At 71.3% G+C, this 230,686-nt stretch carries 187 protein-coding genes, 2 tRNA genes and 2 pseudogenes (2 of these 191 cut by a window edge); 78 read left to right on the top strand and 113 right to left on the bottom strand.

All coding sequences use genetic code 11. The annotated features are described in order from the left end of the window. Positions 1–59, bottom strand: partial view of an ABC transporter permease gene (locus tag WFJ17_RS05755; RefSeq protein WP_336647900.1) — the start only. 1,000 nt of this gene lie to the left of the window's left edge; the window shows 59 of its 1,059 coding nt (coding positions 1–59); it begins with the start codon at positions 57–59; its stop codon lies off the left edge, out of view. 224 nt (positions 60–283) lie between these two features. Here WFJ17_RS05755 and WFJ17_RS05750 point away from each other — a divergent pair, with 224 nt between their 5' ends. Continuing rightward, positions 284–1,306, top strand: coding sequence for a hydroxyacid dehydrogenase (locus WFJ17_RS05750; protein WP_336647899.1), 1,023 nt, complete (start codon positions 284–286; stop codon positions 1,304–1,306). Between the two features lie 56 nt (positions 1,307–1,362). Beyond that, positions 1,363–2,466 carry a LacI family DNA-binding transcriptional regulator gene (locus tag WFJ17_RS05745; protein ID WP_251444778.1) on the top strand — a complete coding sequence of 368 codons (1,104 nt, stop codon included), beginning with the start codon at positions 1,363–1,365 and terminating at the stop codon, positions 2,464–2,466. 69 nt (positions 2,467–2,535) lie between these two features. On the opposite strand, the gene WFJ17_RS05740 is transcribed toward WFJ17_RS05745, so the two are convergent. After that, a tRNA-Arg gene (locus WFJ17_RS05740) sits at positions 2,536–2,608 on the bottom strand. A gap of 189 nt (positions 2,609–2,797) precedes the next feature. Between WFJ17_RS05740 and WFJ17_RS05735 the strand changes: the two genes are divergently transcribed. Continuing rightward, positions 2,798–3,295: a hypothetical protein gene (locus tag WFJ17_RS05735; protein WP_336647898.1), complete on the top strand. Its 498-nt coding sequence runs from the start codon at positions 2,798–2,800 to the stop codon at positions 3,293–3,295. Positions 3,296–3,328: 33 nt separating this feature from the next. Here WFJ17_RS05735 and WFJ17_RS05730 read toward each other — a convergent pair whose 3' ends face one another. From WFJ17_RS05730 to WFJ17_RS05720, 3 genes are all read right to left on the bottom strand, one after another. Beyond that, entirely contained in the window at positions 3,329–3,715 is a 387-nt protein-coding gene (locus tag WFJ17_RS05730; RefSeq protein WP_251444784.1) for a DUF1304 domain-containing protein, read from the bottom strand. Between the two features lie 26 nt (positions 3,716–3,741). Further along, complete coding sequence (trmB, locus tag WFJ17_RS05725; RefSeq protein ID WP_336647897.1) at positions 3,742–4,467, bottom strand: tRNA (guanosine(46)-N7)-methyltransferase TrmB; 726 nt, start codon at positions 4,465–4,467, stop codon at positions 3,742–3,744. 65 nt (positions 4,468–4,532) lie between these two features. Further along, complete coding sequence (locus WFJ17_RS05720) at positions 4,533–5,396, bottom strand: DUF3097 domain-containing protein (protein WP_251444791.1); 864 nt, start codon at positions 5,394–5,396, stop codon at positions 4,533–4,535. Positions 5,397–5,519: 123 nt separating this feature from the next. Here WFJ17_RS05720 and WFJ17_RS05715 point away from each other — a divergent pair, with 123 nt between their 5' ends. From WFJ17_RS05715 to WFJ17_RS05700, 4 genes are all read left to right on the top strand, one after another. Beyond that, a complete protein-coding gene (locus WFJ17_RS05715) occupies positions 5,520–7,550 on the top strand; it encodes a TPM domain-containing protein (protein ID WP_336647896.1) in 2,031 nt (676 codons plus the stop codon). A 64-nt stretch (positions 7,551–7,614) separates the two neighbouring features. Further along, positions 7,615–8,355: a PspA/IM30 family protein gene (locus tag WFJ17_RS05710; protein ID WP_251444796.1), complete on the top strand. Its 741-nt coding sequence runs from the start codon at positions 7,615–7,617 to the stop codon at positions 8,353–8,355. A 1-nt stretch (position 8,356) separates the two neighbouring features. After that, positions 8,357–9,169 (top strand): arginase family protein, encoded by an 813-nt coding sequence (locus WFJ17_RS05705; RefSeq protein WP_336647895.1) that lies wholly within the window; start codon positions 8,357–8,359, stop codon positions 9,167–9,169. Then, the gene (locus WFJ17_RS05700) at positions 9,166–9,621 is read left to right on the top strand and encodes a Fe-S oxidoreductase (protein ID WP_251444802.1); all 456 of its coding nucleotides are present in this window, start codon (positions 9,166–9,168) and stop codon (positions 9,619–9,621) included. The genes WFJ17_RS05705 and WFJ17_RS05700 overlap by 4 nt, the downstream gene beginning before the upstream one ends. A 91-nt stretch (positions 9,622–9,712) precedes the next feature. Here WFJ17_RS05700 and WFJ17_RS05695 read toward each other — a convergent pair whose 3' ends face one another. Both WFJ17_RS05695 and WFJ17_RS05690 read right to left on the bottom strand, forming a co-directional pair. Next, positions 9,713–10,177, bottom strand: a complete 465-nt coding sequence (locus WFJ17_RS05695) for an SIP domain-containing protein (RefSeq protein ID WP_251444804.1) — start codon at positions 10,175–10,177, stop codon at positions 9,713–9,715. A 74-nt stretch (positions 10,178–10,251) separates the two neighbouring features. Beyond that, positions 10,252–10,956, bottom strand: a complete 705-nt coding sequence (locus WFJ17_RS05690; protein WP_251444807.1) for a tyrosine-protein phosphatase — start codon at positions 10,954–10,956, stop codon at positions 10,252–10,254. 231 nt (positions 10,957–11,187) lie between these two features. On the opposite strand from WFJ17_RS05690, the gene WFJ17_RS05685 reads away from it, so the two are divergent. From WFJ17_RS05685 to WFJ17_RS05660, 6 genes are all read left to right on the top strand, one after another. Further along, a complete protein-coding gene (locus WFJ17_RS05685; RefSeq protein ID WP_336647894.1) occupies positions 11,188–12,123 on the top strand; it encodes an alpha/beta fold hydrolase in 936 nt (311 codons plus the stop codon). A gap of 112 nt (positions 12,124–12,235) precedes the next feature. After that, entirely contained in the window at positions 12,236–13,768 is a 1,533-nt protein-coding gene (locus tag WFJ17_RS05680) for an ABC transporter substrate-binding protein (RefSeq protein WP_292881126.1), read from the top strand. A gap of 10 nt (positions 13,769–13,778) precedes the next feature. Further along, the gene (locus WFJ17_RS05675; protein WP_292881129.1) at positions 13,779–14,732 is read left to right on the top strand and encodes an ABC transporter permease; all 954 of its coding nucleotides are present in this window, start codon (positions 13,779–13,781) and stop codon (positions 14,730–14,732) included. After that, a complete protein-coding gene (locus WFJ17_RS05670) occupies positions 14,729–15,616 on the top strand; it encodes an ABC transporter permease (protein WP_292881132.1) in 888 nt (295 codons plus the stop codon). The genes WFJ17_RS05675 and WFJ17_RS05670 overlap by 4 nt, the downstream gene beginning before the upstream one ends. Beyond that, entirely contained in the window at positions 15,613–16,401 is a 789-nt protein-coding gene (locus WFJ17_RS05665) for an ABC transporter ATP-binding protein (RefSeq protein WP_251444822.1), read from the top strand. Before WFJ17_RS05670 ends, WFJ17_RS05665 begins: the two co-directional genes overlap by 4 nt. Beyond that, positions 16,398–17,222: an ABC transporter ATP-binding protein gene (locus WFJ17_RS05660; protein WP_251444825.1), complete on the top strand. Its 825-nt coding sequence runs from the start codon at positions 16,398–16,400 to the stop codon at positions 17,220–17,222. The genes WFJ17_RS05665 and WFJ17_RS05660 overlap by 4 nt, the downstream gene beginning before the upstream one ends. Before the next feature lie 21 nt (positions 17,223–17,243). On the opposite strand, the gene WFJ17_RS05655 is transcribed toward WFJ17_RS05660, so the two are convergent. Genes WFJ17_RS05655 through WFJ17_RS05635 form a run of 5 tightly spaced genes read right to left on the bottom strand, consistent with a single transcriptional unit; the run spans position 17,244 to position 20,722 of the window. After that, a complete protein-coding gene (locus tag WFJ17_RS05655) occupies positions 17,244–17,936 on the bottom strand; it encodes an aspartate/glutamate racemase family protein (RefSeq protein WP_336647893.1) in 693 nt (230 codons plus the stop codon). Continuing rightward, entirely contained in the window at positions 17,933–18,508 is a 576-nt protein-coding gene (locus WFJ17_RS05650; protein ID WP_251444831.1) for a GNAT family N-acetyltransferase, read from the bottom strand. Before WFJ17_RS05650 ends, WFJ17_RS05655 begins: the two co-directional genes overlap by 4 nt. After that, positions 18,505–19,194, bottom strand: a complete 690-nt coding sequence (locus WFJ17_RS05645) for a uracil-DNA glycosylase (protein ID WP_336647892.1) — start codon at positions 19,192–19,194, stop codon at positions 18,505–18,507. The genes WFJ17_RS05650 and WFJ17_RS05645 overlap by 4 nt, the downstream gene beginning before the upstream one ends. Next, positions 19,194–19,913 carry a Type 1 glutamine amidotransferase-like domain-containing protein gene (locus tag WFJ17_RS05640; protein ID WP_251444837.1) on the bottom strand — a complete coding sequence of 240 codons (720 nt, stop codon included), beginning with the start codon at positions 19,911–19,913 and terminating at the stop codon, positions 19,194–19,196. The genes WFJ17_RS05645 and WFJ17_RS05640 overlap by 1 nt, the downstream gene beginning before the upstream one ends. Before the next feature lie 2 nt (positions 19,914–19,915). Beyond that, positions 19,916–20,722, bottom strand: a complete 807-nt coding sequence (locus WFJ17_RS05635; RefSeq protein ID WP_251444840.1) for an SDR family oxidoreductase — start codon at positions 20,720–20,722, stop codon at positions 19,916–19,918. A gap of 168 nt (positions 20,723–20,890) precedes the next feature. On the opposite strand from WFJ17_RS05635, the gene WFJ17_RS05630 reads away from it, so the two are divergent. From WFJ17_RS05630 to metX, 3 genes are all read left to right on the top strand, one after another. Beyond that, entirely contained in the window at positions 20,891–22,213 is a 1,323-nt protein-coding gene (locus WFJ17_RS05630; protein WP_292881153.1) for a bifunctional o-acetylhomoserine/o-acetylserine sulfhydrylase, read from the top strand. Between the two features lie 304 nt (positions 22,214–22,517). Next, positions 22,518–23,501 carry a hypothetical protein gene (locus WFJ17_RS05625; protein ID WP_251444846.1) on the top strand — a complete coding sequence of 328 codons (984 nt, stop codon included), beginning with the start codon at positions 22,518–22,520 and terminating at the stop codon, positions 23,499–23,501. Positions 23,502–23,812: 311 nt separating this feature from the next. Then, a complete protein-coding gene (gene metX, locus WFJ17_RS05620; RefSeq protein ID WP_251444849.1) occupies positions 23,813–25,021 on the top strand; it encodes a homoserine O-acetyltransferase MetX in 1,209 nt (402 codons plus the stop codon). A gap of 13 nt (positions 25,022–25,034) precedes the next feature. Here metX and WFJ17_RS05615 read toward each other — a convergent pair whose 3' ends face one another. Genes WFJ17_RS05615 through WFJ17_RS05595 form a run of 5 tightly spaced genes read right to left on the bottom strand, consistent with a single transcriptional unit; the run spans position 25,035 to position 29,645 of the window. Continuing rightward, positions 25,035–25,682, bottom strand: coding sequence for an NUDIX hydrolase (locus WFJ17_RS05615; protein ID WP_251444851.1), 648 nt, complete (start codon positions 25,680–25,682; stop codon positions 25,035–25,037). A gap of 59 nt (positions 25,683–25,741) precedes the next feature. Next, positions 25,742–26,983, bottom strand: a complete 1,242-nt coding sequence (locus tag WFJ17_RS05610; RefSeq protein WP_336647891.1) for an MFS transporter — start codon at positions 26,981–26,983, stop codon at positions 25,742–25,744. Between the two features lie 9 nt (positions 26,984–26,992). After that, positions 26,993–27,325, bottom strand: a complete 333-nt coding sequence (locus WFJ17_RS05605; RefSeq protein WP_251444857.1) for a thiamine-binding protein — start codon at positions 27,323–27,325, stop codon at positions 26,993–26,995. Then, positions 27,325–28,683 (bottom strand): hypothetical protein, encoded by a 1,359-nt coding sequence (locus WFJ17_RS05600; protein WP_336647890.1) that lies wholly within the window; start codon positions 28,681–28,683, stop codon positions 27,325–27,327. Before WFJ17_RS05600 ends, WFJ17_RS05605 begins: the two co-directional genes overlap by 1 nt. After that, positions 28,680–29,645, bottom strand: coding sequence for an ADP-dependent NAD(P)H-hydrate dehydratase (locus WFJ17_RS05595; RefSeq protein ID WP_336647889.1), 966 nt, complete (start codon positions 29,643–29,645; stop codon positions 28,680–28,682). The genes WFJ17_RS05600 and WFJ17_RS05595 overlap by 4 nt, the downstream gene beginning before the upstream one ends. 107 nt (positions 29,646–29,752) lie before the next feature. On the opposite strand from WFJ17_RS05595, the gene WFJ17_RS05590 reads away from it, so the two are divergent. After that, a complete protein-coding gene (locus tag WFJ17_RS05590; protein WP_336647888.1) occupies positions 29,753–30,820 on the top strand; it encodes an NADH:flavin oxidoreductase/NADH oxidase in 1,068 nt (355 codons plus the stop codon). Here the strand turns inward: WFJ17_RS05590 and WFJ17_RS05585 are convergent, their stop codons facing one another. From WFJ17_RS05585 to WFJ17_RS05575, 3 genes are all read right to left on the bottom strand, one after another. After that, entirely contained in the window at positions 30,821–31,882 is a 1,062-nt protein-coding gene (locus WFJ17_RS05585) for a hemolysin family protein (RefSeq protein ID WP_251444869.1), read from the bottom strand. Beyond that, positions 31,879–33,192 carry a hemolysin family protein gene (locus WFJ17_RS05580; RefSeq protein WP_336648178.1) on the bottom strand — a complete coding sequence of 438 codons (1,314 nt, stop codon included), beginning with the start codon at positions 33,190–33,192 and terminating at the stop codon, positions 31,879–31,881. Before WFJ17_RS05580 ends, WFJ17_RS05585 begins: the two co-directional genes overlap by 4 nt. A 137-nt stretch (positions 33,193–33,329) precedes the next feature. Next, on the bottom strand, positions 33,330–34,793 hold the full coding sequence (locus tag WFJ17_RS05575; RefSeq protein WP_336647887.1) for a GuaB1 family IMP dehydrogenase-related protein: 1,464 nt from the start codon (positions 34,791–34,793) through the stop codon (positions 33,330–33,332). 248 nt (positions 34,794–35,041) lie between these two features. On the opposite strand from WFJ17_RS05575, the gene WFJ17_RS05570 reads away from it, so the two are divergent. Next, on the top strand, positions 35,042–38,728 hold the full coding sequence (locus tag WFJ17_RS05570) for a multifunctional oxoglutarate decarboxylase/oxoglutarate dehydrogenase thiamine pyrophosphate-binding subunit/dihydrolipoyllysine-residue succinyltransferase subunit (protein WP_336647886.1): 3,687 nt from the start codon (positions 35,042–35,044) through the stop codon (positions 38,726–38,728). 9 nt (positions 38,729–38,737) lie between these two features. Here the strand turns inward: WFJ17_RS05570 and WFJ17_RS05565 are convergent, their stop codons facing one another. From WFJ17_RS05565 to WFJ17_RS05550, 4 genes are read right to left on the bottom strand one after another with little or no spacing between them, the layout of a single operon-like run. Then, positions 38,738–40,090 (bottom strand): APC family permease, encoded by a 1,353-nt coding sequence (locus tag WFJ17_RS05565; protein WP_251444878.1) that lies wholly within the window; start codon positions 40,088–40,090, stop codon positions 38,738–38,740. A gap of 29 nt (positions 40,091–40,119) precedes the next feature. Continuing rightward, positions 40,120–41,427, bottom strand: coding sequence for a GNAT family N-acetyltransferase (locus WFJ17_RS05560; protein ID WP_336647885.1), 1,308 nt, complete (start codon positions 41,425–41,427; stop codon positions 40,120–40,122). 59 nt (positions 41,428–41,486) lie between these two features. Next, positions 41,487–41,732, bottom strand: coding sequence for a mycothiol system anti-sigma-R factor (gene rsrA / locus WFJ17_RS05555; protein WP_336647884.1), 246 nt, complete (start codon positions 41,730–41,732; stop codon positions 41,487–41,489). After that, the gene (locus WFJ17_RS05550) at positions 41,729–42,403 is read right to left on the bottom strand and encodes a sigma-70 family RNA polymerase sigma factor (RefSeq protein ID WP_442927965.1); all 675 of its coding nucleotides are present in this window, start codon (positions 42,401–42,403) and stop codon (positions 41,729–41,731) included. Before WFJ17_RS05550 ends, rsrA begins: the two co-directional genes overlap by 4 nt. Positions 42,404–42,466: 63 nt before the next feature. Here WFJ17_RS05550 and aroA point away from each other — a divergent pair, with 63 nt between their 5' ends. The 3 genes from aroA to bcp all read left to right on the top strand — a co-directional run bounded on the left by aroA (position 42,467) and on the right by bcp (position 45,508). After that, positions 42,467–43,804: a 3-phosphoshikimate 1-carboxyvinyltransferase gene (gene aroA / locus WFJ17_RS05545; RefSeq protein WP_336647883.1), complete on the top strand. Its 1,338-nt coding sequence runs from the start codon at positions 42,467–42,469 to the stop codon at positions 43,802–43,804. Beyond that, on the top strand, positions 43,801–44,868 hold the full coding sequence (gene rsgA, locus WFJ17_RS05540; RefSeq protein ID WP_336647882.1) for a ribosome small subunit-dependent GTPase A: 1,068 nt from the start codon (positions 43,801–43,803) through the stop codon (positions 44,866–44,868). The genes aroA and rsgA overlap by 4 nt, the downstream gene beginning before the upstream one ends. A gap of 163 nt (positions 44,869–45,031) precedes the next feature. Next, the gene (bcp, locus tag WFJ17_RS05535) at positions 45,032–45,508 is read left to right on the top strand and encodes a thioredoxin-dependent thiol peroxidase (RefSeq protein ID WP_251444893.1); all 477 of its coding nucleotides are present in this window, start codon (positions 45,032–45,034) and stop codon (positions 45,506–45,508) included. 9 nt (positions 45,509–45,517) lie between these two features. Here the strand turns inward: bcp and WFJ17_RS05530 are convergent, their stop codons facing one another. Next, the gene (locus tag WFJ17_RS05530; RefSeq protein WP_251444896.1) at positions 45,518–45,922 is read right to left on the bottom strand and encodes a hypothetical protein; all 405 of its coding nucleotides are present in this window, start codon (positions 45,920–45,922) and stop codon (positions 45,518–45,520) included. Positions 45,923–46,173: 251 nt separating this feature from the next. Between WFJ17_RS05530 and WFJ17_RS05525 the strand changes: the two genes are divergently transcribed. Then, positions 46,174–46,422 (top strand): WhiB family transcriptional regulator, encoded by a 249-nt coding sequence (locus WFJ17_RS05525; protein ID WP_045249333.1) that lies wholly within the window; start codon positions 46,174–46,176, stop codon positions 46,420–46,422. 94 nt (positions 46,423–46,516) lie between these two features. Here the strand turns inward: WFJ17_RS05525 and WFJ17_RS05520 are convergent, their stop codons facing one another. Next, positions 46,517–48,001 carry a sensor histidine kinase gene (locus WFJ17_RS05520; protein WP_251444899.1) on the bottom strand — a complete coding sequence of 495 codons (1,485 nt, stop codon included), beginning with the start codon at positions 47,999–48,001 and terminating at the stop codon, positions 46,517–46,519. Between the two features lie 64 nt (positions 48,002–48,065). Continuing rightward, positions 48,066–48,452 carry an Rv3235 family protein gene (locus WFJ17_RS05515; protein ID WP_251444902.1) on the bottom strand — a complete coding sequence of 129 codons (387 nt, stop codon included), beginning with the start codon at positions 48,450–48,452 and terminating at the stop codon, positions 48,066–48,068. 132 nt (positions 48,453–48,584) lie between these two features. On the opposite strand from WFJ17_RS05515, the gene WFJ17_RS05510 reads away from it, so the two are divergent. Next, a complete protein-coding gene (locus tag WFJ17_RS05510; RefSeq protein WP_336647880.1) occupies positions 48,585–49,178 on the top strand; it encodes a hypothetical protein in 594 nt (197 codons plus the stop codon). A gap of 15 nt (positions 49,179–49,193) precedes the next feature. Here WFJ17_RS05510 and WFJ17_RS05505 read toward each other — a convergent pair whose 3' ends face one another. Then, positions 49,194–49,472, bottom strand: coding sequence for a helix-turn-helix domain-containing protein (locus WFJ17_RS05505; RefSeq protein WP_251444910.1), 279 nt, complete (start codon positions 49,470–49,472; stop codon positions 49,194–49,196). Positions 49,473–49,569: 97 nt separating this feature from the next. Between WFJ17_RS05505 and WFJ17_RS05500 the strand changes: the two genes are divergently transcribed. Beyond that, positions 49,570–50,187 carry an SAF domain-containing protein gene (locus WFJ17_RS05500; RefSeq protein WP_251444913.1) on the top strand — a complete coding sequence of 206 codons (618 nt, stop codon included), beginning with the start codon at positions 49,570–49,572 and terminating at the stop codon, positions 50,185–50,187. Then, entirely contained in the window at positions 50,184–51,431 is a 1,248-nt protein-coding gene (locus tag WFJ17_RS05495; protein ID WP_336647879.1) for an AAA family ATPase, read from the top strand. The genes WFJ17_RS05500 and WFJ17_RS05495 overlap by 4 nt, the downstream gene beginning before the upstream one ends. Positions 51,432–51,443: 12 nt before the next feature. Here WFJ17_RS05495 and WFJ17_RS05490 read toward each other — a convergent pair whose 3' ends face one another. The 3 genes from WFJ17_RS05490 to WFJ17_RS05480 form a co-directional block, all read right to left on the bottom strand. Continuing rightward, positions 51,444–52,664: a pyridoxal phosphate-dependent aminotransferase gene (locus WFJ17_RS05490; protein WP_251444920.1), complete on the bottom strand. Its 1,221-nt coding sequence runs from the start codon at positions 52,662–52,664 to the stop codon at positions 51,444–51,446. 97 nt (positions 52,665–52,761) lie between these two features. Further along, positions 52,762–53,418, bottom strand: a complete 657-nt coding sequence (locus WFJ17_RS05485) for a GntR family transcriptional regulator (protein WP_251444923.1) — start codon at positions 53,416–53,418, stop codon at positions 52,762–52,764. 62 nt (positions 53,419–53,480) lie between these two features. Next, entirely contained in the window at positions 53,481–54,425 is a 945-nt protein-coding gene (locus tag WFJ17_RS05480; RefSeq protein ID WP_251444926.1) for a carbamate kinase, read from the bottom strand. Positions 54,426–54,577: 152 nt separating this feature from the next. Here WFJ17_RS05480 and WFJ17_RS05475 point away from each other — a divergent pair, with 152 nt between their 5' ends. Genes WFJ17_RS05475 through WFJ17_RS05455 form a run of 5 tightly spaced genes read left to right on the top strand, consistent with a single transcriptional unit; the run spans position 54,578 to position 60,470 of the window. Continuing rightward, entirely contained in the window at positions 54,578–55,570 is a 993-nt protein-coding gene (locus WFJ17_RS05475) for a DUF2877 domain-containing protein (protein WP_336647878.1), read from the top strand. Further along, positions 55,570–56,877, top strand: a complete 1,308-nt coding sequence (locus WFJ17_RS05470; RefSeq protein ID WP_336647877.1) for a cytosine permease — start codon at positions 55,570–55,572, stop codon at positions 56,875–56,877. Before WFJ17_RS05475 ends, WFJ17_RS05470 begins: the two co-directional genes overlap by 1 nt. Continuing rightward, positions 56,874–57,482 (top strand): ankyrin repeat domain-containing protein, encoded by a 609-nt coding sequence (locus tag WFJ17_RS05465; protein ID WP_251444934.1) that lies wholly within the window; start codon positions 56,874–56,876, stop codon positions 57,480–57,482. Before WFJ17_RS05470 ends, WFJ17_RS05465 begins: the two co-directional genes overlap by 4 nt. A gap of 19 nt (positions 57,483–57,501) precedes the next feature. Beyond that, positions 57,502–59,049 (top strand): acyl-CoA synthetase FdrA, encoded by a 1,548-nt coding sequence (gene fdrA / locus WFJ17_RS05460; RefSeq protein WP_336647876.1) that lies wholly within the window; start codon positions 57,502–57,504, stop codon positions 59,047–59,049. Further along, positions 59,049–60,470, top strand: a complete 1,422-nt coding sequence (locus tag WFJ17_RS05455) for a DUF1116 domain-containing protein (protein ID WP_336647875.1) — start codon at positions 59,049–59,051, stop codon at positions 60,468–60,470. The genes fdrA and WFJ17_RS05455 overlap by 1 nt, the downstream gene beginning before the upstream one ends. Before the next feature lie 61 nt (positions 60,471–60,531). On the opposite strand, the gene secA is transcribed toward WFJ17_RS05455, so the two are convergent. Next, positions 60,532–63,336, bottom strand: coding sequence for a preprotein translocase subunit SecA (secA, locus tag WFJ17_RS05450; RefSeq protein WP_251444943.1), 2,805 nt, complete (start codon positions 63,334–63,336; stop codon positions 60,532–60,534). A 256-nt stretch (positions 63,337–63,592) separates the two neighbouring features. On the opposite strand from secA, the gene WFJ17_RS05445 reads away from it, so the two are divergent. Further along, positions 63,593–64,210, top strand: a complete 618-nt coding sequence (locus WFJ17_RS05445; RefSeq protein ID WP_336647874.1) for a PadR family transcriptional regulator — start codon at positions 63,593–63,595, stop codon at positions 64,208–64,210. A 59-nt stretch (positions 64,211–64,269) separates the two neighbouring features. Beyond that, a complete protein-coding gene (locus WFJ17_RS05440) occupies positions 64,270–65,592 on the top strand; it encodes a hypothetical protein (RefSeq protein WP_251444949.1) in 1,323 nt (440 codons plus the stop codon). Between the two features lie 63 nt (positions 65,593–65,655). Here WFJ17_RS05440 and hpf read toward each other — a convergent pair whose 3' ends face one another. From hpf to mtrA, 5 genes are all read right to left on the bottom strand, one after another. Further along, positions 65,656–66,309 carry a ribosome hibernation-promoting factor, HPF/YfiA family gene (gene hpf / locus WFJ17_RS05435; protein ID WP_251444952.1) on the bottom strand — a complete coding sequence of 218 codons (654 nt, stop codon included), beginning with the start codon at positions 66,307–66,309 and terminating at the stop codon, positions 65,656–65,658. Positions 66,310–66,486: 177 nt separating this feature from the next. After that, a complete protein-coding gene (locus tag WFJ17_RS05430; protein WP_336647873.1) occupies positions 66,487–67,164 on the bottom strand; it encodes a ComF family protein in 678 nt (225 codons plus the stop codon). Positions 67,165–67,317: 153 nt separating this feature from the next. Beyond that, complete coding sequence (locus WFJ17_RS05425) at positions 67,318–69,027, bottom strand: LpqB family beta-propeller domain-containing protein (protein ID WP_251444958.1); 1,710 nt, start codon at positions 69,025–69,027, stop codon at positions 67,318–67,320. Beyond that, positions 69,024–70,706 carry an MtrAB system histidine kinase MtrB gene (gene mtrB, locus WFJ17_RS05420; RefSeq protein ID WP_251444961.1) on the bottom strand — a complete coding sequence of 561 codons (1,683 nt, stop codon included), beginning with the start codon at positions 70,704–70,706 and terminating at the stop codon, positions 69,024–69,026. The genes WFJ17_RS05425 and mtrB overlap by 4 nt, the downstream gene beginning before the upstream one ends. Positions 70,707–70,769: 63 nt before the next feature. After that, positions 70,770–71,450, bottom strand: a complete 681-nt coding sequence (mtrA, locus tag WFJ17_RS05415) for an MtrAB system response regulator MtrA (protein ID WP_336647872.1) — start codon at positions 71,448–71,450, stop codon at positions 70,770–70,772. Positions 71,451–71,671: 221 nt separating this feature from the next. Between mtrA and WFJ17_RS05410 the strand changes: the two genes are divergently transcribed. From WFJ17_RS05410 to WFJ17_RS05375, 8 genes are all read left to right on the top strand, one after another. Continuing rightward, positions 71,672–73,066 (top strand): glycerophosphoryl diester phosphodiesterase membrane domain-containing protein, encoded by a 1,395-nt coding sequence (locus WFJ17_RS05410; protein ID WP_336647871.1) that lies wholly within the window; start codon positions 71,672–71,674, stop codon positions 73,064–73,066. Continuing rightward, positions 73,063–73,764 (top strand): DUF4129 domain-containing protein, encoded by a 702-nt coding sequence (locus tag WFJ17_RS05405; protein WP_336647870.1) that lies wholly within the window; start codon positions 73,063–73,065, stop codon positions 73,762–73,764. The genes WFJ17_RS05410 and WFJ17_RS05405 overlap by 4 nt, the downstream gene beginning before the upstream one ends. Further along, positions 73,761–74,990, top strand: coding sequence for a DUF4350 domain-containing protein (locus WFJ17_RS05400; protein WP_336647869.1), 1,230 nt, complete (start codon positions 73,761–73,763; stop codon positions 74,988–74,990). Before WFJ17_RS05405 ends, WFJ17_RS05400 begins: the two co-directional genes overlap by 4 nt. A gap of 182 nt (positions 74,991–75,172) precedes the next feature. Further along, positions 75,173–76,096, top strand: a complete 924-nt coding sequence (locus tag WFJ17_RS05395) for an AAA family ATPase (protein WP_292881893.1) — start codon at positions 75,173–75,175, stop codon at positions 76,094–76,096. A gap of 20 nt (positions 76,097–76,116) precedes the next feature. After that, positions 76,117–77,427, top strand: coding sequence for a DUF58 domain-containing protein (locus tag WFJ17_RS05390; protein WP_336647868.1), 1,311 nt, complete (start codon positions 76,117–76,119; stop codon positions 77,425–77,427). Between the two features lie 75 nt (positions 77,428–77,502). After that, the gene (locus WFJ17_RS05385) at positions 77,503–77,922 is read left to right on the top strand and encodes a Fur family transcriptional regulator (RefSeq protein WP_251444981.1); all 420 of its coding nucleotides are present in this window, start codon (positions 77,503–77,505) and stop codon (positions 77,920–77,922) included. Between the two features lie 91 nt (positions 77,923–78,013). After that, entirely contained in the window at positions 78,014–80,245 is a 2,232-nt protein-coding gene (katG, locus tag WFJ17_RS05380) for a catalase/peroxidase HPI (RefSeq protein WP_336647867.1), read from the top strand. Between the two features lie 133 nt (positions 80,246–80,378). Next, positions 80,379–81,164, top strand: a complete 786-nt coding sequence (locus WFJ17_RS05375) for an aquaporin (RefSeq protein ID WP_336647865.1) — start codon at positions 80,379–80,381, stop codon at positions 81,162–81,164. An 82-nt stretch (positions 81,165–81,246) separates the two neighbouring features. On the opposite strand, the gene WFJ17_RS05370 is transcribed toward WFJ17_RS05375, so the two are convergent. From WFJ17_RS05370 to WFJ17_RS05350, 5 genes are all read right to left on the bottom strand, one after another. Beyond that, positions 81,247–81,777, bottom strand: a complete 531-nt coding sequence (locus tag WFJ17_RS05370) for an RNA 2'-phosphotransferase (RefSeq protein WP_285814309.1) — start codon at positions 81,775–81,777, stop codon at positions 81,247–81,249. Between the two features lie 1,135 nt (positions 81,778–82,912). Then, positions 82,913–83,281, bottom strand: coding sequence for a hypothetical protein (locus tag WFJ17_RS05365; protein ID WP_336647864.1), 369 nt, complete (start codon positions 83,279–83,281; stop codon positions 82,913–82,915). Beyond that, on the bottom strand, positions 83,278–89,814 hold the full coding sequence (locus WFJ17_RS05360; protein ID WP_251444996.1) for an RHS repeat domain-containing protein: 6,537 nt from the start codon (positions 89,812–89,814) through the stop codon (positions 83,278–83,280). The genes WFJ17_RS05365 and WFJ17_RS05360 overlap by 4 nt, the downstream gene beginning before the upstream one ends. A 16-nt stretch (positions 89,815–89,830) precedes the next feature. Next, positions 89,831–92,587 carry a LamG-like jellyroll fold domain-containing protein gene (locus tag WFJ17_RS05355; protein ID WP_336647863.1) on the bottom strand — a complete coding sequence of 919 codons (2,757 nt, stop codon included), beginning with the start codon at positions 92,585–92,587 and terminating at the stop codon, positions 89,831–89,833. Positions 92,588–92,830: 243 nt separating this feature from the next. Continuing rightward, positions 92,831–93,823, bottom strand: a complete 993-nt coding sequence (locus tag WFJ17_RS05350; protein WP_336647862.1) for a stage II sporulation protein M — start codon at positions 93,821–93,823, stop codon at positions 92,831–92,833. Positions 93,824–93,839: 16 nt separating this feature from the next. On the opposite strand from WFJ17_RS05350, the gene WFJ17_RS05345 reads away from it, so the two are divergent. Beyond that, positions 93,840–94,685, top strand: a complete 846-nt coding sequence (locus WFJ17_RS05345; protein WP_251445008.1) for an RDD family protein — start codon at positions 93,840–93,842, stop codon at positions 94,683–94,685. Positions 94,686–94,748: 63 nt separating this feature from the next. Here the strand turns inward: WFJ17_RS05345 and WFJ17_RS05340 are convergent, their stop codons facing one another. Then, positions 94,749–94,955 (bottom strand): DUF3499 family protein, encoded by a 207-nt coding sequence (locus tag WFJ17_RS05340; RefSeq protein ID WP_251445011.1) that lies wholly within the window; start codon positions 94,953–94,955, stop codon positions 94,749–94,751. A 49-nt stretch (positions 94,956–95,004) separates the two neighbouring features. Between WFJ17_RS05340 and WFJ17_RS05335 the strand changes: the two genes are divergently transcribed. After that, on the top strand, positions 95,005–95,451 hold the full coding sequence (locus WFJ17_RS05335) for a hypothetical protein (protein ID WP_285814262.1): 447 nt from the start codon (positions 95,005–95,007) through the stop codon (positions 95,449–95,451). Positions 95,452–95,497: 46 nt separating this feature from the next. Here WFJ17_RS05335 and WFJ17_RS05330 read toward each other — a convergent pair whose 3' ends face one another. From WFJ17_RS05330 to WFJ17_RS05320, 3 genes are all read right to left on the bottom strand, one after another. Beyond that, on the bottom strand, positions 95,498–96,895 hold the full coding sequence (locus WFJ17_RS05330) for a DUF5719 family protein (protein ID WP_251445014.1): 1,398 nt from the start codon (positions 96,893–96,895) through the stop codon (positions 95,498–95,500). Beyond that, positions 96,892–100,065 (bottom strand): glycosyl transferase, encoded by a 3,174-nt coding sequence (locus tag WFJ17_RS05325; RefSeq protein WP_251445017.1) that lies wholly within the window; start codon positions 100,063–100,065, stop codon positions 96,892–96,894. The genes WFJ17_RS05330 and WFJ17_RS05325 overlap by 4 nt, the downstream gene beginning before the upstream one ends. A gap of 161 nt (positions 100,066–100,226) precedes the next feature. After that, complete coding sequence (locus WFJ17_RS05320) at positions 100,227–100,544, bottom strand: WhiB family transcriptional regulator (protein WP_251445020.1); 318 nt, start codon at positions 100,542–100,544, stop codon at positions 100,227–100,229. A 230-nt stretch (positions 100,545–100,774) separates the two neighbouring features. Here WFJ17_RS05320 and WFJ17_RS05315 point away from each other — a divergent pair, with 230 nt between their 5' ends. The 4 genes from WFJ17_RS05315 to WFJ17_RS05300 all read left to right on the top strand — a co-directional run bounded on the left by WFJ17_RS05315 (position 100,775) and on the right by WFJ17_RS05300 (position 105,164). Then, positions 100,775–102,181, top strand: a complete 1,407-nt coding sequence (locus tag WFJ17_RS05315) for an O-antigen ligase family protein (protein WP_336647861.1) — start codon at positions 100,775–100,777, stop codon at positions 102,179–102,181. After that, positions 102,178–103,473 (top strand): O-antigen ligase family protein, encoded by a 1,296-nt coding sequence (locus WFJ17_RS05310; protein ID WP_251445025.1) that lies wholly within the window; start codon positions 102,178–102,180, stop codon positions 103,471–103,473. The genes WFJ17_RS05315 and WFJ17_RS05310 overlap by 4 nt, the downstream gene beginning before the upstream one ends. A 110-nt stretch (positions 103,474–103,583) precedes the next feature. Next, positions 103,584–104,558 carry a glycosyltransferase family 2 protein gene (locus WFJ17_RS05305; protein ID WP_251445029.1) on the top strand — a complete coding sequence of 325 codons (975 nt, stop codon included), beginning with the start codon at positions 103,584–103,586 and terminating at the stop codon, positions 104,556–104,558. Between the two features lie 6 nt (positions 104,559–104,564). After that, a complete protein-coding gene (locus tag WFJ17_RS05300) occupies positions 104,565–105,164 on the top strand; it encodes a hypothetical protein (protein WP_251445033.1) in 600 nt (199 codons plus the stop codon). Between the two features lie 67 nt (positions 105,165–105,231). Here WFJ17_RS05300 and WFJ17_RS05295 read toward each other — a convergent pair whose 3' ends face one another. From WFJ17_RS05295 to WFJ17_RS05250, 10 genes are all read right to left on the bottom strand, one after another. Further along, on the bottom strand, positions 105,232–105,972 hold the full coding sequence (locus WFJ17_RS05295) for an ABC transporter ATP-binding protein (RefSeq protein WP_251445036.1): 741 nt from the start codon (positions 105,970–105,972) through the stop codon (positions 105,232–105,234). Continuing rightward, positions 105,972–106,766 (bottom strand): ABC transporter permease, encoded by a 795-nt coding sequence (locus tag WFJ17_RS05290; RefSeq protein WP_251445039.1) that lies wholly within the window; start codon positions 106,764–106,766, stop codon positions 105,972–105,974. Before WFJ17_RS05290 ends, WFJ17_RS05295 begins: the two co-directional genes overlap by 1 nt. Before the next feature lie 29 nt (positions 106,767–106,795). Continuing rightward, positions 106,796–108,850 carry an acyltransferase family protein gene (locus WFJ17_RS05285; protein WP_336647860.1) on the bottom strand — a complete coding sequence of 685 codons (2,055 nt, stop codon included), beginning with the start codon at positions 108,848–108,850 and terminating at the stop codon, positions 106,796–106,798. Beyond that, entirely contained in the window at positions 108,847–110,889 is a 2,043-nt protein-coding gene (locus WFJ17_RS05280; protein ID WP_336647859.1) for an acyltransferase family protein, read from the bottom strand. The genes WFJ17_RS05285 and WFJ17_RS05280 overlap by 4 nt, the downstream gene beginning before the upstream one ends. Continuing rightward, positions 110,886–112,022, bottom strand: coding sequence for a UDP-galactopyranose mutase (gene glf, locus WFJ17_RS05275; protein WP_251445048.1), 1,137 nt, complete (start codon positions 112,020–112,022; stop codon positions 110,886–110,888). Before glf ends, WFJ17_RS05280 begins: the two co-directional genes overlap by 4 nt. Beyond that, positions 112,022–112,390, bottom strand: coding sequence for a DUF2304 domain-containing protein (locus WFJ17_RS05270; protein WP_251445051.1), 369 nt, complete (start codon positions 112,388–112,390; stop codon positions 112,022–112,024). Before WFJ17_RS05270 ends, glf begins: the two co-directional genes overlap by 1 nt. Positions 112,391–112,398: 8 nt before the next feature. Beyond that, positions 112,399–113,076: a glycosyltransferase family 2 protein gene (locus WFJ17_RS05265; RefSeq protein WP_251445054.1), complete on the bottom strand. Its 678-nt coding sequence runs from the start codon at positions 113,074–113,076 to the stop codon at positions 112,399–112,401. A gap of 122 nt (positions 113,077–113,198) precedes the next feature. Next, positions 113,199–117,695 carry a DUF7402 domain-containing protein gene (locus tag WFJ17_RS05260; protein WP_336647858.1) on the bottom strand — a complete coding sequence of 1,499 codons (4,497 nt, stop codon included), beginning with the start codon at positions 117,693–117,695 and terminating at the stop codon, positions 113,199–113,201. 244 nt (positions 117,696–117,939) lie between these two features. Further along, positions 117,940–121,329 carry a DUF7402 domain-containing protein gene (locus tag WFJ17_RS05255; protein WP_336647857.1) on the bottom strand — a complete coding sequence of 1,130 codons (3,390 nt, stop codon included), beginning with the start codon at positions 121,327–121,329 and terminating at the stop codon, positions 117,940–117,942. A gap of 84 nt (positions 121,330–121,413) precedes the next feature. Beyond that, on the bottom strand, positions 121,414–124,722 hold the full coding sequence (locus WFJ17_RS05250) for a DUF7402 domain-containing protein (RefSeq protein WP_336647856.1): 3,309 nt from the start codon (positions 124,720–124,722) through the stop codon (positions 121,414–121,416). A 291-nt stretch (positions 124,723–125,013) separates the two neighbouring features. On the opposite strand from WFJ17_RS05250, the gene WFJ17_RS05245 reads away from it, so the two are divergent. Beyond that, entirely contained in the window at positions 125,014–126,213 is a 1,200-nt protein-coding gene (locus WFJ17_RS05245; protein WP_336647855.1) for an RCC1 domain-containing protein, read from the top strand. 15 nt (positions 126,214–126,228) lie between these two features. Here the strand turns inward: WFJ17_RS05245 and WFJ17_RS05240 are convergent, their stop codons facing one another. Further along, positions 126,229–126,816 (bottom strand): hypothetical protein, encoded by a 588-nt coding sequence (locus WFJ17_RS05240; protein WP_336647854.1) that lies wholly within the window; start codon positions 126,814–126,816, stop codon positions 126,229–126,231. Between the two features lie 259 nt (positions 126,817–127,075). Between WFJ17_RS05240 and WFJ17_RS05235 the strand changes: the two genes are divergently transcribed. Together WFJ17_RS05235 and WFJ17_RS05230 are read left to right on the top strand one after the other, a co-directional pair. Next, positions 127,076–128,266 carry an RCC1 domain-containing protein gene (locus tag WFJ17_RS05235; protein ID WP_251445072.1) on the top strand — a complete coding sequence of 397 codons (1,191 nt, stop codon included), beginning with the start codon at positions 127,076–127,078 and terminating at the stop codon, positions 128,264–128,266. A gap of 91 nt (positions 128,267–128,357) precedes the next feature. Further along, positions 128,358–129,488 (top strand): glycosyltransferase family 4 protein, encoded by a 1,131-nt coding sequence (locus tag WFJ17_RS05230; protein WP_336647853.1) that lies wholly within the window; start codon positions 128,358–128,360, stop codon positions 129,486–129,488. Between the two features lie 36 nt (positions 129,489–129,524). Here WFJ17_RS05230 and WFJ17_RS05225 read toward each other — a convergent pair whose 3' ends face one another. From WFJ17_RS05225 to WFJ17_RS05215, 3 genes are read right to left on the bottom strand one after another with little or no spacing between them, the layout of a single operon-like run. Next, a complete protein-coding gene (locus tag WFJ17_RS05225; RefSeq protein WP_251445077.1) occupies positions 129,525–130,748 on the bottom strand; it encodes a lipopolysaccharide biosynthesis protein in 1,224 nt (407 codons plus the stop codon). Then, entirely contained in the window at positions 130,745–132,571 is a 1,827-nt protein-coding gene (locus WFJ17_RS05220) for a glycosyltransferase (protein ID WP_336647852.1), read from the bottom strand. Before WFJ17_RS05220 ends, WFJ17_RS05225 begins: the two co-directional genes overlap by 4 nt. Beyond that, on the bottom strand, positions 132,568–133,467 hold the full coding sequence (locus WFJ17_RS05215) for a glycosyltransferase family 2 protein (RefSeq protein ID WP_251445083.1): 900 nt from the start codon (positions 133,465–133,467) through the stop codon (positions 132,568–132,570). The genes WFJ17_RS05220 and WFJ17_RS05215 overlap by 4 nt, the downstream gene beginning before the upstream one ends. 208 nt (positions 133,468–133,675) lie before the next feature. On the opposite strand from WFJ17_RS05215, the gene WFJ17_RS05210 reads away from it, so the two are divergent. The 3 genes from WFJ17_RS05210 to galE all read left to right on the top strand — a co-directional run bounded on the left by WFJ17_RS05210 (position 133,676) and on the right by galE (position 138,541). Then, positions 133,676–135,286, top strand: coding sequence for a DUF2142 domain-containing protein (locus WFJ17_RS05210; protein ID WP_336647851.1), 1,611 nt, complete (start codon positions 133,676–133,678; stop codon positions 135,284–135,286). Between the two features lie 9 nt (positions 135,287–135,295). Next, complete coding sequence (locus tag WFJ17_RS05205; RefSeq protein WP_336647850.1) at positions 135,296–137,428, top strand: glycosyltransferase; 2,133 nt, start codon at positions 135,296–135,298, stop codon at positions 137,426–137,428. Between the two features lie 90 nt (positions 137,429–137,518). Beyond that, entirely contained in the window at positions 137,519–138,541 is a 1,023-nt protein-coding gene (gene galE / locus WFJ17_RS05200) for a UDP-glucose 4-epimerase GalE (RefSeq protein ID WP_295034245.1), read from the top strand. Between the two features lie 9 nt (positions 138,542–138,550). Here galE and WFJ17_RS05195 read toward each other — a convergent pair whose 3' ends face one another. From WFJ17_RS05195 to rfbA, 5 genes are all read right to left on the bottom strand, one after another. Then, positions 138,551–139,741, bottom strand: coding sequence for an ABC transporter ATP-binding protein (locus WFJ17_RS05195; protein ID WP_251445095.1), 1,191 nt, complete (start codon positions 139,739–139,741; stop codon positions 138,551–138,553). Further along, entirely contained in the window at positions 139,741–140,655 is a 915-nt protein-coding gene (locus WFJ17_RS05190; RefSeq protein WP_251445098.1) for an ABC transporter permease, read from the bottom strand. Before WFJ17_RS05190 ends, WFJ17_RS05195 begins: the two co-directional genes overlap by 1 nt. 52 nt (positions 140,656–140,707) lie before the next feature. Beyond that, entirely contained in the window at positions 140,708–142,636 is a 1,929-nt protein-coding gene (locus WFJ17_RS05185; RefSeq protein ID WP_336647849.1) for a rhamnan synthesis F family protein, read from the bottom strand. After that, on the bottom strand, positions 142,629–144,560 hold the full coding sequence (locus WFJ17_RS05180) for a rhamnan synthesis F family protein (protein ID WP_336647848.1): 1,932 nt from the start codon (positions 144,558–144,560) through the stop codon (positions 142,629–142,631). The genes WFJ17_RS05185 and WFJ17_RS05180 overlap by 8 nt, the downstream gene beginning before the upstream one ends. A gap of 87 nt (positions 144,561–144,647) precedes the next feature. Beyond that, positions 144,648–145,517, bottom strand: coding sequence for a glucose-1-phosphate thymidylyltransferase RfbA (rfbA, locus tag WFJ17_RS05175; protein ID WP_251445107.1), 870 nt, complete (start codon positions 145,515–145,517; stop codon positions 144,648–144,650). 92 nt (positions 145,518–145,609) lie between these two features. Here rfbA and rfbB point away from each other — a divergent pair, with 92 nt between their 5' ends. Together rfbB and rfbD are read left to right on the top strand one after the other, a co-directional pair. Continuing rightward, the gene (rfbB, locus tag WFJ17_RS05170; protein ID WP_292881358.1) at positions 145,610–146,608 is read left to right on the top strand and encodes a dTDP-glucose 4,6-dehydratase; all 999 of its coding nucleotides are present in this window, start codon (positions 145,610–145,612) and stop codon (positions 146,606–146,608) included. Beyond that, positions 146,608–148,020: a dTDP-4-dehydrorhamnose reductase gene (gene rfbD, locus WFJ17_RS05165; RefSeq protein WP_336647847.1), complete on the top strand. Its 1,413-nt coding sequence runs from the start codon at positions 146,608–146,610 to the stop codon at positions 148,018–148,020. The genes rfbB and rfbD overlap by 1 nt, the downstream gene beginning before the upstream one ends. A 90-nt stretch (positions 148,021–148,110) precedes the next feature. Here rfbD and WFJ17_RS05160 read toward each other — a convergent pair whose 3' ends face one another. From WFJ17_RS05160 to WFJ17_RS05115, 10 genes are all read right to left on the bottom strand, one after another. Next, positions 148,111–150,285, bottom strand: coding sequence for a hypothetical protein (locus tag WFJ17_RS05160; protein ID WP_251445115.1), 2,175 nt, complete (start codon positions 150,283–150,285; stop codon positions 148,111–148,113). An 81-nt stretch (positions 150,286–150,366) separates the two neighbouring features. Beyond that, complete coding sequence (locus WFJ17_RS05155; RefSeq protein ID WP_251445118.1) at positions 150,367–151,437, bottom strand: glycosyltransferase; 1,071 nt, start codon at positions 151,435–151,437, stop codon at positions 150,367–150,369. A gap of 59 nt (positions 151,438–151,496) precedes the next feature. Next, positions 151,497–152,954, bottom strand: a complete 1,458-nt coding sequence (locus tag WFJ17_RS05150; RefSeq protein ID WP_442927963.1) for an LCP family glycopolymer transferase — start codon at positions 152,952–152,954, stop codon at positions 151,497–151,499. Continuing rightward, positions 152,951–153,418, bottom strand: a complete 468-nt coding sequence (gene purE, locus WFJ17_RS05145) for a 5-(carboxyamino)imidazole ribonucleotide mutase (RefSeq protein ID WP_251445406.1) — start codon at positions 153,416–153,418, stop codon at positions 152,951–152,953. Before purE ends, WFJ17_RS05150 begins: the two co-directional genes overlap by 4 nt. A gap of 113 nt (positions 153,419–153,531) precedes the next feature. Then, on the bottom strand, positions 153,532–154,656 hold the full coding sequence (locus WFJ17_RS05140) for a 5-(carboxyamino)imidazole ribonucleotide synthase (protein ID WP_336647846.1): 1,125 nt from the start codon (positions 154,654–154,656) through the stop codon (positions 153,532–153,534). Between the two features lie 71 nt (positions 154,657–154,727). Beyond that, the gene (locus tag WFJ17_RS05135) at positions 154,728–155,285 is read right to left on the bottom strand and encodes a PH domain-containing protein (protein ID WP_292881373.1); all 558 of its coding nucleotides are present in this window, start codon (positions 155,283–155,285) and stop codon (positions 154,728–154,730) included. A gap of 65 nt (positions 155,286–155,350) precedes the next feature. Then, positions 155,351–156,019, bottom strand: a complete 669-nt coding sequence (locus WFJ17_RS05130) for an O-methyltransferase (RefSeq protein WP_336647845.1) — start codon at positions 156,017–156,019, stop codon at positions 155,351–155,353. 31 nt (positions 156,020–156,050) lie between these two features. Continuing rightward, on the bottom strand, positions 156,051–157,112 hold the full coding sequence (locus WFJ17_RS05125; protein ID WP_336647844.1) for a CPBP family intramembrane glutamic endopeptidase: 1,062 nt from the start codon (positions 157,110–157,112) through the stop codon (positions 156,051–156,053). 11 nt (positions 157,113–157,123) lie between these two features. Then, positions 157,124–158,194 carry a DUF1648 domain-containing protein gene (locus WFJ17_RS05120; RefSeq protein WP_251445133.1) on the bottom strand — a complete coding sequence of 357 codons (1,071 nt, stop codon included), beginning with the start codon at positions 158,192–158,194 and terminating at the stop codon, positions 157,124–157,126. A gap of 37 nt (positions 158,195–158,231) precedes the next feature. Beyond that, the gene (locus WFJ17_RS05115) at positions 158,232–158,597 is read right to left on the bottom strand and encodes a GntR family transcriptional regulator (RefSeq protein ID WP_251445135.1); all 366 of its coding nucleotides are present in this window, start codon (positions 158,595–158,597) and stop codon (positions 158,232–158,234) included. Positions 158,598–158,728: 131 nt separating this feature from the next. On the opposite strand from WFJ17_RS05115, the gene WFJ17_RS05110 reads away from it, so the two are divergent. Beyond that, positions 158,729–159,199 (top strand): DUF4442 domain-containing protein, encoded by a 471-nt coding sequence (locus WFJ17_RS05110; RefSeq protein ID WP_292881388.1) that lies wholly within the window; start codon positions 158,729–158,731, stop codon positions 159,197–159,199. On the opposite strand, the gene WFJ17_RS05105 is transcribed toward WFJ17_RS05110, so the two are convergent. Next, positions 159,180–160,181 (bottom strand): LacI family DNA-binding transcriptional regulator, encoded by a 1,002-nt coding sequence (locus WFJ17_RS05105; RefSeq protein WP_251445141.1) that lies wholly within the window; start codon positions 160,179–160,181, stop codon positions 159,180–159,182. The genes WFJ17_RS05110 and WFJ17_RS05105 overlap by 20 nt on opposite strands. 73 nt (positions 160,182–160,254) lie before the next feature. Here WFJ17_RS05105 and WFJ17_RS05100 point away from each other — a divergent pair, with 73 nt between their 5' ends. The 5 genes and pseudogenes from WFJ17_RS05100 (at position 160,255) to WFJ17_RS18690 (ending at position 166,485) form a co-directional block, all read left to right on the top strand. Continuing rightward, on the top strand, positions 160,255–161,256 hold the full coding sequence (locus WFJ17_RS05100) for an alpha/beta hydrolase (protein ID WP_336647842.1): 1,002 nt from the start codon (positions 160,255–160,257) through the stop codon (positions 161,254–161,256). Beyond that, on the top strand, positions 161,253–162,254 hold the full coding sequence (locus WFJ17_RS05095) for an alpha/beta hydrolase fold domain-containing protein (protein ID WP_336647841.1): 1,002 nt from the start codon (positions 161,253–161,255) through the stop codon (positions 162,252–162,254). The genes WFJ17_RS05100 and WFJ17_RS05095 overlap by 4 nt, the downstream gene beginning before the upstream one ends. Then, positions 162,254–163,552, top strand: a complete 1,299-nt coding sequence (locus WFJ17_RS05090) for an MFS transporter (RefSeq protein ID WP_295035230.1) — start codon at positions 162,254–162,256, stop codon at positions 163,550–163,552. Before WFJ17_RS05095 ends, WFJ17_RS05090 begins: the two co-directional genes overlap by 1 nt. Beyond that, positions 163,549–165,212 (top strand): annotated as a pseudogene (locus tag WFJ17_RS18695) (CocE/NonD family hydrolase). The gene WFJ17_RS05090 and the pseudogene WFJ17_RS18695 overlap by 4 nt, the downstream one beginning before the upstream one ends. A gap of 4 nt (positions 165,213–165,216) precedes the next feature. Next, positions 165,217–166,485, top strand: a complete 1,269-nt coding sequence (locus tag WFJ17_RS18690; RefSeq protein ID WP_442927962.1) for an APC family permease — start codon at positions 165,217–165,219, stop codon at positions 166,483–166,485. On the opposite strand, the gene WFJ17_RS05080 is transcribed toward WFJ17_RS18690, so the two are convergent. Then, a complete protein-coding gene (locus WFJ17_RS05080) occupies positions 166,439–167,227 on the bottom strand; it encodes a helix-turn-helix domain-containing protein (RefSeq protein ID WP_251445156.1) in 789 nt (262 codons plus the stop codon). The two genes, WFJ17_RS18690 and WFJ17_RS05080, sit on opposite strands and share 47 nt — an antisense overlap. 112 nt (positions 167,228–167,339) lie before the next feature. Between WFJ17_RS05080 and WFJ17_RS05075 the strand changes: the two genes are divergently transcribed. Then, on the top strand, positions 167,340–167,864 hold the full coding sequence (locus tag WFJ17_RS05075) for a VOC family protein (protein WP_251445159.1): 525 nt from the start codon (positions 167,340–167,342) through the stop codon (positions 167,862–167,864). Here WFJ17_RS05075 and WFJ17_RS05070 read toward each other — a convergent pair. From WFJ17_RS05070 to nhaA, 4 genes are all read right to left on the bottom strand, one after another. Then, entirely contained in the window at positions 167,845–168,717 is an 873-nt protein-coding gene (locus WFJ17_RS05070) for an SGNH/GDSL hydrolase family protein (RefSeq protein ID WP_251445162.1), read from the bottom strand. The genes WFJ17_RS05075 and WFJ17_RS05070 overlap by 20 nt on opposite strands. An 82-nt stretch (positions 168,718–168,799) precedes the next feature. After that, entirely contained in the window at positions 168,800–170,068 is a 1,269-nt protein-coding gene (locus WFJ17_RS05065; protein WP_336648176.1) for a histidine--tRNA ligase, read from the bottom strand. A gap of 48 nt (positions 170,069–170,116) precedes the next feature. Beyond that, positions 170,117–170,788 (bottom strand): MazG family protein, encoded by a 672-nt coding sequence (locus WFJ17_RS05060; protein ID WP_336648175.1) that lies wholly within the window; start codon positions 170,786–170,788, stop codon positions 170,117–170,119. Positions 170,789–170,837: 49 nt separating this feature from the next. Then, entirely contained in the window at positions 170,838–172,052 is a 1,215-nt protein-coding gene (gene nhaA / locus WFJ17_RS05055) for a Na+/H+ antiporter NhaA (RefSeq protein ID WP_251445168.1), read from the bottom strand. A 163-nt stretch (positions 172,053–172,215) separates the two neighbouring features. Between nhaA and WFJ17_RS05050 the strand changes: the two genes are divergently transcribed. Continuing rightward, the gene (locus tag WFJ17_RS05050; RefSeq protein WP_336648174.1) at positions 172,216–174,885 is read left to right on the top strand and encodes a phosphoenolpyruvate carboxylase; all 2,670 of its coding nucleotides are present in this window, start codon (positions 172,216–172,218) and stop codon (positions 174,883–174,885) included. 166 nt (positions 174,886–175,051) lie between these two features. Continuing rightward, positions 175,052–176,422, top strand: coding sequence for an NADP-specific glutamate dehydrogenase (gene gdhA, locus WFJ17_RS05045; protein WP_292881907.1), 1,371 nt, complete (start codon positions 175,052–175,054; stop codon positions 176,420–176,422). A 67-nt stretch (positions 176,423–176,489) separates the two neighbouring features. On the opposite strand, the pseudogene WFJ17_RS05040 reads toward gdhA, so the two are convergent. From WFJ17_RS05040 to WFJ17_RS05030, 3 genes and pseudogenes are all read right to left on the bottom strand, one after another. Next, positions 176,490–177,975: pseudogene (locus WFJ17_RS05040) on the bottom strand (APC family permease). A 203-nt stretch (positions 177,976–178,178) separates the two neighbouring features. Continuing rightward, complete coding sequence (locus tag WFJ17_RS05035) at positions 178,179–181,160, bottom strand: aminotransferase (RefSeq protein WP_336647839.1); 2,982 nt, start codon at positions 181,158–181,160, stop codon at positions 178,179–178,181. 44 nt (positions 181,161–181,204) lie between these two features. Beyond that, the gene (locus tag WFJ17_RS05030) at positions 181,205–181,801 is read right to left on the bottom strand and encodes a gamma carbonic anhydrase family protein (RefSeq protein WP_251445176.1); all 597 of its coding nucleotides are present in this window, start codon (positions 181,799–181,801) and stop codon (positions 181,205–181,207) included. Positions 181,802–182,103: 302 nt separating this feature from the next. Here WFJ17_RS05030 and WFJ17_RS05025 point away from each other — a divergent pair, with 302 nt between their 5' ends. The 5 genes from WFJ17_RS05025 to WFJ17_RS05005 all read left to right on the top strand — a co-directional run bounded on the left by WFJ17_RS05025 (position 182,104) and on the right by WFJ17_RS05005 (position 187,769). Next, a complete protein-coding gene (locus WFJ17_RS05025) occupies positions 182,104–182,712 on the top strand; it encodes a response regulator transcription factor (protein WP_251445179.1) in 609 nt (202 codons plus the stop codon). Between the two features lie 398 nt (positions 182,713–183,110). Next, complete coding sequence (locus tag WFJ17_RS05020; RefSeq protein WP_336647838.1) at positions 183,111–184,040, top strand: PIG-L deacetylase family protein; 930 nt, start codon at positions 183,111–183,113, stop codon at positions 184,038–184,040. 2 nt (positions 184,041–184,042) lie between these two features. Beyond that, positions 184,043–184,942: an ATP-grasp domain-containing protein gene (locus tag WFJ17_RS05015; RefSeq protein WP_295034928.1), complete on the top strand. Its 900-nt coding sequence runs from the start codon at positions 184,043–184,045 to the stop codon at positions 184,940–184,942. Next, complete coding sequence (locus tag WFJ17_RS05010; protein WP_336647837.1) at positions 184,939–186,306, top strand: glycosyltransferase; 1,368 nt, start codon at positions 184,939–184,941, stop codon at positions 186,304–186,306. Before WFJ17_RS05015 ends, WFJ17_RS05010 begins: the two co-directional genes overlap by 4 nt. Positions 186,307–186,431: 125 nt before the next feature. Further along, positions 186,432–187,769, top strand: a complete 1,338-nt coding sequence (locus WFJ17_RS05005; RefSeq protein WP_336647836.1) for a collagen binding domain-containing protein — start codon at positions 186,432–186,434, stop codon at positions 187,767–187,769. Positions 187,770–187,810: 41 nt separating this feature from the next. Here the strand turns inward: WFJ17_RS05005 and mfd are convergent, their stop codons facing one another. Continuing rightward, positions 187,811–191,395 (bottom strand): transcription-repair coupling factor, encoded by a 3,585-nt coding sequence (gene mfd / locus WFJ17_RS05000; RefSeq protein ID WP_336647835.1) that lies wholly within the window; start codon positions 191,393–191,395, stop codon positions 187,811–187,813. A gap of 86 nt (positions 191,396–191,481) precedes the next feature. Here mfd and WFJ17_RS04995 point away from each other — a divergent pair, with 86 nt between their 5' ends. Further along, positions 191,482–192,066, top strand: a complete 585-nt coding sequence (locus WFJ17_RS04995; RefSeq protein WP_336647834.1) for a hypothetical protein — start codon at positions 191,482–191,484, stop codon at positions 192,064–192,066. A gap of 47 nt (positions 192,067–192,113) precedes the next feature. Here WFJ17_RS04995 and pth read toward each other — a convergent pair whose 3' ends face one another. Beyond that, positions 192,114–192,695, bottom strand: coding sequence for an aminoacyl-tRNA hydrolase (gene pth, locus WFJ17_RS04990; protein WP_251445199.1), 582 nt, complete (start codon positions 192,693–192,695; stop codon positions 192,114–192,116). Positions 192,696–192,773: 78 nt separating this feature from the next. Further along, the gene (locus WFJ17_RS04985; protein WP_251445202.1) at positions 192,774–193,385 is read right to left on the bottom strand and encodes a 50S ribosomal protein L25/general stress protein Ctc; all 612 of its coding nucleotides are present in this window, start codon (positions 193,383–193,385) and stop codon (positions 192,774–192,776) included. A 190-nt stretch (positions 193,386–193,575) separates the two neighbouring features. Between WFJ17_RS04985 and WFJ17_RS04980 the strand changes: the two genes are divergently transcribed. Then, positions 193,576–193,701, top strand: a complete 126-nt coding sequence (locus WFJ17_RS04980) for a hypothetical protein (RefSeq protein ID WP_285814267.1) — start codon at positions 193,576–193,578, stop codon at positions 193,699–193,701. Between the two features lie 80 nt (positions 193,702–193,781). Here WFJ17_RS04980 and WFJ17_RS04975 read toward each other — a convergent pair whose 3' ends face one another. The 7 genes from WFJ17_RS04975 to uxaC form a co-directional block, all read right to left on the bottom strand. Further along, the gene (locus WFJ17_RS04975; RefSeq protein ID WP_251445205.1) at positions 193,782–194,495 is read right to left on the bottom strand and encodes an ABC transporter ATP-binding protein; all 714 of its coding nucleotides are present in this window, start codon (positions 194,493–194,495) and stop codon (positions 193,782–193,784) included. Then, positions 194,482–195,330: an ABC transporter ATP-binding protein gene (locus tag WFJ17_RS04970; RefSeq protein WP_251445208.1), complete on the bottom strand. Its 849-nt coding sequence runs from the start codon at positions 195,328–195,330 to the stop codon at positions 194,482–194,484. The genes WFJ17_RS04975 and WFJ17_RS04970 overlap by 14 nt, the downstream gene beginning before the upstream one ends. Beyond that, positions 195,327–196,526: a branched-chain amino acid ABC transporter permease gene (locus tag WFJ17_RS04965; protein WP_336647833.1), complete on the bottom strand. Its 1,200-nt coding sequence runs from the start codon at positions 196,524–196,526 to the stop codon at positions 195,327–195,329. The genes WFJ17_RS04970 and WFJ17_RS04965 overlap by 4 nt, the downstream gene beginning before the upstream one ends. Then, positions 196,523–197,539 (bottom strand): branched-chain amino acid ABC transporter permease, encoded by a 1,017-nt coding sequence (locus tag WFJ17_RS04960; protein WP_251445214.1) that lies wholly within the window; start codon positions 197,537–197,539, stop codon positions 196,523–196,525. Before WFJ17_RS04960 ends, WFJ17_RS04965 begins: the two co-directional genes overlap by 4 nt. Before the next feature lie 97 nt (positions 197,540–197,636). Then, on the bottom strand, positions 197,637–198,869 hold the full coding sequence (locus WFJ17_RS04955; RefSeq protein WP_251445218.1) for a branched-chain amino acid ABC transporter substrate-binding protein: 1,233 nt from the start codon (positions 198,867–198,869) through the stop codon (positions 197,637–197,639). 215 nt (positions 198,870–199,084) lie between these two features. Further along, positions 199,085–200,323 (bottom strand): D-mannonate dehydratase ManD, encoded by a 1,239-nt coding sequence (gene manD / locus WFJ17_RS04950; protein ID WP_251445221.1) that lies wholly within the window; start codon positions 200,321–200,323, stop codon positions 199,085–199,087. A gap of 73 nt (positions 200,324–200,396) precedes the next feature. Further along, positions 200,397–201,782 (bottom strand): glucuronate isomerase, encoded by a 1,386-nt coding sequence (gene uxaC, locus WFJ17_RS04945; RefSeq protein ID WP_336647832.1) that lies wholly within the window; start codon positions 201,780–201,782, stop codon positions 200,397–200,399. A gap of 204 nt (positions 201,783–201,986) precedes the next feature. Here uxaC and gndA point away from each other — a divergent pair, with 204 nt between their 5' ends. Continuing rightward, a complete protein-coding gene (gene gndA / locus WFJ17_RS04940; protein ID WP_336647831.1) occupies positions 201,987–203,447 on the top strand; it encodes an NADP-dependent phosphogluconate dehydrogenase in 1,461 nt (486 codons plus the stop codon). Between the two features lie 77 nt (positions 203,448–203,524). On the opposite strand, the gene WFJ17_RS04935 is transcribed toward gndA, so the two are convergent. Next, entirely contained in the window at positions 203,525–204,223 is a 699-nt protein-coding gene (locus tag WFJ17_RS04935; protein ID WP_336647830.1) for an ABC transporter ATP-binding protein, read from the bottom strand. A gap of 35 nt (positions 204,224–204,258) precedes the next feature. Then, entirely contained in the window at positions 204,259–205,788 is a 1,530-nt protein-coding gene (locus WFJ17_RS04930; RefSeq protein ID WP_336647828.1) for an ABC transporter permease, read from the bottom strand. A 145-nt stretch (positions 205,789–205,933) separates the two neighbouring features. Between WFJ17_RS04930 and WFJ17_RS04925 the strand changes: the two genes are divergently transcribed. Together WFJ17_RS04925 and WFJ17_RS04920 are read left to right on the top strand one after the other, a co-directional pair. Further along, positions 205,934–206,668: a response regulator transcription factor gene (locus tag WFJ17_RS04925; RefSeq protein WP_251445266.1), complete on the top strand. Its 735-nt coding sequence runs from the start codon at positions 205,934–205,936 to the stop codon at positions 206,666–206,668. 30 nt (positions 206,669–206,698) lie between these two features. Beyond that, a complete protein-coding gene (locus WFJ17_RS04920) occupies positions 206,699–208,360 on the top strand; it encodes a sensor histidine kinase (RefSeq protein WP_336647827.1) in 1,662 nt (553 codons plus the stop codon). Between the two features lie 34 nt (positions 208,361–208,394). On the opposite strand, the gene WFJ17_RS04915 is transcribed toward WFJ17_RS04920, so the two are convergent. The 6 genes from WFJ17_RS04915 to WFJ17_RS04890 all read right to left on the bottom strand — a co-directional run bounded on the left by WFJ17_RS04915 (position 208,395) and on the right by WFJ17_RS04890 (position 213,979). Further along, the gene (locus WFJ17_RS04915; RefSeq protein ID WP_336647826.1) at positions 208,395–209,921 is read right to left on the bottom strand and encodes an FAD-dependent oxidoreductase; all 1,527 of its coding nucleotides are present in this window, start codon (positions 209,919–209,921) and stop codon (positions 208,395–208,397) included. Continuing rightward, positions 209,918–210,784: an FAD:protein FMN transferase gene (locus WFJ17_RS04910; protein WP_251445276.1), complete on the bottom strand. Its 867-nt coding sequence runs from the start codon at positions 210,782–210,784 to the stop codon at positions 209,918–209,920. The genes WFJ17_RS04915 and WFJ17_RS04910 overlap by 4 nt, the downstream gene beginning before the upstream one ends. A 67-nt stretch (positions 210,785–210,851) precedes the next feature. Then, a complete protein-coding gene (locus WFJ17_RS04905) occupies positions 210,852–211,319 on the bottom strand; it encodes an FMN-binding protein (RefSeq protein WP_251445281.1) in 468 nt (155 codons plus the stop codon). Positions 211,320–211,431: 112 nt separating this feature from the next. Continuing rightward, positions 211,432–212,469: a ribose-phosphate diphosphokinase gene (locus WFJ17_RS04900; RefSeq protein ID WP_251445284.1), complete on the bottom strand. Its 1,038-nt coding sequence runs from the start codon at positions 212,467–212,469 to the stop codon at positions 211,432–211,434. 9 nt (positions 212,470–212,478) lie between these two features. Continuing rightward, complete coding sequence (gene glmU / locus WFJ17_RS04895; RefSeq protein ID WP_251445287.1) at positions 212,479–213,906, bottom strand: bifunctional UDP-N-acetylglucosamine diphosphorylase/glucosamine-1-phosphate N-acetyltransferase GlmU; 1,428 nt, start codon at positions 213,904–213,906, stop codon at positions 212,479–212,481. Between the two features lies 1 nt (position 213,907). Further along, positions 213,908–213,979, bottom strand: a tRNA-Gln gene (locus tag WFJ17_RS04890). A 113-nt stretch (positions 213,980–214,092) separates the two neighbouring features. Between WFJ17_RS04890 and WFJ17_RS04885 the strand changes: the two genes are divergently transcribed. Further along, positions 214,093–214,596 carry a GNAT family N-acetyltransferase gene (locus WFJ17_RS04885; RefSeq protein WP_336647825.1) on the top strand — a complete coding sequence of 168 codons (504 nt, stop codon included), beginning with the start codon at positions 214,093–214,095 and terminating at the stop codon, positions 214,594–214,596. Positions 214,597–214,603: 7 nt separating this feature from the next. Continuing rightward, on the top strand, positions 214,604–215,113 hold the full coding sequence (locus WFJ17_RS04880; protein ID WP_251445293.1) for a MarR family winged helix-turn-helix transcriptional regulator: 510 nt from the start codon (positions 214,604–214,606) through the stop codon (positions 215,111–215,113). Between the two features lie 15 nt (positions 215,114–215,128). Here the strand turns inward: WFJ17_RS04880 and WFJ17_RS04875 are convergent, their stop codons facing one another. Both WFJ17_RS04875 and WFJ17_RS04870 read right to left on the bottom strand, forming a co-directional pair. Next, positions 215,129–216,076: a zinc-binding dehydrogenase gene (locus tag WFJ17_RS04875; RefSeq protein ID WP_336647824.1), complete on the bottom strand. Its 948-nt coding sequence runs from the start codon at positions 216,074–216,076 to the stop codon at positions 215,129–215,131. A gap of 13 nt (positions 216,077–216,089) precedes the next feature. Further along, positions 216,090–217,043 carry an aldo/keto reductase gene (locus WFJ17_RS04870; protein ID WP_336647823.1) on the bottom strand — a complete coding sequence of 318 codons (954 nt, stop codon included), beginning with the start codon at positions 217,041–217,043 and terminating at the stop codon, positions 216,090–216,092. A gap of 178 nt (positions 217,044–217,221) precedes the next feature. Here WFJ17_RS04870 and WFJ17_RS04865 point away from each other — a divergent pair, with 178 nt between their 5' ends. Further along, positions 217,222–218,172, top strand: a complete 951-nt coding sequence (locus WFJ17_RS04865) for a pseudouridine synthase (protein WP_336647822.1) — start codon at positions 217,222–217,224, stop codon at positions 218,170–218,172. Positions 218,173–218,386: 214 nt separating this feature from the next. Here WFJ17_RS04865 and WFJ17_RS04860 read toward each other — a convergent pair whose 3' ends face one another. From WFJ17_RS04860 to WFJ17_RS04830, 7 genes are all read right to left on the bottom strand, one after another. Beyond that, the gene (locus tag WFJ17_RS04860; RefSeq protein ID WP_295034611.1) at positions 218,387–219,046 is read right to left on the bottom strand and encodes a methionine ABC transporter permease; all 660 of its coding nucleotides are present in this window, start codon (positions 219,044–219,046) and stop codon (positions 218,387–218,389) included. Further along, positions 219,046–220,113 (bottom strand): methionine ABC transporter ATP-binding protein, encoded by a 1,068-nt coding sequence (locus WFJ17_RS04855; protein WP_336647820.1) that lies wholly within the window; start codon positions 220,111–220,113, stop codon positions 219,046–219,048. Before WFJ17_RS04855 ends, WFJ17_RS04860 begins: the two co-directional genes overlap by 1 nt. Positions 220,114–220,189: 76 nt before the next feature. Further along, on the bottom strand, positions 220,190–221,101 hold the full coding sequence (locus WFJ17_RS04850) for a MetQ/NlpA family ABC transporter substrate-binding protein (protein WP_251445312.1): 912 nt from the start codon (positions 221,099–221,101) through the stop codon (positions 220,190–220,192). 82 nt (positions 221,102–221,183) lie between these two features. Next, complete coding sequence (locus tag WFJ17_RS04845) at positions 221,184–221,858, bottom strand: DedA family protein (protein WP_336647819.1); 675 nt, start codon at positions 221,856–221,858, stop codon at positions 221,184–221,186. A 119-nt stretch (positions 221,859–221,977) separates the two neighbouring features. After that, on the bottom strand, positions 221,978–223,792 hold the full coding sequence (locus WFJ17_RS04840; protein ID WP_336647818.1) for a Na+/H+ antiporter: 1,815 nt from the start codon (positions 223,790–223,792) through the stop codon (positions 221,978–221,980). Positions 223,793–224,227: 435 nt separating this feature from the next. Continuing rightward, the gene (locus tag WFJ17_RS04835) at positions 224,228–224,857 is read right to left on the bottom strand and encodes a TetR/AcrR family transcriptional regulator (protein ID WP_292881516.1); all 630 of its coding nucleotides are present in this window, start codon (positions 224,855–224,857) and stop codon (positions 224,228–224,230) included. A gap of 38 nt (positions 224,858–224,895) precedes the next feature. Next, on the bottom strand, positions 224,896–225,456 hold the full coding sequence (locus WFJ17_RS04830; protein ID WP_336647817.1) for a helix-turn-helix domain-containing protein: 561 nt from the start codon (positions 225,454–225,456) through the stop codon (positions 224,896–224,898). Positions 225,457–225,523: 67 nt separating this feature from the next. On the opposite strand from WFJ17_RS04830, the gene WFJ17_RS04825 reads away from it, so the two are divergent. Further along, positions 225,524–226,495 (top strand): NAD(P)/FAD-dependent oxidoreductase, encoded by a 972-nt coding sequence (locus tag WFJ17_RS04825; RefSeq protein WP_336647816.1) that lies wholly within the window; start codon positions 225,524–225,526, stop codon positions 226,493–226,495. Here the strand turns inward: WFJ17_RS04825 and WFJ17_RS04820 are convergent. Further along, on the bottom strand, positions 226,476–228,299 hold the full coding sequence (locus WFJ17_RS04820; RefSeq protein ID WP_336647815.1) for an ABC-F family ATP-binding cassette domain-containing protein: 1,824 nt from the start codon (positions 228,297–228,299) through the stop codon (positions 226,476–226,478). The two genes, WFJ17_RS04825 and WFJ17_RS04820, sit on opposite strands and share 20 nt — an antisense overlap. A 60-nt stretch (positions 228,300–228,359) precedes the next feature. Beyond that, on the bottom strand, positions 228,360–229,127 hold the full coding sequence (locus tag WFJ17_RS04815) for a biotin--[acetyl-CoA-carboxylase] ligase (RefSeq protein WP_336647813.1): 768 nt from the start codon (positions 229,125–229,127) through the stop codon (positions 228,360–228,362). A 169-nt stretch (positions 229,128–229,296) separates the two neighbouring features. Here WFJ17_RS04815 and WFJ17_RS04810 point away from each other — a divergent pair, with 169 nt between their 5' ends. Next, positions 229,297–230,686, top strand: the 5' portion of a protein-coding gene (locus WFJ17_RS04810) for an acyl-CoA carboxylase subunit beta (protein WP_251438436.1). The gene runs 200 nt beyond the window's last position; only the first 1,390 of its 1,590 coding nucleotides appear in the window; its start codon is at positions 229,297–229,299; its stop codon lies beyond the right edge, outside the window.

Below are 230,686 nucleotides of genomic sequence, written 5' to 3'. Positions count from 1 at the left end.
GCGGCGCCTTCGCCCGGAGTCGTCGTGCTCTGCACGAGCGGCTCGCTGTAACTGCTCATCTTCGACCTCGACCTGCGACGGGAAACTTCATCGTTGTCCGCAAGAGCTAGAAAGCGCTTGCTGTGCTGCGAACGTACCCGACGGGATCCGGGCTGTCAACGGTCACGCGAGATTTCGTCGAAACGTTGATTTTCAGAGCATCGGATCCGCAAGTTCCGCAACTGTGGGTGGACGCACGGCATAGTATGCGCTTACTATCTGGATGCAGAAAGAAAGGATCGCCGTGGATCACACCGCCCCGTCCTCCCGTCCTTCCGCCGTGATCGTCATGGCGGAGCAGTCGTTCCGGGAGGTCTTCTCCGAGACCGCGCTCGCCCGGCTGAGCGCGGTCGTCGAGCTCGTGGGACCCCTGCCGATCACCGACCTCGACTCCCCCGCGAGCAGGGACGCCCTGCGCGCCGCGCGGGTCATGCTGACGGGCTGGGGAGCCCCCCGCATCGACGCCGCCGTGCTCGACGCCGCCCCGCGCCTGGAGACCGTCGTGCACACCGCCGGCACGGTCAAGACCTTCCTCGACGCGGAGGCGTTCCGCCGCGGCATCCGGGTGAGCACGGCCGCGGCGGCGAACGCCACGCCCGTCGCGGAGTTCACGCTCGCCGCCATCGTGTTCGGCCTCAAGCGCGCGAGCCGGTTCGCCCACCAGCTGCGCACCACGCGACGTCATCGCTCCGTGGACGGCATGCCGCAGGTCGGCGCGAACGGCGTCACGATCGGCATCCTCGGCGCCTCCCGGGTGGGACGCGAGGTGATCCGGCTCGTCTCGCGCCTCGACGCCCGCATCCTCGTCTGCGATCCGTACCTGTCCGCCGCGGATGCCGCGCGGCTCGGCGTCGAAGCCGTCCCGCTCGACGAACTGTGCCGGCGCAGCGACGTCCTCACCCTCCACGCCCCGAGCACGCCGGACACGCGGCACATCATCGGAGCGGCGGAGCTGGCGCTGCTGCACGACGGCGCCGTCGTGGTGAACACCGCCCGCGGCGCCCTCATCGACACCGAGGCGCTCACCGCCGAGCTCGTCCGCGGCCGTCTGGACGCTTACCTGGATGTGACGGATCCCGAGCCGCTGCCGGGGGGCTCCCCCCTCTATGCGCTGCCGAACGTCGTGCTCACGCCGCACATCGCGGGCGCGCTGGGCAACGAGATCCACCGGCTGGGCGACTCGGCCGTGCGCGAGGTCGAGCAGTACGTTGGTCGAGGGATCCTCGCGCACGAACTCCGTGCCGACGAGCTGGCGTACACCGCCTGACCGGTGGAACGCGCGATGAGACGGAGCGGACCTCGGGTCCACGAACGGAGGCTGGGATGAGGGCGCAGGAGGACCGCTCGGGAGCGGGCTCGGGGCACACCGTGACGATGTCCGACGTCGCCGAACGGGCCGGCGTCTCCTCGGCGACGGTCTCCCGGGTGCTCAACGGCAACTACCCCGTGGCGCAGGCCACGCGGGACGCGGTGAACCGGGCGATCGACGACCTCGGCTACACCGCGAACGCGCACGCGCGGGCGCTCGCCAGCTCGGCCACGCACAGCGTCGGCATCATCGTCAACGACCTCGTCGACCCGTTCTTCTCCTACATCGTGCGCGGTGTGGAGCAGGAGGCATCGACCACCGGCCGGCTGTGCATCGTGGCGGCATCGCAGGGCGACGTCGATCGTGAGATCGAGCTCATCGATCGCATGATCAGCCAGCGCACCGACGCGGTGATCGTGGTGGGCGGCGGCTACGACGATCCGCGCGCCCGCCGCCGCATGGCGGAGCGCGCCCGCACGCTCGCCGGCATCGGCTCCACCCTCGTGCTCTGCGGCCGCCCCTCCGTCGGGGAGCAGGCGCCGACGAAGATCGTGGGCTACGACAACGAGGGCGGCGCCTTCGCGGTCACCCAGCACCTCATCGCCCAGGGGCATCGCCGGATCCTCTATCTCGGCGGCCCGGTCGGCCTGTCCACGAGCGTCGCGCGGCTCGCCGGCTTCCGTCATGCGATGCAGTCCCACGGCTTCGAGGTGCCGCCGGAGCTCGTGCACCAGGGCGCCTTCGGACGCCGGTTCGGGCACGCGGCGATGAGCGAGATCCTGGACGGGCAGCCCGACTTCACGGCCGTGTTCGCCGCGAACGACCTCGTCGCCGCCGGCGCCCTCGACGCGATGACCGCGCGCGGGATCCGCGTGCCCGAGGACATGTCCCTCGTGGGCTACGACGACATCCCGCAGTCCAGCGAGCTCACGCCGAAGCTCACCACCGTGCACGTCCCGCTGGAGGACATGGGGCGGGAGAGCGTCCGCCTGGCGCTCAGCCGCACCGACGACGCCTTCGGACGTCACGCCGAGGGCGAGATCATCGTCGGCACCCGGCTCATCGTGCGGGACTCGGTCGCCGCTCCCCCCGCGACGCCGTGGCGTCCGGAGCGTTGAGGGAACGCGACTTGCCGGCAGGGCCAAGAGACGAAGAAGGCCGCCCGGATGGGCGGCCTTCTCTCTTCGTGCCCCCGACAGGAATCGAACCTGCGACCTACGGTACCGGAAACCGGCGCTCTATCCGCTGAGCTACGGAGGCGTACCGGACGAGCCTAGCATCGGATCCGCCTCCTCTCCGACCGTGGCGGATCCCGGTAGTGTCGCGAGGAGCCGACCGATCGATGAGGACCCGATGAGCGCTTCCGTTCCCCCTTCTCCCTGGCCTCCCGCCGTCGCCGCGGAGCCCCGTGTCCCCCACGGAACGCCGGTCTACACCGCTTGGGGACGGGTGACCGCCTGGACAACGGTGGCGGCGGTCGTCGCCTCGGCCCTCATGATGTGGCTGATGTCCGGGCCGACGCTCGACTACGTGCGACGCATCGTCGAGCTGAGCACCCTGTCTGCCACGGGAACGAGGGTGCCACCCGGCGTGGTCCTCTCGATCATGTCCGATGTGATGCCGGGTCTCGTGATGGCGTCGCTGGTCGGCACTCTCCTGAGCTGGGCCCTCTATGCGCTCGCCATCGTCGCCGGGTACCGTGACTACGTCGAACTCGGCCGTCTCGGCTATCCGAAGCGCTTCCACTGGGCGTGGAGCTTCCTCTCCCCGGTGTATCCGATCGGCCGCGCCGTCGTCGTGCGCCGGCAGGCGGGGGCGGGCTCGGCCACGATGTGGATCGCTCTCGCGGCGACCGCGGCGAGCCTCCTGGTCAGCTTCGGCTGGACGTTCTGGCTCATGTTCGCGATGTTCGACATCATGCGCGCCGGACTGGGCACGATCGCCTGACCGCCGAGCGCCCTCCGTCCCGCCGCGCGCCGGTCAGACGAGCGCGAGGACCAGCAGCACCACCGCGATCAGGGGGAACAGTCCCTGCACGGCCGCCGCGCGCGCCTTGGACCGATCGGAGAGGATCAGCACGAGGGCGGCCGCGAGCATCGACCCCGTGGCGGCCAGCATCAGCACGAGGCCGGCGGTGGCGGAGCCGGCCGCGGCGAGCACGATGCCGATCACCGCGATGACGGCGAGGAACAGGTTGTAGAAGCCCTGGTTGAACGCCAGCGGCCGGGTGATCTCCGCGTCCTCGGCGGAGGTGCCGAAGACGCGCCGCGTGGAGGGATGCGTCCAGCGCACCGACTCCAGCACGAAGATGTAGACGTGGACCAGGGCGGCGAGCCCCGCGAAGACGGATCCGATCAGCAGGAACATGGTGCGATTGTCCCGCACCCGGCGCCTCAGGCCCGCGCGACGCGGCGGTACGCGAGGTCCCGGATGTCGCGTCCCTTCGCGATGCCCTTGCGCTCGAACGCGGTCATCATCCGCCCGTCGAAGCGCTCGGCCCACTCCCCCTCGAAGGCGCGCTCGAACTCGGGCGCCTCGTCGAGCACCTCGCGCATCTGCAGGGCGTAGTCCTCCCAGTCGGTCGCGAGGCGCAGCAGCCCGCCGTCGCGGAGCGCGGCGCCCGCGGTGGCGCCGAAGCCGGGGCGCACGAGGCGGCGCTTCGTGTGCCGCTTCTTGTGCCACGGGTCGGGGAAGAAGATCCACGCCTCGTCGGCCGCGCCCGCGGGAAGGTACGTCGCGAGCACCTCCGGGGCGTTGGCCTCGATCAGCCGGAGGTTGCGCACACCGTCGCGATCCGCATCGAGCATCGTCCGGGCGAGGCCGGCGCGGAACACCTCGACCGCGAGGAAGTCCCGCTCCGGATGCGCTGCGGCGGCGGAGACGATCGCGTGCCCCTGCCCCGAGCCGATCTCCACGGTCAACGGAGCCTCGCGTCCATACGCGGCGGCCGGATCGAGCCGCGCCTCCGGGTGCACCGAGGTCCAGGCGACGTCGCGGGGCACGTCCAGCACGTAGAACTCCGCGAGCTCGGCGAAGGCCCGCTCCTGTGCCTCGGACATGCGGCCGCTGCGGCGCACGAAGGAGACGGGCTCGTCGCGGAAGGTACGGGGTTCGGGCATCCCTCCAGGATATCCGCCGTCCCTCGCGTTCCCGGCTCTCCCGGCGCCCCGGGCCGACCGGCCGCTCATCGTCCTGCCCCCGGGGCGGCGGCGATCGGTTCCGTCACGAAGTCGATGAGCTCCTCCACGCGGCCCAGCAGCGACGGCTCCAGGTCGCGGTAGCTCGACACGCGGGACAGGATGCGCTTCCAGGCGTGCGCGATGTCGGCCTGCGAGTCCGCGGGCCAGCCGAACGCGCGGCAGATCCCGGTCTTCCAGTCGGTGCCGCGCGGGATCTGCGGCCACGCGCGGATGCCCATCGCCGCCGGCGTGACGCACTGCCACACGTCGATATAGGGGTGACCGACGATGCGCAGGTGCGCCCCGTGCGGTCCGCGCAGGATCTGCTCCACGATCCGGGTCTCCTTCGATCCCGGGACGAGGTGGTCCACGAGCACGCCGTACCGGCGATCGCGCCGCGGCGGAGCCTCGGCGAGGAGTTCCTCGAGCAGGTCGACGCCCTGCAGGTACTCGACGACCACGCCTTCGACCCGCAGGTCGTCCCCCCACACCTTCTCGACGAGCTCGGCGTCGTGCCGCCCCTCGACGAGGATCCGGCTCGGCAGCGCCGTCCGCGCGCGGGAGTCCGCGACGGCGAACGACCCCGAGGCGGTCCGCCGGGAGCCGCCACCCGAGGCCTTGGACGGATGCACGAGCCGCACCGGCTCGCCGTCGATCATGAAACCCGCGCCGAGAGGGAAGAGCCGCCGACGGCCCTTGTAGTCCTCGAGCTCGACCTGGCCCGATTCGATGCGCGTCACCGCCCCGCAGAACCCGTCGACGGCGACCTCGACCACGAGATCTCGTTCGGCGGGGACGTCCACGGCGACCTTGGCGCCGCGCTCCCGCCATCCGGCTGCGAGCACATCGGATCCGTACCTGTCGTCCATCGGCTTCAGCCTACCGAGCGGACGCCCCGGCCCCGGTGAGCGCCGGTCCGCGGCAGGGGAAACACAGGAAGACACGCCCTAGACTCGCTCCCAGGGGCTTTCCGGGCCCCGGGAGGAGCGAAGATGCGGGCGCGCTGGGCTGTCGTCGTGGGTGTGATCCTGGGTGTGCTGGGCCTGTCGCTCGCCGTCTCCCCCGCATCCGCCGCCCCTCGTGCGCCGCTGACGGCCTCCGTCCCCGCCACCGCTCCGGTGACCCTGGGCTCGGACTTCGTCACGGACCTCGTGGGCGCGCTCGGATCCTCGGAGACCGAGGAGCTGAACGGCCGGCTCGAAGAGCTGAGCCGCACGCAGAACATCCAGCTCTTCGTCGTCTTCGTCGACACGTTCACGACCCCCGCCAACAGCCAGGAGTGGACCAACCAGGTCGCGATCGACAACGGCCTCGGCCAGCAGCAGTACCTCCTGGCCGTCGCGACGCAGTCGCGGCAGTTCTATCTTTCCGCCGACAAGGCCGGCCCGGTCCCGCTGTCGCGCGTCGACCAGATCTCGCAGTCGCTCGTGAACGACCTGCGCACGAAAGACTGGGCGGGCGCCGTCCGCACCGCCGCCGACGGGTTCTCCGGATCCGGCTCCTCGGACATCGGCGGCATCCTGCTCATCGTCCTCTGCGTGCTCGCGGTGATCGGGGCGATCATCGTCCTGGTCGTGATGCGCCGCCGGGCGGCCGCCCGCGTCAGGCGGGCGACACCGACCCCGACGGGCGATCCCCTCGACGCCATCAGCGATGAGGAGCTGACCCGCCGGGCCGGTCTGGCCCTCGTGCACACCGACGACGCCATCACCTCGTCGACCGAGGACCTCGGCTTCGCGACGGCCCAGTTCGGCGAGACCGCGACGAGCTCGTTCACCGAGGTGGTGAACAAGGCGAAGGCCAAGCTCGACGAGGCGTTCTCGCTCAAGCAGAAGCTCGACGACGAGATCCCCGACACCGATCAGCAGCGCCGCGACTGGCTTCTCCAGATCATCCGGCTGTGCGAGAGCGCCGACACCGCGCTGGACGCGAACGTCACCGCCTTCGACGAGCTCCGCAAGCTGGAGCAGGACGCCGAGCACGCCCTGACGCAGCTGAAGGCCCATCGGGAGGCCGCGGCCACCGCCGTCGCCGCCGCCCCCGCGGCCCTCCAGACGCTGTCGGCGGTTTACGACCCCACCGCCCTGCAGACCGTCGCGGGCAACCCCGCCGAAGCCGCGAGCCGGCTCGAGCTCGCCGACGCGAACATCGCCTCCGCCGGCGACCTCATCGCTCAGGGGAAGCGCGGCGAGGCGGCCTTCGCGATCCGCACCGGAGAGGAGGGCGTGCTGCAGGCCGCCCAGCTGGCCGGCGCCATCACGACGCTGCAGGCCGACCTCGCGGCGGCCGAGGCGCAGTCTCAGGCGCTCATCGCGAACCTGGAACAGGATCTCGCAGGCGCCGCGGCGCTGCCGGCCTCCCCCGAGCTGAACGCCGCGGTCGCCGCGACGCGCACCGCCCTCAACCAGGCCCGCACCGACGCGACCGGCACCGGCCGTCGCCCGCAGGCGGTGCTGGAGTCGCTCACGGCGGCGAACTCGCGCATCGACAGCACGGTGGATGCGATCCGCAACGCCCGGCAGCAGGCCGAGCGCGCGCAGCAGGTGCTGGAGCAGACGCTCACCCAGGCCCGCGCCGAGATCTCGACGGCGAACAGCTACATCACGACCCACCGAGGCGCGATCGGCCCCGACGCCCGTACCAGGGCCGCGCAGGCGTCCGCCGAGTACGACCAGGCCGAGGCAGCCCGCGTCGCGGATCCGAACGCGGCGCTGCAGCACGCGCAGCGCGCGATCGCGCTCGCCCGCGAGGCCACGCAGCTCGCCGCGGGCTCCATCGACTCGTGGGGCTCGGGCGGCGGCTGGGGCGGCGGAGGCGGCTGGAGCGGCGGAAACCGCAGCGGCATGGGCGACGCGATCCTCGGCGGCATCATCGGCGGCATCCTGTCCGGCGGAGGCGGAGGCAGGAGCAGCGGAGGCTGGGGCGGTGGAGGCGGCGGCTGGCGCTCCAGCGGCGGAGGCGGCGGATTCCGTCCCTCCAGCTTCGGAGGCGGCAGCCGCGGCGGATCGGGCGGTCGCTTCTGACAGCCGGATCCTGATCCCTTACACGTGCACGACCCATCGACCGGACATCTGGAAAGGACATCCCATGACCAAGCAGTCCATCTTCGGCCGCATCTCCACCCTGGTGAAGGCCAACGTCAACGCGCTCATCGATTCCGCGGAGGACCCGCAGAAGATGATCGATCAGCTGGTTCGCGACTACACCAACAACGTCGCGGACGCCGAGTCGGCCATCGCCGAGACCATCGGAAACCTGCGCCTCCTCGAGCGCGACCACCAGGAGGACGTGCAGTCCGCCGCGGAGTGGGGCAACAAGGCCCTCGCCGCCAGCCGCAAGGCCGACGAGCTGCGCGGGGCCGGCAACACCGCCGACGCCGACAAGTTCGACAACCTCGCCAAGGTCGCACTGCAGCGTCAGATCAGCTCCGAGCAGGAGGCGCGGACGGCCGAGCCGCAGATCGCGGCCCAGACCGAGATCGTCGACAAGCTCAAGACCGGCCTGAACGGCATGAAGGACAAGCTCGGCGAGCTCAAGAACAAGCGCAGCGAGCTGCTCGCCCGCGCCAAGGTCGCCGAGGCGCAGACCAAGGTGCAGGACGCGGTCTCGTCGATCAACGTGCTCGACCCGACCAGCGAGCTGGGGCGTTTCGAGGACAAGGTGCGCCGCCAGGAGGCCCTCGCCCAGGGCAAGGCGGAGCTTGCGGCGTCGAGCCTGGACGCGCAGTTCGAGAGCCTCGAGGACATCGGCCAGCTGACCGAGGTCGAAGCCCGCCTGGCGGAGCTGAAGGCCGGATCCACGAAGCCCCAGGAAGCCCTCGAGGGCTGAGATGACCCGCTTCCTCGTCGTCCCGCAGTGGCAGGGCTCCCCTGCCCCGCGGGCGATGCTGCTCACCGAGGGGGCCGCCGCCATCGCCGGCGACCTCCCCAGCGCGCGGACCACCGTGCTGGAGGTCCCGCTCGAGGCCGGAGACGCGGAGGGCACCGGCGTGCACAGGCTCAGCAGCCTGCGGCGCACCCGGGAGCTCATCGAGGAAGCGATCACGGCGCATGCCGAGCCCACGCTCGTGGTGGGCGGTGACTGCGGAGTCAGCGTGGCCGCGGTCGCCGCCCTCCCGGGCGCCCTGCACGACGTCGCGATCGTCTGGTTCGACGCGCACCCGGATCTGCACACCCCGGAGTCGTCGGTCTCCGGCGCCTATGCGGGCATGGCCCTGCGCGCCCTGCTCGGCCACGACTCGTTCCCGCTCGAGGGGCCGCCGGGCCTCAGCGCCGAGCGCACGGTGCTCGTCGGCGCGCGTTCGGAGGACGACGCGGAGACCGAGTACCTCGGCTCGTCGGAGATCGTGCGCATCGACGGGCTCGACGACGTCGAAGCGCTCGCCGAGGCGGTCGCCGCGACCGGCGCCGCGCGGGTGTACGTGCACATCGACGTCGACGTGCTGGATCCGTCGGAGCTCGCCGGCGTCTCCTCCGCCCTGCCCTTCGGCCTGCGCACGGCCGACGTCGTCGGCGCGGTGACGGCGCTGCGCGAGCGGCTGCCGCTCGCCGGAGCGACCATCGCGGGCTTCGCCCCGCGCTCCCCCGGCGATGCCGTGCAGGACCTGGGCGCCATCCTGCGCCTGATCGGCGCCCTCGCGTGACGGCGGGCGACGCCGCCCGCATCGCCGCGATCGAGGCCGAGGCCGCCGAGATCCTGGAGCGCGGACGTCGGCAGGACCTGCGCCTGCCGACGGTGCTGCTGCGCTCGCCGGTCAGCCGGATCGGCTACGCCTGGGGAATGGCCGTGGGCTGGATCTGGGGCGGCCTGTGGAGCACCGGTCCCGTGGAACGACGCGAGGGCCTGTGGATCTTCCGGGGCATGCCCGCGTGGACCTTCGCCCGGGGCGGCGTCTGCGTGGCGGGCTGCTACCTGACCGGCGACCACGTGCCGGACGACCGGGTGCTGCGGCACGAAGCCGTGCACAAGCGGCAATGGCTGCGCTACGGCTTCCTCATGCCGTTCCTGTACCTGTTCGCGGGGCGGGATCCGCTGCGCAACCGCTTCGAGATCGAAGCCGGCCTGGAGGACGGGCACTACCTGCCGCGCCGGTGACCCGCGCCCCGGACGCGGACCGCGGAGTCTTCCGACGCGCGCCGGGACGGGTGGACTCAGAGCAGGCCGACGCGCGCCGGGACGGATGGACTCAGAGCAGGCCGAAGCGCTCCGGGGCGGTGATGCGCTCGGGAGCCATGCCGAGGCGCTCGGTGAGGTGCTCGGCGATGTCGGCCGTGCCGAGGAAGCCGCCGAGCAGCGTGACCGTGGTGTGATCCTCGGCCCCGTCGCAGAGCATCTCGTCGGCCCAGGCGATCGCGGCGCGCGATGCCGCCGCCCCCGGGGTGCAGCGGCGTCCGGTCCCGGGCGCACCGCTGCGCGTCGCACGCGGCAGCCAGGTGACCGTCATCCGGGGCGGGACCGAGACCGCGGAGATCGAGGCGGCATCGGGCACCTCGATGAACACGCGGCCGGTCGCGCACAGCGGCAGGGTGGCCAGCACCGCCTCCAGCTCGGCGAAGGAGGCCTCGTCGGCGACGACGAGGTGCTGGGCCTTCGACGAGCGGCGCTGGGCGCGGCGTCCTGCGCGCGCTGTGGTGCGGATCGCGGTGGTCATGATGCCTCCAGGATACCACCGGATGAAGGGTTGCCTAACCTACCCCCGCACGGCCCGAGGGCCGCTCACCGTGATCATCCGACGAGCGCGGTCCCCAGCGCCTCGAGCTCCGCCCTCGTCAGGCCGGATGCCAGCAGGTAGTCGGCGGCGGATCCGTGCTCGGCGTCGATGGTCTCGAGCAGCTCGCGCATGACCGGCGCCGGAGACTGGGTCGCCACGGCGATGGCGTCGTGCGCGATCGGCAGGCGCTCCTCCAGCCACTTGGCGATCGCCCGATTGCGCGACTCCGGCAGCTGCGACGCGGTCAGCGCGTAGTCCTCCACGATCGCATCGCGATCGGCGCCGACCGCGGCGAGCGCGAGTGCGACGCTCACGCCGGTGCGGTCCTTGCCGAGCGTGCAGTGGACGAGCGTGGACTCCCCCTCGGAGAGGATCCGGACGACCTGCACGATGCGATCCGCGCCGCCGGTGACGATGTGGCGGTACAGCCCGGTCAGGCTCACGTCGCCGAGGAGGAAGGAGGCCACCGAACCCGAGAAGAGCGGCACGCGGTCGATCCGCAGTCCCGGCAGCGCACACGGCTCGGCGCCGACCTCGCTGTCGTCGCGGAGGTCGATGACCCGCGCGACCCGGGCGGCGAGGAACTCCTCCGCCTCCGCGCCGGCGTGCGCGAGGTTGCCGGAGCGGAACAGCACGCCCTCCCGGACGCGCGAGGAGCCGACGGGGATGCCTCCGACGTCGCGCAGGTTCGTGATCCCCGGCACCGTCAGGACCGTCATCCGCGCACCTCGGCTCCTTGCATCCGGATCATGGCTCCAGCCTAGGGTGTGCCCACCGGCGCCTGGGTCGCCCGCGGGACGCGTGCACGGGCGGGTGCGGAATCCTCTCGGGATCGATATGTCCACTCATCAATGTCAGATCATCGGGAAAGCGTCAGCTCTGGATGGCAACAGTTGGTCATATTGATCTCGCGAGTCGCGTCGGCAGCGCGACGGGAGCACAATGAAGGCGTGTCCCCCCTCGCATCAGAAGAGACCTCCGAGTTCTCCTTCCTCGCCGGTCAGGCCCGCGCCCTGCACGTCGAGGTGCCGCCCGTGCGCCGCGTGTCGCTGCCCCTCCCGGACGGCCGCACGCTGAGCGCGCTGCGCTACGGCGACGACCCCGTCGAGGTCACCCTGCTGCACGGCGCGGGACTGAACGCGCACACCTGGGACACCACCGTGCTCGCGCTCGGCCGTCCTGCCCTCTCGATCGACCTCGCCGGGCACGGCGACTCCTCGTGGCGCGAGGACGCCGACTACACCGGGCGGACGCTCGCCGCCGATGTCATCGAGGCGCTGCGCATCTGGACCGACCGACCGCAGGTGCTCGTCGGTCAGTCGCTCGGCGGCCTCACGGCCGCAGCCGTCGCCGCACACGCTCCGGAGCTCGTACGGGATCTCATCGTCGTCGACATCACGCCGGGTGTCGATCAGAGCGTCGGCCCCGCCGCGCTCCGGGAGTTCTACCGTGTGGTCGACGGCGCCTCCCGCGACGAGCTCGTCGACCGCGCCCAGCAGTTCGGGTTCGGCGGCTCCCGGGACGACACCGCCCGCGGCGTGTTCCTGAACACTCGGGTGCGCCCCGACGGCCGCGTGGAGTGGAAGCACCACTTCGCGCACATCGCCGCGCGACTGCTGACGGCGGCTCCCTCCGACGTCGCCTCGCCCGCCGCCACGACGGGCATCCTCGGCGAGCACGGCTGGTCGGATCTCGGGGCGGCCGCCGCTCCGATCGCCCTGGTGCGCGCTTCGCACGGCTTCGTCTCGGAGGATGCCGAGGCCGAGTTCCGCACCCGGGTGCCCTCCGCGCAGGTACTGCACCTCGACGGCAGCCACAACCTGCAGGAGACCGCCCCCACAGCTCTCGCCGAGATCATCCGCACCGCCGTCGACGCCCGTCCCTGAACGGTTTGTGACGCCGCGTTCCGCACCCGCGTCGACGAGGCACAGGCCCCGCCTAGGCTCGACCGCACAGCACCCACCGCACCACACAGCCCCCGCCCGAGAGGATCCCCTCATGCACCGCACCCGCGCTGCTCTCACCCCGCGCCGCCGCACCGTCGGCGCCGTGCTCGCCGGCCTCACCGCGGCCGCCCTGCTGCTCACCGCCTGCTCCGGATCCGCCTCGCCCTCGAAGAGCGGCGCGACCGGCGCCGCGGACGAGAACGCCACCCTCACCGTGGGTCTCGTGCTCGAGCCGTCGAGCCTCGACCTTCGGCACACCGCCGGGGCGGCGCTCGAGCAGGTGCTCGTCGACAACATCTACGAAGGCCTGGTCACCCGCACGCAGGACAACAAGATCGTCGACCGCCTCGCGAAGAGCCACGAGATCTCCGCGGACGGACTCACCTACACGTTCGTGCTGAACGACGGCATCACCTTCCACGACGGCGCGAAGCTCACTTCCGCAGACGTCGTCTCGTCGCTGCAGACGGCGAAGGACGACCCGACTGTGCAGGGTCACGCCGACCTCGCCGGCGTCGCATCGATCACCGCGACCGATGACAAGACCGTCACCATCACGCTCACCCAGCCGAGCCAGAACTTCCTGTTCAGCCTCACGGGCACCGCGGGTCTGGTGTTCCAGAAGGGTGACACCACCGACCTGCAGGCCGCGGAGAACGGCACCGGGCCGTTCACGCTCACCCAGTGGAAGAAGGGCGACTCGCTCACCTTCGCCCGCAACGACCAGTACTGGGGCACGAAGGCGGGTGTGAAGAGCATCGTGTTCGACTACATCCCCGACTTCACCGCGGGGGTCAACGCCGCGCAGAGCGGCACCCTGGACGTGCTCACCGCCGTCGACGCGAACCTCGCCCCGCAGCTGGAGAAGAAGTTCACCCTCACCAAGGGACGCACCACCGACAAGGGGACGCTCGCGTTCAACAACGCGAAGGCGCCGCTCGACGATCAGCGCGTGCGCGAGGCGCTGCGCCTCGCGATCGACCACAAGGCGATCATCGAGGCCCGCGGCATCGGCACGACGCTGTACGGCCCGATCCCCCAGCTCGACCCCGGCTACCAGGATCTCTCCGGCACCGCGCCGTACGACCCGGACAAGGCGAAGGCGCTGCTGAAGGAGGCCGGCCAGGAGAACCTCGCCCTCACCCTCACGATCCCGTCGTTCTACGGATCCACCGTCCCGCAGCTGCTCACCAGCGACTTCAAGAAGGTCGGCGTCAAGCTCACGGTGAACTCGGTCGAGTTCCCCGCCTGGCTCGACTCGGTGTACACGAAGCACGACTACGACCTCAGTTTCGTGCTGCACGTCGAGCCGCGCGACTTCGGCAACTTCGCCAACCCCGACTACTACTTCGGCTACGACAACCCCGAGGTGCAGAAGCTGTACGCGCAGTCGCAGACCGAGCTCGACGCGAAGAAGTCGGCGCAGCTGCTCTCCCAGGCGGCCGAGATCGTCGCGAAGGACGCCGCCGCCGACTGGCTGTACGAGGACGAGACCCTGACCGCGGTGCGCCCCGGGGTGCACGGCTTCCCGAAGGAGTCGATCAACTCGCGGCTGGATCTGCGCGGCGTGACCGTCACGAAGTAACCTCGGCCCTGTGCTCCGCTACGCGCTCACCCGGGGAGCCCTGCTCATCGTGGGGCTCCTCGTCGCGAGCGTGCTGATCTTCCTCGCACTGCGGGTGTTCCCCGGCGACGTGGCGCAGCTGCTCGCCGGGGACAAGGCCACGCCGGCGCAGGTCGAGGCGATCCGTCAGGGACTCGGTCTGGATCAGCCCCTGGCGCTGCAGTACCTGGGCTGGATCGGCGGGGTGCTGCGCGGCGATCTCGGCACGTCGCAGCTCAACGGCGCCTCCGTCGCCGCCGAGCTCGCGCAGAAGGCGCAGGTGACCGTGCCGCTCGCCGCGCTCGCGCTGATCATCGCCCTGCTCATCGCGGTGCCTTCGGGCATCGGATCCGCGATGCTGCGCGGCCGGGCCGCCGGCACCGCGCTGAACGTCGCGGCGCAGGCCGTCGCGGCGGTGCCGGTCGTCTGGGCCGGCATGATGCTCGTCGTGGTGTTCGCGGTCTGGCTGGGCTGGCTGCCCGCCCAGGGCTTCCCGCGGGACGGCTGGGCGGATCCCGGCGCGGCGTTCCAGGCGCTCCTCCTGCCGGCGCTCACCATCGGCGTCGTCGAGGGCGCCCTGCTGCTGCGCTTCGTGCGCAGCGCGACCCTACAGGCCGCCTCGCAGGACTTCGTGCGCACCGCGGCGGCGAAGGGCCTCACCCGCAACCGTGCCCTGCTGCTGCACGGGCTGCCCGCCGTCGGGCTCTCCGTTATCACCGTGCTCGGCATCCAGGTCGCGGGCATCATCGTCGGCTCGGTCGTCGTGGAGCAGCTGTTCACCCTTCCGGGCATCGGGCGCATGCTCGTCGCGGACGTCGGCACGCGCGACCTCGTGAAGGTGCAGGGCGAGCTGCTGGTGCTGACCGGCATGGTGCTGATCATCGGCTTCGTGGTCGACCTGGTGCACCGCGCCCTCGACCCGAGGCAGCGGGAGGCCGACGAATGACCGCGCTGCGACGGCTCTGCTCCTCTGCCGCGGGACTGTTCGGTCTGATCGTGGTGGTGCTCATCCTCGTCACGGCCCTGGTCTCGCTGTTCTGGACGCCGTTCGACCCCCGCGCGACGGATGTCACGTCCCGCTGGCTGCCGCCCGGCTGGCCGCATCTGCTCGGCACGGATCTGACCGGGCGCGACATCCTGAGCCTGCTCATGGCGGGCGCGCGCACGACCGTGCTCGTCTCGGCCGGGGCGGGCCTGGTGGCCACCCTGATCGGCATCGCGCTCGGCGCGCTGGGCGCCCTCACGGCGCGCTGGGTGCGCGAAACGATCGCCGTGTTCGTCGACATCCTCATCGCCTTCCCCGTGCTGATCATCGCGATGCTCATCTCCACGGTGCAGGGAGGCTCCCTGTGGGTCGTCGTGTGGGCGGTGGGGATCGGCTTCGGCGTCAACGTCGCCCGGGTGACCCGTCCGGAGCTGCGTCGCGTGCAGCACAGCGATTTCGTCGTCGCCGGACGGGCCTCCGGGCTGACCCCCGCGCAGAACCTCGTGCAGCACCTGCTGCCCAACGTCGCACCGGTGTTCATCGTGCAGCTGAGCTGGGCGATGGCGACCGCCGTGCTCGCCGAGGCCGGGCTCTCGTACCTCGGATTCGGCGCCTCCGTCGTGGATCCGTCCTGGGGGATCCTGCTGGCCGACCTGCAGCGCTACATCCAGGTGCATCCGCTCTCGGTCGTGTGGCCCGGTCTCACGATCACGGTCACGGTGCTCGCCTTCAACCTGCTCGGCGACGCCCTGCGCGACGCCACGGATCCGACCCTGCGCACAGGGAAGCGGTCGGCCCGGCAGGGACGTCGCGGCCCCGCACCGCTCCCGGAGGTGACCGCATGAGCCTGGAGGTGACCGACCTGGTCGTCGAGATCGACGGCCGCCGGGTCGTCGACGGGGTGTCCTTCGCCGTTCCCGACGGCGCCCGCGTGGGGCTCATCGGCGAGTCCGGGTCGGGCAAGTCGCTCACCGCCCTCGCCGTCATGGGACTGCTTCCCGACGGCGCCACCGCATCCGGCAGCGTGCGCTGGAACGGCCGCGAGATCCTGGGGATGCCGGACCGCGAGCTCGCGGGCATCCGCGGCGACGAGATCGGGATGGTGTTCCAGGAGCCGCGCACCGCCCTCAACCCGATCCGCACGATCGGCCGTCAGATCGCGGAGACGATCCGGATCCACGAGCGGGTCGACCGGCGCGCGGCCCGCGCCCGCGCCGTCGCCGAGGCCGCGCGCGTCGCGCTGCCCGACCCCGAGCGGATCGTCGACCGCTACCCGCACCAGCTCAGCGGCGGTCAGCGCCAGCGGGCGGCGATCGCGATCGCGCTCGCGGCCCGTCCGCGGCTGCTCATCGCCGACGAGCCCACCACCGCCCTGGACGTCACGATCCAGGCGGGGGTGCTGCGGCTGCTGCTGTCGCTCGTGGAGTCGGACGGCATGTCGCTGGTGTTCATCACGCACGATCTCGCGGTGCTGGCCCAGGTCGCGACGCACGCGGTCGTGCTCGCACACGGCCGCGTGGTCGAGTCCGGGCCCCTCGAGGCGCTGCTCACTGCGCCGACCTCGCCGATCACGCAAGGGCTGCTGCGCGACGCCACCGCCACGCTGTGGCGCGGCGAGGAGGAGGCATGAGCGACGTGACGACGAACCCCGACGAGGCCTCCGCCCCGCCGCTGATCCGCGCCCGCGGGCTGCGCCGGGAGTATCTGGCCGCACGGAAGGAGCCGTTCGCCCGGCGCACACGCACGGTCGCGCTCGACGATGTCGACCTCGACGTCGCCGCGGGCCGCGCGCTCGGCATCATCGGCGAGTCCGGATCCGGCAAGTCCACGCTGATCCGGCTGCTGCTCGGCCTCGACCGGCCCACCGCGGGCACCGTGAGCGTCGGCGGCCGCCCGGTCGAGGCCTCGGCCTCGGCGCGGGCGCTGCACTGGCTGCGCCGCGAGACCGGGCTGGTGTTCCAGGATCCCTATGCATCGCTGGATCCGCGGCAGTCGGTGGGCCGCATCGTGTCCGAGCCGCTGCGCGCGCTCGGCATCGCGGGCGATCATCGCGCGCGCGTCGCCGAGGTGCTCGGGCGCGTGGGGCTGGACCCGGCGATGGCCGACCGCTACCCGCACGAGTTCTCCGGCGGCCAGCGTCAGCGCGTCGCCCTGGCCCGCGCGATCGCGCACCGGCCGCGCATCCTCGTCGGCGACGAGCCCATGTCGGCGCTCGACGTCACCGTGCGCGCGCAGATCCTCGATCTGCTCCGTGAGCTGAGCGCGGACGGCATGACGCTGGTGCTCGTCTCCCACGACATCGGCGTGGTGCAGAACCTCTGCGACGACGTCGCCGTGATGACCGAGGGCCGCATCGTCGAGCACGGGCCGACCGCGCGGGTGCTGCACCACCCCGCGCATGAGTACACCCAGCGGCTGCTCGCGGCGATCCCGGTCATCCCCGGGCGCTGAGCCGGGCGGACCGGAGCGCGGTCATCCCGCCGCGGCCCGCAGCGCCGCGGCGACGTGCAGGGCCGTGCTGGGGAACACACGCACCGAGACGTCCGTAGCCTTCACGAGCAGTTCGATCTCGGTGCAGCCCAGGACGATCCCCTCAGCACCCCGGCCCACGAGGTCCGCGATGACCTCCCGATAGCGATGCCGCGACTGCTCGAGGACCACGCCCTGAACGAGTTCGTCGTAGATGATCCGGTGCACGTCGCGACGGCCCTCCGCATCGGGGACGAGCACGTCGAGGCCGTGCTGGGCCAGCCGGTCACGATAGAACGGCTGCTCCATCGTGAAGGCGGTGCCGAGCAGGCCGATCGTACGGATGCCGCCGGCTCCCGCGATCGCCGTGGCCACGACGTCGGCGATGTGCAGGAAGGGCACGCCGAGCGCCGCCTCGATCTCGTCGGCGACGATGTGCATCGTGTTCGTGCAGAGCACGACGAGCTCCGCCCCTGCCTGTTCCAGTCGGACGGCGTGCGCTGCGAGGATTCGTCCCGCCGCTTCCCAGTCCCCTTCGGCCTGGAGCGCTTCGATCTCGGCGAAGTCGAGGGAGTCGAGCAGAATCGGAGCGGAGTGATATCCCCCGTGCTCCGCCCTCACCTGCTCGTTGGCCAGGCGGTACCACTCCAGGGAAGACTCCCAGCTCATGCCGCCGAGAACGCCGATCGTCTTCACTCCGGGTTCCCTGCGGCGTCGTCCCCCGTGCGCGGCAGCGATTTCTGCAGGAACAGCACGTCGAGCGAGCGCCCGAACTTGACGCCGACGTTCTTCAGGTGCCCGGCGTCCACGAAGCCGTAGCGGCGGTGCAGGGCGATGGACGCTCCGGCCGCCGTGGGCTCGATCATCGCGATGAGCTCGCGGAGCCCGGCCGCGGCGCTCGCGTCCAGCAGCGCCTCGAGCAGGGCCTTGCCGAGCCCGCGCCCCGCCGCCTCGGGGCTCAGGTAGATCGTGTTCTCGGCGCTGAACCGATAGGCCGACTTCGCACGCCAGTGCTGCGCGTACGCGAAGCCGAGCACGGCGCCGTCCGCGTCCTCGGCGGTGAGGAACGGCAGCCCGGTTTCCGCGAGCAGCTCGTGCTTGTGCTCCCAGACCGCCTGCTCCGTCTCCTCCTCGTCGAAGGTCACGGTGCTGGTGCGCACGTAGTGGTTGTAGATGTCGCGGATCGCGGCGAGATCGTCGGATCGGGTGGGCCGGATCCGGACCCCCTGACCCCCCTCGGCGGACGGCGCGGTCCCGGTGTCGCTCATGCGATCCTCCAGTCGACGGGCGCGGCGCCCTGCTCCTCGAGCAGCGCGTTCGCACAGGAGAACGGACGGGATCCGAAGAAGCCCCGGCTCGCCGACAGCGGCGACGGGTGGGCCGAGGAAATCACCGGCGTGTCGCCGAGCATCGGGCGCAGCCCCTCGGCGTCCCTCCCCCAGAGCACCGCGACGAGCGGCGCGTCCCGGGCGACGAGCGCGCGGATCGCGAGCTCGGTGACCTTCTCCCACCCCCAGCCGCGGTGCGAGGCGGGCGCGCCCGGTCGCACCGTGAGCACCCGGTTCAGCAGCAGCACGCCCTGATCGCTCCAGCTCGACAGGTCCCCGTGCGCGGCGGGCGGGATCCCGAGATCGCTCTCCAGCTCGCGGTAGATGTTGCCGAGACTGCGCGGCAGCGGCCGCACCTCGCGATCGACGGCGAAGGACAGGCCGATCGGATGCCCCGGCGTCGGATAGGGATCCTGGCCGACGATGAGCACCTTCACGTCGGCGAGCGGCCGGGAGAAGGCGCGCAGCACGTTCGCTCCGGCGGGGAGATAGCCGCGGCCCGCGGCGGTCTCGGCGCGCAGCCGGTCGCCGAGCTCCGCCACCAGCGGGGCGACCGGATCCAGTGCCTCCGCCCAGCCCGGATCGAGCTGTCCCTCGGCCGCGAGCGCGGCCAGCGACTTCGGCATCAGCGTGCGGCCCGGTCGCTCGAGACGGTCACGCCGTCGGATCCGGCGAAGACCCGCCACACGCTGCCCGCACCGGCGATGCGCAGCCCCTCGGCGTCCGCGATGAGGGCGGTGCTCTCATCGATGCCGACGCCGCCGTCCACGGCCGCGGACTCGGTCGCCGCGATGAGGCGGGTGAGCGTGCCCCACTGGGCGACGTGCACGTCGACCGAGACGTCGACGAGGCCGATGCCGGGCACAACGGTGATCTCGTCGAGGTCCTCCGCGGTCTCCTCGGGCGCGACGGCGACGCCGCCGATCCGCCAGCCGCCGAGGATCGCATGCTCGGCGGCGATCATCGCGCCCGCCGAGAAGCCGAGGTACGGGACTCCGCCCTGCACCGCGGCGCGGATGACGTCGTAGCCGCCCTCCAGCGCCGCATGGTAGGCCGGGGTGAGTCCGCCGCCGATGACGATGCCGTCGGCGCCGGCGAAGACGCCCGGATCGACGAAGTCGCTCTCCCCCACGGCGACGACCTTCGCGTCGACGGGGATCGCGCCGTCGTCGGTCAGCGCGTCGACGAGATCGCCGGCGTGCTTCGCCGACGCGTCCTCGCGCACCGTCACCACCACGACCGACGGCCGCTGCCGCCCGTCCGCGGCGGCGAGGGCGACGACCTCCGCCGTGAACGCGGCGAAAGCGGCACGGCCGAACCCGCCGCCGACCAGGTGCACCCCCACGGTCAGTCCTCCCCGCGCGGACGCAGCGGACCGCGCGCGAGCAGGTGCGCCGCGGCCTGCGCCACGGGACGGATCACGACGAGATCGAGATTCACGTGGCCCGGCGCGTTGAGCGCGTACGCGATCACATCGGCCACGTCCTCGGCCAGGAGCGGAGCCTCGACGCCCGCGTAGACGGCCTCGGCGGCGACCGCATCGCCGCCGAGGCGGCGCAGCGCGAACTCCTCGGTGCGCACGAGACCCGGCGCGATCTCGGTCACCCGGATCGGCTCGCCGCTGAGCTCCTGGCGCAGCACCTGCGGGATCATCGCCTCGGCGGCCTTCGCGGCGTTGTAGCCCGCTCCGCCGGGGTACGCCTGACGCGCCGCAGTCGAAGTCAGGAACAGCAGATCGGCATGACCGCCGCCGCCCGCCGCCGCCCGCAGCTGCGGCAGCAGGGCCGCGGTGAGCTGCTGCACCGCGAGCACGTTCGCCTCGAACATCCAGCGCCAGGTCGAGGCGGAGCCGTCCTCCACGCGGTCCGTGCCGCGGGCGCCGCCGGCGACGTGCACGACGGCGTGCACGGGTCCCGTCTCGGCCAGGTGCGCGGCAAGTCCGGCGATCTGCTCCGGGTCGGTGAGGTCGGCGGCGTAGGCGGTGGATCCGGTCTCCGCGGCCAGCGCCTGCAGGCGGTCCTCGCGACGGGCGACGCCGACGACGTCCCAGCCACCGGCCCGAAGGGCCCGCACCGTCGCCTCGCCGATCCCGGTGCTCGCCCCGGTCACGACTGCTCGTCGGCGTTCTCCTGCCGCAGGAATGCTGGTGGTCATGCGACCACGCTACGGGATCCCCCTGTTACGTCACATTTCCCGCGCCTTGTTGACAGGTGCCCGCGGTTCGTACTCTCGATGCAATGCCGCGGCCCCCGAGCCCGTCGACGGGAGCGGCCCACCTACCCTGCGACGCGGTTCGGTGTCGCTCACCCCCAAGGAGACATCATGACCGCTGCCGAGAACTGGCGCTTCGAGACCAAGCAGATCCACTCGGGCGCCGCGCCCGACCCGGTCACCAAGGCCCGGGCGACGCCGATCTACCAGACCACGTCGTACGTCTTCGACAACGCCGACCACGCGGCGAACCTCTTCGCGCTCGCCGAGTTCGGCAACATCTACACCCGGATCCAGAACCCCACCCAGGACGTGCTCGAGCAGCGCCTCGCCGCGCTCGAGGGCGGCACCGGTGCGCTCGTGCTCTCCAGCGGGCAGGCGGCCTCGACGTTCGCGATCCTCAACATCGCCCAGGCCGGCGACCACTTCGTGTCGAGCTCGTCGATCTACGGCGGCACCTACAACCTCTTCAAGTACACGCTCGCCAAGCTCGGCATCGAGGTCACGTTCGTCGAGAACCAGGACGACATCGACGAGTGGCGCCGCGCCGTCCGCCCGAACACGAAGCTGTTCTTCGCGGAGACCATCGGCAACCCGCAGATCAACGTGCTCGACATCCGCGGCGTGGCCGACGCCGCGCACGAGGCCGGCGTGCCCCTCATCGTCGACAACACGATCGCGACCCCGTACCTGATCCGCCCGTTCGAGCACGGCGCCGACATCGTCGTGCACTCCGTCACCAAGTTCCTCGGCGGCCACGGCACCACGATCGGCGGCGCGATCATCGACGGCGGGAAGTTCGCCTGGTCGCAGAACGTGGAGAAGTTCCCGGGCCTCACCGAGCCCGACCCCTCCTACCACGGCGCCAGCTACACCACCGCGGTCGGCGACGCCCTCGCCTACGTGATCAAGGCGCGCGTGCAGCTGCTCCGCGACCTCGGCTCCGCGATCGCGCCGCAGAGCGCCTGGAACCTCATCCAGGGCATCGAGACGCTGTCCCTGCGCATCGAGCGCCACGTGCAGAACGCCCAGGAGATCGCCGAGTGGCTCGACGCCCGCGACGACGTCGCCAGCGTCAACTACTCGGGCCTGCCCACCTCGCCCTGGTACGCCGCGGCGAACACCTACGCGCCGAAGGGCGTGGGCGCCGTGCTCTCGTTCGAGCTGAAGGGCGGCGTGGACGCCGGCCGCGAGTTCGTGAACAGCCTCACCCTGTTCAGCCACCTCGCCAACATCGGCGACGTGCGCTCGCTGGTCATCCACCCCGCGTCCACCACGCACGCCCAGCTCACCCCGGAGCAGCAGCTCACCACGGGCGTGACGCCGGGCCTGGTGCGCCTGTCGGTCGGCCTCGAGAACATCGAGGACCTCAAGGCGGACCTCGACCAGGCCCTCGCCGCCGCGCGCAAGGTCTCCGAGGCCGCGCGCGCCTGACGACTCCTCCTCAGAGACGGGAGCGCCCCGGGTCTTCGGATCCGGGGCGCTCCCGTGTTCGCGAGTGTGCGCCTGGCGTCGACGCCCCCTCCATCTCCGCGTTTCCCTCCCCCGGTCGCCTTTCCCTCCCCTGGTTCGCGTCGCTGAGGGGAGGGAAAGAAGCTGCGGGGAGGGAAACAGGGGCTCGGGGGCAAGGGGCGGGGACGGACGGGTGTCGCTCCGCACACGGCTGCAGCCGGGCCGGCTCTCCACCGGGTTCGTGAACGACGTCCCCTGAGCTGTGCCGCCCACGCACGATCGCGTGATGACGAACCCTCTCGGGATCTCCGACGCCCGCGCGCTCCTGCGCACTCGTGCGCAGCTGCGTTCGGCCGGGACGAGCGAACGCGCGATCGACGCGGCCCTCGCGGCGGGCGAGCTGCTGCGGCTGCGACGCGATCGCTATGTCGATGCAGCCGCGTACGAGGCGCTGTGGAGCGAAGGCCGCCACCTCGTCCAGACCGTCGCCGCTGCGAAGAACCTGGACGATCACGGCGCAGTATTCTGGGGTCCGTCCGCCGCCGTGCTGCACGGCTTGCCGCTCTACCGCCTCCGCCCGGCGAGCGTGCACACGGTGATCCTCGGCGGCCACCACGGCCGCGTACGGGCCGGCGTCCGGCAGCACGAGGTGTCTCTCGGCGTCGGAGACGTGATCGACATCGACGGGATCCTGTGCACCTCGCTGGACCGCACGATCCTGGACCTCGCCTGCACGGTCCCGGCCGAGGCGGCCGTGTGCGCCGCCGACGCCGCGCAGCGCCGCGAGACGGTAGTGGGGAACGAGTTCCGCGCGGATCGCGCCGCACTCTGGCACGCGCGCCTGGCCGACCGCGCCGCAGCGAGCCGGGCGTGGGGCATCCGGGGCGCTCGCGAACTGCTCGCGTTCGCCGACGGCCGCGCGCAGCTGCCCGGAGAGAGCGTCAGCAGGCTGCAGCTGCATCGTCTCGGGTTTCGCGGTCTGCTCCTCCAGGTGCCGGTCACCGGTGCGGACGGCGATCGATACTGGCTGGATTTCGGATTTCCGCGTGCGAAGGTGTTCGGAGAGTTCGACGGCCGGGGCAAGTACCTCGACGATGATCTTCGCGAGGGGCGTGCCGCGGACGAGGTCGTCCTCGATGAGAAGCGGCGTGAAGATGACGTGCGCGGCGTGACCGGCTGGCGCTTCGCGCGCTGGGACAGCACGCACATCGGCACTGCGGAGATCCTGGGCCGACGCCTCGCCCGCTTCGGCGTGCGCCCGCCGGGATGAGTCGCGCTCACTCTCCCGCTCCTGCGCCACGCCTGGGTTCGCATGTGCCGCGCTCGGGCACTTATTCTGCCGGGTGCAGGATCGTGTTTCCCTCCCTCGGCCGCCTTTCCCTCGCCTGATTTGCGCTGCTCCGGGGAGGGAAAGGCGACGGAGGGAGGGAAACACGAATGAGGCGAGGACACGGGGCAGGCGCCGACGCAACAAGCCCGCACCGCGATCCCCGCATCGCGATCCCCGCACCGCGATCCCCGCGACGCACGAGGATCCGTAACCTTCCGCGCTCTGCCGCCCGCACCCGCGAGAATGGATCCATGGACTGGCAGACGACCTCGGAGGACACGGTGCCCTCGGCGCGCGTCTCGGAGGCGGATGCCCGCCTGCTGCGTGCGCGTCCGCCGGCCACGGGCGCCTGGCGCGACGGCGATCCCGCCGGAGACCGCCGGTTCGAGGCATTCGGGCCGTTCCGCACCGAGGGCGGCGAGCAGCTGCCGCTCATCCGGCTCGCCTACGAGTCCTGGGGCGAGCTGAACGAGGCGCGGGACAACGCGATCCTGATCCTGCACGCGCTCACGGGCGACAGCCACGTGGTGGGCGAGGCCGGCCGCGGTCACGCGACGAGCGGCTGGTGGGGCGAGATCGTCGGACCCGGCTGCGCGATCGACACCGACGAGTGGTTCGTGATCGCGCCGAACATGCTCGGCGGATGCCAGGGGTCCACGGGCCCCTCCAGCATCGCGCCCGACGGCTACGAGTGGGCCTCGCGCTTCCCCTACCTCACGATCCGCGACCAGGTCGCCGCGCAGGTGCTGCTGGCCGACGCCCTCGGCATCGACCGCTGGGGGGCCGTGATCGGCGGATCCATGGGCGGCATGCACGCCCTGGAGTGGGCGGTCGGGCACCCCGACCGCGTCGAGCGTCTCGCCATCCTGTCCTCTCCCCCGGTGACGACGGCCGACCAGCTCGCACTGAACTTCGTACAGCTCGAGACGGTGCGGATGGATCCGCGCTTCGCCGGCGGCGAGTACTACGACGCGCCCGTCGGCGAGGGGCCCCACCGCGGCCTCGCGCTGGCGCGCCGCATGGCGCTGCTGAACTACCGCAGCCCGATCGAGCTGAACCAGCGGTTCCAGCGATCGTGGCAGTCCGACGTGTCGCCCCTCGGACAGGGCGGCCGGTTCGCCGTGGAGAGCTATCTCGACTTCCACGGCAACAAGTTCACCCGCCGCTTCGACGCGAACAGCTACCTGACGCTCGTGGAGGCGATGAACTCGCACGACATCGGGCGCGACCGCGGCGGTGTCGAGGACGCCCTGAAGCGGGTCAGCGCGACGACGCTCGTGCTCGGCATCGACACCGACCGGTTGTTCCCCGTGGACGGCCAGCACCGCATCGCCCGGGGCATCCCGCGGACGCTCGACGGAGCCGAGGCCGTGGTGCTCGCGAGCGACTTCGGCCACGACGGCTTCCTCATCGAGACCGACGAGGTCGGCCGGCACCTCACGAGGCTGCTCTCGTCCTGACGCCCTGGCGCGATCAGGGGCCTTCGAACCGCCAGACCGGATCCTCGGCGATCAACCGCTCGCGGGCGCCCTGCGGCGCTCCGGCGAGCTCGTCGCCGTCCCAGAAGAGCAGCATGCCCGCCTTCGTGGGCGTGGCCCGCGTGCGGAACAGGACTGCGTCGCCGACCCGTGCCAGGGCATGCTCCACCCGGGTCGTCCCCTGCAACGCGTGCAGGGTGCGCCAGGTCGGCGGCATGAGGGCGATCTCCCCCGCGTCCCGGGCGGCGAGCGCCGCCTCCGGAGTCAGCCAGCGGGTCTCGACGACCTCGTCCAGGGCCGGACGGATCGCCCCGCCGGGATCCGCGGCGACGAAGAACCAGGTGCGCACGCGCTTCGGGATGCCGGACGGCGGCACCCAGCACGACAGCAGCGCCAGGCGCTCCAGGGCGAGCCCGACCTCCTCGACGGTCTCGCGCACCGCGGCGCGTCCGGCGTCCTCGCTCTCGTCGGCGCCCGCGATCCGGTCCTCGGGCTCCACCATGCCCCCGGGGAACACCCATGCGCCCGCGAACGACCCTCTGTCCGGTCGCCGCAGCAGCAGCGCCTCGATGCCGTCCGCTGCGTCGCGCAGGATCACCGCGGTGCCCGCGACGGGCAGGTCGTCGTCCTCGGCGGAGCTCATCCGCCCATGCTAGGACGCACCCACGACGCGGTGCGCGACGACGGACCGATCCGGCCGGCTCAGGCCAGGTCGCGAACCCGCACGGATCCGGTCTCGGTGTGGTACCGGCGCTGCACCGCGTAGGACGCGATCGCGATTCCGAGACCGAGCACCGCAAGGCCGGCGCCCACCCAGGACGGCGCGGCGAAACCCCAGCCCCAGGCGATCACGAGCCCGCCGAGGAAGGCGCCCAGGCTGTTGCCGATGTTCAGCGCCGAGTGGTTCAGCGCCGCCGCGATGGACTGGTTGTCCCCCGCGACCTCCATGAGCCGCGTCTGGATCGCCGGGCTCAGGATCGAGGACAGCAGGGCCATGATGAACGAGAGCGGCACGAGCAGCCAGATCGAGAACGACAGGATCGCGAGCAGCACGAGCACGACGGCCATCGCCCCGAGGCCGACCAGCAGCGTGAGCCGGAGATTGCGGTCGCCGAAGACGCCGCCCAGCAGGTTGCCGACGGTCATCCCCAGCCCGAACACCACGAGCGTGATCGGCACCATCCATTCGGGAGCCCCCGCCCGCTCCGTGACGACGGGGGCGATGTAGCTGTAGACGGCGAAGAACCCGCCGAAGCCGATGGCGCCGGTCGCGAGCGCGAACCAGACCTGGGGACGCCGGAACACGCGCAGCTCCGCGCGGAACGTGCGTCCGGGATCCCCCTCGTGCTGCGGCACGAAGAAGGCGATGAACACCGTGGCGAGCGCGAACACGATCGTGACGACGAGGAACGCGCTGCGCCAGCCGACGTGCTGCCCGAGGTAGGTTCCCGCCGGCACGCCCACCACGTTCGCGATGGTGAGACCGGTGAGGATGAACGCCACGCCCTTGGCGCGCTTGCCCGGGCCGAGCACGTCGGAGGCCACGAGGGCGCCGATCCCGAAGTAGGCTCCGTGCGGCAGACCCGCGATGAAGCGCGCGAGGCCCACGGTCTCGAACGTGGGCAGCACCACGGCCAGGCCGTTGCCGAGGGTGAGCGCGATCGCGAGCCCGACCATCACCCGGTGGCGCGGGAAGCGCGCGACGAGGCCGGCGATGGTGGGAGCGCCGAGCACCACGCCCAGCGCGTAGAGCGACACCAGCAGGCCGGCGCGGCCGATCGCCTCGTCGGGGTTCTGCGCCCACAGCTCGGGCAGCAGGTCCTGCGCGATGTTGGGGAGCAGGCCCATGGCGACGAACTCGGTCATGCCGATGCCGAAGCTGCCGATGGCGAGGGAGAGGAGCGCCCGCATCGCCGCACCCCTCGAGAGGCTCGAGGGTTTCATCCGTCCAGCTTAGAGGCTGCCGGAGTCGTCGATCGCCCGCTCGAGGCGCGCGATCTTGCCGTCGATCTCGCCGGTGTAGCCCGGGCGGATGTCGGCCTTGAGCACGAGCGAGACGCGGGATCCGAACGGCATCACGGCCTCGGTGGCGCGCTTGACGACGTCCATGACCGTGTCCCAGTCGGGACCCTCGATCTCGGTGAACATGCTCGTGGTGCGGTGCGCGAGCCCGGAGGCGCGGACCACGGCCACCGCGGCGGCGACCGCGTCGTGCACCGAGGCATCGGCGCTCTCGGGGCGATCGGGGGCGGATCCGCTGGGGGCGACGGAGAAGGCGACGAGCATCAGGACCTCCTGGTTTCGGGGAGCTCGGGGGTGGGGGACGAGGGGCGGCGCACCGGCGTGCGCACGATCGCGCGGATCGCGACCACGCAGATGACCACGACGAGGATGTTGCGCGCGCTCAGCAGAGCGATCGGAAGCGCCTGCGCCGCCAGCAGCTGGTCGTACACGACCGGGTAGACCGCCTGGGTCAGCGCGTAGTCGACGAGGAGGAGGATCGCGGGGATCCGCACGCGAGGGCCGTCGAGCAGACACCACAGCACGACGGGGGCGAGCATCCACACCTGGAACTGCGGCGAGCCGACCTTGTTGCACGCGATCAGCACGGCGACCAGGGCGAGCATGGTCGCCGGCAGCAGGCGCCGCGCGGAGGCTCCGGCCCGGAGCTTCCACAGCGCCAGCGCGGCGATGACGACGACGCCGAGCGCCATCAGCGGGGTGAGCACGGCGGCGACGAGATCCACTCCGGGCCCGGTGAGCTGGAAGGTGAGGATGTCGCGGCTGTACTCGATCCGCGTCACGCCGATCTGGGTGAGCCACAGCAGCGGCGTCGCGCCGACCGCCTCGATCTGCAGGCCGCGGCCGCTCATCTGGCTGAGGAAGCCGAGGAGGTTCTTGGATCCGCCCAGCAGCACGAGGCCCAGCACGACGACGAAGGTCACGATCGCGGCGGAGGCGATCATCCGGATCCGCCCGCGCAGGAGCGCGAGACCGGCCACGAACAAGGCGCCAGGCCAGATCTTGATCCAGGCGCCGATCGTGAACAGGGCGCTCGCCACCGCCGGCCGGGAGAACAGCCACAGTCCGCCGATGATCGCGAGCGGCACGGTGATCGCGTCGATCCGGAACATCGCGATGGGACCGAGCAGCAGGAGCGCGAGCATCCAGAGCAGGGCCGCGGTCCTGCGGCCCCGGCTGCGGCGAGCCCGCGTGCCGCGCAGCAGGAACGCGAAGCCGATCGCGTCGAGCGCCGTCACCAGGATCGACCAGGCGACGACGTAGCTCGCGGATCCGACCGCGTACGCGCCCGGGAACAGCGGATGGATCAGCTGCGAGATCCCCTGTGCGATCAGCATGGGCACGAGCGCGAGCTGCGGGTAGACCCAGCTCTCGGTGACGCCGACGATCGCTCCCCCGCCGAGCGCGTTCCTCGCCCACGGCTCGTACACGAACACGGTGTCGCCCATCGGCAGCGCGGGCATCCACCACCCGATCATCGCGACGTACAGGTGCGCGACGACGAAGGCCAGCCAGAGCACCGAGAGCGGCAGGCCCGCCCGGCGCAGAGCCGCGGATGCGCGACGCTCGCCGCCTCGGGTCGGTTCGGCACGGGTCGCGCCCGTCGGCTCGGCACCGCTCACGCGCGGCCCTCCTCGGTCTCTTCGTGGTGTTCGTTCTCGTCGGGGTCGCCGTCGCCGGCGAGCACCCCCGCGATGGCGGCGGGCAGCGCCTCCGCGACGTCCAGGGCGACGAGGGGGTGCCCCGGGGATCCGTCCGCCGGGTCGGCCTCGGCGGCGATCCGTCCGGCCGCTCCGTGCAGCCACGCCGCACTCGCGGCGAGATCGGCCAGCGGAGTCCCACGCCCGGCGGCCCGATCGGCGGCGACGAGTGCGCCGAGCACACCCGCGAGCACGTCTCCGGTGCCCGCCGCGGCGAGCCAGGCGGTGCCGGCGTCCACCGCGATCGCATACCCGGCCCCGGACTCGGCGACGAGGGTCGTCGCGCCCTTGAGCAGCACGGTGCCGCCGAGCGCGCCCGCCGTCTCGACCACGGCCGCCGCGCGCCGGACGGGGTCGTCCAGGATCTCCGGCCCGGCGGAGGCCAGGCCCAGCGTCTCGCGCAGCCGGGCGAACTCCCCGGCGTGCGGGGTGGCGACCACCGGGGCGGAGGACGGGAGCAGCCCCAGCGCGCCGGCGTCGACGACGACCGCTGCAGTACCGGAGAGCACGCGGCGCAGCGCGTCCGTCTCCTCGGCGGAGCGCAGCGCGGGGTCGGTGCCGGATCCGATCACCCAGGCGTCGGCCCGTGCCTCCTCCCCCGCTGCCGGCTCGGAGACGACGGTCTCAGGGCGGCGTGCGAGCACCAGATCCACGGCACGGCGCGGTCCGACGTAGCGCACATAGCCCGATCCGGCGCGCCATGCCGCCTCGACGCCGAGCACGGCGGCACCGGGATACGCATCGGATCCGGTGCGCAGCGCGACGACGCCGCGACTGCGCTTGTCGTCGGTCCGGCCGGGCACGCGCAGCAGGTGGCGGACGTCCCGGCGCGTCCACACGAGGCGGCCGTGCGCGTCGAGGACGCCGGCGGACGGAGAAGGCATGGGATCCACGGTACTGGGCCGCGGCTGTGCGCGCCGTCGCATCGCCTCGAGGCACGGAAACGACGACGACGGATCCGCACCCCCTCCACGGCGGGTAGCGTCGTCGCGTGAGCCTTCTGTTCTCCCCGATGACCATCCGCTCCCTCACCCTGCGCAACCGCCTGTGGGTCTCCCCCATGTGCATGTACAGCGCCGTCGACGGCCTGCCGCAGGAGTGGCACCACACGCACCTCGCGCAGTTCGCCTCGGGCGGCGCCGGCCTCATCGTCGCCGAAGCCACCACGGTGCTGCCCGAGGGCCGGATCAGCCCGCGCGACACGGGTCTGTGGAACGACGCCCAGCGCGACGCCTGGGCGCCGATCGTGGCGGCCGCGCACGCCCGGGGCGCGCACATCGGCGTGCAGCTCGCCCACGCCGGACGCAAGGCGTCGACGTGGTGGCCGTGGGCCGGGGAGTCCGGATCCGTGCCCGCGACCGAGGGCGGATGGCCGACGGTCGCCCCGTCCGCGATCGCCTTCGAGGGCTTCGCGGAGCCTGCGGCACTCGACGACGCCGGGATCGCCGCCGTCGTCGCGGGTTTCGCCGACGCTGCGCGCCGCGCGCTGGACGCGGGCTTCGACGTGCTGGAGATCCACGGCGCGCACGGCTACCTGCTGCACCAGTTCCTGTCGCCGCTGAGCAACCACCGCGAGGACGCCTACGGCGGGACCCTGGAGAATCGCGCACGGCTGCTGCTCGAGGTCACCGCGGCCGTGCGCGCGGTCGCGGGCGAGGAGGTCCCCGTCTTCGTGCGGATCTCGGCCACCGACCACGCTCCCGGCGGCTTCACCCCCGACGAGGCGGCGATCGTGGCCGACTGGGCGGTGGCCCGCGGGGCCGATCTCATCGACGTGTCCAGCGGCGGGCTCGTCGCCCATCAGCGGATCGACGTGCACCCCGGGTATCAGGTCCCGCTCGCCGCCACGGTGCGCCAGGGCGGCCGCATCCCGTCCTCCGCGGTCGGACTGCTGACCGACGGCGCCCAGGCCGAGGCCGTGCTCCAGAGCGGCGCCGCCGACGCGGTCTTCGCGGGCCGGGAGTGGCTGCGCGACCCGCATTTCGGCCTGCGGGCCGCGCACGAGCTCGGCGACGCCGTCGCCTGGCCCGATCAGTACCTCCGCGCGCGCTGGCGCTGATCAGCGGCCGAAGCCGCGCCGCGTGATGTCGCGCACCTCGCCGACGAGCTCCTCGATGATGTCCTCCAGGAACAGGATCGCGGTGGTCTCGCCGGAGGCGTCGCGCACCTGCGCGAGGTGACGCCCCGCGCGCCGCATGATCGCGAGCGCGTCCTCCAGGTCGGTGTCCTCCTGCATCGGCACCATCTGATGGATCCGCTTCGCGGGGATCGGCAGCCCGGCCCGTGCCGCGGCCTCCGGCCCCTCGGCGGAGCGGATGACGTCCTTCAGGTGCACGTAGCCGACCGGCACCCCTTCGGCGTCGACCATCACATAGCGGGAGAAGCCGTGCTTGGCGACCGCGCGCTCCACGTCGTCCGGGGTCGCGCCGAGCGGCAGCGTCACCAGGTCCGCCAGCGGCACCGCGACGTCGCGCGCGTCCTTGTCGGTGAACTCCACCACCGCGCTCACCGTGCCCGCCGAGTCGGCGAGCACGCCCTCGCGCCGGGACTGGTCCACGATCGTCGCGACCTCGTCGAGCGTGAAGGTCGAGGCGGCCTCGTCCTTCGGCTCCACGCGGAACAGCCGCACGACGCCGTTGGCCGTCGCGTTCAGCCCGCGGATCACCGGGTAGAACACCTTCGAGATCCACACCAGCGGGGTCGCGAGGATGAGCACGGCGCGGTCCGGCACCGAGAAGGCGAGGTTCTTCGGCACCATCTCGCCGAAGACCACGTGCAGGAACGACACGATCACCAGGGTGATGATGAACGCGATCGCGTCCACCGCCGCCTCGGCGAGTCCGATGGCCCCCAGGGGCGCGGCGAGCAGGTGGTGCATCGCCGGTTCCGAGACGTTCAGGATCAGCAGCGAGCACACCGTGATGCCCAGCTGCGAGGTCGCGAGCATGAGCGTCGCATGCTCCATCGCGTACAGGGCGGTGCGCGCGGATCGGGATCCGCGTTCGGCGAGCGGCTCGATCTGCGAACGGCGCGCCGAGATCACCGCGAACTCCGCGGCGACGAAGAAGGCGTTGAAGGCGAGCAGCACGAACAGCCATGCGATTCCGGCCCAGTCGTTCATCGCTCATCCCCTTCCTCGACGGCCGGATCCGCGACGAAGCGGATCCGATCCACGCGGCGGCCCTGCATGCGCACGACGTGCAGCGTCCCGCCGGCCACGGGCACCTCGTCCCCGGCCTTGGGCAGGCGCTCGAGCACGCTCATCACGTACCCGCCGACGGTGTCGTAGACGTCGCCCTCCGGCACCTCGATGCCGGTGCTGGCCCGCAGCTCGTCGGGGCGCAGCTCGGCGGGGAAGGTGATGCCGTCACGGCCCCGGACCACGCCGGCGCGGGTGCGGTCGTGCTCGTCGGAGACCTCGCCGACGATCTCCTCGACCAGATCCTCGAGCGTGACGATCCCGGCGGTGCCGCCGTACTCGTCCACGACGATCGCGAGCTGGTAGCCGCCGCCGCGCAGCTCGGCCACGAGCGCGTCCAGGTGCACCGTCTCGGGCACCCGCAGCGGCTCGGAGGAGAGCGCGCCGACCGGCACCTCCGTGCGCCGGTCGCGCGGCACCGACACCGCGGCCTTGAGGTGCACGACGCCGGTGATGTCGTCGAGGTCCTCGTCGTACACGGGGAAGCGGCTGTGGCCGGTGCGCCGGGCCAGGCCGATCACGTCATCGGCGGACTCGGCGGCGGCGATCGCGTGCATGCTGGGGCGCGGGGTCATCACGTCGCCGGCGGTGAGGCGCGCGAACCCGAGGCTGCGGTCCAGCAGGGTCGCGGTGTCCTCCTCGAGAACGCCGGCGCTGGCGGAGCGTCGTACGAGCGAACTGAGCTCCTCGGCCGAGCGGGCGCCGCTGAGCTCCTCCTTGGGCTCGATGCCCATCGCCCGCAGCACCCCGTTCGCGCTGCCGTTGAGCAGCGCCACGATCGGCCGGAAGACCGTGGTGAAGGCGGTCTGGAACGGGATCACGACCTTCGCGGTCGCGACCGGCAGCGCCATCGCGAAGTTCTTCGGCACGAGCTCCCCGAGGATCATCGAGAGCATCGTGGCGACGGTCATGGCCACGATCACCGCGATGGTCACCGTGACCGGCTCGGGCAGGCCCCAGGACGACAGCACGGGGCGCAGCAGGTTCGACAGCGCCGGCTCCATGGTGAAACCGGTGAGCAGCGTCGTCAGGGTGATGCCCAGCTGCGCCGACGACAGATGCGTCGAGGTGATCTTGAGAGCGGCGATGGTCATGCCCAGCCGGCTCTCGCCGCGATCCCGCCGCGCCTCCAGATCGGCGCGGTCCAGGTTCACCAGCGCGAACTCGCTGGCGACGAACAGGCCCGTCCCGACGATGAGCAGAAGCCCCACGCCCAACCAGATGTAGTCCATCACGGTGTCACCTCCGACGAAGCGGAGAGCGGGCAGTGGGGCGAGGTACTACACGAGGGAGGGTCGTCCATGGTGGCACCGATTCTACTGTCCCTCGGCGGCGGCGAAGCTGAACGGATGCCCGATCGCTCCCGTGCTCACCAGCTGACCGGCAGCGCCTTGCCCTCTTCATACCCCGCGGCCGACTGCAGTCCGACCAGCGCCCGCTCGTGGAACTCCGGGACGGACGAGGCGCCCGCGTAGGTGAACGAGGACCGCACCCCCGAGGTGATCATGTCGACCAGGTCCTCGACGCCGGGCCGGAGCGGATCCAGGTAGATCCTCGACGACGAGATGCCCTCGGCGAACAGCTCCTTGCGCGCCCGCTCGTAGGCGTCGAGGCGTCCGAAGCGCGCCTGCACGGCCTTGGTCGACGCCATCCCCCAGGACTCCTTGTAGATCCGCCCCTCGGCGTCCGTCTGCAGCTCGCCCGGAGCCTCGATCGTGCCCGCGAACCAGGAGCCGATCATCACCGACGCGGCGCCCGCGGCGAGCGCCAGGGCGACGTCGCGCGGATAGCGCACCCCGCCGTCCGCCCACACGTGCGCGCCCAGCTCCGCTGCGGCCTGCGCCGTCTCCAGCACGGCCGAGAACTGCGGGCGGCCGACCGCCGTCATCATGCGGGTGGTGCACATCGCACCGGGTCCCACGCCGACCTTGAGGATCGACGCGCCGGCATCGACGAGATCGCGCACGCCGTCCGCGGTGACGATGTTGCCCGCCACGATCGGGATGCCCAGCTCGAGCGCCGCCACCGTGCGCAGGGCGCGCAGCATGCCCTCCTGGTGGCCGTGCGCGGTGTCCACCACGAGCACGTCGACACCGGCGGCAGCCAGCGCCCTCGCCTTGGCCGCGACGTCGCCGTTGATGCCGACCGCCGCGGCGACCGCGAGGCGCCCCGACGCGTCGACCGCCGGGCGGTACAGAGTGGAGCGCAGCGCGCAGCGCGCGGTCTGCGTGCCGACGAGGTGACCGTGCTGCAGCACCGTCACCATCTCGGCGTCCACGGCCGTGATCGCGTCGAATGCGGCACGCGGGTCCGCCACGTCCTCGGCGTCCAGGGACGGGGTGTCCGCGCGGGTCAGGTCGCCCAGCTGCGCGTCGCGCAGCGCGGTCGCGAGCCGGGCGGCCGGGAGGATTCCGTGGATCGCGTCGATGTGCAGGCCGTCCGGACCGCCGGGCGCCTCCGCGACGACGATGCCGTGCCCGTCGGTCGCCGGCATCAGCCGCAGCGCGTCCTCCACGGTCGCGAGCGGCGAGAGCACGATCGGGGTGTCCCAGGCGACCGGCTGGCGCTTGACCCAGCGGATCGCCTCGTCCAGCTCCTGCAGCGGCATGTCCTGCGGGAGCACGCCGATGCCCCCGCGGCGGGCCAGGGTGGCGGCGAGCCGGGGGCCGGTCACGGAGTTCATGTTCGAGGACACCAGCGGGATGGTCGCGGGGGTCCCGTCCTGCGGCGCCAGATCCACCTGCAGGCGGCTCGTCACATCGGAGCGACGCGGCACCAGGAACACGTCGGAGTAGGTGAGATCGACCATCGGGAGTTCGCCGGAGAACTGCATGCTCTCAGGGTAGCCGTCCCCCGCCGGAACGCCTCGGGTTCCGGCGGGTGCCGGCTCGCCCGCCCTGCGGATCCGGAATGCCGTGATCCGGATCCGGAATGCCTCCCGTGACCGGGCCGTCGCGCGCCCATGTCGGCGACCGCGGAGCCCCGCAGACCCGTTAGGCTTGATACCCGGATGAGTGGCCATACCCGGAGATCACCGGGGACGGATCCCACCGCTTCAGCGACGAAAGAGGGCGATCGAGCGTGTCGAGCCAGGTGACCGGCGTCGGGACTTCTGGAGATGGAGAGTTCGGAGCCAATTCCTGGCTCGTCGACGAGCTGTACGAGCAGTTCAAGGTCGACCGCAACTCCGTCGACAAGGAGTGGTGGCCGGTTCTCGAGAACTACCGTCCGTCGGAAGCCGGATCCCCCGCCCCCGCCGCGTCGCCCGCACCGGCCGCGGCCGCCGAGGTCACGCACCCGGTGACGGCGCCGATCCCGGTGATCGGCCAGCAGCCGGTCGCCCGCACCACGACGAAGCCGGCCCGGCAGGCGCCGATCCCGGCACAGGCCCAGGACCGCACGGCCGCCGAGCCCGGCGCCGAGCAGCACGAGGACCTCGTGACGCCGCTGCGCGGCATGCCCAAGACCCTCGCCGCCAACATGGACGAGTCTCTGACCGTGCCCACCGCGACGAGCGTGCGCACCGTGCCGGCGAAGCTGATGATCGACAACCGGATCGTCATCAACAACCACATGTCCCGCACCCGCGGCGGCAAGGTCTCCTTCACGCACCTCATCGGCTGGGCGCTGATCCAGGCACTGAAGGAGTTCCCGAGCCAGAACGTGTACTACGCGGAGGTCGACGGCAAGCCGAGCGTGGTCGCACCCGCGCACGTCAACCTGGGCATCGCGATCGACATCCCCAAGCCCGACGGCACCCGCGCCCTCCTCGTCCCCTCGATCAAGCGCGCCGAGACGCTCACCTTCAGCGAGTACCTCTCCGCCTACGAGGACCTCATCGGGCGCGCCCGCGGCAACAAGCTGACGGCCGCCGACTTCCAGGGCACCACGCTCTCGCTCACCAACCCGGGCGGCATCGGCACCGTGCACTCGGTGCCGCGTCTGATGAAGGGCCAGGGCTGCATCATCGGCGCCGGCGCCCTCGAGTACCCGGCCGAGTTCCAGGGATCCAGCCAGAAGACGATCGACGTCCTCGGCATCGGCAAGACGATCACGCTCACCAGCACCTACGACCACCGGGTCATCCAGGGCGCCGGATCCGGCGAGTTCCTGAAGAAGGTGCACGAGCTCCTCATCGGCGAGCGCGGCTTCTACGAGGGCGTCTTCCGCGCGCTGCGCATCCCCTACGCTCCGATCCACTGGAGCAAGGACATCGCGGTCGACCTCGCCGAGCGCATCGACAAGACCGCACGCGTGCAGGAGCTCATCAACTCCTACCGGGTGCGCGGACATCTCATGGCCGACATCGACCCGCTCGAGTACGTGCAGCGCACGCACCCCGACCTCGAGATCGAGACCCACGGCCTGACGTTCTGGGACCTCGACCGAGAGTTCGTCACGAACGGCTTCGGCGGCCAGCGCCAGCTCAAGCTCCGCGAGATCCTCGGTGTCCTGCGCGACTCCTACTGCCGCACGATCGGCATCGAGTACATGCACATCCAGGATCCGGAGCAGCGCCGCTGGTTCCAGGACAAGGTCGAGGTCAAGTACGTCAAGCCCGGCCACGACGAGCAGCTGCGCGTGCTCAGCAAGCTCAACGAGGCCGAGGCCTTCGAGACCTTCCTGCAGACCAAGTACGTCGGCCAGAAGCGCTTCTCGCTCGAGGGCGCGGAGTCGCTCGTGCCGCTGCTCGACGAGATCCTGCAGGGCGCGGCCGGGGCGGGCCTCGACGGCGCCGCGATCGGCATGGCGCACCGAGGCCGGCTGAACGTGCTCGCGAACATCGCGGGCAAGACCTACGGTCAGGTCTTCCGCGAGTTCGAGGGCTCCATGCAGCCGGGCAACCAGCGCGGATCCGGCGACGTGAAGTACCACCTGGGCAAGGAGGGCACCTTCGTCGCCGACGACGGCGCCGAGCTGCCGATCCTCCTCGCGGCCAACCCGTCGCACCTGGAGACCGTGGACGGGGTGCTCGAGGGCATCACGCGGGCCAAGCAGGACCGCAAGCCGATCGGGACCTTCACCTGGCTGCCGATCCTCGTGCACGGCGACGCGGCCTTCGCCGGCCAGGGCGTCGTCGTGGAGACCCTGCAGATGTCGCAGCTGCGCGGCTACCGCACCGGCGGGACCGTGCACGTCGTGGTCAACAACCAGGTCGGCTTCACCACGCTGCCGAACGACTCGCGCACCTCCGTGTACGCGACCGACGTCGCCAAGACCATCCAGGCGCCCGTGCTGCACGTGAACGGCGACGACCCCGAGGCCGTGGTGCACGTCGCCCAGCTCGCCTTCGAGTACCGCGAGCGCTTCCACCGCGACATCGTGATCGACCTCGTCTGCTACCGCCGCCGCGGGCACAACGAGGGCGACGACCCGTCGATGACGCAGCCGCTGATGACCGACCTGATCCAGGCGAAGCGCTCCGTCCGCAGTCTGTACACGGACGCGCTCGTCGGCCGCGGCGACATCACCCAGGAAGAGTACGACCAGGCCAAGGCCGACTTCCAGAACCGCCTGGAGATCGCGTTCGCCGAGACGCACGCGGCGGAGACCGGCGCCACGCCGATCATGCCCGACCTTCCCCCGGTCGACGCGCAGACGGGATCCCTGGAGTTCTCCGGCGTGCCCGTCGAGGTCGTCCACCTCATCGGCGACGCGCACGCGAACAAGCCCGAGGGCTTCACCGTGCACCCGAAGCTGCAGCAGGCGATGGACAAGCGCGTCGACATGAGCCGCAACGGCGGGATCGACTGGGGCTTCGGCGAGCTGCTCGCCTTCGGGTCCCTGCTGGTCGAGGGCATCCCGGTGCGCCTCGCCGGCCAGGACTCCCGTCGCGGCACCTTCGTGCAGCGCCACGCCGTGCTGCACGACCGCGCGAACGGCCAGGAGTGGCTGCCGCTGGCGAACCTCTCCGACAACCAGGCCCGCTTCTTCGTGTACGACTCGCTGCTCAGCGAGTACGCCGCGCTCGGCTTCGAGTACGGCTACTCGGTGGAGCGTCCCGAGGCGCTGGTGCTCTGGGAGGCGCAGTTCGGCGACTTCGTCAACGGCGCGCAGTCAGTCATCGACGAGTACATCTCCGCGGCCGAGCAGAAGTGGGGCCAGCAGTCGAGCGTCGTGCTGCTGCTGCCGCACGGCTACGAGGGTCAGGGACCGGACCACTCCTCGGCGCGCATGGAGCGCTTCCTGCAGCTGTGCGCGCAGGACAACATGACGGTCGCGCGCCCGTCCACCCCGGCGAGCTACTTCCACCTGCTCCGCCGGCAGGCCTACGCGCGTCCGCGCCGACCGCTGATCGTCTTCACGCCGAAGGCCATGCTGCGTCTGCGCGGCGCGACCAGCCCGGTGGAGGACTTCACGCAGGGCCGGTTCGAGACGGTGATCGACGACAGCCGCGAGCTGGACCGGAACGCCGTCAAGCGCGTGATCTTCCACTCCGGCAAGGTGCACTGGGACCTGGTGTCGGAGCTCGAGAAGAACCCCAACCCCGAGGTCGCCCTGGTGCGGGTCGAGCAGCTCTACCCGGTGCCGCTGCGCGCCCTGAAGACCGTAGCCGACACGTACCCGAACGCCGAGATCGTCTGGGTCCAGGAGGAGCCGGAGAACCAGGGCGCCTGGCCGTTCCTCGCGCTGCACTTCCAGACCGTGCCGGGCCCGCGCGTCGTGCGCCCGATCACGCGCCCGGCCTCGGCCGCGCCGTCGACGGGTTCCTCGAAGGTGCACGCCGCGGAGCAGGCCGATCTGATCGCGCGGGCACTGACCCTCTGAGCCGCCCGCTCAGCCGTCCGACGCGGCGTCCCGGTTCTCCGGGGCGCCGCGTCGCCGTTTCCGGCCGCGGCGCACGAGGGTCACCGCGACGGCGATGACGGCGACCACGGCGGGCACCAGGAGCGCGGCGCCCGCGAGCAGGAGCAGCCCGATCGTGCACACCGAGGCGACCACGGCCATCCACCATCCGGGGGTGCGCCGCGGGAGGATCCTGATCGCGGCGATCATGCCGACCGTGTACACGGCGACCATGCTCGCCGTGTGGATGAGGATGAACGGCTGCAGGTCGAACCCCGTCGCCCAGGACACCGCGAAGTACGCGAGCACGAGCGTCATCGACAGCAGCAGCGCACGCCGGGGAACCGCGCCGGACTCGGCGCCGCGGGCGAACCACCGCGGCAGGTCGCCGTTCACGGCGAGCGACGCGCCGAGCTTGCCGAACGCCGCGAGGTAGACGTTGAGCACGCCGAGCGCCACGACCGCCGACACGACGCCGATGAGGGCCGGCGCCGCGCGCACACCGCCCGCCTCGGCGAGGTCCAGCAGCACGACGTCGCCGCGCCCCGATCGCTCCCCCAGCGCTCCGACCGTGACGATCTGCAGCGCCAGATAGCTCCCGCCCGCGAGCACCAGCGTGATCGCGGTCGCCAGCGGGATGGTGCGCCTCGGGCGGGCGAACTCGCCGGAGATGTGCGTGCCCACCTCCCAGCCCGCGAAGGCCCACACGAACATCACGATCGCCGTGCCGACGCCGCCCCAGCCGTGCGGCAGGAACGGCGTGAAGCTCTCCGGGCGCACGGCGGGCGCGGCGACCGCGACGACGATGACGACGATCGCGAGCAGCAGGCCGGTGAGCACGAGCTGGAGCCAGCCGGTGAGCCGCACCCCGAACAGGTTCGCGACGAACGGCACAACGAGGAATCCCAGGGCGAGCCACGGGATCGCCGCGCGGTCGATCCCGACGACGGTCGCGATGTACCGGGCGCCGAGGACGGCCACGACCGGGCCGCCCGCGGCCACGCCGAAGAGGAACCAGTAGCCCGTGGCCCGCGCCGCGGTGGGTCCGAGCGCGGTGCGCGCGTAGCTGGCGACGCCTCCGGGGTCGGGATGGCGCGCCGCGAGGGCGGCGAACGCGCCGGCGAGCGGCACGGCGAGCAGGGTGATGACCCCGACCGCGACGAGGCTGGCGGGGCCGGCGGTCGCGCTCGCGAGCCCGGGCAGCACCAGGAGCCCGGTGCCGAGCACGGACGCGAGATACAGGGCGATGCCCTGCGCGAGACCGAGCCCGGACGGCGCACCCGGCTGCGCGAGGCCGCCGAGATCGGTGCCGTCCGATCCCTCGGCGGGACGGAGTGCGGTCATGCCCTCACCCTAGGGAGGGGGCCGGACATTCAGTACCAGATGGTGAGCGCAGGCGCCGCGGCCGTGCCGAACGCGTCCTGGATCGACGCCGCCGCCTCCGCCGATGCGGAGATCCGCCCGGCGGCCCACAGCGCGATCGCGCTCACGCCGCCCAGGTACAGCGACGACAGCGCGTCGACCCCCAGCTCCACGTCCGGGGCGTCCCACGTCGCCTCCACGACCGCGTCGCCCTCCGCATCGACCCGCAGCCGCCAGGATCCCTCGGCGAGCCCGAGCGGATCCGTCACCCGCAGCACGAGATCGACCGGGGTGCGGTAGGCGCGCGCGGCGAGCGCCGCGGGGACGTCCAGGATCCGGAGCCAGCCGTGGTCGTGGACGGTCGTCTGCACGGCGCGCTGGTCGGCGACGAGCCAGGGCAGCGGATCGTCCAGCGGACGCAGGTCGGCGTGCACCGTGCGGATCAGATCGTGGTTCAGCGCGAAGGCCCAGAGGGCGCGCAGCGCCTCCGGGGTCTCTGCGTCGAGGTGGCGGATCGCGAGATCGGCGCCGAACTCGTCGGGGAGCATGTCGAGCGTGTAGGCCAGCACACCCCGGGTCACCCCGTCGGCGTCGACGGCCCTCACTCCGCGGACTGCCCGGGACCGCTCGTCCCCCGGCGTGAGCCCCGCCATGCGCAGCCAGCGCAGCGGCCACCCCGGGACATCGCCGGCCCGGCTGAGACGGGCGCGCTCGTGCACCTCGTCGAGGGCCGTCCTGAGGGCCTCCGGCTCGAGGTACTCGACCGTCGGGAGTGCGTCTGTCACCGGCAGCCGGATGCCGCCGGCGCGCCGGGCGTCGACGCGCAGGTGCGCGACCGGGATCGCGGGGCCGAAGCCGTAGCGCCCGTAGATCGTCGCCTCGGTGGCCGTGAGCCCCGCGATGGGAACGCCCGCGGCGGCCGCGGCGCGCAGCTCGCCCTCCAGGAGGTTGCGCGCGATGCCGCGCCGACGGTGGGTGGCCGCGACCGTGACGATGCTGATCGCCCACATGTCCACGTGCGCGCCGGGAGCGCCCGGCACCGTCATGGGCGTCACCCAGGAGTCGACGGTCGCGACCGGGAGCTCGATCCCCGGGGCGTAGACGCCGATGTTGCGCCGGCGCGCCATCATCTCGCCCATCAGGCGGATCGCGTCGTCGTCGGGCTCCTTGTCCAGGAAGCCCCTCGCGTCGGCACGGGCGAACCCGCGCAGCTGCGCCGGATCCGCCACATCGACCACGCGGTAGTCGAGCTGGGACGCGCTCAGCCGCTCCCGCGAGAGCGGGTCGACGGGGATGTCACGGGCGTCGAGGTCTGCCATGACCTCAGCCTAACCACGGCCGACGACGCGGCGCCGGCCTCCCGGCGCGGTGGGATGCGTCAGTGCGCGGCGGCCTGCACGGCCCGCAGGCGGGCGAGCACCTGATCGCGCAGCTCCTCGGGCGCGGTCTCCTTGCACGCTCGCGACACGACCTCGGTCAGCGTGGTGGCGACCAGCGCCTCCTCGGCGCAGGACGGGCAGTTGTCGAGATGCTCGCGGATGTCGGAATGCTCCGTCTTGCACATCTCGTTGCGGAGGTACTCCTCCAGTTCCTGCCGCGCCTTGGCGCATCCGCAGTCCGTCATTTCGTGCTCCTCGTGCCGGCCGCGGCGATGCCTCGCTCCGCGGCGTAGTCCGCCAGCAGCTCCCGCAGCATGCGTCGCCCGCGGTGCAGGCGGCTCATGACGGTGCCGATGGGGGTCTTCATGATGTCGGCGATCTCCTGGTAGGCGAAGCCCTCGACGTCCGCGAGGTACACCGCCAGCCGGAAGTCCTCCGGGACCGCCTGCAGCGCCTCCTTGACCACGGACGCGGGCATGCGGTCGATCGCCTCGGCCTCGGCCGAGCGGCTGTGCGAGGCCGTGGTCGACTCGGCGCCGCCGAGCTGCCAGTCCTCGAGCTCGTCGATCGTGCCCTGATAGGGCTCGCGCTGCCGTTTGCGATAGATGTTGATATAGGTGTTCGTCAGGATCCGGTAGAGCCACGCCTTCAGGTTGGTGCCCTGAGTGAAGCTCGACCACGAGGCGAACGCCTTCACGAAGGTCTCCTGCACGAGGTCCGCGGCATCGGCCGGATTGCGCGTCATGCGCATGGCGGCGGCGTAGAGCTGATCCATGAAGGGGATCGCCTGCTCCTCGAATTCCCGGCGCGCGGAAGACTCCGCGTCCGGCTGCGCGTCCAGCGGTGCCTGATCGTTCATCGCCAGCCAGTCTAGGCCGAAGACCTCCCGGGGCACCCGCTCGAGCGTCGCCAGCATGAACCCGTCCTTCTCCGTCTTCCCGCGGCCTCCGATCGGAGCCCTTCAGTAGGGTAGGAACCGATGAGCGCTTCGACGTATTCCCCCGCACCCCGCGGCCGCTGGATCGCGCCCCAGGCCACCGGCGCCGTGGACGCCCGGCTGCACGTGCCGGGATCCAAGTCGCTCACGAACAGGGAGCTCGTCCTGGCGGCGATCGCCGACGGCCCGGGGCTCGTCACCGCTCCCCTGCACTCCGACGACTCCGCACGCATGATCGACGCCCTGCGCGGCCTCGGGGTCGGCGTCGAGGAGCAGCCGGGATCGGGCGGGTTCGGGCCCGACCTGAGGATCTCCCCCGCGCGTCTGCGCGGCGGCGCGACGATCGACTGCGGCCAGGCCGGCACCGTCATGCGCTTCATCGCCCCGCTCGCCGGGCTCGCGGACGGCGACGTGCTGATCACCGCGCACGAGACCGCGCTGCACCGTCCGATGGGTGCGATGATCCACGCACTGCGCGACCTCGGTGTCGACGTCGAGGACCACGGCAGCTGGTCGCTGCCGTTCACGATCCGCGGGCGGGGCCACATCCGCGGGGGCCGCGTGGAGATCGACGCCTCCGCGTCCAGCCAGTTCGTCTCGGGCCTGCTGCTCGCCGCGCCCCGCTTCGACGTGGGCCTGCACCTGGTGCACACCGGCGCCCGGCTGCCCAGCATGCCGCACATCGACATGACGGTCGAGACGCTGACCCGACGCGGCATCAAGGTCTCCCGGCCGGCCCCGGGCGAATGGATGGTCGAGGCCGGCGTGCCGCGCGCCCGCGAGATCGCGATCGAGCCCGATCTCTCCAACGCGGCCCCCTTCCTGGCCGCGGCTCTCGTCCTCGGCGGCGAGGTCTCGATCTCGGGCTGGCCCGCCCGGTCCACGCAGCCCGGGGCACTGCTGCCGGAGCTGCTCACCCCCCTCGGTGCCGAGATCCACCGCGCGGGCGACGTGCTCACGGTGCGCGGCACCGGCGCGATCCGCGGTGGCGAGTTCGACCTGTCCGAGGCAGGCGAGCTCGCCCCCACCTTCGTCGGGCTGGCCGCCCTGGCCGACGGGCCGACCACGATCACCGGGATCGGGCACATCCGGCTGCACGAGACCGACCGGATCGCCGCGCTCGCCGGCAACCTGCGCGCCCTGGGCGGCGAGGCGGAGGAGCTCGAGGACGGCATCCGGATCCTTCCCCGCGCCCTCCGCGGCGGCACCTGGCCGGCCCATCACGACCACCGCATGGCGACGACCGGAGCGCTCATCGGCCTGCGCGTGCCCGGCGTCGAGATCGACGAGATCGGCACCACCGCGAAGACCCTGCCCGAGTTCACCCAGCTGTGGACCCGCCTGCTGGCCGCTCCCGCGACGAGGAGCGAGACCGCGTGAGCTGGCTGGACGACGACGGCGACGACGAGCTCGACGACTTCGACGAGTCGCAGATCCGGACGCGTCCGAATCCGAAGGCCAACCGGCCGCGCACCAAGCGCCGTCCCGCGCACGCGGACGCCGAGGTCGGACGCGTGCTGGGCGTGGACCGCGGACGCTACGCCGTGCTCCTCGGCGAGGGGACCGACGACGAGCGCACCATCACCGCGGCACGCGCGCGCGAGCTGCGCCGCACCCCGATCGTCACGGGCGACGCCGCGCGCGTGGTCGGAGACCTCACCGGCGAGGAGGGCACGCTCGGCAGGATCGTCGGAATACTCGACCGCTCCTCGCTGCTGCGTCGCAGCGCGGACGACACCGATCAGGTGGAGCGCGTCATCGTCGCGAACGCTGACCAGATGCTCATCGTGGTCGCCGCGGCGGATCCTGAGCCGCGTGAGCGGCTCGTGGACCGCTACCTCGTCGCGGCGCTCGACGCCGGGATCCGCCCGCTGCTCGTCGTCACCAAGACGGACCTGGCCGATCCTTCCGAGTTCCTGAAGCACTTCGACGGCCTCGATCTGCAGGTCTTCACGAGCGCTCAGGGCGAGATGCCCGTCGACGAGATCGGGGCGGCGCTCATCGGGCACTCCACGGTGTTCGTCGGGCACTCCGGAGTCGGCAAGTCCACGCTCGTCAACGCCCTCGTCCCGGGCGCCGGGCGTGCGACGGGCCCCGTGAACGAGGTGACCGGGCGAGGCAGGCACACCTCCTCCTCGACGGTGTCGCTGCGCTACATCGCCCCGGAGCTCAGCCCCGGCACGCCCCTCGGCTCGGGCTGGGTCATCGACACCCCCGGCGTGCGGTCGTTCGGGCTCGGTCACGTGGATCCGCAGAACATCCTGGCGGCGTTCACCGAGCTCGCGATGATCGCCGAGAACTGCCCGCGCGGCTGCACGCACCGTGCGGACGCCGAGGACTGCGCGCTGAACGAGGCGGCCGCCGACGGCGCCCTCGGGGACGCGGGGCTGGCGCGGCTGGAGTCGCTGCAGCGGCTGCTCGCGACCTTCGCCGACAAGCTCTGACGGCCGACGCCCGGCGCCCGGGCCCCGTGCCCTGTGTCCCGTGCCCCGTCGACCCGACAACTGACCGCGAGACCGAACCTGCGTCGCGAGACCGCGTGATTCCGCCTCGGTCTCGCGACGCAGGTTCGGTCTCGCGGTTGGTGGATCCGGGTAGCCTGGACGGGTGACTGAGCAGCGCCTCGAACCCGGAAACACCGCCCCCGACTTCACCCTGCAGGATCAGGACGGCGCGTCCGTCTCCCTGCACGACCTGCGCGGCAGGAAGGTGATCCTGTACTTCTACCCGGCGGCGATGACGCCGGGCTGCACGACCGAGGCCTGCGACTTCCGCGACAGCCTGTCGTCGCTGCAGAGCGCGGGGTACGCCGTCCTCGGCGTCTCCCGCGACGAGGTCGCGAAGCTGAAGAAGTTCGCCGAGCGCGACGGGCTGTCCTTCCCCCTGCTCAGCGACGCCGACCTCGCCGTGCACCGCGCCTACGGGGTGTGGGGCGAGAAGAAGAACTACGGCAAGGTCGTCCAGGGCGTCATCCGCTCGACCTTCGTCATCGACGAGGACGGGGTCGTCGAGCACGCGCTGTACAACGTCAAGGCCACGGGCCACGTGGCCCGGATCCGCAAGCTGGTCGGGCTCGCCGCCTGACCGCGCCGCTCAGTCCTGCGCGGCGTCGCCATGCCCGCGGGCCTCGGCCCCGGCGCGGCGCGTCAGCAGGAACAGCATCACGACGCCGAGCGCGGCGGGGATCAGCAGGGCCAGCACGAACGTCGTCGGGAACGGCCGGATGCCCACGGCGCTGAGCGCGACCGCGATCGCGAGGATCTGCACCACCATGCCCCCGCTGCGCCCGAAGGAGCGCTCCCGCAGCACGCCGTAGGCGAGCGCGCCCAGCCCGACGGCCCCGACCGCGCTGAGCCCGATGAGACCGAGCGCCGACGGCAGCGAGGTCGCAGTGCCGGAGCTCAGGCCGAACACCTCGACGAGCGTGACGACGAGCAGGGCGAGCGCCTCCAGGGCGAGCAGAGTCGCGGCGGCGATGGTCAGTCTCGACGGGCGCATACGGACTCCTGGGGATCATCGGGGGCGACAGCGGTTCGCTCGCGGTTCCCCTGCCGTTCACACCCGGTCCAGAAAAACCTTGATCGTTCGCCTTTCATGTAAGAGAATAGATCACAGCCATGTGCTCCCACAGCGGCGTGGGGCGAGCAACTGCTCGCATCACCAATGGGCGTCGGCCCCCGAACGCCGCCTACGAATTCCGGGCACGCGAACCTCGCGCACCCACGACATTTCCACACTGAGGAGCCCCCATGGATTGGCGCGACAAGGCCGCCTGTCTCACCGTCGACCCCGAGCTGTTCTTCCCCGTCGGGAACACCGGTCCGGCCGTCGATCAGATCGAGAAGGCGAAGGCCGTGTGCGCCCGGTGCACCGTCACCGAGGTCTGCCTGCAGTACGCCCTCGAGTCCAGCCAGGACTCGGGCGTCTGGGGAGGACTCAGCGAGGACGAGCGCCGCGCTCTCAAGCGCCGCGCCGCCCGCGCCCGCCGCGCCGGCTGATCCGCCGCGCCCGCGGACCGAGCCACAGGGCAGCCGAGGGCCTCGGCTCGTTCCGCCGTCGCGGGCCCGCTGCGCCCGTGAGCCCCGTCTCGACTCAGCCGTTCACCCAGCGCATCGGGATGTCGATCGTCACGGTCGTGCCCTCGCCGTCGGAGCCCTCCCACACGATCGTGCCGCCGAGCTCGCCCTGGATCAGCGTGCGGATGATCTGCGTGCCGAGCCCCTGACCGATCCGACCCTCCGGCAGGCCGTGCCCGGTGTCGCGGACGATCACCCTCAGGTTCTCGTCGGTGCGCTGCGCCTCGATCGTGACGAGGCCCTCCTGACCGGCCAGCCCGTGCTCGACCGCATTCGTGACGACCTCGGTGAGGGCGAGCGCGAGCGGCGTCGCGTACTCGCTCGGCAACACGCCGAAGCGCCCGGTCGACTGGGTGCGCGCCCGCGTGTTGGGCGCCGACGCCACCTCGGCCACGAGCTTGAGCACGCGCGCGAAGACCTCGTCGAAGTCGACCTTCTGCGCCAGCCCCCCGGCGAGCGTGTCGTGGACGACCGCGATCGACTCCACCCGGCGCATGGCCTGGGTGAGCGCGTCCCGCGCCTCCTCCGAGTGGGTGCGCCGGGCCTGGATCCGCAGCAGCGACGCGACGGTCTGCAGGTTGTTCTTGACGCGATGGTGGATCTCGCGGATCGTCGCGTCCTTCGTGATGAGCTCCTGCTCCTGGTGGCGCAGCTCCGACACGTCGCGGCAGAGCACGATCGCGCCGATCCGCGTGCCGTGGTCCTTGAGCGGGATCGCCCGCAGGGACACGGTGACCCCCCGCGCCTCCACGTCGGTGCGCCACGGCGCGCGTCCCGTCACCACCACGGGCAGGGACTCGTCGACCTGACGGGACGGCGGGATGATCCGCGTCGTGACCTCGACGAGCGACTCCCCCTCGAGCTCCTCGTCGAAGCCCATCCGGTTGAACGCGCTCAGGGCGTTCGGGCTCGCGAAGGTCACGACGCCGTCCACGTCGATGCGGATGAGACCGTCCGACGCTCTCGGGGCGCCGCGGCGCGGTGAGGTCGGCGCGGAGAGGTCGGGGAACTCGCCCACCGAGATCATGCCGAACAGGTCGTCGGCGGCCTCGTTGAAGGTGATCTGCTGACGGGAGGGCGTGCGCGCCTCGCCGAGGTTCGTGTGCCGGGTGAGCACGCCGATCGGCCGCGCCCCCTCGCCGTCCCTGCCGCGGACGCGCACGATCGGCACGGCGCGCACCCGGGTCGGCGTCTCCTCGAACCAGTCCGGGTTGGCGGAGTCGACGATCTCCGCGGTGTCGAAGGCGCCCTGCACCTGGGTGCGCCACTGCGGCCGCACCCGCTCCCCCACGATGTCCCGGTAGAACAGCGTCGCCGCGCCGCTCGGGCGCGTGTGCGCGACGGCGATGAAGGAGCCCTCGGCCGTCGCGATCCAGATCACGATGTCGGCGGAGGCGAGGTCGGCCAGCAGCTGTCCGTCGCCGGCGAGACGATGCAGCCACTCGACGTCTTCGTCGTCGAGGCAGCCCTGGGCCTGGGCGAGATCACTGAGAGTCGACACCCTGACAGCCTAAGGTGTGGACGAACGCGCTCCCTCCGCGCGACGCCCCGCGCGCGGAGGGCGGTCAGAGGATCGCCAGCGACGTGGCCCGCCAGCGCCGGTCCAGCCCCTCCAGGCGCACGGCCACCGCGCGCGTGCGCCCCGGCGTCTGCACGATCAGCGTCGCCTCGACGACGCCGTCGGCGGGCTCGGACACGTGCGTGGAGAGGATCCGGAAGACGGGACGAGCCGGAGCGACGCCGCGCGCACTGCGCGCCCGGGCGGAGAGGTTCGCTCGCGCCGTCAACGCCACGAAGGCCTCCTCCGTGAGCCAGCGCGCGAGCTGGTCGGTCTCCCGCACACCCGCGAGGACCTCGAGCACGCCGCGCGTCAGGCTCTGCAGCAGCGGGGTCGGATCCGGCAGGTCCGCGGTCGGCGTCGGCTGCCGCGCGAAGTCCTCGAACGTCACCATCGGCGTCCCCCCTCGGCACTCGAACATGGCGTGTCTGGCATTCGAGCACATCGGCGCACGGCTCGGGCGACGGCCGGCGAGGAATGTGGATAACCCGTACGCGGCGCGCGGCAGCCGCCTACGCTCGTCGCTATGGAATGGGATCGGCTCTTCGAGGATCTCGAGGATCAGATCGCCTCGGGGTGGGAGGCCGAGCGCGCGGCGCTCGACGCCGAGGCGGAGCGGCTGCGGATCGCGCGGCTCGATCTGCGCACCCGGCTCGGGGCGCTCGCCGACGAGGGGACCACGGTGACCGCGGTGCTCGCCGATGCGACGCGCGTGCACGGACGGCTGCGCGCGGTCGGTGCGGACTGGATCGCCGTGCAGCCGCAGGAAGGGGCCGGGCTGGCCCTGCTGCCCGCGCACGCCGTGGAACTGTGGTCGCTCGATCACGGGGCGCTCCTGTCCAGCGTCGGCGCCGCGCCGCTCTCCCCGCTCCGGGAGCGCATGACCTTCGGCTTCGTCGTGCGCGACCTCGCCCGACGCCGCGGCGGCGTCACCCTGCGCACACGCTCCGGGACGCTGCTGACGGGGACGATCGACCGGGCGGGAGCCGACCACCTCGACCTGGCGCTGCACGACGCCGGCGCCCCTCGCCGGGCACGCGCGGTCACGGGTTTCCGCATGGTGCCGTTCGCGTCCGTGCTCATGATCGGCGCCGACGCACCGGCGAGCGGGCCGGCCTGAGCACGACGCCCCGGGCTACTCCCCCCGGCGGAGCGGCGGACCCCACAGCTCGGGGAAGCTCGCCGCGTTCGCCTGCCGCCACAGCGCCCGGCGCCGGGCGTCCTCGGCCTGCTCCGCGAGGTAGTCGGAGATCGAGTCCTCCTCGACCCTCCAGGCGCCGGGGTCGCCGAGCCTGGCACCGCGGAGCCGCCCCTGCAGGATCAGCTCGACGACCTCGTCCGCCTGCACGCCGAGCAGCTCGGCGACCTGGGCGGGAGCGAGATGGCGCGGTGCAGCAGCGGATGCGTCGGGCATGCACCCATTGTGCTCCGCGCACGCCCGTGGATGATGCACCACCCGGGGCTGTGGACAACTTCTCCGGCGCGGATCCGGAATCTGTGACCATGTCCCCATGCGCACCCCACGAACAGGCCGACGCCCTTGGACCGATCTGCGATTCTTCATCGGCCTCCTGCTGATCGTGCTCTCCGTCGCCGGGGTGTGGCTGGCCGTCGGCGCGGCGCGGCAGACCAGCCCTGTCCTGCAGGCGGCGCGCACGATCGTGCCCGGCGAGCCGCTCACCTCCGCCGACGTGCGCGTGGTCGAGGTGATGCTGGGGACCGCGCGGACCGGCTATCTCACGCCGGCCACGCTCCAACCGGGTCTCATCGCGACCCGCACGATCGCCGAGGGCGAGCTCGTGCCGTCCTCCGCCGCGGCCGACGCGGATCAGGGGCGCACGACGTCGGTGGTCGTGCGCAGCACCGTGCCGGTCCCGGCGTCCGTCGAGACCGGCACGGTCGTGGAGGTGTGGGCAGCCGACCCGCGAGACGACGGGAAGGGCTTCGCGGAGCCCCGCGTGCTGCTCTCCGACGCCGTCGTCGCCTCCGTCGGCCGCGACGACGGGCCGCTCTCGGCGAATGCGACCACGCTCGAGCTCGTCGTCAGCCGGAGCACGGTCGGCGAGGTCCTCACCGCGCTCACCGGCGGAGCCTCGCTCTCGGTGGTCCCGGTCGGAGCCCGCTCGTGACCGCGGTGGTGCTGGCGGTCGCCCGCGAGAGAGCCGATGCGCTCGCCGACGAGCTGGAGCTCGCAGGCATCGAGGTGGTCTCGCGGCTCACGCCCGAGCGGGCGGCCGGACTCGCGCCGCACGCGGAGGAGCTGCGCGCCGCGGACGCGCTGCTGATCCCCGCGGACCGCGCCTGGCTCAGCGGAGCGCTGCGCGACGCCTGCGATCGCGCGGGTGTGCGGATCCTGACGCTCGGCGACGGCCCGACCGCCGCACGGATCGCCCGACGGCACGGCCTCGGCGCACCGCTGCCCGCCTCCGCGAGCGGCTGGGATGTCGCCGATGCGCTGCTGCCGCGCGACGACGGCGGCTCCCTCCGGGATGCGGCGGATGCCGCGGATCCGCCCGCGAGCCGTCTCATCGCCGTCTGGGGCCCGCACGGCGCGCCGGGACGCAGCACGGTGGCCGTGCAGCTGGCGGCGCTCCTCGCGGCGCCCGACCGCGGTGTCTCCCTCGTCGACGCCGACACGCACGCGCCCGCGATCGCCCTTCTGCTGGGTCTCACCGACGACGGCCCGGGGATCGCCGCGGCCTGCCGTCGCGCAGAGCTCGGGCTCCTCGACGCGGCGGAGCTCAGCCGCCTCGCGACTCCGGTCGAGACCGCGGCAGGCGCCGTCGACGTGCTGGTCGGGATCAACCGTCCCGCGCGCTGGCCCGAGCTCACCGCACCCCGGCTGCACGGCGCTCTCGAGGCGTGCCGGCAGTGGAGCGCGGTCACCGTGGTCGACGTCGCCGCCTCGCTCGAGGCCGACGAGGAGATCGTCAGCGACCTCGAGGGTCTGCGACGCAACACCGCGACGCTGACGGCGCTGCGCTGCGCCGACCGCATCGTCGCCGTCGCCTCGGCCGACCCGCTCGGCATCGCCCGCTTCGTCCGCGGCTACGCCGAGCTGCGGGCCGAGATCGGCGAGGCGCCGGTCACGGTCGCCGTCAACAAGGTGCGCCCCGGCCCGCTCGGCATCGATGCGCGCGGTCAGATCCGGCGGGCGCTGGACCGGTTCTCCGGGATCCGCGACGTGCACTTCCTGCCCTTCGACCCGCGCGCTCTCGACGCGGCCGCGCTGCACGCCCGCCCCGTCGCCGATGTGTCGGGGCGGGCGGCCTTCACGGTCTCGATGCGATCGCTGGCGGCGGCGCTGCTGCGCGACGAGCAGCCCCCCGCCGTGACGCGCAGAGCGCGACGCCGCGGGGCCGCCACTGCGTGATCCGCAACGGGATCACTGCCGATAGCTCGCGAGGAAGTTGCCCAGACGCTCGATCGCCTCGGTGATCACCCGGGGCTCCGGCAGCGTGACGACGCGCAGATGGTCCGGCGTCGGCCAGTTGAACCCGGTGCCCTGCACGAGCAGGATCCGCTCCGCGACGAGCAGGTCGTAGATGAGCTTCGCGTCGTCGTGGATCTCGTGCACCTCGGGGTCGAGGCGGGGGAACGCGTACAGCGCGCCGGCGGGCCGCACGCAGCTCACTCCGGGGATGGCGGACAGCCCTTCCCAGGCGGCATCGCGCTGCAGATGCAGCCGGCCGCTGGGGGCGATCAGCGACTCGATCGACTGCACCCCGCCGAGCGCCGCCTGCACCGCGTGCTGCGCCGGCACATTCGGGCAGAGCCGGGTCGAGGCGAGCAGCGTGATGCCCTCGATGAACCCCTTCGCATGCTGCTGCGGGCCGGTGATGACGAGCCAGCCCGAGCGGTAGCCGGCCACGCGGTAGGTCTTGGAGAGCCCGTTGAAGGTCAGGCAGAGCAGGTCGGGGGCAAGGGTCGCGGTGGGGATGTGCTGCGCGTCGTCGAAGAGGATCCGGTCGTAGATCTCATCCGAGAGCAGCAGCAGGTCGTTCTCGCGCGCCACCTGCACGATGCCCTGGAGCACCTCGCGCGAGTACACGGCGCCCGTGGGGTTGTTCGGGTTGATGATGACGATGGCCTTGGTGCGCGGGGTCACCTTGGAACGCAGATCCTCCAGATCCGGGTTCCACCCGTTCTCCTCGTCGCAGAGGTAGTGCACCGGGGTGCCGCCGGCGAGGCTGGTCATCGCGGTCCACAGCGGATAGTCCGGGGCGGGGATGAGCACCTCGTCGCCCTCGTCCAGCAGCGCCTGCATGGTCATGGTGATGAGTTCCGAGACGCCGTTGCCGAGGTAGACGTCCTCGGGATCGACGAGCGGGAATCCCTCGACCTGCTCGTAGCGGCTGACCACCGCCCGGCGGGCCGAGACGATGCCCTTGCTCTCGCTGTAGCCGTGGGCGCCGGGCAGCGTCGCGAGCATGTCGCGCACGATCTGCTGGGGAGCCTCGAAGCCGAAGATGGCGGGGTTGCCCGTGTTCAGCTTGAGCACCGAGTGACCTGCCGCCTCCAGCCGCGCCGCCTCGACCAGCGCGTTGCCGCGGATCTCGTAGAGGACGTTCTTCAGCTTGGACGACTGGTCGAAGGTACGTGGCATCTCGAAAGCCTATCCGCCGATCGATGCCCTGCCGTGCACACCGGGGCGCCGAAAGGGCCACGCACCGTCGATTGGACCGCGCCGGAGCGACCGGCCTTCACGCCCTGGCGCGGCGCGCTTCGACATGAGCGATGCGTGCCCGTCGGCTGCTCTCCACGTGGGCGGCGGCGAGGGCCGCCGCGCGCTCGCCGTCGCGCGCCTTGATCGCCTCGAAGAGCTCGCCGTGCTCCTCGCTGAAGTGCTGCAGATCGTCGTGCTGCGAGAGCGCCCAGCGCAACCGGCTGCGGATGCCCTTCATCATGTCGCTCAGCAGCTGGTTCTCCGCGAGGTCCGTGACGATCTCGTGGAAGTCGGCCGCGGCCCGACGGGATCCGATCCCGTCGCCGACGCGCGCACCGCTCTGCTCGGTCTCGATCGACTGCTGCAGGCGCGCCAGCCCGTCCCGCCGGTACCGTTCGGCGGCCAGCCGGAACGCCAGGGGCTCGAGCACGGCGCGCACCTCGTCGAGATCGGCGAGATCCGCGTCCGTGAACTCGCGCACCACCGCCCAGGTGTGCGGACGCAGTTCGACGAGTCCCTCCGCCACGAGCACCTTGAGCGCATCGCGCACCGGCACCCGGCTCACGCCGAACTCGGTCGCGAGGTCGCGCTCGATCAATCGGCTGCCGGGGGCCCGCACCCCGTCGAGGATCGCGTCGCGCAGCCACACCGCGATCCTCGTGGATTCGAGCTGACGTTCTTCCGTGCTGGTCACGGGCCTATTCTTCCATCGAGAGTCGCGCCCTCCGCGACCATGGTGCGGCGACGGCGCGCCGGTCAGCCCGCCGGGGACTCGACCCAGCGGATCCCCTCCTTGAGCGAGGGCACGATCTCGGTGCCGATCGTGCGGGCGAGAAGGTCGTCCAGTCGGTCGAGGGGTCCGATGAGCGCGCGGCCGCCGGCCCGCGCGACACGGATCGCGGCGTCGATCTTCGGCTGCATCGACCCTTCGGCGAAGGCCATCGCCGCCACGGCGTCCGCCGACGCGGTGTGGATGTCGCGCTGCTCCGGCGTGCCCCAGTTCTCGCTGACGTAGTCCCCGTCGGTCAGCATGATCAGGGTGTCGGCCTGGATGTCCTCGGCGAGCGCGGCGCTGGCCAGGTCCTTGTCCACGACCGCCTGCACGCCGATGTGGCGCCCCCGGGAGTCGATGCGCACGGGCACCCCTCCGCCGCCGACGCAGACCGCGAGGCTGCCGGCTTCGAGCAGGCGGCGGATCAGCGGAGCCTGCACGATCGAGAGCGGCTGAGGCGAGGGCACGACCCGACGGAAGGCGTTCCCGTCCTTGGCGATCGTCCAGCGGTACTCCGCGGCGGCCTCGGCGGCGTCGTGCGCGGAGTACTGCGGGCCGATCAGCTTCGTGGGTCGCACGAAGGCGGGGTCGCTCTCGTCGACGACGGTCGTCGTGATGATGCCGGCGACCTCGCGCTCGCCGGCGAGCGCGTTGGAGAGCTCCTGCTGCACGACGTACCCGATCATGCCCTGGGTCTCGGCCCCGAGGATGTCCAGCGGATAGGCGGCGACGTCCTGATAGGCGAGGTTCTGCAGCGCGAGCAGGCCGACCTGCGGTCCGTTGCCGTGCGTGATGACGACCTCGTTGTCACGGGCGAAGGGCGCCAGCGCCTCGCACGCCGCCTTCACGTTGGCGCGCAGGTATTCGGCCGTCATCGGCTCGCCCCGACGGGCGAGGGCGTTGCCCCCGAGTGCGACTACGACACGCATCTGGTTTCTCCCTCATGCTGAGGCCGCGGACGCGACCGGTAGGTGATTCAGGAATGGTACTCCATTTCAAACAATGGTATACACGAGAGAGAACATGTGACCATCCTCCGACGCCGTGGACCACGGCCCGCGGAGATCCCGGAGAGAACACGATGCCCCCCGTCGCCACCCCCGTCGCCGTGCGCGCGCTCAGCTGGGACGCTGCACTCGAGGACACGCTCCCGAGCGGCGAGGACGGAGCATCGCTCCGTTCGGTGCTCACCCGCGTCCGCCCGGTGCCGCAGGCGGCGTCCGCTCCGCTCCACCGGGTGCACTCCGTGCACCGCCGAGCCGTGAACCTGCACATCGCCGATGAGCTCGTGGCGCTCGTCTCCCCCGAGCTCGACGACGCGCCGGCCACGGTGCGGGTCCCCGTCCACGACTGGACGACGCTGCCGGTGCAGCCCGGGGACGAGGTGTGGATCGGATCCGACGGACTGCGGATCGAGACGGCGCTCGGTCCGATCGCGGTCCTCACCGCTCCCGCCCACCCCTGGCGCCCCGACGACGTCTGCCTCTGCAGCCTGTCGCCCGCGCAGCTGCGACGCGCGGACGAGATCATCGGCCGCACCCCGGCGCCCTCTGCGCTGACCGCGTTCGGCCGGATCGCGGCCCCGCTGCTGGCCGAGCACGCCGACGCCCTCGAGACGGCCCTGCGGCACGGCGATCCCTCCGGGATCACGCAGGCGGCGATCCCTCTCCTCGGCCTCGGCGAAGGCCTCACGCCGTCCGGGGACGACGTCCTCACGGGCGTCGCGTTCCTGAGCGCTCAGCGCGGGATGCGACTGCACGCCGCCCGGGCCTCCCTCGCCGCCGCCGTCGACCGTGCGGGCGCTGCGCGGACGACGCCGCTGAGCACGGCGACCATCCGGCACGCCCTGCGCGCCCGCGCCCCGCAGCGACTGCACGCCCTCGTCCAGGCGCTGCGCGACGACGACGCCGTGCGCCTCGGCAGCGCCGCCGCGCACGTCGCGGCGATCGGACACACCTCCGGGTCGGACATGCTCACGGGCGTTCGCCTGGCTCTGCGCACCGAGGCGGCCCTGCGCACCGCACCCCTCCCCGCGACGCCGGCGTCCGGGAACGTCCCCAAGGAGCACGTGTGATGACCAAGACAGCACCCGCGGAGAGCAGCACCTCGGAGTTCGAGCACGAACCCGTGCCGCAGAGTCACCGGAAGTCGCTCTTCACGGTCTCGGCCGTGTGGTTCGGCTTCCCCATGATCCTCACGAACGCCGTCCCCGGCGGTCTCGTCGTCGCGATGCTGGGATTCTGGCCGGGCGTCGGCGCGATCCTCACCGCGAACGCGATCATGTTCGTCTACGTGAGCCTGCTCAGCTGGCGTGCCGGCCGCACCGGCAAGAGCTTCTCGCTGCAGGCGACGGAGACCTTCGGCACCGCCGGCTATGCGATCGCCTCCGGGTTCCTGTCCACCGTCGTCGTGGGATGGTTCGCCTTCAATACCGGCGCCACCGGAGACAGCCTGAGCACCGCGTTCGGCTGGAACGAGACCCTGATCGCGGGGCTCGCCGGCCTCGTCTTCATCGCGGTGACCTACCTCGGCATCCGTGCCCTGTCCGTGCTCGGATCCATCGCCGCGCCGCTGTTCATCGCGGCCGTCATCATCGCGATCACCATCGCGGCGCAGAACCACGACTTCTCGGCCGTGTTCGGCTACCACGGCGTCGGCGGCGGGTCGATGTCGTTCGGCGTCGCGGTCACCGCGATCATGGCCACCTTCGCCGACTCCGGCACGATGACCGCCGACTTCACGCGCTGGGCGCGCAACGGCAAGGAGGCCGTGATCGCCACGGTCACCGCGTTCCCCGTGGCGAGCCTGGTCGCGCAGCTCAGCGGTGCACTGTTCGTCGCCGCCGGCGCGATCGCCGAGCCCGCCGTCAACGGCGGCAACTTCGCACCGATCCTCACGAGCACCCGCAACCCGCTGCTCGATGTGTTCCTGCTCCTGTTCGTCGTGATCAACCTCGGATCCGTCTGCACGCACTGCCTCTACAACGGCGCCCTGGGCTGGTCGCATCTGACGCGTTCGAAGATGCGGGTGCTGACGCTGATCCTCGGGGTCATCGGCACTCTCGTCGCCGTGCTCGGCGCGTGGCACTACTTCGTGAACTGGCTCGTCCTGCTGGGCGTGCTGGTGCCTCCGCTGGGCGCCGTGCTCATCGCCGATCAGATCATCCTCGCGAAGCGCAACGCGGGTCGCGCGCCGCAGCGGTTCCGCCTCACCGCGCTGCTGGCCTGGGCCATCGGTGCCGGCGCGGCGCTGCTCTCGCACTTCTTCGCGCCTGTGCTGAGCGACGCCGTCGTCGGTCTGGTCGTGGGCTGCCTCGCCTATCTCGCCCTCGAGCAGATCCCCCGCTCGCAGGCCCCTCTCGCAAAGGAGACGAACCGATGACCGCTTCGATCGGCGCCGATGAGCGCTACCTCGCGGCAGCGGCGTCCGGCGACCTGGACGGCGTCCGCGCCGCCCTCGCCGACGGCGCGGACAAGGACGCGCAGGACCGCGAGGAGGCCTCGGCCATCCTGCACGCGGCACGCGGCGGTCACCTGGCCGTCGTGCGCGCTCTCATCGCAGAGGGAGTCGACATCGATGCGCAGGATCAGACCTGCTCCAACCCGTTCCTGTACGGATGCATCAACGACGACCTCGAGCTCGTGCGGACCATGGCCGAAGCGGGCGCCGACCTCAAGCGGCTGACCCGGATGGGCGGGAACGGGCTCACCCCCTCGGCGGAGAAGGGCCATCTCGAGGTGGTCCGCTTTCTGCTCGAGAACACCCGCATCAACGTCAACCTCACCAACAACCTGGGCTGGACGGCCCTGATCGAGACGATCATCCTCGGCGACGGCGGATCCGTGCGCCAGCAGATCGTCGAGCTGCTGCTCGCGCACGGCGCCAAGCCCGGGATGCCCGATCCGTGGGGCGTCTCTCCCGCCGACCTGGCCCGCGAACGCGGATACGACGAGATCGTCGCGATCCTCGAGCGTCCCCGCGCCTGAGACCCCCGAAAGGAACACGATGACCAGACACATCGAAATCAGGAAGAACACCTACCTCGACTCGGTCTCGCTCATGTCCATGAGCACCAAGGCGAACGCCGTCGACGGCGTGACCCAGGCGCTGCTCGGCATGGCCACACCGATGAACAAGGAAGTGCTGCGCAACGTCGGCGTCCAGGATCCGGCGATCGACGAGGCCCGTCCGAGCGACCTCATGATCGTCGTCGACGCCTCGGACGACACCATCGCGGCGGCGATCCAGGCGGTCGACGACATCCTCGCGCGCAAGGACAAGAGCGCCGCCGGCACGGCCGAAGTGCGCTACCGCACCCTCGACGGCGCGTTCGCCGAGGTCCCCGACAGCAACCTCGTGCTCATCTCGGTGAACGGCGCCTTCGCCGCCCGCGAGGCGCGCAAGGCGCTGAACGCCGGGAAGCACGTGATGATCTTCTCCGACAACGTGTCGGTGGACGACGAGCGGGCCCTCAAGACCCTCGCGCACGAGAAGGGGCTGCTGGTCATGGGCCCCGACTGCGGCACCGCGATCATCAACGGCACCGGCCTCGCCTTCGCGAACGCCGTGCGCCGCGGATCCATCGGCATCGTGGGCGCCTCCGGCACCGGCAGCCAGGAGCTGAGCGTGCGGATCCACGACTTCGGCGGCGGCGTCTCGCAGCTGATCGGCACGGGCGGACGCGACCTCAGCACCGAGATCGGCGGCATCTCCATGATCGACGGCATCGCCGCCCTCGACGCGGATCCGGAGACCGCGGTGATCGTCGTCGTCTCCAAGCCCCCGGCCGAAGAGGTCGCGGACAAGGTGCTCGCCGCCGCCGGCGCCGCGTCCAAGCCCGTCGTGGTGACCTTCCTCGGGTCCACCCGCACCTCCAGCGGCTACGACAACGTGACGCTCGTCGCCGGCACCAAGCCGACCGCGATCGCGGCCGTCGTCGCGAGTGGCGTCGACGAGTCCACGCTCGACACCCATCCGCTCAACCTCGCCCTCATCGCGGAGGTGCGCGCCAAGCTCGCACCGGAGCAGACCTACGTGCGCGGACTGTTCTGCGGCGGCACGCTGTGCGACGAGGCGATGTTCGCGGCCCTTGCGACCTACGACGACGTGTACTCCAACATCCAGAAGGATCCGGCCCGCGTGATCGGCGCGACGGACGCCTCCCGTGCCCACACCTACCTCGACATGGGCGACGACGATTTCACCAACGGGCGCCCGCACCCGATGATCGACCCGACGCTGCGGCTGCAGCGCCTCGTCCAGGAGGCCGACGACCCCACCGTGGGCGTGATCGCGATGGACTTCATCCTCGGCTTCGGCGCGCATGAGGATCCCGTGGGCGTCACGATCCCGGCCATCCAGGAGGCGAAGGCGAAGGCCGCCGCGCGCGGACAGCACCTCGAGATCCTCGGCTACGTGCTCGGCACCGACCGGGACACCCCGGCGATCGCCGACCAGATCGCGAAGCTCCAGGCGGCCGGCGTCACGATCGCCTCCTCCTCCACCAACCTCGGGCTGCTGGCCCGCGAATTCGTCGCGAAGGTTGACCACTGATGAGCGTCAACGACCTGTTCGGATCCGCACTGAAGCCGGTCAACCTCGGCCTCGACATGTTCGCCGAGGACCTCGCGGCGCAGGGCGTCAGCCCGGTGCTCATGGACTGGACTCCCCCGGGCGGCGGCGACCCCGAGGTCATCGCCGCGCTCAGCCGGCTCGAGGACCCGGCCGTCGCGGCGAGGATCGATGCCGCCAACCAGGAGGCGCTGAGCCGCATCCTCGCCGCCCAGCCCTTCCTGGAGGGCTTCGGACAGGCGATCGACGTCGTTCCCGGGATGACCGCGAAGACGATCCTGCACGCGGGCCCCCCGATCGAGTTCCCGCGCATGTCGGGGCCGATGAAGGGCGCCGTCACCGGAGCGCTCGTCTTCGAGGGGCTCGCCGCGGATCTCGACGAGGCGTTCGAGCTCGCCGCCTCCGGCGAGATCACGTTCTCGCCCTGCCACGAGCACCAGTCGGTCGGCTCGATGGCCGGCGTCACGAGTGCGAGCATGTGGGTGCACCAGGTGCGCAACCGCACGCACGGCAACCTCGCCTTCACCAACCTGTCCGAGCAGCTGTCGAAGATCCTCCGCTTCGGCGCCAACGACCAGTCGGTGATCGACCGCCTGAACTGGATGCGCGACGTGTTCGGCCCCGTGCTGTCGGGCGCCATGACGCTGAACCAGGACGGCATCGATCTGCGGCTGATGCTCTCCCAGGCGCTGCACATGGGCGACGAGGCGCACAACCGCAACGTGGCCGGCACGACGCTGCTCATCCAGGCGCTGGCGCCCTACATCCTGGAGACCGACTTCACCACCCGGGAGAAGCGCGAGGTCTTCGACTTCGTCGCCTCGTCGGACTACTTCTCCGGACCGACCTGGATGGTCACGGCGAAGGCGTCGCTCGACGCGGTGAACGGGATCGAGGACTCCACGGTCGTGACCACGATGGCGCGCAACGGCGTCGACTTCGGCATCCGCGTCTCGGGCACCGGCGGACAGTGGTTCACCGGCCCCGCCCAGCAGGTCGTCGGTCCGATGTTCGCCGGGTACACGCCCGCCGACTCCGGGCTCGACATGGGCGACTCCGCGATCACCGAGACCTTCGGCATCGGCGGGTTCGCGATGGCCGCCGCCCCCGCGATCGTCGCCCTCGTCGGCGGCACCGTCGACGAGGCCATGGGCTACTCGCGCACGATGAACGACATCACGACCGGGAACAACCCGAACATCACCATCCCCGCACTCGACTTCATGGGCGTGCCCACCGGCATCGACGTGCGCAAGGTGATGGAGACCGGGATCCTGCCGATCATCAACACCGCGATCGCGCACAAGGATCCGGGCATCGGCATGATCGGCGCCGGCATCACCCACCCGCCCGTCGAGGCGTTCCAGCAGGCGCTCGTCGCGCTCGCCGACCGCATCGTCTGACCCCGGAACGAAGAGGCCGGAACCCCAACGGGGTGCCGGCCTCTTCGTCGTCTTACGACGCCTACTTCTTCTTGCCCTGGGCGCGGCGCTCGGCGCGATTCGCCGGAGCCGCGTCGCCGGCATCCACGCGCTGACCGAAGGCGCCGCGCGCCGCTGGCTGCGCCGGCTGCTCGTCGTCGCCGGCCTGAGCCTGAGCAGCCGCCTGGCGGAGGCGATCCGTGGCCGCCTGCTGCACCTGGCCGCGGTCGTTGCGCACCTCGACGTCGCCGGCGTCGTTGGGCGCCGAGTACTCGAGGCGCTGGTCGCCCGCGGATTCGGTGAGCCCCTTGGCCTCGACCTCGGTGATGCCCTCGTCGCCGGCCTGACGCACCTCGACCTCGAGGTTGTAGAGGTAGCCGACCGACTCCTCCTTGATCTGGCCCATCATCGCCTGGAACATCGAGTAGCCCTCGCGCTGGTACTCGACCAGAGGATCGCGCTGCGCCATCGCGCGCAGGCCGATGCCGTCCTTCAGGTAGTCCATCTCGTAGAGGTGGTCGCGCCAGCGGCGGTCTAGCACCTGCAGCACCACCCGGCGCTCCAGCTCACGGGTGGCGGCCTCGCCGAGCGACGCCTCGCGCTTCTCGTAGGCGACCATCGCGTCGGAGACGAGCTCGCGCTTGAGCCCCTCGGCGGTGATCCCGCCCTTGCGGCCGCCGGCTTCGGCGACGACCTCGTCGATCGTGACGTCGACCGGGTAGAGCGTCTTGAGCTCGGTCCACAGGCTGTCGAAGTCCCAGCTCTCGGTGTGGCCCTCGGCGGTGTGGTCGTCGACGACCGCGCCGATCGCGTCCTCCACGAAGTGCTTGACCCGGTCGGCGATGTCGTCGCCCTCCAGGATGTGCCGGCGGTCGGTGTAGATCGCCTCGCGCTGACGGTTGAGCACGTCGTCGTACTTGAGGACGTTCTTGCGCATCTCGGCGTTGCGCGCCTCGACCTGGCTCTGCGCGCTGCGGATCGCGCGGGTCACCAGACCCGACTCGATCGGCATGTCCTCCGGGAAGTTCGTGCGCGCGAGGATCGCCTCGGCGGCGCCCTGCTGGAAGAGCCGCATGAGGTCGTCGGTGAGGCTGAGGTAGAACCGGCTCTCGCCCGGGTCGCCCTGACGGCCCGAGCGGCCGCGCAGCTGGTTGTCGATGCGGCGCGATTCGTGGCGCTCGGTGCCGAGCACGTACAGTCCGCCGGCCTCGACGACCTTGGCGCCCTCGGTCTCGACCTTGGACTTCATCGCCTCGTAGGCCTCGTCCCAGGCCTGCTCGTACTCCTCCGGCGTCTCGACCGGATCCAGGCCCTTCGACTTCAGCTCCTGCACCGCCAGGAACTCGGCGTTGCCGCCGAGCATGATGTCGGTGCCTCGACCGGCCATGTTGGTGGCGACGGTGACCGCACCCAGGCGTCCGGCGCGGGCGACGATCTCGGCCTCGCGGGCGTGGTTCTTCGCGTTCAGGACCTCGTGCTTGATGCCCTTCTTGCTCAGCAGCCGGGAGAGGTACTCGCTCTTCTCGACGCTGACGGTTCCCACGAGCACGGGCTGGCCGTTCTCGTGCCGCGCAGCGATGTCCTCGACCACCTGGGCGAACTTGGCTGTCTCGTTCTTGTAGACGAGGTCGGCCTTGTCCTGGCGGATCATCGGCTTGTTGGTCGGGATCGGCACGACGCCGAGCTTGTACGTGGACATGAACTCGGCGGCCTCGGTGTCGGCCGTTCCGGTCATGCCGGCGAGCTTGTCGTACAGGCGGAAGTAGTTCTGCAGCGTGACGGTGGCGAGGGTCTGGTTCTCGGCCTTGACCGGCACGCCCTCCTTCGCCTCGATGGCCTGGTGGATGCCCTCGTTGTAGCGGCGCCCGACGAGGATGCGGCCGGTGTGCTCGTCGACGATCATGACCTCGTCGTTCATGACGACGTAGTCGGTGTCGCGCTTGAACAGGGCGAGCGCCTTGATCGAGTTGTTCAGGAACGAGATCAGCGGGGTGTTCGCCGACTCGTAGAGGTTGTCGATGCCGAGGTAGTCCTCGACCTTCTCGATGCCGGGCTCGAGCACGCCGACGGTGCGCTTCTTCTCGTCGACCTCGTAGTCCTCGCCCGCCTCGAGCGTGCGCGCGATCTTCGCGAACTCGGCGAACCAGCGGTTCGCCTCCCCGGACGACGGACCCGAGATGATCAGCGGCGTGCGCGCCTCGTCGATGAGGATCGAGTCGACCTCGTCGACGATGGCGAAGAAGTGGCCGCGCTGGACGAGGTCCTCCTTGCGCCACGCCATGTTGTCGCGCAGGTAGTCGAAGCCGAACTCGTTGTTCGTGCCATAGGTGATGTCGGCGTTGTACTGCTCGCGCCGCACCTCGGGCGTCTGCCCGGAGACGATCACTCCGGTGGTCATGCCGAGCGCGCGGTAGACACGGCCCATGAGCTCGGACTGGTAGGTCGCGAGGAAGTCGTTCACGGTGATGACGTGCACGCCCTGGCCGGCGATGGCGTTGAGGTACGACGGGAAGGTCGCCACGAGGGTCTTGCCCTCACCGGTCTTCATCTCGGCGATGTTGCCCTCGTGCAGGGCCGCGCCGCCCATGATCTGCACGTCGTAGGCGCGCATGCCCAGCGTGCGCTTGGCGGCCTCGCGCACCGCCGCGAAGGCCTCCGGCATGAGCTGGTCGAGGGTCTCGCCCTTCTCGAACCGCGCGCGCAGCTCGGCGGTCTCGTTGCGCAGGTCCTCGTCGCTGAGCTTCGCGAAGTCGTCCTCGAGCGCGTTCACGGCCTTGACGACGCCGTTCAGGCGGCGCAGGATCCGTCCCTCGCCCGCGCGCAGCAGCTTCTCAAGAGGATTCGCCACGGATTCCATCTCCCTCAGGGTGTCTCGTGCCGCGCGTCACGCGCACGGCATACGGGTTCATGTTACCGGGCCGTGACCTGTCGATCCTCTGGGCGGTCCGGCGCATGATCATCGACCGCGAGCCGCCGGTCCCGGCCGAGCCGATCCCGGACCGACGGCGGGCGGATCCGCCTCCGGTGATGCGCTCGGATCCGGACTCTCCCTCGCTTTCCCGGTATGCATATACTGCGAAAGCGATTCCGGGAAAGGAAAGACGATGTCGGTGCGTCAGAGTCTCCTCGCCATCCTCGACCAGGGCCCCTGCTACGGCTACCAGCTGCGGGCGGAGTTCGACCGCCGCACCGGATCCACCTGGCCGCTCAACGTCGGACAGATCTACAACACCCTGGAGCGCCTGGAACGGGACGGACTCGTCGAACGCGGCGACGCCGACGAGCAGGGGCACGTGTACTGGGTCATCACCGACGCCGGATCCGCCGAGGTCGCCGGCTGGCTCTCCTCCCCCGTCGAGCGCGGAGCGGGAACCAGGGACGAGCTCGCGATCAAGCTCGCCGTCGCCGCGACGCTTCCCGGCGTCGACGTCACGAGCGTGATCCAGGCGCAGCGCCGGGCCTCGCTGAGCCGGATGCAGGAGCTTCAGCGCGCGACGTACGCGGGCGCCCACCCCGACGGCCCCGAGGAGCTGGCCTGGACGCTCGTGATCGACTCCCTGATCTTCGCTGCGGAGGCCGAGCTCCGCTGGCTCGACCACACCGAGCGGCGGCTCGCCACCCGCCCCCGGCATGCGCGGGAGCTGGGGCTGTCCGCCGATCGTCCGAAGCGGGGGCGGCCGACGAAGAGCGCGGCGACGACCGGAGCGCCGCCCGCGGTCTGATCGCCGAGGGCGTAGCGGATGCACAGCCGCCGCAGGGTCGCGGCCCATAGGATCGGCCCATGGCCGGTTTTTGGGGCAGACGCAAACGTGAACAGGACGAGCTGCAGGCGCAGGACGCGGATCTCGCGCGCCGCGCCGAGCAGGCGATCGTCGCCGCCGACGAGCGGATCCGCACCTCGGCCGACGAACTCGCCTTCGCGGCCGCAGAGCTCGGCGACGACATGACGGCGGATTTCCGCGCCGCGGTGGACGCCGTGCGCACGCACATGGGCGAGGCGTTCCAGCTGCACCAGCTGAACCACGACGAGATCCCGGATACGCCGGAGGAGCTGCGCACCCGCAACGCGCGCATCGTGCAGCTCTGCCAGTGGGCCGAGGATCTGATCGACGAGAAGTCGGCCGCGATCGCCGACGCGGTGAACCGGGTGCGCAACGCCCCGCAGGTCGTCGCCCGCGTGCGCGCCGATGCCGCCGCTCTCGAGACCCGGGTGCCGCAGGCGCAGTCGTCCGTCGACCGCCTCGCCACCCGCTACTCCGACGCCGCCATGCAGCGCATCGCGCGCAGTGCGGAGGAGGCGGCGCAGCTCATCGTGTTCGCGTCGCACGGCGCGGACGTGTTCGAGCGTCGCCGCGACGCCGGGCGCAACCAGGAGGCCGTGCTGGCGCTCGAGACGGCGACCGAGGCCACCCGCCGCGCCGCGGCCCTGCTCGACGCGGTCGACGACTTCGAGATCGAGGCGCTGCGGGCCGAGTCCACGCTCGCCGAGGTCGTCGCCGATTCCCGTGGCGACCTGGCCGCCCTGTCCCAGGCGCCGGCCACTCCGGCGGTCTCCGCCGCGGCGGTCGCCCTGCAGCAGGCGCTGAACGAGCTCGCGCCGGCGGGGAGCCGCACGGATCCGTTCGGCGAGCTGACCCGGCTGCGCGCCGCGAACACCGCGCTGGACGCGGCCGTCGCCGACGCCCGCTACCGCGCGGAGCACCCGCTCCCGACGATCGCCGCCGTGCAGCACGCCCTGGACGACGCCGATCGCCAGCTGGGGATCGCACGCGGTCTGATCGAGGGGCACCGCGGCTGGATCGGCGCCGACGCCCGCACCCGTCTTGCCGAGGCCGAGCGCCTGCGCGTGGACGCGCCCTCGCTGCTGCCCGCGGAGGAGACGCGCGAGCAGGCGCTCAGCACCGCCCGGCGCGTCGCGCAGCTGGCGGCCGAGGCCCTGCAGCTCGCCCAGCACGACATCGACCGTTCCCGCCCCGATCAGGGCTGGGGCGGTGGCGGCGGCTGGGGCGGGGGCGGCGGCCGCGGCGGAGGCGGCGGCGATGTCGTCACCGGCGTGCTCGGCGGACTCGTGATCGGCGGCCTGCTCGGCGACATCTTCGACTGACCCCCGCACACGAAGCGGCCCGGGACCGAGGTCCCGGGCCGCTTCTGCGTCTAGGGGTGCGGTTCAGCCCACCAGTTCCTCGGCGGGAGCCGCCTGGGTGGTGAGCGAGATCACGCCGTAGTCCCAGCCCTTGCGGCGGTACACGACGCTCGGGTGGTCGCTGCGGGCGTCCACGAACAGGAAGAAGTCATGGCCGACGAGCTCCATGCGGTCCACGGCCTCCTCCACGGTCATCCACTCCGCATCGAAGTTCTTCGTGCGGATCACGACCGGGGAGTACTCCTCCTCGCTCTCCAGCGTCGGGATCGCGCCGGTGGACACGGCGTGCAGCGTGTCGACGGAGACCGGTTGCACGTCGATGCCCGAGAGCTCGCCGGTGCCCTTCTCGAAGTGCGCGCCGCGCGGATGGTGCCGGCCGTCGATGCGGCGCTCCTTGGCCCGCCGCACCTGCTCGATGAGCTTGTCGACGGCGAGGTCCAGCGCGGCGAACTTGTCCGCGTCACGCGCCTCGGCCCGGACCAGCGGGCCCTTGCCGTTGAGAGTGAGTTCGACGGTCTCATCCTCCACATGACCGCCGCGATAGGAACGATGGGTGACCTTCACGTCCAGGCTCGTCGCCTTCGTCGCGATAGTCGCGATCCGAGCGGTCTTCTCCTCGACCACCGCTCGGAATCGATCGCTGATGCCGACTCCGACACCGACGATGTTCGTTTCCATCCTGACCTCCTTTTTCCGGTCCGACCGGTAGGGGGCGGACCGTGGTCGCCTTTGTGAGTCCCCACCGTAGTCGCCGGATCCCGTGATGTCATCCACAATTCATCTGCGTGTCGTGGGGATCCGCTGCGAGCTCGGCCAGGATCTGCGGCGACGCCCGCCACGGCCCGTCCGGCAGGCTCACCGACGTCGCGGCGTCGCCGCCACGGCGACCGCGCCGACGACCGAGAAACCCGCGGCGCGCAGCGCCCGCGCGGCCTCTCCGCAGGTCGACCCGGTGGTGATCACGTCGTCCACGAGGACGGCCGAAGCACCGCCTCCGTCCCGGTTCGCGACGAAGGCGCCGGCCAGGTTCGTGCGCCGTGCCTGCACCCCGAGGAGGCGCTGGTCGGCCAAACGGCGGGCGGGCAGCAGCGCACGCTGCATCGGGACGCCGATCCCGCGTGCGAGGAGCTCGGGCAGCCGGAAGCCCCGGTGGCGGAACGCCGCCCGCGAGGTCGGCACGGGCACGACCACGTCGACCGGGAGCACCCGGCCGGATCCGGAGCACAGCGCCGTCACGGCCGCGGCGAGCGCCGGTCGCAGCGGCCGGATCAGCGACGTCTGCCCGTCCTCCTTGATCGCCCGCAGCACCGCGGCGGCGACGCCGTCGAAGGCGAGCCCCGCGCATCCCGGCACGTCGCCGGTGCGCACCGGCACGACCCGCGGTGCGAGCGTCGCCTCGCACTCCGCGCACAGTGCCGTGCCGGGCGCACCGCATCCGGCGCACACGGAGGCGAGGGCGAAGTCGACGACCTCGCGGATCAGCCGGGCGCTGCCCTGAGGGAGGATCGGGAGGAGACGGTTCGCCGAGGACATCCCCCGAGTCTCGGACGCTCCCGAACCCCCGAAACGCCGCTCGCCGGAACCGGTGCACTGCGGAGCCCGGGACTCCCCGGTGCGGAACGACCCGGATCCGCCCCGCGAGCGCGGCAGTACGCCAGGGGCCGCGTCCAGGGCGGCTCCCCGGATTCAGCCGCCGACGCCGAGCTGCACCGCGAGCACCTTGACTCCCGTGCTCTCCTGCTGCCAGTTGGGGCCGCTGCGCTGGTACAGCACTCCGCCCCCGAGCACCCGGACGTTCGAGACCGGCGACGCCGGCGCGAAGCTCTGCGCGGCATCGGGCGCGTCGATCGTCTTGGCGGGCCCGCCCACAGGCTGCTCGTGCAGCACGAGGTTCGACCCATCGGTGCCGAGGATCCCCACCGTCGAATCGTCCAGCCACGCCACGTCCACGGCGCTGGTGGGCCAGGCGATCACATTGGCCGGGCCGAGCGCCGAAGGCGCTCCCCGGTCGTCACGGGTGATCGCGAAGACCTCGACCCGGGACTGCCCCCCGGCCACCACGGCCATCACGAGCCGCGCACCGTCCCTGCTCACCGCGAACGAGGTGACCCGGCCCGCGTCCGCCGGACCGGCGATCACGCGTGCGGTCGTCGACGACGCCGGCCACGCCGAGATCGACGCCGGGCTCTGCGCGGGCACGGTCCAGATGTACCCGAAGGGATCCAGTGTCGGGGCGATGAGATCGGGCCGCGCGTCGATCTGGTCGGTCTTGCCCCCGGCGACCGCGTACACCGCTCCGTCCCCGCCCTGCACGGCGACCCGCTGCGCGCCGCTGGCGGCGCTCATCGCCGTGATCGCCTGAGGGAAGTCCTCGATCTGCGTCGACACCCCGGGGACGGGCACGATCTCTCCGTTCGAGAGGAAACCGAAGCCCTTCTCCGTGAGCGCGAGAGGACGGGTGTCGACCGTCGTCGGCGCGACGGAGGCGGTCCCCGCGACCGTGTCGCGGCCGGCGATCGTGATCTTCACCTGCAGCACGCCGAGACCGCTCAGACTGTGCTCCAGCTGCGTGCGCATCCGCGACAGGGTGACCGAGTTCGCGACGAGCGCGGCGTCGTTGAGAGCGACCTCCGCGACCTGCGACTCCGGCGTCACCGTGTTCCGCGCGAGCGCGACATCGCCCGTGAACGCGGTGCGCACGCCGTTCGCGAGCCACGGGCTGGGCTTGCCGCCGATGAGCGACTGCACGATGCGGCTGGCCGTGTTCTCCCGCTTCGGGAACCACCGCACATCGGGCACGAGGTACGTCCAGGAGGGGTCGAAGTACTGCAGGGCATACGGCGCGAAGACGTCGGCTGCGGCGAACGAGTCGGCATCCAGCACGATCCCGTCGGGGGCCTGCGAGATCCGCCACTGGCCGTTCTTCGTCTTGGTGAGCGTGAAGGGAAGGTCGGCGGCGCGGTTGACGGGCTGGCCCGCATACGCGCCCGTCTCGTCGACGCTCGCCGTCTGCTGCAGACCGAGGCGCACCGTGGTGGAGGTCGTCTCCTTCGTCACGTCGGCGGCGTCGTAGTGCCGATCGGCGGAGCCGGTGTCGATCGTAACCCCCACGTCCGGCTTCCACTTCTGCGCCTCATCGGAGGTGAGGAACAGGCGGGCGATGCTCCAGCTGTCCTTCGGGCTGGAAGCCGCATCGATGAACCCGCGCACGATCTGCTTCGGATCCATGCCGTCGGAAGGTCCCTGCGGCACGAACGCCAGATCGGATCCGCTGTCGTTCTGACGCGCGGCGAGACCGGGGCGCACATCGCCCGTGACCGGCAGCGACGCGCAGGCGGTGAGCCCCAGCAGGGCGAGCGCGACGACCGCGCCGCGGATGATGCGTCCGATTCTCATGACTCCCCCTGATCCTCGTCCGTCTGGCGGAGGGCGGCGCCCGCCTCGGCGACGGCGAGCGGGGCCGTGCTCACGCCGAGCTCGGCGATCGGCTCGACCGCCTCCAGCGGGACCGGCGAAGCGCCGTCCAGGGGCCGCGACCCGCGCGGGAGCGTGAGCACGAAGTTGGTGCCCTCCCCCGGACGCGACCACACCGCCAGGGTTCCGCGATGCAGCCGCGCGTCACCCAGGGCGATCGAGAGCCCCAGCCCGGTGCCGCCGATCGTGCGCTGGCGGGACGGGTCCGCCCGCCAGAACCGGTCGAACACCCGCTCGGCGTCCTCCGCGGTCATCCCCATCCCCTGATCGCGCACGCCGACCGCCACCGCGTTCTGATTGCTGTCCACGGTGACCACGATCGGATGCCCCTCGCCGTGCTCGATGGCGTTGCCGATGAGGTTGCGCAGGATCCGGCGCACCCGGCGCGGATCGAGGTCGACGGGCGTGTGCCCGCCCGGGGCGACGAAGCGCAGCTCGGTGTCGTGGGTCTGCGCGAGCGGGCGCATCTCGTCGACCAGGTCCTCCGCCAGATGGGCGAGACTCGTGGCCTCGGTCTCCAGCTGCACGGAGCCGGCGTCGTAGCGGCTGATCTCCAGCAGGTCGGCGAGCAGCGTGTCGAACCGGTGCACCTGGGTCTGCAGCAGCTCCGCAGTGCGCGCCGTGGTCGGATCGAACTCCTCACGACGGTCGTTGAGCATCTCCGCCGCGAGCCGGATCGTGGTCAGCGGCGTGCGCAGCTCGTGCGAGACGTCGGAGACGAACCGCTGCTGCACGAGCGACAGCTCGCCGAGCTCTTTGATCTGCGCCTCGATGCTGTCGGCCATCGCGTTGAAGGAGCGGCCCAGCGTCGCGAGCTCGTCCTGGCCGTGCACCGGCAGGCGCACGTCGAGATCGCCTCCGGCGAAGCGCGCGCTCGTCTCGGCCGCCGCCGTGATCGGCTCGACGACGGTGCGCAGGGAGAACCACGCGATCGCGCCGATCAGCGCGACCAGCACGAGACCCGCGATCCACAGGCTCCCCTGCACGAGCGCGAGCGTCTGCTCGGTGTCGGCGAGATCGTAGGCGACGTAGAGGGCGTACGAGCCCGAGCCCGGCACCGTCAGCTGCTGCCCCACGAGGATTCCGGCGTGCTCGGATCCGTCCGCGTCGCGCAGCGCGACCGGCTGCCACCACTGCGTGCTGGCGTCCTTGGCCACCCGCTGCTGCAGCTGATCGCTGACGAGCTCGTCCCGGTTGAAGCCGCCCACCGCGATGCCCGGCACCAGCTGGTTCGGATCGAGCGGGAAGACGCCGAGCACGCGCGAGGCGGAGACCCCCTGCACGGTGTCCCGGACGTCGCGCATGAGTCCGAGCCCTGCCGTCTGCGACCCCTGGGTGTTCGCCGAGTACAGGACGGACTGAGCGGAGTTGGCGGCCCGCCAGGCATCGCGCAGCGCCTGGTCCTTGCGTGCGTCCCACAGCTGGTTCTGCACGGCGAGCGCCATCAGCACGCACGTGACGAGCACCGCGACGCTGGTGAGCGCCAGCGCGATCACCATCGTGCGGAACCGCAGCGACTGACGCCACAGTCGGGCCAGACGGCGCCCGTTGCGGCGAACGCCACGGGCGGCCGAGTTCGCCAGCGCCACGGTGTTCGTCATCGGCGGATCCTCATCGACGGGAGGGCTCTGCAGCGGCAGGGGCGCGGACGCCACCCGACCGGGTCAGACCACGCTCCCCGCGCGGTAGCCGACGCCGCGCACCGTGGTCACGATCCGCGGGTTGTCGGGGTCGAGCTCGACCTTGGCGCGCAGCCGCTGCACGTGCACGTTCACCAGACGGGTGTCGGCCTTGTAGTGGTAGCCCCAGACCTGCTCCAGCAGCATCTCCCGGGAGAAGACCTGCTGGGGCTTCGAGGCGAGGGCGACGAGCAGCTGGAACTCGAGCGGGGTCAGCGCGATCGGCGCACTCCCGCGGCGTACCTCGTGCGCGTCCACATCGATCGTGAGGTCGCCGATCCTCAGCACCTCGCTGGTCGCCTGCGGCGTCGGGCGCAGCCGCGTGCGGATGCGGGCGACGAGCTCCTTCGGGTTGAACGGCTTGACCATGTAGTCGTCGGCGCCGACCTCGAGTCCGCGCACGACGTCGGCCGTGTCCCCGCGGGCGGTGAGCATGATCACCGGGACGCCGGACTCGGCACGGATGCGCGTGCAGATCTCGATGCCGTCCATGCCGGGCAGCATGAGATCCAGCAGCACCAGGTCGGGGCGCTGGGTCCGCCATTCGTCCACGGCCTTCGCGCCGTCCGCGCAGAACACGGGCTCGAAGCCCTCCGTGCGCAGCACGATGCCGATCATCTCGGCCAGAGCCGTGTCGTCATCGACCACGAGGATGCGTGAGGTCATGGGCGGCCAGTCGTCTTTCGGATCTCGCGGTGTTCGGATCTGTGTCGGACGTGCGGGCGCGTACCAGCGCCCCCACGTCGGTCCAGCGTACTTCACCACCCGCTGGAGTTCGCGGATCCCGGTGAGACCGCTCCTCCGCGCCGTCGCGGCCGTGGCCCCGTCGTCCTCCCCGGGGCGATGACGGTGTGACACGATGGACCCACACGCGAACCGGAGGACTCGTGAGCCAGCAGAGTGTCACCGCGCAGGGCTGGACCCCCGCGCCGAAGCCCGGCCTGATCCCGCTGCGGCCGCTCGGCTTCGGCACGATCCTCGGCAAGTCGTTCGCCGCGCTGCGGCACAACCCCAAGGTGCTGTTCGGCTTCGCCGTCGTGGTGCAGCTGGTCGTGATGGTCGCGGTCTTCTCCGTCGTCGGGGTGGTTTCGTTCGCCACCCTGAGCAGGCTCGACACGGTGCAGCCGGGCAGCGACGAGTGGCTCACGCTCTATCTGGGCTCGTTCGCCTTCATCGGCGGCGCCGGCCTGCTGATGGGACTGTTCTCCGTGGCCTTCACCGCGATCGTGCAGGGCATCGTCGCGGCCGACGTGCGCGCGGCCGTGCTGCGGGAGACGGCCACGCTCGGCGCCCTCTGGAAGCGCGTGCGGCCCGCGGCGTGGCGCCTGATCGGCTACACCCTGTTGTACGGCCTGGCCGGCGCGCTGGCCGCCGTGGTGATCCTGGGCGTCCCGTTCCTCGCGATCGGGCTGCCCACCGGCTTCGACAGCGCCGGCGTGGTCTTCACCGTGCTCGCCGTGCTGCTCGGGATCGGATGCCTCGTCGCCCTGTCGATCTGGATCGGGACGAAGCTCATGCTGGTCCCGTCGCTCCTGGTGATCGAGGGAGCCGGGCTCCGCGAGGCCCTCGTGCGGTCCTGGCGACTGACCCGCGGCCGGTTCTGGTTCGCGTTCGGGATCGTGTTCGTGATCGGCGCGATCATGTACATCGGCGCCCAGGCCGTCGGCATGATCGGCAGCATCGTCACGTCGCTGTTCGGCCCGGTCTTCAACCCCACCGGCATGACCGAGTTCTCCGCGAGCGCCGGCGCCCTCATCGGACTCATCATCACCGAGATCATCGTCGTCGTGCTGCAGTCGATCAGCTCGGTCGTGCAGTCCACCGCGGGAGCGCTCGTCTACATCGACTGCCGGATGCGGTACGAGGGCCTCGACCAGGATCTGATGGCGGCCATGGAGCGCCGGGCCGCCGGTTTCGATGACGGGTCGGATCCGTTCCGTCCCGACGCGGCCAGAGCAGTCCGTGCGGGTTTCCGCCCGGCACGCCCCTCCGTGCCGTATCCCCTTCCTCCGGGCCCGGTTCCCGGTTACCCGACGCCGCAGGGCTACCCCGGGACGCAGGGCTACCCCGGGACGCAGGGCCAGCCCGGGACGCAGGGCTACCCGGTGCCGCAGGGCTACCCGGCCGCCCCCGTGCCGGCCCCGGCGCCGGCGCCCGACGCGGCGACCCCGCCGCCCGCCTTCGCCCCGCCGCCGCCCGCCGCCCCGATCCCGCCCGCGCAGCAGAGCCCGTGGGCGACGCCGGACGAGGGCTGGGCCGCTCCCGGGTCCGATCGTCGATGACCGGATCCCCTCGTCGTCTCGCGCGTGCCGTCGGACCGGCGGCGCTGTGGTTCGGACTCGCGGCGATCCCGCTCATCCCCGACGGCGACGGCGCCAGGGAACTCGCCGAGAAGGAGCTCGCCAAGCCCGAGTACCAGGCGGCGAAGCCGACGCTCATCGACCAGTGGGCGCGCGCCGTCGTCGACTTCCTGATCCAGTTGTTCACCCCGCAGCGTGCGGTGGACCTGGGCCCCTGGGCGGCGATCGTCATCGGGGCCGTCCTCGTCGCGGCGCTGATCGCCGTGCTCCTGATCTGGGGGCGGCCCCGGCGCTCGCGCTCCCGCGCGTCGGGCGCCGTGCTGCTCGGCGCCGCGGACGACCGCTCCGCGGCGGAGCTGCGTGCGGACGCCGAGCGCGCCGCCCGCGCGGAGGACTGGGCCGAGGCCATCGTGCTGCGCTATCGCGCCGTCGCCCGCTCTCTCATCGAGCGCGACCTCATCTCGCCCGCGCCCGGGGCGACCGCGCAGACCATCGCGCGCGAGGCGGTGGTGCCGTTCCCCGGCGAAGGCGAGGCGCTGCACGACGCCGCGGTGGCGTTCGACGACGTCCGCTACCTCGGTCATGCGGGCTCCGCCGGGCTGTACCGCGCGCTCGCGCAGACCGACGATCGGCTCCGTGCGCTGAGGCCCGCCCTCCTGCCGGAGACGGTCTCCGCATGACCGCCGCGCCTCCGTCGTCTCCGGCCCGCGCCGAGACGGATCCCCCAGCGGCACCTCAGCCGCGCGACACCCTGGTGCGCGTCCCCGGCCGGCTGCGGCGCGCCCTGGGCTGGGTGCTCGTCGTCGCCCTGGTGCTCATCGTCGGCGCCGCGGGGCTGCTGCTCGCCGTCCCCTCGTCCGCACAGCGCGACGGTCTCGACCCCGAACGCCCCGGCCCCGGAGGCATGCAGGCGCTCGCGCAGATCCTCCGGCAGCAGGGCGTGACGGTCGACGTCGTGCGCACCCGCGCCGAGGCCGAACGTCGCCTCGACGAGGACACGACGCTCGTGATGAGCGATCCGTACACGCTCAGCGACGCCGCCGTGGCCGAGCTGACCGACGCCGCGCACGACGTGGTGCTGACCTCCCCCAGCGCCCGCATGCTGCGCACGCTCGACCTCGGGAGCTACGCCTTCCCGTCCGCGCCGCCGACCGTCGGCGCCGACTGCGACGTACCGGCTTTCGCGCACGTCGGCACGATCGAGCCGGGACAGCTCTTCCTCCCGGCCTCCGGGGTCACCGCCTGCTTCGGGGACGCCGACGGCGCGGCCGTGCTGATCTCGGACGACGCCGGGCGACGCCGGGCGATCGTCGACGGCGCCGCCCTGTTCACCAACGAGCGGCTCGCCGAGAACGGCAACGCCGCCCTCGGCCTCGCCCTGCTCGGCGCCCGTGCGCACGTGGTCTGGTACGTGCCGTCCTTCGAGGACTCGGACCGCACGGACGTCGACGTGCCGAAGAGCCTCGCCGACCTCACGCCCGGCTGGGTGAGCCCGGTCGTCGCGCTCGGCATGATCACCGCCCTGCTCGCCGCCGTGTGGCGCGGGCGCCGGTTCGGCCCGCTCGTCGCCGAGACCCTCCCGGTGACCGTGCGCGCGTCGGAGACGATGCTCGGCCGCGCCCGGCTCACCGCGAAGGCGGCCGACGCGACGCATGCGGCCGAAGCGCTGCGCGCCGGCACGCTCGCCCGGCTCGCGCTGCGCCTCGGCCTCGCCGCCCGCGCCGACCCCGGTGCCGTCGCCGACGCCGCGGCGGACCGCATCAGGGTCGATCGGGCCGACTGCCGCGCCCTGCTCGTCGGCCCCCTCCCCGGCGCCGACGCCGAACTCGTGCCCTACGCCCGCCGACTCGCCGAGCTCGAGACCGCGGTCGAGAACGCCGTCCGCATCGAAAGGAGCAGCCCGTGACCGATCATCCCGGCTACGACCCCGCAGGATCCGCCGCCCCGGGGCGTCCTCCGTCCCCGCCCGCTCCCGCGGCGGCGCCGGCTCCGGCGCCCCACGCCGGTGCCGCACCGACGACGACCGCTGCACCGGCGCCCACGGCGCCGAGCGCCCCCGCGTCCGAGGATGCCGCGCTGCGCCAGGCCATGCAGCGGGTGCGCGCCGAGGTGGACAAGGCCGTGGTGGGCCAGGCCGGCACCGTCACCGGGCTCCTCGTCGCGCTGCTCGCGCGCGGGCACGTGCTGCTGGAGGGCGTGCCCGGTGTCGCGAAGACCCTCGTGGTGCGCTCGTTCTCCCGGGCGCTCGGGCTCGACACGAAGCGCGTCCAGTTCACGCCCGACCTGATGCCCGGCGATGTCACGGGCTCGCTCGTCTACGACGCGCGCACCGGGGAGTTCGAGTTCCGCCGCGGTCCCGTGTTCACGAACATCCTGCTCGCCGACGAGATCAACCGCACCCCTCCGAAGACGCAGGCCGCACTGCTGGAGGCCATGGAGGAGCGTCAGGTCTCCTCCGACGGCGCCAGCCTGCCGCTTCCGGATCCGTTCCTCGTCGCCGCGACGCAGAACCCGATCGAGCACGAGGGCACCTACTCGCTGCCGGAGGCGCAGCTGGACCGGTTCCTCATGAAGCTCGTGGTCGGCATGCCCGAACGCGATGCCGAGGTGTCGGTGCTGCGCCGCCACGCCGACGGCTTCTCGCCGCGCGAGCTCACGGATCTGCACCCCGTCGTGACGGCCGAGGAGATCCTCGCCGCGCAGCAGGCCGCGGGGCGCGTGCAGGTGACCGACGACGTGCTCGGCTACGTGGTCGACCTCGCACGCGCCACCCGCCAGTCCCCCTCGGTGCAGCTGGGCGCGAGCCCCCGCGCCTCGACCGCCCTGCTCGCGGCGGCGAAGGCCTGGGCGTGGCTGAACGGATCGAGCGCGGTCACCCCCGACCACGTGCAGACCATGCTGATCCCGGTGTGGCGCCACCGCCTGCAGCTGCGGCCCGACGCCGAGATGGAGGGCGTCTCCGCCGATGCCGTGCTCACGAGCGTCGTGCAGCAGACCCGCGTCCCGATCTGAGCCCGGAGACCACCCCCGTCATGTTCCTCACCGGCCGCCTCGTGATCGTCGCCGCGCTCGGCGTCGTCCCGCTCGTGCTGCTCGACGCCCTCGGGATCCCGCCGTGGTTCGTGCTGATCGGCTGGCTCGCGCTGTGCGCGGCGCTCGTCGGCGTCGACGTGCTGCTGGCGGCGCCGGTGGGCGCGCTGCGGATCACCCGCGAGGTGCCGAGCCGCGGCCGCCAGCTCGAGCCGGTGACGGCGACCGTGATCGTGCAGAACCTCGGCACGCGCCGGTTGCGCGGCCGGATCCGCGACGGCTGGCAGCCGACCGCCGACGCCGCGGAGCACGGAAGGGCACGGCTGGATCTTCCCGCCGGCGAGCGGCGACGACTGCCCATCGCGCTGCTGCCCCGGCGCCGGGGCGAACTCTCCAGCGAGTTCGTCGCCGTGCGCTCGACCGGGCCGCTGGGCGTCGCCGGTCGTCAGGGACGCCACCGCGTGCGCGGGGCGATCCGGATCCTGCCCCCGTTCACCTCCCGTCGCCACCTGCCGTCGCGGCTGGCGCGCCTGCGCGAGCTCGACGGCAACACGAGCGTGCAGGTGCGCGGCCAGGGCACCGAGTTCGACTCGCTGCGCGAGTACGTGCGCGGCGACGACGTGCGCTCGATCGACTGGCGTGCCACGGCACGCGCCGGCACGACCATGCTGCGCACCTGGCGCCCGGAGCGCGACCGGCACGTGGTGATCCTCATCGACACCGGGCGCACCTCGGCCGCCCGTGTCGGAGACGGCACGCGGCTCGACGCCGCCTATGAGTCCGCGCTGCTGCTGGCCGCGCTCGCGCAGCGCGCCGGCGACCACGTGCACCTGCTGCTGTTCGACCGCGCCGTGCGCGGACGGGTCAGCGGCGTCGAGGGCACCGCCCTGCTGCCCGCGCTCTCGGACGCGATGGCCCCGGTGCACGCGCGACTCGTCGACACCGACTGGGGCTCCGCGTTCGCCGCGATCCGCACGGTGACCACGCGCCCGTCGCTCGTCGTCGTGCTCACCGCACAGGATGCGGTCGAGAGCGCACGCTCCTTCCTCGGGGCGTTCCCGAACGTCTCCCGCGCGACCACGGTGCTGGTCGGGTCCGCCACCGACGTCTCGATCGACGCCCTCGCCCGCGCGCGCGACTCCCGGGAGGACGTGTACCTCGCCGCGGCGGCCGAGCGCACCCTGGCCGATGCGGCCCGCGTCGCTGACGCGATCCGGAGGGCGGGTGCCGAGCCGCTCGCCGCGGACCCGGACGACCTCCCGCCGCGCACCGCGGATCGCTACCTCGAGCTCAAAGCGGCCGGCCGGCTCTGAGCGTGCGGCAGGGGTGCGACACGCCTAGCCGCCAGACGTTTTCCTGAATCATTCAGAAAAAGCTAGAGTGGCCTCATGGACACCTCGGCGATCCTCCGCGCGGCAGGGCTGCGCGTCACGGTGCAGCGCATCGCGGTGCTTCAGGCCCTGGCCCTCGCCCCGCACAGCCCCGCGGACCGGATCCACACGGCCGTCGAAGGCTCCGGCATCGCGCTGCCGACCGTGCACGCGATCCTCGGCGACCTGGCCACGGCGGGCATCATCCGCCGGGTGAGCCTGCCCGACGCCGATCGCGCACTGTTCGAGGTCGAGCCCGACGACAACCACCATCACATGCAGTGCGTGCGCTGCGGCCGGCTGGAGGTCGTCGCATGTGCCGTCGGCGCCTCCCCCTGCCTGCATCCCTCCGAGGATCACGGCATGCGCCTGCTCGAGGCCTCCGTCACCTACCGGGCGATCTGCGCCGCCTGCGACGAGGTGCACACGGCCGCCTGACCCCGACCCGCGCCGACCGCCCCGGGATCCGACCGCCTGGGACCGGTGTTCGGCGCGCCATCGACCGACCCCAGAAGAGAAAGGATCTGCCATGTCTGAGATCAGCACTGCATCTGAGAACACCGCGGAATGCCCCATCGACCACGCCGGACGCTCCTCGCGCCCCACCGGCGGACGCACCGGGAACACGGACTGGTGGCCCGAGCGCCTGAACCTCCGCCAGCTCGCGAAGAACCCCGCCGTGGGAGACCCGCACGGCGCGGACTTCGACTACCGCGCCGCCTTCGAGGCACTCGACCTCGATGCCGTGAAGCGCGACATCGCCGCCCTGCTCACCGAGTCGCAGCCGTGGTGGCCCGCCGACTTCGGCAACTACGGTCCGCTCATGATCCGCATGGCCTGGCACTCCGCCGGCACGTACCGGGTCTTCGACGGCCGCGGGGGCGGCGGCACCGGGCAGCAGCGGTTCGCCCCGCTGAACAGCTGGCCGGACAACGTGGGCCTGGACAAGGCCCGACGTCTGCTCTGGCCCGTCAAGAAGACCTACGGCAAGGCGCTCAGCTGGGGCGACCTGATGATCCTCGCCGGCAACGTCGCGCATGAGCAGATGGGCATGCCCACCTTCGGCTTCGCCGGCGGACGCGCCGACGTCTGGGAGCCGGACGACGACGTGTACTGGGGGTCCGAGAAGATCTGGCTCGACTCGAGCGCCCGCATCTCGACCGACGAGGCCGGCGAGCGCTCGCTCGAGAAGCCGCTCGCGGCCACCATGATGGGCCTCATCTACGTCAACCCGGAGGGCCCGGAGGGCAACCCGGATCCGCTTCTCGCCGCGAAGGACATCCGGGAGACCTTCGGCCGCATGGCGATGAACGACGAGGAGACCGTCGCGCTCATCGCCGGCGGGCACACCTTCGGCAAGACGCACGGCGCCGCTCCTGAGGCGGGCAACGTCGGCGAGTCGCCCGAGGGCTCCCCGATGGAGCAGATGGGCCTCGGCTGGAAGAGCAGCCACGGCGCCGGTCACGGCAACGACACCATCGGATCCGGTCTCGAGGTCACCTGGACCTATCACCCCACCCGCTGGGACAACGAGTTCTTCCACATCCTCTTCGCCTACGACTGGGAGCTCACGACGGGCCCCGGCGGCGGCAAGCACTGGAAGCCGGTCGACGGCGCCGGCTCCGACATGGTCCCCGAGGCGCAGGGCGAGGGGCGTCGCGAACCGCGCATGCTCACTACCGACCTGTCGCTGCGCGAGGATCCGATCTACCGCGAGATCTCGCTGCGCTTCAAGGACGACCAGGCCGCGTTCACCGACGCCTACAGCCGCGCCTGGTTCAAGCTCACCCACCGCGACCTGGGCCCGAAGGCGCGCTACCTCGGCGCCGAGGTGCCGGCGGAGGACCTGCTCTGGCAGGATCCGCTGCCCGCGCGCACCGGCGCGCTCATCGGAGCCGCGGAGATCGCCGAGCTCGAACGGCGCATCGCCGAGACCGGGCTCAGCGTGTCCGACCTCGTGTCGACCGCGTGGGCCGCGGCGGCCTCGTTCCGCGGCAGCGACAAGCGCGGCGGCGCGAACGGCGGCCGGATCCGCCTCGAGCCGCAGCGCAGCTGGGAGGTCAACCGCCCCGCCGAGCTCGCCCGGGTGATCGCCGCGCTCGAGGGCGTGCGGGAGGCGTTCAACGCCGCCGGAGGCGCGCAGGTGTCGTTCGCCGACCTCGTGGTGCTCGCCGGCAACGTCGGCGTGAAGCAGGCCGCGGCCGCCGGAGGGCGGGCCGTCGAGATCCCGTTCACGCCGGGACGCACCGACGCCACTCAGGAGCAGACCGACGTCGAGTCCTTCCAGTACCTGAACCCGCAGGCCGACGGCTTCCGCAACTACGTCAGCGACGTGGCGCGCGGCATCCCCGCGGAGCACCTGCTCGTCGACCGGGCGGGACTGCTGACGCTGTCCGCGCCCGAGATGACGGTGCTGGTCGGCGGGCTGCGCGTGCTGGGCGCGAACTGGGACGGATCCGCCTACGGCGCCTTCACCCGCACGCCGGGCGTGCTCACGAACGACTTCTTCGTGAACGTGCTGGATCTGAACACGACGTGGAAGCCCCTGGATCCCGGATCCCACGCGTTCCAGGCCACCGACGACGCGACCGGCGAGAAGACCTGGGTAGGTACTCGCACCGACCTCGTCTTCGGCTCCAACTCCGAGCTGCGGGCCCTCGCCGAGGTGTACGCCAGCGACGACGCGAGCGCGACGTTCGTGGACGACTTCGTGAAGGCGTGGGTCAAGGTCGCCGAGCTCGACCGCTACGACGTGCGCTGAGCGGATCCGCATGACCGACGGCCCGTCCCGATCCCGGGGCGGGCCGTCGGCGTTGCCGCGCCGTTCCGGGCATCGCGGGTAGTCTCGCTCACGGACAGCGGCGCCCGCACGGCGCCCGAGAGCAAGGAGCCCCATGTCCTCCTCCCCCATCGACGCGCCGGAGCTCCCCGCCCCGGCATCGCCCCTCGCCGCGCGCCTCGTCGCCGAGGGACTCGGCACGTTCCTGCTCGTCGTCGCGGCCATGGGCACCGCGCTGTTCGCGTCGAGCCACTTCACCGATCCCGGTGCGCAGGGCTCCGTCTATCTGGCGGTGGCCCTGGCGGTCGGGCTGTCCGTGCTGGTGGGCGTCTATGCCTTCGGCCCCATCTCCGGCGGCCACTTCAATCCCGCGGTCACTCTCGGCGCGGCGGCGGCGGGACGGATCGCCTGGAAGGACACCGGCCCGTATGTCGTCGCGCAGTGCGTCGGCGGCGTCGTGGCCTCGACCGTGTTGACGCTGATCGGAACGTTCGGCCCGGACGGCTGGCTGCCCCGCGCGCAGGACGCGGGTTTCGCGAGCAACGGCTGGGGCGCGCTCTCCCCCGGAGGGTTCGGAATCTGGGCGGCCATCATCGTCGAAGTGGTGTTCACCGCGCTGTTCCTGTTCGTGATCCTCGGAGTCACCCATCCGCTGCGCGGCACACCGTTCGCCGGTATCGCGATCGGTCTGACCCTCACGCTCGGAGTGCTCGCGACCCTGCCCGTCGACAACGCCTCGCTGAACCCCGCACGTTCGCTGTCCACGGCGATCTACGGCGGAGTCGCACCGCTCACCCAGCTGTGGGTCTTCCTCGTCTTCCCGGTCCTCGGCGCCCTCATCGCCGGCTTCACCTATCGCGCGCTGTTCGACGGTCGAGGCGCGACGGCCGCGCAGGGCTAAGACTTCCGACGTAGAACGCATCGTCGCGCATCAGGCAAGGCAGCAGACGTCCTCACGTGGAGATGGACCGCAGCCATCACCACTACCCGCGCAGCTCCAAGAATCGGCTCGGGATGCTTCCCGCCAACCAGACGAGGTCGTTGCCCTTGTAGAACGCGATACCTGCCGAAGCAGCCGCTTCCGCATCGACCTCGATGATCACCGGTTGTTCGCTCTTGCGCCGGCCCACCGAGAGTGCGACAGCTCGATCCACGGACAGGTGCACGAACTGGCGCGCCATCGGCAGCAGACCGCTGGATTCGATCTCGGGCCAGGCCTCCGGGGCCGTTCCGCGGAACAACACAGCAGGGGGCGTCGACGGCAGCTTGTGAACTCCACCTGGCACCGAGTGACCGTAGAGAGCGCGAATGCGGTCGCCATCGAGTTCGTGCCGACGCTTGGTCGCATTCGTCAACATCCTTTCGAGCGCGTCACGATCAACCTCTTGCCAATCACGACCCTTCTCGTTCAACGCTGCGAGCAACTGACCAACCGGCACCCAGCCCTCTTCATCTAGCTCGAGCTCGTACACCCATGGCTCATGTCGAAGCGCATGGGAGACAGCTCGACTCAGCTCTTGATCGCGCTCACCGCCATCGCCTTACCTTCCTCGACCAAAAGCCCTCGAAAATGGTCCGAAACAATAGGGACCTTCGCATCCCGCCAACATGGCTGCGGAAATCGTGACCCAAGTCAACAGAATCGTTAATCGTTGTGCGTAAGAAATGGTTCTACCAGCATGATCCGCAGCCCCCTCCGGGCGTGGCAGTGAGATCGAGATCTATCAAGATTCGCGGAGCACAGATCGAATACGTTCAGCCATCCGACGAATGTCACGCCCATGGACGGAACCACCGTCGTGTCCACCGTGCCGCCCAGGCCCGAGAACAGCCATGTCACCGTCGTGCGCGCCTACCCGCCTTCGCAGACACTGATTCCCCGCATCTACACCCGCCGCGACCCGCAACGCGCCCGCGCACGGGCCATTCGAGACCTCGAAAACCTCGGCTACCAGGTAGTCGTCACCCCAGCTGCCGCCAGAACCCCACGTCCAACTCTCGTACTAGCCAGTGTCGCGACCGGAAGAGACTACACTCCCGTTCGAATCACATCAAAATCGCTCACACCACTTCCTCCGTGCCACCTCTTCGACGATCCGCCATTCGCGCAAATGTCACGACACAGAATGTCATGCTTGCAGCACCAAAGAGCGCGAGGGTGGCCGACACAGGAAGAGAGAGCCAAATCGGCATCATACCCCAGGAAAAGACGAGCACGACAGGAACTGCGCATGCGCCGTTTGATGCGATCGCGTACCGGAACATCTTCCGTCGATCGCGAATCTTTCGCCCATCTAGTGAGCCCGCAAAAATAGCCAGGGGCACAAGTCCCGCAATCGAGAAGACTAGCGCCGTAAACATTGTGTCAGAGAATGATTGCTGCAACGTAGGTTGATTCATCAAAGGAAAAGACCTAGGGTACAAGAATTGGTACAGGAAGCTCCACGTTGTTGCCGCGAACAACGTTCCAGGTAACGCGATGAGGAACACTTGGAAGAACCCCCACTCACTTGACCGGTCTGCAGTTTGCATCGCGCCCCGCTCTTGAGCTCTTTGCAGCCGTCGATGACGAATGGACGATCAACACGCCCCTGCCATTCCTTGACTAGATCTCCCAGCTCGAACTGGGCATGCTCGGGCGCGTTCGTATCAGACTCCGAAGCCGCTGGGCCACAGGACGCTCGGATCGAAGAACTCGCCTTCATCTTCATTGTGGACAAAGGCGCTCGCAACGATATGCCCGAAGTAGCTTCCCGACTGTATTTGATAGCAGATCGCCTTGCCAGACGAATACGATCCAAGGCTCTTCATCACCCCCAGATCACCTACGGCCTCCGACATTACAAGCCCAGGCAGCGAAGCAGCAAGAGATATCGCACGGACGTCCTGGAAAAGGATGTCTATGCGTGTCGAAAAAACTTCGTTCTTTGTGCTTCGCAACAGAAGCCGCCCCATACTTACCGAGTACGCCCAGATCTGAAAATCTCGATCAGGAAGATCAATCAAATATTCGCTCATGGTATGAATGGATTCACTACTAGAAGGCCGTCACGCAAGAAGGCGACATCTGGAAGCCTTCCCATCTGGTACAAGACACTCATTTCCCAGTCGGTTGCTGACCCTGCGCCGGATGCGCCGCGTTGAGCTGCGCCCATTATCTGATTGTACGTCCCAGTCCCTGTCATACCGTCGAGATTCACAGTGAATCTTGTGGACGAGTCCGCAGCGGCCTTTTGCAGCGACTCCATCCACTTCGCGTCCGCCAAGAGAGTACGACCGCCAACGGATCCGGCTACGTCATCCAGCCCCTCACGGAGCCCCAGGACAATATGATCTCCAGGTTTCGAATGCGCCGCCCATGGGTCGGCCCTCTCTTCGAGACACTTAAGGATTGGCGGGCACTTGGGATCCGCGGGGGTCGATACGGCGGGTTGGTTCGCGCGTGCTTGTGCGTCGGCGCGGGCGGTGGACGAGTCCCCACTGAGGGAGAGCAACATGCCAAGGATTGCCAAGACCGCGACTGCTGTACCAGCGGCTGCCGCAGCCTCAGCGGCACCAGCGCCGGCTGCGGCCCAGTCGATCACAGGGATCGCGGGTAACGCGACGGTCGTTATGACTACCGCGGCCACTGGCGTTGGCGCGCGGAGCAACGGAGGCGCCTGCACATTCTGGTTGGGAAGGCTGAAGACCAGTCCGGGTGAGCCGCATCCGCCCGCGTAGGCGCCACAATCATCCAACCTCAGCCCGGTCGGGTCGCTAAAGGTGATCGGGTTGTTGTTGGCGTACGAGTACCCATTCACCTGTTGAGGGCTGTCGGGGTCGCCCACCGGGTCCACCGAGGTGAACTTCCCCAGCACGGGGTCATACGTGCGCGCCCCCACCGTGGTGAGCTTGCTCGATGCGGTCACGGGTTTGCCGAGGAACCCGGTCCCGTCACCCCAGACCCCGCTCGCACCACCGAGAGGGACACCGAACGGATCACGGAAGGTACGCTGCACCACACCCGACGACGGAACCACAGTCGTATCGACAGTGCCGTCCAGGCCCGTGAACACCCACGTCACCGTCGTGCCTGCGGTGCCCGTCTTCGCGGACCGCTGCGCCACTGGCTTCCCATCGAACCCAGAGTATGTGCGTACCCCCGAGGTGACGGTGCTGCCCGCCGACTGCTGAAGCGTCGTATCCCCCACGAACAACGCCGCACCCTCCACCGACGACACCCGCAACAACAAAGACCCATCCGGGCTATACACATTCGACTGCGACGCCGAACCCGTGACGACCTTCGAGACCTTCCCGACCTCGTTGTACGTCAGCGTCTGACCCGGCCGGGTGATCTGATTCCCCGCAGCGTCATACCCATACGACCCCGCACCCAAATCCACCGGCCCCGACACCGAACCCACCCCATGCGGACGCGCCGCCGTCGCAGCCGGATACGTGTACGCCACCGACGAAGCGACCCCCGTCGAAGAGTGATAGCTCAGCCCGGTCCGGTTGCCGGTCTTCGTGTCATAGGTGTAGTCGTTCCACATCGGAGCGATCCCGCCCATCGCCCCCGCCGACGGAACCGTCGCACACGTCGACGACGCATTCGGAGTCCACGCCCGCGTCAACTCCCGCAACCCGTCATACGAATAGCAGGTCTTCTGCGTGCCCGCGGTCGGCAACTCCGACACCACCGTCGACGACGTCACGTTCCCCACCGGGTCCCTCGTGAACGCACGCGACGCGACCGCATGCCCCGCACCGGAGAACTGCGCCACGTCATCGATCGACAGCACTGCCCCCGTCGCCGGGTCATACCCATATGTCGAGTATCCGCCATTCGATCCCGAGAGCCGATTGAACTGCGACAGCTGCCCGATCGGGGTGAACACCGTCCCGCCCAGCACGATGCTCGACCCACGCACCCCGGACAAGCGCCCCCATGCGTCATACGAGTACTTCACCGTCTCCGCAGGCAACCCGCCCATCGACGGCACAGACTTGGCCTGCAAGGATGAATCGTCGTTGTAGTAGAGGTCCGTGGTGTAGCTAGTACCCGCGAACGCCGGAGCCCCCGCCGGAATCGAAAGAGTCGTCTTCGTCGGATTACCCGCGACGTCATACGACCCCACCGTCGTCGAATATGCCTTCCCCGGGGTACCAGGGATCCCCAGCGCCCCCGACCCGGAATCCGTGTACGCCGTCGTCGTGGTCACCAGACCCTTCTTGACCGTGTCATACGTCCACGACGCCAACAGCGGCCCCAGCGTGTCACCCGAGAACATCTTCGTCTTGCGATTCAGCTCGTCATACGTGGTCGTGACCAGCTGTCCGCGCGCATCCGTCGTCGAGGTCATGTTCCCGAGCACGTCATACGTCGCCGACGACACCCCCGAATCGGGATCCTTCTGCCCCACACGATGCCCGAGCAGGTCATACGTCCACGACCAGGCGTTGCCCGCCGGATCCGACATCCCAGTCATCCGCCCGGCGCCGTCGTACCCGTACGTGGTCGCCTGCCCCGTGCCGCTGATCGCCCCGGCCAGATATTGCACCAGCTTCGTCTTCTGCCCGAGCGTATTCGTGAACGTGCTCGTGGCCGTGCCCCCAGAAGGCGGTACCAGATCCACCCGATCCGCACCCGGGTACGCGGTCGTGGTTACCGACCGCACAGCGCCCAGAGTCTTCAACGTGGAGCTCGTCGCGCGGCCGACCGCGTCGTATCCGGTCACCACCTGGGACGGAATGCTGCTCTCGCTCGTCGGCACGAAGTAGCCCGAACCCGGTGCGACCGACGACGTCCAGTAGTCGTTGTCCACGAAATACGCACGCCCGTGATCGTCATAGCTCGTGGACTTCACCACGGTGCCACCGCCGCCGGCGAGGGACTGCGACTGCACGCTGCGCCCAAGACCATCGAAGAGCTCGAAGCTCTCCACCGCCGCGTTCCCGGTGAGCTTCACCGTGCGCACCGTGTTCGGCGCAGTCTGCGACAGCGTGTAGGTGAACCCGAGCGATGCCTGCGACGGGAACGCGGCCTTGGTGTGCAGCGGCAGCCAGACGTTGCTCGTGCGACCCAGCGCATCGACCGTGATCGTCGTCAACGCGCCGTTCGGATCAGTGATCGAGGCTGTCGTGCCCGTCGTCGGCTCGAACGTGGTGGTCGTCGCCCACGAGAACGGCGCGGTGTTCGTCTGCACCGTGCTCAGCAACGGGAAGGTCGCGGCCGGGGTGTACGCCGTCGAGGTCGTGCGTCCGAGCGCATCGGTGGTCACCAGCGCGCGACCCAACGCGTCATAAGTCGTCGAGCCGGTGCCGACCCAGTGCGGTGTCGAACCGGTGTACCGGTCCACGGCCTGCGTCGACGTCGCAAGACCCCGCGTGGCTGCCGCGCCCCACGCGCCCCCGTCGTACGTCGTCTTCACGTCGCTGACCAGATCCTGCGGGAACACCGCCCCGCCCGCATCGGCGCAGGTCTTCGCGACCGTGCGCACCTCGCTCGGCAGCCCGATCACCCAGGCGCTCGTGTTCGGCGCCGCATAGGTCGTGGTCGTGCACCGGCCCGCCGCGTCGGACGGGATGGTCGACACCGTCAACGGATGCCCGTAGGTGCCGTCGAAAGTCGTCCGCGTCTCCAGGGTCCGGTTGCCGCCCGTCGAGAGCGGCTCGGTCAGCACCGTCTTCTTCACACCCGTCAGCCGGGCATCTCTGGTGCCGTCATCGGCCGTCACCGCCGACGCCCATGGCGTGTTCACCTGATCGGACAGGATCGCTCCGCCGACGCCGTTGCGCGTCTTCTGCCGGTGGATCTGCCCGGCGAACCACCGCTCATCTGCGATCGACGTGCCGGTCACATCGACGGACTTCTCCCCGCCGCTGTCGGACGCCCGATCACCGTTCATGCCCTGGTAGTACGTGTACTCGGTCACCTTCTGGGCGGCAGGAGCCGCCGGATCGCCCGAATACACCTCGACCGTGTCGACCCCGGCGAAGACGTTCCACGTGCGCACGTTCGCAACTGTCAACGGAGAGTCGTTGTAGCGCCACTGGGGGGTGCCGTACTCGTAGTCGGTCCTCTGCACCTTGCTGAGCGGACCTCCCGTGCGCGGATCCACCAGCACACTTCTCGCCGGATACTTCTGGAACAGGTCCATCCGGCCGGCCAGGGGGATGTCCGAGTCCGGCACCCACCACTCGGGGAAGCACCAATCCGCATTGTTCGGCAGATCCGCGAGGATCCCCGGCGCCATCGCAGCGGAGCACTGCGGCTCCTGATAGTTCACGCTCACCACCGCGCCCAGGCTCGTCTGGATCGACGAGAGCCGCCACTTGTCCAAGGGGGCAAGACCATCGGCCACCTTCACCCGGTTCTGCATCGTCACCCCCTGGAAGATCGTCGCCGGTTCGGTGACCGCCGACTGCCCCACCGCCGTGCCGGTACGCTGCACATCGGTCAGCCACAACGCCGCCGATGTGCCGTCGCCGGGATCCGGGAACGACTGCGACAGCGCCCACGAGTTGACCGTCGAGTACGAACTCGAGACCAGAGCCTGCGTCGCCACCGTGGTCAGGCGCGCGTTCGTGAAGAAGCTCGGTGCGATCTGCGACGCGGAGCACGAGACACCCGTGCACAGCCGATCCCACGGCACGTCCGGATACGCCCCCGGATCCTCCGGCTCGGCCACGTCGTCGAGGCTTCCCGTGGAGCAGGTCTCCCCCGTGTCGTCGTTGCAGCGGCCCCAAGGGTCGTACGAGAACAGGACTCGATAGCCGGCGGCCTTCGTGCCGTAGACGTTGCTCGCCCGCAGCCCGTAGTCGATCCGCACCAGCGCGCCGCCGCGCTGATACTCCGTCGCGCCCGATCCGCCCTGCGCGTACTGGTTCGACTCGGCGGAGTAGTACAGCGCCTCGGCGTTGCCATGCACATCGACGATGTAGTCGAGATTCCACCGCCACGCCTGCATGCAGGAGGATGCGGCGAACGTCGCCTCGTGACAAGGCTCTCCCGGATCATTGCCGTACACCGGGACCGTGAACACCGAGTCCGTCATCGTCTTCCCCGGTGACCAGCCCGGGAGTCGGTTCAGCCCGAAGAAGTACTGTGTGCCGTCTGTCGTCGTCATCTTCCAGCAGTCCGTGGCATCAGTGCCGTTCTCTGCGCACCCGTCTCCGGTGCCGCTCAGATGCTCGAACCGGGTCCCATCGTCGCGCTCCAGGCGCCAGACGCCGGCCTCCTCGTCCTCGACCAGAGGTCCAGCGTGTCCGGCGAAAGACACCGTCGCGTTCTCCGAGGTCCAGCAGAGATCTCCGGACGTGGCCACCGCGCCGGTCTCCCCGTCGTCCTTCGCACAGGGCACATACCGGCGCTCGATGAACCCCGACCCCATCAGATCCCACCCCTCGCCGACCGCGGATGGCTGGTTGTTGGTCGATCCGGTCTCGCCATCCACCGACTGCGAGTTGTACGACAGGCCCACCTTCGGCGCCGGGCCCGCACCGGGCACGGGAACCGGCATATCGTAGGTCCACGTGAACGCGCCGGTCTGACCGCTCACGTCCCAGGCCGACGATGACTTCAACGGCGTCGCGCTGAAGTCCCCCGTCCCCGCCGTCGAGGTCGTCGTCGTCATCGCAGCGAGCAGCATCGGCTGGGCTCCGACGACGGGAGTCAGTACCGTCGCCTCCCCGCTGTGCGCGCTCGCAACGGGAATCGGGTTGCTCTTGCGGCTTTTCACGTCAGTCGTGCGCTTCCCCGTGTCGTCCGGGACCTGGACCCACCGGATACGGGAGGCGTAGTCGGCTCCGAAGCGCGACACCAGATCATCAGGGATCGACACGGCGACCGGCTGCGCAGTCTGGGCACCCGCACGCACGAGCGAGACGACCACGCCGTCGAACCCTGCGGCCGTGGCCTGCTTCTCGCTCAGCACGCCTGCCTCGACCACGTCCGCTGCACCTTCCGCCCCATCGACAGGCGCCGTCGGTGTCGTGGACGGAACCGGTGTCTCCGTCGGGGACGGACTGAGCTCCGGAGACGGCGACGGGGACGGCGCGGGAGTCGAGGACGGCATCTCGGTCGGCGCCGGCGACGGCGCTGTCTTCGCGCCAACTGTCGCGTCGCCCGACATCTCGGCATCGGGCGACGCCGCCGAGATGCGGATCCCCGAGCCGCCCAGCGACTGCCATTCCCCGACCACCGCCGCCGGCGTACTCCCGTCCTTCCCGACCGTGACGAGAGACACGCTCCGCTTCCGCGACAGCCCTCCCTCGTCGGTTTTCAAAAGCGGCAACGAGACGGGCTCCGCCGCCACGGCCTCCACCGGCTTCACCTCGGGCACCGGCACGCTCGACGACGACGACGCGCCCGCTGTGCCCGGCACCTCGACCGCCACCGAGCCGGGCACCGGGTCTCCGAAGTCGGGGACCGGTGCGGACAGCTCCTTCGCCTGTACGGTTCCGGGGAAGGCGAGCAGCAGTCCAGCGATCAGCGAGACCACGGTCGCCCCGACCGGCCACCCCCGCCGGCGCATCGTCATCGTCCGCGAAGACTTCTTCGTCATCATCGTCCTGTCCTTCGACTCACTCCGTGAACGGCAGCGAGAACGCCGCCAACTGCGCCAACTGGCCCTGGGCGATCACCGCGGGCAGCATGGCCGGGTTCGCCACGAGACCCGAGAATCGGTTCGCCGCGGGCGGCGGCCCCAGCACCAGCGGCCCGTTCGCGCTCCAGTCGCCCGAGCCCACCACATGCCCGACCGCCCCCACGGGAACCATCGAGGTGCCGATCAGCAGCCGCAGCTGCTGGTTGGCCGCGTCCCAGACGCCCGTGACCAGCTGCCACGTCCCCGCCTTGACCGTGCCACCCGCAGCGCAGTTGCTGACCGGCCGCCCGTTGTCATCCGCAGCGGGCGCACCCGTGAGGCAGAACGAGTAGTTCCCCGTGCTGAGAACCTTCAGCTGCACCGAACCCCGTCCCGTACCTGCCTGCTGCGCGATGATCTGGTCCGCTGAGGGGACCGCAGTCATCTTCACCCACATGCTGAGCGAGAAGCTGTTCGTCGCGTTCACCGGGGCCGCGCTCGTGGCGATCGCATCGCTGTTGGACGTCAACGGCCCGGTCTTGAGCACCGGCGACGACCCCGGGGGATCGATCGGATCCGTGGTGGTCGTATCGGCCGCCGCGGGGATCAGCAGGTCGACTGCTCCCGCTCCGATCCACGGGTTCGCGTCGGGCACGGTGCTCGGCAGCGGAGAGGTCATCGCCGTGACCTGCCATTCATGCCCGGCGTCCACGTTCGCAGCCATCGCGGGGTTCGACACCGATGAGTACAGCGCCAGCCCCGTCGCCGCCGACTGATTGCCCGCCTTGTCATAGGCGGAGACCCACAGTGTAGACAGGCCGTCCAGCGGCGCCGGCATCACCGTCACCGCGGTGGCGCCGGCACTGCACGCCCATCGCACGTTCGCCCTGACCCGCCCGTTGCAGTCCGGCCGCGCGACTGTCGTCGATACCGTCCCATCGACCGGCACCGCGGGTGCGGGGCTCGTCAACTTCGACGGTGCAACCCAGTACACGTACCCGGCGACGTCCGACGCACCGGACAACGACACGTTCACCGGGGCGCCCACCGTGAACGACGACGCCGTGGTCGACACCGTCGGCACCGGCGGACTCGTGGTGTCGACCGTGAAGTAGCACCACGGCGTGTACCCCACCCCGTCCGCCATCCAATCACTGCCGATCGCGCGCCATGCGTAGGTCACGCCCTCCGTCAGCCCGGTGAACGTCGCCGAGCGCGGCCCCTGGGCCAGCAGACCCGACGCGTGCTCCTGGACGACCTTGTTCAACTTGGATGCTTTGACGAGGTCGAAGTTCGTGTCGACGTTGCCCGGATCCGGATCGGTCTGATCGACCTGCACCGTCACGCTCGTCGCGCTGACCGCCGCCGGCACGGCCGCCGTCCCGCACACCGCCGCCGGGGAGATCATCCGCGGGTCCGTCGGCACGTCGGGCGGGTTGTTGTACTCGACGATCAGCGTCGCGTCACGGCTGAAGTGCTTGCGCGACATGCCGTCCTCGCCCGTGAAGCCGAAATGCACCCATTCCGCACCGGTGTCCACGATCGCCGCGACCTCGTCGGTCATCGTCCACCCGAGCGGTGTCGGCCCTGCCCCGCAGCCCGCGCCCTGCTTCGACTCGATCGTCCCCGACCACCACATGTCGCCGGACTGCTTCCACGCCTGCTCCTGGTTCCAGGTGTAACCCGGCGTGAAGATCGTCACGTAGTGACTGCTGATCCATCCCGGCGGGCAGGCGGCGGTCGCCACCTGCGTCGTGTTCAGCACCGCGTCCAGCACATCCGAACCCTCGAGGTCCAGCGGGAACTCGAAGAACATGTCCGACCGATACGGTGCGTAGTTGCCCACCCGCAGCACATCCGAGGCGCCCGCCGTCAGGTACGACGCGTTCGGATACGCCGCGTCCGTGTACCAGGAGTCCGACATGCCGGTGCTCCAGTCCGGATCCACGAAGAGCGGATACACCAGATCCTTCGCGCTGCCGGTCTCCGCCTGGGCGACCGACGAGCCGACGTCCATCGTCAGCTGGTCCTCCGCGAGACGGTGCGACACCGGCGCCGGCGGTGCCTCCTCCCCCGGCTCGCGATAGGTCCCCCCGCCGGACGAGTCCCACCACAGCGGCTGCGCGGCGATCAACGACGACCCGTCGTCCGCGGTCGCCGCGACACGGCCCTGGTCGGGACTCGTGAGCTCTGCGCCGTCGACGGCGATCTGCAGGGACGCCAGGCCGCTGCTCTTCGCCGCCTCAGCCGACTTCACGACGTAGATCGACGCCATGCCGGTCTTGGTGGCGACGAGCTTCAGGTCCACACCCGGCATGACCTCCGGATACGTCGCCGTGTCGCCCTGGACCACCGGCGCGGGCAGCGTCCCGAACTTCGACGACTCCGACACCCACTCGCCCGATGCCGTGCGCGTCTGCGCCATCAGCTCCGAGCCGCCCGGCGAGAACCGCACCTGCGCCGCCGACGCTGTCGGAACCCACCAGTCGCCCTCTGCGACGAGATCGGTGTCCACCGGAACCCACTGATCACCCTGCTGCACCCGCACCGGACGCGTCGAAAGCTCTCGGCGCATCCGGCCGTCGGGCAGGGCCGTGGTCAGCTCCGTCGGCGTCGTCAGCTCATCCACCACCACCGGCGATCCCGACGCCACGGCCCGCTGCAGTGCGGCAGCCTGGGGCGCCCGCTGGGGTGCCGCGCTCTGCGAGGCCGCCCCGCCGCCACCGCTGTGACCCGCCACCTGGCTCGCCGACACGCTCGTCACCGCCCCCGCGCCCGGTGCGACACCCGCCCCCAGACCGAAAACGACCGCGACGATAGAAAGACCCCGAACAAGACGCATGCGTCCCCCCAGTTCCGCCTCACGCGGAATCACGCTCACGACCGGCGCCATCGCCGACCGACTGCGCATCAAGCTAGCCCATCAGCCAACTCAAAGGGAACACCCAGTCAAAAGATAGTCACGCAAACGGTCGAAACGCCGCTCGCGCGTGGCCAGTCAGCCTGCGACGAGCGTCGGCGTCCCGGCTTCGAACTCGGTGAGGTCTCCGGTCTCGCCCAGGCGGTGCGCACGCCGTCCGACGACGAGCATGTACGCGAGGAACACGGCCAGCGCGAGCGCGCCGATGCCGATCTTCACGGGCCAGGGCAGGCCCCAGCCGGTCACGAACCCTTCGACGAGCCCGGAGAGACCGAGCGCGAAGACGAGACCGATCGCGACCGTCGCCAGGGAGCGCCCGGCGGCCGCGAGCGCCGCGCCTCTGCTGCGCGCGCCCGGCACCATCCAGGCCCAGAAGATGTGCAGACCGCCGGCGGCCGCGACGAAGATGCAGGTCAGCTCGAGCATGCCGTGCGGCAGCAGGTAGAGCACCACGACGTCGCCGCGACCGTAGGCGAACATGATCCCGACGGCGAGGCCGACGTTCACGGCGTTCTGCATGAGCACCATGATCGGCCAGATGCCGGTGATCCCCAGAAGGACGCACTGCGCGGCGATCCACGCGTTGTTCGTCCACACCATGCCGGCGAACTCCGCCGCCGGGTTCTCCGTGTAGTAGTCGGTGAACGCGTGCTCCGTGTAGTACCGCAGGTCGGCCTGGGATCCGAGCGCTGCGACGAGCGCCGGATCCGAGCCGATCCAGATCGCCACGCCGACGATCACGGCGAGGCTGGCGAGCGCGATGACCAGGGTGGTCCACCGCAGGCCGTACAGGGCCGCGGGGAGCTGCCGGGTGAAGAAGCGCCCGGTCTGGCGCAGCACGTTGTCGCTCTGCCCGGTGAGCCGCAGCCGCGCACGGGCGAGGATCGTGGAGACGTGTGCGCTCTGCGGGGAGGACCCGACCGAGCTGCGCAGGTCGGCGAGATCCGCGGAGGCCGCGCGGTAGCGCGTGATCAGCTCGTCGATGCCCGCACCGTCGAGGCGCTGCCGGCTGAGTTCGTCCAGGCGCGCCCACTCTCGGCTCCTGGCATCGGCGAGTGCGTCGGCGTCCACCTGCTTTACTGTACTCATGTCGGATGCCAGCGCCCCGAACCCGGGGGCGAACGCGCATTCAGCGGCCATCGACCACGATGACGAGGTGCTGTCCGGCGAGGCCGTCGCGATCGAGGTGCAGCCGGTCGGGCTCTTCTTCCGGGCCCTGGGCGCGCTGATCGACGGCGCGCTGTGCTGGGCGATCTACATCGGCTACATCGTCGTGCGGTTCTGGCTGCTCGCCGCGCTCGCGGATCCCGCCCTCGACCGGATCCTGGGCGTGCTGGCACTGGTCACCGCGTTCGTCATCGTGCCGTGCGCCGTCGAGACTCTCAGTCACGGGCGCAGCCTCGGCAAGCTCGCGGTCGGCGGCCGGATCGTGCGCGTGGACGGGGGCGCCTCCGGATTCCGGCACGCGCTCATCCGGGCGCTCCTCGGCGTCTTCGAGCTCTATCTGACCTTCGGAGCCGTGGCGTTCCTCACCGCGGCGTTCACGGCGCGGTCCCAGCGCCTCGGCGACCTCGTCGCCGGCACCTACAGCCAGAAGGTGCGCACCCCGAGACTCGCCCCGCGGCCGATCCTCATGCCCGCCGGGCTCGAAGCCTGGGCGGCGATCGCCGATGTCGCCCGGATGCCCGATCGACTCGCCCGACGCATCTCGCAGTTCCTCGACAGCGCACCGCAGCTGCTGCCCGCCGCACGCGCCAGGATCGCGCACGAGCTGCTGACCGAGGCATCGGCCTACATCTCCCCGATCCCCGCCGCACCGCCCGAGATCGTCCTCATCGCCGCCACCGTGCTGCGCCGGGACCGCGAGACCCGCGCCCTGCGGATCGCCGACGAGCGCGTGCAGAAGCTCAGCGGAGTGCGCGTCGGCGTCTGAGGCGATCGAGGATCCAGATCCTTCGTTCCGGGATCTCAGCGCCCGTCGCCCTGGACCGGCCCGTCAGGCCTGCAGCGTCTCGTGACGCACGACGATCCATCCGGACGGGACCGAGAGACGTTCGGCATGGATCGCGCACAGGTCGTGCGCATGCGGGTCGTTCTCGACGCCGAGCGGGCCGACGGCCGCCATCTGGTCGCCGTAGTCGTAGGTGAGGGTCGCCACGGCCTCGCGTGCGCAGCCCACCTTGGAGCAGAGTCGTCCGTACATCCCCTTCAGAGTAGCCGTGGGGCTCCCCGGCGCCGCTTAGACTTGCCGCATGCGCCGTCTCCGTGGATCCCGCCGCACCGCGGCCGTCCCGCGTCGCGGCGACCGGCACGGCAGGCACGGCCGCCTCGGACGCAGCTCCGTGGTGCGCCCGCCCCTGCCGCCCCTGGACGGACGCCTCGACACCTTCGACCTGCACGTCGGCTCGGCCGTGGAGCTGCTGCGTTCGATGTGGCCCGATCTGCGTCCGGTGCGCATCGAGATCGCCGCGATGCCCGCGCACTCCGACCCCGACGGCCTCCCGCGCTGGCTGGTCGACACCGCGGCGCAGCGCATCGTGCTCTTCCGCGTACCCATCGAGCGGCTGCTCGAACCCGGCCACGACGACGCGGCCCACCGCCGCCTCGCGATCGAGGGCGCGGTCTTCCGCGCCGCGGCCCAGTACATCGGCCGCGAGCCCTGGGAGATGGACCAGCGCGGCTTCGACGCGGACGAGTGACGGCGCGTTCCCGGAATCCGGGTCCGCGCTTCCGTGCCTGCGACGCCTACCGCTGATACACGGTGATCGGCGCCGCCGCGGCGTCTGACGCCCACACCGGGTATCCCGCAAGCAGCCCGATCCCCGAGTAGACGACCGCCGCGCGCACGGCCGTCGGAGACGACAGCGTGTACACCGCCGAGGCGCCGAGCGACACCGTGGCCGCACCGCCCGCCTTCAGCGCGACGCGCTGCGATGCACCGCCGTCGATGGGCGCGACCTCGACGGTCGCCGGCTGGTCGGACGCGTTCTGCAGGTGCAGCTGCGGCGAGGGGCCGTCGGCCACGGCGAACGCCGTCTCCCCGGTGATCACCGGGGCCGGCGTCATCCAGGCGAAGTCCGAGCCCTTGACGAAGCCCGTGCTCTGCCACGCCGCCGCGACGACCGGCGAGGTCGCCTTGACGTCGATCGCGTACAGCCCGGGCTTCAGCGCCGAGAAGTTCACGGATCCCACCTGGCCCGCTGTGAGCTTCACCGTCTTCGGTTCCCCCACCTTGGATCCGTCCGCGGCGCTGCGCGGCTGCAGGGTCACGGTGGCGTCGGCATCCGGGGCAAGCAGGCGCACGGCCGTGGACGCGTTGTCGTCGTCATCGGATCCGACGACGGCGCGCACGCCCAGGAGCGAGAACTGCGGGAGCGGCTGGGCGATCGCATCCTGCACATCGATGCCGACCGGATCCAGCGTGCGGATCAGGCTCGACTGCAGGGCCGCGCGCACCGCCGCACCGCTCGAGGTCACCTTCACGACGGGGCTGCTCTCGCCCGCCGATCCGGCGACCAGCGGCACGGTCGCCTGCGTTCCCGGCGCCACCACGAGCTCGGAGGAATGCGTGCCCCCCTGGGACCCGTACTCGGTGAAGACCACGTTCGCCGTCACGGTGCCCGGGTTCGCGATCATCAGGATGTCGCTCGAGCCGGTCGTGCCGGCTCCGCCGACGATCCACGACTCCATGCTCGGCGGGCGGCACGCGGAGGCGGCGAACCCCGAGAGGTCATCGGCGCTCACGGTCAGCGACTGGGCCGCCGCGGCCAGGGCGGGCTTGCGGCCGTCCGGCGGCGCGCTGAACCCCGGGGCGGAGCCGCCGTTCAGCACCTCGGGCATGCCGAGCTGCATCGTCGTGAGTGCGGAGCCCGCCGTGCCGCTGACGAGCCGCGGCGTCGCCGCGACGCTCAACTGCGACGCCTGGGTCGCGTCGCGGCCCAGCGCGAGGAAGGATCCGGTGCAGCTGAGCAGCGTGTCGCCGGCGACCGGAGTGATCGTCGCGTGCGCGGGGGTGCGCTCGAGGGTCGGCCACATCGTCGGAACCGCGAAGGCTGCGCCGGCGACGCACGCGGCGGAGACCGCCACGCCGGCGATCAGGCGGGCGCCGGTGGCGACGACTCGCGTGGACGTCTTGCTGCTCATCGTTCCTCGGCCTCCTTCGCGGGCGCGGATTCCTGTTCGAGGGGCGCGGCGCTCTCGTGCTCCGTCGGCGCTGCGGAGTCACCCCCCGCGTCGGCGGCGGGGGCACTCGGCTGCGTCTTCGAGGCGTCCGCCGTCGGATCTTCCGGGACCTGCGCCTCCGCTTCGATCGCGGCACTCGTCGCCTCGGGCGCGGGATCGGCCGCGGTCTCCGGTGCAGGGGCGGCGGCCGGCTCCGTCTCCGGCGCGGAGGCCGTCTCCGGAGCCGCAGCGGTCGAGGTCTCCAGCGCGGACACAGGGATCACGAGCGACGGAGCCGCGGCCTTGGCCTTCCGGGACGGGCGCGCCTTCCGTTCGCGTTCGGGCTTGACGGGGCGCGGCGCGCGCTCCGGGAGCACGCCCACCGCGCGCGGAACCGCGCGCGCGGCGCGGCGCGAGGCCCGGGTCGGGATCGAGAGCAGCAGGGCCGCGAGCAGCACGATGAGCTCCACCGTGACCACCAGCTGCGCCGTGGCCCGCTGACCGACGCTCGGCCCGGGCCGCGCCGCCGGCTCCGCCTCCATGCGCCAGAGCACTCCGCGGGGGGTCTCCCCCACGCGGACGAACCCGGCACGCTGATCCAGGGCCGTCGCCGACTGCAGCCGCAGCGAGCGCGCCGCCGAGGTCTCCTTCCCCTGGGCCGGCTCCAGGAGCACGAAGCGCACTCCGAGAGCTCCGAGCGCCTTCGGGGCGTCGAACTGCCGCGCCGACACCAGATCGACCGAGAGCTCGGTGAGGTCGGCGCCCTGCGGGGTGTCCGCCGTGGTGATCATGGTGGCCTGGGCTCCGAGCGTCGCGCTCTCGCCCCAGACGACGGTGGTGGCGAGCTCGCCGCCGGGCTGAGCGGTGAGCACCAGGGTGCCCAGCTCCCGATCGGCGCGCGCCTGCGCGTTCACATAAGCGGGCAGGGTGGTCAGTTCGCCGCGGTGGATCGCCGCCTGACCCGTGACCAGCGCGACCCCGGTCGGCACGGCGCACACCACGATCCCGGCGACCGTCACGGCGACGGCGAGGCCGCGCCACAGCGGGCGGGTGATGGCGCAGTCCAGCGTGACGAGCGCGCCGCCGAGCGCGCCGATCCAGGCGAGGCTGAGGGCGGATCCGGGCCAGATCGGCACGGTCTGGGACTGTGCGAACGCGACCGCGATGCCGACCACGCCGAAGGCCGTCGCGAGCCCCGAGGCCGCGACGAGCAGGGAGCCGACCCCGACGCTCCAGCGCCGGGTGATCGTCGAGACCAGTGCGAGCAGGCCGAGCGGCGCCGCGAGCCAGAGGACCCAGGGGGCGCCGCCCTGCACATGCAGCAGCGCGGGCCAGCCGGCCTCGTCCATCGTCGGCAGCCCGCCGAGGAGCGCCAGCCGCCCGGCCGGATCCGCCGCCGCCTGCGGCGCCGCGACGATCGCACCGGGGTCGGACAGCAGCGCCCACAGAGAGCCGCGCGTCGCCTGCCAGATGGCGAGGGGTGCGAACACCACGACGGCGGGGACGAGGATCCACACCATGCGGACCGCTCCGCGCACGGACCGCCGGGCGAGCAGCCATACGATCCCGATCAGCCACAGCAGCACGAACGCGGGAGCGAGCGAGGGAGAGCAGGCGAGGCTCGCGGCGGTCACCAGCGATGCGGCCCCCGCCGCACCCCAGGAGCGGTGCGCCGCCAGCGCGGTGTGGAACACCCAGGGCAGCAGCAGGTGCAGCAGCACGGCGGCGGGACGCCCCTCGGACAGCGCGATGAGGAACGTCGGCGCCAGCGCCCACACCGCTCCGGCGAGGATCCGCAGCCCCGCACGATCGGTGATGCGCGTCGCGGCGAACCAGCCGCCGAGCATCGCGAGCGGAAGTGCGGCGACCCAGAGCAGCACGAGCGCATACGAGGGCGCACCCGGCCAGAGCGAGCCGAGCACGGCGAGCACGCCGGAGAACGGATCCGCGGGGCCGACCACGTCGACCCCGAAACCGCGCTGTCCGTAGGCGGCGTCGCGCCACAGCGCCGCGACGGTCTGCCGCATCGGCAGCAGCGCACCGCCGCCCAGGGCGGGCCATGCAAGGAGCGAGACGAACAGCGCCACCCCGGCCACCAGAGCGGCCAGCACCGCCCACGCTCCACCCCCGGAGAAGAAGCCCAGCTCCTCGTGCACGCCGGCGTCCGTGCCGTGGCCGTCGTCGAGGCGCTCGCGCAGCTGCGCCCGTGTCGTGCGCAGCGGTGCGATGCTCGCCCAGCTCGCGCTGCGGCTCGCGCGGATCGCCCGCCGGGAACGCGCCACCGCCGAGCCCGAGACCATCGCCACGCCGGCTGCCCCCCATTCCGGCAGCACCGCTGCGGGACGCTTGCCGGTGAGGTGGGTGATCGAACGCCAGAGCGCGAGCGGCAGCAGCGAGAGCCAGTGCAGCGGCACGGCGACCGCGGGGGCGTAGCTCAGCCGCCGGTGCAGCTGCGCACGCCGTCGGGCGAACGCGTCCGACGCGGTCCCCTCGCCGCCGGCGTCGTCGACCGCGATGCGCGCGCCCGCAGCCAGGACGATGCGCCCGCCGGCCAGGCGGGCGCGGATGCCGAGGTCGAGCCCTTCGTCGCGACCGCCCAGGCCGGGATCGGGCCGGAGCCCCCGACCGGCGCGCACCAGCAGGCCTCGCACATCCGCTCCGAGCGTGTCGTCCTGGCCGTCGAGCTGGCCCTGGTCGAGCTCGCCCCGCGCGGGATCGACCGCGCGACCGAGGCGGGTCATGCTCTGCCCGAACGAGGCGATGCGATGCTCGTCCACGTCGCTGAGCAGCTTGGGCGCCGCGATCGATGCGGCGGGCGAGCGCTCCAGCGCTCCGGCGAGCTGCTCCAGCGCCGCGGGGGCGGGCGCGCAGTCCTCGGTGAGGATCCAGAGCGCGGCGTCATCCGCCACACGAGGGAGCGCCAGCGCCACGGCCGCGGCGAGCGTGGTGGAGGCCCTCGTCTCGATGACGGCCTCTGCGGCCTGCGCGACGCGGGCGCTGCCGCGCAGCGCCGTGGAGGAACCGCAGGCGACGATCGTCAGCGCATCCGGCTGGCGGGTCTGCGCGGCGAGCGCATCGAGGGCGCGCAGCAGGCGCGCCAGGGAGGTCGACCCCGAACGGGCGACGAGGACGGCGTGTACTCGGGCAGACATGACGGGGTCAGCCTAAGCGGGAGGACCGGACGGATCGGCTACCGGCTGGGCGCGTCACCGTTTTCCCGGTGAATGCATGGGGAGAGGAGGCCGGGTTCACCGGCGGCGGGCCTGCTCGGCGATGGCCGGGGCCGTCGACGCGTGATCGTCGACCGAGCGCCTCAGACGGCGCGGCGCTTGAGCTTGCGGCGCTCGCGCTCGGACAGACCGCCCCAGATGCCGAATCGCTCGTCGTTGCTCAGGGCGTACTCCAGGCACTCGCCACGGACGTCGCAGGAGGTGCAGATCCGCTTCGCGTCGCGGGTGGACCCGCCCTTCTCCGGGAAGAAGGCCTCAGGATCCGTCTGCGCGCACAGCGCCTCGCTCTGCCAGGCCAGCGTGTTGTCGTCGCCCTCGGTCGGACGACGGACGCCCGGAACCCCCAACTGGACCGGATCGACGAACCAGTCGTCGGGAACGTCTGAACGGTAAGCCGTCATGTCGCCCTCTCCCTCGTTTCCCCCCGGGTGCCCCGCGGGCCGCGTTGCACTACTAATTACACCCGTGTCATTCGCGTGGGTCAAGTCGCGGATCGTAAACCCTCAATCACCCGTTGAACGTTCTTCGGCGCGCTCGGCGTGTCGCCTCGGCGTGTCGGATAGCCGCGCAACGCCGGCCCTCCGGCTCCGGATCGGGTCCCGATGCGGTGCGCGCGATACTCTGAACCACGATGGCGCAGCACTCCCGACTCTCCACGGCACCTCCGCCGACAGCTCCGGCGCGCGAGTCCACGGGGCACCTCCTGCTGCGCGCGCACATCGTGCTGCTGGTGTTCTGCGTGTTCGCGCACACGGCCGTGTTCAACCTGCTCGGCGTCGATGGAGCCGCCGTCGTCCTGGGCGTACTGCTCCTGGGCACGCTCGGGCTGGCCGTGCCGAGGATCGCGCTGGCGCGCCCCGCACGCTTCCCCTGGCGCCGGATGCCGTGGGCCGCGCTCGGCTATCTCGTGTTCGCCCTGCTGTCGGTGCTCTGGTCGGGCTGGCCCTGGGCGACCCTGCTCACCTGGACGCTGCAGGCCTCGATCACGGTGGTCGCACTGTTCATCGCGTTCACCCTGAGCTGGCATGAGATCGCGCGAGCGCTCTCCAGCGCCCTCAAATGGGTGATCGGGCTGTCGCTGCTGCTCGAGCTCTGGGTCGCGCTCGTGCTGCGGCACCCGCTGCTCCCGTTCTTCTCCGACCTTCCCGCGGGCAAGCCGGATCCGCACTGGTACTGGGTGCGCGGCGACCTCTTCGACGGCGGCCGGCTGCAGGGCATCGTCGGCAACTCGAACACCCTCGGGATCCTGTGCGCCTTCGCCCTGGTGGTCTTCGGCCTGCTGTACGCGCAGGGCGCGCGGCGCCGGCCGGCGCTGCTCGTCTGGCTCGTCCTCGCGGCCTTCCTCTTCCTGCGCGCCGGATCCGCCACGGCGTTCGCGTCCCTGGGCGTCGGGGCACTGGTGCTCGGCGCCGCCCTGCTCATGCGCCGAACCAGGACGCCGGGGGGCCGCAGCCGGATGTACGCGCTGTTCGCCGGACTCGCCGTCGCCGGCGGGGCGGCCGCGTGGTTCGCGCGCGATGCGCTGTTCGGGGCGCTCGGCAAGTCGTCCGACCTCACCGGTCGCGTGGAGATCTGGCGCAAGGTGTGGGAGCGCGCCGTGCATCGTCCCGTGTTCGGAAACGGGTTCTCCTCGCCGTGGGTGCCGTGGGATCCGGCCTTCCACGACTGGATCATCGATCACCGCATCACCGTGTTCATGGCGCACAACATGTGGCTCGACGTGTTCCTGCAGCTGGGGGCCCTCGGCGTCGTGCTGATCGCCGTCGTGTTCTTCGCCTTCGCCTGGCGGGCCTGGTTCTTCGCGATCGACCGCCCGCGCTGGGACCTCGTCAAGGATCGCCCCTATGCGGCGCTCTCCCTGCTGCCGACCGTCCTCGTGGCGATGCTGCTCGTGCTCGGACTCGCCGAGTCGACGCCGATCATGCTGTGGGGCTGGCTGCTCGTGATCCTGCTGTCCTTCAAGCTGAAGATCTCGCCGTTCGTGGGATCCGGTCCGGGAGAGGGCGCGCCTCCGCAGTCGCGCCGGCAGACCGCATGACCACTCCGCGGCGACGCCTGGCGAGGCTACTCGCCTCCGTCGAGATGGCCCGCGCCTACACGACCTGCGCCCTGCTGGCCGTGTTCGGCTCCTTCGCGATCGGCGCGTTCACCTCCTCCGCCACCCGGAACACGATCATCGCCGTGCTCTGCGTGATCGGCGTCGGGATCCTCTGGGTGCGCCGCGACGAGCTCAGCCCGCTGCGCATCGCGCCGTCGACGCTCCTCGCGTTCCTCGCCTGGACGCTCGCCAGCGCGGTATGGTCCACGGCGTCGGCGGCGACGCTCAAGGCGTGGGCCGCGCTGGCCGGCTACGCGGTGATCGCCATCGTCGTCGGCCACATCAGGGACACCCTGCAGACCGTGCGGGCGCTCGGCGACGCGCTGCGGATCCTGCTCGCCGCGTCGCTGATCGCCGAGGTCATGAGCGGCATCCTCCTCGACATGCCGTTCCGGTTCCTCGGCATCCAGGGCGAACTGGCCCAGGGCGGCCCCATCCAGGGGCTCTTCGGAACCCGCAACATGCTGGGCCTCATCGCCGTGATCGCGGTGATCACCTTCGTCGTGGAGTGGCGTTCGCAGTCGCTCTCGGCTTCCGTGGCCGTCCCGTCCGTGGTCGTGGCGGGATTCCTGGCCCTGTTCTCCGCCTCTCCCACCGTGCTCGTGCTCGCAGCGGTGGTGGGCATCGCGGCCGTGGCGCTCGTGATGGTCCGCCAGGCGCCCCCGGCGAAGCGCCGGCCGCTGCAGTGGTCGATCGGCGGCGTCGTGCTGGCCGCCCTGATCGCCGTGGCCGTGTTCCGGCAGCGCATCGTCGTCCTGCTCGACGCCGGGAGCGACTTCAACACCCGGGTCGAACTGTGGACGACGCTTCTCGGCTATGCGCAGCAGCGCCCCGCTCAGGGCTGGGGCTGGTTCGGGCTGTGGAGCGATGATCTGTATCCGTTCAACAGCATCAACTACTTCACCAACGACCATCACGGCAGCGCCCTGAACGCGTTCCTCGACACCCTGCTTCAGGTGGGCGGCGGCGGTCTGCTGCTGTTCTGCCTGCTCGGCGGGATCGCCCTGGTGCGCTCGTGGCTGGTCGCGAGCGTGCGCCGCTCCGTCGTCTACGCCTGGGCGCCTCTCGTACTGGTGGCCCTGGCGATGGACTCGGTGTTCGAGAGCTTCACGCTGGTCGGCCCCGGGTGGTTCCTGCTCGTGCTGTGCGCCCTGCGCGCCGGTCAGTCGCGATCCTGGCGCGAGAACATCGACGCGGTCCAGACGAGCTCCACCCCGCTCCCGGATCGCTAGAGGGCGCCGCGGCGGCGGCCGGTGCGCGGCACGCGCAGTCGTTCGCAGGGTCGCCCGGGCATCCCCCGGTAGGCTGGAGGCCTCCCTCACCCCTCTCTGGAGCGACATCCGTGACCCCTGACCCGCAGAACGCCGCCGCCGGCTTCGATCCGGCCACCGCGACGATCGTCGTCGTCACCTACAACCGCTCGCATCTGCTGACGGGGCTGCTGGACAGCATCGTGCGGATGGACCCGAAGCCGGGACGCGTCGTCATCATCGACAACGCCTCCTCGGACGACACCACAGACGTCGTCGACTCCTTCCGCCCGCGGCTCGGCACCGAGATCGTGTACCGGCGCCTCGAGACCAACACCGGCGGATCCGGCGGGTTCAGCGAGGGCATGCGCACCGCGTACGAGCTCGGATCCGAATGGATCTGGATGATGGACGACGACGTCGAGGTGCTGCCCGACGGCCTCGCTCGGATGGGCGCCTGGGCTCCGCGCTTCAAGAGCATCCAAGGGCGGCGCTACGACTACGACGGCAGCGCCTTCTACTGGCAGTACCGGATCGCGGAGCGCATGGCGATCCCGATCCCGTTCGCGCCCGCCGGCTTCGACGCGACCGGCTTCAAGCCGATGAACAGCGGCTGCTTCGAGGGGATGTTCATCCACCGCTCGATCGTCAAGGAGATCGGCCTCCCCGATCCGCGCTTCTTCATCTACTGGGACGACCAGATGTACGGCTGGCTCGCATCGCGCAAGACGCAGGCCGTGATCGTGGACGAGTTCGTGCTGCGTCGCACCCGCGAGATCAAGCAGTGGGACATGGGCATCCGCCACATGAACGCGTCCAGCAACGCGTACCGCTACTACATCATGCGCAACCGCGCCTACCTGAAGCAGTACTACCGCCGCCACGAGGTCTACAACCCGGTGCTGTTCGGCCTCGGCACCACGATGACGTTCGCCAAGGAGCTCATCCGGCTGTTCTTCGTCGAGCGCACCGTGCGCGGCACGAGCAACCTGTTCCGAGGGCTCCGCGACGGCGGGAAGATCGGACGCGACCGCAGCTGGCGCCCCATGCCCGCACTGGAGGACTGAGGACAGATGAGCGAGCAGAAGCCCGAAGCCGTCTGGGTCTTCCCCGAGGAGCCGAAGAACCGCGGTGGGCGGATCGCGCTCGTCGTCGGACTCGTCGTAGCGGCGCTGGTCGCCGCGGGCGTCGTGGTGCTGTTCCTGATCCCGCACGGCGACGGCGCTCCTACGCCGACGCCGAGCCCCACGACGTCGGCGACGAGCACCCCGAAGCCGACGGTCTCCCCCACGTCCACGCCCACCACGGTCCCGACCGACCTGCCGACCGCGCCGGTCACGTCGCCGCCCCCGGTCCCCGACCCCTCGGTCGCTCAGTTCCGCGGCGTGGTGCAGCCTCGCCTGGACGACGCGTCGACCGGTCTGGACCTGGCTCAGAACCAGAGCGGCGACGCCGCGGTGCAGATCGTGGACTCGCTGCAGAACGATGCGCAGAACCTGGCGAGCCAGCCCGCTCCGTCCTCGATCTCCGCGGCGTGGAGCGACGGCGTCACGTCCTACTCCGCGAAGCTGCAGGCTCTGCGCGCGGCGTTCTCCGGAGGATCCGACGCATCCGCGGCTCTCGCCGACGCCCGTGCGGCGCTCGGACAGCTGCGGGCGCTCGTCGGGCTCTGATCGAGCCCGATCCCTCGATCGGCGGCTGCCCCCGTCAGCGCACCGCTGAGGTGCGGTCGGCGTCGGATCAGGAGTTGTCGGCGTTGTAGCGGTCGAGCACCTCGCCGATCGGGCCGTCCAGCACGAGCCCTCCCTTGTCGAGGTAGAGGCCCCGGGTGCAGAACCGACGCAGGTCCTTCTCGTTGTGCGACACGAAGAAGAGAGTGCGCCCCTCGGCGAGCAGTTCGTCGATGCGCCGGTAGCACTTGTCCCGGAACGCCTTGTCGCCCACGGCCAGCACCTCGTCGACGAGCAGGATCGGCTCGTCGAGCAGGGAGACCACGGAGAACGCGAGACGCACCTTCATCCCGTTCGAGAGGTGCTTGTACGGGGTGTCCTGGAACTTCGCGAGCTCCGCGAACGCGATCATCTCGTCGTAGCGCGCCGCCACCTCGGCCCGGCTCATCCCGTGCAGCCCCGCGGTGAGCCGCACGTTCTCGCGCACGGTCAGATCTCCCACGAACCCGCCGGTCAGCTCGATGAGCGGCGCGACGCCGCCGTTCACCCGCACGCGGCCCTCGTCGGGCAGCAGCACGCCCGCCACGAGCTTGAGCAGCGTCGACTTGCCTTGGCCGTTGCGGCCGACGACGCCGATCGCCTCGCCCTGGTGTACGGTGAACGACACCTCGCGCAGCGCCCAGAACTCCCCGGGCCGGTTGCGCCGTTTCGCTCCGGCGAAGAGATCCTTGAAGCTGCGTCGACCACGGCGGCCCAGCCGGAACCGCACTCCGAGCCCCTCGACGTCGATCGCCGGCTCCCGCTCGCCCATCACAGCTCCTTCAGGACGTCGCGCTCGAGCGAGCGGAAGGTGAACAGGCCGAGCCCCAGGAAGACGAGCGTCACGATCGCACCCACGAGCACGGGCTCGGTGTGCCACTGCCCCGGGAACAGCCCGACGCGGTACAGGGTGAAGATGCCGGAGAGCGGGTTCAGGGCCCCGATGAAGTGCAGCGGCCCCGGAAGGTCCTTGAAGCCGTAGATGATCGGCGAGACGTAGAACAGCGCGCGCAGGATGAGCGCCGTCGTCCGCTCCAGATCGGCCCAGAGCACGCAGAGCGGGGCCACGAGCAGGCCGAGCCCGACCAGCAGGAGCGTCTGCCAGATCATCGCCACGGGGAAGAGCAGCAGCGACCAGTTCGCCTTCGCGCCGGCGAACAGCGCGAACAGCACCAGGACGGGGATCGCGAACACGAACTCCAGGCCCTTGGTGAGGATCACCCGCAGGATCCAGATCGACCGCGGGATGGCCGTGGACCGGATCAGCCGGGCGTCCTTCTTGAAGGCGCGCGTGAACTCCCCCACCGAGGTGTTGAACCACACCCACGGCAGCAGGGCCGTGATGAGGAAGACGATGTAAGGCTGCTCGCCCACCGCACCGCGGTGGAAGACCTGCGTGAACACGAACCAGTAGATCGCGCTCATCACCAGCGGGTCGAGCACCGACCACAGGTAGCCGAGGATGCTCGTCGCGTAGCGCACGCGGAGGTCCCGGGCCGACAGCAGCCACAGCGAATGCAGATAGCGCCGAGGCGTGCCGGGGGCGGCGACCGTCGTGTGACTCACGGTTCCGAGTCTAGGCGGCAGGGCGTTGCTCACCTGTGCGAGGCGGTCAGGTAGTCGCCGAGCTGCCTGCTCAGCGCGGGAGCGAGCGACTTCACGAACGGGAAGCTGAGATGGTTGGTGTCGAGATAGACCGCCACGTGCCCCATCTCCGTCAGGCAGAGCCCGTTCGGCCAGATCCAGGGCGTGAAGTCGATCGGGGTGATCCGGTCGCCGAGGGCAAGGGCCGGGTTGTCCGCGGCGAGCGCGTTCTCGACCGGGAAGTCGCACGGCTCGTGCGAGATCGCGCACTCGTAGTAGTTCGAGACCGCGGATCGGGGGTTGTCCCGCACACCGAAGACCTTAATCCCCGCGGAGGTGAAGGCGTCGACCGTCTCCTCGGCGCCGTCGATGAGACGCTCGTCGGCGGAGTCGGGTGATGCCGCCGTCACGATCGTGAACACCGCGTCCGGCTTGAGGGAGAGCACCTTCTTGACCGCCTCGCGCTGCCAGGCATCGCAGTAGTCGGCCAGCTCCGTTCCCTCCTCGTGCGATTCCAGCGAGCACCAGGGCCTCATGAGCATCACGACGCCCCAGCCGCGCTCGTCCGCCACAGGACGCAGGGCACCGGAGAACTGGTTCGCATGGGAGTCGCCGATCACGACGACCAGGTGCTCCGCATTCGCGGCGTTCTCGGTCTGGGAGCAGCTCTCCTGCACGGTGGCCACCTTCGAAGCGAACCTTCCGGTGCAGGATCCGTCCAAGCGCGACCAGCGTTCCCGGTCGCCGGCCCCGGGCGCCGGGACGAGCGGGATCTGCCCGTCTTCCTTGGCGGTGTCGCCTCCCATGGCTCCCGTGTAGGTCTTCGCGTACTGCCGCTGCAGCTCTGCGTTGCGCACGTTGGTCCCGATCTGCCACGGGAGCAGCACGGCCGCGACCAGGGCGATGCAGAGGCCGATCACGCCGAGATTGCGCAGGACGGTTCCCCGCTCCCCCGCCGGCAGCCGCAGCGGGCGCTCCACGAAGAGCGTCACCAGGCGCGCGAGCACGAGCGAGACCACGATCACCAGGAGGCCCCCCGGAATCGACGTACGGGTCTCGTCGCGCCAGGTGAGCCACAGGATGAGCACCGGCCAGTGCACCAGGTAGAGCGCGTAGGCGTCACGGCCGAGTGCGAGGACCGGGCGGGTCGCCAGCAGACGGTCCGGGCCGAAGCTGCGGAGCTCGGGATGCTCGCCGCGCGGCCTGGTCCCCGCCACGATGACGAGCGCTGCCGAGACGATCGGCCAGAGCGCGAGATAGCCCGGGAAACCCCCCTGCACGTCGATGACCATTCCGCAGACGACGATCCCGATCAGACCGAGCCAGCCCAGCACGGCGCGGAGCACCCGTGGCACGCGCAGATGCGGCAGCGCGATCGCCAGCAGCGAGCCGGCCGCGAACTCCCAGAGCCGGGCCGACGTGTCGAAGTACGCGAACGTCTGGACCGTCTCCGTCTCGTAGACGGAGAAGGCCAGGGAACCCGCGAACACGACTCCGAAGAGCACGCTCATGACGGTCGCCGGCGACCGGCGGGTCCAGCGGACGAGGAGAGCGCCGAGCAGGAAGAGGAGGGCCCACAGCACGAAGACCTGACCCTGCACCGAGAGCGACCAGAAGTGCTGCAGCGGGGACGCGAGGGCCGCGTCGTGCGCGTAGTAGTCGACTCCGTCGAAGGCGAGCACCCAGTTCTGCACGTAGCCGAGGGAGGCCCACCCCTCCTTCCAGAGCTGAGGCCACATCGTCTCGGGCATCATGACCCAGCAGACGCCGAGCGTCGCGGCGAGGACGACCGCCGCGGCAGGCATCAGACGGCGGAACCGGCTGATCAGGAAGCGGCCGGCTTCGATGGGCCGGTCGGCCTGCATCCTGCGGAGGAACGATCCCGTGAGGAAGAACGCCGAGATCATCAGGAAGATGTCGACACCGCCGGACACCCGCCCGATCCACACGTGATAGATCACGACCAAGAGGATCGCCACGGCGCGGAGGCCGTCGATGTCGCGGCGGTAGGCGCCGCGGGTCTCCGACGTCTTCAGCGAACGCCGTGTCGTCGTGTCGATGGTCATGGGAGGAAGTCCTTCAACTGCTCGTCGAGCGCAGGCCCGAGAGTCGCCAGGAACTGCGCGCTGAGATGATTCATGTCGAGATAGACGGCGATGTGCCCGATCACCGTGTAACAGGTCCCGTCCGGACAGATCCAGGGCGTGAAGTCCATGAGCCTCATCCGATCCGCATACGGCAGGGCGGGGTTCTCCGCGGCGAGGACGTCCGCCACCGGGCGATCGCAGGGCAGGCGGTCCACCGCGCACGTGAAGAAGTTGGTCACGGCCGACCGCGGGCTGTCCCGGACGCCGACGACGGGGATGCCCGCCGCATCGAAGGTGTCGAGCACCACATCCAGTCCCGTCGCCACCTGCTCGTCGGGGCTGTCCGGGCTCGCGGCCGTCGCGAGCAGGAAGACCGCGTCGGGATGGATCTCCACCACGTGGTCGCGGGCGGCGCCCTGCCACTCGTCGCAGCGGGTATCGGTCCCCGGCTCGTTCTCGTCGAGCAGGCACCAGTCCCGGTAGACCAGGACCACGCCCCATCCCCGCTTCTTGGCGACGGCGTCGACCGCCGTTCCCAGCTGCTGGGCGTGCGAATTGCCCATGACCACGACCACGTGTTCCGCCGTCGCAGCATCGGAGGTCTGGCGACAGCTCTCCTGGACGACGTCGACGGAGGAGGCGAACCGGCCGGTGCAGGGCCCGTCCAGCCATGTCCACTTCTCCGGCTCCGGGGTGTTCACGCCGGGGATCACCGGCACGGGGTCGCTCTTCGGCGGTGTTCCCGCAGCACCCATCGCCCCGAGATAGACGTTCTTGTGCGCCCGCTGCTGCGCGACTGCCGTGCTCGTCGCGCCCCACTGCCAGGGGACGAGGACGGCCGCGACCAGAGCCACGCAGCCGGCGATCACGGCCGCGTTCCGCCAGGGCCCGCCGTTGCTGCCGGAGCGCAGGCGCAACGGGCGTTCCACGCAGATCGTGACCAGGCGCGCGAGCAGCAGCGAGGCCACGACGATGATCAGCCCCTCGAGCAGCGACGGCCTGGGCTCCTTGCGCACGGCGAGCCACAGCGTGAGCAGCGGCCAGTGCACGAGGTACAGCGCATAGGCATCGCGTCCGAGAGCGCGCACCGGCCGCAGGGTCAGGAACGCCCCGGCGCCGAGATCGCGCTGCTCCCCCGAGTCGCCGGGGGGCCGGGTTCCGCCCACGATGACGAGGACGGCTCCGAGAATGGGCCACAGCGCGAGGTAGCCGGGGAACCCGCCGCGCACGTCGAGCACCATCCCGCACACGACGATCGCGACCAGGCCGGTCCACCCCAGGACCGCGCGCAGCACTCGCCCCAGCCTCAGCTGCGGTAGCGCGATCGCGAGGAGCGAGCCCGCCGCGAACTCCCACAGCCGGGCACGCGTGTCGAAGTAGGCGAAGCTCTGCTGCGCGCTCGTCTCCACCACGGAGAAGGCGAGGGAGGCGACGAACACCAGACCGAACAGGACGGCCATCACAGCCCCGGGCCGCCCGGTCCGCCGGGCGATGAGGGCACCGAGCAGGAACAGCAGGGACCAGAGCACGAACGCCTGCCCCTGGATCGAGAGCGACCAGTAGTGCTGCAGCGGAGAGAGCAGCGTGCTGCCGCGGGCGTAGTAGTCGACCCCTTCTGCGCCGAGCACCCAGTTCTGCACGTACCCGAGGCTCGCCCAGCCTTGACGCCACAGCTGCGGCCAGCTCGTCTGCGAGAGCAGCAGCCAGGAGGCCAGCAGGGTCGCGGCGAGCACCACGGACGAGGCGGGCATGAGACGGCGGAAGCGGCCGAGCAGGAAGCCGCCGACCGCGAGGGGCGCGCCGGCCCGCATCCGCCGCAGGAACGAGCCGGTGAGGAAGAACGCCGAGATCATCAGGAACACGTCGACGCCGCCGGACACGCGGCCGATCCACACGTGATAGACCACGACCAGGAGGATCGCGACCGCGCGCAGCCCTTCGATGTCCTGGCGGTACGAGGGCGCGCCCGATCCGGCCCGGGCCCTGCTCGCGCGCCGGGTCTCCCGGTGGACCGTCATGCCAGCTGGTTGTTCCACATCGACAGGGCGGATCCGATGGCCATGTGCATGTCGAGGTACTGGTAGGTGCCCAGACGTCCGCCGAAGTGCACGTCGCGCTCGCCCTTGCCGAGCTCGCGGTACGCGAGAAGCCCCTCGCGGTCCGTCGACGTGTTCACCGGGTAGTACGGCTCGTCACCGCGCTCGGCGAATCGGGAGAACTCCCGCATGATCACGGTCTTGTCCGTCGGATATCGATCGGCGCGCTCGGGGTGGAAGTGGCGGAACTCGTGGATGCGCGTGTACGGCACCTCCGCGTCCGGATAGTTCATCACGCTCGTGCCCTGGAAATCGCCGATGTCCAGGACCTCCTGCTCGAGGTCGATCGTGCGCCAGCCCAGCTCTCCCTCGGCGTAGTCGAAGTAGCGATCCACCGGCCCGGTGTACACGATCGGCAGCTGCCCGACCGTCGCCTTCTTGTTCAGCGGCTGCGACTCGTCGAAGAAGTCGACGTTCAGCGCGACCTCGATGTTCGGGTGGTCGGCCATCCGCTCGAGCCACGCGGTGTAGCCGTCCGTGGGCAGCCCCTCCCACGTGTCGTTGAAGTAGCGGTTGTCGTAGTTGTAGCGCACCGGCAGGCGGCTGATGATCGACGCCGGCAGCTCCCGCGCATCGGTCTGCCACTGCTTCGCCGTGTAGTCGCGGATAAACGCCTCGAACAACGGTCGCCCGATCAGCGCGATCCCGCGCTCCTCCAGGTTCTTCGCCTCGTGCGCGTCGAACTCCCCCGCCTGCCCGGCGATGAGTGCCCTCGCCTCGTCGGGCGTGTAGGCCGCACGGAAGAACTGGTTGATCGTGCCGAGGTTGATCGGCAGCGGATAGACCTCGCCCTTGTGCGTCGAGTAGACGCGGTGCACATAGTTCGTGAACGTCGTGAACCGGTTGACGTACTCCCAGACCGTGGGATTGGAGGTGTGGAACAGGTGCGCCCCGTATCGATGCACCTCGATGCCGGTGAGCGGCTCGTCCTCGCTGTAAGCGTTGCCGCCGATGTGGTGACGGCGATCGATGACGGTGACCTTGCGGCCCGCGGCGGCGGCGCGCTCCGCGATGGTGAGGCCGAAGAAGCCCGACCCGACGATGAGGAGATCCATCAGAGCTCTCCGTCCGGCGTGGGATCCTGGGGGCGTTCCGGCGAGCGCAGCGCGATCTGCCGCGCGAGCTGGGTGATCTGCGCGTCCTGCGCGCGCCGGTGCCGCACGGCCGTGAGCGCGTTGCCCACGAAGACGACGATGAAGGCGTAGAGCAGCAGATCGGTGCCTCGCCCCACGCCGACGCTCAGCGCGAGGTCGTTGATGATGCCGGGGAACAGCACGGCGAAGACCGCCGCCACCAGCAGGAGCAGCAGGGTGATGGTGCGGATCGCCTGGTTGCGCGCGGATCCGCCCGGCCGCAGCAGGATGAGGCCGAAGATGACGAAGGCCCCGATGAGGAGGACCTTGATGATGATCTGATCGAACATGCGGGGTCCTACTTGATGAAGAGTTCGCTGAGGATGTTCACGGAGTTCCAGAGCGACTGCCCCTTCGACCGTGAATAGTCGGTGTAGACGATGTGCACGGGCTGCTCGGCGTAGCGGAGCTTGTGCTCGCCGATCTGCGCGACGATCTCGCTGGCGTGCGCCATCCGGTTCTGGCGGATCCGCAGTTTGCCCGCCGCCACGCGGTTGAACGCCCGGAGCCCGTTGTGGGCATCCGTGAGACGGACGCCCGTGCTCATGCGCTCGAAGAGCACGGCGAGCCGGAGGACGAACTTCTTCAGGGCGCTCGCGTTGGTACGGCCGTCCAGGAAGCGCGAGCCGACGATGATGTCGTAGGGCTCGGTGCGCAGGCGTTGCACCATCGCGACCACGTCGTCGACCTGGTGCTGGCCGTCCGAGTCGAAGGTGACGAAGTACTCGGCCCCGGGCTGGGCGCGAGCGAACTCGATCCCGGTCTGCAGCGCGGCCCCCTGCCCGAGGTTGATCGGGTGGCGAAGCACCACCGCGCCTCCGGCCAGGGCCTCTTCGGCCGAGCCGTCACTGCTGCCGTCGTCGATGCAGACGATGTTCGGGAAGGTGCGCCGGGCTTCGCGGACGACGTCCTGCACGACCGTCGCCTCGTTGTACAGCGGGACGATCAGCCACGTGTCGGCGTAGGGGGAGTTCATATGTGTGCGCATCGGAATCCCATCGATCATACCGGCCGTGCTCTCGCCGGCTTCTCAGCCCGCACACACCTCCGCCGGTCGGCGCGGGCCGCCGCTCCCCCGCCGCCGGCCGCCTTCCGCGGTCACCCCGTCCACACCTCGAACTCGGCGAGACCGACGTTGGCCGTGGCCGAGCTCACCGTCGTCGTGGTCAGCTTGACCCACGTCGCGGTGCGAGCCGGGAACGACACGGTCGTGGCGGAACCCGAGTTGTTCAGCGAACCGACCGCCACGCTCGACCCGTCGGAGAACGTCAGCGTCGCGCCGGTGATCTGATCGGAGCTGTTCGGCCGATCGTAGAGGACCACCTTCGACATGCTCTGGGGGCCGGACCAGGTCAGCTGGATCCAGCTGCCGGCCTTGCCGCCGGACGTCGCCCACTCCTTGCTCGAATCCGTCGGATAGCCCTGGGCCACGCCGTCGATCGCCTTCGCCGCCGTCTGCCCGGTCGTGGTGTTCTGCGAGGAGGCCGTGGCGGAGGCCTGGCGAGCGATGTTCGTCGGGGTGGGCGGCGCCTGCGACACGGTGACCGTGGTGGAGGCGGTCGCGGACAGGGAGCCGTTCGACACCGTCAGGGAGAAGACGTAGCTGCCCGCGGCGGCCGGGGTGAACGTCGGCTTCGCGTTGTTGGCGCCGACGAGGCCGACCGTCGGGCCGGACGTCTGCGTCCACGCGTAGGTGAGCGTGCGGCCATTCGGGTCGCTGGATCCGGATCCGTTGAGAGTGACCTGCGCACCGGTGAAGCCCTGCTGATCGGCCCCGGCGCTGGCGATGGGGGGAAGCACCGCCGGCGGGGTGGAGCTGAGGTACCCCCAGGCCTCGAACTCGGCCAGGCCCGCGCTGTAGGTGGTGCCGCTGACGCCGGTCACGGTGAGGCGCGCCCAGGTGACGACGCGCGCCGGGAACGTGACGGTCGTGGCGGTCCCGCTGTTGTTGAGCGCCCCGACCGCGACGCTCGAACCGTCGGAGAACGTCAGCGTCCCACCCGTGATCTGGTCGTCGCCGTTGGGCCGGTCATAGAGAATCGCCTTGGAGAGGGTCAGGGCCGAGCTCCAGTTCAGCTGGATCCAGCTGCCGGCCCTGCCGCCCGCGGTCGCCCACTCCTTGCTCGAGTCCGTCGGGTAGCCCTGCGCGACGCCGTCGATCGCCTTCCCCGCCGTCTGACCGCTCGCCGTGTTCTGGGACGAAGCCGTCGCCGCGGCGGATCGGGCGACGTTCGTGAGGACCGGGTCCGTCACGGTGACGGTCACGGTGTCCGTCGCGGAGAGGCCCCCGTCCGACACGGTGAGCGTGAAGGTGTAACTGCCCGCCGCGGTGGGCGTCAGCGTCGCCGACGACGTGCCCGCGCCGGTCAGCACCACCGGCGCGCCGGCGGTCTGCGCCCACGCGTACGTCAGGACGTCGCCGTCGGGATCGCTCGATCCGGTGCCGTCGAGGGTGAGGCGTGTTCCCGTGAGCCCCGTCTGCGCTCCCCCGGCCTTCGCCACGGGTGCCCGGTTCGCCGGGGTCACCGTGAGGGTCACGTCTGCGGTGCCGGTCAGCGCTCCGTCCGAGACCACGAGCCGGAACACATAGGTGCCCACGACCGTCGGCGTCACCGCGGCCTTCGCCTGCGCCGCAGCACCGAGCGCCACCCCGGGGCCCGAGACCTGGCTCCAGGCGTAGCTGAGGGCGGTCCCATCGGGGTCGGAGGAGCCGGAGCCGTCCAGCGTCACGGCGGTTCCGGCGGTCACCGTACGCGACGGCCCCGCGTTGGCCGTCGGAGGACGGTTGGCCTGCACGACGGTGACCGTGACGTCGGCGCTCGCCGACAGGTAGGCGTTGCGCACCGTCACGCGGAACGTGTACGAACCCGGGCTCGTCGGCGTGAACGTCGGCTTCACGTCGGCAGGGTCGGACAGCGCCACGGACGCACCGGCCGTCTGTTCCCAGGAGTAGGTGAGTGCGAGGTTCTGCGGATCCGAGGAGGCCGACGCGTCCAGGTGGACGAGCGTTCCGGTCGTCACGCTCTGCGCGCTCCCGGCATCCGCCGCAGGCGGCAGCGTTCCCGGAGGCGACACCGCGACGGTCACCTGGGAGGTGGATGCGAGCCCGCCGGGATCGGTCGCCGTCAGCGTGAACGCGAACACCCCCGGCGAGGACGCCACGAAGGACGACTGTGCGGCGTCCGTCGCGGCGAGGGCCATCGCCGGCGTCCCGCCGACCTGCGCCCAGGCGTATGTCAGGGAGTCTCCGTCGGGATCCGTCGCCGAGCCGCTGAGCGACACCGTGGCGCCGACGACGACCGACTGGCTCGGCCCGGCGGACGCACTCGGCGCGCGATTGGCGGGCAGCACGGTGATCGTCACCGATGCGCTGCTGGTCGCCGCTCCATCCGAGACGGTGAGGGCGAAGACGTAGCTCCCCTCGGCGGACGGAGTGAAGGTCGGCGCGGCCGTGGCCGGACCGGTCAGCGTCGTGCCGGGTCCGCCGGTCTGCGCCCAGGAGAAGCTCAGAGCCGTCCCGTCCGGATCGGCCGATCCCGCGCCGTTCAGCGTGACGAGCGTGCCGGCCTTGACCGTCTGGGGCGGTCCCGCGTCCGCGACCGGCAGGCCGTTCGCCGGGAGGACCGTGATCGTGACCTGCGACGCGGCACTGCCGACCGTGCCGTCGCTGACGGTGAGCGCGAAGACGTAGCTGCCCGCCGTGGCCGGCGTGAACGTCGGCTTGGCCGCGGTGGCGCTGCTCAACGTCACCGCAGGCCCCGAGACCTGCGACCACGCGTACGTGAGCGGATTGCCGTCGGGATCGCTGGACGCCATGCCGTCGAGCTGCACGGGGTTCCCCGCCGTCGTCGTCTGTGCGGGCCCCGCGTTCGCGATCGGAGCACGGTTCTGCGCCAGGACGGTGATGGTCACGGTGCCGGTGGCGCTGAGCGAGCCGTCGCCCACGGTCAGGGTGAACACGTACACCCCCGCGGTCGCGGGCACGAACGTGGGGCGTGCGGTGGTCGCACCGCTGAGCGACGTCGCCGGCCCGGAGGACTGCACCCACGAGTAGCTCGCGGTACGGCCGCTCTGCACGGTCGATGCGCTGCCGTCCAGGGTGACGGTGCTGCCGGCGGTGACCGTCTGGGCCGGGCCCGCGTTCGCCACCGGCGGCACGCCGTTCACGCCCCACGCCTCCAGCTCGGCGAGCCCGACGCTGGAGGTGCTCGACGACACCGCGGTGACGGTGAGACGCACGGTGGTGGTGGTGATCGCAGGGATGTCGACGGCGACCGCGCTGCCGTCGTTGGCGAGCGAGGGCACGGGGACGCTCGCGCCGTTCGAGAAGGTCAGCGTGCCCCCGGTGATCTGGTCATCGAGATTCGGCCGGTCGTACAGGACGACCTGACTGAGCGTCACGGGGTTCGGCCAGGTGAGCTGGATCCAGCTGCCCGTTTTGCCGCCGGACGTCGCCCACTCCTTGCTCGAATCCGTCGGATAGCCCTGCGCGACGCCGTCCACGGCCTTCGTGAGACCCTGCCCCGATGCCGTCGCCTGACTCGACCCGGTCACGACCGTGCCCGCCACCCGGGCGAGGTTCTGCTGGGAGGCGTCGCGGATCGTGACCGTCACGCTGTCCGACGCCGACGCGCCGCTCTTGCGGCCCACGAGAGTGAACACGTAGCGGCCGGGCGCGGTGGGCGTGAAGCCCGCCACCGCAGCGGTGGGGGTGCTGATGGTGACGGCGGGCCCGGAGGCCTGCGTCCACTGATAGGTGGTGGCGGAGGACGCGGACCCGTCCAGCGTCACCGCTGTGCCGGTCGTCCCGGTGCGGTCCGGACCGGCGTTGACCCGAAGGCCGCTCGTGTCCGCGTACTGCGTGGTGTCGTCGACGTACTGGCGCGCCCCCCAGTTCGACCATTCGGAGCCGGTCTTCCACTCGTCGTGGACGGCATAGGCGTTGAAGGCGGCGCGCTTGGCGGTGAGATCCGCACCGGAGACGTTGGCCGCTTTGTCCTGGGTCTGATATCCCGTGTAGCCGGTGATCCGACGCCCGGTGGTGAGCACCTGGTTGGCGTCGAAGGTCAGATAGGCGCTCGCATGATGGTCGGAATGATCGCCGTCGTCCCAGCCCCCGCCGTAATTCAGCGCGCGGATCTGCGTCGCGCCCTGTTGCGCGGCGAGGGAGGCGATGACCGTGACCAGCTCGTCGCGCGTGTAGCTCGCCGACCCGTCGATCGCGGAGATGCGCCCGATCTGCCCCGTCAGCAGCTTCTCCAGGCTCGCGTATCCGGTCGCGGAGAAGCCGGATCCGATCACCGCGCCGTCCGGCAGGTAGAGCGACACGATCGACACATTCGGCTTCGTGGCCAGCGTGCGACGGACGATGCTCTCCCCCGGCACACCGGCGTCCGACGTCGTCCAGGAGTTCGGCACGCCGAGCATCGTCGCGTACGCGGCCTCGGGGCCGATGGCGCGCTCGCGCGCGTACGACAGCCCGTGCCCGGAGTCGCCCGCGGTCACGTAGATCGTCTGCAGGCATGCACCGGCGGCCGCGTCGTGCAGCACGTCGGGATTCTGGAACAGCAGATCGTCGTCTTGATGTGCGACCACCTGCGTCGCTCCCCCCACACAGGGCGCCGCCCATGCTGCGGAGGGCTCGACGAGCATCGTCGCGACAGCCCCAAGGAGTACACCCCAGATCCCCAGGGCGTGCGTGTACGCACGCCGAACAGCCATACTTCGCCCCAGATTCCCCAAGAGACTCCATCTGAGAGGGTTCCCATACCACTCTCAGAAGCGGGAGTCGCCGCCAGTATAGGCCGTTCCGGCGGTCGCGCGCGACCGCCGGAACGGTTCAACGGAAGTTCGCGTCGATCCAGGCGATCCGGTCCGAGAGCCAGGCGCGCAGGGCGTTCGCATCCGTGCTGTACGAGCCCAGACCCCACAGCGCGTGATCCGCATCTGCCGACGCCTTCAACGCCGGCTGCTGGACGCCCAGCCACGCCGTCGCATCCTTCAGCTGCGGCGACACCTGCTGCCAGCGAGCCTTCGCCGCGGCCTTGAACTCAGGGTCCTGGAACAGCCGGTTCATCCACGTCACGGAGGCCTGCCGCGGAGCGTCGTTGGAGTCCCGCATCCACCATCCCGAGGTGGACGCCTGGCCCGCGCCGTAGTCGGCGTTCCCCTGGCCCGTGTCGAAGTCCCAGAGCGGGCCGTGGTAGAGCTTGCCGACCGTCGTGGTCCCGTCCGGGTTCAGCACGTCGCGAGCCTTGTACATCCAGGCGCTCGACCGGTAGTTCGCACCGTAGTTCTTGGTGACCTCGTTGACGATCCAGAAGTCGATCGCCGAGGACTCGTCGATGTACTTGCGCCAGCCGTTGTCCGGATCCAGCCACGTCGCATCGTCGAAGAGCACCCTGTCGGCCTCGTCCATCCAGTCCGCGATGTACTGCTCCTGCGCCGGGGTGATCTCGCCCGCGGCCGCATCGGGCTCCTTCAGGTAGAGGCCGCCGCGGTCCGTGGTGATGTCGGGCGGTTCGACGCCCGCGTCCCCGGCCTGCCCGTGGTTCCACTCCATCAGGTAGCCGCCGGTCACTTCGGGCGCCGCGTCCTGTGCTCCCGGAGCGGAAGGATCGATCTTCAGCTCGTCGATGTCGACCCGGGTGGCGCCGATCGTGATCCGCTCGGCGAGCAGATACTGGCCCTTGTAGCTTCCGTTCAGGTAGAGGTCTACCGGATGCGTCCGCGGCGTCCAGGCGAGCCCGTCCAACTGCGACCCCATCTGCAGGGCGACCATGTTCCGCATGAGCGACACGTCTTCATAGTTCGCCAGCAGCGCCCACTTCTTGCCCGCGGGGATGCCGCAGAGCGCCGTCTTCTTGTCCGTCGAGAACTTGTACGGCCGCTTCGGCAGATTCCAGGTCGAGTTGCCGCGGCCGGCTGCCTTGACCTTGGTGTCCCGCGGCACCGCGGTGCAGGCCGGCCAGTTGCCGGAGCCGGGCACCAGCTGGATCGCGCCCTCGTGGTCGGTGTCCCGGTCGCTGATGGCGGCGCTCTCGTTGGTGTCGAGGTACAGCGCCGGCAACCCGAGATTCTTGTTGGGACGCACCGCCGCGTAGGGGACCGTGTTCGTCGGGCTGTCGATCCCGCCCGACGAGACCACTGCCCGGTACTGATGGGTCACCTCATAGGGATCCGCCACCGTGACCGTGCCCGCCCCGGAGGAGTTCAGGACCACCGTCCCGAGGGCCTTCCAGCTCGACGTCGGGTTCTCCGTCGTCATGGTGGTGGCGATGGTCTGCACCTGCAGCGTCGCCGTCTTGCCGGCGAACGCGGAGCCGTAGCCGATCGCGAACGAGCCTGCCGCACCGGCATCGGTCGCGGTGACCGTCGCCGGCGGACTCACCGTCACGACGACCGTCCCCGACGCGCTCTGGCCCCCGGGATCGCGCACCGTGAGCCGGAACGTCAGCGGGGTCACCGCGGTCACGGCGGGGGCGTCGAACGTCGAGATCGCGGTCGTCGCACCGCTCAACGTCACGGGAGTCCCGGCCGTCTGCGCCCACTCGTAGGTGAGAGCCCCGCCCTCGGGATCCCGCGACGCCGAGCCGTTCAGCGTCACGCCCGTCTGCGCGGAGGCCACGGTCTGTGCGGTGCCGGCGTTCACGACCGGAGGGAGGTCGACGGGGCCCGCCGCGTTGCCCCACGCCTCGAACTCCGCCAGGCCCACGTTGTGCGTGGTCGCGGAGACCTTGTCGACGGTCAGCCGCACCCAGGTCACCGTGCGCGCCGGGAACGTCACCGGAACCCCCGCGGCCGATCCCGCGCTGCCGCTGGTGTTGGTCAGGGCGCCCACGGCGACGGACGAGCCGTCGGAGAAGGTGAGCGTCCCCCCGGTGATCTGATCGTCGCTGTTCGGCCGGTCGTAGAGCACGACCTTGCCGAGCGAGACGGGTGCGGGCCAGGCGAGCTGGATCCAGCTGCCTGCCTTGCCGCCCTTCGTGGCCCACTCCTTCGTCGAGTCGGCCGGGTACCCCTGCGCGACGCCGTCCACGGCCTTCGCCGCCTGCTGGTTCGTCGCGACGTTGTCCGATGACGCCGTCACCGCCGACTGCCCGGCCAGGTTCAGCGGCACGACGGGCGCGTCGGTGACGGTGATCCTGACCTGGTCGGCCGGGGAGACCGCGCCCTTGTCATCCGTCACGACCAGTCCGAAGACATACGCGCCGACCGCGGTCGGCGTGAACGTCGGCTTGGCCGCGGAGGTGCTGGACAGTGACGCCACGGGTCCGGACACCTGGGCCCAGGCGTACGCCGCGATCGTGCCGTCGGGGTCGGCGGATGCCGCGCCGGTCAGAGTCACAGAGCTGTTGACGCTCACCGTCTGGTCCGGGCCGGCATCCGCCTTGGGCGGCTGGTTCGGCGGCGGCGGGGTCACCGTCACCGTGACGGTGGCCTTGCTCGAGGAAGCTCCCGCGTTGTCCGTCACGACCAGGCCGAACACATAGGTGCCGGCCACCGCGGGCGTGAACGACGGGCTCGCCGTGTTCGCGAGCGACACCGAGGAACCGCTCGGCTGCGATTCGACCGTCCAGGTGTACGACGCGACCGAGCCGTCCGGATCCTTCGACTTCGAGCCGTCGAGCTTCGTCGACTTTCCGACGACGCTCGAGAAGGAGGCTCCGGCGTCCGCCGTGGGCTTCTGGTTCTCCGCCGGCGCTTCGGTGCCGAACACCTCGATCTCGGCGAGGCCGGCGTTGTAGGTCGTCGAGGCGACAGAGGTGACCGTGAACGTCACCTTGGTGATCCTCTTCGGCGTGCTGAAGGATGCCGCGGTGACCGCGGTGCCGTTGTTCGTGAGGGAGCCCACGGCGGCGGTGGAGCCGTCGTCGAAGGTGAACGTCCCGCCGGTGATCCGGTCGTCGAGGTTGGGGCGATCGTACAGCCGGATCTGGTCGACGAAGACCGCAGCGGGCCAGGTCAGCGTGATCGCCGTCCCGGACTTGCCGCCCACGCTCGCCCACTCCTTCGTGGCGTCGACCGGGTACCCCTGAGCGACCCCGTCCACGGCCTTGGCCGCCGTCTGGCTCGTCGCCGTGTTCTGCGAGGTCGCGGTGACCGTCGCCTTCGATGCGAGGTTCACGCTCGCGGCGGCGGCCGGCAGCGCCTGCACCCCGGTCAGCAGCAGAGCCGCGACGACACCCGCCCCGGCGATCCTCGATCCGCGTGCTCGGCTCCCGATCACGTCTGTCCCCTTTCTCAGCCGCGGGTCCCCGCCCGCGGCGCTTCCGCGGCGGCGGTCAGATCCTCCTGACCGCCGCCGCGATCGTCATCGCAACTGGGAGTCCATCCAGCTCGTCCGTCCTGCGATCCACGTCTTCAGGTAGGCGACCTCGTTCGAGAAGCCGCCCTTGATGACCTGCACGTCCTCCAGCCGCTGGTTCGGGTCCCAGATCGAGAAGTTCGCCGCGGCCGACTTGCCGATCAGGGCCGCCTGCTGGTCGACCGAGGCCGGGAGGCCGTCGAACACGGGCTTCAGCTGCTGCCAGCGGGCCTTCACCGCCGCACGGAACGAGGAGTCCTCGTTCAGCCGGTCGAACCAGGTCTTGCCCGACTGCACCGTCTGCTTCGCATAGGTTTCCGTCTGGTCGCGCAGGTACCAGCCGGAGGTGGAGCCCTGTCCCCCTTCGTAGGCGGCATCGCCCAGGCTGGTGTCGTAGTCCCAGGCGGGCCCGAGGAAGAGCTTGCCGGGGCCGGCGTCCGAGTCCCGTGTCTTGTACATGTAGACCGACGTGTACATGTTCGAGTCGAGGTTCTTCGTGTACTCCTGGATCAGGTAGTAATCGACCGCGGAGGCCTCGTCGATGTACTTCCGCCAGCCGTTGACCGGATCGGCGAAGCCTGACGAGAACAGGGCGGAGTTCGCGCTGTTCAGGTAGCCGGAGATGTAGCTCTTCTGAGCCGTCGTCACCCCGGTCCCGTCGGTCTCGTTCTGCGGCGAGGCCAGCGAGACCAGCGCCTGATCCGGGCCCACCGTGACCACGGCATCGCCCGCGGCGGGATCCGCCCGGTAGTCCCACTCCAGCAGGTAGCCGCCGGAGAGGTTCGGCTGCACGTCGTTCGCGCCGGTCTGGTTGTCCTTCAGCTCGTCGATGTCGACGCGGCTGCTGTCCACCTCGACGCGCTCGATCAGGTTGTAGGCGCCGACGTACGATCCGTTGACGTACAGGTCGACGGGGACGAGGTGCGGGGTCCACGCCAGACCGCTCAGCTGCTGCCCCAGGTTCAGGCTGATCGTCGTGCGCAGCAGCGAGCGATCGTAGTGGTTCGCCAGCAGCGCCCACTTCTTGCTCTTCGCCATGCCGCACAGCGACGCCTTCGAACCGAGGTTGACCTTGTACGGCTTCTTGTCGAGCGTCCAGGTGTAGTTGCCGCGGCCGGACGTCTTGACGATCGACTCGCCGGTGCCGGTGGTGCAGCTGCTCGTCCCTGCCACGATCGTCATCGTGCCCTCGCGGTCGACGTCCTTCGAGTCGATCGCCGCGCCCTCGTTCGTGTTGAGGTAGACCGTCGCGAGCCCGGTGTTCTTGTTCTGCTTCGGCGCGGCGTAGGTGATCACGTTCGTGGGGTTGTCCGTCCCCGAGACGGTGACCACGGCCCGATAGGAGTGCGTGGCGCCGTAGGGCTTGGCCACCGTGACCTTGCCCGCACCGGAGCCGTCGAGTTTGACCGTTCCGACCGCTTTCCAGACGCTGGCCGGATTCTCCGTGGTGAGCGTCGTGGCGATGGTCTGCACCTGCAGGGTCGCAGTCCTCCCCGCGAACGAGGGGTCGTAGGTGATCGTGAAGGATCCCGACGTCCCGGAGTCGGCTGCCACGATCGTCGCGGGAGCCGTCACCGTGATCGTGACGGCGGCCGATGCGGTCGCACCCCCGGAGTCTGTCACCGTGAGCTGGAACGCCAGCGCCGTCGTCTGCGCGACCTGCGGCGCGGTGAAGGTCGGGGCCGCCGCCGTCGCATCCGAGAGCGCGACGGCGGGTCCCGCCGTCTGCGCCCAGGCGAAGCCGGCGATCGTGCCCTCCAGGTCGGAGGACCCTCGCCCGTCGAGGGTCACCGGGGAGCCGGCCGCGACCGTCTGCGACGCGCCCGCGTTCGCGGTCGGCGGCCAGTTCCCCGACCCCGCCGGAGAGCCCCACACCTCGATCTCGGCGAGGCCGACGTTGACGGTGCTCGCCGAGACGGCGGTCGCGGTGAAGCGCACCGACGTGACCGCGCGAGCGGGGAAGGACACGGTGACGCCGGCGCCGGAGTTCGTCAGCGCGCCCACCGGTACCGACGATCCGTCGGAGAAGGTGAGGGTGCCGGCGGTCGCCTGATCGCTGGTGTTCGGCCGATCGTAGAGCACGACCTTCGTCAGCACGACCGGCGTGCCGTAGCCGATCTCGAGCCAGGATCCGCCGCGGCCGCCCGCGGTCACCCACTCCTTGGTGTAGTCGGCCGGATAGCCCTGCGCCACCCCGTCGACGGCCTTCGCCGCAGTCTGGCCTGTGGCGGTGTTCTGCGACGAGGCGGTCGCGCTCCCCTTCGCCGCGATGTTCGCGACGACGATCGGGGCATCGACCGCGGTCACCGTGACCGTGACCGGCGCCGAGGCCGTGCCCTTGTCATCGGTGACGACGAGGGAGAACACATAGCCGCCCGTCTCGGTCGGAGTGAAGGTCGGCTTGGCCGTTCCCGCGCCGGTGAGCGCCACGGCAGGACCGGACGTCTGCGTCCACGACCAGGAGACGACGGTTCCGTCGGGATCGGTCGACCTCGAGCCGTCGAGCGTGACGGTCGTCTTGATCGGAGCGGAGAAGGCCGCCCCGGGATCGGCGACCGGCGGCTGGTTCGGCGCGGGAGGGGTCACGGTGATCGTCACCGTCGCCGGCGACGAGGAAGCCCCCCGATCGTCCGTGACGACGAGCCGGAACACGTAGGTTCCCGCCGCACTCGGCGTGAACGACGGCGTCGCGATGTTCGGGTTGCTCAGAGTGACCGAGGCGCCCGAGGTCTGCGTCCAGGTGTACGCCTTCACCTGGCCGTCCGAGTCCGCCGACTTCGTCCCGTCGAGGGTGACCGAGGTGCCGACCGGCACGGAACGGTTCGACCCGGCGTTGGCGGTCGGCGGCTGGTTCGGCCCCGGCTGCGTCGAGCCGAAGGCCTCGAACTCCGCGAGCCCCACGTTGAAGGTGGTCGAGGCCACGGACGTCACGGTCAGCTTCGCCCAGGTGACCGTGCGCGCCGTGAAGGTGATCGTCACGCCGGCGCCGGAGTTGGTCAGCGATCCGACCGGCACCGAGGATCCGTCCGAGAAGGTCAGGGTCGCCCCGGTGATCCGGTCATCGGCGTTCGGCCGGTCGTAGAGCACCACCTTGTTGAGCGACACCGCCTGCGCCCACGTCAGCTGGATCCAGGATCCGGACTTCCCGCCGACCGTCGACCACTCCTTGGAGGAGTCCGCGGGATACCCCGACGGCACGCCGTCGATCGCCTTCGCCGCCGTCTGGCCCGTCCCCGTGTTCTGCGAGGAGGCGGTGACCGCTGCGGAGGGGGCGAGGTTCGAGTCGGCCGCCTGCGCAGCACCGGCGCCGAGCACCGAAATGAGGAGTGCGAGCGCCGTGGCGCACGCGAGAATCCAGATCCGCGGGGCCGTTCCCGGCCTTTCGGCGACTCGCGCCCCAGCGCTTCTAGTCGACATACCTGATGATCTCCCCTGCGAAATCCATGCGTGCCCCCAGAATCACACACGCGATGACAAATCGTTGCACGCGATCGAGGTAGGATTTCGCCTCAAGTGCCGAGAAGCGCACCGAGTGGGCCACTCCGTCATGCAATCGTTACTTTTCGCCAGCGGAAACCCGGGGGCGATCCCGCCCTGGGAGGTTCAGTGTCGACGTCCGCCATCCCCGCACGCCGCGACCGGGAGCGCCGGCGCACACCCCGGAGACTGAGGCTGCTGTGGCTCCTCGTGCCGGCGGTCGCCGTCCTCGTCGCGGCCGGGTTCCTGGTGGCCCCGCGCTTCTTCTATGCAGCGCCGAGTCCCTATCAGTCGAGCGTCGCCGCAGGCGGCAGCTTCACCTGCGCGATCACCGCCGAGCAGGAGGTGAAGTGCTGGGGCGCGAACGACTCCGGGCAGCTCGGCGACGGGACGTTCACCGACAGCCCTGCGCCGGTCGCCGCCATCGGCGCATCCCGCGCCGTCGCACTGTCCGCAGGCTCGGGATCGCACGTGTGCGCACTCCTCGAGGACGGCTCGATGATGTGCTGGGGCGCGAACGACGACGGGCAGCTCGGCGACGGCACGACCACCTCCAGCCCGACGCCCCGAACGGTCAAGGGCCTGCCGTCCCCGGTGACGGCGATCGCCGTCGGTCGTCAGCACACCTGCGCCCTCGCGTCCGGGCAGGTGTACTGCTGGGGGTACAACGCCAGCGCCGAGCTCGGCATCGGGGGCACCGATGCGACGCCGGTGCCGACCCGGGTATCCGGACTCGGGACCGCCGTCGCCGTGTCGGCGGGGACGAGCCTGACCTGTGCGCTCACCGACCGGGGACGGGCACGCTGCTGGGGTGACAGCGGCGACGGCCAGGCCGGTGCGCCACGCGGCGTGCAGGAGGGGCCGCAGCCGATCGCGCCCGCTGAACGGTTCGGCCAGATCGCGGCGGGGGACACGAATTCCTGCGCCGTCGCCACGAACGGGCGTGTCTGGTGCTGGGGTGCGAACGACGGCGGCCAGCTCGGCGTCGGCGACACGCGCCGCCGCTCCGGGCCCGTCGCGGTGCGGGGCATCGAGGACGCCGTCTCCGTGTCGTCGGGGTACCGGCGGTCCTGCGCCGTCTCCTCGGCCGGGGCGGTTCGGTGCTGGGGCGGCGAGACCGATGGCGCGCCGTTCCCGTCGTCGACGGCCCCGACCGCCGTGGCGGGGCTGACCTCGGGTTACGGCTCGGTCAGCGTCGGCGGGATGCACACCTGCGCCATCGCCCGGGACCGTTCCCGGGTCGAATGCTGGGGGGCGAACTCCGCCGGACAGCTCGGCACGGGTACCGCGGAGGACAGCGGCACACCCGTGCGCGTCGTCGGATTCTGAACGGGCCGAGCCCGATCAGGAGGCGGAGACGAGCTCCAGATAGAACATCTGCAGATCCGCCGCCGCTCCCGTGGCGTATCCCACCGTGACGCCCTGGGTCCACACCATCGTGCTCTGGCCGTCATCGTCGTAGTACCAGTACTGGCCGTCGGGCGGAACCCCCACGGTTCCCGACTTCTGCAGCGTTCCGGCGGCCTGCGCCTGAAGCGTCTCGGCGTACTGCGCCGCGTCCTCGGGCGTCTCCCACGCCGATCGCCGGAGCTCGATGTCGCCCTGCGGCCCGGTGTAGGTGGTGCTGCCGGAATCCACCGCGCCCGCGTCGTCGGCATCCGGGTCGGGAGCGACGTCCCCCGCCTCGTAACCGCCCCGTACGGTGTCGGGCACGAGCGTGATCGGCGGCTCGTCCGGTGCGGTGGGCGGCGGTGTGAAGACCGGGGTCGGCCTCGGGCTGTAGGTGGGCGCGACCGTCTGGCCGTCGATCACGATCTCCGGCGGCACGCCGGAGGGCGAGGGACCTGCCCCGGCCTGTCCGGCCGCCCAGCTCCAGCCCAGCGCGGCGAGGATGACGACCACCGTCTGCGCCACGCCGACGACGATCGCCACGATCGCATGGCGACGTCGATCGGCAGTCGCCGCACGTCGCAGCCGAGGGCTCCGAGCACGATGCCCGCGGGCCCCACAAGAATTCCTGCACCGATGCCGATCGCTCCCAAATCCACTCCTGCGTCGCGCTGCGAGGCCATCTCCGACGATTCCATGACGGCACCACCTTCCTCGGCATGCTGCTGTGGTCGATGCTACGCCTGAGACCGCGTCCCAGCTGATAGCGTCAGGCAGGCCCGGACACCGAAGGATGGTGCGCATGGTCGCAGAGGAGCCCCCGCCCCCGCTCCGCCTCCGCGAGCGGCCGCGGCTCCTTCTCGCCGCGTCGGCGCTCGTCGTCGTGGCGGCCGCCGTGATCCTCGCCGTGATCGTCCTTCCGCGTTACGTCTACCTGCCGCCCGCGCCGTACCGCTCGACGATCGCCGCCGGCGCGGACTTCAGCTGTGCGGTGACGGACGCCGGTGCGGTGCGGTGCTGGGGCGCGAACGACGACGGGCAGCTCGGGGACGGCACCTTCGCGCCGCACCCGCGACCCGTCGCGGTCCAGGGGGTCAGCGGTGCCGTCGCCGTCACCGCGGGCGACGGCACGCACGCGTGCGCGCTGACCGCCGCGGGCGCCGTCTGGTGCTGGGGCGCGAACGCCTCGGGTCAGCTCGGGGATGCGACGACGACCACGCACCCCATCCCGCAGCCGGTGCAGGGCCTTCCCGGACGGGCCTCCGCGGTCTCCGCCGGCCGCGCGCACACCTGTGCGCTCGTCGGCGCCGACCTCTACTGCTGGGGATCGAACACCGCGGGCGAACTGGGGGCGCGCGCGTCGACGGATCCCGTCCTGCAGCCCCGACGCGTGCAGGGCCTGCCCGGCGGCGTGGTGGCGGCATCCGCGGGCACAGGATTCACCTGCGCGGTGACCGATCGCGGACGCGCGTTCTGCTGGGGCGAGAACGGCGACGGCCAGCTGGGCGGCCCGGGCGTCGCCTCGTCGGCCGTTCCCGTGCAGGTGCCCGTGCCCGATGCGCGTTTCGACGCCATCACGGCCGGCGACACCCATGCCTGCGCCCTGACCCGCGGCGACGTCTTCTGCTGGGGCGCGAACGCCGGCGGGGAACGCGGCGACGGCACGCGCATCCCCTCCCCCGCACCGAATCGCGTCGCGGGGCTGACCGGCGCTGAGAGCGTCTCCGCGGGTCATGCCCGCACCTGCGCGACGACCTCCGAACAGAGCGTTCTCTGCTGGGGCGACGCCGGCGCCGACGACATCGACGCCCCGCGACCCGTTCCCGTTCCGCAGATTCCCGCTCCGGTCTCCGGCGTCGCCGTCGGCAGGTTCCATGTGTGCACGCTCTCCTCCCGGGATCGGGTGTCCTGCTGGGGCGTCAACACCACCGGACAGCTCGGCGACGGCAGCACGACGGATCGACGCGAGCCCGTCTCGGTGTCGATCGACTGACGTCGGCCCTCCGCCGCCGCCCCGGGCCCGGCATCGGGCTCCGATAGAGTCGAGAAGCCCGATGCCGACCTGGATGAAAGGCGCCAGCAGAGTGCCCGAACTACCCGAGCGACACCTCCTCGTCGTCACGACGAACTACGCCGAGACCGAGGGCGGGGTCGAGATGCATCTGCGCTCGCTCCTTCCTCTCCTGGTCGCGCGCGGTGTGGCCGTCACGGTCGTCTATCTCGGCAGCGATCGCGAGGCATGGACGGAGCCGTCCGGCGTGCGCGTCGTCCCGGTGCCGCGCACGTACGACTTCCGCTCGATCATGGCCCTCCCCTCGGCCCGCGACTGGCGCGCCTTCGTCCGCTCGGCGGCAGGCGCACAGACGCCGATCACGCATGTCGCCACCCACACCCGCTTCTTCCCGCTCAGCTGGCTGGGGATCCGGCTCGCGCGGCGGCAGGGGGTGCCCAGCATCCACACCGAGCACGGCGGCGGTTTCGTGGTCACCTCGTCCCCGCTGGTCCGCGTGGCGAGCCGCCTCGTCGACCGGACCATGGGACGAAGGGTGCTCCGCCGAGCGGACCGCGTCCTCGGCGTCTCGGATGCGGCGGCGGAGTTCGTCCGGGAGCTGTCCGGCGTGGACGCCGGCGTCTTCGGCAACGGCATCGCGCTGCGGCAGTGGCTCCCGGACGAGGGCCAGCCACCGGCGGTCGGAGACGAACGGCGCCTCGTCTTCGTCGGGCGCGTCGTCGAGGAGAAGGGCTGGCGCACCTTCGTCGATGTCGTCGCGGCCTGCCGCGCGGACGGCTGGCGCGGCGAGGCGTGGCTCATCGGCCCGGGCGAGCGGGACGCCGCCCAGGCGTACGCCGCCGAGCGCGGCGTGGAGGATCTGCACACGCCGGGACGATGGGACTCCGACGCGGTGCGGGAGAAGCTGCGCGGCGCGGTCTACGTGAACCCCTCCGTCGCCGCCGAGGGCTTCCAGCTCACCCAGCTCGAGGCACTGGCGGCCGGCGCCGCCCTCGTGACCTACGAGGTCGGGATCGCTTCGGCGCTCGCCGCCATCCCCGACGCCCGCGTCGCGGTCGTCCCCTCGGGCGACGCCGGGGCACTCATCGCAGCCGCGCGGCAGGAGCTCGGACGGCCGGCGCCCCAGCCCCGATACGAGCAGTTCGCCGCATGGGACTGGGACCACCTGGCCGATCGCTACGTGCAGGAGCTCGACCGGCTCTGAGCCGCGCAGCGCGCGCCGGGCGTGGGCATCGCCTCGTCAGTGGCGCAGGACGAACACGAGCGCCACGATGCCGCGCACTCCGATCGCGGCGGCGAGCGCCCAGAAGCCTCCGGCGAGCCCCCAGATCGGGATCAGGACCGCGCAGAGGATCGCCGAGACGACGACCGCCGCCGCGCTCAGCGCCAGCACGTGCGTGTAGCGGTTCTGAATGCTCACGGTGATCGCGGTGAAGTGCGCGAACGGCAGGAGCACGATCGCACACCCGAGCGGGACCGCCTCGGCGATGCCGAACCCGAAGGCGGGGCCGAAGAGGAGGGGCAGCAGCATCGCGCCCAGCCAGAGGCCGAACACCGTCGCGGGGAGGAAGAGCGCCGTCCACAGCAGCACCGGACGCGCCAGCCAGCGCCGGGGCTCGCCCGTCTCGTACGAGCGCCGCCCGGTGGGGATCCATGCCTGTGCGAGGCTCATGCCCGCGATGTCGGCCACGGCGTACATGTACAGCATGACCGCGAACCGTCCGGCGACGGCCTGGCCGATCACACCCGCGAGGACGTACTGCGGCAGGACCGACATGAGCGACATGATCGCGATCGCGACCCCCATCGGCACACCGGCGCGGACCACCCTGGCGCGGGTGTCCGCGTCGGCGCGCCACGACCAGGTGCCCGCCTCCCGCTCCGCGCGGCGCACCGGCAGATAGAGGAACGGAAGCGCGGCGCAGAGCGTCCCCGCGGCGAGAGCGACGAGGCTCACCACCACCGACCCCGTCGCCAGCAGCCCCGCCGCCGCGAACGCGAGCGATCCCGCCCCCACCGCCAGGCTGGCCCAGAAGATCCGCCGCTCCCGGCCCGCCGCCTGCAGCGGGCCGGAGAGCAGGTCGACGTAGGCGTCCATGATCTTGCCGAGCGCCGCGGCGGCGAGCAGCGGCAGCAGCGCGGCCTGGAAGACCCCGCCGATGATGCCGGTCACGATCGCGGCGAACAGCAGCGCGGCCGCCTGGACGCCGAGCAGCACGGCGATCCGGACCGGCGGCCTGATCGTGAGGTAGACGGTGCGCAGGCTCAGCTGCGCGAAGACGAACATCGGCGTCACGATCGCGAGCGAGAGCGTGTAGGCGCCGACCGTGTCGGGCGTCGTGAACTGGGCGAGGAGCACCAGCATGCCCAGCGGACCGACGTAGCGCAGGACGTTGGCCGCCAGGAGGTAGCCGGTCGCGTGCGCGACGCGGGTTCCGGTCGGCGCGGGGATCTCAGCGGTCACGAGGCGGCGTCCGCGTCCTCGAAGCGGGCGCGCCATGCCGCAGCCGACGCGAGCCGGGGCGCCGCTGTACGATACTCGCGCGAGAGGGAGGGCCAGGCGAGCCAGAGCCGCACACGGAGTCCGATCGCCCGGCGCACGGCGCGGCCCGCGATCCCGCGGTCCCGTCGGGCGACGAAGACGCCGGTGCCCGTGGCGCTGTCGACCGTGGCGGCGTCGAGCCGCCCGAGCATCCACCATCGTCCTTCCGCCCGGGTGAGGGCGACGGGGGCATCGGGTCGAGGACGGCGCAGCTGGTGCAGGAGCACGGCGGCGAGACGGCCGACCGTCGCGGCCCGGCCGACCGGGCGTGCGGGGAGCCCCGTTCCCGGACGCCCCCGGGCTCCCGCCTCGGTCACGACGGTCTGACCGAACCGCTCGAGGATCTCCTGGGAGCGCCGCGGACCGGCGCGCAGGGTGTGGTCGAGGTGCGCCGGCCCCTGCAGCACGTCGAGCAGCGCTCGACTGCGGACCGCGGTCGAGCCGTACTGCAGGCAGAGCACGTGGTTGAGGTCCTGCGCGAGCGACGACAGCAGCATCCCGCTGCCGCGGCGTCGGGCACCGTGCACGAGCCCGGTCACCAGACGCCCGCGGAGCTGGAAGTACGCCTGCCAGTCCAGTCCGTCGTCCTTCGCGGTCCACGGCATGTGCCAGAGCGCGGCGCCGGGAAGCGTGACGGTCCGAACGCCTGCGTCGGCGCTGCGCAGCCCGTACTCCGCGTCGTCCCACTTCAGGAACAGCGGCAGCGAGGCCCCCGCACGACGGATCAGCCCGGTCGGGATGGCGCACATCCACCAGCCGTTGAAATCGACCTCGTGCACCCGGTGCAGGGCGGGCGTCGTCGCGAGCGGATGGGTCGCGAGGTCGACGGGCGCGAGGGCCGGGTCCACGGGCGTCCACCAGAACGCCCCGCGGTCGACGCGCTCGCCCATCGTGTGCAGCAGGGTGGGCTCGGTGAGGCTCAGCATCTGCCCGCCGACCACGATCTCGGTGGGAGACTGCTCCGCCAGCGAGAGCATGCGCAGGATGCTGTCGGTCTCCAGGCGCACGTCGTCGTCGAGCAGGATCGCATGCGTGGCGCGCTCCCGCGCCTCGAGCATGCCCCGGCTGAATCCGCCGGATCCCCCGAGATTGGCCTGCTCGATGAGGACGAGGAGCCCGTCCAGGGCGGCTGCGGCCTCCGCATAGCCCGCGGCGTCGCGGAGGCGACGGGATCCCTGATCGACGACGATGATCGCCGAGAGCCGGGCACGGACTTCGGCGTCGTCCGCGAGCCGGCGCAGCACCTGGATGCAGTCGTGCTCGCGGTTGACCGTCGTGATGCAGACGGCGCCGGTGGCCGGGGTCTCGGGCGCCGGCGCGCTCCAGCGCGCGTCCCGCACGATGACGGCCTCGGTGGCGTCGACCTCCGCCCAGGCCCAGCCGAGGTCCTGCCCCTCCGGGATCTCGACGTGGAGGGCGACTTCGCCGGTCGCGCCGGCGATCGTCTGCACCACGGTCCTTTCGGCGCGGGAGTCCGTGCGGATCAGGCGCACGTCGGCGATCCCCTCCACGACGAGGTCGAGACGGAACCGGCGCACGGGGGTGGCCGAGGCCCAGACGCCGATCGGAAGCGCGCCGAAGTAGGACGCGAGCGAGAGACCTCCCCCGGCCTGCACGCGCACCGACTCCCGCGAGAGCACCTCGACGCCGTGCGATGATCCCGCATCGAGGTACAGCGGGAGGACGTCGCCCTGCTCGCCCGTCGAGGGGAAGAGGACGCGCTGGACGGTCCTCCCGGCGGTCATCGCATCCGCCGTTCGCGACGCCAGCGACGAACCATGTCCGTCGCGCGCTCGCCCAGCGAGCGGCGCTCGTCGAGCTGACGGGCGATCTCATCCTGGAGGAATCGGGTGAGATACAGCGGCAGACCTGCGCCGTGCTCGGCGACGTACGCACGAAGGGCCTCGTCGCGCACCATCATGTCGTAGTCGTCGTGGTCCTGGGCGAGCGCGAACATGCTGTTGCCGAGCTCCCCCTCGACGCCCGCGCGCTGGTGCCAGAAAGCCAGGGGCTCCTCGCCGAGGAAGCCGATCGGGTGCAGCGCCGCCACCCGGAGATTGAACTCCCAGTCCTCCGCCGCGTGCACGTCCTCGCGGTAGAAGCCGACCTCGTCGTGCACCGCGCGCCGGTAGAGGTACGCGATCGGCACGAAGCGGTTGACCCGGAGCAGCTCGGAATAGGTGATGCGGTGCAGTCCCGGCCAGAACGGCGCGCGGCCCACCTCGACGAAGGCCCCGTCGCGTTCGGCCTCGTAGACGATCTCCGTCCGGACCGCCACGCCGACATGACCCGGGTGGGCGTCGAGCCAGCGGACGGTCCGCGCCAGGAAGCCCGGTGCCCAGCGGTCGTCGTCGTCGTGCAGCACCGCGTACTCGGTGTCGAGCCGGCGGATCCCGGCGTTGGCCGCAGCGGAACGGCCCTGGGAGACATCGTGGTGGACGACGCCGACGCGCGCGCGCACGGCGTCCGGCAAAGCCGAGAGCACCCGGTCCACGGCGGCCGCGTCCCCGCCGTCGTCGACCACCTCGACCCGCCAGTCCTGATAGGTCTGGTCCGCGATGTCCGCGAGCGCCCGGGCGAGGAGCTGCGGGCGGTTCTTGGTGCGGACGACGATCCCCACGCGCGCCTCGGTCGGATCCATGCTCACCTCTCCTGCGGGAAGTCCCACGCCTGCGGGAAGCCCCAGCCGAGGGTATCAGCGCACTCCGAGCGAGAACCTCCCAGACCCGCGGCGGAGGGCCGGGTATCATCGTCGCGGAGGCGCACCCCTCACCGTGATCGGCATCGCTCTCGCCATGACTCGTCCGTCACAGCTCTCCCGCCCGAGCCCTCCCGGAACGAGAAGAACCATGACACCTATCGCCCGACTGCTGACCACCGTCCTCGCCGGGCTCGCCCTGTTCCTCTCCCTCGGCGCCTGGTCGCTGAGCTCTCCGGTCGGGGCCGCACCCGACGACGACTTCCACCTCGCCAGCATCTGGTGCGGTGACGGCGTCCGGGAGGGACTGTGCGAGCCGGGCTCCGACGCGAAGCACTGGCAGGTCCCGAACAAGATCATCCAGTCGACCTGCTATGCGTTCCATCCCGAGGTCAACGCGTCCTGCCAGGGTCCCGGATACCTGGACGAGGGCTTCCGCCTCGCGGAGACGGATCGCCTCAATGCGGGTTCCCACCAGTACCCGCAGGGGTTCTACTGGTGGATGTCGCACCTGGCGGGTGACAATGTCGCGGCGTCCACGATCGCGATCCGGCTCGTGAACGCCGCCCTGTTCTCCGTGCTCATGGTCGGCACCTGGCGCCTGCTCCCCCGTCGGTTCCGCTTCACCCTCTCCGCCGGTGCGGCGCTGACCGCCGTGCCCCTGGCGATGTTCCTCATCCCGTCGGCCAACCCGAGCAGCTGGTCGATCATCTCGATGGCGATCATGTTCCCCGCGATGCTCGGCTACCTGGCATCCCGCGGCTGGCGTGCGGTCGCCCTCGGCGGGATCACGGTCCTGTCCGCCCTGCTCGGACTCGGCGCCCGGGGCGACAGCGCGGCATATGTCGTGGTGGCGGTGTGCGCGGCCCTGGTGCTCTCCTTCCGCCGCGAGCGGGACTTCTTCCTGCGCGCTCTCCTGCCCGTCGCCCTGGTCGTGCTGGCCGTGGTGGCCTTCCTCGGAGCCGGCCAGACCGGACTCGCGATCGGCGGGATGGGGCACACGCCGGCGACGAGCTCGCGGGCCGCCCTGATCCTCGCCAACCTGCTCGCGATGCCCAACCTCTGGGCGGGCATCTACGGACTCGGCTGGGGCCTGGGCTGGCTCGACACGCTGCTCCAGCCCGTCGTCTGGGCGGGGGCGCTGCTCAGCGTGTGCGGCGTGCTCTTCGTCGCCTTCCGCTGGCAGGGCTGGCGCAAGCTCGTCGCCGTCCTCGGCGTCGCTGCCGCAGCCCTCATCGTGCCGCTCTACATCCTCGTCTCGAGCAATGTGGTGGTCGGCTACGAGGTGCAGCCGCGCTACATCCTCCCGTTGCTCACCCTGCTCATCGCGACGGTCCTCGCGCCCTCCGAGGCGCCGGGCGGCCGGGAGCGCACGGGCATCCTGCTCTCCGGTCCCCAGGTCTGGTTGATCGCGGGGCTGCTCAGCGTCGCGAACGCGGTGGCCCTCTACGGCAACATGCACCGCTACACCGGTCAGGGGACGATGCGGCTGAGCGGCCAGGTCGCCTGGTGGTGGCATTCGGCTCCCACGCCGCTGATCACCTGGGTGATCGGCGCGGGCGCCTTCGCCGTGACCATGGCCGTGTTCGCGCGCTCCGCCGCGCTGCGCGCCCGCTCGGACGCCCCCGCAGGGCCCTCCGGCTCCGCGGGCGGGAGCATCCCCGTCGCCCCCTCTGCGGATGCCGCCCCCGGCGCCTCCCGCGACGCGACCGGCACCGCCTCCGCCACGGCGTCGCCCGAGTCGTCGCCGCGGACCGCCTAGACTCCAGGGGTGCTGACCCGCCTGCGACGACTCTGGCGCGCCGCGCGCTCCCTGCCCGTGCTGCGCCCGCTGCTCGGCGCGGCGGATCGGCTCTGGTGGGCGCGGACGATCCGTCGCGCCCGGGTCGTCGACGTCGCGTACGTCGCACTGCAGCTGGGCAGGGCCGTCTCGCCGCGCGGCGCGGTCCGCGCCTATGTCACCGGCGGCTTCCGACGGGGACTGAGCCTGAATCCGCTGTTCTCCGAGCGCCTCGTCTCAGAGCAGCTCCCGGACTCGGCGCGGGTGCCCGCGCTGTACGCGTACCTGGTGACCGACCCCGCACGCATCGACACATCGCTCGCCTGGGACGCCCCCGCGCACGCCGCGCGCGCGGATTCCGCAGCCGTCCCCGGCTCCCCGCTCGCATCGGCGTGGCGCGCGCTGGAGGCGGGCGCGTCCGTCCCGCTCCGCGGCGGAGCACGGGTCGATCTGGCCGACCTGCACGCAGCCGCACGGTCCGTGTTGGAGGGCTCGGCCGACGCGTCGCCGGTCGACCTCACCGGCGCATCCCTCGTGCTGCGATGGACCCTCGACGCCGCCGACGCGGATGCGGCGGCGCTGCGCGCCCCCCTCGAGGTGCTCGACGCGGAGGGCGCAGACCGGGACTCGCGGCGGCTCGTGCTGGCGGTCGGCGACGCCCCCGCCGACGTGCGCCTCCTCGCCGCGCAACTCGCGCTCGGCGACCCTCGGATCGTGCTGACCGAGCGCATCTCCGACTCCCCCGGCGCCGTCGCCGCCGGGGTCCGGGTGATCGAACGCGACTCCGGTGGGAACCTCGACGCCGCGTCGCTGCACGCACTCGTCTCGGCCTCCGGCGGCCCGGTCGCGCCGATCTGGCTCGGACCCGACGGCACGGTCGTGTCCGCCGGCATCCTCGTCCGCGACGGGCGCCCCTGGCGCGCCTGGTCCGGGCACCCCCGCGAAGACGTCGAAGGCGCCGCGGCGGAGATCGCCGTCGCGGCCCTCGACGCACCGGTGCGCGCCTATACGGCAGGACGGGACGGAGAGCCCCGCACCCTCACGGCGGCGGCGGTGCGCGGCCGGGCGCCGTCACGTCCCCCGCTGATGCCCGCGGACGCCGAGGACTCCCCCGCACCGGCTGCCCGGCGCGGGCTCGTCCTGTCGCCCCCCGGCGACGTGCCGCGGATGCTCCGCCATCCCGAGTCCTTCGCTCTCCCCGACGGGACCGTGGTGCCTCGGCTGCGCTGGGCCATCAAGACCGGGGCGCCGGCCGGACCGCGTGGCGAGTCCTGGGGCGAGACGCACTTCGCCCGCTCGCTCGCCGCCGCTCTGGAACGGCTCGGTCAGTACGCGGCCGTGGACGCGCGCCCCGCCCTCGCGCGGGCGACGGGAGACCTCGACGACGTCGTGCTGTCCCTGCGGGGCCCGCACGAGCTGGCGCTTCCGCCTGCCGCCCATCGCCTCCTGTGGATCATCAGCCACCCCGACGAGGTCACCGCCGAGGAGGTCCGCGACGCCGACACGGTCTACGCGGCTTCGGCGCCGTGGGCGCGCCGGGCGACCGAGCGATTCGGCGTTGCCGTGCGGCCGCTTCTGCAGTGCACCGACGCGCACCGGTTCCGTCCGCAGGGGCTGCAGCGCACCGCGGACCTCGTCTTCGTCGGCACGGCACGGGGGATCGCCCGCCCCTCGGTCGTCGAACCGGTGCGGGCGGGCCGCCCGGTCCGCGTGTACGGCCCGGACTGGCGCGGTTACATCCCCGGCTCGGCGATCGCCGCGACGCACATCGCCAACGACCGTCTCCCGGCCGTCTACGAGGCCGCCGGCGCCGTCCTCAACGACCACTGGCCCGCCATGCAGCGCGAGGGGTTCGTCTCGAACCGCCTCTTCGACGTGGTCGCGGCGGGAGGCAGGGCGATCAGCGACGAGGTCGACGGGATCGCCGAGCTGTTCGGATCCGCGGTGCGCACCTACGCCGACGTGCCGGCGTTGCTCGAGCTCACCGCGGCGCCGCTCGACACGCATTTCGGGACGGACGCGGAGATCGCGGAACGATCCGAGCGGATCCGCGCCGAGCACTCCTTCGACGCGCGGGCGCGCACGCTCCTCGACGATGTGATGGCCGCCGCTGCCCGCATCTGACCCGATCGGTCGTTCCGTGTCCCGCGACGCGAGCCAGTAGCATCGAAGGACCTGTCCCGCTTCAGGGCCGTCCAGTTTCAGGGAGCATCTGTGCGCGTACTCGTCACCGGCGGAGCCGGCTACATCGGATCCCACACGGTCCTCACCCTCCTCGAGCGGGGCGACGATGTCATCGTCGTGGACAACTTCGCGAACAGCTCCCCGGAATCCCTCGAGCGCGTGGCCCGCATCACGGGGCGGCACGCGACGGTGCACCGCCTGGACGTCGCCGACCGCGAGGCGCTGGACGCCGTCTTCGCCGCCGAGCGTCCCGACGCCGTGATCCACTTCGCGGGGCTCAAGGCGGTCGGCGAGAGCGTGGCGCAGCCGCTGCGCTACTACTCCGAGAACCTCGGGACGACGTTCTCGCTCCTGGCGGCGATGGACCGGCACGATGTGCGCACCCTCGTGTTCTCCTCGTCCGCGACGGTGTACGGCGACCACCAGCCGGCGCCGTATCGGGAGGACGGCGGCCTGCTCGGCTCCACCAACCCCTACGGCGAGACCAAGGTGATGCTGGAGCGCGTCCTCACGGACGTCGCACAGGCCGATCCGCGCTGGCGCATCGCCCTGCTGCGCTACTTCAACCCCATCGGCGCGCATGAGAGCGGCCTCATCGGGGAGGATCCCCGGGGGATCCCCAACAATCTCGCGCCCTACGTCGCCCAGGTCGCGGTCGGCCGGCTCGCTGAGGTGGGCGTGTTCGGCGACGACTACGCCACCGCGGACGGCACCGGGGAGCGCGATTACATCCACGTCGTCGACCTCGCCGAAGGGCACGTCGCCGCGCTCGAGCACCTGCGCGACCACGAGGGCGTCCGCGCCTGGAACCTGGGCACGGGCCGGGCCACCTCGGTGCTCGAGCTCATCGCGGCCTTCGAGGCCGCCTCCGGGCGTCCGATCCCCTCGCGCGTGCTGCCCCGCCGCGACGGCGACCTCGCGCAGGCCTGGGCCGACACGACGCGCGCCGCGGAGGAGCTCGGCTGGCGCGCGTCCCGCGGCGTCGCCGAGATGGCGCGGGACGCCTGGCGCTGGCAGTCCGCGAATCCGAACGGCTACGACGCCGCGAGCTGAGCGCCGGGGTCAGCCGGCGAGGGCGACGCGGGCGGAGACACTGCCCACGCTGGAACCCCCGCCGCGCACCGAGAACATGATGCCCTGCGACAGGCCGTGCGAGCTCGGCTCGCTGACGCCCGCCGCGTTGGCGTTCACGTAGTACTGCCCCTCGCCGAGGTGCACGCTCTCGATGGTGAGGTCGACGGACTGCGGTCCGTCGATCGGATCGAGGGTGACCCCGATCATCTCGGTGTTGCTGGCGAGCACCATCTGCCCCAGCGGGGTGTCGATGCTGAACCCGACCTCCCAGCGTTCGATCCGGTGGAGTCCGTCGACGTTGATGCGGATGGTGAGCGCATCATCGATCCCGATCTCGGAGGTGGGCTCGCCGGCGGCGTCGAGGAGCTCGATGCTCTTGACCTGGATGGGGTGCTGCGTCTCGTCCGGCGCGGCCTCGTCCGCACGGCGCCCTTCCAGCACATTGCGCAGCGCCCGCACGGCCTCGTTGGTGTCCCCGTCGAAGACGACCTCGCCGTGGCTCAGGACGATGCCGCGGTCGCAGAGCTCCTGCACCTGGTTGGCGGCGTGGCTGACCAGGATGATGGTGCGTCCCTCCTGGCGGAACTGCGCGATGCGCTCCATGCACTTGCGCTGGAAGGCCTCGTCGCCCACGGCGAGGACCTCGTCGACGAGGAGGATGTCGGGATCCGTGTGCACCGCGACCGCGAAGGCGAGGCGGACGTACATGCCGGACGAATAGAACTTGACCGCGGTGTCGATGAACTCGCCGATGCCGCTGAAGGCGAGGATGTCGTCGAAGCGCGCGGTGATCTGCTCCCGGCTGAGCCCGAGCAGCGAGGCGTTGAGGTAGACGTTCTCCCGCCCGCTCAGGTCGGGGTGGAATCCGGCTCCGAGTTCGAGCAGGGCCGCCATCCGCCCGCGGGTCTGCACGGTGCCGCGGGTCGGCGAGACGATGCCGCCGATGAGCTTGAGCAGGGTGGACTTGCCGGATCCGTTCGCACCCAGCAGACCCACGGTCGTCCCGGCCTCGATCGCGAGCGTCACGTCGCTGACGGCCGTGAACGTCGAGCGGTGCTCCTCGCCGAGCCTGCCGAAGTGGACGATCCTGTCCTTGAGGCTGTTGTCCTTGCGGACGCGGAACTCCTTCACCACGCCGTTCAGGCGGACGATGTCGGGGCGGTTGTCGTTGTCGGTCATCACAGCTCCTGCGCGAAGTTCCCCTGCATCCGGGTGAACGCACGGTGCGCCCCCCAGAGCAGGACGACGCCGATCACGGCAGCGATCAGCATGCGGAGTCCGAGGTTCGCCGGATAGTCGGCGTCGGTGCCCGCGCCCCAGAAGGCGCGGTGGAAGCCCAGCACGCCGATCGTGAGGGGATTGGCCGCGTACACCTCGAGGATCCAGGTCGGCAGGTGGAAGCGCTCCAGGGCGCTGCGGACCATGGAGTACGAGTACACGATCGGGGACGCCCACATCGCGAGCATCATCACGACCTCGGTGAGGTACTGGATGTCGCGCAGGTACACGTTCAGCGCGGCGAGCAGCAGGCCGATCGCGACCCCGTAGACGATCACCACGAACAGCGACGGGAAGAACCAGAGCATCTCCACGGGTGCCGGAAGCGCTCGGAAGCCGATCGCGGCGACCAGCAGCACGAGCAGCTGGACGAGGAACATGAATCCCGCCGCGCCGATGCTGGCGAGCGGGAACACCTCCCGCGGGACGTAGATCTTCTTCACCAGCCCGGCGTTGCCGACGATGGATCCGGTCGCGCCGAACACCATGTCGCTGAAGAAGCCGAAGATCGTGAGTCCGGAGAAGAGGTAGATCGCGAAGTTCGGGACCCCCTCCGCCGCGCGCAGGAACTGCCCGAGCACGAGGTAGTACATCAGGAACTGGATCAGCGGGCGGATCACCGTCCAGAGGAATCCGAGCACGCTGTCCCGGTAGCGCGCCTGGAGGTCGCGACGGACCAGGAGGAACAGCAGCTGGCGGCGCGAGATGATCTCGCGGATCTTGCCGCCGCGGACGCGCAGCCCGCGGGCGTCGATCGTGGAGAACGGCTCGGCGGCGACGCGCGCGAATCTTTCCGTCGTGTCCAATGTGCTCATACTTCCGTGATTCCCGTCTCAGAGGGCTGCGGTTGCGGATCCGGCACGGTCATCATCGACCGAGGACCCGCCGCAGGGCCGTCCGCGGTCTCCTGACCGCTCGGGCGACCTTGCCGACGATGCTCGGTGAGGCCATGACGCTGCGCAACCGCGCGCCGGTTCCGGGAAAGTTGACGCGCATGTACATTCTCGCAAAGTCGCGCGCCGATCCGGTACCGACGAACCCGGCCTTGCGGATGAGCTCGATCTGCTCGTAGGCGTAGCCGGGCGTGGTCGCCGAGAGCTCATCCAGCAGGAAGTCCATCGTCGTGTGGCTGAGCGCCATGTACTCCGCCGTCGCGACCGTGCGCACGTGATACCCGAGCTCCCCCGCCGCGTACACCGGCAGCCGCTCGAGGATGTGCGCGAGGCCGCCGTCGCGATACGCCTCCGCCCCGCCGAAGTCGGCGAAGGTCCAATCGTGCTCGAGCAGGATCCGCAGAGCCTCGGGACGACCGATGTACATGGATCCGAACGGCGCGAGCGGCGACACGTCGTCGAGCGGGACGCGGATGCCGAGCTCATCGCAGAGAGCCTGGGCGCCCTCCTTGTTCACGGACCAGCCCCGGCCCAGCGTGGGGTAGCCGATGTGGATCATCGGGGGGAAGACGAGCCCGAGCCCCGGCTCGCGCTGGAACAGCGCGACGAGGTTGGCGGTGTAGCCCGGCCCGTCGAGGAGGTTGAGGAACTGCTGCTCCTTGAAGTGGCGCCCGATGTTGAACCCGTCCTGCGGTGTCTTCTTCGAGTGGATCTTCACGAAGAGGTCGTAGCGGCCCGAGAGCAGCACGTCGCGGCAGGCGATGAGGAACGCGCTCTGGTCACGTCCGTCGTTCGACTCCAGCACCCGGACCTCGACCTCGCCCCTGGCGTGCCCGCGGCGGCGGATCGCCTCGCGGACGCCCTCGGCGCGATCGGTATCAGGGGTGGTCACGACGAGGTCGTAGCCGCCGGGGAGCGTATCGGCGCGATCGAGCATCTCGTCCGTCATCTCGACGTAGAAGATGTGCGCGAGCACGACCGTGCGCAGCGGGTGCGCCGGGTCGTAGGACACGTCGGCGTCCGGCAGCACCTCGAGCGCAGCCGCGTCCGTGTTCAGATCCTTCGGGGGGATGGTCCGCGCGGCGTGCTGCCAGAACAGCTCCATCGGATACCCCAGCTCAGCCGCCTTCTCCAGCGTCCACCGGCCGACGACCGCATGGCGGTCCAGGTAGGGCGGCCACTGCAGGAAGGGCCGCCGCTTCAGGATCGGGCACCCCGCGTCCAGCAGCGCCTCTGCCCGATAGAGCGAGGGGTTCTTGGTGCCGATCTCGGCGGCCGGGTAGGCGACGTCGTGGGTGAAGCCGGCGTCGGCGAACACCTCCGTGAACACCGCCTCATGCTTGAGCACCGCATCGAAATACGTCGGCATCTCCGGCAGCTCCGCCCAATACCGCCGCCACGCCTCCGACAGGAACATCTCCCGCCGCACCGCGATCCAGAACGACTGCAGATGATACGGAAGAACACCCTTCCCCGTGAACGGATTCGGCTCCTGCCGCACATGATCCGTCATGCCCCAGAAATGAACCGGCCGCCCCGCCATCCGATCCAACACCGGACCGAACGACCCCACCGGACCGAACCACGTGTCATTCGTCAGCAGAACCTCATCGAACTCCGCGATCGACTCCCCCACATGATCCAGAGCCTCCTTGTGCGCCCAGATGTCGAACCCCGCATTCGAACGCACCAGGATCTCATCCGACACCGGCTCCAGCTTGGCCCGACCCTCCTCCGACAGAGAACCGTTCACCACCACCAGAACCCGCGACCCCTGCTCCCGCAACCCCGCCAGAGCAAAAGGAACGAAATCCTCCACACCCCCACGCCGATCCCACACCACATACACGACCAACCGACGACCACCCACAGGAAAAACCACCGGCACGGCTGCCTCAGTCATCGCGACCCCCCTTGACCGTCCGCACCGCGGCCTTGGCCGTACGCAGCCCGAATCGGGCGAACCGCCCGATCGGGTGCAGCACCGGGTGCAGACGGAGCACCACGTCACGGTGATTGATGTTCATGTACATCCGCAGCATCGCCACCGCACCGCCCGTCCCGAACCAGCCGGCCCGGTGCAGGAACTGGATCTGCTCCAGCGGGTAGCCGGGAGTGGTGGAGGCGAGCTGATCGACCTTGTACTCCATCGAGGTGTGGCTGATCGCCGCGTGCTCGCCGGTGATCACCGTCCGGGTGTGGAAGCCGTCCTCCCCGGCCGCATAGGAGACGAGCCGCTCCATGACCTTCGCGAGCGCCGGTACGGCCTTCGAGGTCGGCTTCGCGTAGTCGGCGGGACGGAATCCGGCCTCCACCAGGCGCCGGATCGCCTGCGGCCGACCGATCCACATGCCGCCGTACGGCGCGAGGGGCGAGATGCCGTCGAGCGGAACCTGGATCCCGAGGCTCTCGCAGATCTGCTTCGCCCGGGGCAGGTAGAACGACCAGGCACGCCCCGGGAGGGTGTAGCCGACGTGCATCATCGGCGGGTAGACCACGCCGAGTCCCGGCTCCTTGGCGAACAGCGCGAGCACGTTGCGGACGTAGCCGGGCGAGTTCAGCAGGTTCTCCAGCTGGTAGCGGGAGAAGTAGCGCCGCGCGTTCGCGGACCGCTGCCTCGGGGTGCGACCATGCACCTTGACGATCAGGTCGTAGCGGTCTTCGGCGAGCACGTCCCGGCAGCCGATGAGCAGCGCGCTCATGTCGCGCCCCTCCGGCGGGACCACGCGGACATCGACGGCGGCCAGCCCGGTCAGGTCGAGCCCTGCCACGGCTGCGCCGACCTCCTCGACGGCTCTGGCGTCGGTCAGGGTGACGTACAGGTCGAACGGATGCGGGATCGCCCGCAGGGCGCCGATGACGCGGGGGACGTCGTCGGTCTTGGTCAGGTGCGCCACCGCGGCGAGGCGGGGCGGGTGCTCCGGATCGGGCTCCCGCGCCTCGTCGGAGAGGACCTCAAGCATGCCGGCATCGGTGTTGAGCACCTTGGGCTGGACGTTGCGCGCCAGGTTGCGCCAGACGAGGTCGACCGGGTAGCCGTGCCGGGCCATCGCCGAGACCACCCGGCGCCCGCTCACCGCGTGGCGGTTGAGGAACGGCGGATAGTGGAAGAGCGGACGGCGCTTGACGAGCGGGCAGCCGTCGTCGACGAGGAGATCGGCGTTGAACAGCGCAGGGTGCTCGGTCGGGTAGTCGCTCTCCGGGTAGGCGACGTCGTGGGTGAAGCCGGCGTCGGCGAACACCTCCGTGAACACCGCCTCATGCTTGAGCACCGCATCGAAATACGTCGGCATCTCCGGCAGCTCCGCCCAATACCGCCGCCACGCCTCCGACAGGAACATCTCCCGCCGCACCGCGATCCAGAACGACTGCAGATGATACGGAAGAACACCCTTCCCCGTGAACGGATTCGGCTCCTGCCGCACATGATCCGTCATGCCCCAGAAATGAACCGGCCGCCCCGCCATCCGATCCAACACCGGACCGAACGACCCCACCGGACCGAACCACGTGTCATTCGTCAGCAGAACCTCATCGAACTCCGCGATCGACTCCCCCACATGATCCAGAGCCTCCTTGTGCGCCCAGATGTCGAACCCCGCATTCGAACGCACCAGGATCTCATCCGACACCGGCTCCAGCTTGGCCCGACCCTCCTCCGACAGAGAACCGTTCACCACCACCAGAACCCGCGACCCCTGCTCCCGCAACCCCGCCAGAGCAAAAGGAACGAAATCCTCCACACCCCCACGCCGATCCCACACCACATACACGACCAACCGACGACCACCCACAGGAAAAACCACCGGCACGGGAAGGGAAGTCATGAGGCGCATCAGCTCCGGATAAGAACACGGGTCGTCCGGTCGTCGTGTCCTGCACGACGACCGCGGATCATCCTAGATCGTGGCGGTTCAGCGACCCTGGGCGAGGGCCTTGAGCAGGTACGCGCCGTAGCCGCTCTTGATGAGGGGCTCCGCACGCTCGCGCAGCTCGTCGTCGGTGAGGAAGCCCATGCGCCAGGCGACCTCCTCCGGGCAGCCGATCGAGAGCCCCTGTCGCTTCTCCACGGTGCGGATGAAGTCGGTCGCCTCGGCGAGGGAGTCGAAGGTCCCCGTGTCCAGCCAGGCCGTGCCGCGGGTGAGCAGCTGCACCTGCAGCTTGCCGCGATCGAGGTACTCGCGGTTCACGTCGGTGATCTCGAGCTCGCCGCGCGGAGAGGGCTTCAGGTTCTTCGCGATCTCGATCACGTCGTTGTCGTAGAAGTAGAGACCCGGCACGGCGTAGTTGCTCTTGGGCTGGGCCGGCTTCTCCTCGAGGGAGACCACCCGTCCCGCATCGTCGAACTCGACCACGCCGTAGGCGGTCGCGTCGTCCACCCAGTAGCCGAACACGACGCCGCCGTCGAGCTCGGTGTACTGACGCAGCTGCGTGCCCATCCCCTGGCCGTAGAAGATGTTGTCGCCGAGCACGAGGGCCGCCGAGTCGGATCCGACGTGCTCCTCCCCGAGGATGAACGCCTGCGCGAGTCCGTCCGGAGAGGGCTGCGTCTTGTACGTGATGGAGACGCCGAAGCGCGAGCCGTCGCCGAGGAGGCGCTCGAACGCCTCTGCATCGTGGGGCGTGGTGATCAGCAGGATGTCGCGGATCCCCGCCAGGATGAGCGTCGACAGCGGGTAGTAGATCATCGGCTTGTCGTAGACAGGGACGAGCTGCTTCGACGTGCCGAGGGTGATCGGGTGCAGCCGGGAGCCGGTGCCACCGGCCAGGATGATTCCACGCATGGAGCCATTCTCCCCCATCCGCCCCGTCATCCTGGGAATTCGCCCCCGCTGCCGCACCGGTGCGGCCCCGACGCCCCACTACCCTGGAAGTCATGCAGAGACTGCTCGTCACCGGCGGGGCCGGCTTCATCGGTTCGAACTTCGTCCACCACGTCGTGGAGAACACCGAACACCACGTCACCGTGCTGGATGCGCTCACCTACGCCGGCAACCGCGCCTCCCTCGACGGTCTCCCCGCCGACCGGGTGACCTTCGTGCACGGCGACATCACCGATGCCGAGCTCGTGGACACGCTGTTCGCCGACGCCGACGCCGTCGTCCACTACGCGGCCGAGTCGCACAACGACAACTCGCTGCACAGCCCCCGTCCGTTCCTGGACACGAACATCGTCGGCACGTACACGCTGCTCGAAGCGGCCCGCAAGCACGACCGCCGGTTCCACCACATCTCCACGGACGAGGTCTACGGCGACCTCGAGCTCGACGACCCGGAGCGGTTCACCGAGAGCACCCCGTACAACCCCTCCTCCCCGTACTCGTCGACGAAGGCCGGATCCGATCTGCTCGTGCGCGCCTGGGTGCGCTCGTTCGGCGTGCGTGCGACGATCTCGAACTGCTCGAACAACTACGGCCCCTACCAGCACGTGGAGAAGTTCATCCCGCGTCAGATCACCAACGTGATCCGCGGCATCCGGCCCAAGCTCTACGGCGCCGGCGAGAACGTGCGCGACTGGATCCACGCGAACGATCACTCCTCCGCCGTGATGACGATCCTGGAGAAGGGCGCCATCGGCGAGACCTACCTGATCGGCGCCGACGGCGAGCGGAACAACAAGGACGTCGTCGAGCTCATCCTCGAGCAGATGGGCCAGCCCCGCGACGCCTACGACCACGTCACCGATCGCGCCGGGCACGACCTGCGCTACGCGATCGACTCGACCAAGCTCCGCACCGAGCTCGGCTGGGCCCCGCAGTACGCCGACTTCGAGTCCGGGCTCGCCGCGACCATCGACTGGTACCGGGCCAACGAGGCCTGGTGGGCGCCCTCGAAGGACGCCACCGAGGCCTTCTACGCCACCAAGGGACAGTGATGACCGTCGAGTTCGGCAAGCAGCTCCAGGTCGTCGAGACGCCCATCCCGGGCATGATCGTCCTCGAGCTGCCGGTGCACGGCGATGCGCGCGGATGGTTCAAGGAGAACTGGCAGCGCGAGAAGATGACCGCGCTCGGCCTCGCGGACTTCGGCCCGGTGCAGAACAACATCTCGTTCAACGACGCCGTCGGCACGACGCGCGGCATCCATGCGGAGCCCTGGGACAAGTGGGTCTCGGTCGCGACCGGACGCATCTTCGGCGCCTGGGTGGATCTGCGCGAGGGCGAGAGCTTCGGCACCGTCTTCACGATCGAGCTGGATCCTTCGCGTGCGATCTTCGTGCCGCGCGGGGTCGGCAACTCGTACCAGACGCTCGAACCGGACACGGCGTACACCTACCTCGTGAACGACCACTGGTCGCCGGACGCGAGCTACTCGTTCCTGAACCTCGCCGATGAGACGGCCGCGATCGACTGGCCGATCCCGCTCGCCGACGTCGAGATCTCCGAGAAGGACAAGAACCATCCGCGTCTCGCGGACGTCACCCCGATCGCGCCGCGCAAGATCCTCGTGGTGGGCGCGAACGGTCAGCTCGGCCTCGCCCTGCGCGCCGAACTCGGCGAGGCGGCGCACATCGAGTACGCGACGCGCGCGGATCTCGACCTGGCGGACGCGCAGCTCGGCACGGCGCGCCGCTGGCGCGACTACGGCACGATCATCAACGCCGGCGCCTACACGGCCGTCGACCTCGCGGAGACCCCCGAGGGTCGTCGCGACGCATGGACCGCCAACGCCGAGGGCCCTGCGCGCCTTGCCCGCATCGCGGCCGAGAACGGCATCACGCTCGTGCACGTGTCGAGCGACTACGTCTTCGACGGCACGGCCGACCGGCCCTATCGGGAGGACGACGCCCTGGCGCCGCTCGGGGTCTACGGTCAGTCCAAGGCCGCCGGCGACATCGCCGCGGCGACCGCCCCGCGGCACTACATCCTGCGCACGTCGTGGGTCATCGGCGAGGGCAAGAACTTCGTCCGCACGATGGCCTCGCTCGCCGAGCGCGGCATCGACCCGAAGGTCGTCGACGACCAGACCGGCCGCCTGACGTTCACGGATGACATCGCCCGGGCCATCGCGCACCTGCTGCGCACGGAGGCGCCGTACGGCGTCTACAACGTCACCGGGTCCGGCGAGCCCGCCACCTGGGCGGACATCGCGCGCAGCGTGTTCTCCGCGACCGGGCACGACCCCGCGCGGATCACCGGCGTGAGCACGGAGGAGTACTTCGCCTCCGCGAGCGCCCCCGTCTCGCCCCGGCCGCGCAACAGCGTCCTCGATCTGACGCGGATCACCGGCACCGGCTTCTCGCCGAGCGATCAGGACGCGGCGCTCGCTCGATACCTGAGCGCCTGAGACCGCGCCGGGCACCCGAGACCGCGCCGGCGCCGCCGCTCACCAGGAGCGTGCGGCGCCGGCGGCGTCCGAGGGCGGAGCGCGGAGGGGTCAGCCCACCGTGACGGAGAGGCAGCGGATCTCGACGTTCCCGCCGGCGCCGTTGTTGATCCCGTAGATGCACACATTGTGCGTGCCGGGCGTCGCGGTCATCTTCGCGGTGAAGCCGTGGTTCGTGCCGGTCCCCGGGTAGGCGGCGGCGACATCGGGGCGCGGTATGTCGGCCGTGAACGCGGCGCCGACGGAGTCCACGTACATGTGCACGGCGATCGGCGACGTCGTGTCAGGATCCAGCGCCCAGCCGCTCACCGTGATCGTGCCCGAGGAACTCGTGACCGCCTCGACGTTGCCGAACGGCACGCGACCGGCATCCACCGTCGGCGCCGACGGCACCGTGACCGAACGGCAGCCGAGCAGGACGTTCCCGCCGGCGCCGTTGTTGATCGCGTAGGCGCAGACGTTGTGCACGCCCGGGGTCGCGGAGACGCTGGCGGTGAATCCGTGGTTCGAGCCTGAGGCCGGATACGCGGCTCCGACGTCGCTCCGCGGCTGATTGGCGGTGTACGCCGCTCCCGCGGCATCGACGTAGACATGCACCGCGATCGGGTCGGCGGTGTCGGGATCGATCGCCCAGCCCGCCGCGGTGATCTTGCCGACGGTCGCGGAGGCGGCCTCGAAGTTCCCGAACGGCGGACGACCCTGATCCACGTTGCCGCCCGCAGTCACCGTCACGGTGCTGCACGCGAACTGCACGTTGCCGCCCACACCGGTGTTGATCCCGTAGACGCACACCGAATGGCTTCCCGGGCCGACCGCCACCGTGGTCGAGAAGCCGTGCTTCGTCCCGTACACCGCATAGGCCGCGGGGATCCCGCTGCGCGTCTGGTCCGCGGTGATCGGCTTGCCGACGCCGTCGACGTACACGTGCACGGGGATCGGATCCACGACATCGGGATCGAGGGCCCAGCCGCTGATCTGGAGGGAGCCGTTCGCCTGCTTGATCTCGTCCACGGCGCCGACCGGGCTGCCCACGAGCGGGGTGACCGTGCGGCATCCGAGGAGCACGTTGCTGCCCGGACCCTGGTTGATCGCATAGACGCAGACGTTCTGGTCGCCGGACGTGGTGACCGGCACCGTCGCGGAGTAGCCGTGCGCCGCTCCTCGGCCGGGATAGGCCGCCGCGACATCGGGGCGATTCGCGTCCGCCGTGACCGGGACGCCGGTCGCGCCCACGTAGACGTGCACCGCGATCGACGAGGTCGTATTGGGGTCGAGCGCCCAGCCCGCGACCGCGATCTGCCCCGGCTTGGCCTGCAGCAGCTCGATGTTGCCGAACGGGTTGTCCGCCGCGGGGTTGCTCTGCGTCGATCCGAACCAGTCGGTGAAGTAGTTGTAGAAGTTCCGGTTGCCGTACGCGGAGCAGCCGTCGCCCTCGCCGTACCCGGCCCGCAGAGCGGCGGGGTTGGGCTGATAGGGCGTGTAGTAGTAGAGCGCCGCCGTCGCCTTGTTGGCGATGTAGACCGGACCCGAGCCGCAGCCCTGGTTCGGGTTGTAGAGGATGTTCCAGGTGTTGCCGGGCGCGTACCAGGTGAACCAGCGGCCCTCCATGTAGATCTGCATCTGGCGCGCCGCGCCGTAGATCTGCTGGAAGAAGCCCACGTAGCTCGGGTCGCAGGGCGCGTCGTCGGGGCAGCCCTGCCCCAGGGCGCTGTCGTAGCGCCAGCCGCTCGGCCAGGTGTGCGTGACGAGGCCCTGCTCCTTCTGGAGCATGACGATGAGCACCTGGGGGTTGATGTTGCACGACTGCGAGACGCGGTAGATGATGCTCGCCGCGCTCTCGTTCGCCGTTCCGGAGTATCCGCTGCAGTACGCGTCGGCCGGCCGGTTCTGGGACGTGACGCGAAAGTCCTTGAGACAGGTGTAGCCGCTCTGGCAGCTCGGCACCTTCGCGTTGAAGAAGTTCTGGATCTGGTCCGCCGACATCGTCGACTTGCTCGTGAAGACCGCATCGCTGATGATGTTGCCCGCGTTCCACCCGTCGAGGGTCATCGGACGGACCGAGCTCGCGGCGGCCGGAGCGACGGCGGCGGGGGCGGCCGAGGCGGGTGCGGCGCCGGCGACCGCGGGCGTCAGCAGGGCGAGGACGACGGCGGCGATGACGAGCATGCCGGTCGTCCAGCGTCGGGGCGCATGAGCGCGCACGGGACCCGGGACATGTCCAGTCATGGTGATATTCTGCGGCCCCTCCTCCGGTTTTCCCGGCGGGACACGCACAGATCCGCGCAAGAGCGCGGGCCGAGCCGATCGTCAGAGCTCGGCGTGCAGCGTCCAGACGCGCTCCGCGGAGCTGTCCCACGCATAGGCGCGCGATCGATCCGCCGCGAGCACGGAGAGCCGTCGTGCTCCGTCCCCCGCCGCGTCGTGCACCGCGTCGGCGAATCCGTCGGGGCCGACGAGCACGCCCCCCTCGGCGAGCACGTCGCGATGCACCCCGCCGTCGGCGGCGATCACCGGCACGCCGAGGGCCAGCGCCTCGACCATCCGCCACGGCCAGGCCGCGACCTCGTCGGCGGCCGTGAACGCCAGCGCGCCCGCGAGCAGCGCGGCCCGGTCGGGCGTCTCGAGACGCGGGGAGACGTGCACGCGGGGAGCGGGGAGCCCGGCGGACGCGGCGGCCTCGGCGACGGCGGGCGCGGTCCCCTCGGGGGCGTCCCAGACGAACACGTCGGCATCGGCGGCGACCGCCGCGGCGAACACCGGTGTCAGTCCCTCCGCCCTCCCCGTCGCCACGAGATAGCGCGCCGGAGCCCCGAGCGCCGCCCGGCGCTCGGCCGCGTCGAGGGGGATCGAGAAGTCCTCGGCGGCCGCGCCGGGGATCACCCGGATCCGGTCCCCGAAGCGTCCCAGGTCGGCGATCCGCGCGGCCATCGCGTGCGTGGGCACGACGATGGCGTCGGCGTGGCGGACGGCACGTTTCAGCATGCCGCGCTGCCACAGCGCGCTCGCCCGCGGCACCTGCTCCGGCGACGTCCACGCGCGGAGGTCCCAGACGGTCGCCACGGTCTGGTCGTAGTCGTTGGCCCTGTCGTGCTTCACGAGCGGGGCGAACAGGGTCGGCGCATGGATCATGCCGCCGCCGACTCCGGCGACCATGCCGAGCTGCCAGGCGGCGGCGAGCTCTCGACGGGCGAGCCCGAGCCGGTGCACGGCGCCCACGCCGTCGGACCCGGCGTCGCCGCCGGACGGCACGATCGCCTCGATCTCGCAGCGGGGCGGGGCGGTCCTGGCGAGCGCGTGCATCAGGGAGCGCGACGCCTCGGCCTGATCGGCGTCCACGACGTCGTTCACCTGGTCGAGGACCACCCTGAGCACAGCCATGCCTCGACCCTATCCAGCCGCGGCCGGACCCCGTCCGAGGCGCTCCACGGCCCGCCCGATCAGCTCGTCGGGGTCGGCGACGGCTCCGGGTGCAGTGCCGCCTTCACCTTCGCGTGGATGTCGTTCCAGTCGGGCTCGAACTCGTCCACGCCGTTCGCCGGCGTGAGATCGATCGTGGTGAGCTTCTGCTGCTTCGCCTTCATCATCAGGTCGAAGAACTCGGGCAGCTTGTCCTGGGGCAGGTCGGTGTCGACCGCCGAGGTGCCGGCCGCCGCGATCTCGTTGAAGTGCGTGAGCACGTTCTGCGGGGTGAACTGCTTCAGCAGCGCGTCCTGCAGCTCGCGCTGACGGCGCATCCGGTCGAAGTCGCTCGTCGTGTACCGGGAACGGGCGTACCACTGCGCGGTGTCGCCGTTCATGTGCTGCTGACCGGCCTCGATCCAGCCCGTCGCCCACTCCTCGGCGTTGTCGGAGTTGCCCCACTCCGGGACGTTGCCCTCGGGGAGCCGCTCCTTGACGTCGATGTCGACGCCGCCGAGCGCATCGATGAGCTTCGCGAAGTCGTTCATGTCGAGGAACACGTAGTACGGGATCTTGATCCCCAGCACGCCCTCGGCCGCGTCCTTCGTGGCCTCGACCGCAGGACGGGACCCGTTCTTGGTTGCCTCGGGATACAGCGAGGGACCGGTGTGGCACGTCTCGACGGCGTTGGTGAGCTGGTTGATGCCGCTCCCCCAGCCGCACTCCTCGTCGTCGTGCGCCTGCAGTCCGTCGGGGTACAGATCGTGCATCGGGCCCGGCGCGAACGGCACGTGCGGCATGTCGCGGGGGATGCCGAAGATGGTGGTCTTGCCCGTCTCGGCGTTCACGGACACCACGGAGATGCTGTCGTAGCGCATGGAGTCGCGCCCCAGCCCGCTGTCCGCGCCGAGCAGCAGGACGTTGTAGTAGCCGTCGCTGGGCGGCAGGCTCGGGCCGCCCGATCCGAACAGGGTGCTGATCGCGTTGCGGCTGGAGCCGACGATGTTCGCGGCCGTGGCGGTGGCGCTCCCGCACAGGGCCAGGACGAGCACCGCCACGAGCGGGATCGCGATCCTCGCGTAGTTCTTGGTGCGCACGAGCCGGACCAGACGCAGGGCGTCGAAGGTCAGCACCACCCACAGCACGATGTACGCGAAGCAGAGGACCTGGATGAGGGTCAGCACGAGCCAGCTCACCCAGCCTCCGCCCACCGTCAGCCACAACAGGGCCTGACGCCAGAGCAGGGCGGTCAGCGCGGCCACGACGACGAGCGTCCACATGAGCAGCGTGGCGCCGAGACCGAACCGGCCCAGGCGCCGGTTGCCGGCGAGCACCTGCGCGGAGCCGGGGACCAGCACGTTGAGCGCCACGAGCCACCAGCCCCGGCGGGTCATGACCTCGGGCGAGCCGAAGTCGGGGTCGCGCATCGGCCGCGTGCGGATCAGTCCGGCGCTCGACGCGGAGACGGCGCCGGGCCGGGACAGGAGCTGGGTCACAGGCTGTCCTTCAGCCGCCGGTTCTTCTCCTCGACCTGCGCCTCGAGGTCGCGGGCGTAGGACTCGATCCGATCGGCGAGGGCCGGATCCGCGGTGCCGAGGATCCGGGCCGCGAGGATGCCGGCGTTGCGCGCACCGCCGATCGAGACGGTGGCGACGGGGATCCCCGCGGGCATCTGCACGATCGAGAGGAGCGAGTCCATGCCGTCGAGATAGGCGAGCGGGACGGGGACGCCGATCACGGGCAGCGCCGTCACGGAGGCGAGCATGCCCGGGAGATGGGCCGCTCCCCCGGCACCGGCGATGATGACCTTCAGCCCGCGCTCGCGCGCCTCGGTGCCGTAGCGGTGCAGCTTCTCCGGCGTGCGGTGCGCGGACACGACCTCGACCTCATGCGGGATGCCGAACTCGGTCAGCGCTTCGGAGGCGGCGCTCATCACGCGCCAGTCGGAGTCGGAGCCCATCACGACGCCGACGAGGGGCGCGGCCGATGCGTGCAGTGTCCCAGTCACCCGTACAGGCTACGGGCGACGGCTGGGAGAACCCCGCTGCGGCGCGCCCCGAGGGCGGACTGCGCTCAGGCGAATGCGGCGGCGGCGGCGCGCGCCTCGGCGAGCACGGCGTCGAGATCGGCTCCGTTCGCGTTCACGTGCCCGACCTTGCGGCCGGGACGCGGCGCCTTGCCGTAGGTGTGCACCTTCGCGTTCGGGCTCGCCGCGAGGGCGGCGGGGACGCGATCGAGCGTCCCGGCATCGGCGGGACCGCCGAGGATGTTGATCATCACAGACCAGTCCGCGTGCGGGGTCGTGTCCCCGAGCGGAAGATCGGCGACCGCGCGCAGGTGCTGCTCGAACTGACCGGTGACGGCGCCGTCCTGACTCCAGTGGCCGCTGTTGTGCGGTCGCATCGCGAGCTCGTTCACGAGGATGCGGCCGTCGTCGGTCTGGAACAGCTCGAGCGCGAGCATGCCGGTGACGTCGAGCCCTTCGGCGATCTCGCGGCCGATGCGCGCCGCCTCGGCGAGGTGCTCGGCGTCGACACCGGGAGCCGGTGCGATCACCTCGGCGCAGACCCCGCCCTTCTGCACGGTCTCCACGACCGGATACGACACCGACGCGCCACCGGGACGGCGGGCGACCTGCTGGGCGAGCTCGCGCACGAACGGCACGAGCTCCTCGACGAGCAGCGCGTCGCCGTCACCGAGAGCGGAGAACCAGTCCGCCGCCTCCTCGGCCGCGGACACCACCCGCACGCCCTTGCCGTCGTAGCCTCCGCGCGGGGTCTTCACCACGCCGCGCCCGCCGTGCGCGTCCAGGAACTCCTGCAGCTGCGCCGTGTCGGCCACCCGCGCCCAGTCCGGCTGCGGGGCCCCGAGCTCGGCGAGGCGCGCGCGCATGTCGAGCTTGTCCTGGGCGAAGCGCAGGGCGTCGGGCCCGGGATGCACGGCCACGCCGTCGGCGACGAGCGCGCGCAGCACGTCCTGCGGCACGTGCTCGTGGTCGAAGGTGATGACGTCCACGTCGCGGGCGAAGCGGCGCACCGTCTCGAGGTCGCGGTAGTCCCCCACCGCGGTCGCCGCCAGCTGCGCGGACATGCCCTCGTCCTCCGCGAGCACGCGGATCTCGATACCCAGCTCGACCGCCGGAGCGATCATCATCCGCGCCAGCTGTCCGCCGCCGATCACACCCACACGCAACGCCATCGGTTCTCCATTCCTCGGGATCCATTCTTCCGTACGCGCGGAGCAGGATCCCTCGCTGCCTGGGCCCCCGGTCAGGCGCCGAAGCTCGCGGCCTGGGCGTCGCGGTGCGCGAGGATCTGCCCGACCTCGACCTGGTCGGCCAGCGTCTCCTGCACGAGCGCGACGTTCGGAACGTCGCGCAGACGCAGCGGGGCGTCCACGCCGTTCGAGAGCAGGATCGTCCCGGCGCCCACCAGGCGCTGCAGCGGCCCCCGGCGCACCGTGATCGTGTAGCCGCGGGCGTGCGACATCTCGGTGCTGTTGCGGGATCCGATGCCGTCGCGCACGATGACCCGCCGCGTCGTGATCGAGACCCGACGGGAGAGCCAGACGAAGAACGGCACCAGGACGAGCAGCAGCACCACCGCCCCCGCGGCCGCCCACAGCATCCAGTCCTTGGCCCAGCCGGCGACCGGCGCCGGCAGGTTCCCGGTGAAGTACCCCGTGGCGCCGGCGACCGCGATGAGCACGAGGGCGGACCAGAACAGGTGCCGCGCGTGCGGATGGAACCGCGCGATCAGCCGTTCCTCCGCCGGCACGCCGGGCGGCGGCGTCAGGGGCCGCCCGCTCAGACTCACCGGTTGCGTCACGCGTCCATTCTGACCCGTGCCGCCCCCATCCGCGCGGCCCGCGGAGGGTGTGTCCGGACGGGGCCCTACACCACCAGGGCGATCGCGACGCCGTCCCACCCCTTGATGCCGACCGTCTGCAGCGCGGTCGCGTCGAAGCGCGGATCCCGCCCGAGCATCTCGAGCCCCGCGCGGGTGCCCCGCACCTTCGAGTCCGAGGAGCCGGGGTCCACGATGTCGCCGTCCCGGCCGATGTTGTCCAGGAGGACCACCGTGCCGGCACGCCCGAGGCGCGCCGCCCAGTCCAGGTAGAGGGTGTTCGACTCCTTGTCCGCGTCGATGAAGACGAGATCGAACGGACCCGGATCCGCGAGGGACGGCAGCACGTCCGCCGCCCTGCCGACCAGGATCTCGACGCGGTCGCCGACGCCCGCCGCGTCGATGCTCGCCCGCGCGACCGCGGCGTTCGCGGGCTCGGCCTCGATCGTGACGACCCTTCCGCCGTCGCCGACCGCGTTCGCCATCCAGATCGTGGAGTAGCCGCCCAGCGTGCCGATCTCCAGGACCCGGCGCGCCCCGCTGATCCGCACCAGCAGGTTCAGCAGCTTGCCGCTCACCGGGGCGACCTCGATCGCCGGCATCCCGGCGTGCTGCTGCGCGGCGAGCGCCGCCTCGAGAGCGGGGTCATGGCCGACCAGGGTATCGGCGAGGTAGTCGTCGGCGGCGCGCCAGTTCACGGGAGTCGGTTCGGCCATGCGCCCAGCTTCTCCGCTTCCGGCGCGCGGATCAAGGGCGCGGACCGGCGGGCGGCTCCCCCGGTGCTCCGCCCGCCTCCGGCGAGGCCGGCGCGGAGGGATCCGCGCCGATCGGCGGAAGGGTCGAAGGCAGAGTCCGCGGCCGGTCCGCGGCGAGCGCCGGCTGCCGGCGGAACTGCCCGGCGAGGATCAGCACGACGATGACCGCCGCGCCCACGATCCAGCCCGAGACGCCGAGAGGGAGCACGAGAGCCGGATCCGGCTTCGAGCCCGCCGCGAAGAACCAGAGGTACATCCCCGCCGACGCGTTGAAGGAGCCGTGCGCGAACACCGCCGGCCAGATCGACGCGGAGCGCAGCCGCAGCCAGCCGAACAGCACGCCGAGCACGATGCAGCCGCCGGTCATCAGCAGCACGCCGCCGAGGTCGACACGACCGAAGTTGTAGCCGAGCAGGATGATCGGCGCGTGCCAGAGCCCCCAGATCACGCCGCTGATCAGGAGCGCGGGCCACGTGCCCCAGCGCCGCAGCGCGGGAACGAGGAACCCGCGCCAGCCGAGCTCCTCGCCGAACGCGGCGATCGCGTTGACAGTGGCCGCGGCGATCGGGATGCTCGCCGCCTGTGCGGCGATCAGGACGGCCGTGGGCGGCAGCGGCGTGCCGGCGGGGACCTTCTCGGCGATGAGAGCGGCGAACCCCGAGAAGCCGACGAGATCGACCGTCAGCCATCCGCAGAGCACCGCCACCGCCGTCGACGCCAGGACCAGCAGCGGCGGCACGAGCAGGCCGATCACGACCATCCCGACGACGCGTCCCGCGGGCCGCAGCGGCCAGAGTCCGAGGAACCGGAGCCTGCGGCCCTTCGGAACCGGGCGGAACACCGCCAGGACGATCAGCGCGGCGGCCGCGGGCGTGTACATCATGACGGTCATGAGCGGCACGGCGTACGGCTCGCGCAGTCCGTCGCCGAGCCAGAGCGGCAGCACGACCAGCCAGGCCAGCCCGCACGCCAGCACGATGTAGGCGACGATCGCGCCTGCGCCGAGGCGCACCGGCTGCTCGACCGTGCTCTGCGCGCCGTCGCCCGTCGTCATGCGTTCCTCCGTCACGATCCTGCGCTCCCCTCGCGACCCGCCGGCGCCGGAGCCCGCCCCAGGTACGCCTGCAGCACCGCCGCACCGACGGCGGCGCCGTCGACCGTCACGACCAGGGGCCGCTTGTCACGGCGTTCGACCTCGATCGCCGGGCCCCGGCGCAGCACGATGCCGGTGCGCCCGTCGAGGCCGAGGCGCCATCCGAAGCCGCCGAACTCGCCGAACGGGTTGCACTCCACCGCGCGCACCGAGACGATCTCGTCCAGCGGGACGTGCACGCGCGGGAACCCGATCTGCGAACGCACCGAAAGTCCGTCCGGTCCCACGCGCACCCGGAACGATGCGGAGGACGCGAAGGCGCCGCCGATGAGCAGCAGGGTGAGCAGCGGCACCCACATCCGGTCGGTGAAGCGCAGCGCCATGAACGCGGTGACCCCGACCACGACCACCATCAGGGCCGAGATGAGGATCACCGCCAGCCGGGACAGACTCGCCGTGGCGAGCCAGACGACCCGTTCTCCGCCGGCGATCCCGTCGATGTGCGCAGGCTGGAGCGGGGCGGCAGGAGCCGGGTGGATGTGCGGCTGCACCAGCCAGCCGACCCCGATGAGCACGACGAACACCGCGAAGGCGACGACCATGTGCCAGCCGACGTCCGGCACCTGCGAGGCATCCGCGACGCCGCGCTGCACCCCGACGGCGCTGAGGCTGATGACGGCGCTGAGGCCGGAGATCCCCAGCGCCAGGGCGGCGAGCAGCCGTGCCGCACCGCCCCAGTGGTCGCGCACGCCGAGCACCGTCACGATCGTGAGGACGGCGGGCAGGACGAAGCCCAGCAGCACGCTCATCCACGCGAACGTCGCCGGGGGGCCGAAGCCGTCGGCACCGGACGGTCCCCAGTGCGTGACCGCGGGCGAGGGCAGTTCGGGCAGCCACGACAGCACGAGTGCGAGCACGACCCCCGAGAGGACCAGGGGCACCGCGACGCCCACGACGAGGGCGATCAGCCGCGCCCGGCGCAGGTCCCGCGCGGGGATCGCCGTCACCTCGCGCTCCGTGGGTCTCGAGCGATCGTTCGTCATGTCGTCTTTCCTTCCTGCCGCTGCGATTCGTCCGCCGCTACCGGTCCGCGGCCGCGGATCCCTGAGCCGCGATCAGCGCCGCGAGGGTCGCCGGGGTGAGGCCGAGCGCGGCACCGCGCCGGACCAGCGCCGCGATGTCGTCGGCGATCTCCGCGAGCGGGGCCGCCGTGGCCGACAGCACGGCGCCGCGACCGCGGCGGAGGTCCACCAGCCCCTCGTCGCGCAGCTCCTGATAGGCGCGCAGCACCGTGTGCACGTTCACGTCGATCGCCGAGGCCACGTCGCGTGCAGCGGGAAGCCGGTCGCCCGGGCGCAGCCTTCCGGCGAGGACCTCGGAGCGCACCGAGGCGGCGATCTGCTCGAACAGCGGGCGCCCGCTGTCCGAATCCATCCGGATCAGCATGTCGCCCTCCCTCGCCTGCCCATCCTCGCCTATTGGCATTATTCTATGGCAACTAGATTAATTGTGGAAGCAATTGTGGAAGAGATCCAGGCGATTCCCCGTCGACGCGACCGCGCGGTGAGACTGGAGGCATGCGCATCACACCCCGTCGCCTGGCCATCGGCATGAGCCTGTGGATCCCCAACCTCTTCAGCGGCATCAGGGTCCGCCGCTTCAGCCCGGACTGGACCGGCGCCACCGTCGAGCTGCACGTGAACCTCTTCACCCGCAACTACGTGAAGACCGCGTTCGGCGGATCGATGCAGGCGATGACCGATCCGTACTTCTTCATGCTCGTGATGCATCAGCTCGGCCGCGACTACGTGGTGTGGGACACCCGCGGCGAGATCGAGTTCGTCAAGCCGGGACGCGGCGTGCTCACCGCGCGCTTCGACGTGCCGGCGCACCGGGTCGACGACATCCGCGCCCGCGCCGAGGGCGGTGCGAAGGTGCTCGAGTGGTTCGAGACCGAGATCACCGACCGCTCGGGCGCCGTGGTGGCCCGGGTGCGGCGCGAGGTGTACGTGCGGGAGAAGAAGCGCGTCACCGCCGCCCGGGCGTGACCCCGCGCAGGCTCGAGGCGCGCTCGACCAGGGTCGGCGCGAGGCGCACGGTGTCCCGCGAAAGGGACGTGCCGGAGACCAGGCCGAGCGCGAGCTCCAGCGCGGCGCGCCCGCTCTCCTCGAACGGCTGCCGCACGGTCGTGAGACCGAGCCCCTCGGCCAGCTCCCCGTCGTCGTAGCCGATCACGGGCATCCTCTCGCCCTCCGGCCGGGCGCGCTGGAGGTCGAGCAGGGCCGCCGCGAACCGGTCGTGATTCGCCACGATCGCGGTGGCGCCGGCGTCCCGCGCGGCACGCAGGATCCGCTGGTCGATCCCGGACGGCCCGTCCACCGCCGCCGACACCACCCCGACGTGCCGCTGCAGCCCTTCGATCCGCAGCATCCCCGCCGAGACATAGGCCGGCGAGCGCTGCGGCTCATGCACGAACAGCGCCGTGCGATGGCCGAGCTCGACGAGGTGACGGCCGATCTGCTCGCCTCCGTCCCGATCGTCGACGAGGACGACCGGGCCGCCGACGTGGCCCTTCGCGGGGACGACGTCGACATGGACGACGGGGATCCTCGCCGCCCTGCTCGCGCGGCGGGCCGCTCCGCCGAGGGGCACGCCCATCACGATGAGGCCCGACGCGTCGGTGCGCGCCGGCAGCACATCGAGCAGCGGTTCGTCCGCCGCGGCCGCCGAGTCGAGGTCGTAGGGGATGATGTCGACCGCGACATCGCGCGCAAGCCTCAGCATCCCGGCGAGTCGACGCAGGTAGGACGGGTAGCTCGTGAAGGGCGCCGCGACCGCGATGCGGGCGGCCCCCACGCGGCGCCCCTGCGTCATCCGGTAGCCGAGCGCGGTGGCGGCCGCGACGATGCGCTCGCGCGTCTCCGGTCGCACCCGGTGCGGTGCGCTCACCGCCAGCGAGACCGTCGAGATGCTCACCCCCGCGCGCGCGGCGACGTCGTAGATCGTGACCCGTCCGGGACGTGCACGCATGACTCGGATCCCCTCTTCATCGAAGTTCTTCGATTGCTCAGACTAGTCCGCAGCCCGTCGAAGGAGATGACCGATGCCGCGAGGCTCCCGCTACCGCCGTCCGATGCTCGACCGCGCCGTCGCCGCGCACGAAGCCGAGATCGCGCCCTTCCTCGCTCCCGAGCCGAGCGACCCCGCGGGACGCCGCCGCGTCGCGGGCGAGAACGACACCGCGGTCAGCGCGGCCCTCGGGGTCTCGCCCCGGGACAGCGCCACGGCGGAGCACACCGTGCCCGTCTCGGACCACCCCGACGTGCGGGTGCGCGTCTACTGGCCCGGGCCTGAGCCGACTCCGCCGGGCTCAGGGCTGCCGATCCTGGTGTACTTCTACGGCGGAGGCTTCACGATCGCCGGGATCGACTGGGTCTCCTGGGACGCGCGGTTCCGCGAGCGGGCGCACGACGCCGGGATCGTCATCGTGGCCGCGGACTACGCCCACGCACCCGAGCAGCGCTTCCCCGCGCAGCCCGAGCAGTGCTGGAGCGCGTTCGAATGGGCGTTCGCGCATGCGGAGGAACTGGGGGGCTCCGCCGACCGGCTCGCCGTGGGCGGCGCATCCTCGGGAGGCGATCTGGCAGCGGCGGTGACGCTCCTCAACCGCGACCGCGCGGCGCGTCCGGTCGTGCTGCAGCTGCTGGAGAACCCGGCCCTCGACCTCACCATCGGACATGCCGACGCGCGCGGCGTCAGCGCAGGGATGCCCGGCGTCATCGTGCGCAAGGCCGGCCGGATGCTGGTGCGCCAGTACATCGGCGACGACCCGAAGGCGGCCCGCAACCCGTACGCCTCGCCGCTGCTCGCCGACTCCCACGCCGACCTTCCCCCGGCGCTCATCATCACCTCCGAGCTCGATCCGCTCCGCGGCGACGGCGAGGCGTACGCCAGGGCGCTCTCCGACGCCGGAGTCGACGTCACGGCCGTGCGGTTCGTCGGTCAGACGCACGGCTCCCTCGGCGCGACGGGCTCCGTCCCCTCCGCGGACGTCGCCCACCGCCTCATCGTGACCGAGCTGCGCCGGCTGCGCGCGGACTCATGAGCACCGCCGACCCGCTCGCGCTCGACGCGCCCGTGCGAACCTGGCTCCGCCGGATCGACGAGATCATCGCCGACCTCCCCGAGCACGGCTCGCCCGACCCGGCTGCCCATCGTCGGGCGGCCTGGATCCTGAGCGATCTGCTGGCCGCCGAGTTCACCGATCCCGCTCCTCCGGGGATCGAGGCGGACGAACTGCGGCTGGCCGGCCCCGACGGGCCGCTCCGCGCCCGGCGGTTCCGCCCTGCCGCCGCACCAGGTCCTCTCCCGACCATGCTGTGGCTGCACGGAGGCGGCTGGGTGGCGGGCACGATCGACGAGCTGCTCAACGAGCGCACGACCGCGGACCGCGCCCTGCGCTCCGGCGTGCAGATCGTGGCGCTCGAGTACCGCCTCGCGCCGGAGCACCCGTTCCCGGCGCCCGTCGACGACGCCGTCGCCTCCCTCGCCGCCCTGCGTGCGCGGGCGAGCGAGCTGGGGGTCGACCCGGAGCGTCTCGGCATCGGCGGCAACTCCGCCGGAGCCACGATCGCGGCGTCCGCCGCCCTCCGGGAGCGGGACGCGGGCCGGCGGCTGCATCATCAGGCGCTCGAGGTGCTGCCCGCCACGCTGCGCCCGCTCGGCGGTCCGTCGGATCCGCGGCGTCGCGCCTCCGGCATGGACGGCGCGGAGCACCTGGCCGAGATCTACCGCGCGGGCGCGCCGCTGGCGGACTGCTCTCCCCTCGACGCCGCGGACCATCGCGGCCTCGCCCCCGCGCTGATCCTCGCCGCCGAGCTCGATCCGCTCCGCGACGGAGCGATCGCCTATGCCCGCACTCTGGAGGAGGCCGGAGTCCCGGTGGCCCTCCGCGTCGGTGCCGGGCACGTCCACGGCTCCCCCGGGCTCACCGCCTGGCGGGGCGCCCGAGACTGGCGCGACGTGTTCGTCGCCGAGATCGCCGCCGCCTACGCGTCCGAACGTCCGCATCACCCGACGCCCGACCCGAGAGGGAGACGATGATGTCCGCCCATGCCGCAGAACCCGTGATCCCCGTCCCGCCCGCCCCGGCGCCCGGCGCCGACGGCGTGCCCGGCGAGCGCCAGACCTGGTGGTTCTGGGTCGCGTTCGTCCTCACCTGGCTCGCGACCGGCATCGCCCAGGGTGTCGCCGGCGTCGCCGTGCCGCAGCTCCTCAAGGAGTGGGACCCCGACCAGGCGACCGGGAACCTCAGCATCGTGCTGACCGCGGGCGGCGCGGCGATCCTCGTCACCACCCCGATCTTCGGACGCCTCAGCGACCGCTCCCTCTCCCGCCTCGGCATCCGGCGCCCGTGGATCGCCGCCGGAGTGCTCCTGGCCGCGATCGGCTACCTCCTGCAGGCGTTCGCGCCCTCGCTCCTCCCGCTGGGTGCGGGTGCCGTGCTCGTGCTGATCGGGTGGGGCGCCGTGTCGATGACGATCCACACGCTCTTCGCCGACCAGATCCGGCGCCGCATCCGCGCGATCATGTCGGCCGTCACGGGCGCCGCGACCACGGTCGGCATCTTCGGCGGCGTCGCCCTGGCCGGCGCCGTCGCGGGCACGGGACAGGTCGGCATGTTCCTCATCCCCGGCGGCATCGCCGTCGTGCTCGCGATCACCCTCTTCTTCGCGCTGCGCGATCTGCACCGCACGGTTCCCGCTCCCCCGCTCGACTGGCGCGCGGTGATCGAGACCTTCTGGCTGAGCCCGCGCCGCTACCCGGACTTCGCGTGGGCCTGGGTCTGCCGCTTCTTCATGACCGCCTCGATCGTGTCGGTGACGAGCTACCTCTACCTCACGATCTCCAGCCGTTTCGGCATCGACGACCCGGCGCAGATCGCCGCCGTCCAGACCCAGGCGACCGCGGCGTTCACGATCATGAACCTCCTGCTGGCCTTCGTCTTCGGCGTGATCTCCGATCGCACGGGGCGCCGCAAGCCGACGGTCGTGATCGGGGCGCTGGCGAGCGCGGTCGGACTCGTCGTCGCCGTCTCGGTCGGGGACGTCACGGTCTTCCTCATCGGGATCGGGATCGTCGGCGCCGGTCAGGGCGCCTACATCGCCGCCGACGTCGCACTCATGACGGAGTGCCTGCCCTCGATGGAGGACGCGGGCAAGGACCTCGGCATCGTGGCGCTCGCCTACCTGCTGCCGGGCATCCTGGTACCGGTGTTCGCGTTCTTCGTGACGCGCATCGGCTCGCCCACGGGGGAGAACTTCGTCGCGCTCTACGCCGGCGCGGTCGTGATGGCGCTGTTCGCCGCCTTCGCCGTGACCCGGGTCAAGGCCGTGCGATGACCGCGGGCGATCGGCTCCCCTGGACGGCACGCGCCGAGTACCGCCGGCTGTGCGCGGCCCCCGACATGCCGCCGCAGACCCGCAGCGGCGTGCAACGGGTCTCCGGCATCGCGGTGCCGGCGGACGACGGCGTCGCGCTGCTCACGGATCACTGGGCCGCGGAGGACGCGGGCCCGCACACGGTGCTCATCCGCACGCCCTACGACCGCGACGGCGTCGCCGCGGTGGCGCGCTTCCTCGCCGAGCGCGGGCATCACGTGGTGGTGCAGAGCTGTCGCGGCACCTTCGGGTCCGGGGGCCGCTTCCGGCCCCTGCACGACGAGGTGGCCGACGGCCAGGCGACGCTGCGCTGGCTGCGCGCGCAGCCCTGGGCGACCGGCCTCGTGCACTCCTGGGGCGGCAGCTACTTCGGGGTGACGCAATGGGCCTACTGCGACGGCGAGCTGCAGCCCGACGCCATGGGCATCGCGGTGTCGGCCCGTCGCTTCGACGAGGCGATCCTCTATCTCGGTCGCGGCTTCTCGATCGACACCCCGCTCGCCTGGGCGTACGCGCTCGGGGTCCAGGAACGCCGGTTGCCGGCGCGCCTGTGGAGACTGCTGCGGGCGCGCGGAGCCCTCGCACGCGGAGCGCGGACCGTGCCGCCGTCCGAGGCCGTGCCCGCGGCTCTCGGCGACGACCCGCGGTTCTTCCGCGACTGGGTCGAGCACAGCGATCCCGGAGACCCGTGGTGGGATCCGCTGCACTTCGCCTCCGATCCCGCAGCGGTGCCTCCCGTGACTCTGCTGGCCGGATGGCAGGATCTCTTCCTCGTCGGCCAGCTCCAGGACCACGCCGCGCTGCAGAGCGCCGGCGTGCGCACGCGGCTGATCGTGGGCGACTGGATCCACGGTGCTCCCGAGATCACGGAGATCGGGGTGCGCGAGGCGCTGCGGGCGCTCGGGGGCGAGCCGGAGACGGCTTCGGTGCGCGTCGAGATCAGCGGGGGCGGCGGATGGAGGGACCTGCCCGCCTGGCCGCCGGCGAGCACGCCGCATCCTCTGGAGCTGACGGCGGACGGCCGGCTCCTCGCCTCGGGGACCGCCCACGAGGCCGGCGCTCTGACCTCCCGCTACGACCCCGCCGATCCCACCCCCGACGCCGGCGGTCGCACGCTCAACCCGTTCAGCGCCGGGCGCCGGGATCAGCGTCGCCGCGAGGGCCGCGACGACGTGCTGCTGTTCACGGGCGAACCGCTCACCGCGCCCCTGCTCGTGATGGGCTCGCCCGAGATCGGGCTCACGCTCGCCTCCACGAACCCGCGCGTCGACGTCTTCGTGCGCCTGTGCGAGCTCGACGAGCGGGCAGATCCCGCACCGTCACCGACGGCTACCTGCGACTCCCCCCACCGGCAGCGGCAGGCGAGCCGCGCGAGGTCCGTATCGTGCTCGCGCCGATCGCCCATCGCTTCGCCGCAGGCGGCCGCCTCCGCGTGCAGGTGTCGTGGGGCGCGCACCCCCTGCATCTGCGCAACCCGGGGACGTCGGACCCGGTGCGCGATCACTCGCGCCTCGTGGCCAGCACGCAGACGCTCTTCCTCGGCGGCGCGACGCCCGCCGTGCTCGCCCTGCCGCTCCCCGACGACGCGGCACCCGCCGTTCACCCGGGCGTGCCACGATGACGGGATGCCCCTCGCCCGACGCCTGACGCTCGCCGACGCGGTCGCGATCGGTCTCGGATCCATGATCGGCGCGGGGGTGTTCACCGTGTGGGGTCCCGCCGTCGGGGCGGCCGGATCCGGCCTGTTCGTCGCACTGCTGCTGGCCGGGGTCGTGGCGTTCTGCAACGCGACGTCCTCGGCGCGTCTCGCCGCCGCGCATCCGGTCTCGGGAGGCGCCTACGCCTACGGCCGCGCCGAGCTGGGGCCGTGGTGGGGCTTCGTCGCCGGCTGGTGCTTCGTGATCGGCAAGCTCGCGAGCTGCGCGGCGATGGCGATGACGGTCGCCGCCTACGTCGCGCCGACCGCGTGGCAGCGGCCTGTCGCGATCGGCGTGGTCGCGCTGCTCACCGCGGTCACCTGCTTCGGCGTCACGCGCACCGCGCGCCTCACCCAGGCGCTCGTCGCCGTGACCCTGCTGGGACTCGTCGTCGTGCTCGCGGCGGCAGGGGCGTCGCCGCCCTCGAGCGCTCCTGCGCCGCTCCCCGTCGGCACCGCCTACGGCGTCCTGCAGGCCGCGGGACTGCTCTTCTTCGCGTTCGCCGGCTACGCGCGCATCGCGACCATGGGCGAGGAGGTGCGCGACCCCGCGCGCACCATTCCTCGCGCCATCGGGATCGCGCTCTCCGCCGTGCTCGTCGTGTACGTGCTGGTCGGCGCGGCGGTCGTGCTGACCCTGGGCGGTGCCGCGACGACGTCGGCCGCACCGCTCGTCGGGGTGGTCGACGTCGCCGGATGGCACGCCGCCGCGCCCGCGATCCGGGTCGCGGCAGCCGCCGCGGCGACCGGCGCGCTGCTGGCCCTGCTGTCGGGCATCGGACGCACGTCGCTCGCGATGGCGCGGGAGCGCGATCTGCCGTCCGCTCTGGCCGCGATCGACCGCCGTCACCACGTCCCGCGCCGCGCCCAGCTGGCGGCGGGCGCTGTCGTGGTCGCCGTCGTCGCCGTCGCCGACCTGCGCGGCGCGATCGGCTTCTCCTCCTTCGGCGTGCTGCTGTACTACCTCGTCGCGAACCTCAGCGCCGCGGCCCGCTCCCGCGCGGTGCCTCCGGCGTCGCGACCACCGCGCGCCGCTTGGCTCGTCCCGGTCGCGGGCGCCATCGGCTGTGTCGCCCTCGCGGCGACGCTCCCGCCGCTCTCCGTGCTGATCGGCGTCGCCGTGGTCGCGGCCGGCGTCGCCCTCCGCGGGATCAGGATCGCCCGGGATCGGCGCCGGCGCGATACGACGACGCCGTGATGCCCAGCACCGCCCGGAAGTCGTTCGCCAGGTGGGCCTGGTCGGCGTAGCCGAGCTCGGCCGCGACGGTCGCCAGATCCGCGTCAGGATCGGTGCGGATCCGCTCCGCCGCCTCCTGCAGCCGGCGCCGACGGATGATCGCGGCCGGCGAGAGGCCGACGTGCCGGTGGGCCATGCGCTGCAGGGTGCGCACGGAGACGGCCAGCCGGGCAGCGGCCTGCTCCGGCGTGCGCACCGACGCATCGGAGATCAGCAGCTCGGACATCGCGTTCGCGTGCCGCGCGGGCGCCGTGACCTCCCCGACGCGCTCCCGCAGCCACGTGCACAGCACCGCGACCGCGCGCTCCCGATGCCCCTCCCCCGTCGCCATCGCGCGGGCGACCGCATCCGGCAGCCCCGGCGCGGGGAATCGCTCGACCCGGTCGAGCAGCGCGGACGGCGCATCGGTCAGCGCCGCCACGGCGGCCGGCCGCAGCAGTGCGCCGACGGCCCAGCCCCGGCCCGCCAGGTCCCGGGAGCTGACCCGCGTCGTCGCCCCCGACAGCACGGCGCCGCCCGCCTCGACCACGAGATTGAGCGCCGGGAACGAGACGAGCTCCTGCCGCGACGAGCGCCCCGGTTCGATGTCCCACTCCGGGATCCAGCACCACTGCACGAGCTCCGCGGCAGCGGCCGGCGGCGGCAGCCGGTGGAACTGCGGCAGGCGCGCCGGATAGAGCACGCCCCGCGTCGGATCGACCATTCCTCGAGCGTAGGAGGCGGAGCCGACATCCGGGCGGAGGCCGGATCGGGCGGCGGACACCGTGGCGCGAATCTCCAAGCGCCGTCGCGGAGCGCCGTTCTAGCCTCGACCCATGAGCGAAGAGACCTCCCCCACAGGCGCCCTCGGCGCCACCGGCCGCTACACCACGAACGGACGGCCGAACTCGGCGACGTCCCTCACCCCCTTCCTGGCGATCCCCGACGCCCGCAGCGCGATCGCGTTCTACCGGGACGTCTTCGGCGCCCGCGTCGTCGATGTGACCGAGTTCGGCGGCGTGGTCGCGCACGCCGACCTCGACTTCGGGCTCGGGATGCTCCAACTCGGCGATCCCAACCCCGAGTACGGGCTCGTCGCGGCACCCGGCGGCGACTCCGACTGCTATTCGATGGGGCTCTACGTCTCCGACGTGGACTCCGTCGTCGAACGCGCCGTGGCCGCGGGATCCACCGTGCGGGAGGCGCCGTCGACGTTCGTCTCGGGCGACCGCTACGCGAGCATCCGCGACCCGTTCGGGGTGCGGTGGTCGATCATGACCCGGGTCGAGGACCTCTCCGAGGAGGAGAGCGCCGCGCGCGTGGCGGAGTGGGCCGCGTCGTTCAGCGCGACGGAGGGCTGAGCAGCTCCTCGACCGTGTCGGGGAACCGGGCGGCCGAGGTCAGCGCCTCCTCGGCCGCCGCCACCACCGCCGGGAGCAGCGCCTCGGCGGTGCGGCGGTAGCCGAGGGCGCTCGGGTGGAAGCGGTCCAGGCTGAACATCTCCTCCGGCTGGTCGAAGAACATCGCCCCGACCGCCCGTCGCAGATCCACCGCGGTCGCGCCGTGCTCGATCGCCGCCTGCGCCTGCGCCGCGGCCAGGCGCCGCGACATCCGCGACGCGATCGAGCGCAGCGGCTGCGGCACGGGACGCAGCGCCCCCAGATCCGGGCAGGTGCCCACCACGACGCCGGCGCCGAGAGCGTGCAGCCAGCCGATCGCGTCCTCCAGGTGCTGCACCGAGAGCGACACCGGGATGCGGTGCGTCACGTCGTTCCCGCCGACCACCACGACGGCGACATGCGGCAGATAGTCCGTCTCGAGCGCGGCCAGCTGGGCGTCCAGATCGGTCGACTCGGATCCGACGATCGCCGCCGTCCGCAGCCGCACCGGGCGCCGCAGTCGTCGCGCGAGCCCCTTCGCCAGCCGGCCGCCGAGTGTGTCCTTGCGCCGCGGTGCGCCGAGTCCGGCCGCCAGGGAGTCGCCGAGCAGGAGGAGCTCCACGGGCTCGCCGGCCAGCCGGCGCCGCCACACCCGATCCGCATCGACGGCGTCCTCGCCGAGCGGCTTGCCGATCCGCCTCCGCGCGATGCGCGCCTGGCGGCCCAGCGCGAGACGGGCCGCCACGGCGGCGCCCGCGATCGCGAGCCCGGCCGCGCCGAGCACGCCCGTGGAGAGCCTCAGGGACCGGGTCCGACGACGGTCGACAGCGTCCATACGCCGATCAGACCGCATCAGGGTGAACGCCGCGTTACGCCGCGGCGGATCCTCGGGGGCGGCGAGCCGGCCGGCCGGACGGTCAGTTCAGCGGCTTGACCTCGAGCGCCTCCGGAGCCTCGCCCGCGCGCACCGGGGCGAACCCGGTGTAGCCGTCGGCGGCGGCCCGCTCCAGCAGGGCCTTGAGGTTCTTCGTGCGCCGTTCCAGCCGCACCCGCGCTCCGCCGGCGATGAGGGCCGCCTTGTGGGCGACGAGCTCCGCCACCGGGACGTCGGCATCGTGCACCAGCACCACCGCCTGCGCCGCCGCGTCGTCCGCCGACTCGAGCAGGTCGACGATGCGCTCGAAGCCGATCGAGAAGCCGACCGCGGGCACCTGCTGGCCGAGGAAGCGTCCGATCATGCCGTCGTAGCGACCGCCGCCGCCCAGCGAATAGGAGACGGAGGGGTGTGCGAGCTCCATGATCGTGCCCGTGTAGTAGCCCATGCCGCGCACGAGGAACGGGTCGAACTGCAGCGGGATCGGGTCGATCCCCTCCGCGGCGGGCCGCGCCGCGGCGACCGCCTCACCCAGTCCCACGAGGTGCGCGACGAGGTCGTCCGGGGCGTTCTCCGGCAGCGCCTTGCGGATCTGCCGCTCGCCGTAGGGGTTGTACTCGAGCGTCTGCGGACGGTGCAGGAACGCCTCGAAGGCGTCCACTGCCGCGGCGGTGGCGCCGCGCTCGCGCAGCTCGGCGACGATGCCGTCGGGGCCGATCTTGTCGAGCTTGTCGATCGTGATGAGCACGCCGGGGCGCTCGTCCTCCGCGAAGCCGAACGCGTCCAGCATCCAGTCCAGCGCACGGCGGTCGTTCACGCGCACCATGCCCCCGGTGAGGCCGAGGGCGTCGATCGTGTCGAGCGACGCGACGATGAGCTCGGCCTCGGCGCGCGCCGAGTCGTCGCCGATGATGTCGATGTCGCACTGCACGAACTGGCGGTACCGGCCCTTCTGCGGGCGCTCGGCGCGCCACACCGGACCGATCTGGATCGAGCGGAACACCCCGGGCAGCTGGCCGCGGTTCGTCGCGTAGAAGCGGGCGAGCGGCACGGTCAGGTCGTAGCGCAGACCGAGGTCGCTGAGCGCGGCCGGGTCCTCCGCCGCGGCGGTGATGGCCTCGGCGTCGAGACCGCGGCGCAGGATGTTGAAGGAGAGCTTCTCGTTGTCGCCGCCGATGCCGGCGTGCAGACGGTCGTACTCCTCGACGACGGGCGTCTCGATCTCGTCGAACCCGTGCGCGCGGTAGCGCTCGCGGATGACGGCGAGCACGCGCTCACGACGGGCCTTGTCGGCGGGGAGGAAGTCGCGCATCCCGCGCGGAGGATTGACCGTTGCCACGGATCCATTCTTCCAGGTCCGTCAGGGCGTCTCCGATCCCTCCGCGGCGCGCACCTCGTCCTCGAGGATCCTGACCCGCTCCCGCAGGGCGCGCTCGGCGTCCCAGCCGTGCGTGCGGGCCGCCACGACCAGGGCCAGCAGCTGGTCGCCCAGCTCGGCTTCGCTGAGCGCAGCGGGCTCCGCAGGAGGCGCGGGCGTCGGACCGACGATCGCCGGCGGCGGGTCCTCCTGAGCCGGCGCGGGCGGCTCTTCGGCGACCTCCACGCCCGCCTTCGCCGCGCGGCCCAGGATCTTCTGCGCACGGGACAGCGCGGGCATCCCCGGCGGGATCCCGTCGAGCACGCTGCGGCGATCGCGCTTCTCGGCGGCCTTCGCGGCGTTCCAGTGCACGAGGACCTCCTCCGGCGTGCGCGCGATCGCGTCGCCGAACACGTGCGGGTGACGCCGGGTCATCTTCTCGGCGAGCGTCCGGGCCACATCGTCGATGTCGAACGGATCCTCCGGATCCTGCGCCGCGATCGCCGCATGGAACAGCACCTGCCAGAGCAGGTCGCCGAGCTCCTCGCGGAGCTCCGCGCGGTCGTCCCGCTCCACGGCGTCGATGAGCTCCGCCGACTCCTCCACGAGGTACGGCACGAGCTCCCGGTGCGTCATGGCCTGCGACCAGACGCACCTCTCCCGCACCTGCCGCATGACCTCGGCGGCGGCGCGGAGCGGATCGGCCTGCTGCGGGAAGTCGGGGTCAGCGCTCACTCCAGGGCTCCTCTTCGTCGTCCTCGTCCTGCTCCTCCTCGGCGTCGCCGGCGGCCCGGTGCGCCCTCGCGCGCCACGACACCAGCACCGCGGCGATCACCAGCGCGATCACGGATCCGAGCAGCACGGCGAGGATCGCCTCGTCGCGCACGTCGGGGTGCGCCGCGAAGGCGAGATTGGCGAGCAGCAGCGAGACCGTGAACCCGATGCCGCCGAGCGCTCCGGCCGCGAGCAGATCCGGGAAGCGGATCGCGGGCGGGGTCCCGGGCGGACGGATCCGCTGGGCGACGAGACCGAACAGCGAGACGCCGAGCAGCTTGCCCACCGGCAGCGCGACCAGGATCGCGAAGAACGCCGGGGACAGCGCCTCCACCGGGACCTGCGGGATCACCACGAACGCCGCCACGAACGCGAACAGCGGCAGCACCAGCCCGTTCACCCACGGCTCCAGGACGTGCCGGGTGCGATCCGAGGCGCGGGGCGCCATCACGAGGCCGAGCATGACGCCGGCGATCGTGGCGTGCACGCCGGAGGCGGCGAACAGCCCCCACGCGACGATCCCGACGACCACCATGAGGACGATCAGCACCGGCCGCGACCACCCGTCCCGCCGCAGCAGGCGGCTCAGCACCGCGAACACGACGACCGCGACGAGCCCCAGCGCCAGCAGCACGAGGTCCAGGCCGTGCGCGAACAGCACCGCGATGAAGACGATCCCGACGATGTCGTCGAGGATGGCGAGCGCGAGCAGGAAGGCCCGCACGGCCGACGGCAGTCCTCGCCCGAAGACGGCGAGCACCCCGAGGGCGAAGGCGATGTCGGTCGCGGTGGGGATGGGCCACCCAGTGGCGCTCGGCCCGCTGCCCGCGATGAGCAGGTACAGCGCGATGGGCACGAGGATCCCGCCGGCCGCGGCGATCGCCGGCTGGATCGCGGCGCGCAGGCTGTTGAGCTCGCCGCGGGTGAGCTCGTACTGCAGCTCGAGCGCGACGACGAAGAAGAAGATCGCGAGCACCCCGTCGGACACCCAGTGCGCGACGGACAGATCGAGCCCGGTACCGGGCACGGCCAGGTGCGCATCGAGGATCCCGGCGACCGTGTCGTGCGTCGGGAGGTTGGCCAGCAGCAGCCCGAGGCCCGCGGACGCGAGCAGCAGGATCGCAGGGAACTGGGCGGATCTCAGAAGGCGGCTCGAGCGACTCATCCGTTCCACCGTATCGCGCCCGCCGTGCCGTCACGAGGGAGAGAGGAGACGGATGGCATACCTCTCGGCGCGCACCGTCACGCTGGTCTCCGGGCGCGCCGCGTCGGTTTACGCTCGAACCGTGACCCCCGACACAACCCATACCGAAGCCATCCGCATCGCCATGCGGTTCGAGGCAGGGCGCGAGCTGCCCGAGGTGATGCGCGCGGACGTGCGCATGCTCGGAGCACTGCTCGGCCAGGTCCTGCGCGAGTCCGGCGGCGACGACCTGTTCGACGACGTCGAGCGCCTGCGCCAGGCGACCATCGAGGCCTACACCGACGAGTCGGCCGAAGCCTTCGACCGCGCCACCCGCATCGCCGAGGAGTTCTCGGTGCAGCGGGCCGACGAGGTCGCCCGCGCCTTCACCGCCTACTTCCACCTCGTGAACCTCGCCGAGGAGCACCAGCGCGTGCGCGTGCTTCGCGAGCGCGGCGACGACCCCACAACGGGCTCGGGCAACGGCGCGAGGACCGACACGGTGGCGGGTGCCTTCGCGCAGCTGACCGCCGAGGTCGGCGAGGAGGAGGCGCGCCGCCGCCTCGGCGCGCTGCGCTTCCACCCGGTGTTCACCGCCCACCCGACCGAGGCGCGTCGCCGCGCGGTGTCGTCGAGCATCCGGCGCCTCGCCGACCTGCTCAGCGCGCACGATGCCGCGGCCCCCGGAAGCGCCGATGCGCACCGCGCCCGCCGGCGCATGCTCGAGGAGGTCGACACGCTCTGGCGCACGGCTCCGCTGCGCGCGCAGAAGCCGGAGCCCACCGACGAGGTGCGCACCGTGATGAGCGTGTTCGACGAGACGCTGTTCACGACGGTGCCGCACGTGTATCGCCGCATCGACGACGTGCTCCGCGGCGAGGAGTCGGGCTCGACGGCGCCGATCGTCCCCGCGTTCGTGCGCATCGGCACGTGGGTCGGCGGAGACCGCGACGGCAACCCGTTCGTGACCGCCGCGGTCACCCGTGAGGCGGCGGCCATCGCCGCGGACCACGTGCTGCGCGGTCTCGAGCGCTCTCTGGAGCGGATCGGCCGCACCCTCACGCTCGATGCCGAGGGCACGCCCGCGTCCGCCGAGGCGACCGCCCTGTGGGAGGCGCTGCAGGACGCGCACCCCGAGGTCGCCCGGGAGGTCGCCACCCGCTCCCCCGGCGAGCCGCACCGCCGGATCCTCCTGCTGCTCGCCCATCGCGTTGAGGCCACCCGCCTCGGCGACGAGGGCGCCTACACGGATCCCGAGCAGCTGCTCGCCGACCTGCGCGTCGTGCAGACGTCGCTGGAGGGCGCCGGCGCGCACCGGCATGCGTTCGGCGGCGTGCAGCACCTCATCTGGCAGGTGCAGACCTACGGCTTCCACCTCGCCGAGCTGGAGGTGCGCCAGCACTCCCAGGTGCACGCCAAGGCCCTCGCCGAGCTCGACGCCGCGGCGGGCGGATCCGACGGTTCCATCAGCGCGCAGACCGAGGAGGTGCTCGCGGTCTTCCGCACGGTCCGCGAGATCCAGCGCACCTACGGACCGCGGGCCGCGGGACGCTACGTCGTGTCCTTCACCCAGTCGGCTGACGACCTCGCGAACGTGCACCGCCTGGCCGCATACGCCTGCGGCGACGACCTGCCGGTGCTCGACGTGGTCCCGCTGTTCGAGACCTTCGCCGATCTGCAGGCCGCCCCGGGGATCCTCGCCGAGATCGTCGCGCACCCGGCCTTCGCCGCACGGCTGGCGGCGACCGGCCGACGGCTCGAGGTCATGCTCGGCTACTCCGACTCATCGAAGGACGTCGGGCCGGTCGCGGCGAACCTCGCCCTCTACGAGGCGCAGGCCGAGATCGCCGCCTGGGCGCAGCGCGAGGGAATCGAGCTCACGCTGTTCCACGGCCGCGGCGGCGCGCTCGGACGCGGCGGAGGGCCGGCGAACTCCGCCATCCTCGCGCAGCCCCCGCACTCGGTCGACGGCCGGTTCAAGCTCACCGAGCAGGGCGAGGTCATCTTCGCGCGCTACGGTGAGCCGGCGATCGCGATGCGGCACATCGACCAGGTGACGGCCGCGACGCTGCTGGCGTCGTCGCCGGGCGTCGAGCAGCGCAACAGCGCGGCCGCGGCCAGGTTCGCCGAGGTGGCGGGCACGATGGACCGCGCCTCCCGGGAGCGCTTCTTCTCCCTCGTGAAGGCGCCGGGGTTCGCCCCCTGGTTCGCCACGGTCACGCCGATGGAGGAGATCGGGCTGCTGGCGCTCGGATCCCGGCCGGCGCGCCGCGGGCTGTCCGTCGAATCACTCGAGGATCTCCGCGCCATCCCGTGGGTGTTCGCCTGGACCCAGGCGCGGATCAACCTGGCCGGCTGGTTCGGCCTCGGCACGGCGCTCGAAGCGGTGGGCGACGAGGACCTGCTGCGCACGGCCTATCAGGAGTGGCCGCTGCTGCGCACGATGGTCGACAACGTCGCGATGAGCCTGGCGAAGACGGATCCGCGCATCGCACGCCGCTATCTCGGCCTCGGCGACCGCGACGATCTCGCCGCCCTCGTGCTCGAGGAGATGGAGCTGACCCGGTCCTGGGTGATCCGGCTCACCGGCGGCGAGCGCCTGCTGGAGAACAAGCCGATCCTGCAGCGCGCGGTCGCCATGCGCAGCCCGTATGTCGACGCGCTGTCGCTGCTGCAGCTGCGCGCACTGCGCGCCCTCCGCGCCGGCGAGACGGCCGCTGAGGGTCTCGAAGGGCCTGCACCGGACCCCGAACTGCAGCGCCTGCTGCTGCTCTCGGTCAGCGGCGTCGCCGCCGGCCTGCAGAACACAGGCTGATCAGAGGCGATTTCTTGCGGATTCCTCATTCCCGTCATGACCTCGGGGGTGAGGAATCCGCTGTATTAGAGTGAGGTTTCCGCCGTACCCGGCTGTCTGCGCACGACACGATCACCCGCGCTCCCTCCGCATCCCCCTCCCGAAGGCATCCCGAGTGACCGACATCATCACCGAACCGACCACCACCGATTTCCATCCGCTCTCCCCTCTCGCTCAGCCGATCTTCGACGGCGTCCTCGCACTGAACCCGAACGAGCCGGAGTTCCATCAGGCCGTGCACGAGGTGCTGCATTCGATCGGCCCCGTGCTCGAGCGGCACCCCGAGTACGTCGACGCCGGTGTGCTGGAGCGCCTCGTCGAGCCCGAGCGTCAGGTGATCTTCCGGGTGCCGTGGGTGGACGACGCCGGCAGGCTGCAGGTGAATCGCGGCTACCGCGTTCAGTACTCCTCGGTGCTCGGCCCGTACAAGGGCGGCCTGCGCTTCCACCCCTCGGTGAACATCTCGATCATCAAGTTCCTCGGCTTCGAGCAGATCTTCAAGAACGCGCTCACCGGCCAGGGCATCGGCGGCGGCAAGGGCGGATCGAACTTCGACCCGCACGGCCGCAGCGACGCCGAGATCATGCGGTTCTGCCAGTCCTTCATGAACGAGCTGTACCGCCACCTCGGCGAGCACACCGACGTCCCCGCCGGCGACATCGGCGTCGGCGGACGCGAGATCGGCTACCTGTTCGGCCAGTACCGCAAGATCACCAACCGGCACGAGTCCGGCATGTTCACGGGCAAGGGCATCGGCTGGGGCGGCGCGCAGGTGCGCACCGAGGCCACCGGCTACGGCGCGGTCTTCTTCGCGCAGGAGATGCTCGCCGTGCACGACGAATCCCTCGAAGGGAAGCGCGTCGGCGTCTCCGGATCCGGCAACGTCGCCATCTACGCGATCCAGAAGGCCGCCCAGCTGGGAGCGCTGGCCGTGACCGCGTCCGACTCCTCCGGCTACGTCGTCGACGACGCCGGCATCGACGTGGAGCTGCTGCGCCGGATCAAGGAGGTCGAGCGCGGCCGCATCGTCGAGTACGCGAAGCGCCGTCCCGGCGCCCGCTTCGTCGAGGGCGGGTCCGTGTGGGAGGTGCCCGTGGACATCGCGGTGCCGTCTGCCACCCAGAACGAGCTGGACGGCGCGAGCGCCGCCGCGCTCATCGCGAACGGCGTCCGCGCCGTCTCCGAGGGCGCCAACATGCCGAGCACCCCGGAGGCCGTGGCCCTGTTCCAGGACGCGGGCGTGCTGTTCGCCCCGGGCAAGGCGGCGAACGCCGGCGGCGTGGCGACCTCCGCCCTCGAGATGAGCCAGAACGCGGCGCGCCAGCGCTGGGGCTTCGACGACAGCGAGCAGAAGCTGCGCGACATCATGGCCGACATCCACCACGCCGCGTTCGACGCCGCCGAGCGCTACGGCGTTCCGGGCGACTACGTGGCGGGGGCCAACATCGCCGGCTTCGAGCGGGTCGCGAACGCGATGCTCGCACAGGGCGTGATCTGAGCCGGATCCGCTCCGACGCCGAAGCGCCGGTCCCGTTCCCCGGGGCCGGCGCTTCGCGATTCCGGGGCTAGCGCGCTCCGGTCGGATCCCGTTCGTCGTCGAGGTCGTCGTCGAGCGGGCGCTGCGGCGCCGGCACGGGCAGCTTGTTGAACCCGGTGACCGCCTCGTTCTCGTCGAAGGAGGCGACCTTGCGACGGAACCCGCGCGTCAGCACCAGCAGGTAGAGCAGTCCGATGACCGCCCAGACCGTGCCTCCGATGAGGGCGTCCTGGTGCAGGTTGGCCCAGAGCAGGCCGGTGAGCAGCATGCCGATCGCGGGCATCACGATGTAGCGGAAGATGTCGCCGGGAGTCTTGCGCCGCCCCTTGCGGACCGCGAACCAGGCGATCACCGACACGTTCACGAAGGTGAACGCGATGAGCGCGCCGAAGTTGATCCAGGCCGCGATGAGCTCCAGCGTGAACGGGATCGCGAGCAGGCAGATCGCGCCGACGAGGACGATGTTGAACGTCGAGGACGATGTTGAACGTCGGGGTGTGCGTGCGCGGGTTGATGTAGCCGAACACCTTCTTGGGCAGCACGTTGTTGCGCCCCATGACGAGCAGCATGCGCGAGACCGAGGCGTGCGAGGCGAGGCCCGAGGCGAGCGTCGCGCAGAAGCCCGCCGCGGTGAGGACGGCGCGCAGCACGTCGCCGCCGACGAGGTGGCCGATGATCGGCAGCGTGGAGTCCTCGACGTACTGCATGTCGCCGCCCGGCGCGAACTCGTTCCAGTCCGGGAACCGCAGCTGCGTGAAGTAGGCGGCGACGAGGAAGATCGCCCCGCCCAGGATCACCGTGAGCAGGATCGCCCTCGGCATGATCTTCGGGTCCTTGGCCTCCTCGGCGTACATCGTCACGGCGTCGAATCCGATGAACGAGAAGCACACGATCGTCGCGCCCATGAGCACGGCGCCCATGGTGACTCCGTCGTGCAGGAAGGGGGCGACGGACGCGACCGTGCCGGCGCCGTGCCCCTGCGCGAGCTGCGCGATGACCATCACCACGAACACCGCCATGACGATGATCGAGAACACCAGGAGGACCATGTTCGCGTTCGACGTGCCGCGCATCGTCAGGTAGATGATCGCCGTCACCAGGACGCAGTAGATCACGACCCAGATCCAGCCGGGGATGTCGGGGAAGAGCGCCTCGAGGTAGCTCCGGATGATGAGGCAGTTCACCATCGGGAGCAGCACGTAGTCGATGAGGGACGTCCAGCCGACCATGAAGCCGAGGTTCGGGTGGATCGACTCGCGGACGTACGTGTACGCGGATCCCGCGCTCGGGATCGCACTCGCGATCTTGCCGTAGCTGATCGCGGTGAACACCATCACGACGAGGGCGACCAGGTACGCCGCGGGCACGGCGTTCGCGGTGTCGCGGCCGACCATGCCGAAGGTGTCGAACACGACCGTCGGGGTCATGTACCCGAGGCCGAGGCCGACGATGGCCCAGAGGCCGAGGTTCCGCTTCAGCGTCCCGCCGCCCTGCGCGAGCGGCTTGGTCTTCATCGACATGCATCCTCCTCTGGATCTGCGGACCCGCCGGCGGCGTTCGGGCGCCGGGCGGATGCTCGCTGCGCAGCGCTGCGCAATCGATTGGAGAACATTATGCCGGTCGAGCGGATCCCTCGCGACCATCGATTCTCACGAGGGATTCCGCACCGGATCCTGAAATCCGCATCGATATCCGTAGATCGGGTCGTCGGCTCCGCTCACCAGCCCTCGGCGAGGACCCGGTCGAGCGCCGCCACGACGACGTCCGCGCTGGCGGGCGTCAGGCACAGCGGCGGCTTGACCTTCAGGACGTTCGAGCGCTCGGAGGTGGTGAGCACGATGACGCCGAGCTCGCGCAGCCGCTCGCAGATCGCCGCCGCCTCGCTCGCGGCCGGCTCCATGCTGGTGCGATCGCGGACGAGTTCGACGCCGAGATAGAGGCCCTCGCCGTGCACCGGACCGATCAGCGCGTGGCGCTCGGCGAGCGCGCGGAAGCCGTCCGCCAGCCGGGCGCCCACGACGCGGGCGTTGTCCTGCAGTCCTTCCTGCGCCATCGCGTCGAGCACGGCGATGCCCACGCGGCAGCTGAGCGGATTGCCCCCTGCGGAGGAGAAGAACTGGCCCTGGGTGGCGAGGGCATCGGCGACCCGCTGCGAGGTGATGACCCCGCCGATCGGGAACCCGTTGCCCATCGGCTTCGCGATCGTGACGATGTCGGGCACGACCGCGGACTGCTCGAACCCCCAGAACGTCGATCCCATCCGGCCGAAGCCGACCTGCACCTCGTCCGCGATGCAGAGTCCGCCGGCGGCCCGCACGCGGGCGTAGGCGTCGGCGAGGTAGCCGTCCGGGAGCAGCACGCCGCCCGCGTTGCCGAGCACAGACTCGCAGATGAACCCGGCGACGGGGCGCCCGGCGGCGGCGAGCCGATCGAGATCCGCCCCGAGGTCGGCGGCGTACCGTGCGCCGGTGCCCTCTCCCCGGTAGGTGCCGCGGAACCGGTTGGGCACGTCCGCGACGTGCACCCAGTCCGGACGGGTGGCGAGCGCGTCGGGGTTGTCGTAGGCGCTCGTCGTGACCGCGTCGCTGGCCATCGTCCAGCCGTGATAGGCCTCCCGCAGCGACACCACGGTCCGGCGCCCGGTGGCCGCCTGCGCCAGCCGCAGCGCGAGATCGACCGCCTCGGAGCCGCTGTTCACGAGCAGCACGGTGTCCAGCGGCTCCCGGTCGGCGTCGCCGCGGCGGGCCTGCTCCGGCAGCAGCGCGAGCAGCCGCTCGCTGTACTCGGCGAGCTCCCGGTACAGGAACCGCGAGTTGGTGTTCAGGATCCGGATCTGCCGGTTCACGGCGTCGGCCACGCCGGGATGGCCGTGCCCGAGGCCGGTGACGTTGTTGACCATGTCGACATAGGCCCGTCCCGTCGTGTCGACGAGGTGGTGCCGCCAGCCGCGCTCGATCTGAGGCGGCCGCTCGTAGTAGCGCTCCTGCGCGCTCGCGAAGATGCGCGTGCGCCGGGCGAGCTCGGCGGATGCCTCGTCCTCCTGCGCGAGTCGCGGAAGACCGAGCCAGGGCGCGGGGTCGGCACTGAACCGGCGCCAGGCGGGCACCCGATCGGGCTCGACCAGGTGGGCGCCCTCCGCACCCGCGGGCGGCGCAGGAGCCTCCGTCGACAGCACGCGGACCACGAGCGAGCGCACCCGGGCGCTGGCGGCCAGCACGCCGAGCGCGGCGCCGGCGACGACGTCCGTCGTCCCCGGCCCTCGGAGCTCCGCCCCGGCGATCTCGAGCGCCCAGTGCTCGGACAGCAGGATCCGGACCGCCGTCGGGCCGAGCGGCACCGCGCGTCCGGACGCCGGAGCCCGCAGGGCGACCTCCTCCCCCGCCGGCAGGTGGATCACCGCGGCGATCGGCCAGGTCGCCGCGGCATCCGCGCTGTCGATGCGCGTGCGGGTGAGCCGGTAGACGCCGTAGGGCATCACCGCCGCCGCGGCGCCGCGGGTGAACGCGGCCCGCACGAGGGCGTCCTCGGCGTCCGGATCGAGCCAGGCGCCCGCCGCGAGATCCTCGGACTCGACGCCCGGATCGATGATCGCGACGTCTCCGCCCAGGTCGGGCAGGAGAGCGGCGAGCGGTCCGGGCGCCGCGTCCGCCGGCGCCGGGGCCGGCACGGCCGGGGGGAATCCCAGGCGGTCCAGGACGAGCTCGACGACCTCGGCGAGCGGGACCGCCGTCGCGGCGTCGAAGATCGCCTGTTCGCCGGCGATGCGCTCCCTGGCGTAGTCGTTGCCGCCGTCGATCGCGAGCTGGTGCCAGCCGCTCGCGACGAGCAGCGCCGCCCGCAGCACGATCAGCGGCCACACCGCGCGGCCCTCCGCCGCGCTGAGCGGCGCGTCGGCGTGGAACGCCGCGATGGTCTCGAGGACGCGCAGAGGGCGCTCCGGCTCGTGATGCAGCATCGACGAGGCGCACACCGCGAGCTCCGCGACCCGCCAGCCGAGCGCGAGGTCGCCGAGATCCAGCACCGTGCGCGGATGCAGCCGGGAGTCCGATCCCCGCTCGCCCATGACGTTGTCGTCGGTGAGGTCGCCGTGGACGGGCTGGACGGGCAGCTCCGCCGCGACGGCCGCGAGGGCGCGCTCCGCCTCCGCGATCGCGATCTCCACCTCTCCGCGCAGCGCCGGATCCCCGATCGACGGCAGCAGGCGCCTGGCCTCCTCCGCGGCGACCCGCATGTCCCACATGTGCCGGCGGTCGAGACCGGGATGCCCGAGCGCGGACAGAGCGTTCACCGAGGCCGCGGCAAGCGCGCCGAACTCGCGCAGCACGACGGGGGCGAAGTAGCCGGCGTCGACCATCGCCTCTCCCTCGGCGAAGGCGCTCCGGCGGACCGACAGTCCTCGCCAGCGCTGCGTGAGGACGCCGTCGAGCCCCGGCCGCGCCGCGGGGACCGCGACGCCCGCCGCACGATAGGCGTCGAGAGCGGCGTGCTGGGCGTCGCGGGCGCTGTCGCCGAACACCGGATTGTCGACCCGGAGCACGCTGCGGGTGCCGTCCCCCTCGGTCAGCAGGAAGTTGCGATCCTGGTTGCTGCCGAGCTCGGTCGCCGTGACCGCGATCCCCCAGTGGTCGAGGGCGATCGCGACGGCGTCGGATGCGGTGACGTCGGGGCGCACAAGACCCCCGGCGGGCTGTTCGGGCACAGCGGTCCCTTCGTTCGGAGTGGGAGGGTCGGAGGGCGGATCGCTCAGAGCACGCGGTCGTCGCTGTGCCGGGCGAGGGAGCGCGCGTACCGCTCGGTCAGCTGCACCATCAGGTCGGGGGTCGAGCGGTCGACGCCGAACACGTAGCCGGGGAAGTCGAGCTCGTGCTGCGCCTCCCAGATCGACTCGTGCTGCTCGGGCGAGAGGATCCGCACCGGGTCTCCGACCGCGACCCAGCCGATCGGCACGACGCTCTCCGGCGGCAGGGTCGTGCGCAGGTGCACGACCGCGTTGATGCGCACCTCGCTGCGTGCGCCGATCACGGCCCCGTTGAAGATCCTGGTCCCGGTGGCGAGGAAGACCTCCTCGGCGATCGTCGCGCCGGAGATGCTCGCCATCGGCCCCACCAGCACGTGGTCCGCGATGTGCACCGGGTTCGCGGCCGTGGCGCGGATGAGCGCGTTCTCCATCACGATCACATGCTCGCCGAGGGTGATCGGGCCGCCCTCGGCCGTGATCACCGCGCCGTGCAGGACCTGGCAGTTCGGCCCGATCGTGACGTCGCCGGAGATCACGGCGGACGGCGCCACGACGGCGGTGTCGTGGACACGGGGCCGAGCCCCGAGGTGCTCGTACATCATGTGACGAGCGTAGTGCCGCGCCCCGGTTTCGTCAGGCTCCCGCGGGGCGGCGGCGCCGGGAGTCGGCCCCGGCACCCCACGTCATCCGGCTCCGGCGAGCCCCCGACCTCGGGGAGCGATCTCGGGTTCGCTCCCCGAGGTCGGGGGATCATCGGGAGATTTCCACAGGACTCGACGGCATGCCACGGAGGAACGACCGCCCCGATGGCACGATAAGAGTGCCGCACCGAGGCGCGACGCGGCAGCTCTGGGGGGCCAGCATGCACAACGATCGACCACAGCCTGGTCACGCACTCATTCACGTGGGCATCGTCGACGATCATCCCGTCGTCAGTCTCGGCGCTGCCGCGGTCCTGAACACCCAGCCCGACATCTACGTCACGGCGACGGCGACCACGGTCGAGGCCCTGCAGGCCTACGGCCAGTGGCTCGACGTCGTCCTGCTTGATCTCGGGCTCGCGGACCTCACCGACTTCCGCCGCAACATCCGGCTGCTCTCCAACGACGGCGCCCAGGTCCTCGCCTTCGCGACGGACGCCCGCCCGAAGACGATCCGGGATGCGATGCGCGCGGGGGCCGTCGGCGTCGTGCAGAAGGCCGCGACGACGGAGGTCATCGTCCGGGCCGTCCGCCAGGCGGCGCACCGGGACCACCCCGGCTCGGCTCGCCCGGACGGCGACGCCTCGCCCCGGGATGCCGGTCTGAGCAGCCGGGAGCGCGAGGTGCTGGCCCTGTACGCCGCGGGCGACACCGCCGCGCGCGTGGCGGAACGCCTCTTCATCTCCCGGGAGACCGTGTACGACCACATCCGGCGCATCCGGGGGAAGTACGCGGTCGTCGGGCGCCCGGCGCCGTCGAAGGTGGATCTGTTCCATCGCGCCGTCGAGGACCGGGTGATCGCGGGGCGGTAGCGCTCCGCGCGTCCGACCGCGATCCCGTGGCCCGGGCCCGATCCACGAAGTTGAGGTAAACACCGTCCCGGTTGAGGGATCCGCGCCGAATCCCGGTGCCGGCACCCGGCGACCTGCCAGGGTGGGAGCGTCGCCGGGGGTCTCGGATCCGATCCGCACCCTCCGGCACCGCGCATGCACATCGCCATCCGGGGGGAGGTGAGTCAGATGCCCATGCCCCGTGACCGTCCGCGTCCATCGCGCCCGCCGCGCGCGCCGACGCCGGGTCCGCCGAGGCCTGCGATCGCAGCGACCGGGGACTCCCCGAGACCGGTCGCACCCCGAGCCGGCCCCGCTCCCCGCTGCAGGGGCACCATCCGACGTTCCTCCGATCCGCAGAGGCCTGACTCTTCACCACCATGGACTTCGTTCTCACCAACCTCCCCTCCCTCGTCCTGATCGCGCTCTCGGGCGGCGCCTGCCTGCTCCTGCTGGCCACGCGGCGCAGCGCGCGGTGGTTCGAGCGCCGCTTCCGGAAGGGACACGTCCTGCGCGGCACGCTCGCGGTCGCCCTCGTGCTGGTCCTGAGCGTCATCGTGACCGCTCCGCCGCTGCGCACCCGGGGAACGGTCCTCGTCCTCTTCGCGCTCACGATCGTCGCGCTGCTCGTGGTCACCTCCGTCGCCGCCGTGCAGCTGAGCCGAAGGGGCGCTCCGGCCCGGAGCCGGCGGAGGATCCTCGCCATCGGCGCGCACCCGGACGACATCGAGCTCGCCTGCGGCGCGACCCTCGCCAAGCTCGCCGATCGCGGTCACGAGATCCGGACGGTCGTGATGACCGCGGGATCCTCGGGGGGCGACGCCCCGACGCGGCTGCGCGAAGCCCACCGCGGCTCGCGGCACCTCGGAGCGGGGACCACCGACGTGCACGAGCTGCGCGACACCCGGCTCGCGCGGGACGACCGCGCGATGGTGCAGATCATCGAGCGCGCCATAGAGGACTTCGCGCCGGACCTCGTCCTCACCCATTCCAAGAACGACTACCACCAGGATCACGAGGCGGTGCACTTCGCCACCCTGCGGGCCGCACGTCGGCACGGCTCGGTGATCTGCTTCGAGAGCCCCTCGGCGACGGGCGACTTCGCCCCCGTGCTCTACGTGGACGTGACCGAGCATCTCGAGGTCAAGGTCGATGCCGTCGAGCTGCATCAGGACCAGCGCGGCAAGCCGTACATGGCGGCGGAACGGGTGCGCGCCGTCGCCGCCTTCCGCGGCGCCCAGGCGCGGGCGCGGTTCGCCGAGGGCTTCGAGGTCGTGCGCCTCCAGGGCTTCGCGACGGAGGGTCTGTGAGCATGCGGATCCTCGTCACGGGCATCGGCGGACCGGCAGGGGCCGCCCTGGGCCGTCAGCTCCGCAGCCTCGGGCACTGGGTCGGCGGGACGGACCTCCGCGCGCTGGACGCGCCCGCCGCGGACGCGTTCCAGCGGGTGCTGCGGGCGGACGATCCCGGGTACCCGGAGCAGCTGGCGGAGCTGGCCGGGCGGTGGGGCGCCGATGCCGTGGTGCCCAGCGTGAGCGAGGAGCTCGTTCCGCTCGCCCGCGTCGCGGCGGCGTTCCCGGTGCCCCTCCTCCTCGGCGACGAGGCGGCCGTCCGCATCGCCGACGACAAGTACGCGACCGCCGAACGGCTCCGCGCCCACGGGGTGTCCGTGCCCGGCTTCCTGCTGCCGTCCCAGGCGGGCAGCGCCGCCGAGGCGGTCGAGCGCCTGGGCGGATCCGTCGTCATGAAGCCGCGGATCTCGCGCGGCGGCCGCGGCGTGCGGGTGATCGACGCGGAGCACGCTGCACGCGCCGACGCCGTCGAGGCGTGGCGCACCGCCACCGACGCGCTCGTCGTGCAGCGGTTCGCACCCGGCCCGGAGTTCGCGCCCGTGGTGTACTCCCCCGTGACGTCGCTCGGCTCCTCGCGCTGCGTCGTACTGCGCAAGCTCGCGCTGCGAGAGGGGCGCACCGGCAACGCCGTCGGGGTCACCCGGGTCGCGCCCGAGGGCGCAGAGGTCGGAGACCTGGCCGTGGCGGCGACGCACGCGCTGGGGCTCTCCGGCCCCGTCGACGTCGACGTCCGACTCCTGGCGGACGGGACTCCGGCCGTCCTCGAGGTCAATGCGCGCTTCGGGGCGAACAGCGCCTCCGCGCCGGAGCTGCTCCGCGAGGCGCTGGTCGAACTCGCGCACCTGGCGGGGGCGCGATGATCGGCCTCGGCGCGCTCGAGCTCGGTGCGCAGGTCATCGGATCCGGCCTGCTGCTGATCGCCACGGCGAAGCTCGCCTACGTCCCGATCGCCTCCTGGTTCGAACTGCGCATCCGTCTCACCTCCGGGCGGCGAGCGCGCCTGGCGGCGGGCCCGCGTCCCGGATTCCGCGGGATCGCCCGGGCCGGCGACACGGAGGCCGCCCCTCGCCGCACCCTCGTGTACCCCGGGGATGCGATCGTCAGCGTGATCGTTCCCGCGTACAACGAGGAGGTCGTGCTCGACGCCTGCATCGCCTCGATCGTCCGGTCGGCATTCCCGCGTCTCGAGGTGATCATCGTCGACGACGGCTCGACGGACGGCACCTGGAGCATCGCCCGCGGGCTCGCGGAGCGGCATCCGTGCGTGCGCGCGGTCCGCCAGGACAACGCCGGAAAGGGTGCGGCGCTGAACCGCGGCATCCGGATGGCCGTCGGCGACGTCCTGCTCTTCGTCGATGCCGACGGGCTGTTCGACCGGCACACCGTCGAATGGCTCATCGTCCCGTTCTCGGACCGCCGCGTCGGCGCCGTGTGCGGAGACGACAGGCCCTCCAACGCGGATCGCCCGCTCACCCGCATGCTCTCGATCCTCAGCCACGTGGGGACCGGGCTGGTGCGCCGGGCGCTCTCCCTCCTCGGCTGCCTGCCGATCGTGTCCGGCAACGTCGGAGCCTTCCGCGCCGAGGTCGTGAGATCCCTGGGCGGGTTCCACGAGCACACGCTCGGCGAGGACCTGGAACTCACCTGGCGCGTGCACGCCGCGGGATTCCGGGTGCTGTTCGAGCCTCGGGCGATCGTGTTCGCGGAGTCTCCGTCGACCGTGCGCGGCCTGTGGCGACAGCGGGTGCGGTGGGCACGCGGGCTCCTGCAGACGACCTGGATGCACCGCCGGATGATCGGCAGCCCTCGACACGGGATCTTCGGCGCCTACCTCGCCCTCAACACGCTCACGGCGATCGTCGGTCCGGTCCTTCAGCTCGGCCTGCTCCTCGTCCTCCTGCCGCTGGCGATCGGCGGGCGGCAGGCCGTCGGCCGGGACGCCTGGGCGGTGCTCGGATGGCTCGGGCTCGTCTCCACCGCCCTCGTCGTCGTCCTGGCGCTCGTCCTCAACGGCGCCTGGCGGGAACTCCGCAACGGTTGGACCGTCGTGCTCTGGCCCCTGTACTCGTGCCTGATGGGTCTCACCATGGTCTGGGCGATCCGGGACGAGCTGCGACGCGCCCCGCAGCGGTGGAACAAGCTCCATCGCACCGGGATCGTCGCCGGAGACGCGAGGCTCGCGGCGGCGCACCCGACTCCGGACCCCGCCCGCTCGCTGCCCTGATCCTCAGCGCGCCGCGTCCCGGGGCACCTCGGCGACGCCCCCGGCCGGCGCCCGCTCCCCGCCTCCCGACACACCCCCGGCCGTCAGGCCGGGAAAGACCTTCACGTCAAGAAAGGAAGACACACATGAGACGACGACAGGAACGATCCGCGCTGTGGGCGCGCCTGGGAGGGGCCGCAGCGGTCGTCGCCGCGACGCTCGCCCTGGCGGCTCCGGCGGCGGCGGCGCCCCCGTACGCGACGACGGCCACGATCGATGACATCCGCTTCACGGAGTCGGCGGTCCCGGGAGGATCCTCGGCGGCGCTCGAGGCCGACTGGTCGCTGCCCGACGGCGCGCCGGGCCCCGCCGGGTTCGTCATCGATCTCCCCCAGGGACTCCAGGGCCTCCAGGACGCGTTCCCGCTGCTCTCCCCGAACGGCGAGGCCGCCGGTCGCTGCACGGTGACGACGACCCGCCTGCAGTGCGATGTCGATGCCGGCTATGCGGCGACGCACCCGCGCAACCTCCACGGCACCGTGCGGTTCTGGGTCGACATCCGCACGGAGGTCACCTCGGACACGGTGATCGACTACGTCTTCGATCGGCTGACCGCGACCGTCACCGTCACCCCGCCCACCGGTCGGTGCGAGCAGGACTGCGCGTTCGAAGGACGCCGGAGCGGGAAATGGGGCGCCGAGGATCGCGGGAACGGGCTGATCCACTGGACGGTCGCCGTCGCCGCCCCGCGCGGCGGAATGGCAGGCGGCGAAAGGATCGTCGTCACCGATCGCCCGGCCGGGAACCAGGCCCTGACGCCCGACGGGACGACCGGGACGGTGATGCAGTCGCACATCCTGGTGCGCAATCCCGACGGGTACGAATGGCCCGGTGATTGGCAGCCCAAGCCGGCCGCGGAGGTCGCCGTGTCGGCCGACGGATCGACGGTGTCGTTCGTCGCCCAGCGGGGCTACTACTACGAGGTCAAGTTCACGACCCGCGTGACCGGGACGCCGAGCGACAGCTACACCAACACGGCCACCGTCGCCATCGGCACCGAGCGCACGGACACCGTTGCCGCGACCGTCGTGCGCCACGGCGGGAGCGGCACCGGCACGGGCGACGGAGTGCCGCCGACCCCGACCGCCACCCCGACTCCGACCCCGAAACCGACCGTCACCCCGACCCCGAAACCGACCGTCCCCCCGACGCCGACGGTCCCCCCGACGCCGACCGTCACGCCTGCACCGACCCCCACGGTCACGCCCTCGCCGACGGCCGGCCCGGTGGCGACCCCGCCCGGCGCAACGCCACCGGCGCCGCCGTCCGCTGGCGCGCTCGCGAACACCGGAGGAGCGCTCGGGCTGGGCCCGCTGGGCGTCGCCGGCGCACTGCTGCTCGGCGGAGCGATCCTGCTGCGGGCACGGCGGAGGCGGGGTCGTGACGGCACTGAGACCGGCCCCTCCGAGCGCACGCTGAACTGAGCACGGCACGGGGGTTCGGAGGACTCCGAACCCCCGTGCTGCTAGCGCGCGCTGGCCGATGCGGCGGGCGTCTCCGACTCCGCGGGAGCCGGCTCCGGGAACAGAGCGGTGAGCAGCTGCTCCGTCCACTCGACCGGATCGGCCCGGTCCGCACCGGGCATCGGCACGACGAGGGCCTCTCCCCCGCCGACCAGCTTGGCCTGCGGGTAGAGACGCTGCAGGCGCACCTTCATCGAGTCCTCGAAACGGGCGGGCGCGACCCGGAGGTTCGACCCCATCGCCACCACGTCGGTGAGCCCGGCCCGCGCGGCACGACGCCGCAGCCGGGCGATCGCGACGAGACCCTCGACCTCGGCGGGCGGCGTGCCGTAGCGGTCGGTCAGCTCCTCGATCACGTGATCGATCGCGTCGTCGGCCGCGGTCGCGGTCGCCGCGCTCGACAGCTTCTGGTACGCCTCCAGGCGCAGCCGCTCGCTGTCGATGTAGGCGTCGGGGATCCGCGCGTCCACGGGAAGCTCGAGCCGCAGCTCGGCGCCGGTCTCGGTCTCCTCACCGCGGAACGTCGCCACCGCCTCGCCGATCATGCGCAGATAGAGGTCGAAGCCGACGCCCGCGATGTGCCCGGCCTGCTCCGCACCGAGGAGGTTGCCCGCCCCGCGCAGCTCCAGGTCCTTGAGCGCGACCTGCATGCCGGATCCGAGGTCGTTGTTCACCGCGATCGTCTGCAGCCGGTCGGCGGCGGTCTCGCTCAGCGGCTTCATGTCGTCGTACAGGAAGTACGCGTAGGCGCGCTCCCGCCCGCGGCCGACACGTCCGCGCAGCTGGTGCAGCTGGCTGAGGCCGTAGCGGTCGGCCCGGTCGATGATGATCGTGTTGGCGTTCGAGATGTCGAGGCCCGTCTCGATGATCGTGGTCGAGACGAGCACGTCGAACTTGCGCTCCCAGAAGTCGTCGACCACCTGCTCCAGCTGGTGCTCGCCCATCTGACCGTGCGCGACGGCGATGCGCGCCTCGGGCACGAGCTCGGCGAGCTCGCTCGCGACCCGCTGGATCGACTGCACGCGGTTGTGCACGTAGAAGACCTGACCCTCGCGGAGGATCTCGCGACGGATCGCCGCGGAGACCTGCTTGTCGCTCTTCGGCCCCACGAACGAGAGGATCGGGTGCCGGTCCTCGGGCGGCGTCTGCAGCGTGGACATCTCGCGGATTCCCGTCACCGCCATCTCGAGCGTGCGCGGGATCGGCGTCGCGCTCATGGCGAGGATGTCGACGTTCGTCTTCATCTTCTTGAGCGCGTCCTTGTGCTCGACGCCGAACCGCTGCTCCTCGTCGATGATCATGAGGCCGAGATCCTTGAACATCACCTGATCGGTGAGGATCCGGTGGGTTCCGATCACCATGTCGACGGATCCCTCCAGCAGGCCGTCGAGCGTGAGGCGCGCCTCCTTGTCGGTCTGGAACCGCGACAGCGGGCGCACCTTGACCGGGAAGCCCGCGAAGCGCTCCGAGAAGGTCTCGAGGTGCTGCTTGACGAGCAGCGTGGTCGGCACGAGCATCGCGACCTGCTTGCCGTCCTGGATCGCCTTGAACGCGGCCCGCACCGCGACCTCGGTCTTGCCGAATCCCACGTCGCCGCTCAGCAGCCGGTCCATCGGGATCGGCCGCTCCATGTCGGCCTTGATCTCGTCGATGGTCTGCAGCTGATCGGGTGTCTCCGCGAACGGGAACGCCTCCTCGAGCTCGCGCTGCCACGGGGTGTCCTTCGCGAACGCGTAGCCCTTCGCGGCCATCCGCGCCGAGTACAGCTTCACGAGCTCGACGGCGATGTCGCGCACCGCCTTGCGCGCCTTGCCCTTCGCCGCGGCCCAGTCGCTCCCGCCCATCTTCGAGAGCGTCGGAGCCTCTCCGCCGACGTACTTCGAGAGCAGGTCGAGCTGGTCGGTCGGCACGTACAGCTTGTCGCCCGGATAGCCGCGCTTGGACGGCGCGTACTCCAGCACGAGATAGTCGCGCGTGGTCTTGACGGCGTTGCGGCCGCCCGAGGACACCTCGCGCTGCGTCATCTCGACGAAGCGCGCGATCCCGTGCGTCTGATGCACGACGAAGTCGCCGGCCTTGAGCTGTATCGGATCCACGACGTTCTTGCGCCGCGACGCGAGCTTCTTCACGACACGGGTGTCGCCGCCGATCGTGCGACCGTAGAACTCGTTCTCGGTGATGACCGCGATCCTGGCGCTCGCGATCTGGAATCCGGACTCGATGGATCCGGTGACGAGCGTCGCCACGCCGGGCTCGGGGCTGTCCGGGAGGGTCTGCACGACCCGCGCGGCGATGCCGCGGTCGGCGAGCACGTCGCGCGCGCGGTCGACCAGGCCCGCGCCCGACGACACCAGCACCACCCGCCATCCCTCCCCGACCCGGCCGGCGGTGAACTCGATCGCGCCGTCGACGTTGCCGTGGAACGACGGGATGGGTGCGGCGCTCACGCCGTCGGCGCCCTGGTCGTGCGCCTCGTCGTCCGAGCCGGCGTCGAAGGCGCTCAGACGCCACCACACGCCGTCGCGGTCGTGCACGGCGGCGCGGAGGTCGCCGATCGAGAGGAAGTCGCCGGTCTGCAGGTCGATCGGCGCGGAGGCCCCCGCCGTCGCCGCGCTCCAGGCCGCGTCGAGGAACTCGCGGTTCGTCTCGCCGAGGCTGGCTGCGCGGGCGCCGGAGCGCTCCGGATCCACGAGCGCGACGGCCGCCTGCTCGGGCAGGTAGTCCGCGAGTGGCACCACGGGCCCGGCGACCACGGGCAGGAGCGACTCCATGCCCTCGACCGGGATCCCCTCGGCCATCTTCTGCAGCATGCCCGCGATGCCCGGGAACGCGTCGACCAGGGCCGCCGCGCGCTCGCGCACCTCGGCCGTCAGCAGCAGCTCACGGCTCGCGGGCAGCGCCACCGTCGTGGGTGCGGCAGGGAGGGAACGCTGATCGGCCACCGAGAACAACCGGATCTGATCGACCTCGTCCCCGAAGAACTCCACCCGGGACGGGTGCTCCGCGGTCGGCGGGAAGACGTCGAGGATGCCGCCGCGCACCGCGAACTCGCCGCGACGGGACACCATGTCCACCCGCGAATAGGCGCGTTCGACGAGCGACGCGGCCACTCCGTCGAGGTCGTAGCCCCGTCCGCCCACCACGAGCTCTAGCGGTTCGACGTCTCCGAGTCCGGCTGCGACGGGCTGCAGCGCCGCACGCACCGAGGCGACGACGACGAGAGGGCGCTCCTGCGACCACACCCGCATCCGGCGCAGCACCTCCAGACGCCGCCCGACCGTGTCGGGGCTGGGGCTGAGCCGCTCGTGCGGGAGGGTCTCCCACGCGGGGAAGGACAGGATCTCGGCGCGCGGGAGGTACGAGCCCAGTGCCGCCGCCAGCGACTCGGCCCGGCGACCGGTCGGCGCGACCACGAGCAGCGCGGCGGGCTTCCCCGCCGCAGCACGGCGCTCGAGGAGCCCCGCGAGCATGGGGGCGTCCATGCCGGCGCTCGCCAGCAGGTCGGCGTCGGTCTGCGCCCAGCTCAGGGCGTCCCGGAAGCCGGACGCCTCCTCTTCCAGAGCGCGGATGATCCCCTGCACAGTCACCGGAAGAGTCTACGGGCCGCCGCCGACACGGCGCCCCGGCGCCGCGGCGCGGACCCCGCCGGGGGTGCCGAGCCTAGGATGAACGCGTGACCGATCCGCAGCAGTCCCGCCCTGTTCCGCCGCCCGTCGCGCCGGGATATCCGACGCCGCCGGTCGCTCCACCCGCGTATGCGCCGCAGCAGACCGGCGCGCCGGTCTACCAGGCTCCGCCCGGGGCCTTCGGGGGTCCCGCCGGCGGGTACGCCGGCGCGCCCTACGCCCCGCCGGCGTACCCCGCGCGCGGCTCCGGCCTGGGCCGTGTGGCGCTGCTGCTCGCCCTCCTCGCCGCCGTCGTGCTCACGATCGTCGGCGCCGTGCTCGCCTGGCAGATCGGCCAGGGCATCGGCTCGTCGACCGACCTCACGACTCTCGAGAACAGCGTGTCCGCGGAGGACCTGTCGATCTTCACGCCCGTGCGCGATCTGGTCTTGTGGGTCGAGATCACGTCGTGGGCAGCGACCGCGCTCGGGATCTGGGCGCTCGTGCAGGGCATCGTCGCGATCGCGAAGCGCCGCGGACGCGGACCCGGTATCGCCGCGGTCATCATCGCCGCGCTCGGCCCGATCGTGTACGTCGTCGTCGGCTACATCGCGTTCGTCATCGCGCTGGGCATCTCCGCGACCCAGCGCTGACGGCGTCGCCGCGCACCATCCCGACGCGAGGCTCCGCGGCATGCGGCTCAGCGCGGGGCGTGGTGCTTCTGCTGCGCGGCGAGCAGTCCCTCTTCGACCAGCTGCTCCACGGCGTCCGCCGCGTCGGCGACGAGGATCGGGAGGTTCGGACGCTCGGCGGCGCCGAACGGGGCGAGCACCCAGTCCGCGGGATCCTGCCGTCCCGGAGGCCGGCCGATCCCCACCCGCACGCGCGGGAAGTCGGGCGTGGTCAGCACCCGCGCGACATCGCGGATGCCGTTGTGCCCGCCGTGCCCTCCGCCGACCTTGAGCTTGATCGTGTCGAAGGGGATGTCGAGCTCGTCGTGCACGAGCACGACCCGCTCGGGGTCCACCGAGTAGAACCGGGCGAGCGCACCCACCGGGGCGCCGGACACGTTCATGAAGCTGTTGGGCTTGGCGAGCACGAGCTTGTCGCCCCCCGGCCGCACCCAGGTCTCGACGACCCTGGCGCCGGCCTTGTGCTCGCGGAAGGATTCGCCGCGGCGCGCCGCGAGCTCGTCGACGACCATCTGTCCCACGTTGTGCCGGGTCGCGGCGTACTTCGGACCCGGGTTGCCGAGCCCCACCACCAGCCACGTCTGCGCCATGGATCCATCCTCCAGGAAGAGAGCAAGAAGGGGGCGCGAAGAATCGCGCCCCCTTCTCGGAGTTCTAGGACCGGACGGTCACTCCGCCGTCTCGGACTCGATGGCGTCGGCCTCGAGAGCGTCGCCCTCGGCCTCGGCGAGCGAGTCGGAGGTGTTCTGTGCGGACACCGCCACGATGAGCAGCTCCGGGTCGGCGACCAGCGTGACACCCTTCGGCAGGGTCACGTCGGCGGCAGTGATGTGCGCGCCGTCCTCGAGGCCCTCGACGGAGACCTCGACGTGCTCAGGGATGTGGGTGGCTTCCGCCTCGACGGCGAGGTGCGTGTTCTCCAGCTGCACGATCGTGCCGGCGAAGGCCTCGCCCACGACGACCACGGGGAGCTCGACGGAGACCTTCTCGCCCTTCTTCACGACGAGGAGGTCGATGTGCTCGATGACCTGGTGCACCGGGTCCTTCTGCACGTCCTTGACCAGGGCGAGCTGGCCCTTGCCCTCGATGTCGAGGTCGAGCAGCGCGTTGGCGCGGCGGATGAGCAGGGCGACCTGGTGGCCCGGCAATGCGACGTGCACCGGCTCGGCGCCGTGGCCGTAGATGACGGCCGGGATCTGGCCCGCGGCGCGCAGGCGGCGGGCGAAGCCCTTGCCGAAGCTGGTGCGGAGCTCGGCGACAACCTTGTTGTCTTCGGTCATGATGTTCTCCTCGTTCACGCGCGGCGCAGATGCCGTGCGGTGGTCTGGGTGCGTCGTCTCGACACGACGGAAGGAGAGCCAGAGCTCACCGCGTCGATCACGGATGTGCGCGCACGCGCGCCATCCCTCGCCGAGGACCCCACCATGCTACCCGAGATCCGCGCGCGCCACTGACGATAGGCTGTACGGCATGACCGATGGTGTGTTCCTCTCCGAAGCGCTGGCCTGGCTGATCGGCCTCATGACCGTCGGCGCCGCCGTGCTCTGCTTCGGCGCACTGTTCTCGCTCGGCCGTTCCGGCTACCGCAAGGACTGACGACCTCGACGGAAGAACCGCGCCGCCCCTCCGGACGACGCGGTTCTTCTCGTGCATGGGGACCCGTGGCCCCGGCCGGCTCAGCCCACGCCGAGATAGGCCTCCTTGACGGCCGGATCGGCGAGCAGCTCCTTGCCCGTGCCGGTGCGGGTGATGGCGCCGGTCTCGAGCACGAAGGCGCGGTGCGCGCGGGCCAGCGCCTGGTTGGCGTTCTGCTCCACGAGCAGAACGGTCGTGCCCTGCGCGTTGATCTCCGTGATGATCTTGAAGATCTGCCGGATGAACTGCGGCGCGAGACCCATCGAGGGCTCGTCGAGCAGCAGCACGCGCGGCTGCGACATCAGCGCGCGCCCGATGGCGAGCATCTGCTGCTCGCCGCCCGACATCGTGCCGCCGAGCTGCTTCTTGCGCTCGTCGAGGCGCGGGAACAGCGAGAACACGCGCTCGTAGGACTCGGCGACCCCCGACTTGTTCTTCAAGCCGAAGGTGCCCATGTCGAGGTTCTCCAGCACCGTCATGCCCGGGAAGATCCCGCGGCCCTCCGGCGACTGGGAGATCCCCTTGACCACGCGCAGGTGCGCCTTCATCTTGGTGATGTCCTGCCCATCGAAGGTGATGGATCCGCTCGACGGCTGGAGCAGCCCCGAGATCGTGCGCATCGTCGTCGTCTTCCCGGCGCCGTTGGCGCCGATCAGCGAGACGATCTCCCCCTCCTCCACGGCGAAGGAGATGTCGTGGATCGCCTTGATCCGTCCGTAGTGGACGGAGACGTCCTTCAGTTCAAGCAACGTCATCTTCGGGCACTCCCAGGTAGGCGGCGATCACGCGCGGGTCATCGCGGATGACTCCGGGCAGGTCGTCGGCGATCTTCTTGCCGAACTCGAGCACGACGATGCGGTCGGTGACCCCCATCACGAGCTTCATGTCGTGCTCGATGAGCAGCACGGTGTAGCCCTCGTCCCGGATGGACCGGATGAGCGCCATCAGGTCCTCCTTCTCGGCCGGGTTGAAGCCGGCGGCGGGCTCATCGAGGCAGAGCAGCTTCGGATCCGTCGCGAGCGCGCGCGCGATCTCCAGACGCCGCTGCGATCCGTAGGACAGGTCCCGCGAGCGCTTCTGCGCGTGCTGGGCGATGCCGACGAAGTCGAGCAGCGCCATCGCCCGATCGACCGAGCTCTTCTCCTCCCGGACGTGCCGGGGAAGACGCAGCAGCGCGCCCGGCACCGACGTGCGGTGGCGGGCGTCGAGCCCGACCACGACGTTCTCCAGAGCGGTCATCTCGCCGAAGAGGCGGATGTTCTGGAACGTCCGGGCGAAGCCGAGCCGGGTGATCTGGTGCTGCTTGCGCCCCTTCACGGACTGCCCCTCGAGCAGCACATCGCCGCTCGTCGGCTTGTAGACGCCCGTCATCGCGTTGAAGCAGGTCGTCTTGCCCGCGCCGTTCGGACCGATGAGGCCGAGGATCTCGCCGCGCCGGATGTCGAACGAGACGTCGTCCAGGGCGGTGAGTCCACCGAACTTGATCGTCAGGTTCTTCACCTCGACGAGCTTCTCGCCGACGGCGACGTCGATCTCGCGCTCGGATTCGGCGCCCTCGACGAGCGGCGGGTCCTGGATCGGGTCCGTCATGACGCGCCCCCTTCCGTGCTCGGGGTGGGTCGTGGCGGTGGTGACGCGGGCGTCTTCGGCGGCGCCACCCACTCGAGCGCCTTGCGCGAGTACGCCATGAGCCGCATCTTCGCCGGGATCAGTCCCTTGGAGCGGTAGATCATCAGGATCACCAGGGCGACGCCGAAGATCAGGTACTTGTAGTCCGCGATCGCGGTGAACCGGAGCGGGATGTACGCGACGATCGCGCCACCGAGGATCGCGCCGACCTTGTTGCCGGTTCCGCCGAGGACGACCGCGGCGAGGAAGAGGATCGAGGTCTGCACGTCGAACTTCTGGTTGTTCACGAAGCCGACCTGTCCGGCGAACAGCGCGCCGGAAAGGCCTCCCACGCTCGCACCGATCGCGAACGCCCACACCTTGTATCGGAAGGTGGGGACGCCCATGGTCTCCGCGGCGTCCTCGTCCTCGCGGATCGCGATCCAGGCGCGACCGACGCGCGAGCGCTCCAGGTTGCCCGCGAGCAGCAGGATGATGATCAGGATCGTCACCGTCAGCCAGTACCACGGTGTGCCGTTGGAGTTGGCGAACAGGGGGATCCCGTTCGGGCCCTCGCCCGGTGGGCGCCCCACGTTCTGGAAGCCCACCTGCCCCTTCATCGCCGGGATGATCGTTGCGAGGATCCGCACGATCTCTCCGAAGCCGAGCGTCACGATGGCGAGATAGTCGCCCCGCAGCCGGAGCGTCGGGACTCCCAGCGTGATGCCGAAGATCATCGCCACGACCATCGCCAGCGGCAGGGTCCAGAGGTAGGGGATCTTCAGGTACGGCGAATCCGGGCTGGTGAACATCGCCGCCGTGTAGGAGCCGACGGCGAAGAACGCCACGTAGCCGAGGTCGAGCAGGCCGGCGTAGCCGACGACGACGTTCAGGCCGACGGCGACGAGCGCGTAGACCGCCATCGCGAACAGCGCCAGCGGCCAGTCGTTGCCCGGCGCGGTGGTGAGCGGGAAGAAGTTCAGGAACGGGAGCGCGTATGCGATCGCGACCGGAATCAGCATCCACGCCCACTGCGCGGGACGGGACAGCTCGTTCCAGCGCTCGCGCATGCCGCGGAACGGACCGCGGCGCACGGTTGCGACCGACTCGGTCTCGATCGTCTCGCGGGCCGATTCCGCCGTGCGCAGCGGACGGGGGCCATCGGATGAGGTGCTCATGCCTTGCTCCTTCCGAGGGTGGTGCCGAGGATGCCGGTCGGTCGCACGAGCAGCACGAGGACCAGGATGACGAAGGCCACGACGTCGGCCCACTGCGCGTCGCCCAGCAGGATCTGTCCGTAGTTGCCCACGATGCCCAGCAGGATGCCGCCGAGCAGCGCCCCGCGGACGTTGCCGATGCCGCCGAGGACCGCCGCCGCGAACGCCTTGACGCCGAGGATGAACCCGCCGTTGTAGATGACGCCGGAGGGCACCAGCATCACGTAGAACAGTGCGGCGGCACCGGCCAGCAGACCACCGATGATGAAGGTGATCACGATGGTGCGCTCCTTCGAGACGCCCATCAGGGTGGCGGTGTCCGGATCCTGCGCGACGGCGCGGATCCCGCGACCGGTGCGGCTGCGCCGGATGAACATGTCGGTGCCGACCATGAGCAGCACCGCCGCGATGACGATGATGATCTGCTGGTTGGTGATGATCGTGCCGAAGACGTCGAACACCGGGGTCGGGATGAACATCGTGACCGCGGGCTGCGCGTTCGCCCCGCCGACGAAGGGCAGGAAGATCAGGTACTGGATCGCGAAGGAGACGCCGATCGCGGTGATCAGGAACGCGAGCCGGGGGGCGTTGCGTTTGCGCAAGGGTCTATACGCCACGCGTTCGACGATGAACGCCGTCGCGGCGGAGAAGACCATGCCGACCACGAGGGCGAGCAGGAGATCCATGATGATCGCGACAGGTCCGATGGTCGGCGCGCTCGGGCCGAAGCCGAGCATCGTCAGCGTCATGACGACGCCGTAGGCGCCGACGATGAACACTTCGGAGTGGGCGAAGTTGATCAGGCTCAGCACGCCGTAGACGAGGGTGTAGCCCACGGCGATGAGCCCGTAGACGGCTCCGAAGGTGAGGCCGTCGAAGGTGGCGCTCCAGAAGTTCTGGAACAGGGCGTTGATGTCGAAGTTGATCCAGGAGGAGTCCGCATGAACGACGGACAGAGCGACGAGATCGAGCATTCAGGTTCGCTTCCGCAGAGTGGCGCGTCGTTGCGCCGAGAGGCCGGGAGGGGGAAGAAGGGCCCCGCGGCTGGGAAGCCACGGGGCCCTTCTGTCATTACTTGCCGATCGGGCCGATGTAGGCGATCTTCCCGTCCAGGACGCGGTAGCCGTAGACGGTCGGCGCCTCGAGCTCGCCCGTCTTGTCCCACTTGAGGTGCTTCGCGAGGCCGTCAGCGTCGTACGACGTCACCCAGGCGAGCAGGTCGGCGCGCGACTGCTTGCCCTTGTCGATGCCGCTCAGCAGCACGGTGGCCGCGTCGTAGCCCTCGATCGAGTAGGTGCCCGGCGCCGCGTTGAACGCGTCGGTGTACTGCTTCGAGAAGTCGGTGAGCAGCTCACCCGGGATGCAGGGGCAGGTGAAGAACGCGTTCTTGGACGCGTCGCCGGCGAGCTTGATGAACTGGTCGTCCTTCACACCGTCGGGGCCGACGAAGGCGCCCGTGAAGCCCTTGGCAGCGAGCTGCTGCGCGAGCGGCGCCGCCTCGGCGTAGTAGCCCGAGTAGTAGACCGCATCCGGCTTCGCGTTGATGATCTTCGAGATCGTCGCCGAGAAGTCCTTCTGCCCGGTGGTCACCTTGTCGGTGCCGACCAGCGCGTCGCCCAGGCCCTTCGACGTGGTCCCGGCCAGGCCGATGCCGTAGTCGGAGTCGTCCTGCACCAGGTAGACCTTCTTGGCCTTCAGGGTGTCGGTCAGGAACTTCGCCGCCGCCGGACCCTGCTGCGCGTCGTTGCCGAGGCCGCGGAAGAAGGTCGTCCAGCCGTTCTGGGTCAGGCCCGGGTTGGTCGCCGAGGGCGTGATGTGCACGAGACCCTGCTGCTGGAAGATGTTTCCGGTGGCCTTGGACTCGCCGGAGAACGGCAGACCGACGACGCCGAGGATGTCCGCCTCGGAGACCGCCTGCGTGGTCGGGCCGGTCGCCTTGTTCGGGTCGCCCTCCGTGTCGTACTTCTTGAACTGCACCTGGCAGCCGGGGTTGGCCTTGTTGTGCTGGTCGATGGCCAGCTGCACGCCCTGGAAGATGTTGATGCCGAGCTGTGCGTTCGGGCCGGTCTCGGCGCCGATGTAGGCGAGGGTGGTCGTGGCGGGGCAGGTCGCCTTGCCGTCACCGGCGGGCAGGACCGCGTCCTTGGGCGTCTCGACCGAGGTCACCGCGGGGATGTCCGGGATGGATCCGCTGGAGCTTCCCGTGGTGCTGCCTCCTGCACCGGGCTGATTCGCGCAACCTGCGAGCAGAAGCAGCGCCGCTGCTGCTGCGACGCCCGCACTGAGGGCCTTCTTTCGCATCATTTTGTGATTGCCTTCCGATTCGGGTCATCGACCGCTCCTTGCGAACGTCGATGTCTTCAAGGTGTGGTGAGCGTACCTCTTTGCACGCGCTCCGCGAACGACATTAGTCCGACGGGGTGCCGTTTCTCGCGTCATCGGGCCGAACGGGTATTCGGATCGTTACACGCTGTTCTCGGGATCGACATCTGCGGATGCGCGACGCGCCCGGCGTGCACTCACCAGTCGTGGACCGTGCCGTCGGCGAGCCGGTTGAAGGGCAGGTACGCCTGCTCGTACGGATACCGGCCCGCCTCGTCGAGATCCAGCTCGACGCCGAGTCCCGGCTCGTCGCCCGGATGCAGCAGTCCGTCCCGCCAGCGGAACGACTGCCGGAACACCTCGTCGGTGCGCGCGGAGTGCTTCATGTACTCCTGGATCCCGAAGTTGTGGATGGCCAGCCCCAGATGCATCTGCGCCGCCATCCCCACCGGGGAGATGTCGGTCGGCCCGTGGAACCCGGAGCGGATCTGGTACAGCGCCGCGTACTCCATCGTCTTCTTCAGCGGCGTGATGCCCCCCATGTGCGTGACGGCGCCGCGCACGTAGTCGATGAGCTGCTCGCGGATGAGGTCCTTGAAGTCCCAGACGGTGTTGAAGACCTCGCCGATCGCGAGCGGCGTCGTGGTGTGCCGGCGCACGAGACGCAGCGCCTCCTGGTTCTCGGCGGGTGTGCAGTCCTCGAGCCAGAACAGGTCGTAGGGCTCGAGCTCCTTGCCGAGCTTCGCGGCCTGCAGGGGCGTCATCCGGTGATGCCCGTCGTGCAGCAGCGGCAGCTCCGGGCCGAACTCGTTGCGCACCGCCTCGAAGACCCCGGGCAGATGGCGCAGGTACGCACGGGTGTCCCAGTCCTCCTGCATCGGGAGCGCCCCGCGCCGCGCCGGCTCGTGGTCGTAGCGCTCCTCTCCCCCGCCGGCCGCGGCCGCCTGCGAGGCGATGCCGTAGATCGCGTTCAGCCCCGGCACCCCCGTCTGCACGCGGATGGCACGGAACCCCTGCTCGAGGTGCGCGCGGACGGAGTCGAAGAGCTCGCTCAGGTCGGAGCCGGAGGCGTGCCCGTACGCCAGCAGGCCCTCCCGGCTCGCACCGCCGAGCAGCTGGTACAGCGGCATGCCCGCGGCGCGCGCCTTGATGTCCCACAGCGCCATGTCGACGGCGGCGATGGCCGCCATCGTGACGGGTCCGCGGCGCCAGTAGCCGCCGCGATAGAGGAATTGCCAGGTGTCCTCGATGCGGTGCGCATCCCGTCCCCGCAGCAGCGGCACCACGTGGTCGCGCAGGTAGGCGACGACCGCGAGCTCGCGGCCGTTCAGCGTCGCATCGCCGAGCCCGACGATGCCGTCGTCGGTCACGAGCCGGAGCGTGACGAAGTTGCGGCTGGGACTGGTCACGACGACCTCTGCCCGTTCGATGATCATGGGTGCGCCTGCCTGCTCTCTGCCTCGGGGAGGACGGTGTCGGGGGTCTGGGGGTGCCGTTCCGGCTCGCGCGTCACAGCTTGAACGCCCGGCGCGGCACGGCATCGACGAGGTCGCGGATGATCTGCTCCGCCCGGGATCGCCGGATCCTGCCGTCCACCACCATCCGGGCGAGCGCGGCGGCGTCGGCCCGGCGCGCCATCTCGTGACGCACCGGGATCGAGAGGAAGGCGCGGGTGTCGTCCACGAACCCGCTGGACCGGTAGAAGCCGGCGGACTCGGCGGTCGCGGCGCGGAAGCGCGCGATCGCCTCTGGTGCGTCGATGAACCACCACGGCGAGCCGATGAACACGCTCGGATAGAAGCCGGCCAGGGGCGCGATCTCCCTCGAGAACACCGTCTCGTCGATCGTGAAGAGCACCAGGTGGAAGTCGCGCCGCAGGCCGAAGTCGTCCAGCAGCGGCTTGAGGTTGCGGACGTATTCGACCGGCACCGGGATGTCGGCCCCGGCATCGGCGCCGTATCGCCTGCGCACCGCCGGGGAGTGATCCCGGTGGACGCCGGGGTGGATCGTCATGACCAGGCCGTCCTCGACGCTCATCCGCGCCATCTGCCAGAGCATGTGCCCGCGGAACTCGCGCTCGTCGACCGCATCCGACTCTCCGGACAGCACGCGCTGGAAGAGGCGCTCCGCGTCGGCAGCCTCCATCGCCACGGTGTACGGCTCGATCACGCCGTGATCGGCGGAGAACGCGCCGTGCGCGACGAAGTGGCGGCGCCGCTCCTGCAGCGCATCCAGATAGGCGTCGAACGACGCGGGCCTGCCCCCGAGCAGGCGCAGCACGCGGGACGCGAAGTCGGGCGCGGCCGGATCGAGATAGGCGTCAGGACGGAACGTCGGCGCCACCCGCCCGCGCACGTCTCCGCTCTCGCGCAGTCGTGCGTGTCCGGCGAGGTCGTCCAGCGGATCGTCCGTGGTGGCCAGCACGGCGATGCCGAACTCGTCGAACAGCGCCTGCGGGCGGAAGCGCTCCCCGGCCAGGGCCGCGGCGATCCGGTCGTAGACGCGATCGGCGGAGGCGGCGGTGAGCTCGTCCTCCACGCCGAACCGGTCGCGCAGCGTGCGCTCGAACCAGAACCCCGATGCGGTGCCGGCGAACAGATGCCAGCGTCCGGCGAGCAGCCGCCACGCCGCGCGCGGGTCGACGGCGGCGCCGACGCCGAGGTCGGCGAGGTCCGCTCCGTCGGCGTGCAGCAGCCTCGTCACGTAGTGGTCCGGCGTGATCAGCAGAGCGGTCGGGTCGGGGAAGGCCCTGTCTTCGGCGAGCATCGCGGCGTCGACGTGTCCGTGCGGCGAGATGATCGGGGCGGTGCGCACCTCCGCGAACAGCTCCCGAGCGATCCCGCGCTCGACCGGATCGGCGGCGAAGAGCGCGTCGTCGACGGTGTGCTCAGTCACGGATGGTCCTCCTTCGTCCCCCGGAACCCTATCCAGGATCCACCCGATTGGCAACCGCTTGCCATCCTGTCTTTCCTGGTTTCTGAAACAGCGGAAGGATCATGTCTGGCAACCGCTCGCTGCGCGAAGCGGACAGCACGGTCATCGGCCTCGACCGACGCGATAATCTGGAAAGCCCATCCACGCTTTCGTCTGGAGTCCCGCGTGTCAGAAACCACCGCCCACGCCAACATCGGAGTCGTCGGGCTCGCCGTCATGGGCTCGAACCTCGCCCGCAACCTCGCCAGCCGCGAGGGCAACACGGTGGCGATCTTCAACCGCAGCTACGAGAAGACGCAGGGCGTGCTGGACGCGCACCCCGAGGCGGGCTTCATCCCCGCGGCCTCCTACCAGGAGTTCGCCGACGCGCTGCAGAAGCCCCGCACGGCGATCATCATGGTCAAGGCCGGCGCCGGCACCGACGCGGTGATCGACGAGCTCGTGAAGGTGTTCGAGCCGGGCGACATCATCGTCGACGGCGGCAACGCGTACTTCCCGGACACGATCCGCCGTGAGAAGGCGGTGCGCTCCACCGGCATCAACTTCGTCGGCGCGGGCATCTCCGGCGGCGAGGAGGGAGCGCTCACCGGGCCCTCGATCATGCCGGGCGGATCCGACGAGTCCTGGGTGACGCTGGGCCCGATCCTGCGCTCCATCGCCGCGATCGCGGAGGGCGAGCCGTGCGTGACGCACGTGGGCCACGACGGCGCGGGCCACTTCGTGAAGATGGTGCACAACGGCATCGAGTACGCCGACATGCAGCTCATCGCCGAGGCCTACGACCTGATCCGTCGCGGCACCGGCAAGACCCCGGCCGAGATCGCCGAGATCTTCGCCGAGTGGAACAAGGGCGAGCTCGAGTCGTACCTCATCGAGATCACCGCGGAGGTGCTCCGCCAGGTCGACGCCGCCACCGGCGCACCGCTCGTGGACGTCATCCTCGACCAGGCCGGCGCCAAGGGCACCGGCGCGTGGACCGTGCAGACCGCGCTGTCCCTCGGCGTCCCGGTCTCCGGCATCGCCGAGGCCACCTTCGCCCGTTCGCTGAGCTCGCACCCCGAGCAGCGCGCCGTCGCCGGCGCCCTGCCCGGACCCGACGAGGCCTTCACCGTCCCCGCCGACCAGGTGGACGCGTTCATCGAGGACGTGCGCCTCGCGCTGTACGCATCCAAGATCGTCGCCTACTCGCAGGGCTTCGACGAGATCCGCGCGGGTGCCGCCGAGTACGGCTGGAACATCGACCTCGGTGCGATCAGCAAGATCTGGCGCGGCGGCTGCATCATCCGCGCGCAGTTCCTGAACCGCATCGCCGACGCATACGCCGAGACCCCCGACCTTCCGGTCCTGATGACGGCGCCGTACTTCGCCGAGGCGATCGGCCGCGCCCAGCCGGCGTGGCGCCGCGTCGTCGTCGCGGCCGCACAGGCCGGGATCCCCGCGCCCGCGTTCTCGTCGTCGCTGTCGTACTACGACGGCATCCGCGCCGACCGCCTCCCCGCCGCGCTCGTGCAGGGGCAGCGCGACTTCTTCGGCGCGCACACCTACAAGCGCATCGACAAGCCCGGCACGTTCCACACCCAGTGGTCCGGCGACCGCACCGAGATCGAGGCCGTCGACACGCACTGACGCCCCCCACAACGAGTCGTCCCCCTCAGCACGTCCTATGGACCGTGCTGAGGGGGACGACTCGCAAGTGGAGGGGGTCAGACCTCGTTCAGGCGACCGTTCTTGAGGCGGAGCCGGCGGTGCGCGCGCCGGGCCACCGCCGAGTCGTGCGTCACGACGATGAGCGTCAGGCCCTCGGCGCACAGCGATTCCAGCAGTGCGAGGATCTCGTCGCGCATCTCCTCGTCCAGGTTCCCGGTCGGCTCGTCCGCGAGGAGCACGCGCGGCTTCTTCACGATGGCCCGCGCGATCGCGACGCGCTGCTGCTGTCCGCCGGAGAGCTCGCCGGGAAGGTGGTCGCCACGATCGGCCAGCCCGACGTGGGCCAGCGCCTCCTCGACCCTGGCGCGGCGTTCGTCGACGCCCACGTTCGACGGGACCAGCGCCATGGCGACGTTCTCCCGTGCGGTGAGGGTCGGGATGAGGTTGAACCCCTGGAACACGAAGCCGATCTCCTCGGCCCGGATCCTGCCGAGCTCCTTGTTCGAGGCCGAGGCGAGCTCGACGCCGCCGAGGAGGAGCGAGCCGCCCGTCGGCCGGTCGAGTGCGCCGAGCAGCTGCAGCAGCGTGGACTTCCCCCCGCCGGTCGGTCCCTGGATGGTGACGAACTCGCCGGCGCCGATCTCGACGGTCACGCCGGTGAGCGGGGTGACCGTGTGTCCCTGGGTCGCGTAGGTGCGCGTGACGCCTTCGAGGCGGTACAGCGCCTCGCTCGGAGTGCTTTCGATGATGCTCATGACTGGTGTTCCTCCTGCTGTTCCGGATGCGAGTGTCAAGCGGCGGACCGCAGGGCTTCGGCAGGGCTCAGCCGGGCGGCGCGCCAGCCGCCGATCGCCCCCGCGACGAGGCCGCCGAGGATCGCCAGCCCCACCGCGGCGACCAGGATCCAGACGCTGAGCGGCGCATGCAGCACGACGTTCTGCACCGACTCGCCGAGGCCGCGGAAGCCGCCTCCCGCGCCGCCCCCGGGGAAGGCGCCACCCGCGCCCCCTGCGGCGCCGCTCGCAGCGCCTTCTCCTCCCCCGGCAGCCCGGCGAGCGAAGCCCGAGGCCGATGCGCCCGAGATGGTGGGCTGCACGAGGTTGATCACCAGGACGCCCACCAGACCGAGGGCGAGACCCGCCGCCCCACCGATGAGCCCCTGCACGAGGGACTCCCCCGCCACCTGGCGCACGATCCGACCGTTGGACCAGCCGATGGCCTTGAGCGTGCCGAACTCCCGGGTGCGCCGCGCGACACCGGAGAGGGTGAAGAGCACGGCGAGCAGCACCGCCACGGCGAGCACGATGATCGACAGCCAGGTGCCGAGCCCCTCGATCATGCCCGCGGCGCTGGAGAGCGATCCGGAGACGGTGGAGGCGAGATCGGCCTGCGAGCTCACCGTGGCATCGGGCAGCGCCCTGGCGAGGGCGGTCTGCACGGAGGAGATGTCGTCGGTCGACGACGCCTTGACGTAGATCGTCGAGACGACGTCGCCCGTGCCGGCGATCTTCTGCGCGGTGTCCAGCGGCAGATACACGTTCGCCGCCGTGTCCGCCGAGTCGGAGGAGGACGTCACGATCCCGACGATCTTCACCGTGGATCCGCCGACGTCGATCGTCCCGCCGACACTCAGGCTCTTGGACGTCGCATACGTGCTGTCCACCACGGCCACGAGCTGGCCGGCGTCTCCGGCGGCCAGGGCCCGGCCGGAGGAGACCTTCACGGACGACAGCGGGCCGACGGTCGGCCCGGCGGCCGGGTCGACGCCGAGCACGGTGAACGAGTTGAGGCCGAAGTTGCCGCCGCCGAACCGAGGGCGCTCGCCCGTGCCGCCCTGCCCCGTGCCGCCTTCGCCCTGCCCGGCGCCGGTCTGGCCGGTGCCGGTCTGCCCGCCCTGCTGGGCGATCTGGCCGTCGAACGTCAGGTTGGTCAGGCTCAGCGCCCCCGTGGCGGCGGCCACGCCCTGGGTGCCGGAGATCGTCTCGACGCCGGTCGCGGCGAGCGTGCCCCGTGCCGGCGAAGCGCGCAGCACGGAGGTCTTCAGCGAGGTGGACCCGTCGCTGCCGGTCGCGCCGCCGCCGGCTCCGAAGTCGAAGCGCTGCCCCGTGTCGCTGCCCCGCTGGGCGGGTGCTCCCGTGACCGTGAGATCGGTGCCGACGCCGTACACGCGGGCCAGAGCCTCGGACTGCGCGTCGCGCACACCGGCGGAGAGCGCGTTGACGACGATCACGAGGGCGATCGCGACGGCCAGGCCGACAGCGACGATCACCGTCTGCTTCTTCCGCCCGGCCAGCTCTCGGCGCAGATAGGTCCCGTACATGGTTCTCCTCTTCGGTCACTCTTGCCCTGGTGACGCTAGGAGCGCGGTCTGGGCCGCGTTGATGGCGTTGCTATGCGCGCGCTAAGCACCCTCCTGCACCCAAAGCTCATAGGGCGTTCATAGGAACCTGAGGAGAATGGATCCCATGAACGATCACGCCACTGAGCTGCGCCGCCCCGACGGCTCCCCCCTGCGGATCCTCGCGGTCGACGACGAGCCGATGCTCACCGACCTGCTCGCCATGGCCCTGCGCATGGAGGGCTGGGAGGTCCGCACCGCCGGGTCAGGGCTCGAGGCGCTGCAGGTCGCCCGCGACTTCGGCCCCGACGCCCTGGTCCTCGACGTCATGATGCCCGACCTGGACGGGCTCGGCGTCCTCAAGCGCCTGCGCGAGCAGGGCAACATGGTGCCGGTGCTGTTCCTCACCGCCAAGGACGCGGTGGGCGATCGGATCGCCGGCCTCACCGCCGGAGGGGACGACTACGTCACCAAGCCGTTCAGTCTCGAGGAGGTCGTCGCCCGGCTGCGGGCCGTGATCCGCCGTTCCGGCGGGGCGACCACGAGCGAGAGCGACTCGATCCTCCAGGTCGGCGATCTCACCCTCAACGAGGACAGCCACGAGGTGGTCCGCGACGGGGACGAGATCGAGCTCACCGCGACCGAGTTCGAACTGCTGCGCTTCCTCATGCGCAACGAGCGCCGCGTGCTGTCGAAGGCGCAGATCCTCGACCGGGTGTGGAGCTACGACTTCGGCGGCCGCTCCAGTGTCGTCGAGCTCTACATCTCGTATCTGCGCAAGAAGCTCGACGCCGGTCGTGACGTGCCGCTGATCCACACCGTCCGCGGTGTCGGCTACATGATCAAGGCCCCGCAGCAGTAAGCCCGCGCACCCGATGGAGTCCTCACGCCGATGAACCCGTTCCGCCCCCGCCCGCGCGGCCCGCTCTCCCTGCAGACCCGCCTCATGGCCGCGGTCACCGGGTTCGTGTCGCTGATCCTCGTCGTCATCGCCATCGCGACGAGCGTGGTGCTCGGGAACGTGCTCAACGGGAGGCTGCAGGACGAGCTGTCGGCCACCGCGAAGAGCGTCGGCGCCATCGCCCGGCAGTCGGCCGTGATCGGACACTTCGTGCCGGCCGCGTCCGACCTCGTGGTGGGGCCCACCGGCGTGCCCAACGGCACGCTCGTCATCGTGGTCTCGGAGAGCGGAGCCGCCAGCGGCACGGTGGTCACGTCCGACCGGGTGGCGCAGGATCTCACCGCCCTGCAGATCCACCAGGCCGTCACCGCGCTCTCGGAGGGACGCTACGCGGAGGATCTCTCCCAGCTCGGCGACTATCAGTTCGTGCACCAGCCCGTGCCCCCGGCGGGCCCGACGCAGTTCGAGGTGATCACGGGTCTGCCCCGCGCCTCCACCGAGGCGCAGATCACGACGCTGTTCTCGATGATCGCGCTCACCACGATCGGCGGGCTCATCCTGCTCGCGCTCTCCACCGCGATCACGATCCGGGTGGCCCTGCGCCCGCTGCGCGAGGTCGCCGCCACGGCGAACCGCGTCGCGAACCAGCCTCTGGACCGCGGAGACGTGTCGATCACCGAGCGCGTGCCTGCGGCCGAGGCGGATCCGCGCACCGAGACCGGACTGGTCGGCGCCGCCCTGAACACGCTGCTCGACCACGTCGACGCGTCCCTCGCCGTGCGTCAGCGCAACGAGGAGCGGATGCGGCAGTTCGTCGCCGATGCGAGCCACGAGCTGCGCACGCCGCTCTCGTCGATCCGCGGCTACTCCGAGCTCTCGCTGCGCGCGCTGTCGAGGTCGGAGGCGCCGGAGGACCCCGCCACCGCCTCGGCGCACACCGCGCTGGAGCGCATCCAGGCGCAGTCCCTGCGGATGACCAGCCTCGTCGAGGATCTGCTGCTGCTCGCCCGCCTGGAGGAGGGCAGGGAGCTGTCGCTGTCGTCCGTCGACCTCTCCCGCCTCGCGATCGAGGGCGTCGAGGACGCACGCCCGACGGCCCCCGATCACGAGTGGTCGATCGACGTGCCGGAGGAGCCCGTGGAGCTCATCGGCGACACCGGCCGGCTGCAGCAGGTCGTCACGAACCTCATCGCCAACGCGCGCACGCACACCCCGGCCGGCACCCGGATCTCGATCGAGGTCGCCGACGAGGACGACGCCGCCGTGCTGCGGGTGAGCGACGACGGCCCCGGCATCGACCCCGCCGTCCGCGACGAGCTGTTCAGCCGCTTCGCGCGCGGCGACCGCTCGCGCAACCGGGCGACCGGCGGATCCGGGCTCGGCCTGTCGATCACCAAGGCGATCGTGGACGGTCACGGCGGCACGATCTCCGTGCAGAGCGAACCGGGCGCGACCACGTTCACCGTCCGGCTGCCGCACGTCCCGCATCCGCAGACCGGCGCGACGCCGACCGCGGATGCGGCACCCGGCGCCCCCGCCGGATCCGCCTCCGCTGCTCGGCCCGACGAGGACCGCCCGGCCGAGGACCGGCCGGCCGAGGACCGCACCGCCGGGGGCGGCCACGAGATGACCCGCACCGTCGGCGGACGCTGAGCCCGCGGGCGCTCAGGCGCGTGCGCCCGCCGGATCAGTAGCCCGCGAACGCATCGGTCGTGACCCGACGAGCACCGCGCAGGGTCGGCGCGAGGTCCGCGAGGAGCCGGGGCGGCCCCGAGACGTAGGCGTGGCGTCGCGCCAGGTCCGGAACCAGCTCCCGCAGCAGCGCGGCGTCCAGCCGCCCTCCCCCGGCCCACTCAGCCCCCGCGGGCAGGGCCTCGGGGCGGTCCGGGGTCACGACGACGATCCGCGCCCCGGATGCGGCGAGCTCGTCGAGATAGGCGCACTCCTGCGCCGAGGACGCGACGAGCACGAGCACGCAGTCCGTGCGGTCTCCGGCGCCGAGCTGCGACACGAACGGCGTCACGCCGATCCCCGCGGCGAGGAGAAGCACGGGGACGTCACGGGCGGGCAGCACGAAGTCCCCCCAGACACCGGTGGCGGTGAGCACGTCGTCGGCCTGCACCACGCCGAGCGCGCGCTTGAAGGTGGATCCCGGCTCGGCCTCCCGATAGGCGATGCGCACGAAAGGCAGCTCCGCCGGAGCGGAGACGATGCTGAACTCGCGACGCGTGCCCCGGGCGTCGGGGCGGCGATGCGGCACCTGCAGCTCGAGGTACTGGCCCGGTGCGAAGCGGAACCGCCGGCGCGTCCGGAAGGTGAGCTCGTGCACGGTGGGGGTGAGCGCTCTGCGGCGCACCAGGGACAGCCGGATCCCGGATCGGGCGACGAGCACAGCGGCGAGCAGGTTGCCGACGAGCAGCGCCCGCTCCTGCCCGAGGGTGATGACGCCGAGCGACAGCGGCCAGCCGGCGAGTACGCCGACCACCGCCGCGACGAGCAGCTGCTGCCCGCGCCGCGCCGGCAGGGTGAGCGGCTCGGTCAGCATGAACGCGCCGAGGAACAGCACGGGCGACTGCAGCAGCACGGTCGTGAGCAGGCCCGCCGGGTCTACCGCGATGCCGGCCGCGGCGGACTGCACGGAGAGCCGTGCCGTCGACACCGCGGCGTAGACCGCGACGAAGAGCAGCACGACCGCGACGCGTTCCGTGCGCCACAGCACCAGCAGGCCGAGCAGGACCACGGGCAGGGCGAGGGCGGGCGTGCCCACCCACCAGGCGGAGAAGCCCAGCGTCGTGAGGGTGAGCACCGTCGCCCCGACCGCGGCGGGGTTGAGCAGATGCCGCCCGCGCCAGACCAGCACGTACTTGGATGCGCTCGCGACGACGCCTGCGAGGGCGATGCCGCCGATCTGGTCGGGGTTCGCCCCCGGCTGCACCACGAACAGCAGGATCAGCGCCGTGATCAGCGACGACTCGATCCGCCGCGGCACCCGCAGCAGGGCCTGGGCGACCGCGTCGGTGCAGAAGGTCGCGACCAGCAGCAGGGCGAGGCTGGCGACGACGTCCAGCGGCGTGACGCCGATCCAGCCGAGCGCCGACTCGACCACGGCGACCACGGCCAGCGCGATGAGCGCGTACAGCGTGAGCCGGTACATCGTCAGACGCCCCAGCTGCGCGAGCACGCGCTGCTGCAGGCCGACCAGCGTCGCGATCATGCGAACACCTCCATCCGATCCCCGGCCGACCACTCCACCGCGCCCGCGGTGGTCATCCGCACCCATTCCACACCGAACCGGTCGGCGAAGGCGGGACCGCCGTCGAAGAACAGCGCCATGGCGGCGGCGTCGGCGAGCATCGCCTCCTCCGCGATCGCCCAGGTCGCGGCGACCGTGCGCACGGGCTCGCCGGTCCGGGCGTCCAGCACGTGGTGCAGTCCGCCGTGCGGCCCGGGCCAGGCGCGCCGGTTCACGGCCGACCCGCACAGCGCGGCATCCGCGACCTCGGCGACGCCGATCGCCCGCGTCCCGTCGAACGGATGCTCCAGTCCCACCCGGATCGGCGGGCCGCTCAGCCGCAGGTCGCCTCCGGCGTCGACGAGACGCTCGGCATGCCCGAGCGCGCCCAGCAGGTCGTGCACGACGTCGACGAGGCGCCCCTTGCCGATCGCCCCGACGTCGATGAGGGCCGGGGCGTGCAGCGTGAGCGCGCCGTCGTCCCAGGCGAGCTGGTCGGCCCAGTCCCCCGGCGCCGGGAGCGGACCGCGGTCGTGCAGCGAGTACCGCGCATCGTATCCCCGGGCCGAGAGGCTGTCGCCGACGAGCGGCTGCACTGCCCCGCCCGTCGCCTCCGCCAGCGCCCGGTAGAGGTCGAGCATGGCGCGCGCATCCGGCGGAGCGGGGACCTCCTGGGGCTCCGCGGCCAGCGCCGTCACGAGCGAGTCGTCGCGGAACCGCGACCAGGTGTGGTCGAAATCGTCGATCGTCTCGCCGACGGCGTCGCGGTCCGCATCGGCCAGGGGCCGGGAGGTCGCGATCTCCCAGACGGTGCCGATCGCCTCGAACCGCCAGACGTGGTCCACTCAGCCGTCCTTGCGCGAGGGCCGGCCGGCCCGAACCGGATCCGGCTGCGCCGCGGAAGGACCCACGTCAGCTCTTGGCCTCGGTACGGATGGTCGCCAGCGCCTGGGTGAAGCCCTTGCTCGTGAGCGAGGACCCGGACACCCGGCTGACGGAGATCTCGTCGAGCTTCTTGCCGACCACCTGCGCCGAGATGCCGCCGATGAACTGCGACTGATAATGCTCCGTCTCCGACGCCTGCGGGTCCCCGGTGACCTTCACCGCGGTCACCGTGTCACCGGCGATCGTGATCGACACCGTGATCTTCTCCACGGTCTCCGGCGTCTGGTACGAGCCGTCGGCGGTGTAGGTGCCGTCCTTGTACGTGCCGCCCGTGCCGGAGGCTGCGGGCGCCGATGCCTCCGCGGTGCTCTGCGGTGCGGGCGTGTCCTTCGTCGTCTCCGCGGAGGAAGCCTCGGCCGCACAGCCGGCGAGCAGCAGCGTTCCGGCGATGCCGACGAGGGCGGATCCTTGGCGTACCGAGGGCGAGAGCTTCATACGATCCAGCTTCAGCAATCCACCTGTGCGTCACCTTTGAGATGTCGGGACGCCCCGTGAAGGACGAGGGGCCGGCCGGGATGCGCCCGGCCGGCCCCTCGTCGATCTGAGGTCAGGCGGCTCCGTCGAACATGCTCGTGACGGATCCGTCCTCGAACACCTGGCGGATGGCGGTGGCGAGCAGCGGCGCGATCGGAAGGATGCGCAGCCCCGGGAACCGGCGCGCCTCGGAGAGCGGGATGGTGTCGGTGACGACGACCTCGTCGATTGCGGAGTCCTGCAGACGCTCGCTGGCAGGGTCCGAGAAGATCGCGTGCGTCGCCGCGACGATCACCTTGCGGGCGCCGTTGGCCTTGAGCGCCTGAGCCGCCTTCACGATCGTGCCGCCGGTGTCGATCATGTCGTCGACGAGGAGGCAGGTGCGTCCGTCGACGGTTCCGACGATCTCGTGGACCGAGACCTGGTTGGCGACCTTCGGGTCGCGGCGCTTGTGGATGATCGCGAGCGGAGCGTCGAGGCTGTCGGACCAGGTGTCGGCGACGCGCACGCGTCCCATGTCGGGCGAGACGATGGTGAGCGTGGCGCGGTCCTCCGCCGTCAGCGTGTCCTCGAAGTGCTCGAGCAGCACAGGCTTGGCGAAGAGGTGGTCGACCGGGCCGTCGAAGAAGCCCTGGATCTGGGCGGCGTGCAGGTCGACGCTCATCACGCGGTCGGCGCCGGCGACCTTGAGCATGTCGGCGACGAGACGCGCCGAGATGGGCTCGCGACCCCGGCCCTTCTTGTCCTGCCGGGCGTAGGGGTAGTAGGGGGCGACCACGGTGATGCGCTTGGCCGACGCGCGCTTGGCGGCGTCGAGCATGATGAGCGTCTCCATGAGCCACTCGTTGATCGGATCCCCGAAGGACTGGATGATGAACAGGTCGCAGCCGCGGATCGACACCTCGAACCGGGCGTAGAGCTCGCCGGACGCGAAGGTGCGGTGCTCGACCGGCGCGATCTCCGTGCCGAGGGCCGCGGCGACCGCCGCGACCAGCTCGGGGTGCGAGCGCCCGCCGGCGACGACGAGCCGCTTCTTGGTCTTCGCGACCAGACCTGGCGCGATGTCGTTCTCGCGATCCAGCTCGACCGTCGTGTTCTTCTTGCGCCCCATCGGACCCGCCTATTCCGCCGAATCGGCACGCGCCGCGTCTGCTGCGGCCGTGCCTGCTCTGTTCTTCTCGACCCACCCCTCGATGTTGCGCTGGGGTGCGACGCTCATCGCGAGGGCACCGGCGGGGACGTCCTTGCGGACGACGGCTCCGGCGCCGGTCTTCGCGCCGGCTCCCAGCCTAACGGGCGCGACGAGCACCGTGTGCGAGCCCGTGTGCACCTCGTCCCCGATCTCGGTGCGGTGCTTGTTGACGTCGTCGTAGTTCGCCGTGATCGTGGAGGCGCCGAGGTTGACGCCGCGACCGACCGTCGCATCGCCGACGTACGAGAGGTGCGGAACCTTGGATCCCTCGCCGATCTGGGCGTTCTTCGTCTCGACGTAGGCGCCGATCTTGCCCTCGTCGCCCAGCGTCGTGCCGGCGCGGAGGTAGGAGAACGGCCCGACCGTCGCGCGCGCGCCGATCACGGCGAGGGTCGCCTCGGAGCGGCGCACCTCGGCGTCCTCCCCCACCTCGCAGCTGACGAGGGTGGTGTCGGGGCCGATGACGGCGCCGGAGGCGACGGTGCTCGCCCGCAGGATGTGGGTGTTCGGCAACACCGTGACGTCGGGCGCGAGCGTCACGTCGTCGTCGATCCAGGTGGTCGCGGGATCCTGGATGGTCACGCCCTCGCGCTGCCAGCGCCGCACGATGCGGTCGTTCAGCGTGCGCGCGGCCTCGGCGAGCTGCACCCGGTCGTTGATGCCGAACGTGGCGGTGGTGTCGGCCGCGATCTCGACGGCGACCTTCTCGTCGTGCGCGCGCAGCAGGCCGATGACCGTGGTCAGGTACATCTCGCCCTGGGCGTTGTCGGTCGTGACCTGGGCGAGCTCGGTGCGCAGGAGCCCGGCACGGAACACGTACACGCCGGCGTTGATCTCGCGCGTCGCCTTCTCGGCGTCGTCCGCGTCCTTCTGCTCGACGATCCGGGCGACGTCGCCGGCGGCGTCGCGGATGACCCGTCCGTATCCGGTCGGGTCGTCGACGATGGCGCTCAGGATCGTCGCCGCAGCGGCAGCGGCGCGGTGCCCGTCGACGAGCGCCTGCAGCGTCTCGGCCTCCAGCAGCGGCACGTCGCCGGAGAGAACCAGCACGTCGCCGTCGAAGCCCTCCGGGAGCGCGTCGAGGGCGACCTGCACGGCACGCCCGGTGCCGGGGATGTCGTCCTGATCGACGATGACCGCTTCCGGATGCTCGGCGGCGAGCGCCGCGACCACCTGATCGCGCTCGTGGCGCACCACGACCTCGACGGTCTCTGCGCCCAGCTGCGAGGCGGTGGCGAGCACATGCCCCACGAGGGTGCGTCCGCCGATGGGGTGCAGCACCTTGGGCAGCCGGGACTTCATGCGGGTGCCCTGCCCTGCGGCGAGCACGATGATGGCGAGTGCGTTCTTCGTCATGCTCCGCCGCCAGGATTCGAACCTGAACCTCACAGCTCCAAAGGCTGTCGTGCTGCCGTTACACCACGGCGGACCGCGGGCGCCGGGATGACGGCCGCCCCCTAAGTCTGCCAGACCGCATCATGCGTGACGGGCGCGGAACACCCCGGCAACACCCGCGTAACGTCGCTGCGAGACCCTGGGGTCATGAGGATCCGCATCTCCCGGGTGGACACCCCGACTCCCGACCTCGAACGCTTCCTGGCCGATCACCTGCGCGACATGGAGGCGACCGCACCTCCGGAGAGCCGGCACGCCCTGGACCTCTCCCGTCTGTTCGCGCCGACCGTGCGCCTGTTCACGGCGACGGTGGACGGCGTCCTCGCCAGCACGGGAGCGCTGGCCGCGCTCGAGCCGGGCCACGAAGAGCTCAAGTCGATGCGCACGGCCTCGCGGATGCGGGGGCGCGGAGTCGCATCCGTGCTGCTCGCGGCCCTGCTCGATGACGCGCGCGACCGCGGGATCGGCCGGGTGTCGCTGGAGACCGGTGCCGACGACTTCTTCTGGCCCGCCCATCGGCTCTACGCCAAGGCCGGATTCGACGAATGCGCACCGTTCGGCGGGTACGTCGAGGATCCGCACAGCCTGTTCCTCACCATCGCGGTCGTCCCGAGGACCGCCGTCGGCGCGGCGGTCGCGGTCGGTCGATAATGGACGGATGAGCATCGGCGAGCAGCGCACGGGCGACGAGGTCGACCGGATCGTCGAGGCGTGGAACACGCAGCGCCCCGACCTCGACTTCTCGCCGCTCGAGGTGCTCTCGCGTGTCGACCGCCTCTCGCGCCTGCTGGACCGCGCCCGCCGCGACGTGTTCCGTCGGAGCGATCTGGAGACCTGGGAGTGGGACGTGCTGTCGGCGCTGCGCCGCGCGGGCGCCCCGTTCCAGCTCAGCCCGAAACAGCTGCTGCAGCAGACGCTGGTCTCCAGCGGCACCATGACCAATCGCATCGATCGGCTGGTGGGCCGCCGCCTGGTGCGCCGCGAGGCGGATCCGGACGACGGCCGGAGCGTGCTCGTGACCCTCACCGACGACGGCAGGGTGCGGGTCGACGCGGCGATCACCCGCCTCGTCGATGCGGAGGCCACGCTGCTGTCGGCGCTGAGCCGCAGCGACCGCGAGCGCATCGCCGCCCTGCTGCGCAAGCTCAGCCTGAGCTTCGACGCCTGACGGCCTCGCGGGCGCTCAGGCGTCCGGGTCCACGATCACCACGACCTTGCCGGTGACCCGTCCGCTCTCCACCCGCTCCTGCGCCGCCGCGAGGGCGTCGAAACCGAACTCCGCATCCAGGTGCACGGCGAGTCGTCCCGCGTCGGCGAGAGCGGCGATCTCCGCCAGCTGCGCGCCGTTCGCGGCCACCAGGATCCGCTGCACGGGATCCGCTCCCCAGGAGCGCAGCTCGGCCTCCTGAGCTGCGGAGAACCCGGTGATCGTGATCACGGCGGTGCCCGCATCGACCGCCCCGCGCGGCGGCAGCGTGTCCGAGACCGTCACGATCACGGCGTCGACCGCCCCGATGGCTGCGAGCGCGGACTCGTCGCGGTAGTCGATCACCTCGTCCGCTCCCCAGGAGGCGACGAGGTCCTGCTTCGCCGGGCTCGCCGTCGCGATCACGACGGCGCCCCTCGCCTTCGCGAGCTGGACGGCCACATGCCCGACCCCGCCCGCCCCGCCGAGCACGAGCACGCGCGCATCGCGGTCCGCACCGATGCCCGCGGCATCCAGCGCCTGCCACGCGGTGAGCGCCGCGAGCGGGGCAGCACCCGCCTGCGCGGTGCTCCACCCCCGCGGCGCCGCGGCCAGGTCGGCGGCGGGCACCGCCACGAGCTCGGCCAGGGTGTGCGCAGCTTCGGGGAAGCGCGCGAGAGCGAACACGGCGTCGCCCACGGCCCACCCGGTCACCCCGTCGCCGACGGCCACGACCGTCCCGGCGACGTCCCACCCGGGGCGGTCCGAGTAGCGGATCGCCCCGAAGTCGTGGCCGGCCGCGCGGATCTTCACGTCCACCGGGTTGAGGCCGACCGCTCCCACCCGCACGAGGACCTCGCCCGGTCCGGCCGCCGGGGCCTCGACGTCGCGGAACCCGATGACCTCCGCCGCCCGCCCGGGGCCGGTATATGCCGCTGCACGCATGATGCCCCCTCCGTCAGACCTGCGCCGGCGTCCACTCGGAGACGCTGCGCAGCCGCGCGATCTCGTCGTCGGCGAGCGAGAGGCGTCCCCCGGCGAGCAGATCCGGCACCTGCTCCGGCGTGCGGGCGCTCGCGATCGGCGCGACCACCGCGGGCTGCGAGCGCAGCCACGCGAGCGCGGTCGCCGCGATCGACGCCCCGTGCGCGTCGCCGATCTCCTCGAGGGCGTCGATGATGCGCAGGCCGTGCTCCGTCGCGTACTTCGCGGCGCCGGCGGCGCGCGGCGACGTGTGACCCGCCTCGTCGACGGACCGGTACTTGCCTGTGAGGAAGCCGCTCGCCAGGGCGTAGTACGGCACGAGGCCGAGTCCGAACTCGGTCGCGACAGGGATGATCGTCTCCTCGACCTCGTTGCGGTGCACGAGGTTGTAGTGCGGCTGGACGGCGACCGGAGCGGCGACTCCGGTGGCCCGCGCGATCTCCATCCACGCGCGGATCCGGTCGGCCGAGTAGTTGGACACCGCGATGTTGCGCACCAGTCCGTCCGTGACGAGCTGCCCGAACGCCCCGACGGTCTCCTCGAGGGGCACGGTCTCGTCGTCGAAGTGCGCGTAGTACAGGTCGATCGCGTCGACTCCGAGCCGGCCGAGCGACGCCTCCGCCGCGCGGCGGATGTTCGCCGCCGACAGCCCGGGGAACTGCGGATGCTGGCTCACCTTCGTGGCGACCACGACCCCCTGGGGGCGCCGCGAGGCGAGCCACGCGCCGATGATCGTCTCGCTCTCGCCCCCGCTGTTGCCCGGCACCCAGGCGCTGTAGGCGTCGGCCGTGTCGATGGAGTCTCCGCCGCCGGCCACGAAGGCGTCCAGCACGGCGAACGACGTGTCGCGGTCGGCGGTCCAGCCGAACACGTTGCCGCCGAGCGAGAGCGGGAAGACGGACAGGTCACTGGATCCGATGCGAGTCATACCCGGCGCAACCGCGGTCGCGGCGAGACTATTTCCCGATCACGCGGATCCGCACCCGTCGCAGAAGATGCCGTTCCGAGCGGACCAGGGCGACGTCTTCTGCGACGGGAAGGACGGCACCGTCGTCGCACGGCGCCCGGCTCCGTCACTCCCGGCACCGAGAACTAGGCTGGACCGGATGGCGATGCGCTCCCCCCTGCCCGTACGCGACGGCGTCGGCGCGACCCGGCTCCGGGTGCCGTCGGACGGCCCGTGGCCGACCGTCGGCGCCTTCATGGCCGAGCGCTTCTCGCACCTCGATCCGGAGTACCTGCTCGCCCGGTTCGACCGCGGCGAGATCGTCGCCCTGGACGGCTCCGCGCTCACCCGCGAGACCCCGCTGGGCGTGCACGACTTCGTCTGGTACTACCGTGAGCCGCCCGCCGAGAAGGCGATCCCGTTCGACGTGGAGATCCTGCATCAGGACGCGGATCTCGTCGTCGTCGACAAGCCGCACTTCCTGCCGACGACGCCGGGCGGCAAGTATCTGCAGAACTCCGCACTCGTGCGCCTGCGCAACGCGCTCGGGATCCCCGAGCTCACGCCGATCCACCGTCTGGACCGCGCGACCGCCGGGCTGCTGATGTTCTCGGCGCGCCCCGCGACGCGCGGCGCCTACCAGCTGCTCTTCGAACGCCGCGAGGTCGAGAAGGTCTACGAGGCGGTCTCCCTCCTGCCCGCCGGCTGGGACCCCGCGGCCCCCGCCCTCCTCGGCTCGACGTTCCCGCTCGTGCACCGCAATCACATCGCCAAGCTCCGCGGGCAGGTGCGGGTCCAGACGGATCCGGCGCGCGAGCCGAACGCCGAGACCCGGATCGAGCTGCTCGGGTTCGACGACCGTGTCCTGCACACCCTGCTGCGCCCCCACTCGGGACGCATGCATCAGCTGCGCGTGCACCTCGCCGAGCTCGGCGCGGGGATCATGAACGACGGGTTCTACCCCGACCTGCTCCCCGAGACCCCCGATGACTTCGCGCATCCCCTGCAGCTGCTGGCCCGGGAGCTGCGCTTCACGGACCCCCTGTCGGGCGCTCCGCGAGGGTTCACCACCCGGCGCACACTGCAGGAGGCGCCGTCCGTGCGACAGTGACCCGCGCCCGCCGGCCGTTGTGCAGGGAGCCCCTGTCGTTCTGCAGGGAGCCCCTGTCGTTCTGCAGGACGGTCCACGGCGTCCGCCCCCCGGATCCCCGGTCGATCAGCGCGCCACGACCGGGCGGCGCCTGCAGAACGGCGCACCCTCCCTGCAGAACGACGCACCCTCCCTGCAGAACGACGCACCCTCCCTGCAGAACGGCGCGCCGCGGTCAGCGCCGCATGATCCGCCGGGCGAGCCAGGTGCCGAAGGTCTGCACGAGATGGACGAACACGACGATGAGGATGATGGCCGCCCACATCACGACCGGCTCGAACTGCCGGAAGCCGTAGACCTGGGCGAAGGCGCCGAGTCCGCCGCCGCCGACGAGGCCGGCCATCGCCGTCATGTCGATGAGCGCCACCACGATGAACGTGTAGCCGAGGATCAGCGGGCCGAGCGCCTCGGGCATCGCGACCGTGAGCAGGATCCGCCACGGACCGGCGCCCATAGACCGGGCCGCCTCGATCACGCCCGGCGACACTGAGACGAGGTGCTGCTCCACGATCCGCCCGATCGCGAAGGAAGCCGCGACCCCGATCGCGAACGCCCCCGCATTGATCCCGATCCCGGTTCCGATGACGATCCGGGTGAATGGCTGCAGCACCGCGATGAAGATCACGAACGGGATCGGCCGGATGAAGTTGACCAGGAATGAGATGAGGATGCTCAGCGGGCGGTTCGCCATCAATCCGCCGGGGCGGGTCACATAGAGGCCGATGCCGATGACGGTGCCGATCACGCCCGCCATCGCGAGCGCGAACGTGGTCATGTACAGCGTCTCGAGCGCCGCCTGCCAGAAGTCCGGCAGAAGTTCGATCAGGCGATCCATCAGCGCACCTCCCCCTCTGCCGCCGCCGCGCCGGTCGCGCGGGCCGCCTCGGTCACGGTCGCGTGCGCCCCGATCTTCGTGAGAGCGGCGTCGATCGCGGCATCCGACCCGCGGATCGCGAGGGTGAGGTGTCCGAAGGCGCGACCGCGGATGTCGTTGATGCCGCCGTAGACGAGCTCGAATCCTAGTCCCGCCTCCGCGAGATCCAGGAAGACCTGCGCCTGGGAGGAGTCGCCGTCGCGGAAGGAGAACGTGACGAGCCGGCCCTCGTGGCGGGCCTGCAGCGACGCCTGCTCCGCGGGGCTGGGGACGCCCTTGATGACGGTGCCGACGAAGCGCTGCGACGCCGAGTTCTGCGGGTTCGAGAACACCTCGAACACGTCGCCCTGCTCGACGACGCGACCGTTCTCCATCACCGCGACCTTCGTGGCGAGCGTCTGGATGACGTCCATCTCATGGGTGATGACCACGATCGTCACCCCCTGCTCGCGGTTCACCCGGTCGAGCAGTTCGAGCACCTCGTGCGTCGTCTGCGGGTCGAGCGCGCTGGTCGCCTCGTCGGCGAGCAGGATGGCCGGCCGGGTGGCCAGCGCCCGGGCGATGCCGACGCGCTGCTTCTGCCCGCCGGAGAGCTGCTCGGGGTACGCCCTGGCCTTGTCGGACAGGCCGACGAAGGCGAGGAGCTCGGTCACCCGCGCCTCGATGTCGGCCTTGGCCCAGCCCGCGAGCCTGAGCGGGTAGGCGATGTTCGCGCGCACCGTCTTCGCCGAGAAGAGGTTGAACTGCTGGAAGATCATGCCGATGCCGCCGCGCACCCTGCGCAGCTCCCGCTCGGAGAGGGTCGTGACATCGACGCCGTCGACCACGAGGCGTCCGCTCGTCGTCGGCTCCAGCGCGTTGATCAGCCGCACCAGGGTGGACTTCCCCGCCCCGGAGTAGCCGATGATCCCGAACACGTCGCCCTGGGCGATGTCGAGGGACACGTCATCGACGGCGACCACGGGCGCGCTGTCCTTCGTCGCGGGCGGATAGGACTTGGTGACGCCCTGCAGGCTCACGATCGGCATGGGTTCTCCGGAGGTAGCGGTGGCACGGGAATCGGGCGGCGCAGAACGCGCCGCCCGATCCTCTCGCGTGGTCGACTCAGCCCTTGTGGGCCGTGACGTCGGCCTCGACCTTGGTCAGGGTCTTCTGCAGCTCGGCGGGCGCGATCTTCAGCGGAACGCCGGTGTCGCCCGAGGCCTTCGCGAGGCCCTTCTGCACGGCCTCGTCCGTCTGGAAGATCTCGACCAGCTTCTGGTAGGTCGCGTTGTCCTTCTCCTTGGCCGGCGCCGCGAAGATGTTCACGTACGGGAGCGCGTTGGGATCCTTCGGGTCGTCCTGGGCGATGGCGTCCTTGAAGGTGAGCCCTGCGTCCTTGACGAAGTCGTTGTTGATGATCGCGGCGGCGACGTCCGGAAGCGACGTCGGGATCAGCGCGGCCTCGAGCGCGGTGACCTTGACCTTCGACTTCGCCGTGTCGACGTCGGCGAGATCGGAGAAGATCGAGCCGCCGCTCTTGAGCGTGATGAGGCCGGCCGACTGCAGGACGAGCAGCCCGCGCGCCTGGTTGGACGCGTCATCCGGCACCGCGACGGTCTCGCCCGCGGGGATGTCCTTCACGCTCTTGTACTTCTTCGAGTACAGGCCCAGCGGGTAGATCGCGGTCGAACCGACCGGCTGCAGGTCCTTGCCCGACTTCACGTTGTACTGCGCGAGGTACACGATGTGCTGGAACTGGTTGAGGTCGATCTCGCCCTCGGAGAGCGCCGGGTTGGGCTGCTCGTACGAGCCGAAGTCCACCAGCTCGACGGTGATGCCCTCCTTCTTCGCGGCCTCGACGAACGCGGGCCACTGCGGGTCGCTCTTGCCGACGACGCCGACCTTGACCGTCTTGCCGGTCTCGGCGGTCGGGTCGGATCCGGCGTTCGACGCCGACGAGCAGCCGACGAGGGAGAAGACGAGCGCGGCGGCCGCGGTGGCGGCGGCGAGCGCGGTGGTGAGCTTGCGGGACATGTGCGGTGGGTTCCTCTCTTGGGGGACGCCACCACGGTAAGAGCCGGGCCGAGCGCGCCCCGAATCGATTCGTCACACGACGTCACAGCTCGGTGCGACCCCCGGCGACGACGAGGGCGGGTCGCTCCGTCTCGCGGGAGGTCGCCGGCGCCGCCGACCGGCTGCGCAGACGGCGGACGAGGCGGGATCCGAGATCGATCAGCACTCCGAGCAGGAGCGAGAGCACCACCCCGACGACCGCGGCGAGCAGGGGCGAGTGCCCGAGCCATGCCGAGGCGACCGAGGCGATCAATGCGCTGAGGCCCACCCAGCCGACGGCCGCGACGAGGGACAGCGGCAGGAAGCGGCGATACGGCAGCCGCGTCGCCCCCGCGGTCATGTTCACCGCGACTCTCCCCACCGGGATGTACCGCGCGACGAGCAGCGGGATGGCCGGGCGAAGGGCGAGCCGCTCCCCCGCCCAGCTCAGCGCGGATCGCACGCGCGGGCGACGCATCCACGCCCATCGCGCGGTGCCCACGCGGCGTCCGATGGCGTAGGCGGCGCTGTCGCCGGCCGCCGCGCCGATCCCGGCGGCGAGCAGGATCAGGAGCGCGGTCGGGGTGGCCGCGGCTCCCGTCGCGAAGGCCAGCGAGAGCGCGCCGACCACCACCGTCTCGCTCGGCACGGGCGGGAAGAACCCGTCCAGGAAGCAGAACAGCAGGATCAGCAGTGGAGCCCAGGGGGTGACCAGGAAGGAGCTCAGGACGTCGACCATGACCTCACGGTAGGTCGAGGCCGCCGCCGTATGCGTCCCTCTGCAGAGTGATCCTCCCCGCCCATGCCGGTACCGGGGTACGACCGCGTCCGGCCCGGATCACGACCCGGCGGAAGCACTCAGTCGAAGTCCTCCAGCCCTTGCAGACGGAGCTGCTCGAGGTCGAGCCGCGCCGAGATCCGGCGCACGATCACGTCGTCGACGGTGCCGGAGCGCCGCAGGCCGAGCAGCACCTCGCGCTTGCGGTCGAGCAGCGCGAGCTTGAGCCGGGTGAGTTCGTCGTGCCGGACCAGCGGCGAGCGCTGCAGGACGTCGACGTCCTCGGAGGTCGCGATCATCTGCAGCGTCGCGCCCTCGATGACGGTCCGGCGCCGGCCGGATCCGCCCGCGCCGTCGGAGATCGGATCCTCGTCGGCGGCGCCGGAGGCCGTGCCCGCGGCGAGCGGATCCGCTCCGTCCTCGCGGGCGTCGGTCCCGGCGGCCAGCGGGTCGGGCTGGCCGAGCATCTCGTCGAGCGCCCGCACCTCGGCGTCGACCAGCGCCTGCTCGCGGGCGAGCGTGCGCGCGTTCGTGTACTCCAGCATCTGATAGCCCTCGAAGCGGATCCGATCGCGCACCTCGTCGCTGATCTCGTGCTGCACGGCGAGGTCGTCGAGGGCGGCGAGCGCGGCGCCCGAGATGGTGCGCTCGGCGAGCTCGTACTCCTCGACCTCGCCCTGATCCGCGGGGATGCGCGCCCAGCGCACGATCGCCGGCAGCAGCATCCCCTGCACCAGCAGGCTGAGCAGGATCACCCCTGCGGTGACGAACACGATCTCGTCGCGGCCGTCGAGCGCGCCCCCGGCCACGGCGCCGGCGGGGACGGACAGCGCGATCGCGAGGGACACCGCGCCGCGCATGCCGGCGAAGGTGCTGAGCACCCGCGACCGCGCCCGCACGCCGCGCGGCGGGCGCGGTCCGCTGCGGCCGTAGAACGGCACGCTGAGCAATTGGAACAGATACCGCACGACGAGCAGCGCGACCCACACGGCGACGGTAACGAGCACCAGGCGCCCGATCGCGCCGGCCGAGATCTGATGCACGACGTACTGCACCTCGAGACCGATCAGCACGAAGAGGGCGCCGTTGAGGAGGAACACCCCGAACGGCCAGGCCGATTCCGCCTGACGACGCGACGGCGCGGTCGTCACCGTCGGCGACACGTAGGCGATGATCACGCCGGCGACCACGACCGCGAGCACGCCGGATGCCCCGATGAGCTCGGCGAGCAGGAAGGCCACGAACGGGATGAGCAGCAGCGTGGTGTTGATGACGATCGTGGATCCGATCGCGCGCAGCAGGAGGTAGCCGAGGGCCGCCACGGCCACGCCCGCGGCGATGCCGCCCGCGTAGGAGACGACGACGATCCAGGTCACGCTGAGCGGGGTGATGTGCCCTCCGACGGCGAGGGAGAGCCCGATCGCGTACAGCACGAGCGCGGTGCCGTCGTTGGTGAGGCTCTCCGCCTTGAGCTTCATGAACATGCGCCGCGGCAGCATCCGCCCGAGCGCGGCGACGGCGGTCGCGTCCGGCGGGGCGACCGCCGCGCCGAGGATCAGCGCGGTCTCCCAGGGCAGGCCGAACAGGATTCCGATGCCGGCCACGGCGAACGCCGACGCCACGACGAGCAGCGTGCTCATCGGCAGGATGTAGCGGAAGTCGCGGCGGATCGAGCGCAGCGAGGTGGTGAGGCTCTCCCAGAACAGCATCACGGGCAGGAACAGCAGCAGCACGGTCTCCGGCGGCAGCTGGATCTCCCGCAGCGCCGGGACGAAGCCCAGCGCGAGCCCGAGGACGACGAGCACGAGCGGCAGCGCCAGCCGCAGCCGCGGCGCGAGCAGCGCCCCCGTCAGGATCGTCAGCCCCAGCAGGACCGTGACCTCGAGACCTTCCATGCGCTGTCTCCTCTCGCCCGGTCGCGGACGGCGAGCGCCATCCGCTCAGGGCACAGCGCCGCCTGCCTCCACGGTATTCCCCGCGCGTCCCGAGCGACAGAGCGGCGCGGGCCGCAGCGCGGCGTCCGACGAGATCGGGACGCCTCCCCCGAGCGCCAGGCCGGCCACCGTCGTCTGAGCCGAGCAGGAGCCGTCAGCGCCGTCTCCGGCCGCGCCGCCGGGAGGCGCTCAGCCGCGCGTACTCCAGGGGCGCGGCGAGGCAGGAGCACAGCCCCCGGACCGCCCGTCCGATGACCCGCGAACCGTGAGCCCGTCGCCGTCGATACCCGCATCGACGGCGACGGGCTGCAGTCCCCAGCGCGTAGACGATCGTCTACACTTCCCCGCGAGCGAGGCTAGCACGACGGCGCGCACGGATCGAGCGGGGACGCAGGCTCAGGCTCCGAGACGCCGGATCACATCCGCCACGACCTCGCCGGAATCCGGGATCCCGATCCCGGTGAGCGCGGCCTGCACGAAGAGAAGTTCGCGTTGAGGTCCGAAATCCTCGGTGAACCGTGCCGAGGAGAGGAACCCCGTCAGCAGCACGACGAGGAACTGCACCGCCTCCTCGACGGGACAGACGAGGGGGCACCCCTCCTCCCGAACCGCTGCGGTCAGGGGGGCGCGCAGCACGTCCGCGACCATGCGACGCAGCGGCACGACCCGGCGAGCATCGATCGCCGGGTCCTGCGCGAGAAGGACCGCCGCGGCGAACACGGGGTCGGTGCGCCAGGCCGCGGAGATCCCGCCGATCGCGAAGATGCAGGCGCGGATGGAACTCGCGGGGAACGCGTCCTGCGCGGCGCGGAGGATTCCGGGCCCCCGGCGCACGGCTTCGGCGATGATCGCCTCGACGAGATCGTCCTTCGTCGGGAAGTGGCGACTGAACGCGCCCTTCGTGAGTCCGATCCGCTCCGCCGTCCGGGACAGCGACGCCGCGGTGTAGCCGCGTGCGACGATCTCCTCGGCTGCGGCGACCAGGAGCTTCGCCCGTGTCGCGTCCGCCGCCGCTCCCGGGTTCATGGCCTCAGGATACCGAGCGAGGCGCGAGTCGCCGGTGATCATGCAGGATCGGCGACGTGCGTGTGCATCCGCACGCCCTCGTCGTTGAAGATGCTGATGATCTGGGCCGGACGCCCGCCTGCCGCGGACATCGCATGCGGCGTGCGGGTGTCGAACTCGGCAGCCTCCCCGCGACCGAGGATGAGATCCTGCGCGCCGAGCCGGAGACGCAGCCGTCCCGAGATCACGGAGAACCACTCGTAGCCGTCGTGCACGCGCAGCGCAGGGAGCCGGCCCGTCGGCGGGTAGGTGATCCGGTAGGTGTGCACGGGAGACCCCTCCGGTGAGAGCGGGACGATGACGAGTCCGTCGCGGCGGATCTCCGAGCGGCGGATGCGAGGGTCCGGGGTCTCATCGGGCAGGAGGTCGTCGAGCCGAATGCCCAGGCGCCGGGTCAGCGGCAGCAGCAGCTCCAGACTCGCCTGGCGTTTTCCCGATTCCAGGCGGGACAGCGTGCTGGTCGACATCTCGGCCTTCTCCGCCAGCTCGTCGAGCGTCCAGCCGCGGGCACGGCGAGCCGCCCGCAGCCGCGGTCCCACCTGCGCGAGCTCGTCGTCCATGGCTCTCTCTCTTGCTGAATCTGCAAAGTCACTTGCACTTCTGTGATCCTACCCGTGGACTGGACCCATGGAAGCACTGAACTCCCCCTCCTCGTGCTGGGATGCGATCGTCATCGGCGGCGGAGCGGCCGGCCTCTCCGCCGCCCTCCTGCTCGGACGGGCGAGACGCCGCACGCTGGTCGTCGATGCCGGCGAGCCCCGCAACCGCTTTGCGGCGCACATGCACGGCGTCCTCGGCAACGAGGGGACTCCCCCGCTGGATCTCGTGCGGCGCGGCAGGGCGGAGGCCGGGGCCTACGGCGTCGCGTTCCGCGAGGCAGCGGTGGCCGTGGTGAGCGAAGATGGGGACCGCCTCACGGTCGTCCTCGACGACGGCAACGCGGAGAGCACCCGCGCGATCGTGGTCGCCAGCGGGATCAGTGACGACCTCGCCGCGATCCCCGGGCTCGCCGAGCGCTGGGGCACGAGCGTGCTGCACTGCCCCTATTGCCACGGCTGGGAGGTGCGCGACCGTCGTCTTGCCGTGCTCGCCAGCTCGCCTGCGTCCCTGCATCAGGCGAAGATGGTGCGGCAATGGAGCGACCAGGTCGTCCTCTTCTCGGCCGGGCTCGGCGCGCTCGACGCTGAGGAGGAGCGCCTGCTGCGCTCCCGCGGCGTGGAGATCGTCTCGTCGCCGGCGGTCGAGGTGATCGGCGACGGCACCGCGGTCTCGGCGATCCGCACCGCCGACGGCGTGGAGCACTCCGTCGACGCCGTATTCACCGGCGGCCGGCCGGTGCCGCACGACGGATTCCTGGGCGGACTCGGGCTCGCCCGCGTGGAGTTCCCGTCGGGGCTCGGATCCTTCCTCGAGGCGGACGCGACCGGGAGGACGTCGCACGCGCGCATCTGGGCGGCGGGCAATGTCGTGAACCCCATGTCGACGGTCCCGATGGCGATCGGCGCGGGCGCGATGGCCGGGGCCGCAGTCAACGGGGTGCTCGTCGAGGAGGACTTCCGGCTCGCGGACGAGGCCCGGCTCAGCCCAGCTGCTCGGTGAGCTCGAACCAGCGCAGCTCGAGTTCCTCGACCTCCGCCTCCTGCGCCGAGATCTCCTTCATCTTCTCGCCGAGGCCCGCATAGTCGGACTGGTCGTGGTCGGCGAGGGCGTGCTTGGCCGTGTCGATCTGCGCCGCCAGCTTCTGCATGCGACGTTCGAGCGCGGTGACCTCCTTCTCCGCGGCACGGCGATCGGCGCCGCTCAGCGCCGGCGCGGCAGTCGGGGCGGAGACGGATCCGGATCCCGCTCCCGTCTCCTTCGGGTGGCTCTGCTCGAGCGCCCGCAGCCGCAGGTACTCGTCCACGCCGCCGGGCAGGTGCCGCAGGCGCCGGTCCAGGATCGCGTACTGCTGATCGGTGACCCGCTCCAGGAAGTACCGGTCGTGGCTCACCACGAGGAGCGTCCCCGGCCAGGAGTCGAGGAGGTCCTCGATCGCGGCGAGCATGTCGGTGTCCATGTCGTTCGTGGGCTCGTCGAGGATCATCACGTTGGGCTGATCCAGCAGCACGAGCAGGAGCTGCAGGCGGCGCTGCTGGCCTCCGGAGAGGTCCTTGACCGGGGTGGACAGCTGCGCCGAGGAGAATCCGAGGCGCTCCAGCAGCTGTCCCGGGGTGAGCTCTGCGGCCTTGGACCCGGTGCCGAACGTGTACGTCGTGCGCAGGCGCCCGATCACGACCCGCACGGGTTCGTCCCAGACGTCCTGCAGCTCGTCGAGCCGCTGGGTCAGCGTGCGCACCTGCACGGTCTTGCCGTGCTTGACCCTGCCGCTCGTCGGCGCCAGGCTGCCTGCGACGAGGCTCAGCAGCGTCGACTTGCCGGCGCCGTTGACGCCGAGGATGCCGGTGCGCTCGCCCGGCGCGATCCGCCATTCCACGTCGCGCAGCACCTCGCGCTCCGGGGCGGATCCGCTCGCCGGGAAGGTCACGCCCGCGTCGATGAGGTCGACGACGTCCTTGCCGAGCCGCGAGACGGCGAGCGACTGCAGCGCGATGCGGTCGCGGATCTCGGGCACGTCGGAGATGAGCTCGTTCGCGGCGTCGATGCGGAACTTGGGCTTCGAGGTGCGGGCGGGGGCGCCGCGGCGCAGCCAGGCGAGCTCCTTGCGGGCGAGGTTCTGGCGCTTCGCCTCGCTCGCCGCCGCCATCCGGTCGCGCTCGACGCGCTGCAGGATGTAAGCGGCATACCCGCCCTCGAAGGGCTCGACGATCCGGTCGTGCACCTCCCAGGTCTCCGTGCACACCTCGTCCAGGAACCAGCGGTCGTGCGTGACGACCATGAGCGCGCCCTGACCCGCCGGCCAGCGCCGCTTCAGGTGCTCGGCGAGCCAGCCGATCGCCTCGACGTCGAGGTGGTTGGTGGGCTCGTCCAGCGCGATGATGTCCCAGTCGCCGGCGAGCAGCTTCGCGAGCGCCACGCGGCGGCGCTGCCCCCCGGACAGGTCGGCGACGGAGGCGTTCCAGTCGAGGTCGCTCACGAGGCCGTCGATCACGTCGCGGACCTTCGGATCCCCCGCCCACTCGTGCTCGGGGGTGTCGCCGACGATCGCCGCGCCGACCGTGAGGGCGTCGTCGAGCACGTCGGCCTGGTCGAGCACCCCGATCGTGGTGCCGCCGCGGACGGTCACCCGCCCCGCATCGGGGTCGAGCCGCCCCGCGAGCATCGCGAGGAGGCTCGACTTGCCGTCGCCGTTGCGACCGACGATGCCGATCCGGTCGCCCTCCTCGATGCCGAGGGTCACGGAGTCGAAGACGATGCGGGTGGGGAACTCGAGGTGGAGGCCTTCGGCCCCGAGAAGATGTGCCATGTCGGCTTCCAGGGTAGTCGGGCCGCCACGGAAGCCGCCGAGCCGGCGGGCGCGCTCTGCTCAGGCGAGGCGCAGGTGCACGATGTCACCCGCGGCGATGCGGTGCTCCGTTGCGTCCGCGGACACGATCAGGCAGCCGTCCGCGCCGAGCCCGGTCGCCTCGCCGATCAGTTCGGCGCCCCCGGGAAGCATCACCCGGACGGTGCGGCCGAGCGTGTCGCAGCGCGCGGCGACGGCGTCGCGCAGACCGCTCGCGACGGCGGAGCCGTGCTCCGAGAGCGCTTCGATCCATCCGTCCAGCCGCGCCAGATAGCCGGCGACGAGCAGATCGAGATCGGCCTGCCCGCCCTCGACGGCGAACGAGGTGGCGGTCTCGACGGGGAGCTGCTCGGCCGTCATCGCCGTGTTCACGCCGGAACCGACGATCACGACGTCGGCCCCGGTGGCCTCCGCGAGGATGCCGCAGATCTTGCGATCGCCCACCAGGACGTCGTTCGGCCACTTCACGCCCACGCTCCGTTCGGGCAGCTGCGCGGCGATCGCATCGGCCATGGCGAGACCCGCCGCGAGCGGGATCCAGCCGCGCTCCGCGAGGGGGACCCGCGGCACCCGCAGCAGCACCGACAGCGCCAGCGCGGATCCCGCCGGTGCCGTCCAGATCCGGTCGAGCCGCCCGCGCCCGGCGACCTGGTCCTCGGTGAGGATCGCCGACAGGTGCGGCCACCCCTCCGCGTCGCCCGCGTGCGCACGCAGGTCGGCGTTCGTGGACCCGGTGGACGCGACGACGTCGAGCCGCGCCGCGGCGGCCGTGCTGTGCGGGAAGCTCATGCGGTCACCCTACCGAGCGCTCGATACTCGAGTCGTCTCCCTGAGCACGGCCTATCGGTCGTGCTCAGGGAGACGACTCGAGTATCGGAGGGTCCGTACAGAGGATCCCGCCCCGGAGTTGTGCCTCTCATCCAACGGGCGCCGAGGCCCCGGCGCTAATGTGGGAACCGTGACGGACACGCCTGACCTCTACACGACCGCCGGCAAGATCGCCGACCTCCGCCGCCGCTACGACGAGGCCGTCGTCTCGGCCGAGGCGAAGGCCAAGGAGAAGCAGCACGCCAAGGGCAAGATGACCGCCCGCGAGCGCATCGAGCTGCTGGTGGATCCGGGCAGCTTCGTCGAGTTCGACGAGTACGTGCGTCACCGCACCACCGCCTTCGGGATGGACAAGAACCGCCCCTACGGCGACTCGGTCGTCACGGGCGTCGGCACCATCAACGGCCGCACGGTCGCCGTGTACTCGCAGGACTTCACGACGTTCGGAGGCTCGCTCGGCGAGGTCTCCGGCGACAAGATCATCAAGATCATGGAGTTCGCCCTGCGCAGCGGCGTGCCCATCATCGGAATCCTCGACTCGGGCGGCGCCCGCATCCAGGAGGGCGTGCTCGCGCTCAGCAAGTACGGCGAGATCTTCCGCGCGAACACCCGCTCGTCGGGCGTCATCCCGCAGATCTCGATCATCATGGGGCCGGCTGCCGGCGGTGCCGTGTACGGCCCGGCGCTCACCGACTTCGTGATCATGGTCGACAAGACCAGCCAGATGTTCGTGACCGGCCCCGACGTCATCAAGACCGTCACCGGCGAGGACGTGGGGATGGAGGAGCTCGGCGGCGCCTACACGCACAACACCCGCTCGGGCGTCGCGCACTACCTCGCCGAGGACGAGGACGACGCGATCGACTATGCCCGCACCCTGCTCGGCTTCCTGCCGGACAACAACATGGCGGAGCTGCCCACCTACTCCAGCGACTTCGAGTTCGAGACCACGGACGCCGACCGCACGCTGAACACCCTCATCCCGGACTCGGCGAACCAGCCCTATGACATCCACACCGTCATCGAGCGCGTCGTCGACGGCGCGGAGTTCCTCGAGGTGCAGCCGCTGTTCGCGCCCAACATCGTGATCGGCTTCGGCCGGGTCGAGGGACGCTCGGTCGGCATCATCGCCAACCAGCCGTCGCAGATGGCGGGAACGCTGAACATCGAGGCCGGCGAGAAGGCCAGCCGCTTCGTCCGCTTCTGCGACGCGTTCTCCATCCCGATCGTCACGCTGGTCGACGTGCCCGGCTACCTCCCCGGCACCGACCAGGAGTGGACGGGCGTGATCCGCCGTGGCGCGAAGCTCATCTACGCCTACGCCGAGGCCACGGTGCCGCTGGTGACCGTGATCCTGCGCAAGGCCTACGGCGGCGCGTACATCGTCATGGGATCCAAGCAGCTCGGCGCCGACGTGAACCTCGCCTGGCCCACCGCGGAGATCGCCGTCATGGGCGGCCAGGGCGCGGTGAACATCCTCTACCGCGGCGAGATCAAGCGCGCCGAGGAGGCCGGCGAGG

The sequence above is a fragment of the Microbacterium sp. MMO-10 genome (assembly GCF_037148715.1).
Classification (GTDB): Bacteria; Actinomycetota; Actinomycetes; order Actinomycetales; family Microbacteriaceae; genus Microbacterium.
This window is presented reverse-complemented; position numbering and strand designations above follow the sequence as displayed.

Bases quoted from the DNA above. Each gene is read 5' to 3' on its own strand.
- WFJ17_RS05745 (WP_251444778.1), top strand. From the start codon at position 1,363: ATGAGGGCGCAGGAGGACCGCTCGGGAGCGGGCTCGGGGCACACCGTG.
- WFJ17_RS05730 (WP_251444784.1), bottom strand. From the start codon at position 3,715: ATGTTCCTGCTGATCGGATCCGTCTTCGCGGGGCTCGCCGCCCTGGTC.
- trmB (WP_336647897.1), bottom strand. From the start codon at position 4,467: ATGCCCGAACCCCGTACCTTCCGCGACGAGCCCGTCTCCTTCGTGCGC.
- WFJ17_RS05720 (WP_251444791.1), bottom strand. From the start codon at position 5,396: ATGGACGACAGGTACGGATCCGATGTGCTCGCAGCCGGATGGCGGGAG.
- WFJ17_RS05715 (WP_336647896.1), top strand. From the start codon at position 5,520: ATGCGGGCGCGCTGGGCTGTCGTCGTGGGTGTGATCCTGGGTGTGCTG.
- WFJ17_RS05710 (WP_251444796.1), top strand. From the start codon at position 7,615: ATGACCAAGCAGTCCATCTTCGGCCGCATCTCCACCCTGGTGAAGGCC.
- WFJ17_RS05705 (WP_336647895.1), top strand. From the start codon at position 8,357: ATGACCCGCTTCCTCGTCGTCCCGCAGTGGCAGGGCTCCCCTGCCCCG.
- WFJ17_RS05695 (WP_251444804.1), bottom strand. From the start codon at position 10,177: ATGACCACCGCGATCCGCACCACAGCGCGCGCAGGACGCCGCGCCCAG.
- WFJ17_RS05690 (WP_251444807.1), bottom strand. From the start codon at position 10,956: ATGACGGTCCTGACGGTGCCGGGGATCACGAACCTGCGCGACGTCGGA.
- WFJ17_RS05680 (WP_292881126.1), top strand. From the start codon at position 12,236: ATGCACCGCACCCGCGCTGCTCTCACCCCGCGCCGCCGCACCGTCGGC.
- WFJ17_RS05670 (WP_292881132.1), top strand. From the start codon at position 14,729: ATGACCGCGCTGCGACGGCTCTGCTCCTCTGCCGCGGGACTGTTCGGT.
- WFJ17_RS05665 (WP_251444822.1), top strand. From the start codon at position 15,613: ATGAGCCTGGAGGTGACCGACCTGGTCGTCGAGATCGACGGCCGCCGG.
- WFJ17_RS05660 (WP_251444825.1), top strand. From the start codon at position 16,398: ATGAGCGACGTGACGACGAACCCCGACGAGGCCTCCGCCCCGCCGCTG.
- WFJ17_RS05650 (WP_251444831.1), bottom strand. From the start codon at position 18,508: ATGAGCGACACCGGGACCGCGCCGTCCGCCGAGGGGGGTCAGGGGGTC.
- WFJ17_RS05645 (WP_336647892.1), bottom strand. From the start codon at position 19,194: ATGCCGAAGTCGCTGGCCGCGCTCGCGGCCGAGGGACAGCTCGATCCG.
- WFJ17_RS05635 (WP_251444840.1), bottom strand. From the start codon at position 20,722: ATGACCACCAGCATTCCTGCGGCAGGAGAACGCCGACGAGCAGTCGTG.
- WFJ17_RS05630 (WP_292881153.1), top strand. From the start codon at position 20,891: ATGACCGCTGCCGAGAACTGGCGCTTCGAGACCAAGCAGATCCACTCG.
- WFJ17_RS05625 (WP_251444846.1), top strand. From the start codon at position 22,518: ATGACGAACCCTCTCGGGATCTCCGACGCCCGCGCGCTCCTGCGCACT.
- metX (WP_251444849.1), top strand. From the start codon at position 23,813: ATGGACTGGCAGACGACCTCGGAGGACACGGTGCCCTCGGCGCGCGTC.
- WFJ17_RS05615 (WP_251444851.1), bottom strand. From the start codon at position 25,682: ATGAGCTCCGCCGAGGACGACGACCTGCCCGTCGCGGGCACCGCGGTG.
- WFJ17_RS05610 (WP_336647891.1), bottom strand. From the start codon at position 26,983: ATGAAACCCTCGAGCCTCTCGAGGGGTGCGGCGATGCGGGCGCTCCTC.
- WFJ17_RS05605 (WP_251444857.1), bottom strand. From the start codon at position 27,325: ATGCTCGTCGCCTTCTCCGTCGCCCCCAGCGGATCCGCCCCCGATCGC.
- WFJ17_RS05595 (WP_336647889.1), bottom strand. From the start codon at position 29,645: ATGCCTTCTCCGTCCGCCGGCGTCCTCGACGCGCACGGCCGCCTCGTG.
- WFJ17_RS05585 (WP_251444869.1), bottom strand. From the start codon at position 31,882: ATGAACGACTGGGCCGGAATCGCATGGCTGTTCGTGCTGCTCGCCTTC.
- WFJ17_RS05580 (WP_336648178.1), bottom strand. From the start codon at position 33,192: ATGGACTACATCTGGTTGGGCGTGGGGCTTCTGCTCATCGTCGGGACG.
- WFJ17_RS05575 (WP_336647887.1), bottom strand. From the start codon at position 34,793: ATGCAGTTCTCCGGCGAACTCCCGATGGTCGATCTCACCTACTCCGAC.
- WFJ17_RS05565 (WP_251444878.1), bottom strand. From the start codon at position 40,090: ATGACCGCACTCCGTCCCGCCGAGGGATCGGACGGCACCGATCTCGGC.
- WFJ17_RS05560 (WP_336647885.1), bottom strand. From the start codon at position 41,427: ATGGCAGACCTCGACGCCCGTGACATCCCCGTCGACCCGCTCTCGCGG.
- rsrA (WP_336647884.1), bottom strand. From the start codon at position 41,732: ATGACGGACTGCGGATGCGCCAAGGCGCGGCAGGAACTGGAGGAGTAC.
- WFJ17_RS05550 (WP_442927965.1), bottom strand. From the start codon at position 42,403: ATGCTGGCGACGCTCGAGCGGGTGCCCCGGGAGGTCTTCGGCCTAGAC.
- aroA (WP_336647883.1), top strand. From the start codon at position 42,467: ATGAGCGCTTCGACGTATTCCCCCGCACCCCGCGGCCGCTGGATCGCG.
- WFJ17_RS05530 (WP_251444896.1), bottom strand. From the start codon at position 45,922: ATGCGCCCGTCGAGACTGACCATCGCCGCCGCGACTCTGCTCGCCCTG.
- WFJ17_RS05525 (WP_045249333.1), top strand. From the start codon at position 46,174: ATGGATTGGCGCGACAAGGCCGCCTGTCTCACCGTCGACCCCGAGCTG.
- WFJ17_RS05515 (WP_251444902.1), bottom strand. From the start codon at position 48,452: ATGGTGACGTTCGAGGACTTCGCGCGGCAGCCGACGCCGACCGCGGAC.
- WFJ17_RS05510 (WP_336647880.1), top strand. From the start codon at position 48,585: ATGGAATGGGATCGGCTCTTCGAGGATCTCGAGGATCAGATCGCCTCG.
- WFJ17_RS05505 (WP_251444910.1), bottom strand. From the start codon at position 49,472: ATGCCCGACGCATCCGCTGCTGCACCGCGCCATCTCGCTCCCGCCCAG.
- WFJ17_RS05500 (WP_251444913.1), top strand. From the start codon at position 49,570: ATGCGCACCCCACGAACAGGCCGACGCCCTTGGACCGATCTGCGATTC.
- WFJ17_RS05490 (WP_251444920.1), bottom strand. From the start codon at position 52,664: ATGCCACGTACCTTCGACCAGTCGTCCAAGCTGAAGAACGTCCTCTAC.
- WFJ17_RS05480 (WP_251444926.1), bottom strand. From the start codon at position 54,425: ATGCGTGTCGTAGTCGCACTCGGGGGCAACGCCCTCGCCCGTCGGGGC.
- WFJ17_RS05475 (WP_336647878.1), top strand. From the start codon at position 54,578: ATGCCCCCCGTCGCCACCCCCGTCGCCGTGCGCGCGCTCAGCTGGGAC.
- WFJ17_RS05470 (WP_336647877.1), top strand. From the start codon at position 55,570: ATGACCAAGACAGCACCCGCGGAGAGCAGCACCTCGGAGTTCGAGCAC.
- WFJ17_RS05465 (WP_251444934.1), top strand. From the start codon at position 56,874: ATGACCGCTTCGATCGGCGCCGATGAGCGCTACCTCGCGGCAGCGGCG.
- fdrA (WP_336647876.1), top strand. From the start codon at position 57,502: ATGACCAGACACATCGAAATCAGGAAGAACACCTACCTCGACTCGGTC.
- WFJ17_RS05455 (WP_336647875.1), top strand. From the start codon at position 59,049: ATGAGCGTCAACGACCTGTTCGGATCCGCACTGAAGCCGGTCAACCTC.
- WFJ17_RS05445 (WP_336647874.1), top strand. From the start codon at position 63,593: ATGTCGGTGCGTCAGAGTCTCCTCGCCATCCTCGACCAGGGCCCCTGC.
- WFJ17_RS05440 (WP_251444949.1), top strand. From the start codon at position 64,270: ATGGCCGGTTTTTGGGGCAGACGCAAACGTGAACAGGACGAGCTGCAG.
- hpf (WP_251444952.1), bottom strand. From the start codon at position 66,309: ATGGAAACGAACATCGTCGGTGTCGGAGTCGGCATCAGCGATCGATTC.
- WFJ17_RS05430 (WP_336647873.1), bottom strand. From the start codon at position 67,164: ATGTCCTCGGCGAACCGTCTCCTCCCGATCCTCCCTCAGGGCAGCGCC.
- WFJ17_RS05425 (WP_251444958.1), bottom strand. From the start codon at position 69,027: ATGAGAATCGGACGCATCATCCGCGGCGCGGTCGTCGCGCTCGCCCTG.
- mtrB (WP_251444961.1), bottom strand. From the start codon at position 70,706: ATGACGAACACCGTGGCGCTGGCGAACTCGGCCGCCCGTGGCGTTCGC.
- mtrA (WP_336647872.1), bottom strand. From the start codon at position 71,450: ATGACCTCACGCATCCTCGTGGTCGATGACGACACGGCTCTGGCCGAG.
- WFJ17_RS05405 (WP_336647870.1), top strand. From the start codon at position 73,063: ATGACCGGATCCCCTCGTCGTCTCGCGCGTGCCGTCGGACCGGCGGCG.
- WFJ17_RS05400 (WP_336647869.1), top strand. From the start codon at position 73,761: ATGACCGCCGCGCCTCCGTCGTCTCCGGCCCGCGCCGAGACGGATCCC.
- WFJ17_RS05395 (WP_292881893.1), top strand. From the start codon at position 75,173: ATGCAGCGGGTGCGCGCCGAGGTGGACAAGGCCGTGGTGGGCCAGGCC.
- WFJ17_RS05390 (WP_336647868.1), top strand. From the start codon at position 76,117: ATGTTCCTCACCGGCCGCCTCGTGATCGTCGCCGCGCTCGGCGTCGTC.
- WFJ17_RS05385 (WP_251444981.1), top strand. From the start codon at position 77,503: ATGGACACCTCGGCGATCCTCCGCGCGGCAGGGCTGCGCGTCACGGTG.
- katG (WP_336647867.1), top strand. From the start codon at position 78,014: ATGTCTGAGATCAGCACTGCATCTGAGAACACCGCGGAATGCCCCATC.
- WFJ17_RS05375 (WP_336647865.1), top strand. From the start codon at position 80,379: ATGTCCTCCTCCCCCATCGACGCGCCGGAGCTCCCCGCCCCGGCATCG.
- WFJ17_RS05365 (WP_336647864.1), bottom strand. From the start codon at position 83,281: ATGAGCGAATATTTGATTGATCTTCCTGATCGAGATTTTCAGATCTGG.
- WFJ17_RS05360 (WP_251444996.1), bottom strand. From the start codon at position 89,814: ATGATGACGAAGAAGTCTTCGCGGACGATGACGATGCGCCGGCGGGGG.
- WFJ17_RS05345 (WP_251445008.1), top strand. From the start codon at position 93,840: ATGTCGGATGCCAGCGCCCCGAACCCGGGGGCGAACGCGCATTCAGCG.
- WFJ17_RS05340 (WP_251445011.1), bottom strand. From the start codon at position 94,955: ATGTACGGACGACTCTGCTCCAAGGTGGGCTGCGCACGCGAGGCCGTG.
- WFJ17_RS05335 (WP_285814262.1), top strand. From the start codon at position 95,005: ATGCGCCGTCTCCGTGGATCCCGCCGCACCGCGGCCGTCCCGCGTCGC.
- WFJ17_RS05330 (WP_251445014.1), bottom strand. From the start codon at position 96,895: ATGAGCAGCAAGACGTCCACGCGAGTCGTCGCCACCGGCGCCCGCCTG.
- WFJ17_RS05325 (WP_251445017.1), bottom strand. From the start codon at position 100,065: ATGTCTGCCCGAGTACACGCCGTCCTCGTCGCCCGTTCGGGGTCGACC.
- WFJ17_RS05320 (WP_251445020.1), bottom strand. From the start codon at position 100,544: ATGACGGCTTACCGTTCAGACGTTCCCGACGACTGGTTCGTCGATCCG.
- WFJ17_RS05315 (WP_336647861.1), top strand. From the start codon at position 100,775: ATGGCGCAGCACTCCCGACTCTCCACGGCACCTCCGCCGACAGCTCCG.
- WFJ17_RS05310 (WP_251445025.1), top strand. From the start codon at position 102,178: ATGACCACTCCGCGGCGACGCCTGGCGAGGCTACTCGCCTCCGTCGAG.
- WFJ17_RS05300 (WP_251445033.1), top strand. From the start codon at position 104,565: ATGAGCGAGCAGAAGCCCGAAGCCGTCTGGGTCTTCCCCGAGGAGCCG.
- WFJ17_RS05295 (WP_251445036.1), bottom strand. From the start codon at position 105,972: ATGGGCGAGCGGGAGCCGGCGATCGACGTCGAGGGGCTCGGAGTGCGG.
- WFJ17_RS05285 (WP_336647860.1), bottom strand. From the start codon at position 108,850: ATGACCATCGACACGACGACACGGCGTTCGCTGAAGACGTCGGAGACC.
- WFJ17_RS05280 (WP_336647859.1), bottom strand. From the start codon at position 110,889: ATGACGGTCCACCGGGAGACCCGGCGCGCGAGCAGGGCCCGGGCCGGA.
- glf (WP_251445048.1), bottom strand. From the start codon at position 112,022: ATGGATCTCCTCATCGTCGGGTCGGGCTTCTTCGGCCTCACCATCGCG.
- WFJ17_RS05270 (WP_251445051.1), bottom strand. From the start codon at position 112,390: ATGTTCGATCAGATCATCATCAAGGTCCTCCTCATCGGGGCCTTCGTC.
- WFJ17_RS05265 (WP_251445054.1), bottom strand. From the start codon at position 113,076: ATGAACTCCCCCTACGCCGACACGTGGCTGATCGTCCCGCTGTACAAC.
- WFJ17_RS05235 (WP_251445072.1), top strand. From the start codon at position 127,076: ATGGTCGCAGAGGAGCCCCCGCCCCCGCTCCGCCTCCGCGAGCGGCCG.
- WFJ17_RS05220 (WP_336647852.1), bottom strand. From the start codon at position 132,571: ATGACCGCCGGGAGGACCGTCCAGCGCGTCCTCTTCCCCTCGACGGGC.
- WFJ17_RS05215 (WP_251445083.1), bottom strand. From the start codon at position 133,467: ATGGATCCGACCGAGGCGCGCGTGGGGATCGTCGTCCGCACCAAGAAC.
- WFJ17_RS05210 (WP_336647851.1), top strand. From the start codon at position 133,676: ATGACACCTATCGCCCGACTGCTGACCACCGTCCTCGCCGGGCTCGCC.
- WFJ17_RS05195 (WP_251445095.1), bottom strand. From the start codon at position 139,741: ATGACCGACAACGACAACCGCCCCGACATCGTCCGCCTGAACGGCGTG.
- WFJ17_RS05190 (WP_251445098.1), bottom strand. From the start codon at position 140,655: ATGAGCACATTGGACACGACGGAAAGATTCGCGCGCGTCGCCGCCGAG.
- WFJ17_RS05185 (WP_336647849.1), bottom strand. From the start codon at position 142,636: ATGACTGAGGCAGCCGTGCCGGTGGTTTTTCCTGTGGGTGGTCGTCGG.
- WFJ17_RS05180 (WP_336647848.1), bottom strand. From the start codon at position 144,560: ATGACTTCCCTTCCCGTGCCGGTGGTTTTTCCTGTGGGTGGTCGTCGG.
- rfbA (WP_251445107.1), bottom strand. From the start codon at position 145,517: ATGCGTGGAATCATCCTGGCCGGTGGCACCGGCTCCCGGCTGCACCCG.
- rfbB (WP_292881358.1), top strand. From the start codon at position 145,610: ATGCAGAGACTGCTCGTCACCGGCGGGGCCGGCTTCATCGGTTCGAAC.
- rfbD (WP_336647847.1), top strand. From the start codon at position 146,608: ATGACCGTCGAGTTCGGCAAGCAGCTCCAGGTCGTCGAGACGCCCATC.
- WFJ17_RS05160 (WP_251445115.1), bottom strand. From the start codon at position 150,285: ATGACTGGACATGTCCCGGGTCCCGTGCGCGCTCATGCGCCCCGACGC.
- WFJ17_RS05155 (WP_251445118.1), bottom strand. From the start codon at position 151,437: ATGGCTGTGCTCAGGGTGGTCCTCGACCAGGTGAACGACGTCGTGGAC.
- purE (WP_251445406.1), bottom strand. From the start codon at position 153,418: ATGGGCTCCGACTCCGACTGGCGCGTGATGAGCGCCGCCTCCGAAGCG.
- WFJ17_RS05140 (WP_336647846.1), bottom strand. From the start codon at position 154,656: ATGGCGTTGCGTGTGGGTGTGATCGGCGGCGGACAGCTGGCGCGGATG.
- WFJ17_RS05130 (WP_336647845.1), bottom strand. From the start codon at position 156,019: ATGGCCGAACCGACTCCCGTGAACTGGCGCGCCGCCGACGACTACCTC.
- WFJ17_RS05125 (WP_336647844.1), bottom strand. From the start codon at position 157,112: ATGACGACGGGCGACGGCGCGCAGAGCACGGTCGAGCAGCCGGTGCGC.
- WFJ17_RS05120 (WP_251445133.1), bottom strand. From the start codon at position 158,194: ATGACGAACGATCGCTCGAGACCCACGGAGCGCGAGGTGACGGCGATC.
- WFJ17_RS05115 (WP_251445135.1), bottom strand. From the start codon at position 158,597: ATGCTGATCCGGATGGATTCGGACAGCGGGCGCCCGCTGTTCGAGCAG.
- WFJ17_RS05110 (WP_292881388.1), top strand. From the start codon at position 158,729: ATGCGCATCACACCCCGTCGCCTGGCCATCGGCATGAGCCTGTGGATC.
- WFJ17_RS05105 (WP_251445141.1), bottom strand. From the start codon at position 160,181: ATGCGTGCACGTCCCGGACGGGTCACGATCTACGACGTCGCCGCGCGC.
- WFJ17_RS05100 (WP_336647842.1), top strand. From the start codon at position 160,255: ATGCCGCGAGGCTCCCGCTACCGCCGTCCGATGCTCGACCGCGCCGTC.
- WFJ17_RS05095 (WP_336647841.1), top strand. From the start codon at position 161,253: ATGAGCACCGCCGACCCGCTCGCGCTCGACGCGCCCGTGCGAACCTGG.
- WFJ17_RS05090 (WP_295035230.1), top strand. From the start codon at position 162,254: ATGTCCGCCCATGCCGCAGAACCCGTGATCCCCGTCCCGCCCGCCCCG.
- WFJ17_RS18690 (WP_442927962.1), top strand. From the start codon at position 165,217: ATGCCCCTCGCCCGACGCCTGACGCTCGCCGACGCGGTCGCGATCGGT.
- WFJ17_RS05080 (WP_251445156.1), bottom strand. From the start codon at position 167,227: ATGGTCGATCCGACGCGGGGCGTGCTCTATCCGGCGCGCCTGCCGCAG.
- WFJ17_RS05075 (WP_251445159.1), top strand. From the start codon at position 167,340: ATGAGCGAAGAGACCTCCCCCACAGGCGCCCTCGGCGCCACCGGCCGC.
- WFJ17_RS05070 (WP_251445162.1), bottom strand. From the start codon at position 168,717: ATGGACGCTGTCGACCGTCGTCGGACCCGGTCCCTGAGGCTCTCCACG.
- WFJ17_RS05065 (WP_336648176.1), bottom strand. From the start codon at position 170,068: ATGCGCGACTTCCTCCCCGCCGACAAGGCCCGTCGTGAGCGCGTGCTC.
- WFJ17_RS05060 (WP_336648175.1), bottom strand. From the start codon at position 170,788: ATGCGGCAGGTGCGGGAGAGGTGCGTCTGGTCGCAGGCCATGACGCAC.
- nhaA (WP_251445168.1), bottom strand. From the start codon at position 172,052: ATGAGTCGCTCGAGCCGCCTTCTGAGATCCGCCCAGTTCCCTGCGATC.
- WFJ17_RS05050 (WP_336648174.1), top strand. From the start codon at position 172,216: ATGCGGTTCGAGGCAGGGCGCGAGCTGCCCGAGGTGATGCGCGCGGAC.
- WFJ17_RS05030 (WP_251445176.1), bottom strand. From the start codon at position 181,801: ATGATGTACGAGCACCTCGGGGCTCGGCCCCGTGTCCACGACACCGCC.
- WFJ17_RS05020 (WP_336647838.1), top strand. From the start codon at position 183,111: ATGGACTTCGTTCTCACCAACCTCCCCTCCCTCGTCCTGATCGCGCTC.
- WFJ17_RS05015 (WP_295034928.1), top strand. From the start codon at position 184,043: ATGCGGATCCTCGTCACGGGCATCGGCGGACCGGCAGGGGCCGCCCTG.
- WFJ17_RS05010 (WP_336647837.1), top strand. From the start codon at position 184,939: ATGATCGGCCTCGGCGCGCTCGAGCTCGGTGCGCAGGTCATCGGATCC.
- WFJ17_RS05005 (WP_336647836.1), top strand. From the start codon at position 186,432: ATGAGACGACGACAGGAACGATCCGCGCTGTGGGCGCGCCTGGGAGGG.
- pth (WP_251445199.1), bottom strand. From the start codon at position 192,695: ATGGCGCAGACGTGGCTGGTGGTGGGGCTCGGCAACCCGGGTCCGAAG.
- WFJ17_RS04985 (WP_251445202.1), bottom strand. From the start codon at position 193,385: ATGACCGAAGACAACAAGGTTGTCGCCGAGCTCCGCACCAGCTTCGGC.
- WFJ17_RS04980 (WP_285814267.1), top strand. From the start codon at position 193,576: ATGACCGATGGTGTGTTCCTCTCCGAAGCGCTGGCCTGGCTGATCGGC.
- WFJ17_RS04975 (WP_251445205.1), bottom strand. From the start codon at position 194,495: ATGACGTTGCTTGAACTGAAGGACGTCTCCGTCCACTACGGACGGATC.
- WFJ17_RS04970 (WP_251445208.1), bottom strand. From the start codon at position 195,330: ATGACGGACCCGATCCAGGACCCGCCGCTCGTCGAGGGCGCCGAATCC.
- WFJ17_RS04965 (WP_336647833.1), bottom strand. From the start codon at position 196,526: ATGAGCACCTCATCCGATGGCCCCCGTCCGCTGCGCACGGCGGAATCG.
- WFJ17_RS04960 (WP_251445214.1), bottom strand. From the start codon at position 197,539: ATGCTCGATCTCGTCGCTCTGTCCGTCGTTCATGCGGACTCCTCCTGG.
- WFJ17_RS04955 (WP_251445218.1), bottom strand. From the start codon at position 198,869: ATGATGCGAAAGAAGGCCCTCAGTGCGGGCGTCGCAGCAGCAGCGGCG.
- manD (WP_251445221.1), bottom strand. From the start codon at position 200,323: ATGATCATCGAACGGGCAGAGGTCGTCGTGACCAGTCCCAGCCGCAAC.
- WFJ17_RS04935 (WP_336647830.1), bottom strand. From the start codon at position 204,223: ATGAGCATCATCGAAAGCACTCCGAGCGAGGCGCTGTACCGCCTCGAA.
- WFJ17_RS04930 (WP_336647828.1), bottom strand. From the start codon at position 205,788: ATGTACGGGACCTATCTGCGCCGAGAGCTGGCCGGGCGGAAGAAGCAG.
- WFJ17_RS04925 (WP_251445266.1), top strand. From the start codon at position 205,934: ATGAACGATCACGCCACTGAGCTGCGCCGCCCCGACGGCTCCCCCCTG.
- WFJ17_RS04920 (WP_336647827.1), top strand. From the start codon at position 206,699: ATGAACCCGTTCCGCCCCCGCCCGCGCGGCCCGCTCTCCCTGCAGACC.
- WFJ17_RS04915 (WP_336647826.1), bottom strand. From the start codon at position 209,921: ATGATCGCGACGCTGGTCGGCCTGCAGCAGCGCGTGCTCGCGCAGCTG.
- WFJ17_RS04905 (WP_251445281.1), bottom strand. From the start codon at position 211,319: ATGAAGCTCTCGCCCTCGGTACGCCAAGGATCCGCCCTCGTCGGCATC.
- WFJ17_RS04900 (WP_251445284.1), bottom strand. From the start codon at position 212,469: ATGGGGCGCAAGAAGAACACGACGGTCGAGCTGGATCGCGAGAACGAC.
- glmU (WP_251445287.1), bottom strand. From the start codon at position 213,906: ATGACGAAGAACGCACTCGCCATCATCGTGCTCGCCGCAGGGCAGGGC.
- WFJ17_RS04885 (WP_336647825.1), top strand. From the start codon at position 214,093: ATGAGGATCCGCATCTCCCGGGTGGACACCCCGACTCCCGACCTCGAA.
- WFJ17_RS04880 (WP_251445293.1), top strand. From the start codon at position 214,604: ATGAGCATCGGCGAGCAGCGCACGGGCGACGAGGTCGACCGGATCGTC.
- WFJ17_RS04875 (WP_336647824.1), bottom strand. From the start codon at position 216,076: ATGCGTGCAGCGGCATATACCGGCCCCGGGCGGGCGGCGGAGGTCATC.
- WFJ17_RS04870 (WP_336647823.1), bottom strand. From the start codon at position 217,043: ATGACTCGCATCGGATCCAGTGACCTGTCCGTCTTCCCGCTCTCGCTC.
- WFJ17_RS04865 (WP_336647822.1), top strand. From the start codon at position 217,222: ATGGCGATGCGCTCCCCCCTGCCCGTACGCGACGGCGTCGGCGCGACC.
- WFJ17_RS04860 (WP_295034611.1), bottom strand. From the start codon at position 219,046: ATGGATCGCCTGATCGAACTTCTGCCGGACTTCTGGCAGGCGGCGCTC.
- WFJ17_RS04855 (WP_336647820.1), bottom strand. From the start codon at position 220,113: ATGCCGATCGTGAGCCTGCAGGGCGTCACCAAGTCCTATCCGCCCGCG.
- WFJ17_RS04850 (WP_251445312.1), bottom strand. From the start codon at position 221,101: ATGTCCCGCAAGCTCACCACCGCGCTCGCCGCCGCCACCGCGGCCGCC.
- WFJ17_RS04845 (WP_336647819.1), bottom strand. From the start codon at position 221,858: ATGGTCGACGTCCTGAGCTCCTTCCTGGTCACCCCCTGGGCTCCACTG.
- WFJ17_RS04840 (WP_336647818.1), bottom strand. From the start codon at position 223,792: ATGGAAGGTCTCGAGGTCACGGTCCTGCTGGGGCTGACGATCCTGACG.
- WFJ17_RS04835 (WP_292881516.1), bottom strand. From the start codon at position 224,857: ATGAACCCGGGAGCGGCGGCGGACGCGACACGGGCGAAGCTCCTGGTC.
- WFJ17_RS04830 (WP_336647817.1), bottom strand. From the start codon at position 225,456: ATGGACGACGAGCTCGCGCAGGTGGGACCGCGGCTGCGGGCGGCTCGC.
- WFJ17_RS04825 (WP_336647816.1), top strand. From the start codon at position 225,524: ATGGAAGCACTGAACTCCCCCTCCTCGTGCTGGGATGCGATCGTCATC.
- WFJ17_RS04820 (WP_336647815.1), bottom strand. From the start codon at position 228,299: ATGGCACATCTTCTCGGGGCCGAAGGCCTCCACCTCGAGTTCCCCACC.
- WFJ17_RS04815 (WP_336647813.1), bottom strand. From the start codon at position 229,127: ATGAGCTTCCCGCACAGCACGGCCGCCGCGGCGCGGCTCGACGTCGTC.